The sequence below is a fragment of the Zoogloea sp. GDB6 genome (genome assembly GCF_056724105.1).
The window spans coordinates 2685132-2915817 of sequence record NZ_CM161497.1 but is presented as its reverse complement, the minus strand read 5'-3'; the positions used below and the strand labels follow the sequence as shown (position 1 = coordinate 2915817).

190 protein-coding genes, 3 tRNA genes and 7 pseudogenes (2 of these 200 only partly in view) are annotated in these 230686 nt (G+C 64.1%); 105 read left to right on the top strand and 95 right to left on the bottom strand.

The features are described 5' to 3' along the window. The 10 genes from AC1PQG_RS13155 to AC1PQG_RS13110 all read left to right on the top strand — a co-directional run. Positions 1-352, top strand: the 3' portion of a protein-coding gene (locus tag AC1PQG_RS13155) for an ABC transporter ATP-binding protein (RefSeq protein WP_481118307.1). It extends 407 nt beyond the left edge of the window; the window shows 352 of its 759 coding nt (coding positions 408-759); the start codon falls outside the window, past its left edge; it ends in the stop codon at positions 350-352. Between the two features lie 108 nt (positions 353-460). Continuing rightward, on the top strand, positions 461-1603 hold the full coding sequence (locus AC1PQG_RS13150) for an ABC transporter substrate-binding protein (protein ID WP_481118306.1): 1143 nt from the start codon (positions 461-463) through the stop codon (positions 1601-1603). Between the two features lie 10 nt (positions 1604-1613). Next, on the top strand, positions 1614-3488 hold the full coding sequence (locus AC1PQG_RS13145) for a feruloyl-CoA synthase (protein ID WP_481118305.1): 1875 nt from the start codon (positions 1614-1616) through the stop codon (positions 3486-3488). A gap of 40 nt (positions 3489-3528) precedes the next feature. After that, positions 3529-4299 carry a crotonase/enoyl-CoA hydratase family protein gene (locus AC1PQG_RS13140; protein WP_374486800.1) on the top strand — a complete coding sequence of 257 codons (771 nt, stop codon included), beginning with the start codon at positions 3529-3531 and terminating at the stop codon, positions 4297-4299. Next, complete coding sequence (locus tag AC1PQG_RS13135; protein ID WP_481118304.1) at positions 4296-5555, top strand: thiolase family protein; 1260 nt, start codon at positions 4296-4298, stop codon at positions 5553-5555. The genes AC1PQG_RS13140 and AC1PQG_RS13135 overlap by 4 nt, the downstream gene beginning before the upstream one ends. Positions 5556-5604: 49 nt before the next feature. After that, positions 5605-6372 (top strand): 3-hydroxyacyl-CoA dehydrogenase, encoded by a 768-nt coding sequence (locus AC1PQG_RS13130; RefSeq protein ID WP_481118303.1) that lies wholly within the window; start codon positions 5605-5607, stop codon positions 6370-6372. A 10-nt stretch (positions 6373-6382) separates the two neighbouring features. Continuing rightward, positions 6383-6802 (top strand): acyl-CoA thioesterase, encoded by a 420-nt coding sequence (locus AC1PQG_RS13125; RefSeq protein WP_481118302.1) that lies wholly within the window; start codon positions 6383-6385, stop codon positions 6800-6802. 204 nt (positions 6803-7006) lie between these two features. Beyond that, complete coding sequence (locus tag AC1PQG_RS13120; protein ID WP_481118301.1) at positions 7007-8353, top strand: porin; 1347 nt, start codon at positions 7007-7009, stop codon at positions 8351-8353. 50 nt (positions 8354-8403) lie between these two features. Further along, the gene (locus AC1PQG_RS13115; RefSeq protein WP_481118300.1) at positions 8404-10191 is read left to right on the top strand and encodes an acyl-CoA dehydrogenase C-terminal domain-containing protein; all 1788 of its coding nucleotides are present in this window, start codon (positions 8404-8406) and stop codon (positions 10189-10191) included. A gap of 95 nt (positions 10192-10286) precedes the next feature. Beyond that, positions 10287-11855: an acyl CoA:acetate/3-ketoacid CoA transferase gene (locus tag AC1PQG_RS13110; protein ID WP_481118299.1), complete on the top strand. Its 1569-nt coding sequence runs from the start codon at positions 10287-10289 to the stop codon at positions 11853-11855. On the opposite strand, the gene AC1PQG_RS13105 is transcribed toward AC1PQG_RS13110, so the two are convergent. The 4 genes from AC1PQG_RS13105 to AC1PQG_RS13090 all read right to left on the bottom strand — a co-directional run bounded on the left by AC1PQG_RS13105 (position 11852) and on the right by AC1PQG_RS13090 (position 14387). Further along, positions 11852-12472 carry a DVUA0089 family protein gene (locus tag AC1PQG_RS13105; RefSeq protein WP_481118298.1) on the bottom strand — a complete coding sequence of 207 codons (621 nt, stop codon included), beginning with the start codon at positions 12470-12472 and terminating at the stop codon, positions 11852-11854. The genes AC1PQG_RS13110 and AC1PQG_RS13105 overlap by 4 nt on opposite strands. Before the next feature lie 158 nt (positions 12473-12630). Further along, positions 12631-13245 (bottom strand): LysE family transporter, encoded by a 615-nt coding sequence (locus tag AC1PQG_RS13100; RefSeq protein WP_481118297.1) that lies wholly within the window; start codon positions 13243-13245, stop codon positions 12631-12633. A 55-nt stretch (positions 13246-13300) separates the two neighbouring features. Next, positions 13301-13564, bottom strand: coding sequence for a PAAR domain-containing protein (locus AC1PQG_RS13095; RefSeq protein ID WP_481118296.1), 264 nt, complete (start codon positions 13562-13564; stop codon positions 13301-13303). Positions 13565-13589: 25 nt separating this feature from the next. Further along, positions 13590-14387, bottom strand: a complete 798-nt coding sequence (locus tag AC1PQG_RS13090) for a hypothetical protein (RefSeq protein ID WP_481118295.1) — start codon at positions 14385-14387, stop codon at positions 13590-13592. Here AC1PQG_RS13090 and AC1PQG_RS13085 point away from each other — a divergent pair. Next, positions 14364-14651 carry a hypothetical protein gene (locus AC1PQG_RS13085; RefSeq protein WP_481118294.1) on the top strand — a complete coding sequence of 96 codons (288 nt, stop codon included), beginning with the start codon at positions 14364-14366 and terminating at the stop codon, positions 14649-14651. The genes AC1PQG_RS13090 and AC1PQG_RS13085 overlap by 24 nt on opposite strands. Before the next feature lie 404 nt (positions 14652-15055). Here AC1PQG_RS13085 and AC1PQG_RS13080 read toward each other — a convergent pair whose 3' ends face one another. Both AC1PQG_RS13080 and AC1PQG_RS13075 read right to left on the bottom strand, forming a co-directional pair. Further along, on the bottom strand, positions 15056-17209 hold the full coding sequence (locus AC1PQG_RS13080) for a T6SS effector phospholipase Tle3 domain-containing protein (RefSeq protein ID WP_481118293.1): 2154 nt from the start codon (positions 17207-17209) through the stop codon (positions 15056-15058). A gap of 18 nt (positions 17210-17227) precedes the next feature. Next, positions 17228-19951: a type VI secretion system Vgr family protein gene (locus AC1PQG_RS13075; RefSeq protein ID WP_481118292.1), complete on the bottom strand. Its 2724-nt coding sequence runs from the start codon at positions 19949-19951 to the stop codon at positions 17228-17230. A 168-nt stretch (positions 19952-20119) separates the two neighbouring features. Between AC1PQG_RS13075 and AC1PQG_RS13070 the strand changes: the two genes are divergently transcribed. The 3 genes from AC1PQG_RS13070 (at position 20120) to AC1PQG_RS13060 (ending at position 23516) form a co-directional block, all read left to right on the top strand. Next, positions 20120-21025, top strand: coding sequence for a LysR family transcriptional regulator (locus AC1PQG_RS13070; protein WP_481118291.1), 906 nt, complete (start codon positions 20120-20122; stop codon positions 21023-21025). 144 nt (positions 21026-21169) lie between these two features. After that, positions 21170-22360 carry a 4-hydroxybenzoate 3-monooxygenase gene (locus AC1PQG_RS13065; protein WP_481118290.1) on the top strand — a complete coding sequence of 397 codons (1191 nt, stop codon included), beginning with the start codon at positions 21170-21172 and terminating at the stop codon, positions 22358-22360. 235 nt (positions 22361-22595) lie between these two features. Continuing rightward, positions 22596-23516 (top strand): helix-turn-helix domain-containing protein, encoded by a 921-nt coding sequence (locus AC1PQG_RS13060; protein WP_481118289.1) that lies wholly within the window; start codon positions 22596-22598, stop codon positions 23514-23516. Here the strand turns inward: AC1PQG_RS13060 and AC1PQG_RS13055 are convergent. Next, complete coding sequence (locus tag AC1PQG_RS13055) at positions 23476-23829, bottom strand: Rieske 2Fe-2S domain-containing protein (protein ID WP_481118288.1); 354 nt, start codon at positions 23827-23829, stop codon at positions 23476-23478. The two genes, AC1PQG_RS13060 and AC1PQG_RS13055, sit on opposite strands and share 41 nt — an antisense overlap. 222 nt (positions 23830-24051) lie before the next feature. Between AC1PQG_RS13055 and AC1PQG_RS13050 the strand changes: the two genes are divergently transcribed. The 8 genes from AC1PQG_RS13050 (at position 24052) to cydX (ending at position 28942) form a co-directional block, all read left to right on the top strand. Then, positions 24052-24128 (top strand) — tRNA-Arg (locus AC1PQG_RS13050). A gap of 88 nt (positions 24129-24216) precedes the next feature. After that, a tRNA-Arg gene (locus tag AC1PQG_RS13045) sits at positions 24217-24293 on the top strand. Positions 24294-24382: 89 nt separating this feature from the next. Next, positions 24383-24459 (top strand) — tRNA-Arg (locus AC1PQG_RS13040). Positions 24460-24613: 154 nt separating this feature from the next. Beyond that, positions 24614-25627, top strand: a complete 1014-nt coding sequence (locus AC1PQG_RS13035; RefSeq protein ID WP_481118287.1) for a YeiH family protein — start codon at positions 24614-24616, stop codon at positions 25625-25627. A gap of 306 nt (positions 25628-25933) precedes the next feature. Continuing rightward, positions 25934-26116 carry a cytochrome oxidase putative small subunit CydP gene (cydP, locus tag AC1PQG_RS13030; protein WP_481113949.1) on the top strand — a complete coding sequence of 61 codons (183 nt, stop codon included), beginning with the start codon at positions 25934-25936 and terminating at the stop codon, positions 26114-26116. Continuing rightward, a complete protein-coding gene (locus AC1PQG_RS13025) occupies positions 26106-27659 on the top strand; it encodes a cytochrome ubiquinol oxidase subunit I (RefSeq protein WP_481118286.1) in 1554 nt (517 codons plus the stop codon). Before cydP ends, AC1PQG_RS13025 begins: the two co-directional genes overlap by 11 nt. Positions 27660-27670: 11 nt before the next feature. After that, positions 27671-28813 carry a cytochrome d ubiquinol oxidase subunit II gene (gene cydB / locus AC1PQG_RS13020; RefSeq protein ID WP_481118285.1) on the top strand — a complete coding sequence of 381 codons (1143 nt, stop codon included), beginning with the start codon at positions 27671-27673 and terminating at the stop codon, positions 28811-28813. A gap of 12 nt (positions 28814-28825) precedes the next feature. Continuing rightward, complete coding sequence (cydX, locus tag AC1PQG_RS13015) at positions 28826-28942, top strand: cytochrome bd-I oxidase subunit CydX (protein ID WP_481118284.1); 117 nt, start codon at positions 28826-28828, stop codon at positions 28940-28942. A gap of 18 nt (positions 28943-28960) precedes the next feature. Here cydX and AC1PQG_RS13010 read toward each other — a convergent pair whose 3' ends face one another. The 7 genes from AC1PQG_RS13010 to asd form a co-directional block, all read right to left on the bottom strand. Continuing rightward, positions 28961-30205, bottom strand: a complete 1245-nt coding sequence (locus tag AC1PQG_RS13010; protein WP_481118283.1) for a cystathionine gamma-synthase family protein — start codon at positions 30203-30205, stop codon at positions 28961-28963. 136 nt (positions 30206-30341) lie between these two features. Continuing rightward, on the bottom strand, positions 30342-31685 hold the full coding sequence (locus AC1PQG_RS13005) for an MFS transporter (RefSeq protein WP_481118282.1): 1344 nt from the start codon (positions 31683-31685) through the stop codon (positions 30342-30344). 94 nt (positions 31686-31779) lie between these two features. Next, positions 31780-32418 (bottom strand): maleylacetoacetate isomerase, encoded by a 639-nt coding sequence (gene maiA, locus AC1PQG_RS13000; protein WP_481118281.1) that lies wholly within the window; start codon positions 32416-32418, stop codon positions 31780-31782. Positions 32419-32421: 3 nt separating this feature from the next. Then, positions 32422-33132, bottom strand: a complete 711-nt coding sequence (locus AC1PQG_RS12995; protein ID WP_481118280.1) for a fumarylacetoacetate hydrolase family protein — start codon at positions 33130-33132, stop codon at positions 32422-32424. A gap of 35 nt (positions 33133-33167) precedes the next feature. Next, positions 33168-34223, bottom strand: a complete 1056-nt coding sequence (locus AC1PQG_RS12990) for a cupin domain-containing protein (protein WP_481118279.1) — start codon at positions 34221-34223, stop codon at positions 33168-33170. A 35-nt stretch (positions 34224-34258) separates the two neighbouring features. Next, positions 34259-35461 (bottom strand): 3-hydroxybenzoate 6-monooxygenase, encoded by a 1203-nt coding sequence (locus AC1PQG_RS12985; protein ID WP_481122945.1) that lies wholly within the window; start codon positions 35459-35461, stop codon positions 34259-34261. A 129-nt stretch (positions 35462-35590) separates the two neighbouring features. Further along, positions 35591-36463, bottom strand: coding sequence for an archaetidylserine decarboxylase (asd, locus tag AC1PQG_RS12980; protein WP_481122944.1), 873 nt, complete (start codon positions 36461-36463; stop codon positions 35591-35593). 56 nt (positions 36464-36519) lie between these two features. Between asd and AC1PQG_RS12975 the strand changes: the two genes are divergently transcribed. Next, positions 36520-38178, top strand: coding sequence for an aminotransferase class III-fold pyridoxal phosphate-dependent enzyme (locus tag AC1PQG_RS12975; protein WP_481122943.1), 1659 nt, complete (start codon positions 36520-36522; stop codon positions 38176-38178). A 49-nt stretch (positions 38179-38227) separates the two neighbouring features. On the opposite strand, the gene AC1PQG_RS12970 is transcribed toward AC1PQG_RS12975, so the two are convergent. After that, a complete protein-coding gene (locus AC1PQG_RS12970; RefSeq protein ID WP_481122942.1) occupies positions 38228-38821 on the bottom strand; it encodes a hypothetical protein in 594 nt (197 codons plus the stop codon). Positions 38822-39018: 197 nt separating this feature from the next. On the opposite strand from AC1PQG_RS12970, the gene AC1PQG_RS12965 reads away from it, so the two are divergent. Then, a complete protein-coding gene (locus AC1PQG_RS12965; RefSeq protein ID WP_481122941.1) occupies positions 39019-39834 on the top strand; it encodes a glycine-rich domain-containing protein in 816 nt (271 codons plus the stop codon). Positions 39835-39917: 83 nt separating this feature from the next. Here the strand turns inward: AC1PQG_RS12965 and AC1PQG_RS12960 are convergent, their stop codons facing one another. Beyond that, positions 39918-40385, bottom strand: coding sequence for a cyanophycin metabolism-associated DUF1854 family protein (locus tag AC1PQG_RS12960; RefSeq protein ID WP_481122940.1), 468 nt, complete (start codon positions 40383-40385; stop codon positions 39918-39920). A 10-nt stretch (positions 40386-40395) separates the two neighbouring features. Next, positions 40396-42717 carry a cyanophycin metabolism-associated ABC transporter gene (locus tag AC1PQG_RS12955; RefSeq protein ID WP_481122939.1) on the bottom strand — a complete coding sequence of 774 codons (2322 nt, stop codon included), beginning with the start codon at positions 42715-42717 and terminating at the stop codon, positions 40396-40398. Positions 42718-42944: 227 nt separating this feature from the next. Here AC1PQG_RS12955 and AC1PQG_RS12950 point away from each other — a divergent pair, with 227 nt between their 5' ends. Next, a complete protein-coding gene (locus AC1PQG_RS12950) occupies positions 42945-45140 on the top strand; it encodes a cyanophycin synthetase (protein WP_481122938.1) in 2196 nt (731 codons plus the stop codon). A gap of 73 nt (positions 45141-45213) precedes the next feature. Then, on the top strand, positions 45214-47790 hold the full coding sequence (gene cphA / locus AC1PQG_RS12945; protein WP_481122937.1) for a cyanophycin synthetase: 2577 nt from the start codon (positions 45214-45216) through the stop codon (positions 47788-47790). Between the two features lie 33 nt (positions 47791-47823). Here cphA and AC1PQG_RS12940 read toward each other — a convergent pair whose 3' ends face one another. The 14 genes from AC1PQG_RS12940 to AC1PQG_RS12875 all read right to left on the bottom strand — a co-directional run bounded on the left by AC1PQG_RS12940 (position 47824) and on the right by AC1PQG_RS12875 (position 78756). Further along, entirely contained in the window at positions 47824-49344 is a 1521-nt protein-coding gene (locus AC1PQG_RS12940; RefSeq protein WP_481122936.1) for a glycerol-3-phosphate dehydrogenase/oxidase, read from the bottom strand. Then, on the bottom strand, positions 49341-50831 hold the full coding sequence (gene glpK / locus AC1PQG_RS12935) for a glycerol kinase GlpK (protein WP_481122935.1): 1491 nt from the start codon (positions 50829-50831) through the stop codon (positions 49341-49343). The genes AC1PQG_RS12940 and glpK overlap by 4 nt, the downstream gene beginning before the upstream one ends. 90 nt (positions 50832-50921) lie before the next feature. Beyond that, positions 50922-51890 carry a metallophosphoesterase gene (locus AC1PQG_RS12930; RefSeq protein ID WP_481122934.1) on the bottom strand — a complete coding sequence of 323 codons (969 nt, stop codon included), beginning with the start codon at positions 51888-51890 and terminating at the stop codon, positions 50922-50924. 27 nt (positions 51891-51917) lie between these two features. Then, a complete protein-coding gene (locus tag AC1PQG_RS12925) occupies positions 51918-52814 on the bottom strand; it encodes a hypothetical protein (RefSeq protein WP_481122933.1) in 897 nt (298 codons plus the stop codon). Positions 52815-52888: 74 nt separating this feature from the next. Beyond that, positions 52889-54871, bottom strand: a complete 1983-nt coding sequence (locus tag AC1PQG_RS12920) for a sigma-54-dependent Fis family transcriptional regulator (protein WP_481122932.1) — start codon at positions 54869-54871, stop codon at positions 52889-52891. A 418-nt stretch (positions 54872-55289) separates the two neighbouring features. Then, a complete protein-coding gene (locus tag AC1PQG_RS12915) occupies positions 55290-55793 on the bottom strand; it encodes an acetone carboxylase subunit gamma (protein WP_481122931.1) in 504 nt (167 codons plus the stop codon). Positions 55794-55816: 23 nt separating this feature from the next. Continuing rightward, positions 55817-58141: a hydantoinase B/oxoprolinase family protein gene (locus AC1PQG_RS12910; protein ID WP_481122930.1), complete on the bottom strand. Its 2325-nt coding sequence runs from the start codon at positions 58139-58141 to the stop codon at positions 55817-55819. Between the two features lie 29 nt (positions 58142-58170). Continuing rightward, positions 58171-60318, bottom strand: a complete 2148-nt coding sequence (locus AC1PQG_RS12905; RefSeq protein ID WP_481122929.1) for a hydantoinase/oxoprolinase family protein — start codon at positions 60316-60318, stop codon at positions 58171-58173. A 251-nt stretch (positions 60319-60569) separates the two neighbouring features. Then, a complete protein-coding gene (locus tag AC1PQG_RS12900) occupies positions 60570-61091 on the bottom strand; it encodes a hypothetical protein (RefSeq protein WP_481122928.1) in 522 nt (173 codons plus the stop codon). A gap of 391 nt (positions 61092-61482) precedes the next feature. After that, entirely contained in the window at positions 61483-62001 is a 519-nt protein-coding gene (locus AC1PQG_RS12895; protein ID WP_481122927.1) for a hypothetical protein, read from the bottom strand. An 18-nt stretch (positions 62002-62019) separates the two neighbouring features. After that, positions 62020-62364, bottom strand: a complete 345-nt coding sequence (locus tag AC1PQG_RS12890; protein WP_481122926.1) for a hypothetical protein — start codon at positions 62362-62364, stop codon at positions 62020-62022. A gap of 457 nt (positions 62365-62821) precedes the next feature. Next, positions 62822-76288, bottom strand: a complete 13467-nt coding sequence (locus AC1PQG_RS12885; RefSeq protein WP_481122925.1) for an Ig-like domain-containing protein — start codon at positions 76286-76288, stop codon at positions 62822-62824. 13 nt (positions 76289-76301) lie between these two features. Then, positions 76302-77135, bottom strand: coding sequence for a sulfotransferase (locus AC1PQG_RS12880; RefSeq protein WP_481122924.1), 834 nt, complete (start codon positions 77133-77135; stop codon positions 76302-76304). 73 nt (positions 77136-77208) lie between these two features. Beyond that, the gene (locus tag AC1PQG_RS12875; RefSeq protein WP_481122923.1) at positions 77209-78756 is read right to left on the bottom strand and encodes a methyltransferase regulatory domain-containing protein; all 1548 of its coding nucleotides are present in this window, start codon (positions 78754-78756) and stop codon (positions 77209-77211) included. 378 nt (positions 78757-79134) lie between these two features. Between AC1PQG_RS12875 and AC1PQG_RS12870 the strand changes: the two genes are divergently transcribed. Genes AC1PQG_RS12870 through AC1PQG_RS12850 form a run of 5 tightly spaced genes read left to right on the top strand, consistent with a single transcriptional unit; the run spans position 79135 to position 83938 of the window. After that, a complete protein-coding gene (locus tag AC1PQG_RS12870) occupies positions 79135-80148 on the top strand; it encodes a sulfate ABC transporter substrate-binding protein (protein WP_481122922.1) in 1014 nt (337 codons plus the stop codon). Then, positions 80148-80984: a sulfate ABC transporter permease subunit CysT gene (cysT, locus tag AC1PQG_RS12865; protein ID WP_481122921.1), complete on the top strand. Its 837-nt coding sequence runs from the start codon at positions 80148-80150 to the stop codon at positions 80982-80984. Before AC1PQG_RS12870 ends, cysT begins: the two co-directional genes overlap by 1 nt. Continuing rightward, a complete protein-coding gene (gene cysW / locus AC1PQG_RS12860) occupies positions 80984-81877 on the top strand; it encodes a sulfate ABC transporter permease subunit CysW (protein WP_481123004.1) in 894 nt (297 codons plus the stop codon). Before cysT ends, cysW begins: the two co-directional genes overlap by 1 nt. 4 nt (positions 81878-81881) lie before the next feature. After that, positions 81882-82991 (top strand): sulfate/molybdate ABC transporter ATP-binding protein, encoded by a 1110-nt coding sequence (locus AC1PQG_RS12855; RefSeq protein ID WP_481122920.1) that lies wholly within the window; start codon positions 81882-81884, stop codon positions 82989-82991. Next, positions 82991-83938, top strand: a complete 948-nt coding sequence (locus tag AC1PQG_RS12850; protein ID WP_481122919.1) for a CysB family HTH-type transcriptional regulator — start codon at positions 82991-82993, stop codon at positions 83936-83938. Before AC1PQG_RS12855 ends, AC1PQG_RS12850 begins: the two co-directional genes overlap by 1 nt. A 72-nt stretch (positions 83939-84010) precedes the next feature. Here the strand turns inward: AC1PQG_RS12850 and AC1PQG_RS12845 are convergent, their stop codons facing one another. The 3 genes from AC1PQG_RS12845 to AC1PQG_RS12835 form a co-directional block, all read right to left on the bottom strand. After that, on the bottom strand, positions 84011-84673 hold the full coding sequence (locus tag AC1PQG_RS12845; protein ID WP_481122918.1) for an RBBP9/YdeN family alpha/beta hydrolase: 663 nt from the start codon (positions 84671-84673) through the stop codon (positions 84011-84013). 167 nt (positions 84674-84840) lie between these two features. Next, positions 84841-86100, bottom strand: a complete 1260-nt coding sequence (locus AC1PQG_RS12840; RefSeq protein WP_481122917.1) for a putative Na+/H+ antiporter — start codon at positions 86098-86100, stop codon at positions 84841-84843. A 71-nt stretch (positions 86101-86171) separates the two neighbouring features. Next, the gene (locus tag AC1PQG_RS12835) at positions 86172-86420 is read right to left on the bottom strand and encodes a hypothetical protein (RefSeq protein WP_481113998.1); all 249 of its coding nucleotides are present in this window, start codon (positions 86418-86420) and stop codon (positions 86172-86174) included. A gap of 187 nt (positions 86421-86607) precedes the next feature. Here AC1PQG_RS12835 and AC1PQG_RS12830 point away from each other — a divergent pair, with 187 nt between their 5' ends. From AC1PQG_RS12830 to AC1PQG_RS12805, 6 genes are all read left to right on the top strand, one after another. Continuing rightward, on the top strand, positions 86608-87408 hold the full coding sequence (locus tag AC1PQG_RS12830; protein ID WP_481122916.1) for an MOSC domain-containing protein: 801 nt from the start codon (positions 86608-86610) through the stop codon (positions 87406-87408). 196 nt (positions 87409-87604) lie between these two features. Next, the gene (locus tag AC1PQG_RS12825; protein WP_481122915.1) at positions 87605-88573 is read left to right on the top strand and encodes a cytochrome c3 family protein; all 969 of its coding nucleotides are present in this window, start codon (positions 87605-87607) and stop codon (positions 88571-88573) included. Next, entirely contained in the window at positions 88566-89180 is a 615-nt protein-coding gene (locus tag AC1PQG_RS12820) for a cytochrome b/b6 domain-containing protein (RefSeq protein WP_481122914.1), read from the top strand. The genes AC1PQG_RS12825 and AC1PQG_RS12820 overlap by 8 nt, the downstream gene beginning before the upstream one ends. Positions 89181-89227: 47 nt before the next feature. After that, a complete protein-coding gene (locus AC1PQG_RS12815; protein WP_481122913.1) occupies positions 89228-89578 on the top strand; it encodes a c-type cytochrome in 351 nt (116 codons plus the stop codon). A 69-nt stretch (positions 89579-89647) separates the two neighbouring features. Further along, positions 89648-90631 carry a DmsE family decaheme c-type cytochrome gene (locus tag AC1PQG_RS12810; RefSeq protein WP_481122912.1) on the top strand — a complete coding sequence of 328 codons (984 nt, stop codon included), beginning with the start codon at positions 89648-89650 and terminating at the stop codon, positions 90629-90631. A 15-nt stretch (positions 90632-90646) separates the two neighbouring features. Beyond that, entirely contained in the window at positions 90647-92776 is a 2130-nt protein-coding gene (locus tag AC1PQG_RS12805; RefSeq protein ID WP_481122911.1) for an MtrB/PioB family decaheme-associated outer membrane protein, read from the top strand. 97 nt (positions 92777-92873) lie between these two features. Here AC1PQG_RS12805 and ettA read toward each other — a convergent pair whose 3' ends face one another. Both ettA and AC1PQG_RS12795 read right to left on the bottom strand, forming a co-directional pair. Then, positions 92874-94538: an energy-dependent translational throttle protein EttA gene (ettA, locus tag AC1PQG_RS12800; protein ID WP_481122910.1), complete on the bottom strand. Its 1665-nt coding sequence runs from the start codon at positions 94536-94538 to the stop codon at positions 92874-92876. A 70-nt stretch (positions 94539-94608) separates the two neighbouring features. Further along, on the bottom strand, positions 94609-96363 hold the full coding sequence (locus AC1PQG_RS12795) for an ABC transporter transmembrane domain-containing protein (protein ID WP_481122909.1): 1755 nt from the start codon (positions 96361-96363) through the stop codon (positions 94609-94611). An 84-nt stretch (positions 96364-96447) separates the two neighbouring features. On the opposite strand from AC1PQG_RS12795, the gene AC1PQG_RS12790 reads away from it, so the two are divergent. Then, positions 96448-96849 carry an MAPEG family protein gene (locus AC1PQG_RS12790; RefSeq protein ID WP_481114007.1) on the top strand — a complete coding sequence of 134 codons (402 nt, stop codon included), beginning with the start codon at positions 96448-96450 and terminating at the stop codon, positions 96847-96849. A gap of 4 nt (positions 96850-96853) precedes the next feature. Then, positions 96854-97894, top strand: coding sequence for an extracellular catalytic domain type 2 short-chain-length polyhydroxyalkanoate depolymerase (locus AC1PQG_RS12785; RefSeq protein WP_481122908.1), 1041 nt, complete (start codon positions 96854-96856; stop codon positions 97892-97894). Positions 97895-97946: 52 nt separating this feature from the next. Here AC1PQG_RS12785 and AC1PQG_RS12780 read toward each other — a convergent pair whose 3' ends face one another. Then, positions 97947-98723: a ferredoxin--NADP reductase gene (locus tag AC1PQG_RS12780; protein ID WP_481122907.1), complete on the bottom strand. Its 777-nt coding sequence runs from the start codon at positions 98721-98723 to the stop codon at positions 97947-97949. A gap of 98 nt (positions 98724-98821) precedes the next feature. Here AC1PQG_RS12780 and AC1PQG_RS12775 point away from each other — a divergent pair, with 98 nt between their 5' ends. Then, complete coding sequence (locus AC1PQG_RS12775) at positions 98822-99748, top strand: LysR family transcriptional regulator (protein ID WP_481122906.1); 927 nt, start codon at positions 98822-98824, stop codon at positions 99746-99748. An 82-nt stretch (positions 99749-99830) separates the two neighbouring features. After that, a complete protein-coding gene (locus AC1PQG_RS12770) occupies positions 99831-101618 on the top strand; it encodes a M61 family metallopeptidase (RefSeq protein ID WP_481122905.1) in 1788 nt (595 codons plus the stop codon). Between the two features lie 22 nt (positions 101619-101640). Here AC1PQG_RS12770 and AC1PQG_RS12765 read toward each other — a convergent pair whose 3' ends face one another. The 4 genes from AC1PQG_RS12765 to lexA are packed head-to-tail and all read right to left on the bottom strand — an operon-like array spanning position 101641 to position 105813. Further along, complete coding sequence (locus AC1PQG_RS12765) at positions 101641-102993, bottom strand: MATE family efflux transporter (protein WP_481122904.1); 1353 nt, start codon at positions 102991-102993, stop codon at positions 101641-101643. A gap of 36 nt (positions 102994-103029) precedes the next feature. Next, the gene (locus AC1PQG_RS12760) at positions 103030-104487 is read right to left on the bottom strand and encodes a Y-family DNA polymerase (protein ID WP_481122903.1); all 1458 of its coding nucleotides are present in this window, start codon (positions 104485-104487) and stop codon (positions 103030-103032) included. Then, on the bottom strand, positions 104423-105184 hold the full coding sequence (imuA, locus tag AC1PQG_RS12755) for a translesion DNA synthesis-associated protein ImuA (RefSeq protein ID WP_481122902.1): 762 nt from the start codon (positions 105182-105184) through the stop codon (positions 104423-104425). The genes AC1PQG_RS12760 and imuA overlap by 65 nt, the downstream gene beginning before the upstream one ends. A 26-nt stretch (positions 105185-105210) precedes the next feature. Next, positions 105211-105813 carry a transcriptional repressor LexA gene (lexA, locus tag AC1PQG_RS12750; protein WP_481122901.1) on the bottom strand — a complete coding sequence of 201 codons (603 nt, stop codon included), beginning with the start codon at positions 105811-105813 and terminating at the stop codon, positions 105211-105213. Between the two features lie 401 nt (positions 105814-106214). Here lexA and AC1PQG_RS12745 point away from each other — a divergent pair. The 3 genes and pseudogenes from AC1PQG_RS12745 to AC1PQG_RS12735 all read left to right on the top strand — a co-directional run. Further along, positions 106215-106715, top strand: a pseudogene (locus tag AC1PQG_RS12745) (peroxiredoxin); the annotation flags it as partial. Further along, the gene (locus AC1PQG_RS12740; protein WP_481122900.1) at positions 106681-107160 is read left to right on the top strand and encodes an FKBP-type peptidyl-prolyl cis-trans isomerase; all 480 of its coding nucleotides are present in this window, start codon (positions 106681-106683) and stop codon (positions 107158-107160) included. The pseudogene AC1PQG_RS12745 and the gene AC1PQG_RS12740, both read left to right, overlap by 35 nt. A 99-nt stretch (positions 107161-107259) precedes the next feature. Continuing rightward, positions 107260-109275 carry an ABC transporter ATP-binding protein gene (locus AC1PQG_RS12735; RefSeq protein ID WP_481122899.1) on the top strand — a complete coding sequence of 672 codons (2016 nt, stop codon included), beginning with the start codon at positions 107260-107262 and terminating at the stop codon, positions 109273-109275. Between the two features lie 642 nt (positions 109276-109917). On the opposite strand, the gene AC1PQG_RS12730 is transcribed toward AC1PQG_RS12735, so the two are convergent. Further along, on the bottom strand, positions 109918-110184 hold the full coding sequence (locus AC1PQG_RS12730; protein WP_481122898.1) for a hypothetical protein: 267 nt from the start codon (positions 110182-110184) through the stop codon (positions 109918-109920). A gap of 725 nt (positions 110185-110909) precedes the next feature. Here AC1PQG_RS12730 and AC1PQG_RS12725 point away from each other — a divergent pair. After that, positions 110910-111254: a GFA family protein gene (locus AC1PQG_RS12725; RefSeq protein ID WP_481122897.1), complete on the top strand. Its 345-nt coding sequence runs from the start codon at positions 110910-110912 to the stop codon at positions 111252-111254. A 375-nt stretch (positions 111255-111629) separates the two neighbouring features. On the opposite strand, the gene AC1PQG_RS12720 is transcribed toward AC1PQG_RS12725, so the two are convergent. Beyond that, positions 111630-112550: a LysR substrate-binding domain-containing protein gene (locus AC1PQG_RS12720; RefSeq protein ID WP_481122896.1), complete on the bottom strand. Its 921-nt coding sequence runs from the start codon at positions 112548-112550 to the stop codon at positions 111630-111632. 95 nt (positions 112551-112645) lie between these two features. Here AC1PQG_RS12720 and AC1PQG_RS12715 point away from each other — a divergent pair, with 95 nt between their 5' ends. From AC1PQG_RS12715 to AC1PQG_RS12695, 5 genes are all read left to right on the top strand, one after another. After that, entirely contained in the window at positions 112646-113890 is a 1245-nt protein-coding gene (locus AC1PQG_RS12715) for an MFS transporter (RefSeq protein ID WP_481123003.1), read from the top strand. Next, the gene (locus tag AC1PQG_RS12710) at positions 113887-114318 is read left to right on the top strand and encodes a PaaI family thioesterase (protein ID WP_481122895.1); all 432 of its coding nucleotides are present in this window, start codon (positions 113887-113889) and stop codon (positions 114316-114318) included. The genes AC1PQG_RS12715 and AC1PQG_RS12710 overlap by 4 nt, the downstream gene beginning before the upstream one ends. A 15-nt stretch (positions 114319-114333) precedes the next feature. Further along, entirely contained in the window at positions 114334-114786 is a 453-nt protein-coding gene (locus AC1PQG_RS12705; protein ID WP_481122894.1) for a MaoC family dehydratase, read from the top strand. 114 nt (positions 114787-114900) lie between these two features. Next, entirely contained in the window at positions 114901-115284 is a 384-nt protein-coding gene (locus AC1PQG_RS12700; RefSeq protein WP_481122893.1) for a tautomerase family protein, read from the top strand. A gap of 227 nt (positions 115285-115511) precedes the next feature. After that, positions 115512-116519 (top strand): aldo/keto reductase, encoded by a 1008-nt coding sequence (locus AC1PQG_RS12695; protein WP_481122892.1) that lies wholly within the window; start codon positions 115512-115514, stop codon positions 116517-116519. Between the two features lie 364 nt (positions 116520-116883). Here the strand turns inward: AC1PQG_RS12695 and AC1PQG_RS12690 are convergent, their stop codons facing one another. From AC1PQG_RS12690 to AC1PQG_RS12680, 3 genes are read right to left on the bottom strand one after another with little or no spacing between them, the layout of a single operon-like run. Beyond that, on the bottom strand, positions 116884-117672 hold the full coding sequence (locus AC1PQG_RS12690; protein ID WP_481122891.1) for an SDR family NAD(P)-dependent oxidoreductase: 789 nt from the start codon (positions 117670-117672) through the stop codon (positions 116884-116886). A 32-nt stretch (positions 117673-117704) separates the two neighbouring features. Further along, a complete protein-coding gene (locus AC1PQG_RS12685; RefSeq protein ID WP_481122890.1) occupies positions 117705-118739 on the bottom strand; it encodes an NADP-dependent oxidoreductase in 1035 nt (344 codons plus the stop codon). 24 nt (positions 118740-118763) lie between these two features. Beyond that, complete coding sequence (locus tag AC1PQG_RS12680; protein WP_481122889.1) at positions 118764-119639, bottom strand: alpha/beta fold hydrolase; 876 nt, start codon at positions 119637-119639, stop codon at positions 118764-118766. Between the two features lie 104 nt (positions 119640-119743). Between AC1PQG_RS12680 and AC1PQG_RS12675 the strand changes: the two genes are divergently transcribed. From AC1PQG_RS12675 to AC1PQG_RS12665, 3 genes and pseudogenes are all read left to right on the top strand, one after another. Further along, the gene (locus tag AC1PQG_RS12675; RefSeq protein WP_374481021.1) at positions 119744-120187 is read left to right on the top strand and encodes a winged helix-turn-helix transcriptional regulator; all 444 of its coding nucleotides are present in this window, start codon (positions 119744-119746) and stop codon (positions 120185-120187) included. Between the two features lie 755 nt (positions 120188-120942). Then, positions 120943-121763 (top strand): annotated as a pseudogene (locus AC1PQG_RS12670) (IS5 family transposase). Positions 121764-121820: 57 nt separating this feature from the next. Then, positions 121821-122195 carry a hypothetical protein gene (locus AC1PQG_RS12665; RefSeq protein ID WP_481122888.1) on the top strand — a complete coding sequence of 125 codons (375 nt, stop codon included), beginning with the start codon at positions 121821-121823 and terminating at the stop codon, positions 122193-122195. Between the two features lie 310 nt (positions 122196-122505). Here AC1PQG_RS12665 and AC1PQG_RS12660 read toward each other — a convergent pair whose 3' ends face one another. After that, positions 122506-124200 (bottom strand): transglycosylase SLT domain-containing protein, encoded by a 1695-nt coding sequence (locus AC1PQG_RS12660; RefSeq protein ID WP_481122887.1) that lies wholly within the window; start codon positions 124198-124200, stop codon positions 122506-122508. Between the two features lie 213 nt (positions 124201-124413). Here AC1PQG_RS12660 and AC1PQG_RS12655 point away from each other — a divergent pair, with 213 nt between their 5' ends. After that, on the top strand, positions 124414-125382 hold the full coding sequence (locus AC1PQG_RS12655; protein ID WP_481122886.1) for a diguanylate cyclase: 969 nt from the start codon (positions 124414-124416) through the stop codon (positions 125380-125382). On the opposite strand, the gene gloB is transcribed toward AC1PQG_RS12655, so the two are convergent. Further along, on the bottom strand, positions 125379-126140 hold the full coding sequence (gene gloB, locus AC1PQG_RS12650; protein WP_481122885.1) for a hydroxyacylglutathione hydrolase: 762 nt from the start codon (positions 126138-126140) through the stop codon (positions 125379-125381). The two genes, AC1PQG_RS12655 and gloB, sit on opposite strands and share 4 nt — an antisense overlap. A 36-nt stretch (positions 126141-126176) precedes the next feature. On the opposite strand from gloB, the gene AC1PQG_RS12645 reads away from it, so the two are divergent. From AC1PQG_RS12645 to dnaQ, 3 genes are read left to right on the top strand one after another with little or no spacing between them, the layout of a single operon-like run. Then, entirely contained in the window at positions 126177-126947 is a 771-nt protein-coding gene (locus AC1PQG_RS12645) for a class I SAM-dependent methyltransferase (protein ID WP_481122884.1), read from the top strand. Beyond that, a complete protein-coding gene (gene rnhA, locus AC1PQG_RS12640; protein WP_481122883.1) occupies positions 126934-127404 on the top strand; it encodes a ribonuclease HI in 471 nt (156 codons plus the stop codon). The genes AC1PQG_RS12645 and rnhA overlap by 14 nt, the downstream gene beginning before the upstream one ends. Further along, positions 127401-128126, top strand: coding sequence for a DNA polymerase III subunit epsilon (dnaQ, locus tag AC1PQG_RS12635; protein WP_481122882.1), 726 nt, complete (start codon positions 127401-127403; stop codon positions 128124-128126). Before rnhA ends, dnaQ begins: the two co-directional genes overlap by 4 nt. Before the next feature lie 87 nt (positions 128127-128213). Here dnaQ and AC1PQG_RS12630 read toward each other — a convergent pair whose 3' ends face one another. Further along, complete coding sequence (locus AC1PQG_RS12630) at positions 128214-129320, bottom strand: NAD(P)/FAD-dependent oxidoreductase (protein WP_481122881.1); 1107 nt, start codon at positions 129318-129320, stop codon at positions 128214-128216. Next, positions 129320-130072 carry a fused MFS/spermidine synthase gene (locus AC1PQG_RS12625; RefSeq protein WP_481122880.1) on the bottom strand — a complete coding sequence of 251 codons (753 nt, stop codon included), beginning with the start codon at positions 130070-130072 and terminating at the stop codon, positions 129320-129322. Before AC1PQG_RS12625 ends, AC1PQG_RS12630 begins: the two co-directional genes overlap by 1 nt. 60 nt (positions 130073-130132) lie before the next feature. Between AC1PQG_RS12625 and AC1PQG_RS12620 the strand changes: the two genes are divergently transcribed. Continuing rightward, complete coding sequence (locus AC1PQG_RS12620) at positions 130133-130435, top strand: hypothetical protein (protein ID WP_481122879.1); 303 nt, start codon at positions 130133-130135, stop codon at positions 130433-130435. A 5-nt stretch (positions 130436-130440) separates the two neighbouring features. On the opposite strand, the gene AC1PQG_RS12615 is transcribed toward AC1PQG_RS12620, so the two are convergent. Together AC1PQG_RS12615 and mutS are read right to left on the bottom strand one after the other, a co-directional pair. Continuing rightward, positions 130441-131409 carry a hypothetical protein gene (locus AC1PQG_RS12615; protein WP_481122878.1) on the bottom strand — a complete coding sequence of 323 codons (969 nt, stop codon included), beginning with the start codon at positions 131407-131409 and terminating at the stop codon, positions 130441-130443. Further along, on the bottom strand, positions 131406-133934 hold the full coding sequence (gene mutS / locus AC1PQG_RS12610) for a DNA mismatch repair protein MutS (RefSeq protein WP_481123002.1): 2529 nt from the start codon (positions 133932-133934) through the stop codon (positions 131406-131408). The genes AC1PQG_RS12615 and mutS overlap by 4 nt, the downstream gene beginning before the upstream one ends. 239 nt (positions 133935-134173) lie before the next feature. On the opposite strand from mutS, the gene AC1PQG_RS12605 reads away from it, so the two are divergent. From AC1PQG_RS12605 to AC1PQG_RS12575, 7 genes and pseudogenes are all read left to right on the top strand, one after another. Beyond that, a complete protein-coding gene (locus AC1PQG_RS12605) occupies positions 134174-134863 on the top strand; it encodes a protein-L-isoaspartate(D-aspartate) O-methyltransferase (protein WP_481122877.1) in 690 nt (229 codons plus the stop codon). 6 nt (positions 134864-134869) lie between these two features. Beyond that, positions 134870-135538 (top strand): annotated as a pseudogene (locus AC1PQG_RS12600) (Mut7-C RNAse domain-containing protein); the annotation flags it as partial. Between the two features lie 120 nt (positions 135539-135658). Next, complete coding sequence (gene guaA / locus AC1PQG_RS12595; RefSeq protein ID WP_481123001.1) at positions 135659-137221, top strand: glutamine-hydrolyzing GMP synthase; 1563 nt, start codon at positions 135659-135661, stop codon at positions 137219-137221. Between the two features lie 225 nt (positions 137222-137446). After that, positions 137447-137659 carry a hypothetical protein gene (locus tag AC1PQG_RS12590; protein ID WP_481122876.1) on the top strand — a complete coding sequence of 71 codons (213 nt, stop codon included), beginning with the start codon at positions 137447-137449 and terminating at the stop codon, positions 137657-137659. A 25-nt stretch (positions 137660-137684) separates the two neighbouring features. Beyond that, positions 137685-138794 (top strand): VIT1/CCC1 transporter family protein, encoded by a 1110-nt coding sequence (locus tag AC1PQG_RS12585; protein ID WP_481122875.1) that lies wholly within the window; start codon positions 137685-137687, stop codon positions 138792-138794. A 68-nt stretch (positions 138795-138862) separates the two neighbouring features. Beyond that, positions 138863-140275: an MBL fold metallo-hydrolase RNA specificity domain-containing protein gene (locus AC1PQG_RS12580; RefSeq protein ID WP_481122874.1), complete on the top strand. Its 1413-nt coding sequence runs from the start codon at positions 138863-138865 to the stop codon at positions 140273-140275. A gap of 102 nt (positions 140276-140377) precedes the next feature. Further along, positions 140378-140587: a DUF3079 domain-containing protein gene (locus AC1PQG_RS12575; protein WP_481122873.1), complete on the top strand. Its 210-nt coding sequence runs from the start codon at positions 140378-140380 to the stop codon at positions 140585-140587. Between the two features lie 70 nt (positions 140588-140657). Here AC1PQG_RS12575 and AC1PQG_RS12570 read toward each other — a convergent pair whose 3' ends face one another. Together AC1PQG_RS12570 and AC1PQG_RS12565 are read right to left on the bottom strand one after the other, a co-directional pair. After that, positions 140658-144635 carry a PAS domain S-box protein gene (locus AC1PQG_RS12570; protein WP_481122872.1) on the bottom strand — a complete coding sequence of 1326 codons (3978 nt, stop codon included), beginning with the start codon at positions 144633-144635 and terminating at the stop codon, positions 140658-140660. Positions 144636-144690: 55 nt separating this feature from the next. Then, complete coding sequence (locus AC1PQG_RS12565) at positions 144691-146019, bottom strand: hemolysin family protein (protein WP_481122871.1); 1329 nt, start codon at positions 146017-146019, stop codon at positions 144691-144693. A gap of 186 nt (positions 146020-146205) precedes the next feature. On the opposite strand from AC1PQG_RS12565, the gene AC1PQG_RS12560 reads away from it, so the two are divergent. From AC1PQG_RS12560 to AC1PQG_RS12550, 3 genes are all read left to right on the top strand, one after another. After that, positions 146206-146889 carry a heavy metal response regulator transcription factor gene (locus tag AC1PQG_RS12560; protein WP_481122870.1) on the top strand — a complete coding sequence of 228 codons (684 nt, stop codon included), beginning with the start codon at positions 146206-146208 and terminating at the stop codon, positions 146887-146889. Further along, entirely contained in the window at positions 146886-148277 is a 1392-nt protein-coding gene (locus AC1PQG_RS12555; RefSeq protein WP_481122869.1) for a heavy metal sensor histidine kinase, read from the top strand. Before AC1PQG_RS12560 ends, AC1PQG_RS12555 begins: the two co-directional genes overlap by 4 nt. Positions 148278-148408: 131 nt before the next feature. Next, positions 148409-148690 carry a hypothetical protein gene (locus tag AC1PQG_RS12550; RefSeq protein ID WP_481114046.1) on the top strand — a complete coding sequence of 94 codons (282 nt, stop codon included), beginning with the start codon at positions 148409-148411 and terminating at the stop codon, positions 148688-148690. Positions 148691-148860: 170 nt separating this feature from the next. Here AC1PQG_RS12550 and AC1PQG_RS12545 read toward each other — a convergent pair whose 3' ends face one another. The 3 genes from AC1PQG_RS12545 to AC1PQG_RS12535 are packed head-to-tail and all read right to left on the bottom strand — an operon-like array spanning position 148861 to position 150767. Further along, complete coding sequence (locus AC1PQG_RS12545) at positions 148861-149277, bottom strand: ExbD/TolR family protein (RefSeq protein ID WP_481122868.1); 417 nt, start codon at positions 149275-149277, stop codon at positions 148861-148863. Further along, a complete protein-coding gene (locus AC1PQG_RS12540) occupies positions 149274-150002 on the bottom strand; it encodes a MotA/TolQ/ExbB proton channel family protein (RefSeq protein WP_481122867.1) in 729 nt (242 codons plus the stop codon). Before AC1PQG_RS12540 ends, AC1PQG_RS12545 begins: the two co-directional genes overlap by 4 nt. Before the next feature lie 12 nt (positions 150003-150014). Then, positions 150015-150767 carry an energy transducer TonB gene (locus tag AC1PQG_RS12535; RefSeq protein WP_481122866.1) on the bottom strand — a complete coding sequence of 251 codons (753 nt, stop codon included), beginning with the start codon at positions 150765-150767 and terminating at the stop codon, positions 150015-150017. A 299-nt stretch (positions 150768-151066) separates the two neighbouring features. Between AC1PQG_RS12535 and AC1PQG_RS12530 the strand changes: the two genes are divergently transcribed. Continuing rightward, positions 151067-153577: a TonB-dependent receptor gene (locus AC1PQG_RS12530; protein WP_481122865.1), complete on the top strand. Its 2511-nt coding sequence runs from the start codon at positions 151067-151069 to the stop codon at positions 153575-153577. Positions 153578-153859: 282 nt separating this feature from the next. After that, on the top strand, positions 153860-154498 hold the full coding sequence (locus tag AC1PQG_RS12525) for a response regulator transcription factor (protein ID WP_481122864.1): 639 nt from the start codon (positions 153860-153862) through the stop codon (positions 154496-154498). Positions 154499-154565: 67 nt separating this feature from the next. Here the strand turns inward: AC1PQG_RS12525 and lplT are convergent, their stop codons facing one another. Next, on the bottom strand, positions 154566-155828 hold the full coding sequence (gene lplT / locus AC1PQG_RS12520) for a lysophospholipid transporter LplT (RefSeq protein ID WP_481122863.1): 1263 nt from the start codon (positions 155826-155828) through the stop codon (positions 154566-154568). 129 nt (positions 155829-155957) lie between these two features. Here lplT and AC1PQG_RS12515 point away from each other — a divergent pair, with 129 nt between their 5' ends. The 4 genes from AC1PQG_RS12515 (at position 155958) to AC1PQG_RS12500 (ending at position 159795) form a co-directional block, all read left to right on the top strand. Further along, on the top strand, positions 155958-156869 hold the full coding sequence (locus AC1PQG_RS12515; protein WP_481122862.1) for a LysR family transcriptional regulator: 912 nt from the start codon (positions 155958-155960) through the stop codon (positions 156867-156869). A 9-nt stretch (positions 156870-156878) separates the two neighbouring features. Next, positions 156879-157964 (top strand): alanine racemase, encoded by a 1086-nt coding sequence (alr, locus tag AC1PQG_RS12510; protein WP_481122861.1) that lies wholly within the window; start codon positions 156879-156881, stop codon positions 157962-157964. Then, the gene (gene radA / locus AC1PQG_RS12505; protein ID WP_481122860.1) at positions 157964-159340 is read left to right on the top strand and encodes a DNA repair protein RadA; all 1377 of its coding nucleotides are present in this window, start codon (positions 157964-157966) and stop codon (positions 159338-159340) included. The genes alr and radA overlap by 1 nt, the downstream gene beginning before the upstream one ends. A gap of 179 nt (positions 159341-159519) precedes the next feature. After that, complete coding sequence (locus AC1PQG_RS12500; protein ID WP_079433745.1) at positions 159520-159795, top strand: HU family DNA-binding protein; 276 nt, start codon at positions 159520-159522, stop codon at positions 159793-159795. Between the two features lie 131 nt (positions 159796-159926). On the opposite strand, the gene AC1PQG_RS12495 is transcribed toward AC1PQG_RS12500, so the two are convergent. After that, the gene (locus AC1PQG_RS12495) at positions 159927-162077 is read right to left on the bottom strand and encodes a carboxy terminal-processing peptidase (RefSeq protein WP_481122859.1); all 2151 of its coding nucleotides are present in this window, start codon (positions 162075-162077) and stop codon (positions 159927-159929) included. A 219-nt stretch (positions 162078-162296) separates the two neighbouring features. Between AC1PQG_RS12495 and AC1PQG_RS12490 the strand changes: the two genes are divergently transcribed. The 4 genes from AC1PQG_RS12490 to AC1PQG_RS12475 all read left to right on the top strand — a co-directional run bounded on the left by AC1PQG_RS12490 (position 162297) and on the right by AC1PQG_RS12475 (position 168491). Continuing rightward, positions 162297-162935 (top strand): SAM-dependent methyltransferase, encoded by a 639-nt coding sequence (locus tag AC1PQG_RS12490; protein WP_481122858.1) that lies wholly within the window; start codon positions 162297-162299, stop codon positions 162933-162935. A gap of 172 nt (positions 162936-163107) precedes the next feature. Further along, positions 163108-166974, top strand: coding sequence for an EAL domain-containing protein (locus AC1PQG_RS12485; protein WP_481122857.1), 3867 nt, complete (start codon positions 163108-163110; stop codon positions 166972-166974). A 76-nt stretch (positions 166975-167050) separates the two neighbouring features. Further along, positions 167051-167332, top strand: coding sequence for a high-potential iron-sulfur protein (locus AC1PQG_RS12480; RefSeq protein WP_481122856.1), 282 nt, complete (start codon positions 167051-167053; stop codon positions 167330-167332). Between the two features lie 157 nt (positions 167333-167489). Then, positions 167490-168491: an acyl-CoA dehydrogenase family protein gene (locus AC1PQG_RS12475; protein ID WP_481122855.1), complete on the top strand. Its 1002-nt coding sequence runs from the start codon at positions 167490-167492 to the stop codon at positions 168489-168491. Between the two features lie 12 nt (positions 168492-168503). On the opposite strand, the gene AC1PQG_RS12470 is transcribed toward AC1PQG_RS12475, so the two are convergent. Continuing rightward, positions 168504-169571 carry a DNA-binding protein gene (locus AC1PQG_RS12470; protein ID WP_481122854.1) on the bottom strand — a complete coding sequence of 356 codons (1068 nt, stop codon included), beginning with the start codon at positions 169569-169571 and terminating at the stop codon, positions 168504-168506. A gap of 200 nt (positions 169572-169771) precedes the next feature. Between AC1PQG_RS12470 and AC1PQG_RS12465 the strand changes: the two genes are divergently transcribed. The 4 genes from AC1PQG_RS12465 to AC1PQG_RS12450 all read left to right on the top strand — a co-directional run bounded on the left by AC1PQG_RS12465 (position 169772) and on the right by AC1PQG_RS12450 (position 177858). Then, a complete protein-coding gene (locus AC1PQG_RS12465; protein ID WP_481122853.1) occupies positions 169772-171109 on the top strand; it encodes a tyrosine-type recombinase/integrase in 1338 nt (445 codons plus the stop codon). A 109-nt stretch (positions 171110-171218) separates the two neighbouring features. Continuing rightward, positions 171219-172187, top strand: a complete 969-nt coding sequence (locus tag AC1PQG_RS12460) for a substrate-binding periplasmic protein (protein ID WP_481122852.1) — start codon at positions 171219-171221, stop codon at positions 172185-172187. 3 nt (positions 172188-172190) lie between these two features. Beyond that, positions 172191-175265: a hybrid sensor histidine kinase/response regulator gene (locus AC1PQG_RS12455; protein WP_481122851.1), complete on the top strand. Its 3075-nt coding sequence runs from the start codon at positions 172191-172193 to the stop codon at positions 175263-175265. Further along, positions 175243-177858: an EAL domain-containing protein gene (locus AC1PQG_RS12450; protein WP_481122850.1), complete on the top strand. Its 2616-nt coding sequence runs from the start codon at positions 175243-175245 to the stop codon at positions 177856-177858. The genes AC1PQG_RS12455 and AC1PQG_RS12450 overlap by 23 nt, the downstream gene beginning before the upstream one ends. 136 nt (positions 177859-177994) lie before the next feature. Here the strand turns inward: AC1PQG_RS12450 and AC1PQG_RS12445 are convergent. Then, a pseudogene (locus tag AC1PQG_RS12445) lies at positions 177995-178534 on the bottom strand (4-hydroxy-2-oxovalerate aldolase); the annotation flags it as partial. On the opposite strand from AC1PQG_RS12445, the gene AC1PQG_RS12440 reads away from it, so the two are divergent. From AC1PQG_RS12440 to AC1PQG_RS12405, 8 genes are all read left to right on the top strand, one after another. Then, complete coding sequence (locus AC1PQG_RS12440) at positions 178494-178790, top strand: acyl-CoA dehydrogenase family protein (protein WP_481122849.1); 297 nt, start codon at positions 178494-178496, stop codon at positions 178788-178790. The pseudogene AC1PQG_RS12445 and the gene AC1PQG_RS12440 sit on opposite strands and share 41 nt — an antisense overlap. A 791-nt stretch (positions 178791-179581) precedes the next feature. Continuing rightward, positions 179582-183634: a non-ribosomal peptide synthetase gene (locus AC1PQG_RS12435; protein WP_481122848.1), complete on the top strand. Its 4053-nt coding sequence runs from the start codon at positions 179582-179584 to the stop codon at positions 183632-183634. After that, positions 183631-184881 carry an NAD(P)-binding domain-containing protein gene (locus tag AC1PQG_RS12430; protein ID WP_481122847.1) on the top strand — a complete coding sequence of 417 codons (1251 nt, stop codon included), beginning with the start codon at positions 183631-183633 and terminating at the stop codon, positions 184879-184881. Before AC1PQG_RS12435 ends, AC1PQG_RS12430 begins: the two co-directional genes overlap by 4 nt. Beyond that, positions 184874-185983: an HlyD family secretion protein gene (locus tag AC1PQG_RS12425; protein WP_481122846.1), complete on the top strand. Its 1110-nt coding sequence runs from the start codon at positions 184874-184876 to the stop codon at positions 185981-185983. Before AC1PQG_RS12430 ends, AC1PQG_RS12425 begins: the two co-directional genes overlap by 8 nt. Then, entirely contained in the window at positions 185980-187539 is a 1560-nt protein-coding gene (locus tag AC1PQG_RS12420) for a DHA2 family efflux MFS transporter permease subunit (protein WP_481122845.1), read from the top strand. Before AC1PQG_RS12425 ends, AC1PQG_RS12420 begins: the two co-directional genes overlap by 4 nt. Before the next feature lie 8 nt (positions 187540-187547). Beyond that, positions 187548-189008, top strand: a complete 1461-nt coding sequence (locus tag AC1PQG_RS12415) for an efflux transporter outer membrane subunit (protein ID WP_481122844.1) — start codon at positions 187548-187550, stop codon at positions 189006-189008. Between the two features lie 68 nt (positions 189009-189076). Beyond that, positions 189077-189340, top strand: coding sequence for a hypothetical protein (locus AC1PQG_RS12410; RefSeq protein WP_481122843.1), 264 nt, complete (start codon positions 189077-189079; stop codon positions 189338-189340). Positions 189341-189463: 123 nt separating this feature from the next. Beyond that, complete coding sequence (locus AC1PQG_RS12405) at positions 189464-191785, top strand: ATP-binding protein (protein WP_481122842.1); 2322 nt, start codon at positions 189464-189466, stop codon at positions 191783-191785. A gap of 220 nt (positions 191786-192005) precedes the next feature. Here AC1PQG_RS12405 and AC1PQG_RS12400 read toward each other — a convergent pair whose 3' ends face one another. Both AC1PQG_RS12400 and AC1PQG_RS12395 read right to left on the bottom strand, forming a co-directional pair. Further along, positions 192006-192647, bottom strand: coding sequence for a DUF1109 domain-containing protein (locus tag AC1PQG_RS12400; protein WP_481122841.1), 642 nt, complete (start codon positions 192645-192647; stop codon positions 192006-192008). Further along, positions 192644-193156, bottom strand: a complete 513-nt coding sequence (locus tag AC1PQG_RS12395; protein WP_481123000.1) for a sigma-70 family RNA polymerase sigma factor — start codon at positions 193154-193156, stop codon at positions 192644-192646. The genes AC1PQG_RS12400 and AC1PQG_RS12395 overlap by 4 nt, the downstream gene beginning before the upstream one ends. On the opposite strand from AC1PQG_RS12395, the gene AC1PQG_RS12390 reads away from it, so the two are divergent. The 6 genes from AC1PQG_RS12390 to AC1PQG_RS12365 all read left to right on the top strand — a co-directional run bounded on the left by AC1PQG_RS12390 (position 193091) and on the right by AC1PQG_RS12365 (position 198883). Beyond that, positions 193091-193318 carry a hypothetical protein gene (locus AC1PQG_RS12390; RefSeq protein WP_481123068.1) on the top strand — a complete coding sequence of 76 codons (228 nt, stop codon included), beginning with the start codon at positions 193091-193093 and terminating at the stop codon, positions 193316-193318. The genes AC1PQG_RS12395 and AC1PQG_RS12390 overlap by 66 nt on opposite strands. Positions 193319-193363: 45 nt before the next feature. Beyond that, positions 193364-193960 (top strand): cytochrome b/b6 domain-containing protein, encoded by a 597-nt coding sequence (locus AC1PQG_RS12385; protein WP_481122840.1) that lies wholly within the window; start codon positions 193364-193366, stop codon positions 193958-193960. A 10-nt stretch (positions 193961-193970) separates the two neighbouring features. After that, the gene (locus AC1PQG_RS12380; RefSeq protein WP_481122839.1) at positions 193971-194759 is read left to right on the top strand and encodes a molybdopterin-binding protein; all 789 of its coding nucleotides are present in this window, start codon (positions 193971-193973) and stop codon (positions 194757-194759) included. A gap of 70 nt (positions 194760-194829) precedes the next feature. Further along, positions 194830-195081 carry a pentapeptide MXKDX repeat protein gene (locus AC1PQG_RS12375; protein WP_481122838.1) on the top strand — a complete coding sequence of 84 codons (252 nt, stop codon included), beginning with the start codon at positions 194830-194832 and terminating at the stop codon, positions 195079-195081. 48 nt (positions 195082-195129) lie between these two features. Next, complete coding sequence (locus AC1PQG_RS12370; RefSeq protein ID WP_481122837.1) at positions 195130-195717, top strand: YidB family protein; 588 nt, start codon at positions 195130-195132, stop codon at positions 195715-195717. A 217-nt stretch (positions 195718-195934) separates the two neighbouring features. Next, positions 195935-198883, top strand: coding sequence for an EAL domain-containing protein (locus tag AC1PQG_RS12365; RefSeq protein WP_481122836.1), 2949 nt, complete (start codon positions 195935-195937; stop codon positions 198881-198883). Positions 198884-198941: 58 nt separating this feature from the next. Here AC1PQG_RS12365 and AC1PQG_RS12360 read toward each other — a convergent pair whose 3' ends face one another. The 11 genes from AC1PQG_RS12360 to AC1PQG_RS12310 form a co-directional block, all read right to left on the bottom strand. Next, the gene (locus AC1PQG_RS12360; protein WP_481122835.1) at positions 198942-199403 is read right to left on the bottom strand and encodes a MarR family winged helix-turn-helix transcriptional regulator; all 462 of its coding nucleotides are present in this window, start codon (positions 199401-199403) and stop codon (positions 198942-198944) included. 58 nt (positions 199404-199461) lie between these two features. Continuing rightward, a complete protein-coding gene (locus tag AC1PQG_RS12355) occupies positions 199462-200076 on the bottom strand; it encodes a hypothetical protein (protein ID WP_481122834.1) in 615 nt (204 codons plus the stop codon). Then, on the bottom strand, positions 200073-200708 hold the full coding sequence (locus AC1PQG_RS12350) for an SCO family protein (RefSeq protein ID WP_481122833.1): 636 nt from the start codon (positions 200706-200708) through the stop codon (positions 200073-200075). The genes AC1PQG_RS12355 and AC1PQG_RS12350 overlap by 4 nt, the downstream gene beginning before the upstream one ends. A 22-nt stretch (positions 200709-200730) precedes the next feature. Next, positions 200731-201342: a c-type cytochrome gene (locus tag AC1PQG_RS12345; RefSeq protein ID WP_481122832.1), complete on the bottom strand. Its 612-nt coding sequence runs from the start codon at positions 201340-201342 to the stop codon at positions 200731-200733. A 12-nt stretch (positions 201343-201354) separates the two neighbouring features. Continuing rightward, the gene (locus AC1PQG_RS12340; protein ID WP_481122831.1) at positions 201355-201945 is read right to left on the bottom strand and encodes a cbb3-type cytochrome c oxidase subunit II; all 591 of its coding nucleotides are present in this window, start codon (positions 201943-201945) and stop codon (positions 201355-201357) included. A 3-nt stretch (positions 201946-201948) separates the two neighbouring features. Continuing rightward, positions 201949-203580: a cbb3-type cytochrome c oxidase subunit I gene (locus tag AC1PQG_RS12335; protein WP_481122830.1), complete on the bottom strand. Its 1632-nt coding sequence runs from the start codon at positions 203578-203580 to the stop codon at positions 201949-201951. Positions 203581-203903: 323 nt separating this feature from the next. Then, positions 203904-204200, bottom strand: coding sequence for a hypothetical protein (locus AC1PQG_RS12330; protein WP_481122829.1), 297 nt, complete (start codon positions 204198-204200; stop codon positions 203904-203906). A 628-nt stretch (positions 204201-204828) separates the two neighbouring features. After that, positions 204829-205080, bottom strand: a complete 252-nt coding sequence (locus tag AC1PQG_RS12325) for a hypothetical protein (protein ID WP_481122828.1) — start codon at positions 205078-205080, stop codon at positions 204829-204831. A gap of 148 nt (positions 205081-205228) precedes the next feature. Continuing rightward, the gene (locus AC1PQG_RS12320; RefSeq protein ID WP_481122827.1) at positions 205229-205933 is read right to left on the bottom strand and encodes a DarT1-associated NADAR antitoxin family protein; all 705 of its coding nucleotides are present in this window, start codon (positions 205931-205933) and stop codon (positions 205229-205231) included. A gap of 9 nt (positions 205934-205942) precedes the next feature. Continuing rightward, complete coding sequence (locus AC1PQG_RS12315) at positions 205943-206560, bottom strand: DarT ssDNA thymidine ADP-ribosyltransferase family protein (RefSeq protein ID WP_481122826.1); 618 nt, start codon at positions 206558-206560, stop codon at positions 205943-205945. A 140-nt stretch (positions 206561-206700) separates the two neighbouring features. Continuing rightward, positions 206701-207579 carry a hypothetical protein gene (locus AC1PQG_RS12310; protein ID WP_481122825.1) on the bottom strand — a complete coding sequence of 293 codons (879 nt, stop codon included), beginning with the start codon at positions 207577-207579 and terminating at the stop codon, positions 206701-206703. 630 nt (positions 207580-208209) lie between these two features. Here AC1PQG_RS12310 and AC1PQG_RS12305 point away from each other — a divergent pair. Next, positions 208210-208341 (top strand): annotated as a pseudogene (locus AC1PQG_RS12305) (SDR family NAD(P)-dependent oxidoreductase); the annotation flags it as partial. A gap of 168 nt (positions 208342-208509) precedes the next feature. On the opposite strand, the gene AC1PQG_RS12300 reads toward AC1PQG_RS12305, so the two are convergent. The 8 genes and pseudogenes from AC1PQG_RS12300 to AC1PQG_RS12265 form a co-directional block, all read right to left on the bottom strand. Beyond that, the gene (locus AC1PQG_RS12300) at positions 208510-208731 is read right to left on the bottom strand and encodes a hypothetical protein (protein WP_481123067.1); all 222 of its coding nucleotides are present in this window, start codon (positions 208729-208731) and stop codon (positions 208510-208512) included. 310 nt (positions 208732-209041) lie between these two features. Beyond that, positions 209042-209467 (bottom strand): annotated as a pseudogene (locus tag AC1PQG_RS12295) (alpha/beta fold hydrolase); the annotation flags it as partial. A 132-nt stretch (positions 209468-209599) separates the two neighbouring features. Further along, on the bottom strand, positions 209600-212365 hold the full coding sequence (gene mgtA / locus AC1PQG_RS12290; RefSeq protein ID WP_481122824.1) for a magnesium-translocating P-type ATPase: 2766 nt from the start codon (positions 212363-212365) through the stop codon (positions 209600-209602). 370 nt (positions 212366-212735) lie between these two features. Next, a complete protein-coding gene (locus AC1PQG_RS12285; RefSeq protein ID WP_481122823.1) occupies positions 212736-213215 on the bottom strand; it encodes an RES family NAD+ phosphorylase in 480 nt (159 codons plus the stop codon). Further along, positions 213212-213664 (bottom strand): type II RES/Xre toxin-antitoxin system antitoxin, encoded by a 453-nt coding sequence (gene parS / locus AC1PQG_RS12280; protein WP_481122822.1) that lies wholly within the window; start codon positions 213662-213664, stop codon positions 213212-213214. The genes AC1PQG_RS12285 and parS overlap by 4 nt, the downstream gene beginning before the upstream one ends. 95 nt (positions 213665-213759) lie before the next feature. Continuing rightward, positions 213760-216708 (bottom strand): response regulator, encoded by a 2949-nt coding sequence (locus AC1PQG_RS12275; RefSeq protein ID WP_481122821.1) that lies wholly within the window; start codon positions 216706-216708, stop codon positions 213760-213762. Between the two features lie 547 nt (positions 216709-217255). Then, positions 217256-218428, bottom strand: a complete 1173-nt coding sequence (locus AC1PQG_RS12270) for an MFS transporter (protein ID WP_481122820.1) — start codon at positions 218426-218428, stop codon at positions 217256-217258. Continuing rightward, on the bottom strand, positions 218425-219618 hold the full coding sequence (locus tag AC1PQG_RS12265; protein ID WP_481122819.1) for a serine hydrolase domain-containing protein: 1194 nt from the start codon (positions 219616-219618) through the stop codon (positions 218425-218427). Before AC1PQG_RS12265 ends, AC1PQG_RS12270 begins: the two co-directional genes overlap by 4 nt. Positions 219619-219733: 115 nt before the next feature. Here AC1PQG_RS12265 and AC1PQG_RS12260 point away from each other — a divergent pair, with 115 nt between their 5' ends. The 3 genes and pseudogenes from AC1PQG_RS12260 to AC1PQG_RS12250 all read left to right on the top strand — a co-directional run. Further along, complete coding sequence (locus AC1PQG_RS12260; protein ID WP_481122818.1) at positions 219734-220624, top strand: LysR family transcriptional regulator; 891 nt, start codon at positions 219734-219736, stop codon at positions 220622-220624. Between the two features lie 217 nt (positions 220625-220841). After that, positions 220842-220997: a hypothetical protein gene (locus AC1PQG_RS12255; RefSeq protein WP_481122817.1), complete on the top strand. Its 156-nt coding sequence runs from the start codon at positions 220842-220844 to the stop codon at positions 220995-220997. Between the two features lie 139 nt (positions 220998-221136). Beyond that, positions 221137-221433 (top strand): annotated as a pseudogene (locus AC1PQG_RS12250) (DUF1302 family protein); the annotation flags it as partial. Between the two features lie 35 nt (positions 221434-221468). On the opposite strand, the gene AC1PQG_RS12245 reads toward AC1PQG_RS12250, so the two are convergent. Beyond that, positions 221469-221843 carry a hemerythrin domain-containing protein gene (locus tag AC1PQG_RS12245; RefSeq protein ID WP_481122816.1) on the bottom strand — a complete coding sequence of 125 codons (375 nt, stop codon included), beginning with the start codon at positions 221841-221843 and terminating at the stop codon, positions 221469-221471. A gap of 164 nt (positions 221844-222007) precedes the next feature. Between AC1PQG_RS12245 and AC1PQG_RS12240 the strand changes: the two genes are divergently transcribed. Further along, the gene (locus tag AC1PQG_RS12240; RefSeq protein WP_481122815.1) at positions 222008-222160 is read left to right on the top strand and encodes a hypothetical protein; all 153 of its coding nucleotides are present in this window, start codon (positions 222008-222010) and stop codon (positions 222158-222160) included. Between the two features lie 51 nt (positions 222161-222211). Here the strand turns inward: AC1PQG_RS12240 and AC1PQG_RS12235 are convergent, their stop codons facing one another. The 11 genes from AC1PQG_RS12235 to AC1PQG_RS12185 form a co-directional block, all read right to left on the bottom strand. Continuing rightward, positions 222212-222493 carry a hypothetical protein gene (locus tag AC1PQG_RS12235; RefSeq protein WP_481122814.1) on the bottom strand — a complete coding sequence of 94 codons (282 nt, stop codon included), beginning with the start codon at positions 222491-222493 and terminating at the stop codon, positions 222212-222214. Between the two features lie 528 nt (positions 222494-223021). After that, positions 223022-223297 carry a hypothetical protein gene (locus AC1PQG_RS12230; RefSeq protein ID WP_481122813.1) on the bottom strand — a complete coding sequence of 92 codons (276 nt, stop codon included), beginning with the start codon at positions 223295-223297 and terminating at the stop codon, positions 223022-223024. 16 nt (positions 223298-223313) lie between these two features. Next, complete coding sequence (locus AC1PQG_RS12225) at positions 223314-223583, bottom strand: hypothetical protein (RefSeq protein WP_481122812.1); 270 nt, start codon at positions 223581-223583, stop codon at positions 223314-223316. 186 nt (positions 223584-223769) lie between these two features. Beyond that, positions 223770-224591, bottom strand: a complete 822-nt coding sequence (locus tag AC1PQG_RS12220; protein WP_481122811.1) for a zonular occludens toxin domain-containing protein — start codon at positions 224589-224591, stop codon at positions 223770-223772. Between the two features lie 2 nt (positions 224592-224593). Beyond that, a complete protein-coding gene (locus AC1PQG_RS12215; protein ID WP_481122810.1) occupies positions 224594-224920 on the bottom strand; it encodes a DUF5455 family protein in 327 nt (108 codons plus the stop codon). Positions 224921-224930: 10 nt separating this feature from the next. Further along, complete coding sequence (locus AC1PQG_RS12210) at positions 224931-226274, bottom strand: hypothetical protein (protein ID WP_481122809.1); 1344 nt, start codon at positions 226272-226274, stop codon at positions 224931-224933. A gap of 370 nt (positions 226275-226644) precedes the next feature. Continuing rightward, a complete protein-coding gene (locus AC1PQG_RS12205) occupies positions 226645-226890 on the bottom strand; it encodes a major coat protein (RefSeq protein WP_481122808.1) in 246 nt (81 codons plus the stop codon). Positions 226891-227168: 278 nt separating this feature from the next. Continuing rightward, positions 227169-228224, bottom strand: coding sequence for a phage/plasmid replication protein, II/X family (locus tag AC1PQG_RS12200; RefSeq protein ID WP_481122807.1), 1056 nt, complete (start codon positions 228222-228224; stop codon positions 227169-227171). Position 228225: 1 nt separating this feature from the next. Beyond that, a complete protein-coding gene (locus AC1PQG_RS12195; RefSeq protein WP_481122806.1) occupies positions 228226-228573 on the bottom strand; it encodes a hypothetical protein in 348 nt (115 codons plus the stop codon). Between the two features lie 20 nt (positions 228574-228593). Then, a complete protein-coding gene (locus AC1PQG_RS12190) occupies positions 228594-228797 on the bottom strand; it encodes a hypothetical protein (RefSeq protein ID WP_481122805.1) in 204 nt (67 codons plus the stop codon). Between the two features lie 5 nt (positions 228798-228802). Continuing rightward, entirely contained in the window at positions 228803-229135 is a 333-nt protein-coding gene (locus AC1PQG_RS12185; RefSeq protein ID WP_481122804.1) for a hypothetical protein, read from the bottom strand. 29 nt (positions 229136-229164) lie between these two features. Between AC1PQG_RS12185 and AC1PQG_RS12180 the strand changes: the two genes are divergently transcribed. The 3 genes from AC1PQG_RS12180 to AC1PQG_RS12170 are packed head-to-tail and all read left to right on the top strand — an operon-like array spanning position 229165 to position 229955. Continuing rightward, positions 229165-229308, top strand: coding sequence for a hypothetical protein (locus AC1PQG_RS12180; RefSeq protein WP_481122803.1), 144 nt, complete (start codon positions 229165-229167; stop codon positions 229306-229308). Positions 229309-229317: 9 nt separating this feature from the next. Continuing rightward, a complete protein-coding gene (locus tag AC1PQG_RS12175; RefSeq protein WP_481122802.1) occupies positions 229318-229536 on the top strand; it encodes a hypothetical protein in 219 nt (72 codons plus the stop codon). A 53-nt stretch (positions 229537-229589) separates the two neighbouring features. Continuing rightward, entirely contained in the window at positions 229590-229955 is a 366-nt protein-coding gene (locus AC1PQG_RS12170) for a hypothetical protein (protein WP_481122801.1), read from the top strand. A gap of 24 nt (positions 229956-229979) precedes the next feature. Here AC1PQG_RS12170 and AC1PQG_RS12165 read toward each other — a convergent pair whose 3' ends face one another. Then, the gene (locus AC1PQG_RS12165) at positions 229980-230198 is read right to left on the bottom strand and encodes a hypothetical protein (RefSeq protein ID WP_481122800.1); all 219 of its coding nucleotides are present in this window, start codon (positions 230196-230198) and stop codon (positions 229980-229982) included. 119 nt (positions 230199-230317) lie between these two features. Here AC1PQG_RS12165 and AC1PQG_RS12160 point away from each other — a divergent pair, with 119 nt between their 5' ends. Then, on the top strand, positions 230318-230686 hold the 5' portion of the coding sequence (locus AC1PQG_RS12160) for a helix-turn-helix domain-containing protein (protein ID WP_481122799.1). The gene runs 54 nt beyond the window's last position; only the first 369 of its 423 coding nucleotides appear in the window; the start codon lies at positions 230318-230320; its stop codon lies off the right edge, out of view.

Genomic DNA, 230686 nt, shown 5'->3' with positions numbered 1-230686 from the left:
CAGCCAGGCCGCCGGCACGCTGTCCGGCGGCGAGCGGCAGATGCTGGCGGTGGGCCGCGCGCTGATGGCCAAGCCCAAGCTGCTGATGCTCGACGAGCCGAGCCTGGGGCTGGCGCCGCTGATCACCCGCGAGATCTTCCGCATCATCGCCGAGCTGCGCCGCCGCGGCGTGTCGATCCTGCTCGTCGAGCAGAACGCCCGCGCCGCGCTGGCGGTGGCCGACTACGCCTACGTGCTGGAAACCGGCGCGGTGGCGATGGAAGGCCCGGCCGACCAGCTGCGTGACGACCCGCGAGTCATCGAGGCCTACCTGGGCCTCGGCGGCAAGCACCAGGACATGCTGGCGACGTGACCAGCAAGTAAAAGGACAACAGCAAACCAGAACGAAGCCGGGCAGCAAGACCCGCTCATTCAAAAACCACGCCCCAACAAAGGGGCGCATGAGACCAAAGGAGCAACAATGAGGATGAAGAAACTCGCCGTCGTGTTTTCCGGTGCCGCGCTGCTGGCCAGCCAGGCCGCGCTGGCCGACATCACCGTCGGCGTCTCCCTGTCTTCCACCGGGCCGGCGGCCTCCCTCGGCATTCCGGAGAAGAACGTCTTCGCGATCCTGCCGACCAAGATCGCCGGCGAGAACGTGAAGTACATCGTCCTCGACGACGCCACCGACCCGTCGGCGGCGTCGAAGAACGCCCGCAAGCTGGTCTCCGAGGACAAGGTGGACGTGCTGGTCGGCTCGGCCAGCACGCCGGCCTCGGTGGCCATCGCCGAGGTGGCCTTCGAGAGCAAGACGCCGCAGATCGCCATCTCGCCGGTCAATGTGCCGGCCGACAAGAACGCCTGGGTCTTCCGCACGCCGCAGAACAACGCGCTGATGGCCGGTGCGCTGGTGGACAACATGAAGGCCCGCGGCGTGAAGAGCGTCGGCTTCATCGGCTTCTCCGACGTGTATGGCGAAGACTGGCTCAACGTCGTCACGCCGCTGCTGGCCCAGGCCGGCATCAAGCTGGCGGCGGTCGAGCGCTACGCCCGCAACGACACCTCGGTCAGCGGCCAGGTGCTCAAGCTGGTGTCGGCGCGGCCCGACGCGGTGCTCGTCGCCGCCTCGGGCAGCCCGGCGGCGCTGCCGCAGACGGCGCTCGTGGAGCGCGGCTACAAGGGCCAGATCTACCAGACCCACGCGGCGGTGAACCAGACCTTCCTCAACGTTGCCGGCAAGGCCGCCGAAGGCGTGATCATGCCGGTCGGCCCGGTGGTCGCCGCCAAGCAGATTCCCGACAGCCATCCGTCCAAGAAGCTCGGTATGGAGTTCGTGCAGAAGTACGAGGAGAAGTACGGCGCCGGCAGTTTCGTGTCCTTCGCCGGCCATGCCTTCGATGCCTACCGCCTGATCGAGGCGGCGGTGCCGGTGGCCCTCAAGAAGGCCAAGCCCGGCACGCCGGAATTCCGCAAGGCCCTGCGCGACGCGCTGGAGAGCAACAAGGAGGTGGTCGCCACCCATGGCGTTTACAACATGAGCCCGACCGACCACTTCGGCCTCGACCAGCGCGGCCGGGTGCTGATCCATGTGGTCGGCGGCGCCTATACGCTGCTCACCAAGTAAGGATGGGGCGATGAACATGCTCAATGAAATCACCGAACTCAGCCGGCCGATGTTCACCGAGCCGCTGGTGCTGATCGAGGCCCGCGCCGACGGCACCCGCATCCTGCGCTCCGGTATCCCGCTGCCCGACACCTACGCGCGCTGCGTCGGCGAGTGGCTGGAGCACTGGGCCCGCGTCACGCCGGAGCGGATGTTCCTCGCCCAGCGCGGCGCGGACGGGGCGTGGATCGAGGTGAGCTACGGCGAGGCGCGCCAGCGCGTGGTCCGCATCGCCAGCTGGCTGCTCGGCCAGAACCTGTCGCCGGAGCGGCCGGTGGTGATGCTGTCGGACAACTCCATCGAGCACGCGCTGCTGATGCTTGCCGCGATGCACATTGGCGTGCCGTCCTGCGCGATCTCGTCCGGCAACTCGCTGTTGTCGAAGGACCACGCCAAGCTCAAGGGCAACATCGAGCTGCTGCGCCCCGGCGTGATCTATGCCGACCCGGTGGAGCGCTTCCTGCCGGCCATCGAGGCGATCCGCCACCTGCACAACGGCGTGGTGGTGGCCGGCGGCGGCAGCGCGCGGGCGGACGGCACGATTCCCTTCGCCGAACTGGAAGGGGAGGCCAACGAGGCGGCGGTGCTGTCGGCCTTCGCACGCATCACGCCGGACACCATCGGCAAGTTCCTGTTCACCTCCGGCTCGGTCGGCACGCCGAAGGCGGTCATCAACACCCAGCGCATGATGTGCTCCAACCAGAAGGCCAAGGAGCTGATGTGGCCGGTGCTGGCCGAGGAGCCGCCGGTGCTGATGGAGTGGCTGCCGTGGAGCCACACCTTCGGCAGCAACCACAACTTCAACATGGTGCTGCGCTGGGGCGGCTCGCTCTATATCGACGAGGGCAAGCCGACGCCGGCCCAGATCGCCAGGACCGTCGCCAACCTGAAGGAAGTCTCGCCGACGGTGTACTTCAACGTGCCGCGCGCCTACGACATGCTGGTGCCGCTGCTGCGCGAGGACAAGACGCTGCGCGACAACTTCTTCCGCCGCCTGAAGTTCATCTTCTACGCCGGTGCCGCGCTGCCCAACCACCTGTGGAGCGCGCTGGAAGACCTGTCGGAGGAATCCACCGGCAAGCGCATCCTGATGGTGTCGTCCTGGGGCGCCACCGAGACCGGGCCGATGGCCACCGACTGCCACTTCCGCGCGGTGCGCTCCGGCGTGATCGGCGTGCCGGTGCCGGGCACCGCGCTGAAGCTGGTGCCCGCCGCCGACAAGATGGAGGTACGGGTCAAGGGCCCCAACGTCTTCCCCGGCTACTGGCGCCAGCCGGACGTCACCGCCAAGGCCTTCGACGACGAGGGCTACTACATGATCGGCGACGCGGTGGAGTTCGTCGATGTGGTGCGCCCGGCCCTCGGGCTGGTCTTCGACGGCCGCGTCGGTGAGGACTTCAAGCTCCTCACCGGCACCTGGGTGCACGTAGGTTCCCTGCGGGTGGCCGGCATCGACGCGCTGAAGCCGGTGGCCCAGGACATCGTCGTCACCGGCCACGACCGGGACGAGATCGGTTTCCTGGTTTTCCCGAACATCCCCGAGTGCCGGACCCTGTGCCCGAACCTGCCGCCGGATGCGCCGGTGGAGCAGGTGCTCACCAACCCGGCGGTGCTGTCCCGCGTGCGCCAGGGCATGGCGATGATGAAGAACCTGGGCGGCGGCACCTCAACCTATCCGGCGCGGGCGCTGCTCGTTGCCGAACCGCCGTCGGTGGAGGCCGGCGAGATCACCGACAAGGGTTACATCAACCAGCGTGCGGTGCTCAACCGCCGCGCCGACCTGGTGGCCTACCTGTACGCCGACGTGCCCGACAAGACCGTCATCACGGTGCACGGCGCGGTGTAGGCCGCGACAAGACGGACAAGAACGACAAAAGGAAACAGCAATGAGTGAACAACTCGTCAAGACGTCGCAGGATGGCGTCATCTACACGATCACCCTGGCTCGGCCGGCCAAGCGCAACGCGGTGTCCGACCGCCTGCTGCGGGCGCTGGACGAAGCCCTGACGGCGACGCCCGAAGGCACCCGGGCGATCATCCTGGCCGGGGAGGGCGACCACTTCTGCGCCGGCCTCGACCTTTCCGAGCACCAGCACCGGGAGCCCTTTGGCGTGATGCAGCACTCCCAGTGGTGGCACCGCATCTTCCACCGCATCCAGCACGGCGGCATCCCGGTGATCGCCGCGCTGCACGGGGCGGTGATCGGCGGCGGGCTGGAGCTGGCGACCGCGACGCACATCCGCGTCGCCGAGCCGACCACGATCTACCAGCTGCCCGAAGGCCGCCACGGCATCTTCGTCGGCGGCGGCGCGTCGGTGCGGGTGGCCAAGATCATCGGGCCGGGCCGCATGTGCGAAATGATGCTGACTGGCCGCATCCTCGACGCGGAGGAGGGGCAGCGCCTGGGCCTGTCCCACTACGTGGTGGGCAAGGGCGAGGCGCTGGCCAAGGCCCAGCAGCTCGCCGCCCGCGTCGCCGAGAACGCCCCGATGGCCAACTGGGCGATGTGCTCGGCCATCGCCCGCATCGACAACATGGCCACCGACGACGGCTTCTTCGTCGAATCCCTCACCGCCGCACTCACGCAAACCAGCCCCGAAGTGGCCGGCCGCATCGGCGAATTCCTCCAGCGCAAAGGACAAGGACCCCGCACATGAGCACCCACGCTTTCGCCGCCTCCGAAGCGGCCGCCCTCGGCACCACCTACGACGACATCTGGCTGGTGGCCGGCCAGCGCACACCGTTCGCCGACTACGCCGGCCCGCTGCGCGACGCCTCCGCCACCGATCTGGGCATCTGCGCCGCCCGCGCGCTGTTCGCGAAGAGCGGCATCCCGGCCAGCGAGGTGAATGCCATCATCGCCGGCAACATGGCCCAGTCGAGCTTCGACGCCTACTTCCTGCCGCGCCACATCGGGCTGTATTCGGGCGTCAATCCGCTGGCCCCGGCGCTGTTGGTGCAGCGCCTGTGCTGCACTGGCTTCGAGACCATCCTGAGCGCCGCCGACCAGATCACCCTCGGCAAGGCCAGCGTGGTGCTGGCGGTGGGCACCGAGTCCATGTCGCGCAACCCGGTGGCGGCCTACACCCACCGCGCCGGCTTCCGCATGGGCCAGGTGGATTTCCGCGACTTCCTGTGGGAAGCGACCAAGGACACCGCGCCCGGCATCGGCATGGGCGACACCGCCGAGAACCTGGCGCGCCGCTACGGCATCGGCCGCGAGGAGGTGGACCGCTTCGCCGAGCAGAGCTTCGCCCGCGCCTGCGCCGGCTGGGAGAGCGGCTGGTTCGCCGACGAGGTGACGGCTGTCGAGAACGCCACCTGGGAGCTGGACGGCTACAAGCCCCGCAGTATCAAGCTGGCCGACCGGCTGGCCCGCTTCGAGCGCGACGGCCACGTGCGCCCGACCTCCTTCGAAACCCTCAACAAGCTCAAGCCGGCCTTCGGCGGCGTGCAGACCGGCGGCAACAGCTCGGCCATCGTCGATGGCGCGGCGGCGGTGATCGTCGCCCGTGGCGACTGGGTGCGCGCCCACGGCCTCAAGCCGCTGGCCCGCATCGTTGGCGGCGCGGTGGTGGCGGTGCCACCGGAGATCATGGGCATCGGCCCGGCGCCGGCCATCCGCGCGGCGGCGGCCAAGGCCGGTATCAGCGTCGGCGACATCGGCCGCGTGGAGATTAACGAGGCCTTCGGCGCCCAGTACCTGGCCTGCGAGCGGGAGCTCGGGCTGGACCGGGACAAGGCCAATGTGCACGGCGGCGCCATCGCCATCGGCCACCCGCTCGGCGCCTCCGGCGTACGCCTGACCCTCACCGTCGCCCGCGAACTGCAGGAGGCCGGCCAGCAGTACGGCGTGTCCTCAGCCTGCGCCGGCGGTGGGCAGGGCGCGGCGGTGCTGCTGGAAAGCGCCTGATTGCCGCCGCAGGAAGACAAAGCCACAAAAACATACGGAGACACAGCCAATGCAGCTTCACAACCATAGCTTCATCGTCACCGGCGGGGCCTCGGGCCTCGGCGAGGCCACCGTGCGGGCCTTCCACGCCGCCGGCGCCAATGTCGTGATCGCCGACCTCAACGCCGAACTCGGCGACCGGCTGGTCACCGAACTGGGTGAGCGCGCCGCGTTCCAGCGCACCAACGTGGCCGACGAGGCCGATGCCCAGGCCTGCGTGGCGCTGGCGTTGAGCCGCTTCGGCGGCCTGCACGGGCTGGTCAATTGCGCCGGCATCGGCAACGCCGCCAAGGTGCTGGGTAAAGAGGGGCCGCTGGCACTGGACGCCTTCGCCAGGGTGGTCAACGTGAACCTGGTGGGCAGCTTCAACATGATCCGCCTGGCCGCCGACGCGATGAGCAAGGGCGAGGCCGGCCCTGATGGCGAGCGCGGCGTGATCATCAACACCGCCTCCGTCGCCGCCTACGAGGGGCAGATCGGCCAGGCTGCCTATGCGGCGTCGAAGGGCGGCATCGTGGCGATGACGCTGCCGATCGCCCGCGAGCTGGCGCGCCACGGCATCCGCGTGATGACCATCGCGCCGGGCCTGTTCATCACGCCGATGATGCACACGCTACCGGCCGAGGTGCAGGCCTCGCTGGGCGCGTCGGTGCCGTTCCCGCCGCGCCTCGGCCAGCCGGCGGAATACGCGGCGCTGGCGAAGCACATCGTCGAGAACGTGATGCTCAACGGCGAGACGATCCGCCTCGACGGGGCGACCCGTCTGGCGGCAAAGTAAGGAGGCGAAGATGGCCCGCAGCCACACCCACCGCCTGCGCATCGCCTTCAGCGACTGCGATCCGGCGCAGATCGTCTTCTTCGCCAATTACTTCAAGTGGTTCGACACGGCCAGCCGGGAGTTCTTCACCGCTTGCGGCGTGCCGAGCTGGCGCGACACCACCGCCGAGCGGGGCATCATCGGCACGCCGCTGGTGGATGCCCAGGCTAAGTTCATGAACTCGGCCACCTACGGCGAGGACATCGAGATCGAGTCGTCGGTGGAGGCCTGGAACACCAAGAGCTTCGTGATGCGCCACGTCGCCCGCCGCGGCGACACGGTGCTGTGCGAAGGCCGCGAGGTGCGCGTGTTCGCCCGCCAGGACCCGGAGGATCCGCTGCGCATCCGTGCGGTGCCGATCCCCGAGGACTACCGCGCGCTATGCGAATAGCCCGCTGACCCAACGCCGGGCAAGCCCGGCCTGCTCCCTATCTGACGCGCCCACTGGGGCCGCGCCGCCGACCTGACCCGTCGCGGACCGGCCCGGGGCCCGTGCGTCCCAAGGATTCATGGAATGGCGACTGACGCTCCGTGAAGGCGCCCGTACGGGCAAAACCATTCCGGCCTCGATGCCGGACCAAGGAGGAGACCACGCATGAAAACAACAAACCGTCACACCGCACAAACCTTCAACACCTGGCAGCGCCCGCTGGCTGTCGCCGTATTGGCCGCCTGCGGCCTCGGTGCCGCGCTGCCGGCCTTTGCCGACGCGGAGAACGATGCGCTGAAGCGCGAAGTAGCCGAGCAGAAGGTGCTGATCCAGAAGATCTTCGCTGAACTGCAAAGCCTGCGCGCCGCACAGGCTGCCGCGCCCGCCGCGGCTCCGGCTGCGGCCCCCGCGACGAGCGTCGGCGCGAAGGTCGCCAGCCTGGTGCCGGGTGCGCCGCAGCTCAGCTTCTACGGGGTGCTCGACGGCGGTTACGAGCATATCGGCAACGTGCAGCAGGGCACCAGCAAGGGCAGCCTCAACCGGCTGCCGAGCGTCACCGGCACCATCGCGTCGCGGGTTGGCGTGAAGGCGGTGAAGGACCTGACGGACGGTTACAAGGCGATTGGCGTCGCCGAGGCCGGCTTCAACATGGACGATGGCTCCCTGGGCCAGGGCGGGCGCCTGTTCGGCCGCCAGCTGTACGCCGGCATCGACACGCCGATCGGTACCTTCACCTTCGGCCGCCAGTATTCGATGCTGCTGTTCGGCATGGACAGCTCGGACCTGCTGGGCCCCAACATCTACGGCCTGGGTTCCTTCGACTACTACCTGCCGAGCGCCCGCTTCGACAACAGCATTGCGTGGCGCGGCACCTTCTCCAAGCTGTCGATGGGCATCAACTACAGCGCCGGCCGCGACACCAAGGGCGGTACGCCGTCGTCCGGCACCTGTGCTGGCGAGATCGCCGGCAACGCGGATTCCTGCAAGGGCTGGTCGGCGATGATCCGCTATGACGACGAGCGCTTTGGCCTGGCGGCGGCCACCGACGTGCAGCACGGCGGCACCGGCGCCACCGCGTCCTTCTTCAATGGCACGTCGGCGATTGCCTTCACCAACTCCGGCGATACCGACACCCGCACCGCGCTGGGCGGCTACGTGAAGCTGGGCCAGGGCAAGATCGGCGTCGGCTGGCTGGGCCGCAAGGTGGATGCCGCCGCGGCACAGGTGAAGTCCGACATCTACTACGTGGAAGGCGCCCATCCGATCACCACCCGCATCTCGGTGGACGGCAGCTTCCAGCGCATCCTCAACAAGGACCAGGAGCGGGACGGCAGCCTGATCGTGCTGCGCGGCTTCTATTCCTTCGACAAGGACTTCTCGACCTACCTGCAACTGGCCCACATCGACAACAGCTCCAAGGCCCAGTACGCGGCATCGGTCGGCGCCGGCATTTCGCCGCCCGCCGGCGGCTCGCAGAATGCCAGCATGATCGGCCTGCGCTACCGCTTCTGATCCCTTCAACCGAAACCCGGGCCCACGGGCCCGGCTGTGGAGACGCCACCATGACCGACTATCAAGCTCCCCTGCGGGACATGCAATTCCTGATGAAGGCGCTGGCCGGACTCGATGACATCGCCCGCCTGCCGGGTTGCGAGGAGGCCAGCGAGGACCTGGTGAACGCTGTGCTGGAAGAGGCCGGCAAGTTTGCCGCCGGCGTGCTGGCGCCGATCAACCGCCAGGGCGACATGCAGGGTTGCCGGCTCACCGACGACGGCCGGGTGATCACCCCGGATGGCTGGGCCGAGGCCTACAAGCAGTTCGCCGAGGCCGGCTGGATCGGCCTGTCACTGCCCGTCGAGCATGGCGGCCAGGGCCTGCCCAAGCTGCTGTCCACGGCGGTCTGGGAGATGTGGTTCTCCACCAACATGGCTTTCACGATGCTGCCGCAGCTCAACGTGGGGCAGGCCGAGGCGCTGGAGATCGCCGCATCCGACGAGCAGAAGGCGGTGTGGCTCGGCAAGGTGGTGAGCGGCGAATGGGCGGCGACGATGAACCTCACCGAGCCCCAGGCGGGCTCCGACCTGGCGGCCACCCGCTGCCGCGCCGAGCCGGGCGCGGACGGCAGCTACCGGCTGTTCGGGCAGAAGATCTTCATCTCTTACGGTGAGCACGAGCTGACGCCCAACATCGTGCACCTGGTGCTGGCCCGCTTGCCGGACGCGCCGGCCGGTGTGAAGGGGCTGTCCCTGTTCATCGTGCCCAAGTATCTGCTCGATCCGGACGGCCAGCCGGGCGCGAAGAACGACGTGCGCTGCATCTCCATCGAGCACAAGATGGGCATCCACGGCAGCCCGACCTGCACGCTGAGCTTCGGTGACGCCGGGGGCGCGGTCGGCTGGCTGGTCGGCCAGCCGAACCGGGGCCTGGAAACCATGTTCATCATGATGAACGAAGCCCGCTTCGGCGTCGGCGTGCAGGGCCTCGGCCTCGGCGAGCGGGCCTACCAGTACGCGCTGGCCTATGCCCGCGAGCGCGTGCAGGGGCGCGATGCGGTGAGCGGCGAAGCAGGGCGGCCCATCATCCACCACCCCGACGTGAAGCGCATGCTGCTCGGCATGCGTGCCCGCGTGATGGCGATGCGCGGCCTGCTGTATACCGCGGCCGGCTGGTTCGACATCGCCCACCACAGCCCTGACGCGGCGGCAGCCGGCAAGGCCCGGCGCTACGTGGACCTGCTGATGCCGGTGGCCAAGGGCTGGTGCACCGAGGTCGGCAACGACGTCTGCGACGAGGCGATCCAGGTTTTCGGCGGCATGGGCTTCGTCGAGGAGACCGGCATCGCCCAGTTCTTCCGCGACGCCCGCATCATCACCATTTACGAAGGCACCACCGGCATCCAGGCCAACGACCTGATCGGCCGCAAGATCCTGCGCGAGAACGGCGAAACCCTGTGCGAGCTGATCGCCGAACTCCGCGATGGCGCGGCCTTGCTGCGCGGCGATGACTTCGCAGCGCTGGCCGACGGGCTGGACGCAGCCGTCGCTGCGCTGGAAGGCACGACGGACTGGATCCTCGCCAACGGCAAGACCCGTCTGGCCGACGTGCTGGCTGGGGCGGTGCCTTTCCTGCACCTGCTCGGCAGCGTGGTCGGCGCATGGCAGATGGGGCGCATGGCCCAGGCCGCGCGGCACCAACTGGCCGCCGGTGAGGGCGACGCGACCTATCTGCGCAGCCTGGTGGAGCTGGCCCACTTCTACTTTGCCACCGTGCTGCCCGAAGTGGCTGCCCGCGCGCAGACCGTTCAGACGGCCGGTCCCGCACTGTCTGCCTTCAGCGAAGTCGCTTTCTGACTCTGTTCGTCTTGTCTGCGGGGGCGAATTCACTCGCCTTCCGAGCGTTGAATGATGTCCGTGGGCGAGCGAACTCGCCCCTACAGGAGAAATCCATGACCACCCGTTTCATCGAGGCGGGCGACGTCGCTCGCCTGATTCCGAATGGCGCCACCGTGTTCTGCACCGGTATGGGCCTGGCCGGTTTCCCGGAGGAAGTGGCCAAGGCCATCGAGGCGGCCTTCCTCGCCACCGGCCATCCGCGTGACCTGACGCTGTATCACTCCACCGGCGTCGGCAACGGCAAGGACCGGGGCATGCACCATTTCGCCCACGAAGGGCTGATCAAACGGCTGGTCGGCGGGCACTTCGGCGTCGGTGGGCCGAACCTCATGAAGCTGATCATGGAGGAGCGCATCGAGGCCTACAACCTGCCGCAGGGCGTGCTGGCGTTATTGCCGCGCCAGGTGGCGGGGCGCAGGCCGGGCTTCATCACCAAGGTTGGGTTGGGCACTTTCGTCGATCCGCGCATCGAAGGCGGCAAGGTCAATCGCCGGACCGAGGAAGACCTGGTGAAGCTCATCGAGATGGATGGCGAGGAGTGGCTGCAGTTCAAGGCACCCAAGGTGGATGTGGCGCTGATCCGCGGTTCGGTGGCCGACGAGAAAGGTAACATCACGATGGATCGGGAAGGCGTGCTGTTGGAGAGCCTGTCGGTGGCCCAGGCGGCGCGGGCCAGCGGCGGCATCGTGATCGCCCAGGTGGAGCACGTGGTGCGCGCCGGTTCGCTACACCCCAAGCAGGTCAAGATCCCAGGTGTGGTGGTGGATTATGTGGTGGTCGGCAAGGCGGAAAACCACCTGCAGACCATGGCGACCTACTTCAATCCGGCCTACGCGGGCGACATCAAGGTGCTGCGCGGCTCCACGCCGCCGCTGCCGCTCGACCCGCGCAAGATCATCGCGCGGCGGGCGGCGATGGAGCTGAAGGCTGGCGCGGTGGTGAACCTGGGCATCGGCATGCCGGAAGGTGTCGCCGCGGTGGCCGCCGAGGAGCACGTGGATCAGCTGATGTCCCTGACGCTGGAGACCGGTCCGATCGGCGGCGTGCCGGCCGGCGGTTTCGACTTCGGCCACGCGCTCAACGCGGAGGCGGTCATCGAGCAGCCGGCCCAGTTCGATTTCTACGACGGCGGCGGCATCGACGTGGCTTTCCTCGGCCTCGCGCAGACCGATGCGGCCGGCAATGTGAACGTCAGCAAGTTCAACGGGCGGCCGGTGGGCTGCGGCGGCTTCATCAACATCACGCAGAATGCCCGCAAGGTGGTGTTCTGCGGCACCTTCACGGCGGGCGATCTGCAGGTGGACATCGACGACGGCCGGGTGACGGTGGTTCAGGAAGGCGGGTACAGCAAGTTTCTCGAAGAGGTCGAGCAGATCACTTTCAGCGGCCGCTACGCCCAGGGCATCCGCCAGCCGGTGCTGTACGTGACCGAGAGGGCGGTGTTCCGGCTGACCGAGGAAGGCATGGAGCTGACCGAGATCGCACCGGGCATCGACCTGGAGCGGGATGTGCTCGCCCACATGCGCTTCCGGCCGATCATCCGCGATCTGACGCTGATGGACGCGGAGATTTTCAAGCCGGAGTGGGGCGGGCTGGCCGCATTGCTTGGAGAGCGCGGCTAGCGGCGGCGCGACAGGTAGTAGCGGATGATCCCGAACACGACGCCGGCGATCCCCAGTAGCAGCAGGGTTCCCGGCTCGGGGGCGCCGTTGGAGCGGTCGGGGACGCCGACGTTGAGTTTGTAGAAAGTCGAGCCGAGAGCGCCCGGTTGCCCGAGGCCGCTGAAGCCGTCACCTAGGCTACCGATGCCCGCATTCTCGGCAATCGACATGTTGGCGAAGCTGCCGAGGGTCAGCGTGTAGTCGCCGGGGGCGAGGACAAAGCTGAAGGCGAAATCGCCCCCCGTCGAAAAGGCTTGTACGTAGTTCGAACCAATGAAATTGGCCGCGTTGCCGCTGCCACTGAACAGGCTGAAATAAGGATCGACGCCACCACCGGCGAAGCCGAGGCTCGTGAAGTTGACGGCCCCGCCGGTCGTCACGTTGAAGGTATAAAGCGCGACGTTGTTTGCAGCCGCAGCATCATCGGTGAACTGCGGCGCGCCCAGATCGCTGCCCATCAGCGCGGCATTGCCTGAATCATCGAGATGCCCGGAAAAGCTGTAATTCGCGGCGAAGGCTTGCGGAGTGACGCAGAGCAACGCGAGGGCAAGGCAGGTAGGCAGGCCGGAGTATTGCATGGGTGTCTCCGTGAAACCGGACCGGCACAAGGTGGATCATGTGCGATTGGTCACACCATGCATCATACGTGCCTTGAAATTAACCCTCTTTCATATCAAAGGCTTGGCGTTCCGCAAAAAACGGCGGGGCGCTTTGTGTAAGAAAAATCGACAACGATTCAGCGTGTTACCGCCAGTTTGATGCCGAAGGCGATCAACACGCTGCCCGCCAGTTTCTCCAGAGCACGAGACAGGATCGGGTTGCTCCGCAGCCGCTCGGCAAGGACATGGGTCAGCAGCACCGCAATAAGGCCGTACACGAAGGTCAGCACTGCGATACTCAAGGCCATGATGCCGTAGGTGACCAGGCCCGGATTGCGGGCCGGATCGATGAAGAGCGGGAAGAAGGCCATGTAGAAGACGATGGCCTTCGGATTGAGCAGCGTGATCAGCAGCGCCTGGCGCAGGTAATGCCGCGGGCGGATGTTGAGCACCGGCGCCTGCCCGGGCTTGGCGCGCAGCATCCGCAGCCCCAGCCAGCCCAGGTAGGCGGCGCCCAGCCACTGCACGGCCTGGAAGGCCAGCGGATTCATCGCCAGCAGCGCCGCCACGCCGCCCACCGCCAGCCACATCAATACCTGGTCGCCGAGGATCACACCGCAGGTTGCAGCCAGACCACCGCGAATGCCACCCTTGCCGGTGGACGTCATCAGCGCCAGATTGCCGGGGCCGGGAATCAGCAGGAAAAGGATGATGGCGAAGACGAAAGCAGGGTAGTCGGTGATGCCGGACATGGCGGTCGAGTTTGCGAGCGATGCGGAGCCGCCATTTTACGGACGCCGGGCGGGATCAGGCGCGTCCGCTGCTGCTCAGCGTGGAAATCAGCGTCGCCCCGCAACTGGTCCTGTGACCGTCGAAGGCCACCGGGATGCCGTCGCTCAGTACTTTCGGGTCGCCTTCCGCGATCACGCAGTTCTCGTGGCCGCGCATCGGGCAGATGCAGCGGTCGCCCACGCGGGCCACGCCTCGGTGCATCACATGGTGAGACGAACTGGCCTGCACCACGCTGCCGCCGTGGCTGGTGGGATCACCGAGTCGGATGACGCCTTTCATTGCTGCCTCCAGGAATGGCTGATGTTCAATCGGAAAACCCCTGCGGATAAGTCGCCCAGTCTGCGTCCTTGCGCAGCCCCCACCAGGGCAGGTAGGCATTGCCCTCGCCGCGGGCGCGAAACCAGTCGCGGTTGGGATCGAAGAGACGCGGGCGGGACGGTGGCGTGACGACGACGGCGCTGAGGCGGTCGGGCTCGGTGGTGCCGAGCACCAGCACCGGCTTGCCTTTCTGGTGCGTCCAGGCGATGGCCAGGGCGACGTTGGTCAATGCGGTGCCGGCGCGCATGTCGCCGAGCAGCTTGGGCGTGTTGAAGGTCTGGGTGGCGAAGTCGAATTCGGGGTTGAGCGTGCCAAGGGCATGGCCGACTTGCGCCAAGCGGCGTCCGGCGGCATCGGAGCCGAAGCCAGCGTCGTGGATGACGTGGCCGAGGGTGGGGACCGTCGTGTCGGCCTGGGTGGCCGCATCGCGGATGGTGGCTTGCCAGGCCTGCAACTGGCGGGAGGCGTCGGGTTGGGTTTCGAATTCCTCGCTCTTGCGGACGGCGGGATAGCCGATCCACGCGAGGGGTTCGCGCTTGGTGTCGAAGTCGGGGCCGGCGAGGACGAGGAGGACGCAGTTCTCGGTCATCTGCTCGTCCTTCGGGTGGTCCGGGGAATCCCAGGTCATGGCCCAGACGGATTCCTTGGGGTGGGTCTTGAGGTAGTCGAGGGCGGCCGTGAGGGAGGTGAAACCGACGCTGGCGCCGCCGACGGAGACGTGTACGTCGGCGGGGACGTTGCGGGTGGAGAGTCTTGGGTTGTGAAACTGGAATTCGGATTTCATCTCCGCCTGGACAATCTGGACAGCTTCGTCCGGGGGGAGGAGAGGAGTGTTGGGAAGCGCGAACTCAATGTGGATTCCGGCAAGCTCCCGCCAGTCTTTCGAGGAGCGTGGCTGGATGGTGTAGAAATAGTCGGCGTTCATCACATAGCGATTGCCGAATGGACGCAGAATTTCGTCTACGTAGCCGCCAAAGAAGCGTGGAAAAGTGACTCTGCCGTTTATGTTCCAGACAATGGCTGCCACAGGTTGAATGGTGCTAAATGAAGCAGGGTCCGTCCGGACCATGTCATCCTTTTTATTTGGTTTTGCTAATCCCTGAGTCCATAGCAATTGCCACTCGGTAGGGTAGTCCCTCCGGACCAAGGGATTAATCCACTGTACACCGACAACTTGCGCTTTGAATGGGGCAAGTGATATGGCTTCTACTAATGAGCCGTGTGACGTTGCCCTTGCGACATTTGAGGCCCCAAACAGTGTCCAAGTAACGACTAGCGCAGTAATTAGCACTGGAAAAGCTAGTAGACGCGTCATGATTTCCTCGATTGTCCAGATATGGGGCCGGGCCTGAGTGTCGAAGTGCCAAGCTATGAGTAGAGCGAGAAAAAAACTGACTAAGAAAACGGTGGTAACTAAGGCAGTCAAATGCGCCTTGCCGTTGAGAGAAAGACTCATAACGGCCCCGCCAATTCGGGGGCACGAGTTGTACGCTCGTCGTTTATTGTTATAGGCATATTGGCACGGGGATCGGTGTTGGCCCATGTGTGAATGTCGAGATCGTTCATTAATCCATCCTCAAAGTACTCGGCTAGCTTCCCGTGAGGGTGACCTTCGCGCTCTAGGCTTTGTAAGTAACGCCAGTCTGCTTCTACTCGTAATTCCCGTAGTTCGTTATCACTCAGGCGGCAGACACCAATTGCAACGTCGTAAGCCATTGCCTTCTCCGCGTGCATTGGGTTGGTGACAATCGTTGAATGGTCCGTTGCATTCTGATCAACCGACTCGGACAGAAACGTCTTGATCTTTGCATTGCGCCATTGCTTGTGGGATTCGCTGGCCTGCGCTGGATCGTCCTCGCCAACGACTCGGTTGTTTTCATCGGCCAGTCCTTCGCGCCGGGCCCGCATGCGCAGGCGGGCCCGGTCTTCGTAGCGCATCTGAGCTTCGGAATTGGCGTCGCCCATCGGACGGTCCTCCATCGAGCCATCCTTTGTCTTCAGGGTAGTGTGGGAGTCATAGGGATCGTCAGCGGCCTTCTCTGCCTTGGGCTTTTGCGCATTCCGTGAATTGCCACCCGGGTCGTAGCCCTCGTCGAACTGGTCGCTGACCTGGCCGAAGCGGCGGGCCTGGGGGGTGAAGGGCTCGGGCAGTGGGGGCGCATTGATCGGAATGACCCAGTTCTCCTTAGGGTTGGCATTGACTGGGAGTTTGAAGAGATCGACGGCGCTGAGGAGCCAGCAGGTCGCGACGGTCATCGTCTTGCCGAGCAGGCTGGTGTTGGCATCCAGGCCGTGGCGCAGGGAGAAGCGGGCGGTGGGGGAGGGGGGATGCCAGAAACCATCCTTGCCGTCTTTCCGGTCTTTGTTCCAGCGGTCGTTCAGATAGTGGTAGGCGGAGGATTTGCCGGGCGGTGCGCCGACTGGATAGCCTTGGGCGAAGACTCGTTGGCTGAATACGTCTTTCCCGTTGCATGCCTCGATTTCGTCTGCGTGCATGCCGAGCCAGCCGATACCCTGTACCGGTGTTGCCGAGATGACCTGATCGTGGGGGCAGCAATACAGGGTGACGCGGCCATAGGTTCGCTCCTTGAAGCCGTGGGTCTTGCGGTCCGTTCCTGCCTTGTATGGGCTTCCGACCGGGCAGTTCTCGTTGGCCATGGCCTTGTCGATGCTGGCCGCATCCTGCTCCTTGCTGGCGCGTGCATGCAGAATCCCGAAGTAGTGGGCCAGCGTTGCGTTCCGGGCTGCAGAAGTCTGGCGTCCGCTCGTCTGGTTGGTGGTGCTGATGGTGTAGCGCTGAGTCCACTGCTCGGCGAGGTTATCGCGCCGCAGGCTCAGTGGCGGATTGCACAGGATGTAGTTGTCGGCAACGGCGTCGCCCAGGCGTTCGCCGAGAAATGCTGCGGCGATGCCAACCATGTTTCCCTGGCTGTGGCAGACGATGGTGACCGGGCAGTCCGCCTGCTTGGCGCGGATCGATGCGACCAGTTTGGCGAGCCTGAGCGCAGCGAAGACGTAGTAGCCGCGCGGCGGGCAGGCAAAGACATCGCGGCCCGGAACCGGGTTCACGTGTTGGGCGGTGAGCCATAGGAACAGGCGGTCGTTCGTTCCCTCGCTCCAAAGGTCGGGCAGGCTGGTGCAGCCGTTGGCGAAGGGGCCGCCGCCCCAGTAATCCTGCTCGTTGAGCCAGATGTTGGAGCCGTAGACCTTGAGATCGTCCTTGCTGGCCTTATAGCCCCAACGGAAGCGGATGACGGGGGACCAGTGCGTTTGCGAAGTCTCGATGAAGTTCTTGGCACTGCGCTTGGGGCTGATAAACCCGTCTGGAGTCAGTTCAGCGGTGTATCGGACTTCCGTCAACTGCCCAGCCACCGGCCCTTGACACGCCAGCTGCTCCGATTGCCGGGCCAGCCGTTTGTTGAGCCCTTTGCACAAGCCTTCTTCGCTGGCGTCGAACCATTCGCCGTCCGAATTCACGCCGTGCACGAAGATCACCACGCCGGGCAGCGGGAGGGGGTTAGGGATCTTCTTGTGGCTGTGGCTGGGGTTGGTGAAGAACTGGCCGGTGGCCAGGGGCTGGGGTGTGTTGAGTCCGGGGGCAATCATGGCGAAGGACAGGGTCGGTTATTGGTCGGGGGCGAAGAACTGCACGCTGATTTGCTCGAAGGTGCTGCCTTCGAGGGCGGAGGTCTTGCCGGCGGCATCCGTGTGGCCGGACAGGGTGCTGCCGTCGGGGCGGGTGATCGAGTAGGGGATGCCGCTGACGGGTTGGCCGTCGGTGGCGCGGACCAGCACGGGCGTGCGGCCGAGGTCGCCGGCGGAGAACTTGGGCAGGTCGGTCTGGCCTGAGGCGCTGCCGGACCATTGGTGGCTGGTGGCCTTGACGGTGAAAGCGCCGGGGCAGCCCAGTTCGATACGGCCGCCGGCCAGCTTGATGTAGGCACCGCCGGATTCGGCGAGGAGGATCTCCTCCGCGGCCATGACCTGGACCTTGCCTTCGCTGGCGGAGAGTTTCAGGTTCTGGCTGGCATTGACCTGGGTATCGCCGTGTTGGGACTGGAGTTCCAGCTTGCCGTGGTGGGCGAGGATCTTGATGCCTTCCGACTGGGCGAACAGCGCGATGCCCTTGCCGGTGTTGAGGGTATGGCGGCCGGCGCAGGCCGATTGCAGGTGCTGGCCGGCGACGATGTCTACGTTCTTGCCGGCATGGGTTACCACGGCCTCGGGGCTGTTGAGGTAGACGCCGGCCGGGGCGCTGACGGCGACCAGCGGCTCGCCGCCTCCGGCCCCGCCCTTGGTGGTGTTGGAACCGTTTTCCCAGCTCTTCAGATCATTGTGGAGCTGGCTATGGGGTGCGTTGTCGTTGGCCTTGCCGCCGTGCTGGGCGGCGTAGTCACCGATCTGCTTGAAGAAATCGAGCTGCTCTTCCATCAGGCCCAGCAGTTCCTGTCGGTCCAACTGGGCGCCGGAGGCCTTGAAGCGGGACCAGGCGGTCAGCAGCAGGCCCTTGGCGGCACGGAGGGCGCCGGCTGCGTCGGAGGCCAATTCGAAGCCTTCTCCGCGGGCTTCGGACTGTCCCTCCTGGCGGGGCTTGCCGAGCCAGCCGAGGTTGAGCTGGCTGGCCGTGTAATCGGATGCAAGCTGGGTGCTGATCTGCGCCGAGGTGTCGTCGAAGCGCAACTGGTTGTAGCCGCTGCCCTTGATCTCCTTGCTGCGCAGCCCGTACAACGCGCTGTTGGCGGGCAGGCTGCCGTAGCCTGAGAAGCGTGGCGGCTCGTGGGTGCCGTTGTAGGCGGCGCCGAGGACGATCGGCCTGGATGGATCGCCTTGCAGAAAGCCGACCAGTACTTCCGAGCCAACGCGAGGCCAGAAGGCGGCGCCGTAGGCATTGTCGGCCCACGGGTGCATCACGCGGATGCGTGCCGAATCGCGCGGCGTGTCTGAGGTGCCGTAGCCGTTGGGATGGTCTTCCGGGCGTGCGAAAGGGAAGCGCACGGCGACCCGCCCGCGGTCGTCCACATCGATTTCGCTGCCTTCTGCGCCGACCACGATGGCGCTGAGGATATCGATACGAGGTCCATCGGAGACTGAGAAAAAGGGAACGACCGGGGTGTCCTGCTGGACGCATTCGAAACGGTTGTAGTAGATCGGCGCATCCGCCCGTGCTTCCGCGTTGCCGTCATTGCCGGGAATGTCCCAGCCTTCGATGAGGCGGCGCTCCAGTAGCGGGTCAAGCGGAATGTTGTTGCGGGCGTAGAGCTGAAGCCGGGTCAGCGTGAATTTCCGTTTGTCGTCGGGCCAGGCGTCGATCTCCGGGTGCTCTCGGAGGCCGAAGACCGTCGCGTGGGCGAACTGGCGGACCACCGATTCGCCGCGCCAGCCTGAAGCTGCGAACTCGTGGGCCAGGATGCGGGCGCGGCCCATTTCATCGTAGTGGGCGTTACCGGCGGCGTGCTGTGGTGCATCGTAGTGGTAGTTGGTCAGTGTGCTGGCCAGCGCATTGCCGGCCTTGCCTTGCTTGAGCACGGTGGGTTGGATGTTCTCCGTGGCGCGGACTGCCTTGTAGTCGAAGCAGGCGCGGGCGACGGAGGAGGGCGCCTGCGTCTGCCAGGCACGCCAGGCGACGACGGTGTCGTGCTCTTCGGTCGCGTCGGCGCGGTGGAAGTGCACGGTGCCGGCGGGGTTGTCGGGAAAGGCGCCGGGTCGGTCGGTGAGCAGCAGCGTGTGTTGCGGGACATCCTTGTCCAGCGCGAACTGGAAGCTCCAGGTGATGCCTTCCTGGCGCCACAGACGGGTGAGGAAGGCCTGGTCGCTCTCGCCGGCCTGCAGCGTGAAGGCGCGCTTCGGGTAACTCTTCTGGAGGCCGGTGATGACGAACTTGAAGGCCTGGGCGAAGACTGTGTTGCCGCGGATGTGTTCGGCAAGGATCTGCTCTGTGATCTCGATGACCGAGGTTTCGCAGAACACCCGCCAGGTGCTGCGCTGGCGGAGTATGGAGAGGGCATCCTCGAAGACGATTTCGAGGGCGGTTGCTGCGCCGTCGGACAGGCGTTGTTCGGCGGAGGTGACGATGCCGCTGATCAGCCGGCGTCCGCCGCGGTCGTCACCGATGGTTACCGCCACGGGAAGGCCCAGCAGCTCGGTCAGATGGATCCGGTTGTCATCGGCCAGGCATTGCAGGCGATAGCGGACGCCGTCGCAGATGGCCTCCTCGCCGGCGAGCTGGTAAGGCACCAGGCGCGTAACAGCTGCTGCTGCGTCGTCAGGAAACCGCAGCCTCAGGATGGAGTTTGCCTGGCTGAGAGCGTTGAGGAGGCTGGACAGGGCCGATGCGAGAGGAGAGGTCATGAGCGCTCGATGCCATTAGTGCCGTAAAGCCTGTCTTTCTAAGTTAATGTCATTTTCATGTCAACATGACATTTGTGTTTTCCTGGTCTCCCGCGGATGGTGTGATGGTCGGGCGTGACGGCACTGCAGTAAGATGGACGTTCCCCGCCGAGAACTAGGTCACCACTCATGAACCCCCTCGACGTCCGCCTGCTCAGCGTCTTCGATGAAGTCTTCAAGTCCCGCAGCGTGAGCCGTACGGCGGAGACGCTGAACATGGGGCAGCCGGCGGTGAGCATTGCGCTGGGCAAGCTGCGGGAGCTGTTCGGCGATCCGCTGTTCGTGCGCACCGCCGGGGGTATGGAGCCGACGCCGCTGGCCGAATCCCTGATCGAGTCGGTGCGTGAGGCGCTGCAGGCGCTGGACCGGGTGCTGGGACAGCGCACCGAGTTCGACCCTTCGGAGTCGAGCCGCTGTTTCCGCATCTGCATGACCGACATCAGCCAGCTGGTGATCATGCCGGGCCTGTGGCGGCGCCTGCGCGAGGTGGCGCCGCGGATCCAGATCGAGGTGCTGCCGCTGTCGCCGGACACCTCCGAACTGCTCGAGAGCGGGCGGGCCGATCTGGCCATTGGCTTCATCCCGCAGCTGGAGGCGGGCTTCTACCAGCAGGCGCTGTTCCGCCAGCACTATGTGTGCATGGTGAGCGCCGACCATCCGCGTATTCGCGATGGCCTGACCCGCGAGCAGTTCGAGGCGGAAGAGCACGCGCTGGTCAGCACCCAGGGCACCGGGCACCTGATCGTGGACCAGGAGCTGGCCCGCCAGGGCATCCGCCGGCGGGTGGCCTTGCGGATCCCCAATTTCGTCGGCGTGGCCTTTTTCATCGAGCAGACTGAGCTGTTGCTGACCATTCCCAAGCGCCTCGGCGAGGTACTGGCCGGGCGCGGGCGCTTCCGCTGCTTCCCGGTGCCGTATCCCTTGCCGGAATACTCGGTACGCCAGCACTGGCACGAGCGTTTCCACAACGATCCGGCCAACCGCTGGCTGCGTGGCCTGGTCGCCGATCTGATGTGCGAAGCCGGGCCGGTTTGAGCTGGCTTTCGCAGGGGCGATGGTTGCCGGCCGCAGTCGTTCCAAAAGTGCAATTCGTACCGCTGATTCGTCCATTCAAGCGGTCTATGTCTGTCCGTAACCTGCGTCCTGTCGAACACAACAACTCTGACAGGAGACAAGGACATGACGAAGACCCAGGTTGGCATCATCGGCGCGGGCCCGGCGGGGCTGCTGCTTTCCCACATGCTGCATCTGCAGGGCATCGAATCGGTGATCGTCGAGCAGCGCTCGCGGGAAGACATCGAGGCGACCATCAAGGCCGGCGTGCTGGAACACCCCACCGTCGAGCTGCTCAAGGAATTGGGCGTCGGTGAGCGCATGGTGCGCGAAGGCTATGTACACAACGGCATCGAACTGTCCTTCGGCGGCAAGCGCCACCGCATCGACCTGCCCGAGCTGACCGGCGGCAAGTCGATCATCGTCTATCCGCAGCACGAGGTAATCAAGGATCTGGTGGCGGCGGTGCTCGCCAACGGCACGACCATCGAGTTTGGCGTATCGGACGTGAGCCTGCACGGCATCGACGGCACGCAGCCGTCCATCCGCTACAGCAAGGACGGTGCGCCGCAGGAGATCCAGTGCGACTTCATCGGCGGTTGCGATGGCTTCCACGGCCCGTCCCGCCAGGCGATCCCGGCATCTATCCGCCAGGAGCACCTGAAGGTCTATCCGGCGGGCTGGTTCGGCATCCTGTGCGAGGCGCCGCCGTCCAGCGACGAGCTGATCTACGCGCAGAGCGACCGCGGCTTTGTGCTGGTCAGCACGCGCACGCCGGATGTGCAGCGCATGTATTTTCAGTGCGATCCCAACGACAGCGCGGACAACTGGTCCGACGACCGCATCTGGGCCGAATTCCGCGCCCGCCTGGCCAACGACGATGGCTGGCAGCTGAAGGAGGGGCGCATCTTCCAGAAGGGCATCATCGCGATGCGCAGCTTTGTCTGCGAGACGATGCAGCACGGCCGCCTGTTCCTGGCCGGCGACTCCGCCCACATCGTGCCGCCGACCGGTGCCAAGGGCCTCAACCTGGCGGCGGGGGACGTGGTCCTGCTCAGCAAGGCGATCGTCGATTTCTACCGCCGCGACGACCGTGCCGGACTCGACAGCTACAGCACCCGCGCCGTCAAGCGGGTGTGGCGCGGCGAGCACTTCAGCTGGTGGATGACCAACATGCTGCACGACTTCGACGGCGAGGACACCATTACCCGGCGCTTCCGCCGGTCGCAGCTGGAATACACGGTCAGCTCCCGCGCCGCGGCGGCATCGCTGGCGGAGAACTACGTTGGCCTGCCGTTCGAAGGCTGGCAGGGCTGATCGGTAACTGATCCACGACAAGCGGGCCATAGCGGAATTGTCTAGCTGCTAGTGGGCCCGCGTACTGTCTGCGGGATGGAGGCGGCGTCATAATCGGCGCCAGTGCTGGCGTCGTGCCGCTTCCGGAGTTCCGTGATGCATCTCTTCCCGCATTTCCCCGTGTGGCATTCGGGTTTCGTGCTGTATGGCGAGGCCGGCCGGATACCGGCGGACTTTCTTTCCTGAGGCGCTACGCATGGACATGCGCGTCAGGTCCCGCTTCGTCGCCCCCAAGCCGCTCATCCCGAGCTTCACCTTATATGGTGAAGCGGCTGAGCCAGTGCGCGAGCTTCTCCATATTGAAGAAATCCAGTCCCGCAGCCGCATCCACGACTGGGAAATCCAGCCTCACCTGCACCACGGCCTGTACCAGGTGGTGTGGATTACGGAGGGAACGGCGAGCGTCGCGCTGGATGCCGGCCGCCAGGAGGTGACGGGGCCGGCGGCGGTGATCATTCCGCCGGGCACGGTGCATGGCTTCCGCTTTGCGCCGGAGACCCAGGGGCGCGTGCTCACGCTGGGCGGCCACTTCCTTGTAGAGGGCGAGCTGGAAACGGTCGGGAAAGCCCTGCGCGAGCTGTTCGCCGGGCCGCGCGTATTGCGCTTCGATGCGGAAGATCCGACGGCAGGGCGGCTGGACGCGCTGCTGCGCGAACTCAGCGCGGAATTCATGAGCCCGGGCATGGCCGGCTCGCCGCCCTTGCGCTGGTTGTCCCAGACCATCGTCTGGCACCTGGCCCAGGCCGGCGCCCGCTTGCAGGCGCTGGGGGAGGGGAGCCCGGTAGCGTTGCATCAGGCGCTGTTCACCCGTTTCGTGCTGCAGGTCGAAGCCCACTACCTGGAGCACTGGCCGGTGGCCCGCTACGCCAGCCAGCTGGGGGTGAGCACGCCGCGGCTCAACCGCCTGACCCGCGCGGAGTGCGGCGGCAGTGCGCTGGACGTGATCCACGAACGCCTGACCCGCGAGGCCTGCCGGTTGCTGCTATATACAACCGAACCGGTCACCGGCATCGCGGCCAGCCTGGGCTTCGACGATCCGGCCTATTTCTGCCGCTTCGTCAAACGCCGCACGGGGCTCAGTCCGTCCCGCTACCGCCAGTCCCACACTGGGCGCTGAGCGCGCTGGCGTCGGTGTCCACCCACACCATGCCGTCCTCGACTTTCATCGCGTATTCCGGAATCTGGCAGCCGGTCGGCGACAGGCCGTGCCCGTTGCGGGCATCGAAGACCCAGTTGTGGGACGGGCACACCAGCGTCCGGCCATTGAACATGCCCTTCGACAGCGGAAAGGTGCCGTGCGGGCAGATGCCGTCGAAGGCGCGCGGCTGGCCGCCGTCGGCCCAGACGATCAGGACTTCCTTGGTGCCGGCCATGCACGGCACCATTTCACCTTCGTAGAGATAGTTCTGCTTGCAGACGGGGACGAACATCTTGCGCTCCTTGGGGCGTGGGATCATCGACAAGGGCTGGCGCAAAAACGGGGCGTGGTGTCGCAAACCCTCCGTTTTGATCGTCTAAAAGCCCTGATTCAGACAGGTACGCAAGAAGGGCGCCAAAGGGCGAATTTCGGGGCGCTGAAGAGAAAGACATCAAACTGCAACGAAAGGCTTCCAATTTCTCCGAAGCTATGTATAATGCCGGTCTTTCGCAGCGCGCCCGTAGCTCAGTTGGATAGAGTACTTGGCTACGAACCAAGGGGTCGTGGGTTCGAATCCTGCCGGGCGCGCCAGTTTTACCAGAATCGCTTCATAGCGGTTCTGTTCAGTCGGGAAGCAAATTGCTTTCGCCGGGTTTCCGGTTGGCTGAATGTGAAGTGTGCGCCCGTAGCTCAGTTGGATAGAGTACTTGGCTACGAACCAAGGGGTCGTGGGTTCGAATCCTGCCGGGCGCGCCAGTTTTGCCAGAGTCGCTTAAGTGCGGCTCTTTTCAACCGCAGAGGCAATGGTTTCACCGGGTTTCCGGTCGGTTGAGCATGTGAGTGTTGCGCCCGTAGCTCAGTTGGATAGAGTACTTGGCTACGAACCAAGGGGTCGTGGGTTCGAATCCTGCCGGGCGCGCCAAAAATGAAAAGGGACTGCAGAAATGCAGTCCCTTTTTGCATTGCACATACGATTTTGCATATCTATTTTGCGGATGTATGTGTTCTAAATAATCCATTTTATCTAATGTATTAGTTGACGCTAATGTCTCGGCTCCACATCGAGGACGGCGTCAATGAATCTCTCTGCATATTTCCACGCGCGCATGTCATGGCTGATTGGTCTTGGCCTGTGCACGCTCCTGGCTGCGATGGCTTACACGGTCAGTCGGCTGGGTTTCATCGGCCATCTTGGCATCGGGCCACTGACGCTGGCGATCCTGTTCGGCGCACTGCTCGGCAACGGCTTGCCGGAGCGTCTTCGGCAGCGCTTCACTCCTGGCGTACTGCTGGCGCAAGGGAGGGGGCTGCGGACGGGTGTTGCCCTTTATGGGTTCAACTTGAGCGTTCAGCAGATCGTCGGTGTCGGTTCGCACGCGCTGCTGACCGATCTGCTGATGATGGTGAGCACGCTGCTCGTTGGCTGGTTGGTGGGAACCCGCTGGCTCAAGCTCGATCCGCATACCGTGATCCTTACCTCCGCCGGAAGCGCGATCTGCGGTGCGGCGGCGATTCTGGCTACCGAGCCGGTTGTCGGCGCGCAGCCCCACCGGACCAGCGCCGCGGTCGGCACGGTCGTCCTGTTCGGCACCCTGGCGATGGTGCTCTACCCCTGTCTTCAGCGCCTCATCGACTGGCCGGCGCAGATGTTTGGTGTTTACGCAGGTGCGACGGTGCATGAGGTAGCCCAGGTGGTGGCCATCGGCAACGCGGTGGGGGGCGGCGCGGAAGACACTGCGGTGATCGTGAAGATGCTGCGGGTGATGATGCTGGCCCCGTTCCTGTTTGGCGTGAGCCTGTTTCTGCGGTTACGCGGGGAGGTGGGCTCCGGAGGCGTGCGTGTGCCGTGGTTTGCGCTGGGCTTCGTGGCCGTCGTGGGCCTTAATTCCTTGCATCTGTGCTCTCCGGCGCAGATCGAGACGCTACGTGCTGTCGATACGTTGCTGTTGACTGTTGCGATGGCTGCGCTCGGCCTGGAAACCCGCCTGGCGCGCATCCGCCAGGCGGGCAGTGGGGCGCTGCTGCTCGGTGCGATCCTGTTCCTGCAGTTGGTGGTCGGCGGGGCTGCCGTGGTCTGGCTGCTGGGGTGACGTTCGTGGAACCGCAGCAGCAGCTTGAGTCTCGAAGGAAGTGCGCCCGGGGTGTTCCGGGGCGCAACGACTACGTCCGTGTCATGGTGGTTTGACCTGCCGTCAAAACGCTGCCAGATACTGCCATTGCGCAATTTATGACTGCCAGTGACTGTCGTGACAGCCTCCAGGTGGGCTCCGGCCTGCGACTAATGGTCGCGAAAAGTCGAATTCAAGCCTTTGTTGTAAAAAGACTTTGTCGAAATTCGGCAGAATGGCACGACGCTTGATAAGCAAAGTCTGATTTTCCAACAAGGCAGTCGAACCATGACCCCAACTGACTCATTCCTGTTACGCCACCTGGGCTGGATCCTCCTCGCCAAGGCCATTGCGCTGGGCGCCCTGTGGTGGTTCTTCGTTCACGACGCAAAGGTGCCGGTCGATCCGGCGGCCATGTCTGCGCATCTTGCCGGCCCCATGGCTGGTCAGGGAGGCAGCCATGGTCACTGAGCAAGTGGTCGATCTTTCCCGCCTTCAGTTTGCCGCCACCGCGCTCTATCACTTCCTGTTCGTGCCGCTGACCATCGGCATGGTGTGGCTGCTGGTAATCATGGAGTCGGTCTATGTCATGACCGGAAAGCAGCTCTACAAGGACATGACCCGCTTCTGGGGCAAGCTGTTCGGCATCAACTTCGCGCTGGGCGTCACCACCGGCATCACGATGGAGTTCCAGTTCGGTACCAACTGGGCCTATTACTCCCACTACGTCGGCGACATCTTCGGTGCGCCGCTGGCCATCGAAGGGCTGATGGCCTTCTTCCTCGAGTCGACGATGATCGGCCTGTTCTTCTTCGCATGGGACAGGCTGTCCCGCAAGCAGCATTTGCTGGTAACGATCCTGATGGCGGTGGGCACCAACCTGTCGGCGCTGTGGATCCTCATCGCTAACGGCTGGATGCAGAACCCGGTGGGGGCGGAATTCAGTTACGTGACGATGCGCATGGAGATGACCGACTTCTGGGCGCTGCTGTTCAACCCGGATGCCCAGGCCAAGTTCGTGCATACCGTGTCGGCCGGCTACGTGACCGGTGCGATGTTCGTGCTGTCGATCTCGTCCTGGTATCTGCTCAAGGGGCGCGACGTGGAGTTTGCCAAGCGCAGCTTCGGCATCGCGGCGGCCTTCGGCTTTGCGTCGGTGTGCTCGGTGATCGTGCTCGGTGACGAGTCGGGCTACACCGTTGGTGAGGCCCAGCAGACCAAGCTGGCGGCCATTGAGGCGATGTGGGAGACCGAGCCGGCGCCAGCCGCGTTCAATCTCGTCGCCATCCCCAATGAGGCGGAGATGAAGAACGACTTCGCCATCGAAATCCCGTGGGTGATGGGCATCATCGGTACGCGTTCCCTGAGCAAGGAGATTCCCGGCATCAAGGAGATCAAGGCCAGGAACCGGGAACGCATCGTGGCCGGCATCGGCGCGGTGACAGCCCTCGAAGCCCTGCGCCGCAATCCGGACGACGCGCACGCCCGCGAGGCCTTCGAGCGGCACAAAGCCGACCTGGGTTTCGGGCTGCTGCTGAAGAAGTACACCGCCGACGTGAGCCAGGCGACGCCGGCGATGATCGATCGCGCGATGAACGACACGGTGCCGCGCGTGACGCCGATGTTCTGGAGCTTCCGCCTGATGGTGGCTTTCGGCTTCGGCATGCTGGCCCTGTTCAGCCTGGCCCTGTGGTACTCGGTGAAAGGGACCTTTGCCGACAAGCCCTGGCTGCTGCGCTGGGCCGTGTATTTCCTGCCGGTGCCATGGCTGGCCTGCGAAGTGGGCTGGTTCGTCGCCGAATACGGGCGCCAACCGTGGACGATCTACGGCGTGCTGCCGACCCATCTTTCCGTTTCGACCCTCAGCGTGGAAAGTCTGTACGGCTCGCTGGCCGGCTTCGTTGGCTTCTACACGGTGCTGCTGGTCGTCGAGATGTACCTGATGACCCGCTTCGCGAAGCAGGGCCCCGGTAGCCTGGGGACCGGCCGTTACGCCAACGAGGCCCACGCCTGAAGGAGATGCACATGTTGCTCGATTACACGACTCTCAAACTGATCTGGTGGCTGCTCGTCGGCGTGCTGCTGGTGGGCTTCGCGATTATGGACGGCCACGACATGGGCGTCGGCACGCTGCTGCCTTTCGTCGGCCGCGACGATGTGGAACGGCGGGTCATCATCAATACCGTCGGGCCCCACTGGGACGGCAACCAGGTGTGGTTCATCACCGGCGGCGGGGCGATCTTCGCGGCCTGGCCGCTGGTCTATGCGACGGCCTTTTCCGGATTCTACTGGGCCATGCTGGCGGTGCTGTGGGCGCTGTTCTTCCGGCCGGTGGGCTTCGATTACCGCAGCAAGATCGACAACCCGATCTGGCGGCGCACCTGGGACTGGGGCTTGTTCGTCGGTGGGGCGGTGCCGCCGCTGATCTTCGGCGTGGCCTTCGGTAATCTTTTTCTCGGCGTGCCGTTCAGCTTCGATACGCAGCTGGTGTCCACCTATTCGGGCTCGTTCTGGGAATTGCTCAGCCCGTTCGCGCTGCTGTGCGGCGTGGTGTCGTCGGCGATGATCAGCTTCCATGGCGCGATCTACCTGGCCCATCGCACGCAGGGCGAGCTCCAGTGGCGCGCGCTGAGGGCTGCCGGTTTCTTCGGCGGATTGATGCTGCTGGCCTTTGCAGCGGCCGGCGTGTGGTTATGGATGGGGATTCCGGGCTATGTGATCCGCTCTGCGCTGGATACGGCGGCCCAGCCGAATCCCCTCGCCAAGACCGTCGTGCGCGAAGCCGGCGCTTGGTTCGCCAATTACCGGCATTACCCGCTGACCTTGGCGTTGCCTGCCGTGGCCTTCGTAGCCGTGCCGGCAGCCCAGGCACTGGCGCGCTCCGGGCGCACGATGGCGGCCTTCTGGGCCTCGGCGCTGGCCATCGTCGGTGTCATCGGCACGGCGGGGGCGGCATTGTTTCCGTTCATCCTGCCGTCGTCCATCGACCCCAACGCCAGCCTCACGGTATGGGACAGCGTCTCCAGCCAGCTCACGCTGACCATCATGCTGGTGGCGACGCTGCTGTTCATGCCGATCATCATCACCTACACCGCCTGGGCCTACCGCGTCATGGGCGGCAAGGTGACCGCCGCCTACGTGCGGGAAAACAGCCATTCGGCTTATTGAGGAGAACGACAGATGTGGTATTTCGCCTGGATTCTGGGAATCGGCTTCGCGGTGTTGCTGGCCATCCTCAATGCCCTGTGGGCCGAGCATGAGGAGAGCCGGCGTGCCGGGAGGGATCCCTCCCGGTAATCGACAGTTTTTTCTCAATCAAGCCAGGGCGCGCTCGAAGTCGGCGATCAAGTCGGCTTCGTCTTCGAGACCGATCGAGAGACGGATCAGGCCTTCGGCGATACCCATCGCGGCGCGTGCTTCCTGACCCGCTTCCCAGAAAATGGTGGGGGCGACCGGGATGATCAGCGTGCGCGTGTCGCCCAGGCCGGTGGCCTTGATCGGCAGGCTGAGGCGGTTGAGCACCTCGACCAGCGTCGTCGGGTCGCTCAGTTCGAAGCTGAGCAGCCACGAGCCGGCCGCGAAGAGGGACTTGGCGCGTTCGTGCTGGGCGTGCGACGGCAGGAAGGGGTAGTGGACCGCATCGATCTTCGGATGGCGTTCGAGCCACTGGGCCAGCGCCAGCGCCGTGCTGCTGGCCCGCTGCACGCGTAGGGCGAGGGTTTCGCTGCCGACGCTGATGCGGTGCGCCTGCTCGGACGACAGGGTGGCGCCGGTGTCGCGCAGGCCTTTCTTGCGGATCTGCACGAGGCCCCAGGCTTTGGGATCGCCCTTGCGGTAGGGGGCGAAGATGTTCGGATAGGGCGCCCAGTCGAACAGGCCGGTATCGGTGACGGCGCCGCCGAGGGCTTCGCCGTGGCCGGCGATGGTCTTGGTCAGCGAGTTGATCACTAGGCTGGCGCCGACGGCGCGGGGCCGGAACAGCGCCGGCGAGGTGATCGTGTTGTCGACAACGAAGATAAGCCCGCGCTGGCGGCACAACTCACCGATGCCTGCCAGATCGGCGATCTGGGTGCGCGGATTGGCGATCGTCTCGACGAAAACCATGCGCGTTTCCGGCCGGATGGCCGCGGCAACGGCTTCGACGGAACAGGCGTCGACCTTGTCCACCGCGATGCCCAGGCCTTCCATCGTGCCGAGGAGACTGTTGGTGTTGCCGAAGATGTAACGGCTGGCAACGAGATGATCGCCGGCGCGCAGCAGCGTCAGGAAGACCGCCGAGATGGCGCCCATGCCCGTCGCGAAGCACACGGTGCCCACGCCGTTCTCCAGCGCGGTGATCTTGGCTTCGAGGGCGGCCGTGGTCGGTGTGCCCTGGCGGGCGTACTGGTAGCCGCCCTTGTAGGTGCCCTGGAACGCGCCGATCAGATCCTCGACCCGGTCGAAACCGTATTGCACCGAAGTGTGGATCGGTTTGTGGATGCCGCCATGCTCGACGCCGAAGCGGCGGTCGGAATGGACGTTGTCGGTGGTCAGCGCGTGATTATCAGGGGACGATTTCATTTCTTGAAGCTCAATGGGGTTGTGGCAGGTGAACACCCATAAGAATGCCTGATCGCCACTCCTTCGTCGCCTGGAATGTGAAAAATCCATGCCTGCGGCGGCCGCGCCGCGTCGAGCTGCCGGCCGCCGCGTCCAGTCAGGCCGTCGTCGGCTGGACGGCTTGTTGCCGGCTGCGTTGCAGCCCGAACATCAGCATCGTGAGGCCGGCGACCACCGCCGGTAGACCGACGATCATGAACACCGACGACAGCGGCAGGTTCATCGTCAGCATTGCGCCGCCACCCACCGAACCGAGCACCGAGCCCATCCGGCCGACGCCGTTGGCCCAGCTGACGCCGGTAGCACGGCAGTCCGTCGGGTAGAAGCTGGCGGACAGGGCGTTGGCGCCGACCTGGGAGCCGGACACGCAGAAGCCGGCGCAGAACACCGCCAGGCCGGCCAGAACGGGGTTGCCAGAGAGGCTGCCGATTGCAGCAATGAACAGGCCAGCGAGCATGTAGCTGGTGGCCAGGACCCGGTGCGGCGTGACGCGATCCATCAGCCAGCCGAGCACGATGGCGCCGACCGTGCCGCCGACCTGGAACATCGTCGTCACCAGCGAGGCGGTCTTCAGGGACACGCCGGTGCTCTTGATGAAGGTCGGCAGCCAGCTCGACAGCAGGTAGATGACCAGCAGGCTCATGAAGAAGGTCAGCCACAGCAGCAGGGTGCCGCGCAGCAGGTCGGGGCGGAACAGGTGGCCAACCGGCATGCCGACGGGTTTGTGGTGGCTGGCGATGAAGCGCGCCCCGTCGAAGTTCTGGGTGGGATCGATGCGGCGCAGCGTGGCGGCGACCCGGTGGAAGCCCTTGTTCTCCATCACCAGATAGCGCACCGATTCCGGCAGGCGCCAGACCAGCACTGGCAGCAGCGCCAGCGGCAGCACGCCGCCAAGCATCAGCACCGAGCGCCAGCCGTAGGCTTCGACGAGATGGGCCGAGGCCAGCCCGCCCAGCGCGGAGCCGACCGTGAAGCCGCAGAACATCGCCGTGACGAGGAAGGCGCGGCGTTTGTCCGGGCAGAACTCGGAGGTCAGCGTCACCGAGTTGGGCATCGCGCCGCCCAGGCCGAGGCCGGTCAGGAAGCGCCACATCACCAGTTCGGAGGCCGAGTTGGAGTAGGCCGATAGCAGGCTGGCTAGGCCGAAGAACAGCACGCAGGTAATGAGGACGCTCTTGCGCCCGAAGCGGTCGGCGAGGGGGCCGAACAGGAAGGCGCCCGCCATCAGGCCGGCCAGGCCGGCACCGAACAGCGGCGCGATGTCGCCCGGCGTCAGCTGCCATTCGGCGCGGATGGCGGGTGCCAGAAAGCCGATGGCGGCGGTGTCGAAGCCGTCGATGGCGACGATCAGGAAGCACAGCACGATGATCAGTACCTGGTAGGGGCTGAGGGCGTGCTGGGCGATGAAGTCCGTGACGTTCACGGTGCGCGGGGTGGGCATTGTTTGTCTCCGTCTCGTTTGGATGGACGTACCGGGGCATCCGCGATACCGGGCGGTATCGCGGTGCGCGCTCTAGATGTTGTGGTGGCTGGGTTTAGCCGGCGTCGGGCTGCACGGCCGGCGCCGCGCGGCGGAAAGCGTCGAGCTGCTGGCAGGCGCTGTCGACGGCCTGGATCAGCGGCCAGCGGGCCATATCCACCTTGAAGCGGCGGGCGCTTTCCACCTGGGGCACCAGGTACACGTCGGCCAGCGTCGGCGTGTTGCCGTAGCAGAAGGGGCCGCGTTGCGGGTCGGCGGCCAGCAGGGCTTCGAGGGCGTCGAAGCCGGCGCTGATCCAGGTGGCGCACCAGGCGTTGATGGCCGCCTCGTCGCAGTGCAGCGTGTGGCGCAGGTATTCCAGGATGCGCCGGTTGTTGATCGGGTGGATGTCGCAGCCGACGATGGCCGCCAGGGCCCGCACGCGGGCGCGGGCGTCGGCATCCTTCGGCAGCAGCGGCGGTTCGGGGTGGCGCTCCTCCAGCCATTCGATGATGGCCGGCGACTGGATCAGCACCTGCCCACCGGTTTCCAGCGCCGGCACCAGCCCTTGCGGGTTGAGCGCCTTGAAGGCCGGGTCCAGGTGCTGCTCGGTGCGCAGGTCCACCGGCAGGTACTCGTAGTCCAGCCCCTTCAGGTTCAGCGCGATGCGCAGCCGGTGCGAGGTGCCGCTGCGGAAGAAGTTGTGCAGCTTCATGGCTTACTCGGGGGCGCCGACGGTCAGGCGGACGTCGCCGACGCCATCCACGTGGCCGATGATGGTGTCGCCCGGCTTCACCGCGCCGACGCCTTCCGGCGTGCCGGTGTAGATCAGGTCGCCCGGTTCCAGGTGGTAGAACTGGGACAGGTCGACGATCAGCTCGCGGATGTTCCAGATCAGCTTGGAGAGGTCGGAGGACTGCTTGGTCTGGCCATTGACGGTCAGGTTGATGGCGCCCGTTTCCAGCACGCCGTGCTCGCCGGCCGGGATGATCTCGCTGCACACCGCGGACTTCTCGAAGTTCTTGCCCAGGTCCCACGGACGGCCCTGTTCGCGGGCCACCAGCTGCAGGTCGCGGCGGGTCATGTCGAGGCCGGCGGCGTAGCCGTAGATCAGTTCGCCGGCTTCGGCCTCGGTGACGCGGAAGCCGCTGCGGCCGATGGCCACCACCAGTTCCATCTCGTAGTGGTAGTTCTGAGTGCCGGCCGGGTAGGGCACGGTGGCGCCGGATTCGACGAGGGTGGACGAGTCCTTGATGAAGTAGAAGGGCCGCATCGTGGCCTTGTCCACCGGGCGCTCCATCTCGATGGCGTGGGCGTGGTAGTTGCGGCCGACGCAGAAGATGCGCTTGACGGGGAGGCGCGCCTCGCTGCCCTGCACGGGCAGGGAGAAGACGGGTTGCGGGTTCCACAGGTAGGTCTGTTGGGTCATGTCTGTTGTCCTTGGTATGGGGTGTGTGAGGTGGTTCAGCCGCGGTTTTCGAAGACGCCGAGCTTGCGGTGCAGCGGCGTTTCGTCGGCGATGAAGACGAAGGCCGGGGTGTTGGCGGAGCGGTTGCGCAGGCGCACCGGGGTGTAGCCGGGCGCGCAGCAGGTGTCGGCTTCGGCAAGGGCGAAGCTGTTGTCGCCGATGCTCACGTCGATGCCGCCCTCGATCAGGTGGAAGACCATCGCCGGCGAGCGCACGGGCAGGTCGAGCGTCTGGCCGGGGCGCAGCATCAGTGCGTAGAAGCCGAGAATGTTCTGCGCGTCGCTGCCGGTTTCCGGATTGGTGTAAGTGACCTGCACGGCATCCAGTTCCGGCTGGTCGGCGGCCAGGGCTTCCAGTGCGGCGCGGGCTTCGACCCACGGGTAACGCAGCATCGGGTAAGCCTTGTTGGAACGCTGGAACACCTGGGTCGGCACCACGCCGGCGCGGGCGTAGGCACGGTCGCCACGGCCGGGCTTGACGGTCTGGGGCTCGCCGTCGATGTGGTAGGAGGCCTCCATGTAATACACCAGCGGCAGGTCGAGTACGTCCAGCCACACCACCGGGCCGTCGCCGTCGTGGCCATGCTCGTGCCACAGGCCGGTTGGGGTGAGGATCAGGTCGCCGCGGCTCATCGGGCACTTCTCGCCATCGACGGTGGTGTAGGCGCCTTCGCCTTCGACGATCATCCGCACCGCATTCGGGGTGTGGCGGTGGGCCGGTGCCCATTCGCCGGGCAGCAGCAGCTGCATGCCCAGGTACATCGCAGCGCTGGCCTGCATCTTCTCGAGGCCGTGGCCGGGGTTGGCGAGCACCAGCACGCGGCGCTCGGCCTTCTCGATGGGGGTCAGCTCGCCGGCCTGCATCAGCAGCGGACGCAGGGTTTCGTAGGGCCAGTGGATCGGCCGGGTGTTGGGCTGCGGCTTGCCGGCGGGCAGTACCGCGCGCAGGCTCGGCCACAGGGGTACGAGGTTCTGGCGGGTGAGCGCCTCGCGGTAGTCGAGGGGCAGGTCTTCCAGGCGCCCCAGGGTGTCGAAACGGCTTTGGTCTTGCATGGTCGGCTTCCTGTTCGGGTTCGGATGGATGGGGCTCAGTCTTTGGCCAGGCAGTTGTCGGCGTTCCAGCCGTACAGCCATTCCATCGCGTCGTAGAAGCGCTCCGCGCTGCGGCCCTTCCACAGGTCGTTGCGTACCAGGCGCTCGACGCCCTTGGCGTGGTAGATGCGGCCCATCTCGCGGGACGACAGCACGATGCGGGCGGTGCGGGCCACGCGGGAGCGCTGGTAGAGGTCGAAGGCCTTGACGAAGTCGTTGTCGTGGACGCGCAGGGCTTCGCCGAGGGTGACGGCGTCTTCCATCGCCATGCAGGCGCCCTGGGCCATGTACTGGGTGGTCGGGTGGGCGGCGTCGCCGAGCAGGGTCACGCGGCCGAAGGTCCATTGGCCGATGGGTTCGCGGTCGGCGGTGGCCCAGCGCTTCCAGCTCTTGGGCAGTTCGATCAGTTGGCGGGCCTTCGGGCAGATGCCCTGGAAGTAACTCTGCACTTCCTCGGCGCTGCCTTCGGTGACGCCCCATTCCTCCTGCTGGCGGCTGTGGAAGGTGACCACCACGTTGTATTGCTCGCCGCCGCGCAGCGGGTAGTGAACCAGGTGGCAGTTGGGGCCGACCCAGATGCTGGCGGCGTTCCACTGCAGGTCTTCCGGGAAGTCCTTCTTGTCCACCACGGCGCGATACACCACGTGGCCGGTGACGCGGGCCGGATCGCCTACGAACTGCTCGCGCACCACCGAGCGCACGCCGTCGGCGCCGATCAGCGCGATGCCCTTGTGGGCATTGCCGTGCTGGTCGTACACCGTCACGCTGTCGGCGTCCTGCTCGATGCGGCTGACGTGGGTGGAGGTCAGGAACTCGACGCGGCCGGTTTCCTGGGCGCCTTCGAGGAGGGACAGGTGCACGTCGACCCGGTGGATCACCGCGTAGGGATTGCCGAAGCGCTTGCGGAAGGCCTCGCCGGTGGGGATGCGGCCGACGACGGTTTCGTCGAGGGCGTCGTGCATGACCATGTAGTCGGTGTATACGGCGCGGCTGCGGGCCTTGTCGCCGACACCGAGGGCGTCGAAGGCGTGGAAGGCGTTGGGGCCGAGCTGGATGCCGGCGCCGATCTCGCCGATCTGCGCGGCCTGTTCGAGCACCTTGACGGAGAAGCCCCGGCGGGTCAGGGCGAGGGCGGCGGCGAGGCCGCCGATGCCGCCACCGGCGATGATGACCGGCAGCGCGTTGGGGGTGGTGTTCATGGCGTCTCCTGATTTGATTTGATGTAGATCAAGTGTGGAAGACGCTAACTATTTTGAAAACGCAATCTATCGAATAGGCTGATTTCTGTTATCGAATAGTTATTGGGGCCGGATTTGTGCCCTACGTGCTCAAGCGGCGTCCGGTCGGCGCAGCAGCGGCTCGCCCATGCGGATCGGGCTGCCTTCGCCGATGCCGGCACACAGGCTGAAGCCCTTTGGCGCGAAGACGATGATCGTCGACCCGTGCTGGAACCAGCCCATCTCCTGGCCCTTGGCGAAGCGGGCGGTGCCCGGGATCTCGTTGGGGCCCCGGTAGCGGATGTGCAGCAGCACGTCCAGCCAGTGCAGGCGGATGCTGGCGACGAGAATTGCCGCCACCGGCACCAGGGTCAGCGGGGTGCCGTCGGCGAGACGGGTGCGAATCACTGCCCGCTCGTTCTTGCAGTACAGGCGCTCGACCCGCTTGAGAGCCGGCGGATTGACGTTCCACACGTCGCCGGAGATGTAGGTGACGTGCTCCACCTGCAGCTCCGCCGGGGAATGGAAGCGGTGGTACATGCTCGACTTGAGGCGCAGGGTCACGTAGCTGCCGTCCCGGTAGGTGTCCACCTGCGCCGGGTCGCCGAGCAGGTCGATGAGCGGGTAGGGCGCGCCCTTGGCTTGCAGGGCGGTGACGCCGTCGAGCGTGCCGCAGGCGCCGACGATGGCATCGCAAGGGCTGCTGAGCACCATCGGGTCGCCATCGATGTTGCGCGCGCCGTCCTTCAGCTCCCGCGTGAAGCAGTCGTGCATGCTGCGGAATTCCTGCTTCTTGGCTTCCGACAGGTCCAGGTCGGCGAAGGCTTTCCATATGGCGATGGAGAGGCGTGCAACGAGGGGATGTTCAATCTTGCTGAACCAGCCGACGAAACGGGTCAGCAGCGCACGCGGCAGGCGGTTGGTGAGCAGGAAGTTGAGGTCTTCCTGATCGGTGAGGCGGGCAAGCAGGCGGGGACTTTTCATGGTTCTGTAACTGGGGTCGGTTAAATCGTTCATCTTTCAGTTGCGGAGTGCTCTACGTGGAAGATGCATTGGTATTGGCCGGACTCGGGGCGCTGGCGCTGCCGGGCCTGGTGATGAAGGCGAAGCGCCGGCTGGAGCTGTCGAAGGGCAAGCACCCGTCGCTGGCGGGGCACGCCAAGATGTCGCGCCGGGTGGCAAAGCTGCTGCCGTTCTACGAATACGACGAGGCGACCTTCTTTCGCAGCGACGATGCGCCGGCGGAGGTGGCGGCCAGGCGCAAGGAAGCCTTCTTCCGCCTGGCCGAGCTGCACCGCACGCGTTTCGCGGCCAGCGCGGCCATGAGCGCCGAGACCCAGGAAGGCGTGTCGGACATGCAGTTCACCGGCGCCTACCGGGTGCCTTTCCAGTACAGCCGGCTGGTGCGCCAGCACCTCAAGGGCGGTTCCTTCGTGAAGGCGTCGAGCGGTGTGACGGTCACCGACCTGGACGGCAACGTCTTCTACGACCTGACCGGCTCCTACGGTGTCAATGTGTTCGGCTACGACTTCTACAAGGACTGCATGGCCCGTGGTGCGGCGCGCGTGGAGGCCCTCGGCCCGGTGCTCGGCGCCTACCATCCGCTGCTGGCCTACAACGTGCAGCGCCTGAAGGCGATCTCCGGGCTGGACGAGGTGTCCTTCCACATGTCCGGCACCGAGGCAGTGATGCAGGCCGTGGGCCTGGCCCGCTACCACACCGGCCGGACCCACCTGGTGCGCTTCTGCGGCGCCTACCACGGCTGGTGGGGCGACGTGCAGCCGGGGGTCGGCAACCCGGTGGCGGCCAACCAGACCTACACGCTGAAGGACATGCACGAGGATGCGTTGCGCGTGCTGCGCCGACGCAAGGACATCGCCTGCGTGCTGATCAACCCGCTGCAGGCGCTGCATCCCAACGGCGCGGCGCCGGGGGATTCGTCGCTGGTGGACAGTTCGCGCAAGGCGGGCTTCGACCGGGCGGCCTACACCGCATGGCTGAAGGCGCTGCGCCAGGTGTGTACCGAGCGCGGCATCGTGCTGATCTTCGACGAGGTCTTCGTCGGCTTCCGGCTGGCGCAGCGCGGCGCGCAGGAGTACTTCGGCGTGCAGGCCGACATGGTCACCTACGGCAAGACCCTCGGCGGCGGCATGCCGATCGGCGTGGTGTGTGGCCAGCGCGAGCTGATGAAGCGCTTCCGCGACGAGCGCCCGGCGGACATCTGCTTTGCACGCGGCACCTTCAACTCCCATCCCTACGTGATGGGCGCGATGGCCGAGTTCCTGGAGCGCATCGAGACGCCCGAGGTGCAGGCCCTTTACGCCGGGCTGGATGATCGCTGGAACAGCCGCGCGGAGCGCCTCAACCTGCGCCTCAAGACCGAGGGCCTGCCGGTGCAGGTGGCTAACGTGTCGTCGATCTGGACGGTCTTCTACACCCGCCCGAGCCGCTACAACTGGATGCTGCAGTACTACCTGCGAGCCGAAGGGCTGGCCCTCAGCTGGGTCGGCACGGGCCGCTTCATCTTCAGCCTCAACTACACCGACGCGGACTTCGAGGCGGTCGCCGAACGCTTCGTCGCCGCCGCGCGCCGGATGGAGGCGGACGGCTGGTGGTGGAACGACGGCAGCGTGACCAACAAGGGCATCCGCCGGCGCATCCTGAAGGAGATGCTGAGCCATCGCTTCCTCGGGAAGTAGACGTGAAAACGCCGCTCCGCCCATGGGGCTGGAGCGGCGCCGGAAGGGCTTACGCCGCCTGGCGGGCGCGCAGGTCGCGCAGCAGGTACAGCGGTGCTTTGTGATACAGCTTGATGTCGTGGTACGGGTCGGTGAGGATCTTGGTGATCCACACCAGGCCGGTCTGCACGTCCTTCAGGAAGAACAGGTGGACCGTGCGGAACAGCAGGCCGGCGACGCCGAGGCCCAGCCACATCAGGCCCAGGTGGTCGATGAAGCCACCGACGCCGGTGTGGGCCTCGAACAGGCCGAACATCGTCGGGTTGAGCCACAGGGCGACCGGAATGAAGGCCCAGATCGACAGCAGCACGACCTTGCGCTTGAGGTTGTAGCCGACCTTCACGGCTTCCTTGTAATCATTGGTGACCTGGTTCTCCTCGTCGTAGCCGAGAGGCTCGAAGAAGAAATGGCCGGACTGACGGGTGACCATCGAGATCAGCCAGCCGATCAGCGCCGCCTTCACCGGATCGACGAAGAGCAGCGAATAGGCCACCAGAAAGCTCACTGCGCTGATGAAGTGCAGGGTCTGGTTCATCCGGCTGTGGTGGTAGAAGCGATGATCGTCCCACCGCTGGATTTCAAGGGCGCGCAAAAAGTTCTTCATGGACTCTCCTGGAGGGCGAACGACCCGGAATTGATTGGAATAGCTCGGAATGGGGTCTTCAAGGCAAGACTAAGAAGCGTGGGTTACGGGGCGGCTGCGGTTTTGTTAAGGAACGGTGATGAAGGCTATGGATATGGCATCTAAAACGGGCTGGCAACCGATAAAATCTGCCGCGGTGCATTGGGAGGCGCGCGGCGATGGATGCGGTGAAAGAGAACAGGCTCGGCGGGATGCTCGTGGTGGCGCTGCTGGTGGGGATCGCCCTGATGACGGGCGGCGAGGCGTGGCGCCATTGGCTGCCCAAGCTGCTGCTGGCCGGGGCCTTGTTCGGAGCGCTGGCGTTCATCTGGCGTAAGTGGCGCCTCAAGGCGCGGGAGCGTTTCCTGGGCGCCTTCCAGTTTCCGGCCAGCCTGGGTCGCAAGCTCAGGCAGACCTATCCCCATCTCAGCGCCGAGCAGGTAGACCTGGTCACCGGCGAGCTGCGTACCTTCTTTCGTGCAGCCAATGCGGCCCAGGGGCGCATGGTGTCCATGCCGAGCCAGGCGGTGGACGTGGCCTGGCACGAGTTCATTCTTTTTACACGGGGTTACCGGCAGTTCTGCGTCCGCGGGCTGGGGCGTTTCCTCGACCACACGCCGGCCGAGCACATGGCGACGCCGGTGTCGGCCCGCCAAGGCCTGCGGCGTACATGGCTGCATGCCTGCCGTTTCGAAGGCATCAATCCCAACAAGCCGGACCGGCTACCGATGCTCTTCGCGCTGGATGCGCTGCTGGAGATTCCGGACGGCTTCCGCTACGTACTCGATTGTTCCGGCGTGGAGGACGCGCAGGGCGTCCCGGCCTATTGCGCCAGTGACATCGGCTGCGGCGGTTCCTGCGCGGCGGATGGAATCGGAGATTGCAGCTCTGGACATGGCGGTAGCCATGGAGATGGCGACGGCACCGCCGATGGTGGTTCGGGTGGAGATGGGGGAAGTGCTTGCAGCGGCTGCGGAGGAGGGGGCGGCGACTGACTGGGTCGGCCGCCGGTCGGCCTCCGTTTGATACGGGCTGGCGCAGTCCGGTGCATGAGCCAGACTGCGCCGGATGGAGCGGATTACAGGAAGCGGTCCAGCAGCCGCTTGCTGTGGGCGTCCAGCCCGTAGCGGTCGCGGATCAGGAAGTGGATGCCGCGGCTGTCGGCGATGAGCAGGGCCGGTGGGGTGAGGCGGCGGATGTCTTCTTCCCCCTTCAGCACCATGCTGGTCGGGCCGCGGTCGGTCTCGAGCTCCCAGGTGCTGGGGGTGGCGAAGCTGGACACGCTGTGGATGCGCTGGATCACCGGCATGAACTCGCGGCTGGCCATCTCGTCTTCGAGCAGCTTGCGCGGCGCATCGGGCAGATCGGCGAGGCGGTCGATCCAGGCGACTTCCTCACCGTCGCCGTTGATGAGGCCGATGCTCTCGGCCGGGGCGGCGATCGGGAAGGCGCGTACCGGGGTGATCAGCTGGGCCTGGCCGGTGGCGTCGATGAAGACGAGCTGGCCGAAGGCATTGCGTTCCAGCTGGATGTTTTGCGTAGGCATGACGTGGTCTTCAGGCAGGGGTATGGGCGCGGTGGAAGGGCACGCGGGGCTTGTCGCCGTTGCCCAGTGCGTCGTCATCCAGCTTGCGGGTCTGGGCTTCGTAGAGGCGGAAGTAGGCGCCTTGTTTTTCCATCAGCGTGTCGTGGTTGCCGATCTCGACGATCTGGCCGCGGTCCAGCACCACCAGGCGGTCAGCCTTGCGCAGCGTGGACAGGCGGTGGGCGATGGCGATGGTGGTCCGGCCGCGGATGAGGTTTTCCAGGGCGGCCTGGATTTCCATTTCGGTCTCGGTATCCACCGCCGAGGTGGCTTCGTCGAGGATCAGGATGCGCGGGTCGATCAGCAGCGCGCGGGCGATGGAGATGCGCTGGCGCTCGCCGCCCGACAGGGCCTGGCCGCGCTCGCCGACCAGGGAATCGTAGCCCTGCGGCAGGCGCAGGATGAAGTCGTGGGCGTGGGCGGCGCGGGCGGCGGCGATGATCTCCTCGCGGGTCGCATCGGGCTTGCCGTAGGCGATGTTCTCGGCAATGGTGCCGAAGAACAGGAAGGGCTCCTGCAGCACCAGGCCAATGTTGCGGCGGTACTCGGACACCGGCACCGAGCGGATGTCCATGCCTTCGATGCGGATCGAACCGTCGGTCACGTCGTAGAAACGGCAGATCAGGTTGACCAGCGTGCTCTTGCCGGAACCCGAGTGGCCAACCAGGCCGATCATCTCGCCCGGCGCGATGTTGAGATCCACGCCGCGCAGGATGGTGCGGTTGCCGTAGCGGAAGCCGACGCGCTTGACCTCGATGGCGCCGGTCACCTTGGGCAGGTGCTGGGGATTGACCGGATCGGGCACGCTCGAGACATGGTCGAGGATGTCGAAGATGCGCTTGGCGCCGGCGGCGGCCTTCTGCGTCACCGAGACGATCCGGCTCATGGAGTCCAGCCGGGTGTAGAAGCGCGAGATGTAGGCGATGAAGGCGGCCAGCGTACCGACCGTCACCGACTTCTCGGACACCAGCCAGATGCCGAAGCCCCACACGATCAGCAGGCCGATCTCGGTCATCAGCGTGACGGTGGGGGAGAACACAGACCAGATCTTGTTCACGCGGTCGTTCACCGCCAGGTTGCGGGCGTTGGCTTCGCGGAAGCGGCCGACCTCGCGCTTCTCCTGCGCGAAGGCCTTGACCACGCGGATGCCGGGGATGGTGTCGGCGAGCACGCTGGTGACTTCGGACCACACCCGGTCCACCTGCTCGAAGCCGTAGCGCAGCTTGTCGCGCACGGTGTGGATCAGCCAGGCGATGAAGGGCAGCGGCACCAGCGTGACCAGGGCCAGCCACGGGTTGATGGACACCAGGATCACCGCGGTCATCGCGATCATCAGGCAGTCGGTGGCGAAGTCGAGCAGGTTCATCGACAGGAACAGGCAGATCCGGTCGGTCTCCGAGCCGATCCGCGACATCAGGTCGCCAGTGCGCTTGCCGCCAAAGTACTCCAGCGATAGGCCTTGCAGGTGCTCGTAGGTGGTAGTGCGCAGATCGGCGCCGATGCGTTCGCTGACCAGCGCCAGGATGTAGGTCTTGGCCCAGCCGAGGCCCCAGGCGAAGGACGCGGCGACGAGCAGGCCGCCGAGCAGCATCATGACCTTCATGCGGTCGATGGGCTGGCCGTTCTGGAAGGGGATCAGCACCTCGTCCATCAGCGGCATGGTGAGGTAGGGCGGCACCAGCGTTGCGGCGGTGGCCACCAGGGTCAGGATGAAGCCGGCCAGCAGCTGCTTCTTGTAGGGCTGTGCAAAGCGCCACAGGCGGAACAGGGTCCAGGTGGACGGCGGCGTGTGGATCTCGCGGGCACAGGTCGGGCACTCATCGGTGCCCGGCGGCAGCGGCGCGTCGCAGGTCGGGCAGGTCAGCGGCTCGGGTGGCGTCGGCTGGCGGCCGGCCAGCACGCATTCGAGCTGGGCGTGGAAACGGTCGGCCAGGTTGCGGGCGGCCGGGTCCTGGGCCAGCGTGAAGCGCCAGCCGGCCAGCTTGCCGTCGCCGTCCACCAGGTCGAGGCTGGCCACGCCGGCGTGGTCGCGGTGGCGCAGGGCCATGCCACTACGGAAGGTCCACACCTGCCAGTCCTTGGCCTGCAGGTCCCAGGCCAGCAGGCGGCGGTCGGTCAGGGCCACCAGGCCGCTGCGGAACTGCAGCGCGGCATCGAGATCGAGATTGAGGCTGGCCAGGACCTTTTCGCCGGCCTGCAGGGCCTTGTCGAGGAGGGGGCGCCAGCTGTCGGGCACGGCCGGTCCGAGGTAGTCGGAATAGGCGGAAGGAAGGGCGGAGGACTCTGAATTCATCTCGGCGACGCGATTAGGCCCCAGAAAAGGGCCAGCGTAGGGCAAAATTGCGCCCGAAGTTTACTGACTCGTTACATGCGCGTATACCCGGCGGGTGGCCAGACGCATCGCCGACCCGTTAATTTTTCCTTCAGGTAATCCTGGCGGCCCCGTCCGCGTTAAGGGGAGATCGAGTTTCCGTTGCTGAGTGCCGTAAACAGGCCCGTTACTTCCGAAGTGTCTCGTCCATGACCAATAAAACGATCGAATTCCTCAATGTGCTCCACCTGCGGGGACCGAACATCTGGACCTATCGCTCAGTCCTCGAAGCCTGGGTCGACATCCATGACCTGGAAGACTGTCCGTCGAATGTGATCCCGGGTTTCTATGAGCGGCTGACGGCGATGCTGCCGACCCTCATCGAGCACCGTTGCAGCATTGGCGAGCGGGGCGGCTTCCTCAAGCGCCTGCGGGACGGGACCTGGCCGGGACACATCCTCGAGCACGTGACGCTCGAACTGCAGAACCTCGCCGGCATGTCGGGCGGTTTCGGCAAGGCGCGCGAGACCTCGCTGCGCGGCGTTTACAAGGTGGTGATCCGCGCGTGGCAGAAGGACGTGTCGATGGCCGCCCTCAACATGGGCCACGACCTGCTGATGGCCGCCATCGAGGAGCGCCCCTACGACGTGGACGCCGCCGTGGCCCGCCTGCGCGACCTGGTGGACAAGCACATGCTCGGCCCGAGCACCCGCTGCATCGTCGAGGCTGCAGCCGACAAGCAGCGCCGTATCCCTTACATCCGCCTGCTGAACGAGGGCAATCTCGTGCAGCTCGGCTACGGCGCCCGCCAGCGCCGCATCTGGACCGCCGAGACCGACCGCACGCCGGCCATCGCCGAGAGCATCTCCCGCGAGAAGGACCTGACCAAGACGCTGCTGGAGTCCTGCGGCGTGCCGGTGCCGGAAGGCCGCATCGTCACCAGCGTGGAGGACGCCATCGAGGCCGCCGAGGACATCGGCTTCCCGGTGGTCGTGAAGCCCAGCGATGGCAACCACGCCCGTGGCGTGTTCACCAACATCCGTACCCCGCAGGAGGTGGCGGACGTGTTCCCGCTGTCGGCCGCGGAAGGCTCCGAGGTGATGGTCGAGCGCTTCGTGAAGGGCGCCGAGCATCGCCTGCTGGTGGTCGGCGGCAAGATGGTCGCCGCCAACAAGGGCGACATGGTGTCGGTGATCGGCGACGGCACGCACACCATCGACGAACTGATCGAGACCCAGATCAACTCCGACCCGCGCCGCGGCGTCGAGCATGAGTTCCCGCTGTACCTGATCAAGCTGGACAACTATCCCGCCGCCCAGATGGAAGTGGCGCGCCAGGGCTTTACCGGCGCCTCGGTGCCGCCGGAAGGCCAGGAGGTGATGATCGTCCGCACCAGCAACATGGCCTTCGACGTGACCGACGAAGTGCATCCGGACACCGCCGAGCTGGCCTGCCTGGCGGCGCGCATCGTCGGCCTCGATATCGCCGGCGTGGATCTGGTCTGCGAGGACATCTCCAAGCCCTTGAGCGAGCAGCAGGGCGCCATCGTCGAAGTGAATGCCGGTCCGGGCCTGCTGATGCACATCAAGCCGGGCGTCGGTCAGCCGCGCCCGGTGGGCGAAGCGATCGTCGATCACCTGTTCGAGAAGGACGCAGACGCGCGCATTCCCATCGTCGGCGTCACCGGCAGCCGCGGCAAGACGCCGGTGGCCCGCCTGATCGCCCACCTGTCCCGCCTGTCCGGCCAGTACACCGGCCTGGCCTGCTCCGAGGGCGTGTTCCTCGACGGCCGCCAGGTGGAAACTGCCGAAGGCACCAACTGGGATGCCGCCGAGCGGGTGCTGATGAACCGCTCCGTCGAGACCGCGGTGTTCGAGAACGGCTGCCGCAGCATCCTCGGCGACGGCACCGTGTACGACCGCTGCTCGGTGGGCGTGGTCACCAACGTCGACCCGGAACTGCACTACGGCGAGTTCTACATCGACTCCCCGGAAAAGGTCTGGAACGTCTTCCGCACCCAGGTGGACCTGGTGCTGTCCAGCGGTGCGGCGGTGCTCAACGCCGAAGATCCGGCGGTCGTCGAGATGGCGTCCCTGTCCGACGGCGAAGTGATCTTCTATGCCGTCGATCCCAACGCCGAGGCCGTCGTACAGGCCCGCAGCGAAGGCCGCCGCACGGTCTTCGTGAAGGATGGTGCCATCGTGCTGGCCACCGGCGAGCAGGAAGATCCGGTCGCCCGCCTGGCCAAGATCAAGCTGCTGGCAAACGGCGCCGGGGAGGAGCCGGGCGTACTGTCCAACCTGCTGGCTGCCGTGGCGGGTGCCTGGGCGCTGGGCGTGTCGCCGGCGATGATCCGTGCCGGCGTCAAGCCCTACGATCCCAAGGCGCCGCTGCGCAACGACTGAGCCGCCACTGAACAATGATGGAGGGCCGCCCGACGTTGGTGGCCCCTGAGAAAAACGACAAGGACTGTTATCCATGGAAGTCTCACGCATCCGGGCTCTGCGAGGCCCCAATCTGTGGAGCCGGCACACCGCGATCGAAGCCATCGTGACCTGCACCGAAGCGGAGTGCGACATCGACTCCATTCCGGGTTACGAGACGCGACTGCGCAACCTCTTCCCTGAAATGGGCTTCCTCGAGGCCGATGGCCACATGGGCGCCAGTTCCGTGGCCCAGGCGCTGGAACTCGCCGCTCTCGGCCTGCAGGCCTGTGCCGGTTGTCCGGTGACCTTCAGCCGCACCGCCAAGACCATCGAGAAGGGCGTCTTCCAGGTGGTGGTGGAATACACCGAAGAAAAGGTTGGCCGCCTGGCCTTCGAGCTGGCCACCGAACTGTGCCGTGCCGCCGAGACCGATGGCCCCTTCGACCTGGCCGGTGCGCTGGCCCGCCTGCGTGAGCTGGACGAGGACGTGCGCCTCGGGCCTTCCACCGGTTCCATCGTGCAGGCTGCCGTGGCCCGCGGCATTCCCTATCGCCGCCTCACTGAAGGCAGCCTCGTGCAGTTCGGCTGGGGCAGCCAGCAGCGCCGCATCCAGGCCGCCGAGACCGACCTGACCAGCGCCGTGGCCGAGGCCATCGCCCAGGATAAGGAGCTCACCAAGAACCTGTTGCGCGCCGCCGGCGTGCCGGTGCCGCTGGGTCGTTCCGTGACCAGTGCCGAGGATGCCTGGCAGGCGGCCAAGGAACTCGGCGGCCTCGTCGTCGTGAAGCCCCGTGACGGGAATCAGGGCAAGGGCGTGGCGGTCAAGCTGCGCACCAAGGAAGAGGTGATGAAGGCTTTCCGCGTCGCCGAGGAAATCAGCGACGACGTGCTGGTGGAGCGCTACCTGCCGGGCCACGATTACCGCCTGCTGGTGGTCGGCGACAAGCTGATCGCCGCTGCCCGCCGCGAGCCTCCGCTGGTCATCGGCGATGGCCAGCGCACCATCCGCGAGCTGGTGGACCACGTTAACAGCGATCCGCGCCGCGGTGTCGGCCACGCCACCTCGCTGACCAAGATCCGCTTCGACGAGATCGCCATCGCTACCCTCGCCAAGCAGGGCTACGAGGCCGGCTCCGTGCCGCCGAAAGGCAAGCGCGTGATCCTGCGCAACAACGCCAACCTGTCCACCGGCGGTACCGCCACCGACGTGACGGACGACGTGCACCCCGAAGTCGCCGAGCGCGCGATTGCTGCGGCCAAGAACATCGGCCTCGACATCTGCGGCGTGGATGTGGTCTGCGAGAGCGTGCTGGAACCGTTGGAAGCCCAGAGCGGCGGCATCGTCGAAGCCAACGCGGCGCCCGGCCTGCGCATGCACCTGCAGCCGTCCTACGGCAAGGGCCGCCCGGTCGGCGAGGCCATCGTCGCCAACATGTTCAAGCCCGGTGAAGACGGCCGCATCCCGGTCATCGCGGTGGCCGGCACCAACGGCAAGACGACCACCGTGCGCCTGTCGGCTCACATCCTCGGCGTGGCCGGCAACTGCGTCGGCATGACCAACTCCGACGGCGTCTATGTGGGCAAGCGCCGCATCGACACCGGCGACTGCAGCGGCCCGCGCAGCGCCCGCAACATCCTGCTGCACCCGGACGTGGACGCCGCGGTGTTCGAGACCGCCCGCGGCGGCGTGCTGCGCGAAGGCCTGGCCTTTGACCGCTGCGACGTGGCGGTGGTCACCAACATCGGTATGGGCGACCACCTGGGCCTGTCCTATATCAGCACCGTCGAAGACCTGGCCGTGGTGAAGCGGGTCATCGTGCAGAACGTGAAGTCCAGCGGTACGGCGGTGCTCAATGCTGCCGACCCGATGGTCGTCAAGATGGCCGGCGCCTGCCCGGGCTCGGTGCTGTTCTTCGCTGCCGACCAGTACAACCACGTGCTGGTCACCCACCGCGTGCAGGGCCACCGGGTGGTCTTCGTGGACGACGATGCGATCGTCGCGGCCCAGGGCAGCGAGGAGTTCCGCGTGCCGCTGGCCGGCATCCCGATCACCCGCAACGGCGCGATCTCCTTCCAGGTCGAGAACGCGATGGCCGCCATCGCCGCCACCTGGGCGCTGGGCATTCCGCCGGAAACCATCATCGCCGGCGCCGCCAGCTTCGTGAACGATGCCGCCAACGCGCCGGGCCGCTTCAATGTGTTCGATTACAAGGGCGCTACGCTGATCGCCGACTACGGCCACAATCCGGATGCGATCCTGGCGCTGGTGCAGGCCGTCGAGAGCATGCCGGCCAAGCGCCGCTCGGTGGTCATCAGCGGTGCCGGCGACCGCCGTGACGAGGACATCCGCGAGCAGACCCGCATCCTCGGCAAGGTCTTCGACGACGTGGTGCTGTACCAGGACGACTGCCAGCGCGGCCGCGCCGATGGCGAAGTGCTGGCGTTGCTGCAGGAGGGCCTGGTAGGTGCGCCGCGCACCAAGAGCATCTGCGAGATCCGCGGCGAGTTCGCGGCCATCGACAGCGCGCTGCAAAAGCTGGAAACCGGTGACCTGTGCCTGATCCTCATCGACCAGGTCGAGGAGGCGCTGGAACACATCGCCAAGCGCATCGCCGAAACCACGGCTTGATCGACGCGGCCTGAGTCCGCTCAGGCCCGACCTTCAGCGGAAGCCTTCTGCCAGCCGGTGGAAGGCTTCCGTCATTTCGTGGGTGCGTTCCGTATCCCAGTCCAGTTCGTCGGCGAGGATCGCGGCGACTGCCGGGGCGGCTTCGCTGGCGGCAGTGGCATCGACGAACAGCGCCCGATGGCGGCGGGCCAGCACGTCCTCGACGTCGCGGGCCTGTTCCTCGCGGGCGGCGAAGCGCACTTCCGCCTCGCTGAGTGAGAGTGCAGGGTGCAGCTGGCGTCCCGCGCCGGGCAGCGCGTCCACCGCGGCGCGGTCGGTGCCGAACACGTCGTCGGACGGTGACGGCGGGCTGCCGTGCAGAATCAGGCTGCGCGTCCGGCAGGGGCGGGCCGGCAGGCCGGCGACGGTCGCGGCCTGGTCGATGATCTCCTCGCCCATGCGCCGGTAGGTGGTCCATTTGCCGCCGGCCACCGATACCAGTCCGCTAGGCGCAATCTGAATCACGTGCTCCCGCGACAGGCTCGAGGTGTTGCCGCTGCCGCCGATCAGCGGGCGCAGGCCGGCGAACTGGCTGCGGATGTCGCTGCGTTGCGGCCTGCGACGCAGATAGCGGGCGGCCGTGGCGAGGATGAAGTCCACCTCGCCGTCCAGCGGCTGGGGCTCCAGCGGAATATCCGGCCGCGGCGTGTCGGTGGTGCCGAGTAGTAGCTTGTGCTGCCAGGGGATGATGAACAGCACGCGGCCGTCGTCGGTGCGTGGCACCAGCAGCGCCGTGTCGCCGGGCAGGAAATCCCGGTCGAGCACGATGTGTACGCCCTGGCTGGGGTTCAACTGGGCCGTACTCGTCGGGTCGTCGAGGCGCCGGATGGCGTCGGCCCACACGCCGGCCGCATTGACGACGACCCGCGCCGACAGCGCGAAGGATTCGCCGCTTTCCGCGTCCTGCGCGTCGACGCCGACGACGTGCCCGCCCTCATGGCGCAGCCCCGTAACGGGCAGCCAGTTGAGGGCCAGGCCGCCCAGGTCCAGCACCGTGCGCATCAGCGTGATGGCCAGCCGGGCGTCGTCGAAGCGGGCGTCCATGTAGGCGATACCGCCGACCAGCCCGTCCTCGCGCACGCCGGGCAGCGCGCGGCGGGTTTCCTCCACCGACAGCGGGCGGCTGGCGCCGAGGCTGTGGTTGCCGGCCAGCCAGTCGTAGGCGGCCAGCCCGACGCCGAGCTGCAGGCGGTCCCACTGGCGGTAGAGCGGTACGACGAAGCGTTGTGGATGCACCAGATGCGGCGCGTTGGCGAGCAGGAGCGCCCGCTCGGCCAAGGCTTCATGGACCAGCCCGATGCGCCCCTGGGCGAGGTAGCGGACGCCGCCGTGCACCAGCTTGGTGGACCGGGAGCTGGTGCCCTTGGCGAAATCGTGGGCTTCGAGCAGCAGCGTCGAATAGCCCCGCGATGCGGCATCCACCGCGCAGCCGAGGCCGGTGGCGCCGCCGCCGATGACCAGCACGTCCCAGCGCGGCGTGTGGCGCAGGCGCTCGAGCAGGACCGCGCGCCTCATGCCGCCGCCCATCCGCGGGCACGCTCCACGGCGCGGTGCCATTCGGCGAGGCGGGCCTCGCGCTCGTCCTGGCAGCAGGTCGGCGCGAAGACACGCTCCGCTCGCCAGTGGGCGGACAATTCTTCAGGGCTGCGCCACAGGCCGACCGCCAGGCCGGCGAGATAGGCCGCGCCGAGGGCCGTTGTTTCGGTCTGCTGCGGGCGGATCACCGGCACGCCGAGCAGGTCGGCCTGGATCTGCATCAGCAGGTCGTTGCGCGCGGCGCCACCGTCCACCCGCAGTTCGGTCAGCGGGCCAGCGCCGTCCCGGTTCATGGCATCCACCAGGTCGACGGTCTGCAGCGCAATGGCTTCCAGCGCCGCGCGGGCGATGTGGGCCTTGCCGCTGCCGCGGGTCAGGCCGAGCAGCGTGCCGCGGGCGTAGCCGTCCCAGTAGGGGGCGCCGAGGCCGGCGAAGGCCGGCACCAGCACCACGCCGCCGGTATCCGGCACCGAGGCGGCGAGGGCTTCGATGTCGGCGGCGCGCTGGATCAGCCCCAGCCCATCGCGCAGCCACTGCACCACCGCGCCGCCGATGAAGACGCTGCCTTCCAGCATGTAGGTGGTCTGCCCGCCGATGCGCCAGCCGAGGGTGCTGAGCAGGCGATGCTTCGATTCGACAGGTTGCTCACCTGTATTGAGCATCAGGAAGCAGCCGGTGCCATAGGTATTCTTCGCCGAGCCGGGCTGCAGGCAGGCCTGGCCGAAGGTGGCAGCCTGCTGGTCGCCGGCCAGCCCGCCGATCGGGATCGCAGTGCCGAACAGCCCGGCATCCGTCGCGCCGAGCACGCCGCTGCTGTCCACGACCTCCGGCAGCAGCGCGGCGGGAAGGTCGAACAGGGCCAGCAATTCCTCGTCCCAGCATTGGCGGTGGATGTCGAAGAGCATCGTGCGCGACGCGTTGCTCGGGTCGGTGACGTGCAGCCGGCCACCGGTGAGCTGCCACACCAGCCAGCTGTCGATGGTGCCGAAGGCCAGCTCGCCGGCAACAGCGCGGCGGCGTGCATCCGGTATGTGGTCGAGCAGCCAGGCCAGCTTGGTGGCCGAGAAATAGGCATCCACCTCCAGGCCGGTCCTGGCGCGGATCTGCGCCGCATGTCCGTTTGCGCGCAGGGCTTCGCAGGCGGCCACGGTGCGGCGGTCCTGCCAGACGATGGCCGGCGCCAGCGGCTGGCCGCTGCTTCGCTCCCACAGCACTGTGGTTTCCCGCTGGTTGGTGATGCCGATGGCTGCCACGTCGGCGCCGGTCAGCCCGGCCTTGCTCAGGGCCTGGCGGGCGCAGTCGAGTTGGGTCTGCCAGATCTCCAGCGGATCATGCTCGACCCAGCCTGGCTGCGGGTAGGACTGGCGGAATTCGAGCTGGGCGCTGCCGAGGGCCTGACCTTCGGCGTCGAAGACGATGGCGCGGCTGCTGCTGGTGCCCTGGTCGAGGGCGAGGAGGCAAGACATGGCGCGGGCCTTTGCAGGAGGCGGAGGCTCCCAATCTAGCCCACTCGGTGCCGAAGTTGAACGGGCGCGTATGCCGTTGTGCAGGCCAGCTCAGGAAACCTGGCAGAAATGGGCATCGCGCAGCTGGGCTTCGCCGTCCCAGCGATACGCCACCAATGGGCCGCCGTTGCCGGCCGAGTAATCGACGCAGGCGGCATGCGGGGCGAGTACGCGCGGTTGCCCGGTGAACCAGTAATGGCCGAAGAATACCGGCCGCGGGTCCTGGTCATCGATGCGGGCATAGGCGGGGAGCGGCGTGTCCGGCAGCCGGCTGCGCAGCTGCTCCTGGACGAGGGCGGCGCGCCGGCAGGTGGTGGCGTCGCGGTCCCACCAGCGGATACGCACTCGGTGGCGTGCGATGCCGTCCTTGTCCTGGTAGGAGACGCCGTCTGGCAGCGGAATCTCCAGTCCCTTGGTGAGGGTCTCGGCGGCGCGGAACAGGCTGGGTTCGGGTGTGTCCGTCACGGAGTCGTCGTCGGGCTCGCGGGTGGCGTCCGGCAGAGCGGCCGGGCGCAAGCGATTTTCCTCGACGTAGCCCGTGCTGGTCAGCCAGTCCATCAACCCCTGATGCCAGCAGGCGTGCACGACGCGGATGCCCGGCAGTTCCAGCCACAGGGGGAGGGAGCGGAACCATGCGATGAGGTCGGCGTGCTGCGTCGGATCGCCCGCCACTTCGTCGAGGAAGCGCTGGTGCTGGATGCGGTTCTTGTGCCCCCAGTGGGTGCTGTAATGGCGGCGTAGGTATTCGCCGGTATGCATGGGGTCCGGCGTGTGCCAGGCAATCGCATTGAGCTCGTGGTTGCCCATCACCGCCAGCGCCGCGCCGCTTTCCACCATGTTGCGGGCGATGCGGACGGTGCGCAGCTGGTGGGGACCGCGGTCGATGAAGTCGCCGACGAACACTGCCGTACGGGACGGGTGGCGCCACGCGTCGTCATGCGGGCGGTAGCCCATGTGCTGCAGCAGGGCTTCGAGCTTGTCGGCCTGGCCGTGGATGTCGCCGATGACGTCGTACCCCACGGTGGCTCCTCGAACGTTGTGCTGGCTTCAGCAGCCGCTGCCGTCCGGCCGGCGCGTGAAGCCAAAGCTGCCGCCGCCCAGGCTGGGCGGCTGGATGCAGATCATCAGTGCCAGGGATTTGGCGGATTTCACGATGTCGGGCGGGAAGGCCGAGAAGGGAATCGCCCGCTCGACGACCGACTTCACGAAGGCGATCTCGTCCTGCTGGTCGCCGGCATTGACGACCTTGAAGCTCTTCAGCGAGCCGTCCGGGTTCAGGCGCACCTCGATGGACGCGTTGCGGATGCCGCGGGTGCGCGGGTCGTTCTTCACGAAGGCAGCGCTGCGGTTGAGCTTCTTGACCAGCGCGTCCATGTAGAACTCGAGGCTGAAGGGATCCACCGGCGGGCTGTTGGGGATGCGCTCGACCAGGTCTTCCAGGCTGCTCGAACTGCGCCCGCGGGACTCACGCATCTGCTCGCGGCCGATCTCGCGGGCCATCGCCATGGAGCGCTCGGCGAGGGTCGGCGGTGGCGGGGGCGGTTTCTTCGCGTCGCGGGCCAGATCGTTGAGGAAGTTGTCCATCTCCTCCTTCTGGGCCACGCTCCACGTGGGGGCGGGTTCGGCGCTGCGCACGGCGGGCGCGTTGGACTTGCGGGCGGTGAGGATGCGCGGACGGCTTTCGGGCGCCTTGGCTTTAGGCTTCTGTGCCTGCTGCGGTTTGCGCGGAGGCGCCTCGGCGATCTTGACAGGCTTCTTCGGACGCGGCCGTATATCCGCGCGGGGTGCCGGCGGCGGGGCGAGGCGGGCTTCCAGGTGGGGGCTGGCGTGTTCCTGTTCCGGCGGGTTCAGCTTGACCAGCAACAAGAGGCCATGGACGAGCAGAGACGTCGCGATCGCCAGCTGGAGGGCGCGCGAAGACCTGGATTGGGGCGAGTCGAACATTGGCCGGATTTTAGTCCGGCCGGCGCCGGGGCGGGCTGCTTTTTACACAAACCGCCCCGTTTGCAAGGCTGGCGTCAGGCACTCGTGCGGGCGCGCTCCCGGTCCACCTCCAGCCCGTAGCGCTTGAGCTTGAGGTACAGCGTGCTCTTGGCGATGTTGAGCTGGCGCGCTGCCCAGGTGAGGTTGCCGCCGGTGGCGGCGATGGCACGGCGGATAAGCTCCAGCTCGCCGTCGGCGATGCTGCAGATCCGGGAGCCGCCAGTGGCAGTCGGTGGCGGCACCTCGATGTCCGACAGCTCGGCGGGCAGGGCGCCGGCGTCGATCTCCGCGCCGTCGCTCATCAGCACCATGCTCTCCACCGCGTTGCGCAGTTCGCGCACGTTGCCCGGCCATGGGTAGGCCTGCAGACGTTCCAGGATGCCCATGCCGAGCGGGCGCTCGGGCAGGCCGTGCTGGGCGGCGAAGCGGGTCAGGAACAGGTCTACCAGCAGCGGGATGTCCTCCCGCCGTTCGCGCAGCGGCGGCAGATGCAGCGTCGTGACGGCGATGCGGTAGTAGAGGTCCATACGGAAGCGGCCGGCCGCGACTTCCTCGCGCAGGTTGCGGTGGGTGGCGGCGACAAGGCGGAAATTCACCTTGCGCGGTGCGTTCTCGCCGAGGCGGTGGATCTCGCCTTCCTCCAGCACCCGCAGCAGATGGGGCTGCAGGTCGATGGGCATCTCGCCGATCTCGTCGAGGAACAGCGTGCCGCCGTCGGCCGCCTCGATCTTGCCCATCATGCCGCCCTTGCGGGCGCCGGTGAATGCGCCCTCCGCGTAGCCGAACAGCTCGCTGGCCAACAGTTCCCGCGACAGCCCGCCGCAGTTGAGGGCCACGTAGGCACCACTGGCGCGCTGGCTGGCCTCGTGGATGCCGCGGGCGAACTCCTCCTTGCCGACGCCGGTCTCGCCGAGCAGCAGCACCGGCACCTTCGAGCGGGCCAGCTGGCGCGCCTTGTCGATGGCCGACAACAGCGTGGGATTGCGGCTGACCAGCGACGCGAAATTGCGCACCTTGGCCGGGCTGTCGGGCGGCGTACAGTTCGGCGCCGCCTGCTGGATGGACGCCGGGCGGGCGCCGCGGGCGAGGGGCATGATCAGCAGCGTGCCGAGGCGCAGGCCGTGGCTCGTCACCGGCACCAGCCAGTCGTTGTTCATCCACTCGGGCAGCGGGCCGACCGGACCGTCCGCGCCGAGGGCCATCTCCGGCAGGCGTGCGGGGACGGACAGATCCATGTCGCCGCCCCGCGCTGCAACGGCACTCGTGGCGTGCTCGTTGATCTTGACCGGCACGCCGCGCCGGTCGAAGAGGATCAGGCCGTCGGTGGCGCTGGAGCCCCAGCGGCCCATCGCCCCTTCCAGCAGGCGGCAGCGCAGCTCCATTTCCCGCGCGGCCAGGCGGCTCTCGATGCGGCTGGCGGTGGTGACGGCGAGGGCCAGGCTCTGGCGGTTATAGGTTTCGGACAGGCCGGAGACGTCGATCACGCCGACGATCTCGCCGCCCTGGGGATGGCGGATCACCGCCGCCGAACAGGTCCACAGCTTGATGCCGGCACAGAAGTGCTCGGCCGAGTGGATCTGCACCGGCTGGCCGACGGCCAGCGCCGTACCGATGGCGTTGGTGCCGCAGATGTGCTCGCTCCAGGTGACGCCGGGAATCAGGCGGATCGACTCGGCGGTGTCCACCGTCGGGGTGTCGCCTTCCATCGTGAGGATGGTGCATTGGGTGTCGGCCAGCAGCATCATCGTGCCGCTCTCGGCGAGGAAATCCCGTGCGTAGGCCATCACCGGCGCACCGGCCTCCAGCAGTTCGCTGTTGCTCTCCCGCAGCGCATAGAGCGCGTGCTCGGGCAGGGGATCGGGGGCGTAGCGGCGATCCGGGTCCACGCGGGCGTCCTGGCAGCGCCGCCACGAGCGGTCCACCAGGGTGCGCAGGGTGTCGTTGCGGGCGGCATCACCGCTCAGGAAGGATTCCCAGGCGGCCATCACGGCGGCGTTATTGCGTGGATTGGAGAACACTGGTCCCTCCGTGCTGTGCTTTTCTCACGTCTTCCTCCTTTGGCTTGCGTCCCGGCCGCGGCGGGCCGCGATCGAGGCGGCCGATATGAATGGTTTCTGCGCGCAGGCGGAACGGTGGATCGATCGGGTGGTGCTGTGCCTCCTGTTGGGTCTGGTCGGCCGAAGAGCCGGATTGCCATCCTCAAGATTAGCAAAGGTGATGCCATCCGGCAGCGGTGTGCGCAGTCCGCATGTCGCGCGGGCTCCGCTACGCTGCGTGGGGTACCTGCCGGGATGGAGCGTCCGAAAATCGGACGTTCGGGATGGCGTCCGACTCGTTTTCGGACGTTTGCCGATGGCGCGGGATGGCGCTCCAGCGGCAACAAAAAAGCGGGGCCGGCCGTCACGGCCGAGCCCCGCAAAGCGCTTGCAACCCTGTTTAAGCGCGTTCCGGCACCGGCAGGCCCATCCAGTCCTTGTAGAAGGCCTCGATGTCCGGTTCGAAGTCATGGATCACCGGATACCACGGGGTCGGCGCCTCCACGTCGTGCATGGTGCCGCAGGTCGGGCAGTAGTACTCGCGATACACCTGCCACTGGGTGTCCGGCGCCATCAGCTTGGGATAGACCTCGGTCATCGCTTCTTCGGTGTCGCGCACGTAGATGGCGGCATGGAGCTTCCAGTTTTCACGGTAGTCGGCGAAGACGTGGCCGCAGTCGCACTGGGTGACCCATTCCTTGGTCTTGGCGGACTGCACGATGTACAGGTGCGGGCCGAGGGGCAGGACGATCTTGTCCTTGAACGTGACCTTGGCCTGCAGGGCCGCCACGTACTGCTCGAAGCGGCTTTGGTCCTTGGGCATGGACAGCATGCGGAAGGTGGTTTCCCAGTCGAGAGTGCCTTCGACGAGGTGGGCGACCTGCTCGTTGGTGTAAGTAGACATGTTCGAACTCCTTGATTCGGTGATTACTCTTCGACCTGGACGACGGTGGTGACGTCGGGCAGCAAGGACAGGTCCATGCGGTGCTTGGCGCCGTAGGACGGCACGCCCAGCTCTTCCTCGCGCACCAGCCAGTCGGCCGGCAGGTTCCAGAAGTCCTTGAACTGCTGGGTGAACTTCTCGGACAGCGCGAAGCTGGTGGCGAACATGTGCTGGACCTGGATGGAGGCGTGCTTGTTGAGGATGCGTTCGCGCTCTTCCTTCATCCATTCGCGGGTCGGCAGCGCGCGGGCCAGGCGTTCCTTGCGGATCTCGGCGCGGCGGGCCTGGGTCTTGGCCGGATCGACGGTGAACACGCCCTTGGCGTCCTGGGTCAGCACCGCGCCATAGACCTTCTCGGCGTACTCGGGCAGCAGGAACTTCTGGTTGAGGTCCGCCTCGATGGCCTTCGGCTCGCGATCGATGGGGTCGCCGAAGCCAGGGCCGCCACGCAGGTAGTTGAGGTAGAGGTCGTGGTTGGCGTAGCAGTCCTCGGTGGTGATGCACTGCTTGTCGCGCTTGACCGTGGCCGTGGCGTCCAGGTGGCGCTCGTAGTCCGGGTTGGACGGATCGAGGTCGCCGCCCAGCGGCAGGCTGTCGCCGATAGCGATGCGGTTTTCCAGCCCGGTCTTGTGGGCCTCGAAACGGTAGCCGGTGGCGGACGGATAACCGCCCATCAGGCCCCAGTCGCTGTTCATGAAGCCGTTGCCCATGAAGAACATGGTCCAGTCCTGGGCGTTCCACACCATGCGCAGCGTCTCGAAGCCACAACCGCCGCGGTACTTGCCGTAGCCGCCGGAGTTGGCCTTGACGTTGCGGCCGAGGTACAGGAGCGGCTCGGCCATCTCCCAGATCTCGATATCACCCATGTCGCCTTCCGGGTTCCAGATGGCGGCGGCGTGGTTGAGGCCGTCCTTGACCGCGCAGGCGCCGGTGCCGCAGGAGCTGGCCTCGAAGCTGTTCACCGCGTGGATCTCGCCGTCCTGGTTGATGCCGCCGCCCTGCAGCCAGTTGGAGGTGTTGGCGTTGCCGGCGTTGACCTCCTCCAGATAGCCGCGGCTGAAGTAGGACTGGCCGAGGCCGCGCCACAGGGCTGCCCAGCCGGACACCAGGAAGTGCCAGGCGTAGGCGTGGCCGGTGCGGCGGTCGTCCGGGTTGCACCAGGTGCCCTTGGGCAGGCGGAACTCGGTGGCGTAATAGGCGCCGTCGTTGATGCGCTGGGTCGGCACCAGGGTCTGGCACATCATCACCCAGATGCCGGAGGTGAAGGCCACCTGGTGGGCGTTGAAGGTATGCCAGCCCCAGCGGCTCGCGCCCTCGAAGTCGAGGCGCCACTTGCCGTCCGGCTTGATCGTCATCTCGCACGGCGAGTGCATGATGGAGTCGAGCTTGGCGAAGGCGTTGGAAACCTGCACATCCTCGTGCTTGTAGGGCACATCGACGAAGGACACCTTGCGGTACTTGCCGGGCAGGGTCATGGCCTTGATGCGGCTCATCAGGCCGCGGCGGCCTTCCTCGATGACCTCGAAGGCGAACTTCTCGTAGGCCTCGATGCCGTCGGCGCGGATCACGTCCTCCACCAGCTCGCGGATCATGTGGCAGCCAGCGATGCGGGTCTTCTCGTCGAGGATCCAGTACTTGGGCGTGCGCACCGAGCGCTGCGACTCGTGCAGCCAGTCGCGCAGCGGCTCGTCGTTGATGCCGGTCTTGCGGCAGGTGATCATGTAGCCGTCGCCGAAGCGCTGGGTCTGGCCGGTGGACATCGAACCCGGCGTCACCGAGCCGGTGTCGATCACGTGGGTCACGCCACCGACCCAGCCGATCAGCTTGCCTTCCCAGAAGATCGGCACGATGGTGGCGATGTCGCAGGGGTGCACGTTGCCGATGGCGCAGTCATTGGTGGTGAACATGTCGCCGGGGTTGATGCCGGGGTTGCCCTCCCAGTTGTTCTCGATCATGTACTTGATCGCTGCGCCCATCGTGCCGACGTGGATGATGATGCCGGTGGAGGTCAGCACGCAGTCGCCGGCGGCGTTGTAGAGCGTGAAGCACAGCTCGCCTTCCTGCTCGACGATGGGGCTGGCGGCGATCTTCTTGGCCGTTTCGCGGGCATGCACCAGGCCGCCGCGCAGCTTGGAGAACAGTTTTTCGTAGCCGATCGGGTCGCTGTCGCGGAAGGCCAGCTTCTCGATACCGTTGTAGTGGCCGCTGGCCTTGGTGCGCTCGATGATGCCGTCGCGGAACTGCTTCAGGGTCTGGCCGTTTTTCAGCAGGTCGGCAAAGCCGAGCTCATTCTTGTTCATCATGTTCATGACGATGTCTCCTCAATGGGGTGGGTGGCCTAGCGGACTTCCTTGAGATGGAACAGGCGGTGCTTGTCGATCGTGGTCGCGAAGCCATCCGGCACCACAAAGGTGGTCGCGTCGGATTCGATGATCGCGGGGCCCACGATGTGATTGCCGGCCTTCAGGCTTTCCATCTTCCACAGCGCGGCGTCGACCCAGCGCTTGTGGCGGTAGAACGGGCGGGTGCCCAGGTAGGCGCTCTGCGGCGGCGTCGGGCCGGCGTCCTCGTCTTCCGGCAGCACCGGCTTCTGGGTCACTACCGTGCCGCGCAGGATCGCGCCGGTGATCGAGAAGCCCAGTTCCGGCGAGCGCGCCGAGCTGGCATACACACGGCCGTAGGTGTTCTCGAAGGCATCGACGATCTGGTTCCAGTCGGCGGCGCTGGCGGCGCTGGTCACCGGCGAGACGATCTCCAGGTCGTTGAGCTGGCCCATGTACTGCATCTTGTAGCCGGGGATCAGCAGCACGTCCTCGGCCTTGTAGCCGTTGAGCACGAACTCGTCGATGACCTTCAGCGCCAACTCGGACCAGGCGTCCTGCAGCGTGCGGCAGGCCGCTTCCTTGTCCGCGTCGGGAGCGAGCTGGGCGACGCCCAGGTCTACCGATTTGTCGTAGCGGTACTCGAAGTCGGCGCAGGCGCAGCCGAAGGCCGAGAAGCCCGCCGCCCAGGCCGGCACCACCACGTCCTTGAAGCCGACGCCCTCGGTGTAGCCGTAGGTGTGCACCGGGCCGGCGCCGCCGTAGGAGAAGCAGGTGAATTCGGCCGGGTTGTAGCCCTTGGCGCTGATGTTGGCGCGCAGGTACTCGGACAGGGTCAGGTCGAGCAGCTCGATGACGCCGGCCGCGGCATCTTCCACCGACAGGCCGAGCGGGTCGGCGATCTGCGCCTTGATGTGGTCGCGGGCGCGCTGCACGTCGAGCTTGATCGCCCCACCCAGGAAGTTGTCCGGGTTCAGGTAGCCGAGCACCACGTGGCAGTCGGACACCGACACCGTATCCAGGCCGCTCTCCGGCCAGCAGGTGCCGACCCGGTAGCCGGCGCTGTCCGGGCCGAGCTTGATCGACTTGCTGTAGGGGTCGAGGCGCACGAAGCTGCCGGCGCCGGCGCCCACCGAGTCCATCGCCACCAGCGGCAGGGACAGCACCAGGCGGGCCATGTCCGGATCGGACTTGATCGCGAAGTTGCCCTTGGTGATCAGCGCCACGTCGAAGCTGGTGCCGCCGATGTCGGAGCAGGCGATGTTCTCGTCGCCGAGGTATTCGCCGAGCAGCTTGGAGCCGATGACGCCGCCGATCGGGCCGGAGACGATGGTGCGGGCCAGCTCCTTGGCCTTCCAGCTGATCGTGCCGCCGTGGGTGGCCATCACGCGCAGGTCGAACTTGGCGCCGTGCTTCTTGAAGCGGTCGCTGACCTTCTTCAGGGTCTGGCGCGACGGTTCGGCACCGTAGGCTTCCAGGATGGTCGTGTTCATCCGGTGGCTTTCCTTGCGCGACGGGTAGTAATCCACCGACGCGAAGACCGGGATGTCCACCTTCAGCTTGGCCAGCTCCTCACGCGCAATGTCGCGGGCACGGGTTTCGCTGGACTCGTTCTTGTGGGACTGCAGCAGGCAGATCACGATGGCCTGCGCGCCGGCGGCGATCAGCTCGCGGGTGGCCTGGCGGACTTCCTCCTCGCGCAGCGGAATGACCACCTTGCCCTGCACGTCGGTGCGCTCGGTCACGCCGCGGGTGCGGGAAACGGGCACCAGCGGCTCGTCGTAGCGGTGGGTGTTGAGGTGGATGCGGTCTTCCAGTGCGTAGCCCAGATAGCTCTGCAGGGCGCGGCCCATCGAATGGATCTGCTCGAAACCCTTGTTGCAGATCAGGCCCACGTCGAGGCCCTTGCGCATCAGGATGCGGTTGAGCATGGCGGTGCCGGAATAGACGCAGGTCGCCAGTTCCGGGTAGACGTCGTCCACCGTACGGTTCCAGTGGGCGAGGGCGTCTTCCGACGAGTTGAAGATGGCCAGCGATTCGTCGGCCGGGTTGCTCTGCGCCTTGCCGACGACGAAGCGTCCGTCGGCTCGTACGAAGAAGGTGTCGGTCATCGTGCCGCCGGCATCGATGCCCATCACCTGCACCTGTGATTGTTGGACTTCCATGGTTGTCTCCATTTCTCCTTGGTTTGGACTGGTGCCGCGTTCCGCCGCACCCCGGGGCGAGCCGCTGACCCCGCAAGACATAGCGCAACCGCTGTGCCAGGCCACGGATAAAGGAGCTAAGAGACTGAAATGGAATTGATTTTTTAATTAATGCCGCTGGAGCGGAGGCTGGGCAGGCGGATCAATCGGCGACCGAGAATCGGACGTTCGTGCAGGAGTCGAACGTCCGGCTCACAGCCGTGGAGGGGGTATTACTGGCTGCACCACTCGCTGCGTTCGCCGCTGCCATCGCGAGATTGGCGTTCGGTGAGGCTCATCGTCGAACGGACCTTGCCGGTGCTGGCGTCGAACAGCACATCGAAGCGTGCTGGTTCGTTCCATACATCGCAGTAGCGCCATTCCCACACGCGCTCGTTGCGTGCCGGGTAGCTTACCGTCCAGGGCAGGTAGGGCGGCCCGATCTCGCGCATTACCATGTCCTCGTCCATGCCCGGCTGTACGCGAGCAAAGTGCGGCATGTCGAGCACATTCCCGACGCTGCGCACCCGGCCGCCCGCATCGGTGACAGCCATCCAGGTCTGGGTGCCCAGCGGCGACGTGGTGAAGGCCAGGCGCTCGCCACCGTTTTCCATCCGCCAGCGCCTGGCGGGTGGCCCCAGGCGAGCGACGAGTTCATCGACCGTCGCGGCGTTTGCCGGGAAGCGCGGGCCAGCGCAGGCGGACAGCAGGGCGGCGAGGGAAGCGCCCAGCAGAGCGGCAGGCAGGGGTTTCATGGTGGGGGTACGATCGTCGGTGGACAGGGCCGTTAATGTCTGTGATGCCTGCCACTGGTGACATGTTCCCCTGAGTTGATCGATGGTGACCGCTGACACATAGCACGCGCCAGACCGCTCGGTGACCATGTCGGTGTCTACAGGTGAGTGCGCGCGATCAACATTCGATGCTGTTGCAGCCGCATCGATTGATGCGGCTGCAACATACGATGCTGCGAGGGGCTATTGCGATGTGGGAGAGGCGAGATTTGATAGTGCGGATGCAATATGAAATGTCGTAGCGTCCACAAAGGATGTGTACCGCACGGTATCGAACGGAGCTTGGCGGAACATTCGATGTTCACGCTGCGAGATTTGAAGTTCACTCAGAAACATCGAGTCAGCAGCGTGATTAACGACCCGGGTAGCCCGGCGGCGGAGGCGGCGGGTAATAGCCGGGTTGTGGCGCCGACGGCGGGGCGGAATAGCGCTGTTGCGGCGCCACGGCCATTGGCACCTGCTCGCCCTTTGCGTACATGCACTGGATGTAGGCGTGGTCATAGCTGCGTTGGGTGCCGTAGGCGGAGCTCTGGGCCGCACCTGAGCCGGCCGCGCTGCCAAGCAGCAATCCTGCGCCGGCGCCTGCACCCGCTCCGTTGTGACCACCGATCGCTGCGCCGGCGAGCGCCCCGACGGCTGTCCCGACAACTGCGCTTTTCACGCCCGCATCTGTGGCTGCCTGATTGGCATCGCGGCCGCCGATCTGGTAACTCGCATATTGACGACACTCGGCGTCGTCAGCCCGGAATTGATCGAAAGTCTTCCCGTAACCCGGGAGCGCCATGATGCTCGGCCCATTGGGCATCGTCACGCATCCGGCAAGCAATAGCAGCGGGAGTGCGATCGAGAGTGTGGTTCTGGATGTTTTCATGATGATCACCCGATCCGGTCAGGGTTGCGCGGGCGGTTGAGGCTGAACCTGCTGCCAACCACCGGGGCAATCTTTGACATAAGGGTAATAAGCGTTGGCCGCCGCACAGAAATACCAGACATTGGCGGCAGGTGCCTGTGCCGGTGCCACTTGTTGCTGGATATACACCGGGGGCGCCGTGCGCTCGATGACGACTGGTGGTGAATAAGGTGGATAGTAGTAATAGGGTGGGTAATAGGCCGGTGAGTACAGCGGGACACCGATCATTACGCCCACGTGGGCACGACCACGGTCTGCCCAGGCCGGGTTAGCGCTGGCGGCGCCAAGCACAACCAGTGCGGCAAGCAGTTTGAGAGCTTTCATTTGGAGCTACCCGCTGGCGTTGAACAGCTAAACACCCCATCAAGAACACGTATGGCATGGGGCAAGCGTAAAAAGAGATTCAGTCTTTTGTCTTGGCCGGAGCGCGAGTCTTTGGTGCCGCTGCGGCAGATCCCGGCGTAACACCAGAGTCATGCCTGGATTCCTCGACGTCACGCCAATGTTCTCGAATGAAATTCTAGGCCTGTGCCTCTACAGGATGCTCTTTACAATCATGAGTAATTGTAATTGCGCGGTTTTGAGCTCTTGTGGATTGAGGCCGAGCAGTAGATGGACGTGCTTGTCCCATCGCCACGGAGAACGGATATGGCGTTGGGGCTGTGTCTGGGAATGAAGTCGTGAGAGATCAAATTGCCAGCAGGCGACATCTCCTGGGAGGTGCTCTCCCAGGAGATGTGCTGTGGGGCGTGCGGAGAGCTGCAAGCGCAGCCCCTGCGTTTTACGGCAGGAAGCGGTCGTGGTACTCGGTTGTCTGCGTGAATAGGCCGATGACGTCCACGGCGGCCATGCCGTTATGCAGGTTCGTCATCCAGTAGTCGAAGCCGGCCTGGTCGGGGGTACGTCCCAGCAGACCGACGTAATCCAGCGTGACGCCCACGGCTTGAGCAGTCTGGGCCTGGGCTTCGACGGACTGGGTGATCTCCAGCATAACCTCGCTGCGGCTGGTCCCGCCCGCCAGGCGATCCTGCCAGTAGGCCTGGCCGGCTGTGTCCGGGGCCCGCTCCAGAACGTGCTGGTAGAGTTGTGCCACGAAGCCGGCGTTGTCGAGCCCGTCATACAGGCTCTTGAACTCGGTACTTCCGGAATAGTCCGCACTGATCGTCGCGAGGCTGTGGTCGGCCAGACGTTCTGCCATCCAGTAGTCCATCCCCGCCTTGTCGGGCAGGCGACCGAAGGCTCCGAGGTAAAGCCGCGTGATGGCGCCCGCACCGCTCTGGAACTCGGGCGACTCAAGAAAGCGGAAAGCGACCTCTTCGCGGGTCTGCGCCCCTGAGCCGATCTGATCCATCCAGTAGTTCAGGCCGCCGCTTTCCGCTTCACGGAACAGGGTGTCGCGATAGAGCTGCATCACGAAGAACTTCGTGCTGCCGAAGACATCGTTGTCCTTGGTGCCGACGGTCAGGCCATTGGCGGCTTCCAGTGCGTCGGGGAATTGATCGTGGTCGCTGTCGCTACCGTTGGCCCGATAGCCGGGGGCGCCCGGATCGCTGATCACGCCGTTCTTGATTCCGTCACTGTCGAACTCGCTGCCGTCGGTGATCTGGAAGTCCAGGCGCGTCTTGCCGCCCTCGGTGACGACCTGGCCACCGTATTGGGCGCTGGCCAGGTTGACCCAGTCACCGGCCGCGTTCTGCTTCCAGTAGCCGTTGATGGGGATGCTGCCATCCACATACAGGCTGAAGTGCTCCGTCCCGCCAACGGTGGCGATGTCGGCCTGGAAGCCGATCATCCCCAGCGGCATGGCCAGGTCGGCCGGCTTGTCGGTTGGGGCGTCCAGTTGTTGAACGGCCTTGAGGACCGCCGGGGTCGCCTGGGTCGTATCGGTCTTGCCGTCGATGGAGTCGCTGACGAGGGTCACGAAGACCGGAGGGGCATCGCCTGGATGGCTCTGGGCGGTGTCGGTATTGAGGAACTGTATCGACGTGACATTGGCCTGCAGGCCATCGGCAACACCATCACCGTTGCCATCCCCCGTGACACCGCCGGCTTCGAGCACCGGGACGAGTTGTTCCGTGGATGACGGAACGTTGTCGCCGTCGTCCCCGGTGTCGATGGTGATGGACAGGCCGGGAGAGGCGGGGCTGAAGTTGCCCGCTGTGTCGACGGCTTTGGCGGTCAGCGTATGGACTCCGTTGCCAAGGACGCTGGCGGTAATGCTCCAGAGGCCGCTGTCATCGGCCAGGGTCGAGCCGAGCAAGGTGCTGCCGTCGGTATCGTAGAGGACGACGGCCATGCCGGCTTGAGCGGAGCCAATGAAGGTCGGAGCCGTGACAGTGGTCAGGTTGTCGGTGGAGGAGCCGCCGGTATCACTGCCGGAGGTCAGGTCCGGCGCAGAGGGGGTATTCGGTGCCAGCGTATCGACCGTGATGTTGCGTGTTGCGGTGCTGCCGACATTGCCGGCCGCATCGGTCTGGGTTGCGCTGATCGTCTTGGTGCCCTCTCCCATGGCCGTGATGTCGCCAGCGACCAGCGTGTAACTCCAGCTCGTTCCGGTGACGGTGGCTTGGCGCGTGTTGCCCCCCAGGTTCAGCGCGACGGTGGCGCCGGATTCGTTGCTGCCGGTGAGGGTGGTGCCGACTTCCATGGCGTTGATGATGTCGTCCGCGGCAATGACATCGATGCCAGGGGCTGCGGGCGCACTGGTATCCACGACATAGTTGCTGCTGCTGGTGGTACCGGTGCCGGCGTTGCCGGCCACATCGGTGATGCCGGTGTTATCCAGCGTGATGAGGTTGGTGGCGTCCTCGATGCTGGCCGTCAGTGTGTAGGTGGCCGTCCAGGTGGTGCCCCCATCGCTGGAGCTGACCGCGGACAGGGCGCCGTTGGCGACGCTCAGGTCGGCATTGGTGAAGCCCGTGACGGCTTCGCTGAAGGTGACGGTGACGGTGGCCGTGTCACCGATCTTCAGGGCCGTGTCGGATATCACGATCGTCGCCGTCGGGCGCTGCGTGTCGACGGCGTAGTTGCCACTGTTGACCGTGCCGCTGCCGGCGTTGCCGGCCAGATCGGTGACGCCGCTGTAGTCCAGCGTGAGGACGTTGGTGGCGTCGGTGGTGCTGGCGTCCGGGGTGAGCGTGGCGGTCCAGGTAAGCCCGCCGTCGGCACTGCTCAGCTTGGACAGGCTGCCATTGGTGACCGTTACATCCGCGGTGGTGAAACCGGAGACGGCTTCGGTGAAGGCGAAGGTGACCGTGGCGGCGTCGCCGATCTTGAGCGCCGTGTCCGAAATCGCGATGCTCGACGCGAGGCTCGGGCGGACCGTGTCGACGGCGTAGTTGCCGCTGTCGGCGGAGCCCGTGCCGGCGTTGCCGGCGGCATCGGTAAGACCGCTGTAGTCCAGGGTGAGCAGGTTGGTAGCGTCGGTGATGCTGGCGTCCGGGGTGAGCGTGGCGGTCCAGGTGAGGCCGCCGTCGGCACTGCTCAGATTCGACAGGCTGCCATTGGCAACCGTCACGTCCGCGGTGGTGAAACCGGAGACGGCTTCGGTGAAGGCGAAGGTGACAGTGGCGGTGTCGCTGATCTTGAGCGCGCTGTCGGAGATCGTGATGTCGCTGGCCAGGCTCGGGCGGACCGTGTCGACGGCGTAGTTGCTGCTGTCGACCGTGCCCGTGCCGGCGTTGCCCGCCAGGTCGGCGATGCCGCTGTAGTCGAGGGTGAGGACGTTGGTGGCGTCAGTGGTGCTGGCGCTGGAGGTGAGCGTGGCGGTCCAGGTAAGCCCGCCGTCGGCACTGCTCAGCTTGGACAGGCTGCCATTGGCGACCGTTACATCCGCGGTGGTGAAACCGGTGACGGCTTCGGTGAAGGCGAAGGTGACCGTGGCGGTGTCGCTGATCTTGAGCGCGGTGTCGGAGATCGTGATGTCGCTGGCCAGGCTCGGGCGCACCGTGTCGACGGCGTAGTTGCCGCTGTCGGCAGAGCCCGTGCCGGCGTTGCCGGCGGCATCGGTAAGACCGCTGTAGTCCAGGGTGAGCAGGTTGGTAGCGTCGCTGATGCTGGCGTCCGGGGTGAGCGTGGCGGTCCAGGTAAGTCCGCCGTCGGCACTGCTCAGCTTGGTCAGGCTGCCATTGGCGACCGTTACGTCGGCGGTGGTGAAACCGGTGACGGCCTCGGTGAAGGCGAAAGTGACGGTGGCCGTGTCACCGATCTTGAGCGCCGTATCCGAAATCGTGATGTCCGACTCGAGGCTCGGGCGGACGGTGTCGACCGTGTAGTTGCCGCTGTCGGCGGTGCTCGTGCCGGCGTTGCCCGCCAGGTCGGCGATGCCCGTGTAGTCCAGCGTGAGGACATTGGTGGCGTCAGTGGTGCTGGCGCTGGGGGTGAGCGTGGCGGTCCAGGTGAGGCCGCCGTCGCTGCTGCTCAGGTTGGACAGGCTGCCATTGGCAACCGTCACGTCCGCGGTGGTGAAACCGGTGACGGCTTCGGTGAAGGCGAAGGTGACGGTGGCGGTATCACCGATCTTGAGGGCGGTGTCGGAGAGTGTGATGCTCGACGCGAGGGTGGGGCGCGCCGTGTCGATCGCGTAGTTCGGCGAATCGACGCTGCCGCTCCCCGCGTTGCCGGCCGCATTGGTGACGCCGCTGTAGTCGAGGGTGAGGACGTTGGTGGCCTCGGTGGTGCTGGCGCTCGGGGTCAGCGTGGCCGTCCAGGTGATGCCGCCGTCGCTGCTGCTCAGCTTGGACAGGCTGCCATTGGCGACCGTTACATCGCCGGTGGTGAAACCGGAGACGGCTTCGGTGAAGGCGAAGGTGACGGTCGCGGTGTCGCCGATCTTGAGGGCGGTGTCTGAGATCGTGATGTCGCTGGCCAGGCTCGGGCGGACGGTGTCGACGGCGTAGTTGCCGCTGTCGGCGGAGCCCGTGCCGGCGTTGCCGGCCAGATCACTGATACCCGTGTAGTCCAGCGTAAGGACGTTGGTGGCGTCGGCGGTGCTGGCGTCCGGGGTGAGCGTGGCGGTCCAGGTAAGCCCGCCGTCGGCACTGCTCAACTTGGACAGGCTGCCATTGGCGACCGTTACGTCGCCGGTGGTGAAACCGCTGATGGCCTCGGTGAAGGTGAAGGTAACCGTGGCGGTGTCGCCGATCTTGAGCGCCGTGTCCGAAATCGCGATGCTCGACGCGAGGCTCGGGCGGACCGTGTCGACGGCGTAGTTGCCGCTGTCGGCGGAGCCCGTGCCGGCGTTGCCGGCCAGATCACTGATACCCGTGTAGTCGAGAGTGAGAACGTTGGTGGCGTCGGTGGTGCTGGCGCTCGGGGTCAGCGTGGCGGTCCAGGTAAGCCCGCCGTCGGCACTGCTCAACTTGGACAGGCTGCCATTGGCGACCGTTACATCCGCGGTGGTGAAACCGGTGACGGCTTCGGTGAAGGCGAAGGTGACGGTCGCGGTATCACCGATCTTGAGCGCCGTGTCCGAAATCGCGATGCTCGACGCGAGGCTCGGGCGGACGGTGTCGACGGCGTAGTTGCCGCTGTCGGCGGAGCCCGTGCCGGCGTTGCCGGCCAGATCACTGATACCCGTGTAGTCCAGCGTGAGGAGGTTAGTGGCGTCGGTGATGCCGGCGTCGGGGGTCAGCGTAGCGGTCCAGGTGAGGCCACCGTCGCTGCTGCTGAGGCTGGAGAGGGTACCGTTGGGCACCGTCACGTCGGCAATCGTGAAGCCGCTGACGGCTTCAGTGAAGGTGAAGGTGACGGTGGCCGTGTCACCGATCTTGAGCGCCGTATCCGAAATCGTGATGTCCGATTCGAGGCTCGGGCGGACGGTGTCGACCGTGTAGTTGCCGCTGTCGACCGTGCCGGTGCCGGCGTTGCCAGCCAGGTCGGTGATACCCGTGTAGTCCAGCGTGAGGACGTTAGTGGCGTCGGTGGTGCTGGCGTCCGGGGTCAGCGTGGCGGTCCAGGTAAGCCCGCCGTCGCTGCTGCTCAGCTTGGTCAGGCTGCCATTGGCGACCGTCACATCCGCGATGGTGAAGCCGGAGACGGCTTCGGTGAAGGTGAAGGTGACGGTGGCCGTGTCGCCGATCTTGAGCGCGCTGTCGGACAGCGTGATGTCCGACTCGAGGCTCGGGCGGACCGTGTCGACGGCGTAGTTGCCGCTGTCGGCGGAGCCCGTGCCGGCGTTGCCCGCCAGGTCGGCGATGCCGCTGTAGTCGAGGGTAAGGACGTTGGTGGCGTCGGTGGTGCTGGCGTCCGGGGTGAGCGTGGCGGTCCAGGTAAGCCCGCCGTCGGCACTGCTCAGCTTGGACAGGCTGCCATTGGCAACCGTCACATCCGCGGTGGTGAAACCGGTGACGGCTTCGGTGAAGGCGAAGGTGACGGTCGCGGTGTCGCCGACCTTGAGGGCGGTGTCGGAGATCGTGATGTCGCTGGCCAGGCTCGGGCGGACGGTGTCGACCGCGTAGTTGCCGCTGTCGGCAGAGCCCGTGCCGGCGTTGCCCGCGGCATCGGTAAGACCGCTGTAGTCCAGGGTGAGCAGGTTGGTAACGTCGCTGATGCTGGCGTCCGGGGTCAGCGTGGCGGTCCAGGTAAGTCCGCCGTCGGCACTGCTCAGCTTGGTCAGGCTGCCATTGGCGACCGTTACGTCGGCGGTGGTGAAACCGGTGACGGCCTCGGTGAAGGCGAAAGTGACGGTGGCGGTGTCGCCGATCTTGAGCGCCGTATCCGAAATCGTGATGTCCGACTCGAGGCTCGGGCGGACGGTGTCGACCGTGTAGTTGCCGCTGTCGGCGGAGCCCGTGCCGGCGTTGCCGGCCAGATCGCTGATACCGCTGTAGTCGAGGGTGAGGACGTTGCTGGCGGCGGTGCTGGCGGCGTCGGGGGTCAGGGTGGCCGTCCAGGTCACACCGCCATCCGATGAGCTCAAGCCGCTGAGCGTGGCGTTGTCCACAAGCAGATCGGCCGTGGTAAAGCCGCTGACGGCCTCCGTGAATGTAAAGGTAACGGTGGCCGTGTCGCCGATTTTGAGGGCGGTGTCGGAGAGTGTGATGCTCGACGCGAGGGTGGGGCGCGCCGTGTCGATCGCGTAGTTCGGCGAATCGACGCTGCCGCTCCCCGCGTTGCCGGCCGCATCGGTGACGCCGCTGTAGTCGAGGGTGAGGACGTTGGTGGCGTCGGTGGTGCTGGCGCTCGGGGTCAGCGTGGCGGTCCAGGTAAGCCCGCCGTCGGCACTGCTCAGCTTGGACAGGCTGCCATTGGCGACCGTCACGTCGGCGGTGGTGAAACCGGTGACGGCTTCGGTGAAGGCGAAGGTGACGGTCGCGGTGTCGCCGATCTTGAGGGCGGTGTCTGAGATCGTGATGTCGCTGGCCAGGCTCGGGCGGACCGTGTCGACGGCGTAGTTGCCGCTGTCGGCGGAGCCCGTGCCGGCGTTGCCGGCCAGATCACTGATACCCGTGTAGTCCAGCGTAAGGACGTTGGTGGCGTCGGCGGTGCTGGCGTCCGGGGTCAGCGTGGCGGTCCAGGTAAGCCCGCCGTCGCTGCTGCTCAGCTTGGACAGGCTGCCATTGGCGACCGTTACATCCGCAGTGGTGAAGCCGGTGACGGCCTCGGTGAAGGCGAAAGTGACGGTGGCGGTGTCGCCGATCTTGAGCGCCGTATCCGAAATCGTGATGTCCGACTCGAGGCTCGGGCGGACGGTGTCGACCGTGTAGTTGCCGCTGTCGGCGGAGCCCGTGCCGGCGTTGCCGGCCAGATCGGTGACACCGCTGTAGTCGAGGGTGAGGACGTTGCTGGCGGCGGTGCTGGCGGCGTCGGGGGTCAGGGTGGCGGTCCAGGTCACACCGCCATCCGATGAGCTCAAGCCGCTGAGCGTGGCGTTGTCCACAAGCAGATCGGCCGTGGTAAAGCCGCTGACGGCCTCCGTGAATGTAAAGGTAACGGTGGCGGTGTCGCCGATTTTGAGGGCGGTGTCGGAGAGTGTGATGCTCGACGCAAGGGTGGGGCGCGCCGTGTCGATCGCGTAGTTCGGCGAATCGACGCTGCCGCTCCCCGCGTTGCCGGCCGCATCGGTGACGCCGCTGTAGTCGAGGGTGAGGACGTTGGTGGCGTCGGTGGTGCTGGCGCTCGGGGTGAGGGTGGCGGTCCAGGTAAGCCCGCCGTCGGCACTGCTCAGCTTGGACAGGCTGCCATTGGCGACCGTTACGTCGCCGGTGGTGAAACCGCTGATGGCCTCGGTGAAGGTGAAGGTAACCGTGGCGGTGTCGCCGATCTTGAGCGCCGTGTCCGAAATCGCGATGCTCGACGCGAGGCTCGGGCGGACCGTGTCGACGGCGTAGTTGCCGCTGTCGGCGGAGCCCATGCCGGCGTTGCCGGCCAGATCACTGATACCCGTGTAGTCCAGCGTGAGGACGTTGGTGGCGTCGGTGGTGCTGGCGTCCGGGGTCAGCGTGGCGGTCCAGGTAAGCCCGCCGTCGCTGCTGCTCAGCTTGGACAGGCTGCCATTGGCGACCGTTACATCCGCGGTGGTGAAGCCGGAGACGGCTTCGGTGAAGCTGAAGGTGACAGTGGCGGTGTCGCCGATCTTGAGGGCGCTGTCAGAGATCGTGATGTCGCTGGCCAGGGTCGGCGCAGTGTTGTCGATCACCACCGACGTGGCTGCCGAAGCCTTACTTACATTGCCGGCCAGGTCGGTTACGTCGAGGGTGATGCTGTGCGTAGCCTCACTGAGGCTGGAGGTCGTGACAGACCAATGGCCCAAAGCGTCGGCGGTGGTGGTGCCGATGACCGTCTTGCCGTCAGTGTCGAAAAGGCTAACGCTAGCAAAGGCCTCCGTGGTACCGGAGAAATCCAGGGTTGTGTGCTTGGTAATGCCATCCGAACTGGAAACCCCGGAGTCCGTACTGACGGACAGGGTGGGTGCGGCCGGTGTGCTGGGGACCGTGGTGTCGATGGTCACACTGAGCGTCGAGGACGTAGAGCTGCTGTTGCCGGCGGCATCAGAAGACTTGGCGCTGATGTCGTGTGCGCCTTCGGCCAGCTTGGAACTGGTGACGGACCAGTTGCCGCTGCCGTCGGCGGTGGCTGTGCCCAGCACGGTGGTGCCGTCGGTGTCGTAAAGGGTGACGGTGGCGTTGGCTTCGGTGGTGCCGGTGAAGGTGGGCGTGCTGTTGCTGGTGATGTGGTCGGAGCTGGAACTGCCGGTGTCGTCCGCGCTGCCCAGGTTCGGGGTACTGGGGGTGCTGGGCGCGGTGGTGTTGACAATGATGGCGCTGAGCTCAGCCAATGAGTTGCCACTGGTGAGGTCGGGCAGAGTCAGAGTGGCATCGACCGAGCTGTCGCTGGCTGCCATGATGGCGCCGCCGTTGAGGTCCAGGGCATTTGTTCCGATGTACTGCAGATCGGTGCTGCTATCGTTTGCCTGGACCGTATAAGAGAACGTAAGTACCTTGCTGCCGGTACCGGATGTGTAGACCGCGTATTCGTCGATACTGCCGGTTTCCAGTTGTAGGCGCGGAATCCCTCCGCCGATATCGACATCGACGTTTTGGTCGAAATACACGGCGACCGTAATCGTGTCGCCTGCCTTGTAAGAACCATCGCCGGAAGTCTGCTTGACTTGGGTGACGCTGGGTGCGGGGATGCTTACGGATACGGGGCTGACCGCGTCCGATATGTCCACGCTCGTGGTGATGCTGTCCCAACTGTCTGCCGCAGCCAGGTTGTAAACGGTGCTATCCGCGGCAGTTGTACCGGATTTGGTAAATAGCGCAGCCAGACCTGCTTGGTCTGTGGCATTCAAAGTGATGGAGAAGCTGGTGGCGCTGGTGATGTCCACATCGCCGGATGTCAGGGTGTAGGTGGCGCTGCCTTCACCCGTGAAGGTCAGTTTGCTGGTGCTGATGTCATTGTTACTGCCAGCTATGGAGACCAGGTCGGTGCCGGTGACGACCAGGGTGCCGGTGCTGGCATCGTAGGTGGCGCTGGTGATTGTGGGCGGGGTGCTGACGTCCAGGCTTACGGTGTCGCTGGTGCTGGAGAACGCGCTGTTGGGCGGATCCACATGGAGGATCTTCAGGCCTTTGGTGAAATCGGCGACGTAGACGTAACCGCCGCTGAACGTCGCGCTCCGGGCCCCGCCATCGGTGTCGTAGCTGGTGAGCAGGCTGGGATGGGCCGGGTCGCTGACATCGAAGACCTGGATCCCGTTGGAGTCGAGGGTGACGTAAGCGGTGTTGCCGGCGACAGTCAGGCCGTAGGGAGTCGCGCTGGCCGTGATGCTGCCCACCTTGCTCGGGTGGAGCGGGTCGGTGATATCGACGATATCGACGGAGTGGTTGCCATCGGTAACGTAGGCATAGTGGCCGCTGATCGCGAGGTTAACGCGATAGCCTCCCAGATTGAGCCCGCTGACGACGTGGGCGTTGGCCGGGTCGCTGATGTCAACGACCATCAGCGAGTCGTTGCCGTTGTTGTTGGCAACGTAGGCGTAGTTGCCATTGATGGCTACTTCATAGGCGCTGCCGGAGCTGGGGTAACCGTTGGGGGTTGCGTCAACGAGATCGACCTTCTTGGTGACAACAGGGTTGGCCGGGGTGCTGATATCGATGATCTGCAAGCCGCCACCGTTCGCCCCGATATAGGCGTAATGCCCGCTCACCGTGATGGAAGAGATGGTCGCGGAGGTGGTGTTGTCGAGATTGGTCAGTCCGAGCGTGTGCGTCAGAACGGGCGCGGCCGGATTGCTGATGTCGATGACGCGCAGGCCGTAATTGTTGTCCGCAACGTAGGCATAGTTGCCGCTGATCGCCACGCCCAGGAACGAGGCACCGGAGTCCGTCGCGGTCAGGATGCCCGTTTGGCTGGGGCTGGCGGGGTTGCTGATATCGATGACATGCAGCACGCCGCCGCCGTCGGTGACGTAGGCATGGTTACCGTTGAGGGCCACCTTGTTGGCGGTCCAGTTGGTGTTGACGGTGGAGAAGTCGTAGCTGCCGGTCAGCTGCGTAGTGTAGCTGGCGCTGGTGTCCACGCCGCTCTGGCCGTTGGTGTAGCCGCCAGTCTGGTCCCACGCCTTGAAGGTGAGGGCGTCGCTCAGCGTGCCGCTATAGCCAGTGTTGGGCTTGAAGTACAGACGGGTGTTGGCGTCGACCGCCAGCAGCAGGGCGCTGCTTGCAGAGAGGGCCCCAGCCAGTGTCCAGTGGGCGCCGGCATCGGTCGAGTAGTAGAGCGTGCCATGGGTGCTGACGCCGGTGATCGCGATGCCGAGTGAACTGCCGTCTACATCGGAGAAATTGGACAGCGTACCGCCGGCATCGATCAGGGCCGACACCAGCGTACTGCCGAGCGTGCTGCCGTTGGTCGGGGCGCCGGAATCCTGCAGGATCGTGCTCAGGCCCGGGGACTTGGATGCATCCAATACCGGCGCGTCGTTGACGGCGCTCACCGTGATGGTCTGGGTGGTGGCGCTGGAACCCGAGTGATTGTCGGTGGCGGTCAGCGTGACGGTGCGGTTGCTGGTGCCCGGGGTGTCGCTGGTGTTGTTGAAAAGCAGCGCCTGGCCCGCAGCCTGGACCAGCGCATTGGTGGCACTGGCGTTGAAGCTCAGCGTCAGGGTGCTGCCGTTGGTGACGGCGGCGGCGCTGGCGGTGCCGATCTGGGTGCTGCCGGCCATCAGCTTGTTGCCAGTGGTATCCACCCAGATGCCGTTGTTGCCGGGGTTGCTGGTGGGCAGGTAGAGCGTGTCAGCAGCCTCGTTGTGGGCGGTGATCTGGGCCTGGAGGGTGCCGCCGTTCCAGTCGGCGTTGCCGTCGGCGTCGTTGAGGATGAGGCTGTCTGCCACCGCGATGGGGGTTTGCTCGGTGAAGGCGGTCGTCGTGCCGGCGGTGATGCTGGGCAGGGTGTTGACCTTGACGCCAGAGACGGTGATGCCGTTGCCGGTGAGGTCATCGCTGGCGAGCGCCGAATCCCAGCCGGCGGCCCCCGCGATGTTGAATGTTGTCGAGTCGAGCGCGGTGGTGCCGTTTTTGTTCAGCAGGGCATTGACCGCGATCTGATCGGTTGCGTTCAGGGTTACGGAAAAGCCGGTGGTGCTGCTGGCCTCGACATTGCTGGAGGTCAGAGTGTAGGTGCTGCCGCCTTGGCCTTTGAGGGTGAGGTTGCCGACGGTGATGTCACTGCCTGAGGCATTGCCGACCAGTCCAGAGCCATTGACGACCAGGACGCCGGTGGAGGCATCGTAGGTGGCCGAGGTGATGGAGGGCGAAGAGACGCTGCTGACGGTGATGGCGTTGGTTGTATCAGCGGGGGCGGATGCCGCCGTGGAGTCCCAGCCGGACGCGGCTGATAGGTTATATGTCGTGGAACTGGCGAACGAGGCCGCGCCGGTCTTGTTCAGCAAGCCTTCCACCGCAAGTTGATCCGCTGCATTCAGCGTGATCGAGAACGCGCTGGCGCTGCTGGCGGTAACGTTGCCCGAGGTCAGCGTATAGGTCTGTCCGTTGTCACCGGTCAGCGTCAGTTTGTTGGCGACGATGGTGTCGCCTTTTGTCAGGCCCGTTGCAGTGACCGCCAGGGTGTTGGTGCTGGCGTCATAGGTGGCGTCGGTGATGGTGGACGCCGCAAGTGTGCTGATCGTGCCGAGTGTCTGGTTCGAACCTCTGTTCGCACCCGATACGCCGCCGCCGCCCTTGGCGTAACCCCCGGACCCACCTGCACCGACGTTGGTTACGCCTGAGATCGATGTCTTGGTTGCCGCGTCGGCGCTTACCGTGCCTGACTTGTTCCATATGGCGGCAACGCCGTAACCGCCGTCTCCGCCATTGCCAGGAAAGTTTGCATAGACAGAACCGCCGCCGCCACCACCGCCTGCGGCGATGTTGTTGGTGAAGGTACTGCCCGAAATCGTGATGATGCCGCCATTGTTGTAGATTGCTCCCACTGCATTGCCGCCGCGGGCACCGGATGCGTAATTGCCGCCGCCGCCGCCGCCGCCGCCGATCGAAATCCCTGCGCCGGCATTCGCATTTCCACCCATGCCACCGGTGGACCCTCCAGAGAGCGAGCCTGCTGCGCCGCCATTGCTGCTCCCGCCGCTAGAACCTCCTCCGCCGCCGATTCCGGGGTCGCTATTGGTTCCTGCGCCGTGTCCGCCCGTTCCGGCTGATGCAGAGCCGGCGGAATAACCATCATTGCTGCCGCCAGCGCCGCCGTTGGTGGTGCCAAAGCCGCCGCCGCCGCCACCACCACCGCTTTGCCCACCAGGCCCCGCCGCTCCGCCGCCACCACCAGCTGCCTTATTGCCGGAAAAAGTGACACCGCTGATGTTCAACGTACCCGTATTGGAAATGCCCGCACCTAGTGCATCTCCTCCGGCAACGGCTCCCGATGAGAGCGCGTTGCCACCGGCTCCCGATACCAATCCATTGGCAATGGTCAGGTTCTGCAGGGAAATGGTTGAGCCACTGTTGGTGGTGCTGGTGCTCAGCACCCGTGTCGCATTGCCGCCACTGAGCATATGACCACCCCCGACAATGCTCAGCGTGTGGCCATCGGTGACAGCGATGCTTATTGTTTGTGCCGATGCCAAAGTGATATCGCCGGTCAAGGTGATCGTGTCGTCCTGACCATCGCCGACAGCGGCGGCGATCGCACTCACCAATTCAGCGCGGGTGCTGACACTGGCCGTGCTGGCGAGGTGATCCCATTGCTCCAGCTTCTGTATATCAAGGACGGGAGTGGAAAGCACACTCCCGGTTGTGATTTCCAGGTTCCAGTCGCCCCCGAGGCTGGTTGCGCCAGTGTCATTGCTGGAGGCTGCTACATCCGCCCCGGTGGCTGCAGCCAGGGCCTGAATGAATGCCTGTCCGTCGGCGCCGGCGCCTGCATCGCAACCGTACAGTGAGATATCGCCGTCGGCGCTCAAGGCTTGACCGATGCTGTGCAACTCATCCGCATATTGCGCGAGGTTGCCGCCATGCAGGGGCCCGTTGCCCAGCAGCACCATGCCGTGATCGCCGTGCGACACGATGCTGAGCGAGTCGATGCCACTCATGCCCTTGAGGGCGTCGGCGATCTGCTTGACCCCATCCTGGTCCTTGTCGAGCACGATCACCGTTACACCAGGCTCAGCGGCAGCGATGATGCTCTGGTAGTCGGGCAAGCGGCTGTCGACTACCAGCACCTTCTTCGGGACATGGTTGGTGTCATCTGCGGCTGCATTGATGTCTTGGGCATTGCTCGTCGCTGGGGCATTCATTACTGGGGGCCTTTTATTCGGTGGCGGATTTGATGGTGATGACGTTGCTGCGACTACCCGAGGGGTCTTTCCAGAAGGACAGTTTGCTGTATTGCTCGAACAGGTCCGGCGGGAGAATCGTGGTGCGCGTTTCAATTCCTACTTGCGGACGGATCTTGTGTAGCCCGTGCACACCCAGCGGAGCATCAAACTCCGGGGCGTCATATTGCACGTTGTTGAAATCGTGGTCGAACGATGGCTCTTCCAGGAATTGGTAGACGAGGGGGATGACTTTGTGGGGGGCTGCCGCCAGCAGATCGTAGTCCACCAACAGCAGCGATTCCGCGTGTTCGCCGTAAAACGCCTCTTTCAGAGCCGCCCAGGCATAACCGACCAGACGGTTGCGTTGGGCCAGGGTATCGACACGGCTATAAACCGTGTTGCGCTCCACATCGTCATTGAACAGGCGAGTCAGTTCGTAGGGGTTGGCGCGATAGCGTCGCTCCAGGCTGTCCATGATCCAGGCGACGTTGCGTACGCAAGCGATGATCTTGCAGCCCGGAAACTGGTCCTGCAGTGCCGGCAATTTGGCGCACCACATGCGGTTGGTATCGAAGATCACCTCCTTGTCGGAGTGATCTTCGTAATAGGACTGGAATAAACCCTTTACCAGACTCCTGCGCTGACTTTGCGTAATCACCGGACCAAATTCGCTGCCGGCTGAGAACTGATAGAGCATTCCCGAGAACAGAGCGCCAACCGGGCTGGTCATTCCAGCATGGAAGCGCGGATTCTGTTTGAGAATGGCCGCCAGCAAGGTTGAGCCCGAGCGTGGCAGGCCGGAGATGAAATGAAAAGTCTTCGACATTAAGTGGACTGTGGCGTTAACGGAGCGAGTCTAACCGTGACCAGGCTGTGGCTGGGCGTGCGTGATTCTGAATCTATGCAATCTTTAATGCTTGAAGTATGGGAAGGTGCGCCTCCATGAATTCCCGTGCTTGCTTGGTAAGGACGGCGATATTCTCCTCGGCGCTCTCCAGGGTCTTTCCTTCGTGCGTCAGTTTCTGCCCCTGCGCCTGCAGGGTCTGCCAAATCTCGTGAGCCCATTCGGCCGGCTGGGTGAGCCCCTTCTGCCTGGCCAGCAGGAAAAGCTGCTGAATTCGATTCATTGCGATCCCGCCGCCGGTGACTGGGCTGGCCAGGAAATGGATGCTGTCGCTGTCGCGGGCCTTGTTGATCAAGAGCGCGTTCAGGCGGCTGGTGTGAGTCTGGGCTACAGAAATCTGCTCGTCATCCTGGACGGCCGCCAGGCTGCCGGCGCCGGTCAGGATCATCACGGCTTCCGTTAGTTGAGCGAAGAGGACGCCCTGTTTTTTGATGATGTCTTCAATCTGGCCGATTGTCTTCGGGGCGTGATCCGACAAGACATCGAGAATTGGATTGAATACTGCCGCCTGCATTCCGACCTCACCGATTGGGCCGGCTATCCGTAGCGGCACATCCGCTCGCTTTCGTAGCAGCATGACCTTTTGGGCTCGTAAGGCATCTTCTCTTTCCAGTTGGCCCAACTTGCGCTCTCCTTTTACCCAGTAGTCCTTGCGAAACGCCTGGTTGACCATGAAGTCCCGCACCGTCTGCCGAAAGATCGGGTCTTTGATGCTTACCATGAGTGCTATTTGATCGGCCGTGAGATTCAGCGGCGCGACGTGATCGGTATAGACGGCGGAGCAGGCAAAGTTCAGCTTGGCGGGTGACAGCCATTGCGCCATGCGCGAGAAGGACATGGGCAGCCAGTCACGATTGAAATATTCGTGGGCGACGTAATGGAGGTCGTGTTCCTTGATCTTATTGAGGCGGTCGGCAATCTGGGGGTTGGCTTGAGCGAAGTGCGGGTTGGTGGCCAGCAGTTTGTCGGCAAATGCCAATGCCTCTTCGATGCGCGAGCCAACGCCCTGGCCTGCGCTGCCGATGACCTGGGCGTGCTCGGAAAGCAGGTCCCGCATGGGCACCATTGCAGCCCAGCCTGGCTGAGTGTTGTAGCTGTTGTAGAGAACGCCGCCGACTTTGAGCTTGCGCCGGACGAAATCGACGATCACCGCGCGGTTTTGGTCGCTGACCCAACTCCAGATTCCGTGCAGGCCGATACTGTCAAAATCCGGCAGGTCTGATCGGGTACAGAAATCCGCAAATGCCTGATCGGTCAGGTGAGCGTCCGCGCCGGACGCCTGTGCGAGAGATTGCGCGAGGCTGGCCTGTGCAGGGTTGAAGTCGCAACCGTGCCAGGTGCTGGCAGAAGCGGCGGCGTGGATATTGACACTCAAGCCCTGACCGAAGCCGAGTTCGCAGTGGGTGCCCAGAGACGGAGGAACAAGTCCGGCATACAAGAAGGCGAGCCGCGCGCGCAGCGGATGCAACTCCGCGTAATAGCCGTGGGTGTAGTTGATGTCGGCCATGTAGCCATCGGTCCAGTCTGCGGCATCGTAGGTCATTTCGGGGTTATGGCGTGTCCGCTAGAAAAAGTTGCAGCGTGGAAAGATGCTGTTTTGGTGGAAGCGCTGTGTTTCTTGTTGTGGCACGTGCCGGTTATGGCCGACTGCAGACTGGGCCAAGCAAGACGCCGAACGATGGTGGACTGCACGCCGTTTACGGATTGAGAACTGGGTTCTGAAGGGGAGGTGAATCCCTGCGAGTGCTCAGAATTGCTACTTTGTGTCACATCCTGTGGGGGGATGCTCGCTTATAACGCACAAATCTGTTCGATATCCCTCCATTGCACTCCAAGGAATATACAAAGCCATTTTTATTGGTTTGGTGCATCGCGACTCCTCCCTAGACTCGGGTCCTGACTCGATAAACAGGAGAATTCCATGTCCCCGACCCGTGCCGCGCTGCGTCCTGTACTGGCCTTTCTGGCTGGCCTGATGGTCTTGCCGGCGGCGCCGGCCTTGGCCGATGCCACGCTTCTCAATGTCTCCTACGATGTGTCGCGGGAGCTCTACAAGGACATCAACCCGGCCTTCATCGCCCAGTGGCAGCGCACGGCGAAGGAGAAGCTGACGATCAACCAGTCCCACGGTGGTTCGAGCAAGCAGGTCCAGGCGGTGGCGTCGGGCCTGGAGGCGGACGTGGTGACGATGAACCAGACGCCGGACATCAATGTGCTGGCCAAGCAGGGCCTGGTTGTGGCCGATTGGCAGAAGGCCTTCCCGCACGGCGCGGCGCCTTACACGACGAACACCATCTTCCTGGTACGCAAGGGCAATCCGAAGGGCATCAAGGATTGGTCCGATCTGGTCCGTCCCGGCCTGCAGGTGATCGTGCCGAACCCCAAGACATCCGGCAACGGCCGCTACACCTATCTGGCGGCGTGGGGCTATGCGCTGCAGAAGACCGGCAGCGACGCCGGTGCGCGGGACTTCGTGACCAAGCTGTTCGCCAACGTGCCGGTGCTCGACGGCGGCGGCCGCGGGGCGACGACGACCTTCACGCAGCGTGACATCGGGGACGTGCTGATCACCTTCGAGAACGAGGCGGTGCTGATCGACCAGGAAGTGGGTGGCGACAAGTTCGACGTGGTCTATCCGTCCCTGTCCATCGAGGCTGCCGCGCCGGTGGCTGTGGTGAGCAAGGTGGTGGACAAGCGCGGCACGCGCAAGCAGGCCACCGCCTACCTGAACTTCCTGTTCTCGCCGGAGGGCCAGGAGATCATCGCCAAGCACCATTTCCGTCCGGTCGATCCGGCAATCCTGAAGAAGTACGCCAGCCGTTTCCCGGCCGTGAAGACCTTTACGGTGGAAGGCAAGCTGGGCGGTTGGGATGCGGTGCAGAAGACCCATTTCGCCGACGGCGGCGTGTATGACCAGATCGTGGTGAAACGCTGATGGCTGCGACGAATTCGACCCGGGTGCTGCCGGGCTTCGGCCTCAGCCTCGGTTACACGCTGACCTGGCTGTCGCTGATCGTGCTGATCCCGCTGGTGGCGGTGTTCCTGAAGGCCGGCTCCCTCGGTGCAGATCACTTCATCGCCGCGGTGTCGTCGCCGCGGGTGCTGGCGTCCTATCGCCTGACCTTCGGTGCGTCGCTGATCGCCGCGCTGATCAACACCGTCTTCGGTCTGATGCTGGCGTGGGCGCTGGTGCGTTATTCCTTCCCCGGCAAGCGCCTGGTGGATGCGCTGGTGGATCTGCCGTTCGCGCTGCCGACGGCGGTGGCGGGTATCGCGCTGACCGCGCTGTACGCCAAGAACGGCTGGGTCGGCAAGCTGCTGGAGCCGCTGGGCATCCAGGTGGCCTTCACGCCGCTGGGCGTGCTGGTGGCGCTGATCTTCATCGGCCTGCCGTTTGTGGTGCGCACGGTGCAGCCGATCCTGGAGGATCTGGATACCGAGTATGAAGAAGCTGCTGTGAGCCTTGGTGCCAACCGCTGGCAGGCTTTCCGCCACGTGGTCTTCCCGACCGTGCTGCCGGCGTTGATGACCGGCTTCGCGATGGCCTTTGCCCGCGCGGTGGGGGAATACGGTTCGGTGATCTTCATCGCCGGCAACATTCCGCTGGTGTCCGAGATCACCCCGCTGATGATCATTACCAAGCTTGAGCAATACGACTACGCCGGCGCGACTGCGATCGCCGTGGTCATGCTGCTGATTTCGTTCGTGCTGCTGCTGATCATCAACGGCCTGCAGGCATGGACTGCCAAACGTACCGGGAGGGAACGCTGATGTCCGGCGCTGCTGCTGTATTGCATGGGTCGGCGGATCACGCCGCCCGATTCGAATCGAAGGCCGCCACGCGCGAACCGGCGCTGGTGAAGTGGGGCATCCTGGCGCTGTCGCTGACCTTCTTCAGCATCTTTCTGCTGCTGCCGCTGATCACGGTGTTCGTGGAGGCGCTGCGCAAGGGCTGGGATGTGTATTTCGCTGCGCTGATCGAGCCCGATGCGTGGGCGGCGATCAAGCTGACGCTGATCGCCGCGGCGATCTCGGTGCCGCTCAACCTGGCGTTCGGCGTGGCCGCGGCGTGGGCGATCACCAAGTTCGAGTTCCGCGGCAAGCACCTGCTGATCACGCTGATCGACCTGCCGTTCTCGGTGTCGCCGGTGGTGTCGGGCCTGATCTACGTGCTGGTTTTCGGTGCCCAGGGCTGGTTCGGCCCGTGGCTGTCGGAGCACGACATGAAGGTGATCTTCGCGGTGCCGGGCATCGTGCTGGCGACAGTCTTCGTGACCTTCCCCTTCGTGGCCCGCGAGCTGATCCCGCTGATGGAAGCCCAGGGGCGCGACGAGGAAGAAGCCGCCGTGGTGCTGGGTGCGCGGGGCTGGCAGACCTTCTGGTATGTGACCCTGCCCAACGTGAAGTGGGGCCTGCTGTACGGCGTGATCCTGTGTAATGCCCGTGCGATGGGCGAGTTCGGCGCGGTGAGCGTGGTGTCCGGCCACATCCGCGGCCAGACCAACACGATGCCGCTGCACGTGGAAATTCTTTACAACGAATACCAGTTTGCCGCCGCCTTTGCGGTGGCCTCCCTGCTGGCGCTGCTGGCGCTCGTGACCCTGGTCATCAAGACCTGGGTGGAGCATCAGGCCGGCAAGTCGAGCCAGCAATCCGAGGAATGAGATCATGAGTATCCAGGTTCACAACATCCGCAAGGAATTCGGCAGTTTCACCGCCCTCAACGACGTGTCGCTGGATTTCCCCACCGGCGAACTGGTGGCGCTGCTCGGCCCGTCCGGCTGCGGCAAGACCACGCTGTTGCGCATCATCGCCGGCCTGGAGTCGGCGGACAGCGGCAAGGTGCTGCTGGATGGCGCCGACGCCTCCGACACCCATGTGCGCGAACGCCAGGTGGGTTTCGTGTTCCAGCATTACGCGCTGTTCCGCCACATGACGGTGTTCGACAATGTGGCCTTCGGCATGCGCATGAAGCCGCGCAGCCAGCGCCCGTCGGAAAGCGCCATCAAGGCCAAGGTGACCGAGCTGCTCAAGCTGGTGCAGCTCGACTGGGTGGCGGATCGTTTCCCGTCCCAGCTGTCCGGCGGCCAGCGTCAGCGCATCGCGCTGGCCCGCGCGCTGGCGGTTGAGCCCCGCGTGCTGCTGCTCGACGAGCCTTTCGGCGCGCTGGATGCAAAGGTGCGCAAGGAGCTGCGCCGCTGGCTGCGCCGCCTGCACGACGAACTGCACATCACCTCCATCTTCGTGACCCACGACCAGGAAGAGGCGCTGGAAGTGGCCGACCGGGTGGTGCTGATGGACCACGGCAAGGTGGAGCAGGTGGGCACGCCGGAAGAGGTGTACCGCCACCCGGCGTCGCCCTTCGTATATGGCTTCCTCGGTTCGGTGAACCTGTTCCACGGCCGCGTGGATGGCCAGAAAGTGCATGTGGGCGACGACGTGCTGGCGCCGGGCAAGGTGGATCTGGCGACCGGCTCCGAGGTGTTCGCCTTTGCCCGTCCGCACGAGCTGAACATCGTCGTCAATCCGCAGGAAGCCGGTGGTGTGTCGGCGAAGATCAGCCGCATCCTGGCTTTCGGCGTGACGGCCCGTGTGGAGCTCGACGGGCTCAACGGCTCGACCGGCCAGCTGTTCGAAGTCGAGGTGACCCGTGACGAGGTGCAGCGCCTCGGCCTGGAGGAAGGGCAGACGGTTCGTCTGGTACCCTCGCGCCTGCGGGTTTTTGAACGCAATGCAGACAAGAATGGCGCCGAGCAGGCGCCCAACTGGGTGATCTGATGAATTTTCAGCAACTGCGCATCATTCATGAAACGGTGCGCCGCAATTTCAACCTGACGGAGGTGGCCAATGCGCTGTTCACCTCCCAGTCAGGGGTCTCCAAGCACATCAAGGACCTGGAAGACGAGCTGGGCCTCGAGCTGTTCATCCGCAAGGGGAAACGCCTGCTCGGGCTGACCGAGCCGGGGCAGGAGCTGGTCCATATCGTGGACCGCATGCTGATGGACGCCCGCAACATCAAGAGCATCGCCGACCAGTTCAGCAACAAGGATCACGGCCAGCTGACCATCGTCACTACCCACACCCAGGCGCGTTATGCGTTGCCGCGGGTGGTGACCCAGTTCAAGCAGGCCTTCCCGAAGGTGCATCTGGTGCTGCACCAGGCCAGCCCGACGGAGATCGTCACGATGCTGCAGGACGGCCGTGCCGACATCGGCATCGCCACCGAGTCGCTGGCCGGCGTGGCGGACTTCGTGTCCTTTCCGTACTACGGCTGGCATCACTCGGTGATCGTGCCGGCCGGCCATCCGCTGGAGTCGGTCGAGCCGCTGACGCTGGAGGCGATCGCCGAATACCCGGTGATCACCTACCACGAGGGCTTTACCGGTCGAACCAAGATCGACGAGACCTTCGCCAAGGCCGGGCTGACGCCGGACGTGGTGATGTCGGCCCTCGATGCGGACGTGATTAAGGCGTACGTGGAATTGGGGCTGGGTGTCGGCATCGTGGCTTCGATGGCCTATGACGGGCACCGCGACCAGGGCCTCAAGATGCTGCCGAGCAGCCATCTGTTCGAGGAGAACGTGACGCGCATCGCGGTGCGTCGCGGTCACTTCCTGCGCGGTTTCGCCTATCGCTTCATCGAGCTGTGCTCGGAGGAGCTGACCGAGAGCGTAGTGCGTTCGGCGCTGCGCCCCGAGAAGGATGGCTACGCCGGCGAGTTCTGATCCTGCCAGGCTCGCAGGATTGTCGGCATAAGGAAACAGCCCCGCTTTGTGCGGGGCTGTTGCGTTTCCAGGCTAGGGGCGTCCGCGCGTGCCGTGGCGCAGGCGGGCGAGGGCGCCATGGCGGCCCCGACGCACGAGGGTGATGTCGTCGATGCTGCCGAGAGGCAGGTCCTCGGCGGAGGCCTTCAGGGCGTGCAGTAGTTCCAGGCCGCGCGGCCACGGGCCGTGACCGGAGTCCACATTGATGTGACCGGCGGCGCCGATCTCCACCAGGTGGCTGCCCCAGCTGTCGGCCCAGTAGGCGGCGGAGGACAGGCGTACCCACGGATCGTTGGTGCTGGCGACGACGATGCTCGGTGCGCCGATGGCATCACGGGGAATCCAGCGGCTCAGGCCCTCATCCTCCGGATGGGAGTCCTCGTCGCGCAGGCCGAAGGGCGTGAAGCGTTCAGGATCGGCCGGCGCGACGAGCAGCAGGCCGGCCACCCGGTTGAGGCGGTCGCTGGCGGCGACGACGGAGGCGAGGCAGCCGAAGCTGTGGGCGACGAGCCAGACCGGGCCGGGCGAGGCGTCGATCTCGTCGCGGACGGTTTGTGCCCAGCGGGCCAGAACCGGGTTTTCCCAGTCGATGCCACGGACCCGGCGGGCGTCGGGAAGCTGGGTTTCCAGCCAGGTCTGCCAGTGGGCGGGGCCGCTGCCGTGGAAGCCGGGAACGATGAGGGTGGTGTGGTGCATGGGGCGCTTTCCGGTGCAGAACGGCGCGGGCGGAGCGGCGTGGTTGCCGCTTCGCCCGCATTCTGCTGCCTGTGTCACGTTTTATGGGATGGGGGCAGTCTAGGCAGCGGCGGCGGCAGACTGAACCAAGAAAAACGTGGAAGCTTATTCGGCGCGCAGGATTGTGCTTACAGCAGCAGGAAGGCGCTGCCCGCCACCAGCGTCGGCAGCAGCGCGGCGACGAACAGCCCGCCGGCGTTGATCGACTCGTCGTCGAAACTGCCGCGCAGGATGGCGCTGCCCGCGGGGTTGGGGGCGTTGGCGATGATGGTGAGGCCGCCGCCGGTCACGGCGCCGCTGACCAGTGCGTACTTGAAGGCATCGCTGAGCCCTTCGACGAGGGAGCCCAGGTAGGTCAGCGCGGCGTTGTCGGTAACGGCGGTGAGGAGGGTCGCGCCGACGAAGACCGCATCGCTGCTCATGCTCATCAGCAGCGGCTGCAGCCACCATTGCTGCTGCCCGCCGAGCACGACCAGGCCGGCCAGGAAGAAGGCCACCAGCAGGCCTTCGCGCAGGATCAGGCGGTCTTGGTGGCGGGCGTAGGCGTCGGCGACGCCCAGGAAAAACAGGAACAGGCCCAGGAAGATTGCCGGATGGTGGGCGGACACCACGACGCCGCACAGGAACAGCAGGTGCACCAGTGTCAGCGCCAGCGGAACACGCTGCGTGTCGGCTTCGCTGGCCGCGGGGCGAAGGGCTGCGAGTTCACGGCGGAAGGCCAGCGTGGCGCCGAGAGCGTTGATGCCGACGGCGAGCGCGGCCTTCCAGCCGAACTGGCTCAGCATGAAGTGGGTGTCCCAGCCCCACTTGCCGGCGACCATCAGCACCGGCGGTGCGGCGAAGGGGGTCAGCGTGCCACCGATGGAGATGTTGACGAACAGCACGCCGAGGGTCGCGTACTTCAGGCGCGTGGACAGGCCGCGGCTGAAGAACTCGTCGCGCAGCATCAGCGCCGCCAGCGTCATGGCTGCCGGTTCGGTGATAAAGGAGCCGAGCAGCGGTACCAGCGCGAGCACCGTGAAGTAGCCGGCCGCTGGGCCGGGCAGCGGCACAGCACGTGCCGTCAGACGGACGAGTCCGCTGGCAGCGTGGAGGATCGGGCGCGTGCCGGCGATGACCATGATCGCAAAGACGAACATCGGCTCGGTGAAATTGCGCGATTCGATATAGGCGGTGGCCGGCTGGGCGCCGTCGATGGAGAACATCGCCACGAGCAGGACCATCGCCCAGAAGCCGAACACCACCTCCACCTCGCCGAGCAGGTGCCAGATGCCCGCATGTGTGGGGCGCGTATGGGCGAGGTGCTCGAAGAAGCGGGTGGAGAAGGTATGCAGGATGGCGACCGCGAAGAGGGTCGCGCCGATGAGCTGGATGGCACTGGGCGTCATGGAATCAGGGCAAGGTGTCGGGTGTCGTTTTCATGCAGAGCCCATGCCCATGCACTTGGTTCCCGCATCCGTCAGCGGCGTGCGCGACCGCGGGGGGGCGTGAAGGGCTTGGCGGCGGCCGGCTTGCTGTATTCCTTGAAAACGCGCTTGGCATCCTGCTCGGCGCGCAGTTGGGTGCAGATCGAGGGATCGTCGTCGTGGCCGCTGAAGTAGCCGTCGGCCTGAGCCTTCATGACGAGCTGGATGGCGGCCTGTTCGGTGAGCTTGTAGCGCTCGAAGAGGAGGGTGGCGACTTCGTCCAGGTGTTCTTCGTAGGTCATGGGAGGCAGGGCCGCCGGGCGGCAATCGGTTACGGGCCGCTATTTTAAAGCGCCCGGGCGATCCGTGTCCGATTGCCGCTGCCGGAGGGCTGCCGGGATAATCAGTGTGTTCGCCGGCAGGCTGCTTCGACGGCCTGCCATTTCATCCCGTAATCCGGGTATCCAAGCCCAACAGAGAGAGAACATCATGTCCGACAACCCGCTGATCCTTTCCGCCCTCTATCGTTACCCGGTCAAGTCCATGCGCGGCGAGCGCCTTGATGCCAGCCCGGTGAGCCCGATCGGCCTGCCTTTCGACCGCCACTGGATGGTCGGCGACCCCAATGGGCGCCTGATGACCGGCCGGGAATATCCCGAACTGGTGTTGATCGACGCCGCTCCCGCGGCGGACGGCGTCCGTCTGTCGGCGCCGGGGCGTGAGCCACTGTTCGTGCCCAACACGGCCTTCACCAAGCCGCATCCGGCGACGGTGTGGAGCGACACGTTTTCGGCATGGCACGGTGCGGACGAGGCCGACGACTGGATCTCGGCCTACGTGGGCGCGCGGCTGAAGTTCCTGTGGATCGGTGCCGAGACGTCCCGGCATTTAAGAAATGACGCTGCCGTGCCGCTTTCTTTTGCTGACGGCTTTCCGTTGCTGCTGGCCACTCAGGCCTCGCTGGACGATCTGTCCGCACGGGTCGGGCGTCCGCTGGAGATGGAGCGCTTCCGGCCCAACCTGGTGGTAACGGGGTGCGATGCCTTTGCGGAGGACGGCTGGACGCGCCTGCGCATCGGCGGGGCCGTGTTCCGCATTGCCAAGCCCTGTGAGCGCTGTGTGTTCACCACCGTCGATCCGCACACCGGGCGCAAGGGGTTGGACCAGGAACCCCTGCGCACGCTGGCCCAGTATCGGCGGACGCCTGCCGGGGTGATCTTCGGGCAGAACGTGATCGCCGAGGGGCGCTCCGATCTGCATGTCGGCATGCCGGTCGAGATTCTCGAGTGACGGATGTCATGGAGAAAACTTGACAAGGGGGTGGGGAAACACCTATTCCGGAGAGCATGCCGGTGTCGCATAAATGCTTACAGAGTCGCGCCAGACCTTGATCTTGATCAACAGGGGTGCATTTCATGTGTATCGAAATGTTCTGGCAAAACGGGACGCACTGATAATTCGACGGTCGGAATTCAGAGGAAATCACGTGTTTGCCAATTTCAAGAACAAGCTGTGCGGCGCCCTGGCCTTGCTGGTCATGCTGACTGCCACGGCATTTGCCGACGATCCCCCCCCAACGCCGGAAGAGCTGGCCAAGATCAAGACGGCCAATGTCGAGTGTCTGACCTGTCACTCGGAGGCAGGGCTCAAGAAGCCGCCCAAGGAAGGGCTGGATCTCAAGAAACTGCGTAATTACCTCGTCGATGTGGATACCTATACGGCGTCCGATCACGGGCAGATGGCATGCTCCAAATGCCATGGCGACGGCTACGACAAGCATCCTCATGCAGCCAAGGCGAAGGAAGGCCTGAGCGAATGCCAGGACTGCCACGCCCGCAAGGCGATGCGCATCGAGCGCCAGTTCGACAAGTCGGTGCATGCCGAGCATCTCAGCGACAGCTTCACCTGCTCGACCTGCCACGATCCGCACGTGATGACGCTGGCCTCCAAGCTGCGCGACCCGCACAAGATCGTGGCCCAGGACAACAAGATCTGCCTGGACTGCCACGACTCCGACCTGGCCTTCGCCAAGATCGCGCCGGAGAAGAAGAAGCGTCCGCCCATCGACGATATCCACAGCTGGCTGCCCAACACCCGCCTGCACTGGCAGGCTGTGCGCTGCATCGAGTGTCACACGCCGACGGAGGACAAGCTGTCCCTGTCCCACGAGATCCTGAACAAGGACAAGGCCGAGAAGAAGTGCGCCACCTGCCACAGCGCCAACACGTCGCTGAATGCGCGCCTCTACCGTCACCTGGCCAAGGAAGAGCAGAACAAGTACGGCTTCCTCAACAGCGTGATCCTCAGCAATTCGTACGTGGTGGGGGCGACCCGCAACCCGTCCATCGACTGGATCGTGATCGGCCTGTTCGTCGCCACCGTCGTCGGCGTGATCGGCCACGGCCTGGTCCGCATCATCACCACCCGCATGCGCCGGAGCAAGAACCATGACTAATCGCGTTTTCATGCTGCCCCTGTGGATCCGCCTGTGGCACTGGAGCAATGCGCTGGCGATCATCGTGCTGGCGGTGACCGGCGTCAGCCTGCACTTTTCCAATCCCGACCTGCCACTGGTGGAGTTCTCGCTGGCCGCCCGCATCCACAACGTGGCCGGTGTGTGCCTGGCCGGTTTGTACGTGGTCTTCGTGGTCGGCAACATCGTCACCGGCAACTGGTGGCAGTATGTGCCGAAGCCGCCCGGCATCATCGGGCGCTGCCTCAAGCAGATGCAGTTCTATGGCTCGGGCATCTTCAAGGGCGAGAAGGAACCCTTTCCGCCGACTCCCGAGGTCAATTTCAACGCGCTGCAGGCGGTCACCTACTGGTCGATCATGTACCTGGTGCTGCCGGTGGTCATCGCCACCGGGCTGATCTTCCTATACCCGCAGTTCGCCCCCGACCGCCTTTTCGGCCTCGACGGCCTGCTGCCGATCGCCCTGGTCCATTACCTCGGCGCCGCGGCGATCGTGCTGTTCGCAGTCAGCCACATCTACCTGGGCACCATGGGGCCCAAGGTTTCCAGCCTGTTCAAGATGATGATCAGCGGCTGGTACGAGCATTGATTTCCCGTTCCAACTCAAGCAATAAACATCCTCGAGGAGAGTCGCACATGAAATCCAAATTGACCGCAGTGGTGGTGTCCGGCCTTTGCGCATCCGGCCTGATGCTGTCCGCCCAAGCCTTCGCCTTCGATGCCGATGCCGCCCAGGCCCTGGCCAAGAAGGAAGGCTGTACCAAGTGCCACGCGGTAGACAAGAAGAAGGAGGCCAAGTCCCTGACCGAGATTTCCAAGTCCTTCAAGGGCAAGCCGGATGCGGAAGCCAAGCTGCTGCATCACCTCACCTCCGGCGAGATGGTCAAGTTCGATGACGGCAAGGAAGAGGAGCACAAGATCCTCAAGACCAAGGACAAGGCCGAGATCAAGAATCTGACCGACTGGATTCTGTCCCTCGGCAAGTAAGCCGTTCGGGTGGGATGCCCGACTTGCAGGGCATCCCGGACAACGCAGGTAGTACCAGGGAGAAACAACATGAAATTTCTGCGACAGCTGATCGCCTCATGCATGGTGCTTGGGGCATTGGCGGGCAGCACCGCCGTGCTGGCGGCCGATGCCCCGACGAGCGGCGGCAAACCGCCTGCCAAGGATCTCGTGCTGAAGGGCGACGCCAAGTGCACGTCCTGCCATGACGAGAGCGACGAACCCAAACTGCTCCATATTGGCAAGACCAAGCACGGCAGCCTGGCCGACGGCCGCACACCGAGTTGCACCAGCTGTCACGGCGACAGCGACAAGCACGTCAACAACCCCGAAAAGCTGAAGGAACGCCCGGCCGTCGACCGCAGCTTCGGCAAGTCGTCGAAGCTCAGCGCCGATGAGAAGAGCGCCGCCTGTACGACCTGCCACCAGGGCGGCAAGCACATCAACTGGAACACCAGCGCCCACGCCAACCGGGATGTCTCGTGTACCTCCTGCCACCAGGTCCATGCCGGCAAGGACAAGGTCCGCGACAAGCGTACCCAGGCGGAAGTCTGCTACACCTGCCACAAGCAGCAGCGCGCCGAGGCCAACAAGCCGTCGCACCACCCGATCCCCGAAGGCAAGATGACCTGCTCGGATTGCCACAACGCGCATGGCTCGGCCGGTCCGAAGATGTTGGTCAAGGACTCCACCAACGCCACCTGCTACACCTGCCACGCCGAGAAGCGCGGCCCCTTCGTGCATAACCACCAGCCGGTCGTCGAGGATTGCGGCAACTGCCACAACCCCCACGGCACCACGGCGGACGCGATGCTCAAGGCGCGCCAGCCCTTCCTGTGCCAGCAGTGTCATGGCGACTCCTCGCACCCGGGCAACATCCCGGCGACCCGCGGCAACCTGCCCAATGCGGTCAGCACCAACATCGGCCCGGGCATGGCCCAGGCGCGCGGCTGCATGAACTGCCATACCAACATCCATGGCAGCAACAGCCCCAGCAATGCGACGTCCAGCGGCCCGTTCCGCTTCTTCCGCTGAGCGAGGAGGATGATCATGAGCAAGCATCTGAATTTCCGGCAGACTGCCATTGTCATGGCCTTGTCAGCGGTGTTTCCGGTCGCCAGCGTGTGGGCGGATGAAGTCGAGGAGCTGACCAGCCCCAACAAGACCGAGGCGGCGCTCAACCTGCCGTACTACAGCGCGGTGAATCCGCTGTACCGCCAGTACAGCGGCGTCAACAACGAAGGCTTCAACGGCAACGTGGACATCGACGTGGTGCGCCGCGACGAGGAGGCCAAGTGGTTCAAGCTGAACGCCCGCAATCTCGGCCTGCGCACCCAGGAGCTGAGCATCCGCTACGAGAAGCAGGGCGACTGGTCACTGGGCCTCAGCTATGACCAGATCCCGCGCTACGCTCCCTATGACGTGACGACGGCGGTGCAGGGCGTTGGCCGCAACACGATCGTGCAGCCCAATATCGCCAGCACGGCGGGGGCTGCCAACAATCCGAACGCCTACGACGTCACCCTCAAGACCGAGCGCGACATCACCACGCTGACCGCCAGCAAGTTCGTTGCCGAGGGGCTCAAGCTGGGCTTCTCGTTCAAGAACGAGGACAAGACCGGTACGCGCATGGACGGCGTGCGCGGCGTGGCCGGTACCGGAACGCCCAACCTGTACAGCGGCTTCCTGTTCTCGCCGGAGCCCATCGACCAGAACCACAAGCAGTTCGAGGCCACGGTCGATTACACCACCGAGAAGTACCAGCTCACCGGTGGTTATTACGGGAGCTTCCTGAGCACCAAGTACAACGCGCTGACCGTCGTGCCGGGCACCAACACGGCGCTGGTTGCCACCGGTCTGTCGCCGATCGCGCTGGCGCCGGACAACTCGGTGCAGCAGTTCTACGTGAATGGCGCCTACAACTTCACGAAGGATACGCGGGCGAGCCTGAAAGTGTCCTACTCCGAAGGCCGCCAGGACGACACCTTCCTGACAGGGCAGGCGACTCTGCCGGGCATCGGCGCAAACCTGATGGGCGTGGTGCGGACTACCGAAGTTTTCTCGTCGATCACTTCGCGGATCAACAAGGACCTCAAACTGCTGGCCTCCTGGCGTTACGAGGATCGGCAGGACAAGACGCCGATCCGTCTGTTCGCCACCACGACCAGCGCCGGCGTAACGACCAATTACTACAACAACCCCGAATCCCATGTGGCCAACTGGGGCAAGCTCGAAGCGGATTACCGCATCGGTGGTGGCTACAGCCTGACCGCCGGTCTCGATTATTCCGACAAGAGCAGCCTCGAGTGGGAGCGCCACCGGGTTTCCGAAACCACCTCCCGCGTGGCCTTGCGCAAGACCATGAGCGAGACGGTGAATGGCACCCTGTCGCTGGCCCACTCGGAGCGCACGGGTTCGGACTGGTTCGGCGCCAGCGCGCCGCCGATCTATCCGGTGTATCTGGCCGACCGCAATCGCGACAAGGTCCGCGGCATGCTCGACTGGAGCGCGACCGAGAGCCTGAACCTGCAGGTCGCGTACGAAGCCTATTTCGACGACTACCGCAAGAGTACCTACGGCCTCGACAAGGGCAAAGGGCAGGTGCTGTCCCTGGACGGTACCTATGCAGTCAGCGATATCTGGAAGCTGAACGCCTGGTATTCAAAGCAGTTGGGCGAATCGTCCCAGAACATGCAGGGCGCGGCGTGTACGACCGGCAGTAACAGCAACTGCACGGTCAATACCTTCCGCACCGGCGCGCTCATTCAGTGGGATGCGACGCTCAAGCAGAACTCCGACCAGTTCGGTCTGGGTGTGAATGGCAAGGTGAAGATGGTGGATGTGGGTGCCCAGTTCCTGTACTCCCAGGACACCAACAAGCAGCTGATCGGCAACCTGCCGGCTACCACCTGCACCAATGCGACCTGCACCACGACGGGAGCCCTGGCATCCGGAATGGGGGTCTTGCCGGACACCAAGTACACGCAGAACACCCTAAAGCTGAACGCGACCTATCCGGTCAGCAAGCAAACCCGCGTGCGCCTGGATTACATCTACGACCTGCGCAAGATGGACGACTACACCTGGTCGCAGTGGGTGTATGCGGACGGCACCAAGGTCTTTGTGAAGCCGGATCAGGTTACGCAGATCATCGGCCTGTCGCTGCTGCATTCGTTCTAAGCGTTTCCTGAGGCACCAAACAGAGAAGCCCCGGCGAGCGCCGGGGCTTCTTGTTTTTGTGGGGCCGAATTCTCGTGCCCCACGCGTCATGCAAGGTTCAGCGGCTGATCGGCTTGTAGCGGATCCGCTTCGGCTTGGCACCTTCCTCACCCAGGCGCTTGCGCTTGTCTTCCTCGTACTCCTGGTAGTTGCCGGCGAAGAAGGTCCATTGGGAATCGCCTTCGGCGGCCAGGATGTGGGTACAGATCCGGTCGAGGAACCAGCGGTCGTGGGAGATGATCAGCGCGCAGCCGGCGAATTCCAGCAGCGCGTCTTCCAGGGCCCGCAGGGTTTCCACGTCAAGGTCGTTGGACGGTTCATCGAGGAGCAGCACGTTGCCGCCGCTCATCAGGGTCTTGGCCAGGTGCAGGCGACCGCGCTCGCCGCCGGACAGGTTGCCGACCAGCTTCTGCTGGTCGCCGCCCTTGAAGTTGAAGCGGCCGATGTAGGCCCGGCTGGGCATCTCGAACTTGCCGATGGTCAGGATGTCGGCGCCGCCGGCCAACTCGTCGAAGACCGTCTTGCTGCCGTCCAGGCAGTCGCGGGACTGGTCCACGTAGGCGATCTTGACCGTGGGGCCGATCACCACGTCGCCGGAGTCGGGCGTGTCCTGGCCGGTGATCATCTTGAACAGGGTGGACTTACCGGCACCGTTGGGGCCGATGATGCCGACGATGGCACCTGCGGGGATGCTGAAGTTCACCTTGTCCATCAGCAGCTTGTCGCCGAAGCCCTTGGACACGTCGGTGAATTCGATGACCTTGTCGCCGAGGCGCTCGCCGACCGGGATGAAGATTTCCTGGGTCTCGTTGCGCTTCTGGTATTCGACCGAGGACATCTCTTCGTAGCGGGCGATACGGGCCTTGCTCTTGGCCTGGCGCGCCTTGGGGTTGGAACGCACCCACTCCAGTTCCTGCTTCATGGCCTTCATGCGGGCGCCTTCCTGCTTGGCTTCCTGCTCCAGGCGGGCTTCCTTCTGTTCCAGCCAGCTGGAGTAGTTGCCCTTCCAGGGGATGCCCTGGCCGCGGTCGAGTTCAAGGATCCACTCGGCGGCGTTGTCGAGGAAGTAGCGGTCGTGGGTGACGGCCACCACGGTGCCCGGGAAGCGCACCAGGAACTGTTCCAGCCACTCGACGGATTCGGCGTCCAGGTGGTTGGTCGGCTCGTCCAGCAGCAGCATGTCGGGGCGCGACAGCAGCAGCTTGCACAGGGCCACGCGGCGTTTCTCACCGCCGGACAGGGGGCCGACCTTGGCATCCCAGGGCGGCAGGCGCAGGGCGTCGGCGGCGATCTCGAGCTGGGTTTCCACGTCGGCGCCGCTGGTGGCGATGATGTTCTCGTACTTGGCCTGCAGTTCAGCCAGCTTGTCGAAGTCGGCGTCCGGTTCGGCGTAGGCGGCGTACACCTCTTCGAGCTTCTGCTTGGCTTCCATCACCTCGCCGAGGCCCGACTCCACTTCCTCGCGGACGGTCTTGGTGGGGTCCAGCTGTGGCTCCTGGGGCAGGTAACCGATGGACATGTTGGGTTGCCACTGGACCTCGCCGTCGTATTCCTTCTCGACGCCGGCCATGATCTTCAGCACGGTGGACTTGCCGGCGCCATTGAGGCCGAGCAGGCCGATCTTGGCACCGGGGAAGAAGGACAGGGAGATGTCCTTGATGATCTGACGCTTGGGCGGGACGACCTTGCTGACGCGCAGCATGGACATGACGTATTGGGCCATCGGGGTACTTTCCGGAGATGCAAAAAATCAAAGGCGAGACTTTACCCGATGCAGACGCGGGGCGCTGCCCTCAGGCGACGAATTGCAGCTTGGCAAGGTGGGCATAGAGGCCGTCCAGGGCGATGAGCTCGGCGTGGCTGCCCTGCTGCACGATGCGGCCGTTGTCCATCACGACGATGCGGTCGGCCTTCTGCACGGTGGCAAGGCGGTGGGCGATGACGATGGTGGTGCGCTGGTGCATCAAGCCATCGAGCGCCGACTGGACCATGCGCTCGCTCTCCGCATCAAGCGCCGAGGTGGCTTCGTCGAGGAGCAGGATGGGGCGGTCGGCCAGGATCGCGCGGGCGATGGCGATGCGCTGGCGTTGCCCGCCGGACAGGCGCACGCCGCGCTCGCCGAGGTCGGTGTCGTAGCCTTCGGGCAGTTCGGCGATGAAGTCGTGGGCGAAGGCTGCCACGCAGGCGGCTTTCACGTCGTCCAGGCTGGCGTCCGGGCGGGCGTAGCGCACGTTGTCGGCTACGCTGGCGGCGAAGATCACCGCCTCCTGGGAGACCAGCGCGATGCGCTGACGCAGGGCCAGTGGGTCGGCGGTCGTGAGGTCGATGCCGTCGATGCTGACGCGGCCGCGCTCCGGATCGTAGAAGCGCAGCAGGAGCTGGAAGACGGTGCTCTTGCCGGAACCGGACGGGCCGACCAGCGCGACCGTCTCGCCGGGCTGTACCTGCAGGTTGAAGTCGTCGAGGGCCGGTGCATCCGGTCGGGTCGGGTAATGGAAGCGCACTTCATCCAGCGCGATGTGCCCTTCAGCAGGGCTGGGCAGCGCAAGCGGGGTCCTGGGTGCCTGGATGGCCGGTGTGGAGGAGAGGATTTCCATCAGTCTCTCGGTGGCGCCGGCGGCCCGCTGCAAATCGCCCCACACTTCGGACAGCGCGCCGACACTACCAGCGACGATGGCGGCGTAGAACACGAAGGCCGACAGCTCGCCGGCGCTGAGGCGGCCGGCCAGCACATCGTGGCCGCCAATCCACAGGATGAAGGCGATCGCGCCGAAGACCAGCACCAGTACCGCCGCCACCAGGCGGGCCCGGTTGGCGATGCGCTGGCGGGCGGTGCCGAAACTGGCTTCCACCAGCCGGCCGAAGTCGCGCCGGTCGGCGTCCTCGTGGCTGTAGGCCTGGACGATGCGGATCTCGTGGATGGTCTCGTCGATGCGGTTGCCGAGCTCGGCCACGCGGTCCTGGCTTTCCCGCGCCAGGCGGCGCACCCTGCGCCCGAACAGGATGATGGGGGTGACCACCAGCGGTACGCCGGCGAGGGTCAGCAGCGTGAGCTTGAGGCTGGTGGTGAACAGCATGGCCAGCCCGCCGATCAGCAATAGCGCGTTGCGCAGCGCGATGGACAGGCTGGAGCCGACGACGTTCTCGATCTGGGTTGTGTCCGACGTGAGGCGGGAGATCACTTCGCCGGTACGGCCGGCCTCGAACCACGACGGCGGCAGGCTCAGCAGGTGGTCGAAGACGCGCCGGCGCAGGTCGGCGGTGACTCGCTCGCCCAGCCACGACACGTTATAGAAGCGCAGGTAGGTGGCGGTGGCGAGGAAGGCGATGACGCCGAACATCGATGCCAGCGTACGGTCCAGCCAGGCCGGGTCGCCGGCCGAGAAGCCCTTGTCGATGACCGCTCGCAGGCCCTGGCCGACGGCCAGCATGGCGCCGGCAGCAACCACCAGCGCGATGGCGGCAACGACCACCCGGGAACGGTAAGGGGAGAGCAGTTGTAGCAGGGCGCGAGCGGGGTGGAGCGGCATGGGCTTGGGTGCGGGCATGGCGAAGGTCAGCGACGGGATTGTAGGTGGCAGCGTGATTGCCCGGTAAGCTAAGGCACTTCGTCCATCAAAAATGTTCCTGCCATGTTGTCTGCCTCGCCTCTGACCGCCGGTGTCACCTTATTGATCGTGTTGTTGATGTTCGGGACGGGCTTCGCCGTCGGCAAGGGGCGCCACAAGTACGGCATCCAGGCGCCGGCGGTGACCGGCCATCCGGTGTTCGAGCGACTGTACCGTGTGCAGATGAACACTCTCGAGTGGGCGGTGATGACGCTGCCGTGCCTGTGGATCTGTGCCGCCTATGTGAGTGACGCGTTGGCGGCGGGCCTCGGTGGCGTGTGGATCGTCGGGCGCATCTGGTACGCGGTGGGCTATGCGCGGGCGCCGGAGAAGCGCGCCGGCGGCTTCACCATCGGCGCGTTGGCCTTCGGCGCGTTGGGGCTGGCGGCCGGCGGTGGTGTGTTGCGGCATCTGATCGGTGCGTAAGTCGATGCGCGCTGCATTGGCTTTCTGGTCCGGACTGGTACTGCCGGCTGCGGTAATGGCAGCGCCGCCATTGCCCGCCGTCGGTGCGAAGGCGGACGCGGTCACGGTGTCGGGCATTTCATCCGGCGGCTACATGGCGGTGCAGTTCCAGGTAGCCTGGTCGCGGCTCGTCAAGGGGGCCGGCGTCCTGGCGGCGGGGCCGTACGACTGCGCGGAGGGCAGCATCCGGCGCGCCCTCGTCAATTGCATGGCGCCGCAGGCCTGGGCCAAGTTGCCGACGCCGGACGAGATGCGTGCTCGCGTCGAGGCCCGTGCCCGTAGCGGCCTGATCGATCCGCCGGCGGGGCTGGCCGACGACAGGGTGTGGGTTTTCAGTGGCGGTGGAGACAAGACCGTCGCCCGCCCGGTGGTGGACGCGCTGCTGGCTTTCTATCGCCAGTGGGTGCCGGCCTCGGCGCTGCAGGTGGTGAGCTTGCCGAACGCGGGGCACGCGATGATCTCCGTCGCCGACGCACATCCGAATGCCTGTGCGACGTCTGAGCCGCCTTACATCAACCGCTGTGGCGATTTCGATGCGCCGGGCGAATTGCTGCGCAGCCTGTTGGGGCCGCTGCAGCCGCGTGTCCGGGTCGATGCAGCGGCGCTGCAGGCTTTCGATCAGCGTCCCTTCATTGACGGTGCGGCTGCGGATGCGGGGTTGGCCGAGCAGGGTTATGCCTATGTGCCGCGCAGTTGCCGTGCCGGCGGCTGTGCGGTGCATGTGGCCTTCCACGGTTGCCTGCAGGGTGAAGACCAGATCGGCCAGCGTTTCGTCGAGGGGGCGGGCTACAACGAGTGGGCCGAGGCGAACCGGCTGATCGTGCTGTATCCGCAGGTGGCGGCGCGTAGTGGCCTGGCCTCGGGTTCCTGGCGCTGGCTCTACAACCCGAAGGGCTGCTGGGACTGGTGGGGCTATGGGTCGCCGGACTACGCGACGCAGAAGGGGCCGCAGATGATTGCAGTGCGGCGCATGCTCACCCGCCTGGCGGAGCCGGCGGGGCGGTAAACGACAAAGTCCGGCCGGAGCCGGACTTTGCTGGGGTTGGGGGCGTTTTGTATTATTTTTCGACGAAAGCGCGTTCGATCACGTAGTCGCCGGGGGCACCGATGTGCTCGGAGATCTTGAAGCCGAGGCCGTCGAGCATCTTGCAGCAGTCGTCGAGCATGGCCGGGCTGCCGCAGATCATGGCGCGGTCCTGGGCCGGGTCGATGGTCGGCAGGCCGGTGTCTTCGAACAGCTTGCCGGTGGTGATCACTTCGGTCACACGGCCCTGGTTGCGGAACTCTTCGCGGGTTACGGTGGGGTAGTACACCAGCTTGTTGCGCACTTCCTCGCCGAAGAATTCATTCTGCGGCAGCTCCTGTTCGATGAACTCGCTGTAGGCCAGCTCGGACACATAGCGCACGCCGTGCAGCAGGATGACCTTTTCGAAGCGCTCGTAGGTTTCCGGATCCTGGATCACGCTCATGAACGGGGCGAGGCCGGTGCCGGTGGAGAACAGGTACAGGTTGCGGCCGGGCAGCAGGTCGGACAGCACCAGGGTGCCGGTGGGCTTCTTGCTGATCACGATCGGGTCGCCCGGCTGGAGGTGCTGCAGGCGGGAGGTCAGCGGGCCGTTGGGGACCTTGATGCTGAAGAACTCCAGATGCTCCTCGTAGTTGGGGCTGGCGATGCTGTAGGCGCGGGTGAGCGGGCGACCTTCCACTTCCAGGCCGATCATCACGAACTGGCCGTTGTCGAAGCGCAGGCCGGCGTCACGGGTAACCTTGAAGCTGAACAGGGATTCGTTCCAGTGATGAACGGACAGGACGGTCTGGGTGCTCAGTTTGCTCATGGCGGCGAAGGAGTGGATTGCGGTAGTGCAGCAATTTTAACCTGCCTGTAAGATCGGTAAAATGGATTGTATCTATATACATATTCTGTTTTGCAGATATGAAATACACCTTACGCCAGCTGGAAATCTTCGTCGCCGTGGCCCGCCAGGAGAGTGTGTCGCGGGCGGCGGACGAACTGGCCCTGTCCCAGTCAGCAACCAGCACCGCGCTGGGAGAGTTCGAGCGCCAGTTCGACACCCAGCTGTTCGACCGCATCGGCAAGTCTCTGCGCCTCAACGAGCTGGGGCAGGTACTACTGCCCCACGCGGTGCAACTGCTCGAACACGCGGTGGAGATCGAGTCCCTGTTGGCCCGGCAGACCGATTTCGGGCCCTTGCAGATCGGTGCAACGCTGACCGTCGGCAACTACCTGGCGACATTGATCGCTGCCGATTTCCTGCGCCGCCACCCTAGCGCGCAGGTGAAGCTGAGAGTGCACAACTCGACCACCATCGTCGATCAGCTCCTTCATTACGAGCTCGACCTGGGGCTGATCGAAGGCACCTGCCGGCACGCCGACCTGCTGGTGGAGCCGTGGGTGGAGGACGAGCTGGTGGTCTTCTGTGCGCCGTCGCACCCGCTGGCGAAGGCGGGGCGGATCAGCCTCGACGAGATGGCCGGCCAGGACTGGATCCTGCGCGAGAGCGGCTCGGGAACGCGGGAGACCTTCGACCAGGCGCTGCGCCATTTCAATGGCGAGCTCAAGGTGCGCCTTGAGCTGGAGCATACCGAGGCGATCAAACGGGCGGTGGAGAGCGGCGTGGGCATCGGGTGCATCTCCCGCCTGGCGCTGCGCGAGGCCTTCCGGCGCGGCAGCCTGGTTCCGGTGGAGACGCCGGAGCTGGACCTGCGCCGCCAGTTCCAGTTCGTGACCCACAAGCGCAAGTACGTGACCGCCGGCATGCGTGAGTTCATCGCCCTGTGCCGGCAGATGACGGCCGGCGCGGCGCGCAGCGACCTGATCGATCTGCCTTTCATTCCCTGATGACGAGTGCGTTGAAAGCGTGCCCGGTGCCGCGTGGCGAGTAGAATCACGGCTCCGTCACATTTTCGCACCGATCGATTCCATGCCTTGCTCCGTCCGGTTCACCATCCAGGCCGCACAGCCGGCCGCCCATCTGTTCGACATCACCCTGCGCATCGAGCGCCCCGACCCGGCAGGGCAGGTTCTCAGCCTGCCGGCCTGGATTCCCGGCAGCTACATGATCCGCGAGTTCGCCAAGAACATCGTGAGCCTGAGCGCGAAGGCCGGCACCCGCCATCTGGAGGTGGTCAAGCAGGACAAGCACACCTGGGTGTTGCCGGCGGGGCTGGATGAGCCGGTGACTGTGAACTACACGGTGTATGCGTGGGATCTGTCGGTGCGCACGGCGCATCTGGATCAGACCCATGGCTTCTTCAACGGCACCAGCGTCTTTCTGAAGGTCCATGGCTGCGAGCAGCTGCCCCATTTCGTGGACATCCGGCCGCCGCGCGGCCTGAAGGATGCGGGCTGGCGCGTGGCCACCAGCCTGCCGGAAGCGGCCGGAGAGGCCGGCGCGGCAGAGCGCTACGGCTTCGGCCTGTACCGGGCGGACGATTACGACGAGCTGATCGACCATCCGGTCGAGATGGGCACTTTCGCCCTGGCCGAGTTCGACGCCTGCGGCGTGCCCCACGCGGTAGCCATCACCGGGCGCCACGATTGCGACATGACGCGCCTGGTCGCCGACCTCAAGCCGATCTGCGAGGCGCAGATCCGCCTGTTCGGCGAGCCGGCGCCGATGGACCGCTATGTGTTCCTGACCATGGCGGTGGGCGATGGCTACGGCGGCCTTGAGCACCGGGCGTCCACCGCGCTGCTGTGCAGCCGCAACGATCTCCCGTATGCGGGCATGGACGAGGCGACCGAGGGCTACCGGCAGTTCCTCGGCCTGTGCAGCCACGAGTATTTTCACACCTGGAACGTCAAGCGCATCAAGCCGGCGGCCTTCGTGCCCTACGACCTGACGCAGGAAGGGTACACGCGCCTGCTGTGGGCCTTCGAAGGCTTCACGTCCTACTACGACGACCTGATGCTGGTGCGCAGCGGGCAGATCACCGACAAGGACTACCTGGCGCTGCTGTCCAAGACCATCACGCAGGTGCATAAGGGCAGCGGCCGCCGCAAGCAGAGCGTGGCGGAGTCGTCCTTCGAGGCGTGGACCAAGTATTACCGCCAGGACGAGAACAGCCCCAACGCCATCGTCAGCTACTACACCAAGGGTTCGCTGGTGGCCTTGCTGCTCGACCTGCGCCTGCGCGCGGACAGCAAGGGCGCCCGCAGCCTGGACGATCTGATGCGCGCCCTGTGGCAGCGCCATGGGCTCACCGGCGTCGGTGTGGACGAGGATGGCATCTTCGCGCTGGCTGCGGAGCTCGGCGGTCCGGCGCTGGGGCGCTGGCTGCGGGAGCTGGTCGAGGGGACCGAAGAACTCCCGCTGGATGTCTGGCTCAAGCGGCTTGGTCTGAGCCTGACGTGGGAGGCACCGAACAGCAGCCCGGGCCTTGGCGTGCGTACGGCGGCCGATGGCGACGCGGTCAAGCTGGCCAACGTCTACGACGGCGGTGCGGCCCAGGCGGCCGGCCTGTCGGCGGGGGACGTGCTGGTCGCGCTGGATGGCATCCGCGTCACCAACGCCAACCTGGACAAGCTGCTGTCCCGCCGGCTGGCGGGCGAAACCTTGCATGTGCACGCCTTCCGGCGCGATGAGCTGATGGAGTTCGAGGTGGAGCTTCAGGCCGCGCCGGCGGATACCGCCAAGCTGGCCTTGGCAGAGCGCAGCTCGGGCCAGGCCAAGGCCTTGCGCGAGGCCTGGCTGACGGCCGCTGCCTGAGCGCGCGGCGCGTCTCTTCTGCTTAGAAGCGCCGCGCCACGCGATACAGGTAGGCGCTGAACAGCCCGGCTGCGGCGATGTTGCTGAGCACCGTGGCCTGCCAGAAGCCGGCCACGCCCTGGGGTGGCAGCAGGTCGCCGACCCCGTGGAAGGCCAGGCCGTAGCCACCGGCCAGGCCGATGCCCCAGAAACACAGGGTATGCACGAGCATCGGGCCGAAGGTGATCTTGTAGCCGCGCAGCGCATGGGCGGCCACCGTCTGGATGGCATCGAAGAGCTGGTAAAGCCAGATGTAGATCAGCAGGGAAATGCCGAGTTGCTGGACCTGCGGATCGGCGGTGTAGGCGGCGAAGATCGGCTCGCGGGCCAGCCAGATGACGGTGGCCACCGTGGTCGACAGTCCTGCCGCCAGGATCACGCCGACCTTGGCCGCATGTCGGGCACCCTTGCCATCCCGGGCACCGACCGATTGGCCGACCAGCACGAGGGTGGCGATGGCAAGGGCCAGCGGCAGCATGTAGATCAGCGCCCCCAGGTTGCCGACGATGCGGTGGCCAGCGACCACCGAGGCGCCCAGCTTGGCGACGAGCAGGGCGATCAGCGTGAAGGCGGTGATCTCCACAAAACTCGAGAAGCCCATCGGCAGGCCCAGCCGCAGCAGGTCCGAGAGTACCCGCGGATGCGGCGCCTGCCAGTGGGAGAACAGCTGGTAGCGGGCATAGGCCGGTGATCGGGCCATGTGGAAGAGCGCGCTGAGGAGCGCCAGCCAGCCGACGACCGCGCTGGACACCGCACAGCCGGTGCCGCCGAGGGCCGCCATGCCGAGGTGGCCATTGACCAGCGCCCACGACAGCGGGATGTGTACTGCGGTGGTGACCAGGCTGATCACCATCAGCACCCGGCTATGCCCCAGCGCATTGGTGAAGGCATAGAAGGTACGGTACAGCAGTACCGCCGGCAGGCCCCAGGCGATGGTGCCCAGGTAATCGCGGGCGCGGGCTTCGATCTCGGGGCTCATCTCGCTGAACTGCATCAGCCAGTCCGGCCGGGTGAGCAGCACTACGCCGGGAACGGCCAGCAGCAGGGCCAGCCAGAAGCCCTGCTGGAGGGTCGGGGCGATGTCCTGGTGGCGCGCCGCGCCGACATGATGGGCGACGGTCGGTGAGACGGCCTGCAGGATGCCGACCAGCAGCATCACGATGGAGATGTAGATGCCGCTGCCGACTGCGACAGCGGCCAGGTCGGTGGTGCCATAGTGACCGCTCAGGACGGTATCGCTGACCATCTGGGTCATGGACGACAGCTGGGCGACGAGTACCGGCCAGGCGAGTTCGAGGATGCGCCGGACGAGGGAGGATGAGGAGGGCGATTTCATGAGCCGCGTAGTCTAGCCCAGCCGTGTCGACGGCTCTCAGGCGAAGTGGCCGTGGAGATACCAGCAATGGGGGGCGACACCGTCCCGGAAGACCCAGGCCAGGCCGCCGTCCTGGCTGCGGGCGACGAAATAGTCCCGGCGTACCGTGGCCTCAGGCCCGTCCCACCAGCCGGATTCAATGCGTTCCGGACCGGCGAGGAGCGACCACGGCGGCGGGGCCGGAATCGGACGGGGCTCCGGCAGCAGCCATAAGGGGCGCGGTGAAGCCGGCAGTGTCGGCGGCTCTTGTCGGCTACGGCTGCGCTCCCGGGGCTGGGGTTCGACCCAGCGCCAGGCCTTTTCGGGGCGATGATCGGGGTGGGGGGCGAGGCAGCGCACGGCCTGGTCGCCGAGGCGTGCCCGCAGGGTGGCCAGCAACAGGCCCGCGTCGCCCGGTTGGCCGTCATCGCCCTGAAAGAGTTCGCCAGCGGGCGGCGCCAGCGGACGGGGCTCGTCGGCAGTGAGCCGCAAGGCGTCGACGGCGGCCGGCAGGGGCAGGCGGTTCAGGTGCTCGCGGGCCAGCAGCTGGCAGCGCTGCATGTCCTGGGAGAGGGTGCCCAGCACGATTTCGAGCGGCGCTTCCGGCGCCTGGCTGTTGCGCTCGAACTCCAGGACCAACGTGAAACGCTCGATGCCGGCCTGACGGGCGTCCAGCCAGCCGGCCAGGCCGGCGAGTAGGCGGCGGGTGGCGAACAGCAGGGTGTCCACCTGGTCGGACGGGGTCGGCAGCGGCAGGCGGGACGCATAGCGTTCGGGCGGCTTGAACCACGGACGTGGATCGGGGATGCGCCCATAAGCCCGATCGAGGGCGTCGGTGACCGCCTGGGCATGGCGCCGGGCCAGACCGTGGCGCGGCAGGTGGCGCACTTCTCCCAGGGTGACGTGGCCGGTGCCGGTGAGCAGGTCCAGGCTGTCGGGGCCGACCGGTGTGCCGTCGGCGAGGGCGATCAGCGGCAGTGGGTCGAGCCTGCTGGCAAGCGGTGCGCCCACGTCATCAGCGCTGTCGAAGCGGGCCAGCCAGCGGGCGGCCAGCGGTGTCTGCGCGATGGCCAGGTGGGCGTGGAAGCCCAGGTCTTCGATTCCCTGGGTGATCTGCTGGCCCAGCGGAACGAGTCCGCCGAACAGGCGCAGACAGGTTTCCACTTCCAGCAGGATGGCGTGGGGCGGGTCGAGGCTGATGGCGGGAGTGAAACGTCCGGCCCAGGTGGCGATGTCGATCAGCGCCGCGTGTTCGAGGGCCGGCTGCCGGTCGACCAGGCACAGCGCCGGCACTATGGCCAGTGCGCTGGCCCGCCCAAGCCCTGGCTCCACGCCGCGCGCCACTGCCGCTGGATCCGCGGCCACCACCCGCCGGCGAGGGTGGCCATCGAGGACCGCAAGCGGGGCGGCCTCACTGCGCCCCCGCGTGAAGACCTGGAGGGGCAGATCGGGGAGGTAAAGGGCGCACCAGAGCATGCTTGCCGGAGGGGGAGGAGGGCTGCGGATCGATCGTTGCCGTCGAAGGATGTTCGAGGCCGCAGTCGGGCCGTGTGCCACCGCCTGGCCACGGGAGTTCGAGCGCCAGGGGGGCGGCCAGTTGCGGCCCGCGGCGCTTGAGGATGCGGATCCCGAGGCCGCCGCGGCAGGGGCTGAGCGCCAACCGCAGGACGGCCGGGGAAGGTTGGTGGGCCGCGCTTTCGGGGCGGAGCAGGATCAGCGGCGTGCCGCTTTCCTCGGCGGCCAGTTGCAGGCGGCGCAGCGCGCCCATGTCGGCGTCGGCCAGCCATAGCAGGACCACCTCGCAGCTGCGGGAGTCGAGGGCCTGACGGGCCGCCCAGCGGGCGTGGGCCGGGCTCTCGGCCTGTACGATGAGCAGGCGCTCGAGGGGCACGCCAGCGGCGGCGAGGGCTGGCGCATAGGGCAGGCCGGGCGGGGCGATGCAGGCCGCCCAGCGGCCGGCTGGCACATTGGCGAGCTGGGGTAGCAGCAAACCCAGTTCGCCGATGCCATTACGGGGCAGCAGCAGTTCGCTCAGCGCGGCGAGGGGCCAACCACCGCCCGGCAGGACTGCGTCGAGTGCGGCATGACCGGTCGGCCGCCCCGGCAAGGCTGGCGTGGCCAGCCGGTCGCCGCGCCAGACCAGGTGATTTAGGGATAAGGCGGGGGCGGCCATGGCGTGGTTCAGGCGATGCCGGTGGGTCAGAAGCTGTCGTTGCGGATCAGGCCGACGGCGATGCCTTCGATTTCCAGCTGGTCGTTGCGGGTGTCCACGACGATGGGCTCGAAGTCCGGGTTGGCCGGCAGCAGCTCGACGATGGGGCCTTTGCGGGCCAGGCGCTTGACGGTGACTTCGTCCTCCACGCGGGCGACGACGATCTGCCCGTCCCGGACCTCGGTGGTGCGATGGACGGCCAGCAGGTCGCCGTCGAGGATGCCGGCGTCGCGCATGCTGAGACCGCGCACCATCAGCAGGTAATCGGCGCGCGGGGAGAACAGGCCCGGGTCCACCTGGTAGCGGCCCTGCACATGCTCGGCGGCGAGGATGGGGCTGCCGGCGGCGACCCGCCCGATCAGCGGCAGGCCGAGGCCTTCCTTCAGGCGGATGCCGCGGGCGCGGCCTTCTTCCAGGGAGATGGCGCCCTTGGCGGCCAGGGCGCGCAGATGGGTTTCCGCCGCGTTGGGGGAGCGGAAGCCGAAGGCGGTGCAGATCTCGGCCCGGGTCGGCGGACGCCCTTCCTGCTCCACGGTGTCGCGGATCAGCTGGAGGATTTCCTGTTGGCGGGGGGTGAGATTGTCGGACATTGGAGGGCTCCTGTGAGTCTTGTGTAATTTTATACAGGTTTCGACGGATGACAAGCCGGGCGAGCCTTTGTCAGCCGGGAGCCGGGCTTCGGGAGGCGTGACAAACTGCAGGCTCCGGGCATAAATGACTTGAGCCCCCGCCCTCGGTGGACTATCCATTCAAGAGCATGCCTTCTCCTGATTGATGCAGGTGTGGCAAGCTGGCATCCGGAACACCAGCCAACAGATTTCGCAGACAAGGCACGCCACATAGATAGATTTCACCCCAACCCGCACGGGTTCGCGAGAGCCCAGCCCCCGGAGGAGAGATGCCCATGTTCGTCAGTCCGCAACACGCTTCGGGTAGAGTTCTCGGCGCTGCTCGGTTAGAATCCTCCGACTCGCCCGCGTCGCCTTCTGAAGGCTCGCCCGCTCCGCTCTTTTCCCTGCCCGATGCCGACATGGAGATGTTCGATCTGGCGTCGGTACTGGGTTCCAGACACGTAGTCCTGTACTTCTATCCCCGTGACAACACTCCCGGCTGCACGCGCCAGGCCATCGACTTCAGCGACCACGATGCCGACTTCGAGCAGGAACGCTGCATGGTGATCGGCATCAGTCCCGACGACTGCCTGACCCATGCCGATTTCCGCGACCAGCACGGCCTGTCGGTGGGATTACTGTCCGACGAGGACGGCGAGGTCTGCCGCCTGTACGGTGTGTGGCTGTCGGCCGTGGTCGATGGGGTTGCCAAGCGCAGCGTGCGCCGCTCGACCTTCATCATCTCCAGCGACGGGGTGGTGCAGCATGTGCTGCACGATGTGAATCCGCGCGGCCATGCCGCCGAAGTCTTCCAGCTGATAAAGCAACTCAACTCAAGGAATGTAAATGGAAATCGCCAAGAACACGGTCGTCACGCTTGACTACAAGGTTACCGACCCGGATGGCAACGTGATCGACGACGGCCAGCACCCGCTGGTGTACATGCATGGCGGTTACGACGGCATCTTCACCGTGATCGAGGAAGCCCTGCACGGCAAGAACAGCGGTGACAGCCTGAAGGTCAAGCTGCAGCCGGAAGACGCCTTTGGCGAATACGACGAGGAACTGGTGCTGGTGGAAGACGCCAGCCTGTTCCCCGACAACATCGAAGTCGGTATGTCTTTCGAGCGCGTCGGTGAAGATGGCGAGGACGAAATGGTCTACCGCATCACCGACATCGCCGACGGCAAGGTCGTGGTGGATGGCAACCATCCCCTCGCCGGCACCGCGCTGATCTTCGACATCACCGTCAAGAGCGTGCGTGCAGCCAGCGCCGAAGAAATCGGCCACGGCCACGTCCATGGCGAAGGCGGCCATCACCACTGATGAGCCCGGTGGTCGGCGCGCCGGGTGCATTCCGGTGCCGGCCAAACCGTACTCGCTGAACGGGCCGCTTTGCGGTCCGTTTTTTTTGGAATGAATGGATTGGACTCGGACAATCAGGCGCTGTTGCAGGTGGATGGCCTGCAGGTCGAACTGGGGAACGCCGGCAAGCGCGTCCGCCCGGTGGATGGCATCAGCTTCGAGGTGGCGGCGGGGCGTACGCTGGCGCTGGTCGGCGAATCCGGCTGCGGCAAGTCGATGACCGCGCTGGCCTGCATGCGGCTATTGCCGAGCGGCGGCCGGATCTCGAACGGCAGCGTCAGGCTCGGCGGCGAAGCGCTGCAGAGCCTGCCTGAAGTGCGGATGCGCGACATCCGGGGCCGCCGGCTGGCGATGATCTTCCAGGAGCCGGCCAGCAGCCTCAATCCTGTGATGACGGTCGGCGACCAGATCGGCGAAGTGCTGGTCCGTCACCGCGGCATGCACGGCAAGCCGGCCTGGGACGAGGCGGAGCGCCTGCTCGACGCGGTCGGCATCCCCGACGCGCGCCGGCGTCTCGCCGAATACCCCTTCCAGCTGTCCGGCGGCATGAAGCAGCGCGTCATGATCGCCATTGCGCTGGCGGGCGACCCGGAGGTGCTGATCGCCGACGAGCCCACCACCGCGCTGGACGTGACCATCCAGGCCCAGGTGCTGGAGCTGCTCGCCGACCTGCAGGCGCGGCGTGGCATGGGCATGCTGCTGATCACCCATGATCTGGGCGTGGTGGCGCGCATGGCTCACCGGGTCGGCGTGATGTACGCCGGCGAACTGGTGGAAACCGGCGAACGGGAGGACTTCTTCCGCGCGCCACTGCACCCGTATTCCCGCAAGCTCTTCGCGGCCCTGCCCACCCAGGCCCAGCGGGGCAGGGCGCTGGAGACCATCCGCGGCCAGGTGCCCCGTCTCGGCGCCCATCGGCAGGGCTGCCGCTTTGCCGACCGCTGCCCCCAGGCGCAGGACCTGTGCCGCCAGGTGGAGCCGGCCATGTACACGGTCGGCCATCAGACCGTGCGCTGCCACCTGTACGATCCGGCCGCGCCGATTGGCTGGCTGCCGGAGTTGCCGGCCGGCCTTGAGTCCGGCGCCGCGGGCCCGGCCACGGCCGGCGGGGCGCTGGAGGTGGAAGGCCTGCAAGTCCATTTCCCGGTCCGCAAGGGCTTGTTCCGCCGGGTCGTCGGCCACGTCAAGGCCGTGGACGGGGTGTCGCTGAAGGTGCCGGCCGGGGAAACCCTGGCCCTCGTCGGCGAGTCCGGCTGCGGCAAGACCACCGCGGGCAAGGCGCTGCTAAGCCTGCTGCCAGCCACCGGGGGTTCAGCCCGTTACGGCGACCACGAGCTGCTCGGCCTCAGTCCCCGCGAGTGGCAGCCCCTGCGGCGGGATCTGCAGATGATCTTCCAGGACCCCTTCAGCTCCCTCAACCCGCGCATGCGGGTCGGCGAGATCCTGGAGGAGGGGATGGAGGCTCTCAAGGTGGAGAAGACCGCCGAAGCGCGCGCGGCCCGGATCGACGCCCTGCTCAAGCGGGTGGGGCTGGACCCGGCAATGCGCGATCGTTTTCCCCATGAGTTCTCGGGCGGGCAGCGGCAACGCATCGCCATCGCCCGCGCGCTGGCCGTAGCGCCGAAGCTGATCGTCTGCGACGAACCGACCAGCGCCCTCGATGTGTCCGTGCAGGCGCAGATCCTCAACTTGCTGCGGGAGCTGCAGGCCGAATACGGCCTGTCCTATCTGTTCATCACCCACAACCTGGCCGTGGTGGATTATCTCGCCCACCATGTGGCGGTGATGTACCTGGGGCGGATCGTCGAGCAGGGGAGCGTGGAGGAAGTGCTGCGAGCGCCCAGCCACCCCTACACGCGCATGCTGCTGGCCGCCGTGCCGCGGGTGGATGGCCGCGAAGTGGCCGTGCTGCCCGCAACCGGAGAGAACCGCGGAGATCTGCCGTCCCCGCTGGCCCCGCCGGCCGGCTGCCATTTCCATCCCCGCTGCAGCCAGGCCATGGACGTGTGTCGCCAGACTTATCCGGGGGAGACCCGACAGTCACCGACCCGGGTCGTACGCTGTCATTTGTACTGAAAAGAGGGACTGAGGTACCGAGACGCGGGACGGCGCAGCCCCCGAACCCGTCCCGACCATCCGGAAGCTCCTCACGAGGAGCCCGGCGAATGTCCTGCCCTGTCCGCGAAGCTCTCGCGAGCCCCTCCGGGACAGGCCGGCCCTATCCCGCTGACAGACCCACCCTATCCGAAAGCCCCTCGCGAGGAGCTCAAAGTTGCTCGCGAGGCCCACCGGGATAGAGGCCGACCATCCCGGAGCTCCTCGCGAGCAGCCCGGAGACAGTCCCGTCCTATCCTCTGCACCCAAGCGAGGGCTTCCGATACAGGACGGACTACCTCGGCGGAGGTCGCGAGTACCTCCGGGATAGTCGCGAGTACCTCGGAGGAGGTCGCGAGTACCTCCGAGGGGGGCGCGGACCCATGCGGCGGGGAGACGAGTGAAGGCAAGCATGCCCGGCGTGCAGGTCTTCGCCGCGCGATGGGCACAAAGACGAGGAAGCGATCAATCCGGCTGGCTCGCGGCTTCGATAGGATGGCGTGGCCCGTCCGATACGTGAGCCTGTCACCAAGTTGGAGTGACTTGGCTGCGACGAAATTCAGCATCGAGGCTTCAAACGCAAATCGGGAAGGCGACGAGATCTACGCGCCGCCCTCCCACCGATCAAGCCCCTCTTTCAGCAGCCCTCAGCGCCTCGAACAGATCCCGCATCTCCTGGGCCAGCATCGAGCACGCCCACAGGTAATTGTCCTGCAGCGTCGGATTCATGCGCCGGAAGGCATCCCCCGCATCGCCATAGGTCATGGCGAGCAAGGACAGCAACTGCACCTGTCGGGCGGAAAGCTGATCGACGATGGCCAGCGCATTGGCCTCCTCGGCCAGCCGATAGAACGGCCCCGCCGGGGCGGGGAAACTGAGCGGCGTATTCATCGCAGCCCCCTCCGTGCCTGGCGTGGAAGAGGCAAGGCAATTACGAGGGCATTGCGAATGGACGCGTGCGAACCGGCGCACGCCAGGGTGGAAACAACCATGGTGCGGACTCCTTGTTGATGGACTGATCCGCCAACCGCTGCTAAACGGGGGGCGGGCCAAAGCAGGGTTAGCAGACCGGCAACAAGGAACCGGCAGGGCCGAAGCCCTCCCCACCCGGCCCGCCATTGATCGTGGACGCACCAAGGGTGTACGGACAAAAAAATAGCCGCGGCGCGGCTGTTGTCCGCCTTGCTGAACAGGCTGCTAAACCCGGTCGCTGTTGTTTCAGCGACGGGCGGGAGTATCGGTCGGGTGTTGCGGGGGCGTCAAGAGACGGTGTTGATGGCATGAATGACGAAATCGTCAAGCTCTCGCACTGTCTGCCAGATCAGAAAATTGTGAACTGCTCCGCTGCGAGGATGTTCCTGCATGGCCAACAATGGACAATAGTTCTCGGCCAGCAGCGGAGGGTTGCGTCCCGATCCAGATAGCAGCCATTAGGGCAAGGAAGTAGGCTGTTGCTTTTTTTGCTGTTTTAATTTGCGTTTAGCATAGCCTTAAATTTTGAAAAATAACTTCCCGGTCGTGTTGTCCGGCAGAGCTGTCGCCAGAAAAAGTTGGGCGTCATTATTCACGCAGCTCATCTTGCCGCCGCTGTCTGCAATATACAAAGGAGTCTACAAGTGAAATACAAAGGTAGCTGTCACTGCGGTCAAGTAGCCTTCGATGTCGAGGGCGAACTTACGCAGGTAATAGCGTGCAACTGTTCAATTTGTTCAAAGAAGGGCGCGTTTCAGTGGGGCGTTTCACCGACAAATTTTCACCTACTCACATCTGCGGAAAATGTAGCCACCTACACATTCGGTGGTCAAACCATTAAGCATCGCTTCTGCCCAACCTGCGGGATTCATACATTTGCCGAAGGTGTTCTCTCTGGCAGGTTAATGGTCATGGTCAACGCCCGTTGTCTTGAAGATGTCGACTTGTCGTCGCTTCCCGTTAAGCAATTCGACGGTCGCTCGCTGTAGTTCGTCATGATGCCCACCCCTGCAATCCACCGGACCTGTGCGCAAAGCGGCGCAGGCCATTTCCTCGAGCCTCAGGGGCGGCTCCGGGTCGGCACCTGTCCTTCGATACCGCAAGCAGGCGGCATCAGGCTGTTGTCGGCCAACTGCTGACGGTTGCCGGTTCAGCATAGCTGCCACTCAAGCGACGGCTTTACTCAGAAACCCGACGGACAGCCAATGCAAACTCGTCGGCCTTTGCAGCCGTTGGCAGCCTCTATAAATAATGGCTGCTCTGCAATATAGAGCAGCCATTTGAAATTTGAGGTTTGGAACGCCTGCTCGCCAGTTCCTTCAGGGTCCTTTTTTCAAAACGCTATCCCCTTCGGGGAGGCTGCATTACAGATCTGAGTCAGTCGCAACCCCAGCTTTGGCATATTTCGCTGCCTCTTCAATCAGCCACTGCTTTACGCGCATGGCTGCCTGACTGGGTGTTGTCTTGCTGGGGTGAACCACGTAGTAGCCATTCTCAAGTTTGAGGCAACAGTCAAACGGTTTAATCAAAGCCCGACTGGCAACTTCTGCTTCGGTTAGGTAAGGACTGGCCAGAACTACCCCATTCCCTCGTTTTGCGGCTTCTATAGCCAGCAGAGACTGGTCGAAGTGCATGCGAGGAATCCTGGCGATGGCTTCGCCATCCAGTTGACTGAACTGTTTGAACCATTGCTCCCAATAGGGCTGCGTGGTAGTTACCAGCAAGTTTGCTCTCACTAAATCCTCCGGCACGCTTAAACACATTGCAGCAGCGTATTCCTGTGTGCAGTACGCCTGAGCCTCATCCTTAAAGAGCAAGCTTGCATCCAAATTTGCGCCTTTTCCGTTGAAATGGCGAATCGCCAAATCAACCACCTCGCGCTCGAAATCGACTGTTTCAACCGATGCTTTGAGATGAAGTTCGATGTCCGGGTGCTGGGTCACCAAGTTAGCCATTCTGCTTGTGAACCACTTGGCAGCAAAGCTGGGTGTCATGGACAGCGACACGGCCATGCTGCGACTGCGCTTGAGTCGGCTACTGGCATCCGCAATCTGGGCGAGTGGCTGTTGGATCTTCTGCCAGTAACCGGTAGCTGCATCCGTGGGGTGCACTTGTCGCACCTGCCGGATGAAAAGCGACATGCCCAGCCATTCCTCAAGTTTCTGGATTTGCTGGCCAATTGCGCCCGGCGTCACGCACAGTTCATCCGCAGCAAGAGAAAAACTCTTGTTTCGCATGACAGCATCGAAGGCGACTAGCGCCTTGAGGGGTGGGTACGAAGCCATGGCATAGATTTTCTATCTCATAAAGCATGATAACTGGTTTGTCGCAGTAGCGTTAATTGAACACAATCCAACCATTGCTTGATGTGTTGGAAATGATGTTTAACTCAATTCGACGCCCCGAAGCACTGTCCGTAACCCTGGCTGCGGCCGGCATTCTCATGGTGACCATGGGTACCCGGCAATCCTTCGGACTCTTTGTCAGCCCCATCAACAGTTCGACCGGCATGGGCGTCGCCACCATTAGCCTGGCGCTAGCCATCGGACAATTCACTTGGGGAGCGATCCAGCCGATTGCAGGGGCTGTGGCAGACCGCTACGGACCCAGGCTGGTGTTGCAAGCTGCCTTGCTAACGCTCGCCATCGGTTGTGCCATTACGCCTTTCATCGACAACGGTTTCGGTCTGGCGATTGCCTTGGGCATCATGGCCTCCATGGGCTCGGGCGCCGGCAGTTTCTCCGTACTGATTGGTGCTGCCGCCCAACGCTTGCCATTCGAGTCACGCGGAACAGCCTCCGGGGTTATCAACGCGGGCGGCTCCTTCGGCCAATTCATCTTTGCACCGCTCCTGCAAAAGCTGATTCAGAGCATGGGCTGGATGGGCGCGATGTGGGCGATGGCCGTGGCGACCTTGGCTGCGTTTCCGTTGGTCGGAAAACTGACAGGACCAACGACGGCAGCGTCCCAGCACGCCGACGATTCGAAACTGGGGCCAGCAATCCTGGTGGCGCTCAAGAACCCGAGCTACGGGCTGCTACATGTTGGTTTTTTCACCTGTGGGTTTCACATTGCCTTCCTGGTGACCCACCTGCCCGGCGAAGTGAATCTGTGCGGCCTGCCGCCCAGTGTGGCTAGCTGGTCACTGGCCATCATCGGCCTAGCGAATGTATTCGGCAGCCTGTATGCCGGTTCGTGCGTAGCCCGTTATCGCAGCAAGTATGTCCTGGCAGTCATGTACGCCTCGCGGGCCTTGCTGATCGCCTGGTATCTGTGGATGCCGCGCACCGAATGGACTTACTACCTGTTTGCTGCCGGATTGGGTTTCACATGGTTGGCGACCGTTCCTCCCACCGCAGCCATTGTTGGGAAACTTTTTGGGACGCGCTATCTGGCGACCTTGTTCGGGCTAACGCTGCTATCGCATCAGATTGGCGGTTTCCTTGGTGCCTGGTTGGGCGGCCTCACGATTTCGCGGTTCGGTGACTTCTCTTGGATGTGGTATGCCGATATGGCCCTTGCCTCCCTCGCCGCCCTGGTCAATTTGCCCGTCAAGGAAGCCCCGATCGGCAAATCTCTCATACCCCCCCAATCGTCATTGGCGACAGATAAAGGAAGATCATGAGCATTTTGCGCGAGGAGGTAAGCCCGAAGTCCCTGAACCGGGATAGCAGGGAATGCCTGCCGGGGTTTCTGGGTGTCGAAATGGTGGAAGTAAAGCAGGGCGTGATGACCAGTCGCATGGCGGTCAAGCCTTTGCACGGCGCCATCAACGGTTTCCTGCACGCAGCCAGCGTCGTGGCATTGGCCGATACCACCTGCGGCAATGCCACGATTGCGCACCTGCCTGCCGGTGCCCAGTCCTTTACGACGGTCGAACTGAAGAGTAACCACCTCAGCACGGTGAGAGACGGCGTAATTGCCTGTACCGCGACCGCTCAGCATCTTGGCAAGACAACGCAGGTCTGGGATGCCGTCGTGACGGATGAAGTGACGGGCAGGAAACTGGCGCTGTTTCGTTGCACCCAGATGATTCTCTGGCCGAAAGCTTGATTGGCGGGAAACGACATGAAAGAGATTTACCACCTCGACGACCTGCGTGTCGGTCAAGGCTTTGGTTCCGGAAGCCACGTGATGGATGAGGAAGCAATCAAGCAGTTTGCTGCCGAGTATGACCCACAACCTTTCCATCTGAACAATGAGGCTGCGTCCAAATCCTTCTTTCAAGGACTGGCAGCGAGCGGCTGGCATACGGCGGCTGTGACGATGCGTCTGTTCGTTGAAGGTGAATTCAAGCCGGCTGGTGGCGTCATAGGCGCCGGTTTGGATGCTCTCCAATGGCACCAGCCTGTGCGCCCCGGTGATGAGCTTTCTGTTGAAACAGAGATTATCGAGGTTCGCCCATCGAAATCCAGACCGGAACAAGGCATGGTTAAGAATCGCGTGACGACATATAACCAGCGTAACGAACCGGTTCAAACCTTTGTGGCAAACCTTTTGGTCAAGCGATTCGTGCCTTGACGCAAGGACGAGGTATCGGCATGCAGCAGGCGGTATAGGCCAGCAAGCCGACGCCACGATTCCCTGAAATGCCCCCCAGCAGGTCCCTATTTAAGAACTTTAAAGGAGAGATAGATGCCCCTCGTTCGTATAGACATCAAAAGAAACACTGACGCTTCCTACGCCAAAAGGCTGGGCAAGGTTGTTTACGATGCAATGAAGGCTGCAATTAATGTCCCTGACCAAGATAACTTTCAGATTCTGACGGAGCACGACGACGACCATTTCGTCTACGACCCCACCTATCTCGGGATAAAACGAAGTGATGGGCTGGTGTTTATCCAAATAACGCTCAATGAGGGACGGTCGACGGACCAGAAAAAACTGCTCTACAAGACAATTGCGGAAGGGCTAAATCGAGAAGCGGGTGTTCGGCCGGATGACGTCTTCATCAATCTGATCGAAGTTAAAAAAGAGAATTGGTCTTTCGGTAGTGGAGTCGCCCAGTACGCAACCTGATTTTCAGGCTGGCTGAAGGCAATAAATCTTTGTTGCTGGCGCGTGGGCGGAGATATTGCTTCTCTCACCGCTGGCCGACGAAACCCTCGCGGTATGCCGCGACAAGATATTGGCCTCACTGAATAAGTCCACATCAGAAATCGCGCCGGTGTGCGAACCCGGCGCTTGAAGACTACGGCAGCCGTCGCAGTCGATCCCAAACACATACGTTACCAACGGAGCAGAACATGGAATACACCGCATTCGGCAAGACCGGCCTGCGTGTGTCGCAAGTCGCATTGGGTACGGGCAACTTCGGCACTGGCTGGGGGTATGGGGCCGACCCGGATGTTGCGGAAGCTGTTTTCAACGCCTATGCCGAGGCAGGCGGCAACTTCATCGACACGGCGGATGCCTATCAGTTCGGCCAGGCCGAGGAACTGCTCGGGACGCTCCTGAAAGGACGACGCGAGGATTTCGTCCTGGCCACCAAGTTCACCAATGGCGCCGCGCCCAACGCCAACCGGCTGGTAACCGGCAATAGCCGCAAGGCACTGGTCGCGTCCGTGGAGGCCAGCCTCGAGCGCCTCAAAACCGACCGGATCGATATCTACTGGGCACATCGTCCCGATGGCGTGACACCTATCGAAGAGATCGTCCGCGGTTTCGAGGACCTGGCACGTGCGGGCAAGATCCTCTATGCGGGCCTGTCGAATTTCCCCGCCTGGCGCCTTGCCCGTGCAGTCACCCTGGCCGAATTGACCCACGCGGTGCCCATCGTGGCGGCGCAGTTCGAACACAGTCTGGTCTGCCGCGAGCCGGAGGCCGATCTGTTCCCCGCAGCGCTCGCCCTGGGTCTTGGCATCGTGACCTGGTCGCCACTGGGCGGCGGCATGCTGACCGGCAAGTATCGGCAGGGAGAAAAGGGTCGGGCCGAAGGCTTCGGCGGGCGGGTCTTCCAGCCCGAGAATTCGGCGCAGCGTACGCAGATCCTGGACACCGTGCTCGCCATTGCAGGCGAACTTGGCGTCAGCGCCAGTCAAGTCGCCATTGCCTGGGCCGGGACGCACGGCGCCGTACCGATCATCGGGCCACGTTCGCAGACCCAGCTCAGTGACAACCTCGGTGCGCTGACGCTCACGCTGTCGGCCGAGCAGCTCGCTCGCCTCGACAGCGTGAGCAGCTTGAAGTCTTCGGCACAGGCAAGAAGCCCCATTCCTTGGGCTGCAGGCAACGCCGCCCAGACCGTAGCGTGAGTCTTCTGTATTTTGAAATCGCTCTGATATGCACAGTCGTCCATATGCGGCGGTTGGCTAAGTCAGCCTGCAATGAGGGCCTGACTGACGACTATTAAGGATGGGCAGGCGGTCGCTACCCGCTTGCCCACAGGGAGCCAAGTCACCGACTTGCTGGTGTCGATGACCGTACCGGTCACTTCGGGACCTAGCAAGGAGGGCGTCGGAGACGGGGCGGAATGGTCGTCGCCGCATCGGCGCCTTGTATTGACCCAGTAAAACCCTGCTTAGGGTGTTAACCAGCCGACCGAGTTAGCCGGATGCTCTAGTAATGACGATCATGATTGAATTTCATTGGTTTCTTTGAATTGGGAAGTGTGCGGACTCAGGCTTGCGGCCGATAGCGCTCGGCGGCGCGGGCTTGCCGGAGGTCCGCCATCAGACCCTGGCGGGCGCCATCCAGCGCGTCCCAGCGCTCGGCGACGTGCAGCGGCGGGATGGTGACCAGCTCACGACGGTCGAAGCCGACCAGCGCCGCATCGACCAGTTCCTCCACTTCCATCACCTCGGGCAGGGTGTTGACGTCCACGCCGCCCTTTTCCCAGATCTCGGTACGGGTCGCCGCCGGCAGTACGGCCTGCACGTAAACGCCCTTGGGCGCCAGTTCGACATTGAGGCCCTGCGACAGGAAGAGCACGAAGGCCTTGCTGGCACCGTAGATCGACATGCCGAATTCGGGCGCGAAACCGATCACCGAGCCGATATTGACGATGGCGCCGCTACCGGATTGCGCCAGGCGCGGCGCGACCGCCGCCGCGAGCCGCGTCACCGCGGTGGTGTTGAGGGCGATCAGGCTTTCGATGCCCTCGGCGGTCTGCTCGAGGAAGCCCTTGGGTTGAGGCATGCCGGCGTTGTTGATCAGGATGCCGATCCGGGCGTCGTTGCGCAGGCGGGTTTCGAGCACGGACAGATCGTCGGACTTGGTCAGGTCCGCCGGCAACACGTTGACAGCCACCTTGCATTCCGCGCGCAGGCGGGCGGCCAGGGCCTCCAGGCGCGCCTTGTCGCGCGCCACGAGGACGAGGTCGTGGCCACGGCGGGCGAAGCGTTCGGCGTAGGTAGCTCCGATGCCGCTGGAGGCGCCGGTGATCAGGACGGTGGGAAGGGTTTGCATGGTTGTTTTCCTTGCTGGGGTTGTTGGGGGGGTTAAATATGGAGGGGCGGTTGATTCATCCTGACGACGACCTTGCCCTTGGCGCGGCCCTGGGCCAGGTAGTCGAGGGCTTCCTTGGCCTGCTCGAAAGGAAACACCTTGTCGATCACGGGCCGGATGCGCTCCGTTTCGAGCAGCTTGCCGATCTCGGCGAGTTGGGCGCCATCGGGGCGCACGAAGAGGAAGGAGTAGGCGACGTCCTGCTTCTTCGCCAGGCGCATGATCTTGCGGCTCATCAAGCCGAAGACGAACTTGATGACGAAGTTCAGGCGTCGCGCCCGGGCGAACGAGGCGTCGAGCGGCCCGACAAGCGAGACGATCCGGCCGCCCGGCTTGAGGATGCCGACGGATTTCTCGATCGCATCGCCCCTGAGGGTGCCCAGCACCGCATCGTAGCCGCGCAGCACTTGCGCGAATTCCTGCCGCTTGTAATCGACCACCTCGTCCGCACCCAGCGCGCGGACCAGTGCGACATTGCCGGTGCTGGTGGTGGTTCCGACCTTGGCGCCAAGTTGCTTGGCCAACTGGATCGCAAAGCTGCCAATGCCGCCGGAACCGGCCGGAATGAACAGCTTCTGGCCAAAACGAAGGTCAAGACGTTCCTTCAGCGCCTGCCAGGAGGTCAGGCCGACCATGGGAATCGAGGCTGCCTGAACGAAGTCCAGATTGGCCGGCTTCGGCGCGGCAGCGTGCTCCGGCACGACGGCGAATTCGGCGATGGAACCGATGCCGAGATCGAAAATGTTGGCGAAGATGGCATCGCCCGGCTTGAAGCGCGTTACGCGGCTGCCGACTTCAACCACCACGCCGGCCAGATCGCTCCCGAGCGTGGCCGGCAACTGGAAATGCAGGACCGGCTTGAACATCCCGGTCGGGATCATGTTGTCGACCGGGTTCACGCCGGCGGCGTGGACTTGCACCAACAGTTCGTCGGCCTTCGGCGTAGGCCGGGGCACATCGGCAAAGCCGATGTCGGGCGACTTGCCATAGCGTTTGAAGGTGAGGGCTTTCATGGTTTGGCTTTTCATCAGAGGGCTTTCGTTCTTGTTCGATCAGTTAGCAAGGAAATCCAGAACCTCTGACACAAAGGCCTGGTGGTGCTGAAAGACGCCACCGTGTCCAGAATCCGGATAGATCGTCAGCCTGGCATTGGGCAGACGGCGAGCCATTTCGGCCGATAGGCTGCTGGCGACCATCAGGTCGTGGTCACCATTGGCGACAAGAACCGGTTGGGTGATGCGCGAGAGATCATCGGGCTCGCTCAGTCCCGCGGTCTTGATGGCTTCCAGTTGGGCACGCCGGGCCTGCAAGGAAATGGGCTGGTCACGGTCCCTGGTCCGCTCCTTAAGTGCGGCGAAGTAATCTCGCGCGGAGCGCTTGCCTTCCGGCGTGCGGGGGAAGAACAGGAAATTCCTGGCGTCACTCCAGGTCAAGGCCGCCTTGATGTAGGCAAGGACAGCGACCTTGGTGACCTCTTCGATCCCGCCACCACCCTTTGGCCCCGTTCCGGCGAGAATCATCCGGCGCACGAGTTTGGGCGCCTGCAGCGCAACCATTTGTGCCACGCCCCCGCCCAAAGAGAAGCCGAACAGGTCGACCTGCTGGTGCCCCAGGGCCCGAATGAAGGCGATGGCGTCCCGCCCCATCTCTTCGATTGTGTGCGGTACCGAACCGCCCGAGGCACCGACACCGCGGTTGTCGAAAGCGATGACCCGACGTTGCGCGGCGATACCGTCGATCACCCGCGGATCCCAATCATCGAGTACGGCCATCAGATGGTGAAGAAAGACCACCGGCACACCGGTGCTCGGGCCGAGTTCCCGATAGACGAAAGACGCGCCACCCACGTCAATGCCGCGAGTCGGTACATCCTTCCACTTCACGCTACTCATCTTTCGCTCCTCAACGTCGGCGGAGAAATCGTTCATCAATCACGGCGCCAGATAGGCTGGATCACCGGCTGCCAAAGTGTTACTATCAAATTGAAACTAACAATACTATCAATTTGAAAGCAAGTCACTACCAAAACGGTATGAACGACGAAAATATTTCCAAAGACGCATGCCCGATCGCTCGCAGCCTGACTTTTGCAGGTGACGCGTGGAGCCTGCTGATTCTGCGCGACGCCCACGCCGGCCTGACGCGCTTCGACCAGTTCCGGAAAAGCCTAGGCATCGCCCCGACCATGCTGACCCGACGGCTGGCGACGTTGACAGAGGAGGGATTACTGGAAAAGCGACGCTACTCGGAGCACCCACCGCGCGAGGAATATCTGCTGACCGCGGCCGGTCGCGATTTTCTGCCGGTGCTGTTCATGATTGGTGCCTGGGGGCGTCAATATCGGGGAGGTGGCAAGCTGGTTCGGTTTTTCGACGCTGAAAACGGAACAGAGATCAAAGCCGTAGCGGTGGATGAAGTCACCGGGGCCAAGATCGGGACTCGACCGATACGCACGGTCATGCCAGATGAAAGCTAATAGATGATTTGACAGGTCAGATGTCGACTGACAGGTCCGGTTCATCTTGCCAAGCTTGCCACCAAGAACATCCAATGGCAGAAGAGGCGACGTATCGGCGGTTGGGAGCGGCCGCTGCATTTTCTTACCTGCCTTTCAGCAGGCGAAGGCCTGAAGGTTTGTAACGGGCACGGAGTACGCGTTCGCTGGAAGGTAATGCTGCCGTTTAGGACTGGACGGCAGGTAAGCGACAGGTTGCTGCCTGATTCTGGGCATTCGGCCAATGACCGGATTGGCCGAGGACTTGTCGGTGAGCAGTTGTCACGGACGGCTGCTCAACTCAGTTACCGGCCCTTGAAACATCGAATGGACGAAGGTCCGGGTTGGGTCGGAACTTGTCAGTCGGATAGGCAGTATCGGCTAGTCGCTGCCTGATCGAGATAACGGCCATTAAGGCATGGCGGCATGCCAACCAAATTCTACGGGACTAACTTTGGAGATTCATCGAAAATGAATTCGCCAAATTCTGTGATTGATCAGGACAGATTGAGCCGATCACTAAATTCTTTTGCAACGCAGTCTTTTCGAGATCAGGCAGACCGAGACTATATCGCGGCGCGCCTAGCATGCCGATTCGAACTTATCCCTCAGTTTCTATGGTCATCACAGCAGGCAATAGAAAAATATCTAAGAAGCCCTAACAAAAAGACCCATTTCCCCCTGTTCACGATAGTCGAATTTCGTTAACCTCAGCCTTGTTTCTTTGAATAGAGGACATGGCCAAAGCACTTCTCGACGACGATCTGTGGGCCTTGATCGAACCGTTGCTCCCTCCCGCCAAGCCCCGTCGGAGCAAGTATCCAGGGCGCAAGCCGCTCGATGATCGAGCGGTTCTGACCGGCATCCTGTTCGTCCTGCAAAGCGGCATCCCTTGGGAGATGCTGCCCCAGGAAATGGGCTGCGGCTCGGGCATGAGTTGCTGGCGGCGCCTGCGTGCCTGGCAGGAAGCGGGTGCCTAGGACCGGCTGCATGAGGTGCTGCTAGCTCGCTTACGCACGGCCGACAGGATCGATTGGTCCCGTTGCATCGTCGATTCTTCCTCCATTCGTGCTGTGGGTGCGGGTCAAAAACAGGACCCAATCCCACCGATCGCGCACGCCCCGGCTCCAAGCACCACCTGATCACCGAAGCGCAGGGCATTCCGTTGGCAGTCATCCTGACCGGCGCCAATCGCAACGACGTAACCCAACTTTTGCCCTTGGTCGAAGCCATTCCACCTATTCGTGGCAAGCGGGGGCGCCCACTCTCCAAGCCCCGCATCATCCAGGCCGACCGTGGCTACGATCACGACAAATACCGCCGGCCCCTTCACGCTCAAGGCATCAAAACCGAGATCGCCCGGCGCAACACGCCGCACGGCAGCGGCTTGGGCAAAACCCGCTGGGTGGTCGAGCGAACCATCGGCTGGCTCCACAATTACCGACGCCTGCGGGTCCGATTCGAGCGATTGGCCGTCATTCACGAAGCCTTTATCAAGATCGCCTGCAGCCTTATTTGCTGGCGAAAACTGAACTGCGCGGAAAGCTCTTTTTGTTAGAGCTTCTTACTGGTTGATCTTGATCTCACAGTGTGGGAGATACGACGATATTGCCAAGTGCTTGATGTATTTGGAAAAGCACTGCCGCCAGAGGAGGAGGCTTTACTGAAGAAATCTCAAGCGGAACTCTCGCAAAGCTTGGCAGAGCCGCGCTATAAATTTCGATTGCTTGGCGGATTTCTTGAAAATGTGTTGGACGACCGTAAGCACCCCTGTCGCGCGGCATTGCTTTGGCAAAACGCTGTATATGGGGTACGGAAGCGTTCTACTGTGCGAGTCAAAAATCATTTTCATGGACAGAACCCAATGCTGTATTTGTACCCAGAGATGCTCGACGAGCTCTTGAAGTTCGTTCTCATTCCAAGGAAACTGGAGAGAGCATATCGAGAGCACCTTGCGAAGATTGAAGCAGACCCCAGTTCAAGGCCTTAGCAATGGATTGCCTGTTAAACCCTTGAGTATGAAAGATTTACGTGCAGCTAACGTCCGCTTCGGGTCGGTAGCGGGCAGCGAGAGTCGGGGGCTGGCTGCAACACACAACCGGTTGCCCCAGGTTTCCTTCAGCCGTGCCTTTACTGGGCATTCCACTGCTTGGAAGATATGCAGGAATCCAGTCATGGATCTCCGGCTCTCCTGCCAGGGCGGGTGCGTCCCCTTTTGAGGCAGACGTCGCCAAGCTTTGGTGGGCGCGAGTTGCTAGCACCCGATATGCATTCCTGAGGCACCCGGCGGGCGCCCGTCTTCAGTGATGCTTTTTGTCCTTGCCGGCGCTGTCCTTCGCGTCCTTGGACTTGCTGCCACCGTCCTTCTTGTCGGCCTTGTGGCCACCTTCCGCCTTGCTGTCCGCGGACTTGTCCTTCCCGGCGGCTTTTTCCTTGCCTTGGGATTTTTCGTGGGTGGCTGGCTTCTCCTTGGCGGAGGGCTTGTCCTTGCCGGAGTCCTTTTCCTTTGCAGACGAAGCGGATTGGTCTCTTGCGGAGGATTTTTCGGAGGCGGCCTTTTCGTCCTGGCTGTCGGAGCCCTTGCCCTTCGTGTGCTTGCCGCGCGGGGCTTCCTTTTCCTGCTCCCTGTCCTTGGCGGACGGTGCCTCGCCCTTGCCGTGGGCGAACGGCTTGATCGTCGAGCCGCCGACCGCCACCTTGCGCTCGACCACCACCGGCCTGCCGTTGCGGCCGCGCACGACGGTGCGCTGGACGATGAAGCTGGGGGGCTCGACGGCACCGGCCTGGGGTCGGGTCGGCAGCATGTTGGCGAGGGTGATGCGCTCGCCGTCGCTTTCCGACGGCACGATCAGCGTGTAGCCGGTGCCGATGCGCGCCCGCGGCGACAGGCCATTGACCTGGCGCAGGCGGCTGGCCGAGATGCCCAGCCGGTCGGCGACGCCTTCGAGGGCCTCGCCTTCCTGCAGTTCGTAGGTCTTCCAACTGGCGCTGGCCGGGTCGTGCTTCTCGAGGTTGCTGAGGAAGACGTCGACCTTGTTGGCCGGGATGATCAGCGATTGGGTGCCGTTGGTCGGCAGCACCGGGCGCTTGTAGCCGGGGTTGAGGGCGAGGATTTCCTCCACCGGTGTTTCGGCCAGGCGGGCCGCCGTTGCCAGATCGAGGGGCACGCGGCTCTCGACGGTGGCGAAATAGGGCCGGTTGGGAATCGACGGCAGGGTGATGCCGAACAGCTCGGGCTGGGCCACGATGTTCTTCAGCGCCTGCAGCTTGGGCACGTAGTAGCGTGTCTCGCCCGGCATGTTCAGGTACTGGTATTCCGTCGGCTGGCCGGCGGCCCGGTTCTTGGCTACCGCCCGGCCCACCGCGCCTTCGCCCCAGTTGTAGGAGGCGAGGGCCAGCTGCCAGTCACCGTGCATCTCGTAGATGTACTGCAGGTAGTCCAGCGCGGCGTTGGTGGAGGCGATCACGTCGCGCCGCTCGTCCACCCACCAGTTCTGTTCCAGCCGGTAGGTCTTCCCCGTGGACGGCACGAACTGCCACAGGCCGGACGCCTGGGCCGAGGACAGGGCCATCGGGTTGAAGGCGCTTTCCACCATCGGCAGCAGGGCCAGTTCGGTGGGCATGCCGCGGCGTTCGAGTTCCTCGACGATGTAGTAGAGGTAGCGCTGGCCGCGGCTGAAGATCTGGCGCAGGGCGGCAGGGCGGTTGATGTAATAGATCTGCCGGTCGGTCACCAGGTCGGTGTTGAGGTCCGGCATCGAGAAGCCGCGGCGGATGCGTTCCCACAGGTCGTCGGGCTCCACCGTCAGGTCGATGGTGGGCACCCTGACATGCTGATCCCGGATCTCGAAGGTCTGCATCGTGGGTGATGCGCCGTTCACATCGAGCAGCGACGGGGCTTGGGCCAGTTGCTGCGGAGTCTGACCGTTTTCAACGGCAAGCGAGGGCGCAACCCAGGCTAGAGAAAGGAGCAGCGCGATAACTCTTGGGGACATCAGGATTCGTCGCGCAAAAAACAAAGGCGGGATTCTATCTGTCGGTGCGTAAGGGGGTCAAACCGCGTGCCGCGCCATTCCGCAACAAATCCTTGCGCTCCGTAGGGTTGGGGGAGCGCCATTGCCAGCCCATTTAGGGCACAATCCGCCTGCAAGGGGCCGTGTCCGGCTCCTTTTCGACTTGATTCCCAACTTACAGTCCGAGAGCGTTCAGTGAAAGCGTTGTTGATCGAGGATACCCTGACCAGTGCGACGCTGGTGTCCCATCAACTGCGCAAGATCGGGATCGAGCCCATCGTCGCACGCAACGGCGAGAAGGGCATCGAGATGTTCAAGCAGGAACGTCCGGACCTCGTTCTGCTCGATATCATCATGCCGGGCATGGACGGCTTCGAGGTGGCGCGGCGTATCCGCCAACTGGAGCAGGCCGGAGAATGGACGCCGATCCTGTTCCTGACCGCTCGCACCAGCGACGAAGACCTGGAAAAGGGGATTGCCGTCGGCGGTGACGACTACCTGATCAAACCGGTATCGGAAACCGTGCTGGCTGCCAAGGTGCGGGCCATGCAGCGCATCGCGCAGATGCGTTATTCGCTGTTGGTGCTGACCCGCAAGCTGGACGAGGCCAACCAGGAGCTCACCCGCTTGTCGTCCCTCGATGGCCTCACCGCCATTCCGAACCGCCGCCAGTTCGACGACACACTGCAGTCCGAATGGCGCCGTGCCAGCCGGCAGGGGCGTCAGCTGGCGCTGCTGTTCTGTGACGTGGATTTCTTCAAGCAGTTCAACGACGGTTACGGGCATCAGGTGGGCGATGAATGCCTGAAGGCGGTGGCCCGCATCCTGAAAGGCAGCCTGCGCCGCCCGGCCGATCTGGTGGCACGTTATGGCGGCGAGGAGTTCGCGGTGATCCTGCCGGACACCGACATTGCCGGTGCGCTGCAGGTTGCCGAAGCCATGCGGTCTTCGGTGGAAGGCTTGGCCATCACCCACCGCTATTCCCGTGCGAACAAGGTGGTGACCATCAGCATCGGCGCCGCGTCGGTGGTGCCCGGGCGCGGCGACATCAATTCGGCAACGCTGGTCAAGGCGGCCGACGATGCCCTTTACCAGGCCAAGCAGGGCGGGCGGAATCGTATCGCCGCGGCGGCAGCCGTCACACTACCGGCGGCTGACGCCTAGAAGCGGTTCTTCCATTCGCGGATCGCGGCAAACACCTCGACCGGCGTCGTGAGGGCGTGTCCAGCCTGGGCTTCGGCCTGCCGGATGACTGCCGGTGTGTCGCTGCGCAGGAAGGGGTTGGTGTCGAACTCGCCGGCCAGCAGGAAAGGAACAGTAGGCTGATCTGCTGCACGCAGCGCCTGACTGGTGGCGATGCGTGCGATGACGGCCGTATTGTCCGGCTCGACGGCCGCTGCAAAAGCCAGGTTCGACAGCGTGTACTCGTGGGTGCAATAGACCCGCGTGTCGCCCGGCAAGGCGGCCAGCTTGTTGAGGGAAGCGTACATCTGGGCCGGCGTGCCTTCGAAGAGCCGCCCGCAACCCGCCGCGAACAGCGTGTCGCCGCAGAACAGCACGCCTTCGCCGTAATAACCCACGTGACCGGCAGTGTGGCCCGGAATGTCCAGCACCTTGAAGCAGGCTCCGATGCCCGGCAGGCGGACTTCACCGCCCTCTGCCACCGGATGGCTGATGCCGGCGATGTTCTCCCGCGCCGGCCCATACACCGGCACCGGCGAAGCGGCGAGCAGCGCCGGCAGGCCGCCGACGTGGTCGGAATGGTGGTGGGTAACGAGGACAGCCTCCAGGCTCAGGCCTTCGTCGGCCAGGTAGCGGAGCACCGGCTCGGCGTCGCCCGGGTCCACGACGACGGCGTGACTCTCGGTGCGAAGGACCCAGATATAGTTATCGCGGAACGCGGGAAGAGGGATAATCTGCATCCGGTCATTGTAGTCGCTCCAGGTTCGCATCCGATAATGTCCCCTCCCGAATCCTTCCCCGGCCTGCACGCGTGGCTCGAAACCCCGCTGGGACGCTACGTGATGGCGTGGGAGAAGGCGCGTTTCGACATGCTGGTGGCGGACATCTTCGGTTACCACGCGGTGCAGTTGGGACTGCCGGAACTCGATCTGCTGCAGGCCAACCGGATGCCCTTCCGTTTCCGTGCCGGGGCTGGCGAGGTCCAGGTGGAGCTCGATTATGCGGCGCTGCCCTTTGCCGCCGGCAGCCTGGATCTGGTCGTGCTCCCGCATGTATTGGAGTTCGCCGCCAACCCGCACCAGGTGCTGCGGGAGGTGGAGCGGGTGCTGGTGCCGGAGGGGCACGTGGTGATCGCCGGTTTCAATCCGCTCAGCCTGTTCGGCATGAAGCGCCTGCTGGTTCGGGAGACCTGTGCCTACCCATGGCATGGGCAGTACCTCTCCCTGCGGCGCATCAAGGACTGGCTGGCCTTGCTCAGTTTCGAGGCCAATTGCCAGGCTTCGGGCTGCTTCGTGCCGGCGATGGAGCAGGAGAAATGGATCGAGCGCCTGGCCTTCATGGATGGCGCTGGCGATCGCTGGTGGCCGATCGGTGGTGGGGTGTACATCATCCACGCCATCAAGCGGGTGCAGGGCATGCGGCTGATCATGCCGAAATGGGAGCGCAAGGCGGCGTCGCGTGCGCTGGCGCCCCTCATTCAGAAAACGGGCCCTCGTCGGGAGGGCTCGCAGAAAACCCTGGTCGAGAAAGATTTTGGACGAGATTGATATTTATACGGACGGCGCCTGTTCGGGCAATCCGGGCCCGGGCGGCTGGGGCGCGATCCTGCGCGCCGGCCCCCACGAGAAGGAACTGTGGGGCGGCGAGCCCGCTACCACCAACAACCGGATGGAGCTGCTGGCGGTGATTCGCGCGCTGCAGGCCCTCAAGCGTCCGGTTGCAGCGAAGATCTATACGGACTCCCAGTATGTGCAGAAGGGCATTTCCGAGTGGATCCACGGCTGGAAGGCGCGGGGCTGGAAGACTGCCTCCAAGGAGCCGGTGAAGAATGAAGACCTGTGGCGCGCCCTCGACAGCGAGGCCGCCCGTCATCAGCTGCGCTGGCTATGGGTCAAGGGCCACGCCGGCCACCCCGAGAACGAGCGGGCCGATGCGCTGGCCCGGCGCGGCGTCGAGGCCGTGCGCAAGACCGGAAAGATCGTGGATACAGGAGCAGCAGCATGAGGCAGATCGTTCTCGATACGGAAACCACCGGCCTGGACTGGAAGAACGGCGACCGGGTGATCGAAATCGGATGCGTGGAGCTGATCGACCGCAAGCTGACCGGCCGCCACTATCACGTGTTCATCAACCCCCAGCGGGAGATCGATGCGGGCGCGATCGCGGTGCACGGCATCACCAACGAGTTCCTCGTGGACAAGCCGCTGTTCAAGGATATCGTCGCCGAGTTCGAGGAATTCGTTGCGGATGGCGAACTGGTCATTCACAACGCGTCCTTCGACGTGGGCTTCCTGAACCACGAGCTGAGCCTGCTGCGCCGGCCGCTGCTCACCGCCATCTGCCCGAGCGTGATCGACACCCTCAAGCTGGCGAAGGAGCAGAACCCCGGCAAGAAGGCGTCGCTGAACGCCCTGTGCAGCCTCTACGAGATCGACAACACGCACCGGACGCTGCACGGCGCCTTGCTCGATGCGGAGTTGCTCGCCGACGTGTACCTGGCCATGACCCGTGGTCAGGAAAGCCTGATCATGATGCTCGACGAGCCGGCCGCGCAGCTGGACGACGGCGAGGCCGGAGGCCCCATCGAGCGCCCGCCGCTGCGGGTGTTGCGGGCAACGCCGGAAGAGCTGGAAGGCCACGACAAGGTGCTTGGCGAGATTGCCAAGGCCAACAAGGGCAAATGCCTGTGGTTGCCGCCTGAGCCGGCCGAGGCGCCTGCGGCCTGAAACGTTCAAGGAAACATCGGGTCGCCCCAGGTTTCCTTGCCCCCCGCGGGGAGGGCTGAGTTGAGTGCAGCCCGACCCTGGATTCGCTCAGGCCTGGCCCAGCGCGGCCAGCACCGCATCCGCCAGCGCCAGGCAACTCGTGAGGCCCGGCGATTCGATACCGAACAGTTCGACGAGGCCGGGCGCGCCGTGCTCCCGCGGGCCAAGCAGCATGAAATCGGCGGCAGCCTCTTCGGGGCCGTGGATCTTCGGTCGCACGCCTGCATAAGCGGGTAGCAGCGCGCCGTCCGGCAAGCCGGGCCAGTAGCGGCGCACGGCCGGGTAGAAGGACTCGGCGCGCGTCGGCGTGACGCTGTAGTCCGGCGCATCGATCCATTCCACGTCAGGGCCGAAGCGGGCTTGGCCACCCAGGTCCAGCGTCAGGTGTACGCCCAGCCCGGCGGTTTCCGGGATCGGGTAAATCAGGTGGCTGAATGGGGCCTTGCCCTGCAGCGAAAAATAATTGCCCTTGGCGAAATGGGCCTTCGGCAGGCGTGCCGCGGCCAGACCGTCAAAACGGCGGGCCAGCGGCACCGCGCCGAGGCCAGCAGCGTTGATCACACTGTGGGCTCGCAGCTTCATCCCCGCATTGCCACCTATCTCAAGCGCAAAGCCATCCCCGATGCGCTCGCCGCGCAGCACCCTGCTGTGGGTGACGAGCGTGGCGCCGGCCGCTTCCGCGTCGCCGAGCAGGGACAGCATCAGCGCGTGGCTGTCGATGATGCCGGTGTCCGGCGACAGCAATGCGCCGACGCAGCGCAGTTGCGGCTCCAGGGCGGTGGTTTCGTCGGCGTGCAGGCGGCGCAGACCAGTCACGCCGTTGGCTGCGGCACGGCTCGCAATGGCGTCCAGCTGCGGCAGCTGGGCGTCGTCCGTTGCCACCAGCAGCTTGCCGGTGCGGCGATGGGGGATGGGGCGCTCGGCGCAATAGGCGTACAAGGCCTGGCGGCCCGCCACGCACAGACGCGCGCGCCAGGAGTTCGTCGGGTAGTAGAGGCCGGCGTGGATCACCTCGCTGGAGCGGCTTGAGATGCCGCTGCCGAAACGTTCCGTGGCTTCGAGGATCAGCACTTCACGGCCGGCCTGGGCAAGAGCGCGGGCGCAGGCCAGGCCGACGACCCCGGCACCGATCACCACGCAGTCCACGCGCTCCATCAGAAGGCGATCCGGCCGTCCGGCAATTGCCCCGACTTTTCCAGTCGCTTGAGGGTCGGCTTGAGGTCGAGGCCCGTCGCTGCCTTGACCCCGGCGATGCGTTCGCCGAGCGCGGCCAGCGTGGTGTCCACCGGATTGCCGCCGTGGGCGAAGGCCACCACGTTGCCGCTGGGGCAGGGCGGCAGCGCGAACACGCGATCGTCGAAGGCCTCGCCCAGGCGCTTGAGTTGCGTCTTGAAGCCGCGGATCTGCCCGAACAGGTTGACGCTCAACAGGCCGTTGGGCGACAGCCGCGCCTTGCAGGCCTCGTAGAAAGCCTGGCTGGCGAGTTCCCCGGCGCGGGCATTGCGATCGAAGCCGTCCACGACGATCAGGTCCCACTGGCTGTCGTCGTTGGCGACGAAATGGGCGCCGTCGCCGATCAGCACTTGCAGCCGCTCGTCCTCGGGCGGCAGTCGGAAATACTGGCTGGCCACCGCATGCACTTCAGGCGCGATCTCGACGACCGTCGTACGGGCCTGGGGCAGGTGACGATGGATGAACTTGGCGATGGAGCCGGCGCCGAGGCCGATCAACAGCACCCGCTCGGGCCACGGCTCGGCCCGCAGCAGCAGGCCGGCCATCATCTCGCGGGTGTATTCGAGTTCGAGTGCGGCTGGCTTGCGGATGCGCATGGCGCCCTGCACCCACACCGAGCCGAAATGCAGGTAGCGGACGCCGGATTCTTCGCTGATATCGATGGGTACGGTCATGACGATTTGTTTGTTGCGCTGCGGTAATATGGGCTGGTAATCATTGCGGAGCCTCACCCCATGGCCACTTTCGAAAACCACGACGCGGAACTCCTGTCCATCGACCTGGAAATCGCCCGTCTGGCCCAGCTGTGCGACATCAGCCTGCTGGAGCCCGGCATCGCCGAGGCTGTACTACGCGGCGACCAGAGCCTGTGCCCGTCGGAGAACCCGGTTGCCTGGGGCAAGCTGCGCGGTCTGTTGGTGCTGCATTATCACGTGGTCAGTGAAGTTGCGGCGACCGATGGCGTCAACGCGGCGGCCAACAGCGTGCGGCGGGCGCTGGAGCAGGTCATGGGGCGCATGAACCCACAGCAGCGCTGAGCACCTTATCTAGAGTTGTCGGCCCGGGCCGGGGTGTAAGGAAGCACGGTGTAGCGGAACAGGGGCAGCCTCCCGGGCTCCACGTCCACCTTCACCCAGCCCATGAAGGGCGAGCCGAAGGTTTCGAGGCGGGTGAAGTTCTTCACCACGTCCCCGTTGGCTGGATCGCGAAGGGGCTTGTCGACGCGTTGAAAGTGCGTGTCGCCATGCACCAGCAGGACCTCCCCGGGAAAGCGCTTCGTCTCGGCGAGGATTTGTTCCAGCAGGGCCCGGTAACCTTTGTTGGCTTTGCCCTGGCTGAAGTCCTCGATATCCGGATTGGCCTGCATGGCCAGCATCACGCCTTCCAGGCCGCGGCTGCGGGCCAGCGCAAAGCCGTCGGCAATCCATGCTTTCAGCGCGGCGCTGCGTTGCATGAACTCATCACTGGGCTGGTTGCCGCGGCCGTAGTTGTTGTCGCTGCCCGGTACGTTAAGGGATAGGAACAGTACGGGGCCGATCTGCCAGCGCAGGTTCTCGCGGTAGGCGGCATGCTCGGGCATGCTCGCCTGGGATTCCACCTTCATCGGGTTCTGCCCCAGCGTCCGGCCCGGCTCGGCAAAGAACAGCCGGCGCAGCGTGGCGAGCCGCTCCAGCGGATCGTAGCCGCCGTTGTTGCTGCGGTGGCAGTCGGTCCATTCGTTGTCGCCAAAAGCGAAGACGAGGGGGTGGAAGCTGGTCTGGAACAGCTGCAGCCGGTCCTCGAACAGAGCATCGTCGCAGCGCTCGCCGCCGTTCTTGATGTCCCCGTCGTGGAGCACGAACTTGAGCGGTTCGGCGTTCATTTCGGCGATCAGGCCGGGCAGGGCGAGGCGCTCGAAGCGGTTGTACGGCGTATCGCCGAACAGGCCGAAGCTGAAAGGCTCGGCAGCGGACGCCGATAGCGCGAGCAGCGCGCCGGAGCAGACGAGGGCGAGGGGGGCGAGCGTCTTCATGCGGTCAGGCGCTTGAGTTCGTACAAGGCTTCCAGGGCTTCCCGGGGCGACAGGGCATCCGGGTCGATGGTCGCCAACGCGCCGAGAACCGGGTGGCCGGTGGTTTCGGGTTCTTCCGGCGGCAGGCTGGCAAACAGGTCGGCTTGCGGACCGGCGCTGATCTCGCGGTTTTCCAGCGCGCGCAGGCGGCGCTTGGCGTCGCGTACTACCGCCGACGGAATGCCGGCCAGTGCGGCCACCTCGATCCCGTAGCTCTGGCTGGCGGGCCCTTCTTCCAGGGCGTGCAGGAAAACGATGCCGTGGTTGTGCTCGACGGCGTCCAGGTGCACATTGGCGCACTCCGGGTAGTCCTGGGCCAGGCGGGTGAGCTCGAAATAGTGGGTGGCGAACAGCGTCCAGCAGCGGTTCTTGTCGAGCAGGTGGCGGGCGATGGCGACCGCCAGCGCGACGCCGTCGAAGGTGGAGGTGCCACGGCCGATCTCGTCCATCAGCACCAGGCTCTGGTCGGTGGCGCCATGCAGGATGGCCGCCGCCTCGGTCATCTCGACCATGAAGGTGGAGCGCCCGGAAGCCAGGTCGTCCGAGGCGCCGATGCGCGTGAAGATCGCATCGATGGGCCCGATGCGCGCCGCGCTCGCCGGCACGAAGCAGCCGACGTGGGCGAGCAGCACGATCAGCGCGACCTGGCGCATGGTGGTCGATTTACCGCCCATGTTGGGGCCGGTGATCAGCAGCATGCGGCGGGTTGGGTCGAGGCGGGTGTCGTTGGCGATGAAGTTCTCCACCTGCCGTTCGACCACCGGATGGCGCCCGCCGACGATCTCGATGCCCGGCTGTTCGCTGAACGCCGGCATCGCGTAGTTGTAGCGCGCCGCCGCTTCGGCGAAGGCCGACAGGCCATCGAGCAGCGCACAGGCGCGGGCGATACGCTGGAAGCGCGGAATGTCGCCGGCGAGCTGGTCCAGCACGCCTTCGTACAGCAGCTTCTCGCGGGCCAGCGCGCGTTCCTGCGCCGACAAGGCCTTGTCCTCGAAGGCCTTCAGCTCCGGCGTGATGAAGCGCTCGGCGTTCTTCAGGGTCTGGCGGCGGCGGTAGTCTTCCGGCAGTTCGCCCTTGGCGGCGTTGGCCGCGGAGATCTCGATGTAGAAACCATGCACCCGGTTGAACTCGACCTTCAGGTTGGCGATGCCGGTGCGCTCGCGCTCACGGGCTTCGAGTTCCAGCAGGAAGGCGCCGCAATTGGTCTGAATGCCGCGCAGCTCGTCCAGGTCGGCGTCGAATCCGGTCGCGATCACGCCGCCGTCGCGCAGCACGGTGGAGGGTTCCGGTGCGATCGCGCGGCTGAGCAGGTCGAGGGCGTCGTCCGGTGTGGCCAGCTCGTCGAGCATATGCACCAGCAGCGGCGCCTGCGGCGTGCCGAGGGCCGCGCGCAGTTCGGCGAGGCGGCCGAGGCTGTCGCGCAGCGCCGACAGATCCCGCGGACGGGCGCTGCGCAGCGCGACGCGGGCGGTGATCCGCTCCACGTCCGACACGCCGCGCAGGATGCGACGCACTGGCTCCACCGGACCTTCGCCCAGCTCGCCGACGGCCACGTGGCGGTGGGCCGCCGCGGCGCGATCCCGCAGCGGGTGGTGCAGCGCGTGGCGCAGCCAGCGGGAACCCATGCTGGTCGCGCAGGTGTCGAGCAGCGACAGCAGCGTCGGTGCCGCCTCGCCGCGCAGGGTTTCGGTGAGTTCCAGGTTGCGCCGCGTGGCAGCGTCCAGGCGCAGGTAGGCGCTGTCGCGCTCGGCAGTGAGGGCGGTGATGTGGGCCAGGGCCTGGCGTTGGGTGGCGCGGGCGTAGTCGAACAGCGCGGCGGCGGCGGCCAGGGCCACCGGCATCTCGTCGGCGCCGAAGCCGGCCAGGTCGCGGGTGCCGAAATGGGCGGTGAGCAGGCGGCGGGCGGTTTCCGCGTCGAACTGCCAGTCGGCCAGGCGGCGCAGGCTGGGAGCCAGGTGCTCCAGAAGCGGCAGGCGCAGGCCGTCGGGGATCAGCACCTCGGCTGGGCGCAGGCGCTCGAACTGGGCGGCCAGTTGCGGCGCATCGCATTCGAGCACGCGAAAATCCCCGTTGGCGAGATTGAGCCAGGCCAGGCCCAGCACGCCCCGGTGCAGATTGACGGCCAGCAGCGGTGCGTCGGCCTTGTCGTCCAGGAGGGCCGCGTCGGTGAGTGTGCCCGGCGTGACGATGCGCGACACGGCGCGCTCCATCGGTCCCTTGGTGGCGCCCGGGTCGCCGACCTGTTCGGCGATGACCACCGACTCCCCCATCTTCACCAGCCGTGCCAAGTATTGCTCGACCGCGTGGTGCGGTACGCCGGCCATCTTGATCGGCTGGCCGGCGGAGCTGCCGCGGGTGGTCAGCGTGATGTCCATCAGGCGGGCGGCTTTCTCTGCGTCTTCAAAGAAGAGCTCGTAGAAATCGCCCATCCGGTAGAAGAGGAGGGTGTTGGGGTGTTCGTGCTTGATGCGCAAGTACTGCTGCATCATCGGCGTATGGCCCTGCAGGAGCTCGTCGAGCGACTTCTGGCTGCCCGTTTGTTCTTTTGTAGTCAATCTGTTACCCAGCTCTTCGTAAAACGCGCCCGGCCTGCGGGCGACGGAAAATCGTGCCGGTTGCGCCGTTCGGCGTAACTTTTGGCGTAGCCCGACAGTCTACCGGGGCAGGCAGTGCTGATCCACGGCGGCATTGCATCTTTTCCACATACGGGTAGGAGGTGCGGCGGATGCCCAGGTTTCCGGATGACTACGGCAAGGGTGGCCGGGCGCGGATGCTGGCGGACATTGCCGATGAGCTGGCGGCCACCCGCTGGGAGACCGGGCTGGATATGCTGGACCCACGCGTGCTGGCTGCCATGGCGACAGTGCCACGGGAAGCCTTCGTGCCGGAGGACGTGCGTTACCTGGCATTTCGAAACGGGCCGGTGGGCATCGGCCACAGCCAGACGATCTCGCAGCCCTTCATCGTGGCGTTGATGACCCAACTACTCGCGCCGCGTGCTGGGCAGACGATCCTGGAGGTCGGCACCGGCTCGGGTTACCAGAGCGCCGTGCTGGCCGAATTGGCAGGGCAGGTGTTCAGCGTGGAGATCATTGCGGCGCTGGCGCAGGAGGCGGGGCCTCGCCTCGCCGGTCTCGGCTACGCCAACGTGGAGGTCCGCCATGGTGATGGCTATGACGGTTGGCCTGAGCACGCACCTTACGACGGGATCGTCGTCACCGCGGCGGCACCGACCGTGCCGCCACCTCTTGTCGAGCAACTCAAGCCTGGTGCGCGGTTGGTCATTCCGGTGGGTTTGAACCATGCCTTCCAGACGTTGAAACTCATTGAGAAACACATGGATGGCGGCATCTCCAGCCGCAACGTGCTGACCGTCACTTTCGTCCCGCTGACCCGGGATCTGCGGGACGACTGAACCATCATGCTTGTCCGCTTCCATTTTCTCGGTGTGCTGGATGACTTTCTGCCGAGGCCGCAGCGGGGGTGCCCGCGGGATGTCGAGCTGGTTACGACGGTGACGCTCAAGCATGCCATCGAGGCGCTTGGCGTGCCGCATACGGAAATCGGCATGGTGCGGGTTAATGGCAAGCCAGCCGGGCTGGAAGACAGGTTGGAGGAGGGCGCGGACGTCCGGGTGCATCCGGTGGATGCCTCGACGATGCCGCCGGGTGAGCTGCGCTTCATCGCCGATGCCCACCTCGGTGCGCTGGCCCACCGCTTGCGCATGGCGGGCTTCGACACTCTGTTCCGCAACGATTATGCGGACCCCGAAATTGCCGCCATCGCCAAGCACGAACAACGCATCGTCTTGACCCGCGACCGGGCGCTGTTGATGCACAAGGCGATCGCCCGCGGCTGCTACGTGCGTGCGCTCAAGCCGGATGCGCAGTTCCATGAGCTGGCCGCCCGGCTGCCGCTGGCGCCCGCTTGTCGGCCCTTTTCCCGCTGCCTGGAATGCAATGCGCCGCTGCTGCCGGAGCAGAAGGCCGACGTGCTGGAACGCCTGCCCGAATCGGTTCGTCGCTGCCACGAACGCTTCACCCGCTGCGAGGGCTGCGGGCGGGTGTTCTGGGAAGGCTCCCACTGGCGACGCATGCGCGGCTTGCTGAGCGCCGTACTCGATTGCGCAGGCGGCAGCGTTCAAGCAGGGCGTCCTGGCGCCTCAGACGCTATAATTCGCGATTACTCGTTTTCATCCAACGGAACCGCTGTGCACAAGAAAATCCTGATCCTCGATTTCGGCTCCCAGGTCACCCAGCTCATCGCCCGCCGCGTGCGCGAGCAGCAGGTGTACTGCGAAATCCACCCGTACGACGTGTCGGACGACTTCATCCGTAACTTCGCGCCCCAGGGGATCATCCTGTCTGGCGGTCCGAACTCGGTCTACGAGGCCACGGAATGGAAGGCGCCGCAGGCCGTCTTCGAGATCGGTGTGCCGGTGTTCGGCATTTGCTACGGCATGCAGACCATGGCCAGCCAGCTTGGCGGTAAGGTCGAGAGCTCCGGCAAGCGCGAGTTCGGCTACGCCGAGATCCGCGCCCGCGGCCATTCCGAGCTGTTCCGCGGCGTGCAGGACCGGACCAACGACGAAGGCCACGGCTTGCTGGACGTGTGGATGAGCCACGGCGACAAGGTCACCGGGCTGCCGCCGGGCTTCAAGGTCATCGCCTCCAACGAATCCACGCCTATCGCCGCAATGGCCGACGAGTCGCGTAAGTTCTACGCCGTGCAGTTCCACCCGGAGGTCACGCACACCATCAAGGGCAAGGACATGATTGCCCGCTTCGTGCATGAGATCTGCGGCTGTGAGCACGACTGGAACATGCCGGACTACGTGAACGAAGCCATCGAGAAGGTCCGCGCCCAGGTTGGCAGCGACGAGGTGATCCTCGGCTTGTCCGGCGGCGTCGACTCCTCCGTGGTTGCCGCGCTGCTGCATCGCGCGATTGGCGACCAGCTCACCTGCGTGTTCGTGGACAACGGCCTGCTGCGCCTCAACGAAGGCGAGATGGTCATGCAGATGTTCGCCCGCAACCTGGGCGTCAAGGTCATCCACGTGGACGCCACCGAGCAGTTCATGGGCCACCTGAAGGGCGTCTCCGACCCCGAAGCCAAGCGCAAGATCATCGGCCGCGAGTTCGTCGAAGTCTTCCAGGCCGAGGCCGCCAAGCTGCCCAGCGCCAAGTGGCTGGCCCAGGGCACCATCTACCCGGACGTGATCGAATCCGCCGGCGCCAAGACCGGCAAGGCCCACGCGATCAAGAGCCACCACAACGTCGGCGGCCTGCCCGAAACCCTCAATCTCAAGCTGCTCGAACCGCTGCGCGAGCTGTTCAAGGATGAAGTCCGCGAGCTGGGCATTGCCCTCGGCCTGCCGCACGAGATGGTCTACCGCCACCCGTTCCCCGGCCCCGGCTTGGGCGTGCGCATCCTCGGCGAAGTGAAGAAGGACTACGCCGACCTGCTGCGCCGCGCCGACGCGATCTTCATCGACGAACTGCGCGCCGCCGACTGGTACGACAAGACCAGCCAGGCCTTCGCCGTCTTCCTGCCGGTGAAGAGCGTCGGGGTGATGGGCGACGGCCGCACCTACGAATACGTCGTCGCGCTGCGCGCCGTGCAGACCCAGGACTTCATGACCGCCCACTGGGCCGAACTGCCCCACAGCCTGCTCGGCAAGGTCAGCAACCGCATCATCAACGAAGTCCGCGGCATCAACCGCGTCGTGTACGACATCAGCGGCAAGCCGCCTGCAACGATTGAGTGGGAATAGTCCTGACGCTGCCGATGGCTGTCGGCAGTCGTGAGTCGATTGGTAGAAACCCCGGCGCTTGCCGGGGTTTTTGCTTTCTGGAACCACATGGAGATCATGTGGATCTCTCGTTGCAGATCTGCCGGATCATTTCGGTCAGAGGCCCGCCCACTCTTGATCCAGCCCAATATTTGCGTCGATCCGACGGTGGTAGACTACCCACCTCGGGCTTGATACTTGAATACGATGAGTTCATATCCGATCGACGTGATCAATCAGGCGTTGCACGCCCACGACCCTGACTGCGCTTACTGGCTGGAGCGCGTCAATGCCTTGTTGAGGGATCCGGCCAACGGCCTGCACCGCAAAGCGCTGGAGCATACGCGGGACTATCTCGAGGATGCTTCCGGATTGATCGATGGTGTCAGCGGCCATCCTCCCAGCGACGATTGCCAATAGCCCCATCGGCTGGAGGGTGCTGGCCATGGACAAGGATGTCGAGCGTTATTACCGGAACTGGCGCGACGAGCAGGATGGCGCGGCGCTGTATGCCGGACTGGCCCGGGCCGAGACGGATCCGGTGCGCCAGGATCTCTTCCAGCAACTCTCCCAGGCCGAGTTGAGCCATGCAGCCCATTGGCGCGGCAAGCTCGATGAAGCAGGAGTCGGCGTCGAAGCCCATGCGCCAGGGCTGCGCACGCGGATGCTGGTGTGGCTGGCCCGGCACTTCGGGCCGCACTTCGTGTTGCCGGCCCTGGCGACGGCGGAATTTGCCGACCGCGACAAGTATGCCGGCCAGCCCGATGCGGAGGCCTTGTCCGGGGAGGAACGCTCCCACGCGGCGATCATCGAGGCGGTGAATCGGAGGGGCGGGCATGTCGGCGCCGATATCGCGCGGGCCGAGCGTTGGCATGGGCGTGGCTCGGGCAACGAGTTGCGTGCAGCAGTGCTCGGTGCCAACGACGGCTTGGTGTCCAGTCTGTGCCTGGTGATGGGGGTTGCCGGCGCGGGAGCGTCCCCCAACACCATTCTGCTGACCGGTCTGGCCGGCCTCATCGCGGGGGCTGTCTCGATGGCGCTGGGGGAATGGTTGTCGGTGACGAATGCCCGCGAATTCGCGTCCACCCGTGTGGCGCAAGAGCGTCAGGAGCTGGAGGAAAACCCGGAGGCCGAGCGCAAGGAACTGGCGCTGATCTTCCAGGCCAAGGGTCTGGCCCGTGACGATGCCCAGCGGGTGGCACGAGACATGATGCGTGACCGGGATACTGCGCTCGATACGCTGGTGCGGGAGGAGCTCGGTATCGATCCCGCCGAGATGGGCGGCAACCCGTGGAGCGCCGCGGCGGTGTCGTTTGCGTTGTTTGCGGCCGGTGCGATCTTTCCGGTGTTGCCGTATTTCTTTACCGGCGGCCCGCCGGGCTTGGCCTGGAGCCTGTCTCTCAGTACGGCTGGCCTGGGCGGGATAGGGCTGGCGACATCTCTATTCAGCGGGCGAAGCCCCGGGTATTCGGCGGCGCGGCAGATCCTGATCGGTGCGGCGGCGGCCGGCGTCACCTATGGCAGCGGGGCGCTGATCGGCGTGTCCATCGGCTGAAAGGCCCGTCCAGCCTTGCGTTCGGATGGACGGAGGTTCATGCTGAACGCGAAAGGAGGCGGTCAAAAATGCGTATCAGTTTCTTTGGCGCGGCCGGTGAAGTGACCGGCTCGTGCTCCCTGGTAGAAACCGGCGACGTACGTTTCCTCGTCGATTGCGGAATGTTCCAGGGTGGTGGCGAGGCCCGCTTGAAGAACCAGCGTGCGCTGGATTTCGGCTTTGATGTCCGCAAGATCGACTTCGTGCTGTTGACCCATGCCCATATCGACCACTCCGGGCTGTTGCCGCGCCTGGCAGTGCTGGGTTTCCGTGGCCCGATCTATGCGACACCGGCGACCATAGACCTGCTCGAAGTGCTGCTGCTCGACAGCGCCCATATCCAGGAAAAGGAATCCGAGTGGCAGCTGCGTCACCAGCGACGCAGCGGCAAGAACGGGCGAGGCGTGCATCCGCCGCTGTATACCGTGGCCCAGGCCCAGGCGACCTTGCCGCTGCTGCGACCAGCGGCTTACGGCAAGCCCATCCAGCCGGCCGAAAGCATACAGGTGTGTTTCCATGATGCGGGCCATATCCTCGGTTCGGCCTGGCTGGAAGTCACCGTTGGAGGAGAGGGCAAGCCGCGCAAGCTGGTGTTCTCGGGCGACCTGGGCATGCGCGACCGGCCGGTCCTGAACGATCCCGAGCCCGTTGTGCCGACCGCCGATGTGCTGCTCATCGAATCGACCTATGGCGACCGTCTGCACCGGCCCCTGCAGGAAACGGAAGACGAGATCGTCGCGGCCTTCGGCCGGACCCACGCCTGTCATGGCAACCTGATCATTCCGTCTTTCGCGGTCGGGCGTACCCAGGAGATCATCTACATCCTGGCGGATCTGGTGCGCCGGGAACGGTTGCCGCCACAAAAGGTGTATGTGGATTCGCCGATGGCCAACGAGGCTACCCGCATCACGTTGGCCCATCCCGCGCTGCTCGACGATGAGACCCATGAACTGACCGCCTGGCTGCGGGAGCACCCGGACAGGATGAAGGTGGAGTTCGTCGCGGACGTCGAGGCGTCCCGCGCCCTCAACGAAGTCCGCAGCGGTGCGGTGATCATCTCTGCCAGCGGCATGTGCGAGGCAGGGCGTATCAAGTACCACCTGCGCGAGAACCTGCCGCGCAGCGAGTGCAGCGTGCTGATCGCCGGCTTTCAGGCCGCCGGAACGCTGGGCCGACGATTGGTGGATGGGGCACGGCTGGTGCATATCTTTGGTGAGGCTGTGCCGGTGCGGGCGCGTATCTACACGGTGGGTGGCCTCTCGGCCCATGCGGACCAGGCCGGGCTCATCGGCTGGCTGAAGGGCTTCCATGCGCCGCCGCGCCACACCTTCGTGGTTCATGGCGAGGCCGATGCGGCTGCCCATTTTGCCGAGGCGATCGGGGCGCAGCTGGGGTGGCGCGATGTGCATGTGGCGCAGCAAGGGGAAAGCGTAAACCTTTGAGTGGAGGAGAGTGGCGGTGCCATCGCTCGTCTTCTTGCTCAGGATCAAAGTTAGCAAGAAATAGCCGAGTAAACTGCTCAACAATATGTATGAGGAGCAGTGATGGCGAAGAAATTTCCGCTGCACCCGGCCCATCCGGAGCGCATCTGCTGGGGCTGCGACAAATACTGCCCGGCGGACTCCCTGGCCTGCGGTAATGGATCGGGGCGCACCCTGCATCCGGCCGAGATGCTCGGCGACGACTGGTATTGCCATGGGGACTGGGGTTTGGATGATCCCGATGACGCCATCGCCGTGAAGAAGGCCGACTAGGAACCGCGCATCTATACGTGCAGCGCCGTCTCGCCGGTGGGGGAGGTCGTCGCTGGGGATAGCCTCGGGGCTATTCCGCGAGGGCCTGCAGTAGATCGAGCGCGGGTTTGAAACGCAGGCCTTCCACCGCTGTTGCGACGGGTTCGATCGCGGCAGCGCCAAAACGTGCCACCAGTCCGGCATGCAGGGCTTCGAACTCGCTGAGTGCGGCGAAGTCGTTGCTTCGGAGGGATGCCGTCAGGTGGGACAGGGCATCATCAGTAATCGGCGCGACGTTGTCAGCGGCCGCCGTCGCGGGAGGCGGTGATAGCCAGGGTTTGGCTGAGCGGAACAGGTGCGTCAGGGCGGCGTCAAGCTGAAGCAGGTCTGCCTCGCCAGCCGCTGCGTTACCGCCCTCGTAAGCGGTTTCGAGCCGCGCGGCGAACTCCGCGACTGCCACGGCCGACAGGTTGCCGGCGCCGCCTCGCAGCTTGTGCATGCGTTGCCGTGCCGTATCGAGATCGTGGTGTGCGAGCATCGTGCGGATTTCATCGACGACGTTGAAGAACTCGTCGCGCAGTCGCGTCAGCGCCGACAGGAACAGCGCACGGTCCCCGAGCAGGCGTCGACTGACTGCTGCGGTATCGATGCCAGCGATGTCCGGAAACGAGTTCGTCGCTTTCACCGGTGCTTGAAGTACAGCGGCTGAGCCGGTCTTGATTGCGTGGCTTGCCCAGCGATGGGCGGTGGCGACCAGGGTGTCGAGTTCGAAGGGTTTGGTGAGGAAGTCGTTCATGCCTGCGTGTATGGCGCGTTCCCGCTGGCTCGGCAGGGCGCCGGCCGTCAGCGCGATGATGGGGAGCGCAGCCAGTGCGGGTATGGACCGGATCGCCTGCGTCGCGTCGATGCCGTTCAGCTCGGGCATCTGCACGTCCATCAGGACCAGATCGAAGGCATCCGGCGCCGCACTGAGCTTGGCGATGGCCGCCCGGCCGCTTTCCGCGACCGTGCAGTGGGCCCCCTCCAGTTCAAGCAGACGGCGGGCAATGTCCAGGTTGACGGGGCTGTCGTCCACGACCAGCACCCGCAGGCAGGCGAGCCGCGGACCTTCGCTGTCGGTCAGCTTGGCCGGCAATTCCTGAACCGTTGTACCGTCTATTTCGAAAGGCACGGTAAACCAGAACTCGCTTCCTTCCCCCAGACGACTGTCCACACCCATCTGTCCGCCCATCAATGTCACCAGCCGCTGGCAGATCGCCAGCCCGAGGCCGGTGCCGCCGTAACGGCGCTGGGTCGACTCGTCGGCCTGCACAAAGGCGTCGAAGACCCGCTCCCGTTGCTCGGGGGCAAGGCCGATGCCGGTATCGCGAACCGCGAAACGCAGGGTGATCCAGCCGGCTTCCTCGCTGAGTGCCTGCACGGAGACCGCCACATGGCCTTCCGACGTGAATTTGAGCGCATTGCCGGTAAGGTTGTAGAGCACCTGGCTAACCCGCTGGGCATCGCCGATCAGTGTGGCGGCGACTTCCGGCAGGGGCGCCCACTCCAATGCGATGCCCTTGGCGGCCGCCACCGGGGAGAGCACGTCCACCAGATTGCTGATCACGTTGTGGAGCACGAAGGGGCTGTGCTCCAGCTCGAAGTGACCGGCTTCGATCTTCGACAGATCGAGTACATCGTTGATCTGCTCCAGCAGTCCACGCCCGGCTGTGCGCAGATTGCGGACCAGATAGCGCTGATCGTCGTCGAGGGTGCCGCGCTCGAGGATCTGCACGGTACCCAGAATGGCATTGAGCGGCGTGCGGATCTCGTGACTCATGGTGGCCAGAAAGGCGCTCTTGGCGGCACTGGCCTGTTCGGCGGTCTCCTTGGCGGCCTGCAGCTCGCGCTGGCGCTCGGACAGCTCCGCAGTGCGTGCCTCGACTTCCCGCGCCAGGTCCTGGTTGTAGTTGATCAGGCGCTGCCGGCTGTCCTCCAGCGCCGTCTCGGCGGCCTTGCGGGCCGTGATGTCCTCGATCGCGCCGGTCACATAGCTGACGGAGCCGTCGGCATCAAGGACGGTGGATGCGGTGATGTGTACCCAGGCGATCTGTCCATCCTTGCGGATGAAGCGCTTCTCTGCGTCGTAGAGATGTCTGCCAGCCAGCAGGCGGGCGATCCGCTCGCGGTCTGCCGGTAGATCATCCGGATGAGTGATGTCCATGGGCCCCATACCGTTGAGCAGCTCATCCCGGCTGTAGCCGGTGATCTGGCAGTAGCGTTCGTTGACATCCAGATAGCGGCCGCGGGCGTCGAGCTGGCCGGCCCCGACTGCCATGTTCTCGAAGAAGCTGCGGAATCGCGCTTCGCTTTCCCGCAATTCCTCTTCGTGCAGCCTCCGTTCCGTGACGTCGAGCACGACACCGCTGATGCGAAGCGGGGCATGCCCCAGTTCTTCTCGCGAGGCGTGCCCGGAAGCTGCCAGCCAGTGCAGCGAACCGTCAGGCCACACGACCCGGTATTCGCATCGGTATACCGTGCCGTTCGAGATGGCGTCGCCCAGGGCGGCCTGCATGATCTCCCTGTCCTCGGGATGGATGCGGCGGACGACATCCTCTAGCGGCATGCTGTTGCGGGGTTCGATGCCGAAGAGCTCCAGACAACGGGCCGACGCCACCACCATATTGGTCCCTATTTCAAGGCTCCAGGTACCGAGGTCGGCGCCGGCAATGGCCAGCGTCAGTGCGTTATCCCGTTCGATGACCAGCTCTTCAAGTTGCGCGCGGTGTTCGCGCAATGCGGCCTGGCTGGCCTGCCGGCGGCTGTTCTCGCGCCACAGCAGCAAGAAGATCGCGAGTAAGGTGAGGATGCCGAAGATGCCCCCTCGGATCAGGGGTGTGAGGGCGTGGCCGGCGGTCTGCTCCTTGGCTTCCTGGCGTTGCCGGAGCAGGCGTTTTTCTTCGTCCAGGATGTCACTGACAGCCAGCTGTATGTCGTCCATGTGGCCTTCGCGCCAGAAATCCCGGAGAGATGCCTGGCCGGCTTCGGTACCCAGTTTCTGGCGCTGGGCGATGGTGAGGTCCATGCCCGCCAGCTTTTCTGTAAGCGGGATTTCCAGTTCCTGCAGCCGCCGTTGCTGGGCTGGATTGTCGACGGTGAGGCGCCGCACCTCGTTGAGGTGGGCGCGCAGATCGGCAAGCGCCGCCCGGTGTGCCGTCAGAAAATGCTCATCGCCGATGCCCGTATATCCCCGCTCGGCCGATTCTGCGGCGAGCAGGCTGGTCATGAACTGCTCCACCCCTAGCATGACCTGCCAAGTGTGGTTTTCAAGGCGGTCGGCTGCGTTAACACTGCGCAAGCGGTCGGTGACGATCCAGCCGACGATCAACAACGCCGCAATGGCGGTGCCTACCGCAATCCGCGAAAGCCAGCCGAAACCGCCGGAGGGAAGGCGGTCGAGGACGATGCCGAGGGCGAGCAGCACGAATCCGAGCGCTGTGTGGCCCGCCATATTGCTGTACGGCCCGAGGCGATAAAAGGATTCGACATCGAAGAGGTAGCCGAAAACCGCCGTCAGCCCGAGGAAGCCGGCAAGCCCGGCGGCGTAACGGCACAAGCGGTCGCCCAGCGGATTGCGGCCGGTCGCCAGGGCCAGGCCGCTCAGGGTCAGGCACATCGCCGATGCGGCGGACATCCGCCCCGACGTTTCACCGGGGGCACGCCGGAAATCGACGAAAAGGTTGTCCAGCCCCAGGTCGAGCTTGAAGAGCTCCTGCACGCCAAGGGCAAGCCCCAACAGCGCCAGCACAAGACCTATTCCGCGGGCGAACTGCTGCGTGCCGGGGCGGGTAAGGCAGAACAGGGCGATTCCGGCCAGTATGAAACTCGCCGCGGTGTTGGCCTTCATCGACGCCAGCCCCGGGCTCAGCGAGCGAACGGTGGGGATGTCCGCATACCAACCGGCGAGAACCACGATGCCGAGGAACGTGATGCACCCGGCAAGAATGCGGATGACGCGCGCGAGCCGGCGCGAGTCGACAGGCTCGACGAAACCGGTCAGTGATGCATGTTGGCTTGCGGTCTGTTGCATCGGCTCGCCCTGACGGAAGAAAACCTTATCTGGCGTACCGCCTTCCGGTTGATCCTCAGGCCGTGGAGCGCTCAGCCGTATCGACCCGCTTCGCGGAGGGCGACAGCAACACCTTGTCCACCCGGTTACGGTCCATGTCCATGACCTCGAAACGCCAGCCGGCGGCTTCGAAATGATCGGTTGGCGCAGGCACCCGGCCCAGCGCATACATCAGGAACCCGCCCAGGGTGTGGAAGGAGCGTTCTTCCTCGCCCGGCAGATCGTCAGCAATGTCGAGTTCCGATTTCAGGCGCTCGATGCCCACGTCGCCATCCACCAGCCAGGAGCCGTCTTCCCGCTGCAGCATGTCCCTGTCCTCCGGCGCGTCCGGCACCGACAGCTCGCCGACGATCGCGGCCAGCACGTCGGTGAGGGTGACCAGGCCCTGTACGTCGCCATATTCATCGATGATCAATGCAAACTGCAGTTTGGCTCGCCGGAAGCTCTCGAGCAGCTGGGTTGTCGTCACTGATTCGGGCACGAACAGCGGCGGATGCAGCACGGACTCCACGTCCGCCACCGAGATCCCGTGGCCCGGCAGCGCCTTTTTTAGCAGATCCCCGGTCTGCAGCACGCCAGCGACGTGCTCCAGGCCGCCTCGACACACCACGAGGCGGGAGAATTCAGTATCGACGATGTTTTGGCGGATCGTGGCTTCGTCTTCCTCCAGGTCGATGAGCGACATGTCCCGGCGCGGTGTCATGATCGACGAGATGCGCTGTTCGTCCAGCCGCAGCACGTTGGAGACGATTTCCTGCTCGCTTTCGTGGAAGACCCCGGCTTCGGCGCCTTGTTCCATCAAAACCTTGATTTCATCGTCGGTGACAGGCGGTTCCTCCTTGCGGCGGGCGCCGACGATGCGCAGGATGGCCGAGCAGGAGCCGGACAGGATCACCACCAGCGGGTGGGTGACACGGGCCAGCAGCATCATCGGCCGGGCGATCAGCGAGGCGATGCCTTCCGGTGCCAGCAGGGCCAGGCGCTTGGGTACCAGTTCGCCGACCACGACGGAAAAGTAGGTCAGGCCGATTACGGTGATGGTCAGCGCGATCCCCTTGGCGTAAGGGGCGAGGAGGGGGACACCGGTAAGCATTGCGGCCAGCGGATCGGCTACCGCGGCTTCGCCGATCGCGCCGTTGAGAATGCCGACCAGCGTGATGCCGACCTGGATGGTGGACAGGAAGCTGGACGGTTCCTGGTTCAGGGCCAGGGCCGCTTCGGCCCCCAGGCTGCCGTCGTCGGCAAGGTTTTGCAGGCGGGCCTTACGGGACGAGACCACGGCGATTTCGGACATGGCGAAAACGCCGTTGAGAAGAATAAGCAACAGGACGAGGACTAAATCCATCAGGTAAGCCGCCCTGCGGGACTGCAGGCGGCTTGTGTGTTGGGACGGCCTGCATTCTAACGGGATGGCCTGCAGTTTGGGCCGTCCTGGTGCTGAGGGCGCAGGCGGGCGGGCGCCGCGCATGACTGAATTCTCTGTAACCTACGCACCGTTGGGTGAATGGCACGAACCAAGGCTGCGAGAAGGATGAAGATACTGATCGTCGAAGACGAGGCGAAGACCGGGAATTACCTCCGGCAAGGGCTGGCTGAGGCAGGCTTTGCCGTCGATCTTGTGCGGGATGGCATGGACGGCGTGCATGCGGGACTGACCGAGGACTATGACCTGATCGTGCTGGATGTGATGCTGCCTGGGCTCGACGGCTGGCATGTGCTGCAGACCCTGCGCCGCGCCGGCAAGGAGCTGCCGGTGCTGTTCCTCACCGCGCGGGACAGCGTGGACGACCGGGTCAAGGGCCTCGAGCTGGGCGCCGACGATTACCTGGTCAAACCTTTTGCCTTTTCCGAATTGCTGGCCCGCGTGCGCACGCTGTTGCGGCGGGGTGTCCGCAGCAAGGAGGCCGATGTGCTGCAGGTGGCGGATCTGGAACTGGACCTGCCGCGCCGCCGGGTGTCCCGGGCCGGCCGACGCATCGATCTGACCGCCAAGGAGTTTGCGCTGCTCGAACTGCTGCTGCGCCGCCGCGGCGAGGTCCTGCCCCGCTCCTTGATCGCCTCCCAGGTTTGGGACATGAATTTCGATAGCGACACCAATGTGATCGAGGTGGCGGTGCGCCGCCTGCGCGCCAAGATCGACGACGATTTCGAGCCCAAGCTGATCCGTACCGTGCGCGGCATGGGCTATGTGCTGGAAGAGCAGGACGCGCCGTGATCCGCCGCCATTCCCTGACCTTCCGCCTGACCCTGCTGTTCGCGCTAGCGTCCACCACGGTGCTGTTGGTGCTGGGTTTCATCGTCAAGGCTTCCGTCGAGCAGCATTTTCAGGAGCAGGACATGACGCTGCTGGAAGGCAAGCTGGAGTTGATCCGCCATGCGCTGGAGAGGGTGCATAGCCCGGACGACCTGGACACGTTGGTGCAGCAGATGGACGATGCGCTGATCGGCCATCATGGGCTGGCGGTGGTAGTGACCGGTACCGACGGCCGCACCCTCTTTGCGACCCGCGACAGCCCCTTCCCGCAAGTGCTGCTGGAACGGGGTGACAAGCCGGATGCCGGCCATCCTTTCGTGTGGGAGACGGTGGACGGGGTGCCGTTCCGCGGTATCGTCGGCACGTTGCCCAGCGGCATCGAAGGCGCGCCGCCGGTCGTCGTCGCGGTGGCTACGGACATTTCCCATCACCGTCATTTCATGGATGGTTTCCTGCACAGCCTGTGGCTGGTGGTGCTCGGTGGCAGCGTCGCTACGGGGCTGCTTGGTTGGGTGGTAGCCCGCCGTGGCCTGGCGCCGTTGCGGAAAATGGGCGCGCTCGCCGCCCAGGTCAGTGCCCGCAGCCTGGACCGGAGGCTGTCGGCGGAGGCGGTGCCCGTCGAACTGGCGGAGCTCGCCCGTTCCCTCAATGCCATGCTGGGTCGGCTGGAGGAGTCCTTCCGGCGCCTGTCGGATTTCTCTTCCGACCTGGCCCACGAGCTGCGCACGCCGATCAGCAACCTGATGACCCAGACCCAGGTGGCCCTGAGTCGGACGCGCACGGCCGACGAGTATCGTGAGGTGCTCGAGTCCAACGCCGAGGAGTTCGAGCGCCTGTCGCGGATGATCGGCGACATGTTGTTCCTGGCCAAGGCGGACAACGGCCTGATTGTGCCGGCCCACGAAATCTTCGAACTGGCCGACGAGGTCGCAGCGCTGTTTGAGTTCTATGGGCCGGTTGCCGATGAACTGCGCGTGGTGCTGCGTCTACAAGGGCGGGGCACGGCGGGCGGCGATCGTCTGATGTTGCGCCGGGCGGTGGGTAACCTGTTGTCCAACGCCTTGCGTCATACGCCTGAGGGCGGACGTGTCGATGTGACGATCGACATCGCTCCGGACGGCATGACCCGCCTCGCGGTGGAGAACAGTGGAGAGCCGATTCCAGCCGAGCATCTGCCACGCCTGTTCGACCGCTTCTACCGTGTTGACGCGTCCCGCCACAATGAGGGCGACGGAGCCGGCCTGGGCTTGGCGATCACCCGCTCCATCATCCAGGCCCATGGCGGCACGATCGGGGCTCGAAGTGTCCCTCAGGGAAATGTCTTCGAGTTCGTTCTCCCACCGGATTGAGTGGAAGCAAGCGCCTGTCGGAGGCACTTTGCGCGCCTTGAAAATTTTTTTGAAATCCTGTCATCCAGCTTGCTGACGTTTGCGTTAAGGGAGTACAGGTGAGCGATCACCGGATTTAACAGGAGAAGTCGATGGGCAGTTATTGCAACGAGTCCTACGCAGAGTTTCTGGATTCCCTCAAGGCCGCGGGCGTCGTGATCCGCAACGAAAGCGAAGTTCGCGAACGTCTGGCAGAGTCCCAGCGCTGGCGTAGTGCGTTCATGACCTTGGCCGCCAATGGTCGTACGATCGGTATCGAGTTTTCGGTGGATAACAACAGCGCACCGACGGCTGTTCAGCGCATCATGGCAGCACATGCTTTCCCGGCCGAAAAGGAAGCTGCGTTCCTCGCCCAGCTCACCGCCGACCGTTAAGTCGTAACGCACCATCTGCATCGCAAGCGTCTCGCGGTGCATGGAAAAAGCCTCCTACCCGCGCAAAGCGGGCGGAGGTTTTTTATTGTCCGAAACTCTTGAGTTCGGACGAAAAACGGGGGTGATCTGCTCACCCCCGTTTGTGGGATTGTTGCTTGTATCAGCAGTCTTCAATGGGCTCCGGGCTCGGTCACGAAGGCGATCTTGCCCAGTCCCAGGCGGCTGGCCGAGGACAACAGTTGGGCAACGTGGTCGTACTCGGCGCGCTTGTCCACCTGCAGATGGAGTTCCGGCTGCGGCTGGCGGGTCGCAACGCCTTCGAGGCGGCTCTGCAACTCGTCGGCGGCGACGTTTTCCCCATTCCAGGACAGGCTGCCGTCCGCCTTGATGGACAGGTTGATCTTGTCCGGTTTTACGTCCTCCTGCTGGCTGCTGGCCTTGGGGAGATCAAGCTTGACCGCATGGTTGATCACCGGGACGGTGATGATGAAGATGATCAGCAGAACCAGCATCACGTCCACCAGGGGCGTCATGTTGATCTCCGACATCACCTCGCCATCGTCGTCGAAGTGGCTGCTGAAACTCATTGTGCTTCCTTCCGGGTCGGCAGGGGATGGATGCTGGCCGGGTTCTTGCGGACTTTGCCGCCGGTCACCAGGAAGGCGTGGAGGTCATGGGCGAAGTGCTTGAGGCGGGCCAGGATTTCCTTGTTGCCGCGCACCAGGGCGTTGTAGCCCAGCACGGCAGGAATCGCGACGGCCAGGCCGCCGGCGGTCATCACCAGGGACTCGCCCACCGGGCCGGCAACCTTGTCGAGGGTGGCCTGGCCGGCGGCGCCGATACCCATCAGTGCGTGATAGATGCCCCACACTGTACCAAACAGGCCGATGAACGGAGCCGTAGCGCCGACCGAGGCCAGGATGGACAGCCCGCCTTGCATGCGGCCGGTGGAGTCGTCGATGGACTGGCGCATGGTGCTGGTCAGCCAGTCGTTCAGGTTGAGTACGCCATGCAGTTCGTTCTGGTGCGTGACGTGATGGGCGACGGCTTCGGTACTGCGGCTGGCCAGATCGTGGAAAGGGTTCTCGGCCGAGTTCGGGGCCAGCGCGGCCATGCCGGCGTCCATGCTGGTGGCGTGCCAGAACTGCTTGGCGGCGGTGCTCATGCGGCGCAGGCGCACGAGGCTCCAGGCCTTGATGAGGATCACCGACCAGGAGGCCAGGGACATCAGCACCAGGATGATGGCGACACCGTGGGAGACACTGTCACCCTGGGCCCAGATATGGCCGAAACTGAAAGTGGATTCGTTCATGGGAATTCCTTCTTAGGACGCGGGGTTAAGTGTGAAATCGATGGGCACCTTGACGGTGCCGGCAACCGTCTGGTCGCCCTGGCGGGCCGGTACGAAGCGCCAACTGCGAAGGACGGTGTCGCGGGCGCTTTCGTCCAGGCGCGTGAAGCCGCTGCTCTTGAAGATGCTGACGTCGGTCGGACGTCCGTCGGCACCCACCTGCACCTTGAGCAGCACCCGTCCTTCTTCGCCCATGCGACGGGACAGGCGCGGGTACTCCGGTGCGGGATTGGATAGATAGGCGGCGTCGAAGCGCGGCGGAACGATCGCCACCGGTGCCTCCTTGGCCGGAGCCTGGACGGGCGGCGCCGGAGGTGCCGGCTGGGCGGCAGGAGTCGTGGCTTCGACGGCGTTGGTAGCAGTCGCAGCGGAGGTCAGCGTTGGTTTGCTGGGCGCCACGGTCGGCGGGGCGGGGCGCTGTTTGGCAACGGGTTGCTGCTTGCTGACGGCAGGCTGCTGCGGGTGCGGCTGAGGCGGTGTCGGCTTCGGGGTGTCGGGGGACACGAGGCTGACCGTCATGTACGGCTGCGGCGGCGTGATCGGCGGGGTCGAACTTTCGAACTGGTAGGCGAACAGCCCCAGCAGCGCCAGGTGCAGAACGACCGCGACGCCGGTGCCCACCATGCTGCGACGCACGGGCAGGGGATTGTCCTGGCGCGAGAGCATCAGGACGGGGGCGGGTAGGGCTTGTTGCGGGGGAGCCGCCAAGGGCATGGCTGCGTTCATGTCAGTCTCCAGTCGGGCTTGCTTCCTGGCTGGCTTGCGACATGCTTTGGGGCAGGTAGCTGGCTGGCTGAGATTTGATGCATCAGCGCACTTCGGACGGTCGGCGAAATCGCCCGACCCAGGATCCCGGAATGCAAATGCGAACGATTCCTATTATATTGACGCTAAATTCCAACGTCAACGCTTTACCCGTGCGGTCCTTGTTGTCTTCTCCCGCACCATCGGGAATTTTTCCCATGGCGCACAGACCGACCCTTGCGTAACCTGCGCCCAATCATAAAAGGGAGACAAGCCTCATCATGCAACACGCCCGTCGTCAGCCAGCCCCATTTACTTCCGTGGTTCGCCGTCCTCGTCTTCACCCCCTTGCACTCGCTGTTCTGGCAACGTTTGCTGCCGGCGCGCAGGCGGACGACGACGCCATCGCCCCCACTGTCGTGGTGGTTGGCCAGACTCCGCTTCCGGGGCTGGAGCTGCCGCTCGCTAAGATCGCTGCCCCGGTGCAGACAGCCACCGACAAGGACATCGAGAAGCGGCGAGCCCTCGATGTGGCCCAGTTCATGAATCGCCAGCTCAGCGGCGTGCATGTCAATGAGGTGCAGGGCAACCCCTTTCAGGTCGATGTCAATTACCGGGGCTACACCGCCTCGCCGCTGCTCGGAACGCCGCAGGGCTTGTCGGTCTATCTCGACGGAGTGCGCATCAACCAGCCCTTTGGCGACGTGGTCAGCTGGGATCTGATCCCGAAGGCGGCAATTGCCTCGATGAACATGATGCCGGGCTCCAACCCGCTGTTCGGCCTCAATACCCTGGGCGGCGCGCTGGCGATCCAGACCAAGGAAGGGCGCACCCATCCTGGTACCTCGGTGCAGGTGACCGCGGGCTCCTACGGCCGTCGCTCGGTCGAGTTCGAGCACGGTGGTTTCAACGACAAGGGGCTGGAGTGGTATGTCACCGCGAACCAGTTCCACGAGAACGGCTGGCGTACCAACTCGCCGTCCGATGTGCGCCAGGCCTTCGGGAAATTTGGCTGGCAAAACGCCAGGACCGACCTGGACCTGACCGTGTCCTATGCTGACAACCGCCTCACCGGCAATGGTCTGCAGGAAACGCGTTTCCTCGACCAGGATTACAGCAGCGTCTACACCCAGCCGGACATCACCAAGAACCGGTCCCTGTTCGTCAACCTGACCGGCAAGCACAGCCTGGACGACACGACGCTACTGTCCGGCAATGTGTATTACCGGAAGATCAATGCCTCCACCTACAACGGGGACATCAACGAGGGTTCGCTGGATCAGTCGATCTACCAGCCCAGCGCATCGGAACGTGCCGCGCTGGCAGCAGCCGGCTACTCGGGTTTCCCCACCAGTGGCGCCAACGCCAGCAATACGCCTTTCCCGTCCTGGCGTTGCATCGCCAATGCACTGGCCAACGAAGAGCCCAACGAGAAATGTACCGGGCTGATCAACCGGACCCGCAGCGATCAGGAGAATCTCGGCTTCTCCGGCCAGGCCTCCTTCTCATCCGATCTGCTCGGGCGCCGCAACCTGTTCATCGCCGGTGCCGGTTACGATCAGAGCAATGTGAGCTTCCAGCAGGGCGCCCAGTTCGGATACATAAACCCGGATCGCACGATCACGCCGGTCAATGCCTTTGCCGACGGTACGCAGAACTCCGAAGATGCCTTCGACTCCCGCGTCAGCCTGAACGGCCACACCCGCACATGGAGCCTGTTCGCCACGGACACCCTGTCCATCAACGACTACTGGCATGCGACCGTTTCCGGCCGCTACAACCGGACGACGGTTAAGAATCGGGACAACCTCAATCCGGGCGGCGGCGCCGACTCCCTGGACGGCAATCACGTCTTCGACCGTTTCAATCCCGCGGTGGGGCTGAGCTTCGCGCCGTCTCGCGCGTGGAACGCCTATGCCGGTTACACCGAGGGCAGCCGCACGCCTACGGCGATCGAATTGGGCTGCGCCAATCCGGACAACCCTTGCAAGCTCCCGAATGCAATGGCGGGTGACCCGCCCCTCAAGCAGGTCGTGACCAAGACCTGGGATGTGGGCATGCGCGGCCAGATCGGTTCCACCAGCCGCTGGAACGTCGGCCTGTTCCGCTCCGACAACCACGACGACATCCTGTTCGTCGCCGACCAGCAGGCGGGCTATGGCTACTTCAAGAACTTTGGCGAGACCCGCCGGCAGGGTGTGGAGGCCGGCGGCAGCACCCGCATCGGGCCGCTCAGCCTGGCCCTCAACTACACCTACCTGGATGCCACCTACCGTACGGCCGAGACCGTCGGCGCCGCGGGCAACAGCACCAACAGCGCCGGCCCGGGCCTTGAAGGCACGGTGGATATCAAGCCGGGTGACCGCATTCCGCTGATCCCCAAGCACATGGTCAAGGCGTCGGCCGATTACGAGTTTGGCGAGGCGCTGTCGTTGGGCGTGGACCTGATCGGCGTGTCCGGCTCTTATGCGCGGGGCAACGAGAATAATCAACATCAGCCGGATGGCGTCTATTACTTGGGAAGCGGCAAGTCCGGCGGCTATACGGTGACCAACCTGACTGCCAACTACAAGGTCAATCGCCAGGTGCAGCTGTTCGGGCAGATCAACAATCTGTTCGACCGGGAGTACAGCACTGCGGCCCAACTCGGCGCTACGGGGTTCTCGAGCACAGGCGGCATCGTTGCGCGGCCCTTCCCGGCGGTGGGCGGCGAGTACCCGCTGGTGAGCTCCACTTTCCTGGCCCCAGGCGCACCCCGCACTCTGTGGGTCGGCATCCGCTACAGCCTGTAATCACCAGTCCTGGTTTGCGGCAGACGGGTCATAAGACGGCCCGTCTGCCGCTTTGCCATGGTGGATGGGGTGGTCTGTACGTCAGCTCAGGGGAGGGGGCGCGATACCACGCTTCCCCGAATGCCCCAAAAGCTGGCAGGATTCGGCCGACTCATGCAGCCGCCGACAATGCGCTCGTCTGACCGCAACTGCCGTGGCTGTGTCGTGAACCCGGCTGAACTTTCATTGCATGATCTTCGAAGCATCCCCTCTCTCCACCCGGCTTCGCGGGCAGGAAACACCATGAGCGCGCGCCTGCGCGTGGTCCTCGCGGATGATCATTCCGTCGTCCGCACCGGCTACCGGCGCCTGCTGGAGCTTGAGCCCGACATGGAGGTCGTGGCCGATTTCGGCGATGCGGATTCCGTCTGCCAATGGTTCGCCGACCACTCGGCCGACGTCCTGGTCCTTGACCTGTCGATGCCCGGACGTGGCGGCCTGGAGACGCTGGCCCGGGTCAAGGCACGCCAGCCCGGGCTCAGGGTGCTGATCTTCTCGATGCACGATAGCGCCTCTATGGTCGGCCAGGCCTTGCGCGCCGGCGCCGATGGCTATCTCACCAAGAGTAGCGAACCCGATGCACTCATCGACGCGGTGCGGCGGGTATCCCGTGGTGAGCAGGCCCTGGCGCCAGAGATTGCCGACGCGCTATCGTCAGATGGCGGGCATGCGCCAGATCTGGCCCTGTCGCCGCGGGAGTTCGAAATCTTCAGGTTGCTGGCTGCGGGGCGTACGGTGGAGGAGATCGCTGCCCGGCTCTTCCTCAGCGTCAAGACGGTTGCCAATTACCAGACCGCCATCCGCCAGAAAACCGGGCTTAATACCGCGCTCGATATGTACCGGCACGCCGAGGCTCACAGGCTGCTTGGCGATACGGAGTAAGGCGAAAGAGGGTCCCGGAAGGGGGCTGGCGGGAGGGCATTCTTGGGCCGCCCCGCATCGATTCCCCTTAGTGGTGGATGTCTTCCAGGCTGGAGACGGAGTCGAACTCGCGCTGGTTGGCTTCGTGACGGAGCTTCACGAGGTACATGGTTCCCGCCACGAACAGGCCGAAAGCCACGACGACCGTGCTGATCGAGAAGCCGGTACGGATCAGGAAGGCATAAAGCCCAGTCATCACCAGGATCGATAGGTTCTCGTTGAAGTTCTGAACGGCGATGGAGTGGCCCGCTCCCATCAGGATGTGGCCGCGATGCTGGAGCAGGGCGTTCATCGGCACAACGAAGAAGCCGGACAGCGCGCCGATCAGGACCATCAGCGCCATGGCCAGGTTCATGTCGGTCACGAAGATCATCACATTGACGATGATCCCCATGATGATGCCGAGCGGGATCACGCGCACCGAGGCCTTCATCGTGACCATCTTGGCGGCCATTACGGCGCCGATCGCCACGCCGACGGCTACGACGCCCTGCAGCATAGAGGCCCGGGACAGATCCAGGTGCAGCGCCTGTTCCGCCCACTTGATCACGATGAACTGCAGCGTGGCGCCAGCGCCCCAGAATAGTGTCGTGGTGGCCAGGGAGATCTGCCCCAGCTTGTCGCGCCACAGCAGCTTCAGGCAATGATTGAAATCGTGCAGCAGGTAGATGGGATTCTTGCGCAGGACCTTGTGGTCAACGCCCGTATCAGGCACCTTGAGGTTGAACAGGGCGGCGGTCAGGTAGAGCAGGCCGACGATGGTCAACGCCATCTCGGGGACGGTGTCGATGCCGGTGTCCACATAGGGGAGGTCGATGCCCAGCAGCGTTTGGGAGATGGCAGGCTTGATCAGCATGCCGCCGACCAGGGTACCGAGAATGATCGCGCCAACCGTGAGCCCTTCGATCCAGCCATTGGCGACCACCAACAGCCTGTGGGGCAGGTACTCGGTGAGAATCCCGTACTTGGCGGGTGAGTAGGCCGCCGCGCCCAGGCCGACGATGGCGTACGCCGCCAGCGGATGCAGCCCAAAGAACATCGATGCACACCCGAGTATCTTGATGGTGTTACTGATCAGCATCACCCGCCACTTGGGCATGGAGTCGGCAAAGGCGCCGACGAAGGCAGCCAGCAACACATAGGACAGCGTGAAGAAAAGCTTGAGGAGCGGCTCGTATTCCTGCGGGGCTTGCATCTCCCGCAGTACGTAGATCGAGGCGATCAACAAGGCATTGTCGGCCAGCGCAGAGAAGAACTGCGCCGCCATGATCATGTAGAAACCGAAAGGCATCGCTGGGATACGAGAGCGCGGTGATTTATTTTTTGGACCGCGCTTTATACCACGAAGGTTGTGACCTCTTCTGGCGACTGGATCAATGTTGTGATCCAATAGGGTATACATAAACCGGATTTATGAGTCATGGCTGATCGTCGACTTCAGGTGTTCCACGCGGTTGCCCGCCACGGATCCTTCACGCGCGCTGCAGAAGCGCTGTTCATGACGCAACCAGCCGTCACCTTCCAGATCAAGCAACTGGAAGAGCAGTTCAATACACGCCTGTTCGACCGTGGCCATGGCCGGGTGGTCCTGACCGCCGCGGGCGAGTTGGTGATGGCCTACGCCGAACGGATCCTCGGCCTCACCGAAGAGCTGGAGTCGCGGGTGTCTGAACTGACCGACGAGTTGTCGGGGGTGCTGCACCTGGGTACCAGCACCACCATCGCCGGCTACTGGCTGCCTTTTCTGCTCGAAGGCTTCAAGCGGCGCTACCCGCGGGTGATCCCTCGGGTGTCGGTGGGCAATTCCCAGCTCATCGAGTCCCGCGTGATGGATCGTAACCTCGACGTGGGCCTTATCGAGATCGTCACCGAGCAGCCGACGCTCGATCGGCGCGGCGCCGGGCAGGACGAACTGCAGCTGATCGTCGCGCCGGATCACATGCTGGCGCGGGAACTCAGCGTGCGTGCCGAGCAGATCGCACCGCATCCGCTGATTCACCGGGAGCCGGGCAATGCAATAAGGGATCTGGTGGACCAGTTCTTTGCGTCCGCCGGGATTCCCTACGAGGATCTCAACGTTGCGGCAGAACTTGGCAGCCTTTCGTCGGTCAAGCACCTGGTTGCCCAGGGCTTTGGCGTCGCTATCGCATCGAAGGCAGCGATCCAGAGCGCAGTGAAGGCCGGGCGGCTGGTCGGCATTCCGCTCGAACCCCGTTTGCACACGCCGCTGGAAGTGATCCTGTTGAAGGACAAGTTCCGCTCCCGTCTGGTCAATACCTTTGCCGATTTCGTCACCGAGGAGATCGGCCGCCTCGCATCGTCAAGAAACTGAAAAACCACCATGCCCCGTCCGATACGTGCCTCGATCAATCTCGAGGCCTTGCGTCACAACTATCAGCTCGCAAAGAATCGTTCCGGTAACGCCAAGGCGTTCGCCGTCATCAAGGCCAACGCCTACGGGCACGGACTGGCCAATGCGCTTGCCGCCTTCGGCGACGTCGCCGACGGGTTTGCCTTGCTGGATATTGAAGAGGCACGCAAGCTGAGGGAGGCGGGGCTGCAGCAGCCGATCGCCCTGCTGGAGGGGTTTTTCGAGCCGGCCGATCTGGCCGAGGTGGTGGCGCTGGGGTTGACCCCGGCGATCCACGGCGAGGCCCAGCTCAAGATGCTGGAGCGGGCCCGCCTGGATGCGCCTCTCGACGTACTGCTGAAGATCAATTCCGGGATGAACCGCCTCGGCTTCACCGCTGACAACTTCGCCGCGGCGCTGGCCCGGCTGCGGGCTCTGCCGTGTATCCGCTCGATCACACCGATGACCCACTTTGCCCGCGCCGATGACGAGGTGGGCATCGCCGGCCAGCTCGGCGTGTTCCGTTCCCTGACTGCCGGCCTCGATCTGCCGGTCAGCCTGGCCAATTCGGCTGCGCTACTGAGGTTTCCGGAGGCCGCCGGGCAGATCACGCGCCCGGGCATCATTCTGTACGGTGGCTCGCCAATGCCGGATCTACAGAGCGCCGAGGCCATCGGTCTGCGCCCGGTGATGACGCTGAGCAGCGAGGTCATCGGTACGCAAAGCATCCAGACCGGGGACAAGGTCGGCTACGGCGGCACCTTTACAGCCGATGGGCCGATGCGCATCGGCACCGTCGCCTGCGGTTACGCGGACGGCTATCCGCGTCATGCGCCGACCGGCACTCCGATCCTGGTCGGGGGGCGGCGGACTCGCGTGCTCGGCCGTGTGTCGATGGACATGCTGGCCTGCGACCTGACCCATCTCGAGGAGGCCGGCGTCGGTACGCCGGTCACCTTGTGGGGCGAAGGTTTGGCGGCGGATGAAGTGGCCACGGCCGCCGGCACCATCAGCTACGAGTTGTTCTGTGCCCTGGCGCCGCGCGTGCCGGTGCAGGTGAAGGGCCTGGATCGCTGATGGCCAAGGTCAAGACGGTGCACGTGTGCACCGAGTGCGGCGGCAAGTCCCCGCGCTGGCAGGGGCAGTGCCCGCACTGCAGCGCGTGGAACACGCTGGTCGAATCCATCGTCGAGCCGGAGGCGCCGGTCGCCAAACGCTTCTCGGCGCTGGCCGGGGATTCCGGCAGACTGCAGACGCTGGCCGACATCCAGCCGAAGGAATCAGCGCGGGTCCCGACCGGTATCGAGGAATTCGACCGTGTGCTGGGCGGCGGCCTGGTGCCCGGCGGTGTGGTGCTGATCGGTGGCGATCCCGGCATCGGCAAGTCCACGTTGCTGCTGCAGGCTTTGGCCCTGTTGTCCGGCCATCTGCGCGCGTTGTATGTGAGCGGTGAAGAGTCTGCCGAGCAGGTGGCGCTGCGGGCCGCCCGCTTGCAGCTCGATGCGCGTGGTCTGCAACTGCTGCCGGAGATCAATCTCGAACGAATTCTCGGCAGTCTGCGGGACGTCAAGCCCGACGTGGCGGTGATTGACTCGATCCAAACCGTCTACTCGGAAACCCTGGGCTCGGCGCCCGGTTCTGTGGCTCAGGTGCGCGAATGCGCCGCCCAGCTGACCCGCTTCGCCAAGCAGGGCGGCAGCACCCTGATCATGGTCGGTCACGTGACCAAGGACGGCACGCTGGCCGGGCCGCGGGTGCTCGAGCACATCGTCGATACCGTGCTGTATTTCGAAGGCGACACCCACTCCAGCTTCCGCCTGGTGCGGGCCTTCAAGAACCGCTTCGGCGCAGTCAATGAGCTGGGTGTTTTCGCGATGACCGAGAAGGGGCTGAAGGGGGTTTCCAACCCGTCGGCGATCTTTCTGTCCCAGCACGGGCAGCAGGTGCCGGGCTCCTGCGTGCTGGTCACCCAGGAGGGCACGCGGCCGCTGCTGGTGGAGATCCAGGCGCTGGTGGATAGCGCCCACAGCCCCAGTCCGCGGCGGTTGTCCGTCGGTCTGGAGCAGAACCGGCTGGCCATGCTGCTGGCTGTGCTCCATCGCCATGCCGGCGTGGTGTGTTTCGACCAGGACGTGTTCGTCAATGCGGTAGGCGGCGTCAAGATCACCGAGCCGGCGGCAGATCTGGCAGTATTGCTAGCCATCGTCTCCTCGCTGACCAACCGGCCGCTGCCGGCGCAGCTGGTGGTGTTCGGCGAAGTGGGTCTGGCTGGCGAAATCCGGCCGGCACCGCGGGGTCAGGAGCGCCTGAAGGAGTCGGCCAAGCTTGGCTTCACGATGGCGTTGGTGCCCAAGGCCAACGCCCCGAAGCAGGACATCCCGGGCATGCAGGTGATCGCCGTGGACCGCATCGACGAGGCCCTTGAGCGCCTGAAGGAGCTCGCGGACGCCTGATGGGCCCGCCGCAGCCCCCGAAATCTGCTGAAAAGCGCGTAAAACCTTGAGATTCGTGCCACAGGCGGAAAAGAGCAGGGTAAGCTACCGCCCGCGGGTGTGTAGAGCGCTGCAGGCGCAAAGCGTCACCTGTCGCAGCTCCTGTATCCACCCATTTCTTTCACTACAAAAGACGAGCTATGAACAAGACTGAACTGATCGATGCACTGGCTGGCAAGAGTGGTCTCACCAAGGCCGACGCTGGCCGCGCGGTGGACAGCCTCACCGAAATCATCACCGAAACCCTGGCCAAGGGTGAGAGCGTGACCCTCGTCGGTTTCGGCACTTTCGCCGTTGGCGAGCGCGCCGCCCGTGTGGGCCGCAACCCCCAAACCGGTGCCGAGATCCAGATCGCTGCTTCCAAGCAGCCGAAGTTCTCTGCCGGTTCGAAGCTGAAGGACGCGGTCAACAAGTAAGCCGTCCATCGCGTGCCCGGGCACGCAAGGCAGTACCCAAGTGGCGACTCCGATGGAGCCGCCACTTTGCGTTTCAGGGCGTAAAAAAAGCGCCACCCGCGGGTGGCGCTTTGCTATGGGCGGAGGCGTGATCAGCGGGTCACGATAGGTGCAGCGCCGGTGCGATTGCGCATGGCAACCTGGGCGTTGCCGGAGAGGAGGTTGACTTCGTCAGCGACGATGCGTGCCGCCTCGTCGAGCAGCAAGTCCTTCACGTCTTTGCGCGCCTTCTCGGCCGCCAGATCGGCCGCCAGGCTGCGTTCGCCGGACTGCAGGCCATCGTCCCGCAGCGCAGCCAGCTTGCCCTTCAGATCGCCTTTCTCACGCTGTTTGAGGCGATTTTCCCGGATCTCCTTTTCCTTCCGGCGCTCGGTTTCGTTGAGCGAGATCGACTTGCTTTCCCGTTGCCGGCGGACGTCGGCGATATCGTCCAGCAGGCTCTGGAAATCCTTGTCAGCGGCGGTGCGAGCCTGGTAACGGGTCTGCAGTGCCGGGATCACGTCCTTCAGATTGCCGGCCGGCTTGAAGCTGGCGGCGTCGATCTGCACCCAGGGCAGGGCGTTGTCGTAGCTCGACTCACCGTAGTTGTCCGTGTCGGACGCGGACGGGAAACGGATGTCGGGGGTCACGCCCTTGAGCTGCGTCGTCCCGCCGTTGATGCGGAAGAACTGGGCGACGGTCATCTTCAGCTCACCGAACTTCGGCTTGCTGTTCTTGGCGATCTCGTCGAGGTTGACCAGTGTCTGCACCGTACCCTTACCGAAGCTCGGCTCGCCGATGATCGGTGCGCGGCCGTAGTCCTGCAGCGCCGCAGCGAAGATCTCGGATGCCGACGCCGACGCCCGGTTGATCAGCACGGCCATCGGACCGTCCCATGCCGTACCGGCATTCTCGTCACTCTCGACGCCGATCTTGCCGTCCGTGCGGCGCTGCTGCACGACCGGCCCCTTGTCGATGAACAGGCCGGTCAGTTCCACCGCCTCACGCAGCGAGCCGCCGCCATTGTTGCGCAGATCGATCAATAGTCCGTCCACCTTGTCCTTCTTGAGCTCCTCGATCAGGCGGACGACGTCGCGGCTGGCGCTGCGGTAGTCCTTGTCGCCCTTGCGGCGGCCTTCGAAGTCCTCATAAAAGGTCGGCAGCGTGATGACGCCGATGCGGCGCGCGTTGGCACCGTCGCCGGACTTGATCACGGTTTTCTTGGCGGCCTGCTCCTCCAGCTTGATCTTGTCCCGCACCAGCGAAACCAGCTTGTGCTTGCCGTCCTGACCGGCGTCGGCAGGCAGGATGTCCAGCGTGACCTTGGTGTCCTTGGTGCCGCGGATCAGCTTGACTACCTCGTCCACCCGCGACCCGACCACATCCGCCGGTGCGCCCTCCGCCTGGCCGACACCGACGATGCGGTCGCCGACGGAGAGCTTGCCGGAGCGGGCGGCCGGGCCGCCGGGCACCAGCTCGCGGATCGTGATGTAGTCGTCCCGTTCCTGCAGCACGGCGCCGATCCCTACCAGTGACAGGCGCATGGAGATGTCGAAATCGTCCGATGCGCTGCGCCCCAGGTAGTTGGTATGGGGTTCGATGGACATCGCGAAGGCGTTCATGAAGATCTGGAACACGTCGTCGCTCTTGTTCTTCGACGCACGGGCCAGATAATTGTCGTAACGCTTGATGAGGGTTTCGCGGATCGACTTATCGTCCTTGCCGGCTAGCTTGAGGCGCAGCCAGTCGTTTTTGACCCGCTTGCGCCACAAGTCCTGAACCTCGGCCTCGTCCTTCGGCCAGGGCGCCTTGTCGCGCATGTAGGGGTAGCTCTCGTTGACGCTGAAATCGAAGTTCTGGTTGAGCAGTTCGCGGGCCTTCTTCAGGCGCTCGGCGGAGCGCTGTTCGTAGCGCTGGAAGATCGCGAAGGGGATGGCCAAGTTGCCGCGCTGGATCGCGTCGTCGAGTAGTGTCCGCGCATCGGCGAAGGAGTCGATGTCGGCTTGGGTGAAATACAGGCGCTCGGGATCCAAAGCCTTCAGATAGCGGTTAAAGATTTTTTCCGACAGCGCGTCATCGAGGGGTTGCGCCTTGTAGTGATAGCGCCCGAGCAATTGGGCGCTCAGATACGCGGTCTGGGCCTGCTCGGTGGTCGGGGCGAGGCGCTGCGCAGCCGGAGCCTCCAGGGCTGTCGCCGGTGCCGAAAGCAGGACTGGCGTGGCGAAGGCGAGGGCCAGCAAGGACCGGATCAGGCTGATTTTCACTGTATTACTCCAGGAATGCGGGTGTTGCGAAAGGGGACAAAGCTACATGCTTCCATAAGCTCCGTCGACAGGTGAAAGCGGAAGATGTTCGTAAAGTTAGGCCAATTTTGGCGAGAATCTGTGTCGCGTGAACTTCTGCGACGCCACGCACTCACTTCGAATGGGTATGCACTGAGGCCCTTAGATATGAAGCCACTCATTTCCCTGGAGGAAAGTCCGATGAATCAAGAAAGCTTCTGGAGCAAGCGTTATCAGGACGCCGGCGACGATTATCTGTTCGGCACCGAACCCAACCGCTTTCTGGCCCGACGGGCTGAGCGCCTGCAGGATGGCAGCCGGGCCTTGTCGGTTGCCGATGGGGAAGGGCGGAATTCGGTTTGGCTGGCCGAGCAGGGGTTGGACGTGACGGCCATCGAGATCTCTGCCGTCGCGGTGGAAAAGGCTCGCCGCCTGGCTGCCGGGAAGAATCTGGATGTACGTTTCCTGCAGGCCGACATGCTTGCACCGGGGTGGTCGCCAGCCGAATTCCAGGCGCACTTCGACTGGGTTGTCGGCATTTTCATCCAGTTCGTCGGCCCCGAGTGGCGGGAGCGGCAGTTCGAAGTCATGAAACAGATGACCCGGCCCGGTGGGCGGATCCTGCTCCAGGGCTATACGCCGAAGCAGCTCGAATACGGTACGGGAGGCCCGTCGGCGGTGGAAAACCTCTATACCGAAGAGGTCCTGCGGGAGGCCTTCAGCGGCTGGGAGATCGAGGAGCTCGTCGAGTATGAAGAGGAGATCACCGAAGGTAGCGGGCACCGTGGACGTTCGGCCTTGATAGGCCTGATTGCCCGCAGGCCCGCAGCAGAAGCCTGAATAAAAACCCGGAGTGGGTATTTCATGCCGAAAGTGTGAAATACCCTACGCAAGATGCGTCTAGTATTTCACTCGGTTCATGTCTGCCCAAAGTGTAGCCTGCTGGAGTTCGATCGGCTGTTGAATGTTCTGCGGCCGCTTTGCCAAAGTGTGACGCGAGCAGGGGTATGTCATGGACGCGAGCGAACACGTCGCGAAGAACAATCCTGATTTCCGGCGACTTTTCAATGCCGCACCAGGTCTTTATCTGGTTCTGGACCGGGATCTCAAGATCGTCGCGGTCAACGAAGCCTACGTCAGAGCGACGAAGACACACCGGGAAGGCATTCTCGGAAAGCACATCTTCGATGTCTTCCCCGATAACCCTGAGGATCCGGGGGCAGAAGGCGTGCGCAATCTCCGGGCATCGCTGCTGCGCGTGCTGCAAACAGGCCTTGCGGATGCCATGCCGGTCCAGAAATACGATATCCGCCGCCCGGCGGAGGAGGGGGGCGGCTTCGAGGCGCGCTACTGGAGTCCGCTGAACACCCCGGTAGCAGGCGAGGATGGACGACTCGCCTACATCATCCATCGCGTCGAGGACGTCACCGAGTTCGTCCTCCTCAAGCAGCAGGGGGTCGAGGAGAGTCGGCTCAATGACAACCTGCGTCAGCAGGCCCTGCGCATGGAGACCGAGGTTTTCGCGCGCTCGCGGGAGGTGGCCGAAGCCAGTGCGCAGCTGAAGAGTGCGAACGAGGAGCTCGACCGGCTCTATCAGAAGACGCTGGAGCTCGACGAACTGAAGACCCAGTTCTTTTCAAACGTCAGCCACGAGTTGCGCACACCGCTGACGCTCATTCTCGGGCCGCTGGCAGATCTGCTGGCGTCTCCCCGCCTTCACGACGACGAGCGGAACAGGCTCAGCGTTGCACTGCGCAATGCACGGTTGTTGCACCGCCAGGTGGACAATCTGCTCGATATCGCGCGGCTCGACGCCGGTCGCATGGTGCTGCGCTATGCGCGCTTCGATCTGGCCGGCCTCGTCCGCGTGGTGGCCTCCCATTTCGATACAGTGGCCGCTGATCGTCGAATAACCTATCGGGTCGAGGGGCCTCAGAAACTCGAGGTGGACGCCGATGTGGAAAAGTGCGAAAGGATATTGCTGAATCTGCTGTCGAACGCTTTCAAGTTCACATCGAATGGAGGGCGCATTACGGTCAGCCTGACGCTGCAAGACGGTTGGCCGGTGATTCAGGTTGCGGATAGCGGTCCGGGTGTGCCCGAGCCCATGCGCCTGCTGGTCTTTGAACGCTATCGGCAAATTGGAGATGGCTCAGGGAAGTATCGAGGTGGTTCCGGTCTCGGCCTGGCAATCTCGAAGGAATTCGTCCTGCTGCACGGAGGGAGCATCGAGGTGAGCGGTGCGCCCCAGGGCGGCGCCCTGTTCTCGGTGCGACTTCCGCCATCCGCACCCTCGGGAGTGGTGGTCATGCCACATGGGCCGGATGTCTCGGACCTGGTGGCTGCTTATGTCGACGATCACGTGCAGGGCGCAGTGCCGGCGGATATCCCGGCTGCCGTAGCTACGGCGCCCCTGATCCTCGTGGTCGAGGACAACCCGGACATGCATGCCTTCATCGTTGGCGCCCTGCGGGAACATTACCGCATTGCCAGTGCCTTCGACGGCAAGGCGGGGCTGGACATGGCTCTGGATCAGCTCCCCGCGCTGATCCTGTCCGACGTGATGATGCCCCGCCTGAGTGGTGATGGCATGGTGGAGGCCATCCGGCGCTATCCGCAGTTTGACGATACGCCGATCGTGATGCTGACCGCCAAGGCCGATGATGCGTTGCGCAGCAAACTCTTGCAGCACGGGGTCCAGGATTACATCCACAAACCGTTCTCCACGAGCGAGCTGCTGGCCCGGCTCGCAGGCCTGATCAGCGAGCGCCAGCGGGTTGGCCGCAGGATGCGTAGTCTGGAGGAGCGTTTCCGGGCGACCTTCGAACAGGCGGCCGTCGGTATCGCCCACGTGGCACCAGACGGTCAATGGCTGCGTGTCAATCAGAAGCTCTGCGATATCGTGGCTTACTCGCGGGACGAGTTGCTGCAGCTGAACTTCCAGCGCATCACCCATCCCGATGATCTGGACGAGGACGAGGCGCTGGTACGGTGCGTGTTGGCCGGGGAGATCGACAACTACGATCTCGAAAAGCGCTACATCCGCAAGGACGGACAGGAAATCTGGGTCCACCTGACCGTTGCGCTGGTTTGCGATGCAGCCGGCGAACCTGAGTACTTCATTGCGGTCATTGAGGACATCACTAAGCGTAAGGCCACGGAAGCCGCCCTGATGGAGCGGGAGGCGAGATTGCGTCAAGCGGCAAGCGTGTTCGAGAGTGCCCGTGAAGGAGTGATGATCACCGATGCTGCAGGTGTGCTGGTGGCTGTGAATCGGGCTTTCATCGATATCACGGGCTATGGCGAGGCGGAAGTACTCGGCCGCAATCCCAGCCTGCTCCGTTCGGGCCGCCACGGGCCGGAGTTCTTCCAGGCAATGTGGTCGAGCCTTGACCGGAGCGGACAGTGGCAGGGCGAACTCTGGAACAGGCGCAAGAACGGCGAACTCTATCCCTGCTGGATGACGGTGTCGCGGGTCCTCGACGATCAAGAGCAAACCGCCAATTACGTGGCACTCCTGACCGACATCAGCCAGGTCCGGCGCAGCGAGGAACAACTCGCGCATCTGGCCCATTACGACCCGCTGACCGAGTTGCCCAATCGCCTGCTGCTGCAGTCGCGGCTGGAGCACGCCCTGGACCACGCGCGTCGCAGCGGCAACCGGGTGGCGGTACTGTTCATCAACCTTGATCATTTCCAGACCGTCAACGACAGCCTCGGCCACCGGGCAGGTGACCTGCTGTTGCTTGAGACATCCCGACGCCTGCGTGCGCGGGTACGCAACGAGGACACCCTCGGTCGCCTGGGTGGCGATGAATTCCTGCTGATCCTCGAATCAGTGACAAGCCCCGATACCGCCGCGGAAGCCGCCCAGTTCATCCTGTCCGCGCTGGAGACGCCTTTCCACTTCGGGGACGGGACGGAGCTGTATATCGCCGCCAGCATCGGGATCAGCATGTTCCCGGACAATGGGCAGACCGCGAACGAGCTGTTGCGGGATGCCGATACGGCCCTGCATCAGGCAAAGGCCCAAGGGCGCAACCGCTTCTGCTTCTATACCGCGGCCATGAACGCCGATGCGATTGCACGACTGGAACTGGATGCGGCATTGCGCAGAGCGGTGGGGCGCAAGGAGTTCAGGCTGTATTACCAGCCCAAGGTCGATCTCCAGACCGGACGGATCACGGGGGCGGAGGCGCTCATCCGCTGGCAGCGGGGCGACCGGGTGGAAGGGCCGGGCAGCTTCATCCCGCTGGCGGAGGCCACCGGACTCATCGTCGCCATCGGAACCTGGGTCATCGATGAGGCCTGCCGGCAACAACAAGCTTGGGAGGCGCGCTTCGGCGCCTGGGGACGGCTGGCCGTCAATGTCTCGGCCCGCCAGTTCCACTCCGGCAAACTGCCGGACATCGTCGGCGACGCGCTGGCCCGGCATTGCATCTCGGCAGGCAGTATTGAACTCGAACTGACCGAGAGCATGCTGATGGACGATCCGTTGCAGACCATCGAGATCCTGCACGAACTGAAAGGGCTTGGCGTCGATCTGTCCCTGGACGACTTCGGGACCGGTTATTCCAGCTTCGGCTACCTGAGTCGCTTTCCCATCGACGCACTGAAGATCGACCAGTCCTTCGTCCGTGGCATTACGACCGACCCGGAGTCAGGCCTGATCGCCGTTTCCATCGTGGAGCTGGCCCACCGCATGAAGCTGAAGGTCGTAGCCGAAGGGATTGAAACGGTCGTGCAGCGCGACTATCTCCGGGGCTGCCATTGCGATGAAATGCAGGGCTACCTGTTCTCCAGGCCCTTGCCGGTGGCGGATTTTGAAGACCTGTTGGTGCGACAGATCTCCGCAGCCGCGAAGCCGCTCCTTCAATGAAGCGATGGCCACGTACGCAGCACGGGCAATAATGGCGGCCTGATCCACCTTCATCACGACAGGGAGAGCAAGCATCATGAGCGCGAACCTTACACGCCGCCGCTTTATCCGCTTGAGCGTCGCATGCGCGACCTGCGTTCCGTTGGTCAGCCTGACCGGCGAGGCCACGGCGGCTACCAATCAGACTCTCAGGGCCCAGTACAAGTACCAGGACAGCCCGCTTGACGGCAAAAACTGTACGTCGTGCCTGGAATTCATCCCGGGCAGTTCCGCCACGGCGCCGGGGCGCTGCAAGCTCATTCCCGGCGACGATGAGATTTCGCCGAATGGTTACTGCACGCTGTGGAACACGATGTAGGCACGGTCAGCCTAGGCCGGTAGAGGTTTGCCGGCCACCTCGGCTGCGTCGCGGACCTGGGCTCGGCGCGCCTCGACGGCCAGGGCGCTCTGCCCAGCCGCTTCAGGTAGAAGCGTTGGCAGGGCAACCCCTCCAGTGAGGGGCCGAGCAGTAGCTCGTGGGGCCGCCAGTCGATGTGGGCCGGTGTGCCGGGATACTGCTCGCCAAACTCGACGAGCGCCTGCTATACATGTTCGTGATGATGAACGAGGCCCGCTTCGGCGTTGGGCTGGAAGGGCTGGCCATCGGCGAGCGGGCCTACCAGCAGGCGCTGGCTTATGCCCGCGAGCGGGTGCAGGGCAAGGACATGACGTCCCGTTCGCCGGAATCGGTGGCGATCATCCGGCATCCGGACGTGCGCCGCATGCTGATGCTGATGAAAGCCAAGATCGAGGCGATGCGGGCGCTGGCCTACGTGGTGGCCTCTTCGCTGGATCACGCCCACCAGGCGTCGGCTACCGATGAGCGGAACAAGCATCAGGCTTTCGCGGACCTTCTGATCCCGGTGGTCAAGGGCTGGCTCACCGAAACGGCCAACGAGCTGGCCTCGATCGGCGTGCAGGTGCATGGCGGCATGGGCTTCATCGAGGAAACCGGTGCCTCCCAGCATTTCCGCGACGCCCGCATCATCAACATCTACGAGGGCACCACCGGCATCCAGGCGCTGGACCTGATCGGCCGCAAGACCGCACGTGACGGTGGTGCCGCGGCCAAGGCATTGGTCGCGGAGATGCTCGCCCTCGACGGCCAGCTGGCGGAGCAGGCCGATGCCGACTTCACGGTGATCCGCCAGGCGCTGGTGGAAGGCGCAGCGGAGATGGACGACTGCGTCGATTACATCGTCGAGAAATTCGCGGCGAACGTTGCGGAGGTGGCGGCGGGCGCGGTGCCGTATCTGATGCTGGTCGGCATCGTCGCTGGTGGCTGGCAGATGGCCCGTGCGGCCTTGGCGGCGCGTCGACGGCTGGATGAAGGTAGCGGCGACGCGAGTTTCTATCGCGCGAAGATCGCGACCGCCCGTTTCTACGCCGAGCACGTGATGACCCAGGTGGCCGGGTTGTCGCGTACGGTGCGCGAAGGTGGAAAGTCGGTGCTGATGCTGGACGACGAGCAGTTCTGATCGCCGATCGCGTTATTGCATTTCCTCCCCTCCCGGTTTGGCCGGGGCAGGGAGGGGTGCCGAGGCCAGTTGCGTCACGAGTTCCTGCGTGCGCATCTCGGCGTCCCTTGCCCGCGTGGCTTCACGCGTAACTTGCTGTTCAAGCATCTCGATGCGGGCCGCCTGCGCACTGCTCATGGCGGCCTGCTCCTGCAGGCTGAGGTTCATGGTCGCAAGGTCTGCCTTGAGTGCTGAAATATCGCCGTCCCGTGCATTGACGATCGCAGTCAGCTCCCTGGCGTGGGAGGTCTGTGCCGCTGCGCGCTCCTCCGCTTCGTCCGTCTTCTTCCGCTGGGCGACAAGGGCGCTATCCAGCGCCGCTGCGCGTTGCCGCCATTCCTGCACCGCAGCGGCGTGATCCTGGCGCAGCTGGTCGGTCTGTCGCATCAGATGCTCCCGCTCGCCGGCGGCGCGTTCCCGTTCGATACGTAGCTCGTCGATCAGGCGGTTGCGTTCTGCGGCGGCCTGTACGCCGAGTTCCATGACCTGCATCCGGTGTTCGTCGCGCAGGTTTTCCAGTTGTCGCTGATTCTCAGCGATCGTCGCCACCTGCTGCTCGCGCTGGGCCAGCAGGTCCGCGATCATCGCTTCGCGGGCCAACTCGGCTTCCTTCAGGCTGTCGAGTTCGGTCTGCAGGCGTGCGGTTTCCGCGCGTTCGTCACGTAGCCTGTCCTGGGCTTCGGCGCTTTCCCGGCGCGCCTGATCCGTAGCCTGCCGGAGTTCCCCGGCCTGCTTGTCGAACTCGGCCTTTAGCGTCTGCTCGGCTGCGGCTGCGCCTTCCGCCGACAGGGCGAGGAGGGCGTCGAACAGGCTCTTCGCCTTGAGCTGCAGGCTTTCCGGCCAGCTGCCAAAAAGCGGGTGACGGTTCAACGCTGTGGCCTGTACCTGACGTTCCCGCCATTCGCGGATATGGGCCGAGACGATGCGCGTGGCGCCCTTGCCTAGTTGTTCGTGGACCTTCAGGTAGGTCGGGTTCTCTCCGGCGGCGGCGAGGTCATTGCACACCGCTTCAACCATCTCGTAGCTCACTGCGCTGGCCATTGGCGCGTTTCCTCTTCTTGTGGGCAGGTCTGCCAGTCTTGTCGAGTGTTATGTTGCGATAGTTTCATAAATTGCGCAATTGCGCAATTTATGACTAACGCCGAGAATAATAATGTCGAGTTCTGTAATTATCGTTACTATATGCATGTAATCGGCCCCGACGAGCTGCAGTACGTCAGAAGAATCGATAGGCACCCATGATGAGCAAGATCAGACCTCCGCAGGACGGTGAAGCAAGCTTCGATCTCGTGGTGCCAGACGCTGGTCTGCGCGTGGGCGTAAGCTTCCTGGCGCCGAACATCGCAAACTCGCTTGGCGTCACCAACGACAGGGACGCCGTGCTGGTGTGGCTCAACACCCGCGCCAAGAACGCCAATACCCGCAAGGCCTATCTTCAGGAGCTTCGTCGTTTTGCCACTTTCCTGGCGTGCCTGCGCGGCGCCTCCCTGGCGCAGGCGACGGTGGCCGATCTGGAAGCCTTCCGAGCATGGCTGGCGGTGCCGTACCTGCCGGAGCAAGGCTGGCCGGCGGGCTACCTGCCGTTCCGGACCGATGGGGCCGGCAAGCTGCTGGGCTTGTCCATCGGCAGCCGCCGGCGGGCCGACATCACGGTTCGCGGCCTGTACCGTTTCCTTCATGAGGGCGGTTACCTGCCCACCAACCCCTTCTTGCAGCTCGGCAAGCTGACCGGAGAGGAAATCTCCATCGAAGAGCTGTCGCGCCTTGGCATGTCGCCCCAGCAGTACGCGCGCAAGCTGCGTCAGGATGCGATACGGGAAGACAACCTGGCGGCCGACAAGGCTTTTTCCTTCGACCTGTGGCGATGGTTGCGCGCCTTTCTGGACGCGCCGGAAAACACCTGGAAGATCCCGTCCGCGGATGACGAGCCAGAGCAGGGGGCTGATGCGCCTGAGCCGTGGCCGATGGAGCGCCGCGCCCGCCTGTGCTGCATCCTGCTGTTCAGCTACGCAGCCGCGAGCCGGCGTGCCGAGCTGGCCGAGGCGACGATGAGCGCGGTCGTCAAGAGTGGTACGCGCTGGGTCTGGAAGGTCGTAGGCAAGGGGCGCAGCGCCACCGATGGCCCCGATCGGGTGACGCTGGACGAGGATGCCGTCGCGGCCTTGCAGCATTACCGCCAGGCGCGTGGTCTCGGCAGCTATCCGGACAGCAGCGAATACGACATCCCGCTGATCGCCAAGCTGAGCCCCAAACGGGCCCGCCGGGTCGAACTCAAGACGGGCGAGGGCGTCACTCCCGGCTATCTGAACTCGGAGCTACGCCGCTTCTTCAATTTTGTCGCCCCCTTTGCCGCCCAGGTTGAACCTCACTGGGAGATCGATCTCCGGAGCGCCGCGTCCCATTGGTTGCGCCATACCCGTGGCAGCCATTTCGCGCTGGGGCATGTGTCTTTGGCGAGGACCGCCGAGCAGCTCAGACACAAGGACCCGCGCACCACCAGCCGCTACTACGTGCATATGAAGGACGAGGAGCGCGGCGAGGCGGTGGATGCGGTCGCGAGGCTGCTGAACGGCGCTTAGCAGGTGTGGGTTTCCGTCATGGGCGGTGGTGGTGGCGTCTTGTCGCTTGCCCGTCGGAGTCGAGGTCCGTGCCCGCCCGGAGGCTTCACGATTGGCGACGGGGTGGGTAATGTTCGCCTCAATGAGCAATGAAGAGCACGCAATCATTGGACATGAAGACTTGAGTCGTCTGTTGCCGGAGCCCACCGTCACGCGCTTTGCCGGGTTGCTCATGTGGCTGCTTGTGGCCGCAGTGCTGACCGGCTCGCCATGCGTTCGGGCCGAGGAGGTGCCGCTGCGTTATTTTCCTGCGGGTCCGATTTATGAATATCGCTGGAAGCTCCTTGAATTGGCGTTGGCCCATGGGGTTCCGGCAGGCACGCCGCGGGTCCGACTCGCCCCATATCCGGAGGAGGTGACCCAGAACAGGGGGGTGGCCTTGCTGCAGTCCGGCGCGATCGACGTTGTCGCCCTTGGTACCAATGCCGAGCGGGAAGCTCAGATGCGGCCTATCCGGATCGACATCCTGCGGGGCATTGTCGGTTACCGGCTGCTTGTCATTCGTGCGGCGGACCAGGCGCGCATCGCCGGCATGGACGACCGGGCATTGCGTGCGCAACTCATTTTCGGCCTCAACAGCCAGTGGGCCGATCTGCCCATCTTGCGGGCCAACGGTTTTACGGTCGTTACCTCGAGCCGTTACGAAAATCTCTTCGGCATGCTCGCAGCGGGGCGCTTCGACGCCTTCACGCGGGGGCTCAACGAAGCCACAAGGGAACTGGGCGAGCGCCGGGCGAGATATCCCGGCCTTGCGGTCGAGAATACGCGAGCACTGTATTTTCCTTTTCCGGTGTACTTCTGGGTCCGTAACGATAACCAGGCGCTGGCTGAGCGGATCGAACGGGGCCTGCGACTGGCTCTGGCCGATGGCTCCTTTCGGGCCCTGTTCGAGAGCTACCATGCTGCGGAGATCGCCAGGCTCGCCCACGAACGGCGCCATGTGATCCGCCTCGCCAATCCGATCCTGCGCAGTCCGGCTGACGAGCCGGACACGCGCTGGTGGTGGCGGGATGACGGTGCCTCCCTGGCGGGGCGGTGAAAAATGGCGACACCTCAGACTCTTTCCAAACGGCTGCTCCGTACCATGTTGCCGGGCTATCTGATCATCGCACTGACGATGACGGCGGCCCAACTGGCGATCCAGTACGCGAACATCAGCCGCAGTGTTGACGATGACCTGATCTCGCTGGCGCGAACAGTAGAACCCGGCATAACCACCGCGGTGTGGGAACTCGATGCTGTACAGCTTGCGTCCATCGCCAAGGGCGTGCGGCAGAACGCCATCGTCACCGGCGTCCGCGTCGACTCCGTGGAAGACCAGCAACTGGTCGAGGACGGCGATGTGCCGAGGCCGGGCGACGCGGCGGGCCGGGCCATACTGAAGCGCTACAAGAGCGCAACGCTGCCGCTGGTTTATCAGACCAAGGGTGTGGCGCCACGCAGGATCGGGCAGCTCACCTTGTATTCGAATCGGGATGTGGTTCTGGACCGGGTGGCGTATGGATTCGGCGTCGTGCTGCTCGACTCCGTGCTGTTCACTCTCGGTTTGTGGTTGATCTTTCAATGGACAGTCCGCTTTCGCCTGTCGCAGGCGGTCACCCGCGTTGCCAAGGCAGTGAAAAGCTGGCGCTTTCGTCCGGACGACGCACCCGTGGACAACATCGACTATCCCTACCGGGACGAGCTGGGTGAGTTGGTGAGCGCCTTCAACGACAGTCGCCGGCGGCTCTTCGATTCCCTGCGCGAACTCGACGCCCTCAACCGTAACCTCGAGACGATGGTTGACGCGCGCACGGCTGAGCTGACCAAAGCCAAGGAAGACGCCGAAGCGGCGACCCGCACGAAGTCGGAATTCCTTTCCAACATGAGCCATGAGATCAGAACGCCGATGAATGCCGTCCTCGGCATGCTCTACCTTGCACAGCAGGCCGAGCTGACGCCGGACTTGCGCAGCAAGCTCGGCAAGGCGCAGGGGGCTGCCCGCTCCTTGCTCGGCATCATCAACGATGTTCTCGATTTCTCGAAGATCGAGGCCGGCAAGCTGGAGGTGGAGGAGGTCGAGTTCGCCCTCGATGGCGTACTTGAGCAAGTCACCGATGCGATTGGCTACGAGGCGGCCCGCAAGGGCATCGAATTCCTTATCCGCTACGACCCGGCGATTCCCGCCCGCCTGCTGGGAGACCCCCTCCGCTTGGGGCAGATCCTTCTCAACCTGTGTGGTAATGCGGTGAAATTCACGGAGCAGGGCGAAGTGGAGCTGGCCCTTCACGCGCTCAGTATCCGCAACGATGCGCTCAGCCTGCAGGTGTGCGTGCGCGACTCCGGCATTGGCATGTCGGAGGAGGTGCAAGCGCGCATGTTCGAGCAGTTTTCCCAGGCCGACCAATCCACCACGCGCCGTTTCGGCGGGACCGGCTTGGGCCTGGCCATCAGCCGGCGTCTGGTTGAATTGATGGACGGGCGAATCTGGGTCGAGGAGTCCCGCCCGGGCAAGGGCACCTCGATCTGCTTCACGGTGCATCTGCGGGTCGCGCCGCAAGCCGGAGCCGCTGCGCGGGGGCTGGCCGAACGGGCCGGACCACTGCTGAAGGGCGTGCGTGTGCTACTGGTCGAAGACAACCACGCCGCCCGGGAGATCCTCGGCGAAATGCTGCACTTCCTCCATGTGGAAGCCACAGCGGTCGGCACGGGGATCGAGGCGCTAGCCGCGCTGCGCAACCCTGGTGCTACGCCTTACGATCTGGTCCTCATGGACTGGCACCTGCCGGGCGTGCACGGCGACGAGGTCGCCCGGTTGATTGGCAGCGATCCGTCCATTGCCCAGCGTCCGAAGGTAGTCATGGTCACTTCCTACGGCCGCGACGACGTCATGCGTCTGGCCGAGCGGGCCGGGGTCGAGGGTTTCCTGGTCAAGCCGGTTTCCCCGTCCATGCTGCTCGATACGTTACTCTCGGTCCTGGGGCGAGTCCGCCTCCTGCCCCCGGCATCGGACGGCTTGCCGACGGAGGCCGGCGGCGGACATGGCGGAACGGCCCGTCTGGCTGGCGCACGGGTGTTGCTGGTGGAAGACAACGACATGAATCGGGACTTCGCGTCGGAGCTGCTGCGCAGCGAAGGGATCGAGGTGGATGAGGCGCACAATGGTCAGGAGGCCGTGTTCAAGGTCGGCGAGCACGACTACGATGCTGTGCTGATGGACATTCAGATGCCGGTCATGGACGGACTCGAAGCGGCCACGCGGATCCGTGCGCTCGCCTCCAGCCCCGCGCGCCAGCGTTTAGCCGAGGTGCCCATCATCGCGATGACGGCACTGGCCATGGAGCAGGATGCAGCACGTTGCCTGGCTGCTGGCATGAACGATCATATCGCCAAGCCCATTGACCCGCAGAGGCTGTTCGAGGTCCTGCTCGCCTGCGTGTCCCCGAAGCTGGCGCAGCGTAATGCCCTCCGGGCCACGGAGGCGGGGTCGATGGCGACCGATGCTTGTCCGTCGGACCTGCAGGCGCTCACTTGTTTCGATGCCGAAAGGGGGATCCGCCGTATCGGCGGACGGCCCGAAGCCTACCGGCGGCAATTGAAGCGCTTTCGGGAGCACTACAGCAACGCGATCAGCGAGTTGCGCCGTCTGCTCCGAGAACGGGGCACAGCGGCGGCGGAGGCCTATTGCCATGCATTGCGGGGCGTGACCGGCAATCTTGGCGCCGGCCCGCTGTATGCTCAGCTCATGCTCGTCGATGAAGCCCTCAGGAATGATGTCCTGCCCGACGAAGTCGTGCTGCTCCGGGCAGAAGTGCAGTTCGTCGAGGCCATCGGCGAAATTGATGCGCTGATGTCTGCCAACAGCCGACTGGCCCAAGGAAAAGCGCAGCGGCTGGCGCCTGACGCGCTGCAGGAATTGCTGAAGCGCTTGGGAGATGCGCTGGAGTACGATCTAGGGGCCGTGGAAGGTTTGCTCGGCGAACTGCGAGCCGGGGTTGCAGATACGCCGCTGGCGGCCGATATCGATGTACTGGCGGCCGAGCTCGATATTTTCGATCTCGATGCGGCGCGGCACCGACTGGGTGAGCTGAAGGCCGACGAGCGGATACCGAAAAATGACTCAGCAGACAAGCAATAGTAGACCCGTGGAAGAGCGCCCGCGCGTGCTGATCGTGGATGATGTCCACGAGAACCTGCATATATTGGTCGGTATCCTGCGCGACGAGTACGCCATTTCCGCCGCGACCGGCGGAGAAAAGGCCCTCGCGCTGGCCCATCGCCATCCGCAGCCCGACCTGATCCTGCTCGATGTCCGGATGCCCGGCATCGACGGCTATGAAGCACTCGCCCGGCTGAAAGCCGACCCTGCCACCATGGGAATCCCGGTGATCTTCGTGTCGGCCCTATCGGATCCGGAGGACGAAACCCGCGGGCTGGCAATGGGCGCCGCCGATTTCGTCACCAAGCCGGTCAGCCCGGCCCTCCTCAAGGCGCGCATCCGCAGCCAGCTCGAATTGAAGCGCTACCGCATCCCGCAGCCACTGGTGAGCATCGTGCCCCACGACGGCGGCGACCGCCAGAAGGCGATTCTGATCGTGGACGATGTGCCCGAGCACATCCACGAGCTGCTCGAAGCGTTGAAGGACGAATACCGCATCCTCGTGGCCTGTAACGGCAGCCAGGCGCTCGAAATCATGCAAGGCACATCGCCCCCCGACCTGGTCCTGCTTGATGTGGTCATGCCTAGCATGGACGGCTACGAGGTGTGCCGCCGCATCAAGGCGAGCGCGGTTGGTAGCCGTATTCCGGTCATCTTCGTGACGGTCGTTGACGAAATCCGTGACAAGGTGAGGGGCTTTGAACTGGGCGCCGCAGACTACATCACCAAGCCCTTCGATATCGACGAGGTGCGCGCACGCGTCCGTACCCATCTCGAGCTGGCGCGACTGCGGCACGTGCTTGAAGACGTGGTCAGCCAGCGCACGGCCATGCTGCAGCTCAGCGAGGAACGCTACCGTCACCTGGCCCATCGAGACGCGCTCACGGGCTTGCCCAACCGGATGCTGTTTGCCGAACAACTGGCTCACGCCATTTTGTCAGCGGAGCGGAGCGCTACGCCCTTCGCGCTGCTCTTCATCGATCTGGACAACTTCGCAAGCATCAATGAAAGCCTCGGCCATGGCGTCGGCGATCAGGTGCTGCTGGAAGTTGCCAACCGCCTGCGGACACTCTTTCCCGACAACGATGCTATCGCCCGCATCGGTAGCGACGAATTCAACGTGGTGATGGACATGGCCATCTGCCATTCGCCGGTGGACCTCACGGCCCAGCGCGTGATCGATGCCCTGGCCAGGCCGTTCCAGCTGAACGGTGACAGCGTATATGTGGGCGCCAGCCTCGGTATCGCCCTTTATCCCAGTGACGGCACCACCGCCGAAGCCCTGCAGAGCAACGCCGACGCCGCGCTGCACCAGGCCAAGGCTCAGGGCAGGGGAAGCCTGCGCTTCTTCTCCCCTGAGATGACCAACCGTGCCCGCCGGCGCCTGACGCTGGAAGCCGAACTGCGCCGTGCCCTCGACAGGGGTGAATTCCGCCTGCACTACCAGCCGCAGATCGACCTCGCCGACAATCGCCTCATCGGCCTCGAAGCCTTGGTGCGCTGGATCCATCCCGAGCGCGGCATCATCTCGCCCGCCGAATTCATTCCCCTCGCCGAAGAAAACGGCCTCATCGTCCGCCTCGGTGACTGGGTGTTGGACGAAGCCTGCCGGCAGATTCGTGCCTGGTGCGACGCAGGACACGCGCCGCGCCGCACGGCAGTTAACGTTTCTGCGGTGCAGCTGAGCCGCGGACGCCTCGTGGACTCCGTCAAGGGTGCTTTGCAGCGCAGCGGTATCGCCCCGCAGCAGTTGGAACTGGAAATCACCGAGAGCTTCGTGATGGCCAATGAAGACGAGGCTTTCCGCTCCCTCGCCGAGATCAAGGCGCTTGGCGTGCACCTCTCAATCGACGACTTTGGTACCGGCTATTCGTCCCTCGCACGTCTGCAGCGGCTGCAGGTCCATAAGCTCAAGATCGACATGTCCTTCGTGCGGGATATGACTACCAACAGCGGCAACGCTTCCATCGTCAAATCCATCATCGCCCTCGGCCATGGGCTGGGCCTCGAGGTCGTGGCCGAAGGCGTTGAAACCACTGCCCACGCCGACCGACTGCGTGCGCTGCGTTGCGATGCCGCCCAAGGCTACTGGTTCAGTCGTCCCCTGGCCGCCGATGCCGTGCCCGGCTTCATGAACAGCCACAAGGACGCACATCCTATTGCTCAGCCAGAGGCCCCAGGTGCGTTGCTGATCGTAAACCGGGAGCCCAGCGTCCGGTCGGCCCTCAGGCGCGCTCTGCGCCGGGAAAGCCGTCGCACGCTGACTGCGGCCAACGGGGAGGCTGCGTTGGCGCTGCTCGCGGAACATCAGATTGGCGTACTGATCGCCGATCAGCGCACGCCGGGGACAGGCGGGGCAGACCTGCTATACCAAGTCAGGCAAGACTACCCGGAGGTCGTGTGCATTGCCCTTTCCGCCGCCGAGGACGAGGACGCGGCCCGCGACGCTGTCCTGCGTGGGGATATCTTCCGTTTTCTTGCCAAGCCCTGGTCGGATGCCGAGTTACTGCAGGTCGTGGGAGCAGGGCTGCGGCAATGCGTTGCGCGGAGCGCTGTGTCAAAGAAGTGCTGAACACACGCTTTAACGCATTCCTGTAACTGGCGTATGCATATCTGGCTAATGTGAACACGTCCTAGCCCTTGCGTCTGGGGATGGCTGACGTCGGTTCAGTGCCGAAGCAGGCCGAAGCCCGTAGCTTGATCGAGCTTCATGCTGCAAGCCCCCGTTCGCGCGCCATCGTGATGGCCGTGTCTTCGATCATGTCCTCCTGCCCGCCGACCATGCCACGACGGCCCAGTTCGACCAGGATGTCGCGGGCCGGCACGCCGTACTTCTTGGAGGCGCGCTTGGCGAACAGCAGGAAGGAGCCATACACGCCGGCGTAGCCGAGGGTCAGCGCGTCGCGGTCGATGCGGATCGGGAAGTCCATGATCGGCACCACCAGGTCTTCGGCCACGTCGGTGATCTTCGCAACATCCACGCCGGTCTCGATGCCCATCAGGCTGCACACGGCGATCAGCACTTCCATCGGCGTGTTGCCAGCCCCGGCACCCAGGCCGGCGGCGGCCGCGTCGATGCGCGTGGCGCCCACTTCGATGGCGGCGATGCTGTTGGCCACGCCCATCGCCAGGTTGTGGTGGCCGTGGAAACCCAGCTCGGTCTCCGGCTTCAGCGCTTCACGCACCGCGCTGAGGCGGGCTTTGACGGTGTCGGGCAGCAGGTGGCCGGCCGAGTCGGTCACGTGCATCTTCGCGCGCGGCGAGAACGCCACCGGACCGGAAGCGCTGGTCTACAAGTACGCCTGGTCGAACTGGCACCGGGATCTGGGCCAGCTGGCGATGGACGTGATGGGAACCGCGGGGGATGTGCCGGCCAGCGAAGACCCGTGGCGCCGGCTGCAGCAGGTGTTCTTCTTCTCCCGCGCCGACACGATCTACGCCGGGACCAACGAGATCCAGCTCAACATCATCGCCGAGCGAGGGCTGGGGATGCCCAAGACTTAGCGAGACGAAGCAGCTCCGCTGCGCATATGCCACGCCCCATCCTGGGCGTGGCGCACATCTGCAAGAAAAAGAAAATCTCCGGTGCCGCCGGAGGTTTTCTTTTTTGCGGTGAATCACGATGCGTTTGCGGGTGAATTGATGCTGTGCTGCAGCATCTTTCCTGGAATTTATTGGGACCGAATTGGGCTCTGATGTCAGGATTACGAAAGGTGATATGAAAAAAACGATATCCGTTGTAAAGAAATTCTGACAAAATCGCGCCCGAACATTTTATCAGGCAGATTCGGGCAGGAACAACGTCATTATTTTGAAATGTTTATCGATAAAACCTGAATAGGTGCGATTTGCATGTTGCATGCGCCACATTGGTGCGTGCAATTTGTCACTTTTGATACGCGGTAGGAGAAAGCGTATTCAGGCTAGAAATTGCCGAAGGCCGGCTTCCGCAGCATTCGGATGTATACCGGGCTGCGAAAGAATTAGCATTTCATAATAGTCTTAACTTCCTCTTTTCAGTGCTCGATGTCTGCTGATGGATGGCGCCGTATATGGCTGCCAATTGGCAAGGCGTGCGATCCATTTTGCCGTGGGCAAGCATCGTTACGGGCTGGAATGTCGTACAGGGACCGATCGGGCCCGTGCCACCGGAGGCTTGTTCGGGTGAAGTCATGTGCGTGCCGGCTGTGGCTTTCTGCACCTGAATACTGAGTACTCGAAAACTGCTGCATTTGCCGAATAAATGCAAAATGCATAAATAAATTCGTATTTGAACCCTGGAAGAGGAATTGAAAATGCTCGGCGCACAGGATGATCAGCAGGATGGTGGGGAAACCGCATCCGAACCCTATCCCCTCACCGAATTACAGCACGCCTATTGGGTGGGGGAGCAGGAGGTGTACAGGTTTCATACCGTGCCTTTCCTGTATCTCTGCTACTTCAGTGCGGAACTCGATATCCCGCGGCTCGAGGCCGCCCTTGGCACAGTGCTGCAGGCCACGCCGGAGCTGTCCATCGAGTTCCTGCCGGACGCCAGCCAGCGCATGGTGGAGCCGCCGGCCGGCGCCATTTCCCTGTCGGTGACCGATTGGCGGGATCGCCCGCCCGTCAGTGCGCTTGAGCTGCAGGAATTCAACAAGCGGCAGATGGAAGAAAAGCTGGAATTGCTCGGCAAGCACGTCCAGCTGACGGCCTTTCTCGACCGCGTGGCGGAAGGCTATTACCTCAATTTCGCGTTCCGCCTGATTTCCTTCGACGCTTATTCGGTCCGCCTCTTCTTCGACGCCCTGGCCCGGGTGTACAACGGGATGGGGTTGCCGACGCACCCGCGCGCGCCGTTCCCGGAGTTCATCGACAAGCGCCGCAACGTGAAGGAAAGCGCGGCCTTCGAGCGCTCCTTCAAGTACTGGCAGGACCGCGTCGAGTCCCTGCGCCATGCGCCCGAACTGCCGGTGGTGGAACACGAGCGCATGCCCGAGCGGTCGAGCTTCAAGCGCGTGCGTTTCCTGCTCCCGCCCGAGCGCGTCGCGCACATCAACGCGCAGGCACGCCGGCTGGGCGTCAGTCTGAGCGCCGTGTTCTGCACCGCCTACGCAGACGTCCTGCGCCTGTGGTCGCGCAATCCGTCCTTCGCCATCAACATGTTGATGAGCCACCGGCCGTCGAACGATCCACGCTACCAGCGCGCCTACGGCAACTTCGGCAGCACGCTGCTGCTGGAGGCGGCGGACACCCGCGGCAGTTTCCTGGAGCGGGCCAAGGCGCTGCAGATGCAGCTGGCGCGGGATATCCGCCATGCGCGGGTGGCCGGAGTTGACGTGATCCAGGCCATGGGCCGCGTCGGGGCGGGGCTGCCGGTGATGCCGGTGGTGTTCGCCAGCTCGCTGGGGCTCGACATGCCCGAGGATATCCTGCTGCCGAGCGCGGCGGGCTGGGCGAGCTGTGGCGGCGGGCTGCACACGCCGCAGGTGTGGCTCGACTGCCAGGTCTACATGTACGGCGACGAGCTGGTGATGAACTGGGACTACGTCGAGGGCCTGTTCCTGCCGGGCGTCGTCGAGGAGATGTTCGAGACCTTCCAGCGCCACGTCGAGGCCATCATGGCGGCGGAGGTGCCGGAGGAGGCGATGCTGCTGCCGCAGTTGCCGGCGGCGGCGCTGAAGGCTCGCGAGACAGCCAACCGTACCGACAAGGCGCTGCCGACCGGGTGCCTGCAGGATTTCTTCGCCGAGGCCTGTACGCGCCACGGCGACCGGCCGGCGATCATCGCCGCCGACCGGACCGTCGCCTACCAGGACCTGTGGCGCTGGACCACCAATCTGGCGGCGCGGCTGCGTGGCGCCGGTGTCGGCCCCAACGACCTGGTGGCGATCGTGTCGCGGCGCAGCTGGCGTCAGGTGGCGGCGACGATGGCGGTGGTGCAGTCCGGTGGCGCCTATCTGCCGATCACCGCCGACCAGCCGGTGGCGCGCAAGGAATGGCTGATCGCCCGTCCGGGCGTGAAGGTCGTGCTGGTCGAGCGCGATCTGGCGGACGGCCTCAGCGTGCCGGCGGGCGTCACTGCCATGCTGCTCGACGAGGTGCTGCCGGACGCAGTGCCGGAGGCTGTCGCCATCGAGCCCGTGCAGCGCGAACAGGACCTGGCCTACGTGATCTTCACGTCCGGCTCGACTGGACAGCCGAAGGGCGTCGCCATCGACCACCGGGGCGCCGTCAACACCATCCAGGACGTCATTGCACGCTTCGGCCTCGATTGCGAAGACCGCCTGATCGGCCTGTCCAGCTTCAACTTCGACCTTTCGGTGTTCGACATCTTCGGCGGTCTCGGCGTCGGTGCGGCGCTGGTGCTGCCGCCCCACAGCGAGACGCCCGCGCCGGACGAATGGGCGGCCGTCGTGCGTAATCATGGCGTAACCGTCTGGAACACCGTGCCGGCGTCCCTGGAGATGCTGATCGAGTTCCTCGGGCCGTTGGCCACCAGCGAGCTGCAGTCGCTGCGCCTGGTGATGCTGAGTGGCGACTGGATCCCGGTGACGTTGCCGGAGCGCCTCAAGCACACCGTGCCGGGCGCCACGCTGATCAGTCTGGGCGGGGCGACCGAGGCGTCGATCTGGTCCAACTATTTCCCGGTGGATGGCGTGCCGGCCAACTGGAAGAGCATTCCCTACGGCTGGCCGTTGGCCAACCAGAGCTTCCACGTGCTGAACCGCGACCTGCAGCCGGCGCCGGACTGGGTGCCGGGTGACCTGTACATCGGCGGTATCGGCCTGGCGCGGGAGTATTACGACGACCCGCTGCGTACCGCCGAGAGCTTCATCAATCATCCGCAGACCGGCGAGCGCCTGTACCGCACCGGCGACGTGGGCCGTTACCACGAGGACGGCTGTCTGGAATTCCTCGGCCGCCTGGACGGCCAGGTGAAGATCCGCGGCTTCCGCATCGAGCTGGAGGAGATCGACGCGACGCTGGTGCGTTGTCCGGGCATTCGCGCCGCGGCGACGGTGGTCGTGCGCAAGGGCGGCGACAGCCGCCTGGTGGCCTTCTACCAGCCTGCCGGCCCGCGCCTGCCGGTCGTCGACGAGATCCGCGGCCACCTGGCTGCCAGCCTGTCTCCATACATGGTGCCATCCCAGTTCATGGGGCTGGATGCGCTGCCGGTGACGCCCAACGGCAAGGTCGACCGTAAGGCTCTCACGGCATTGGCTGAATCGCTAAACCACGAAGCCGGCCCACGGCGCATGCCGGAGAGCGCCACGGAGCAGCGTCTGGCGACGCTTTGGTGTCAGCTCCTGGGCGTCGAATCCATCGGGGCCGAAGAAGAGTTCTTCGATCTGGGGGGCACCTCGCTGCTGGCTGTCCGTCTGATCAACGCGATCACCGCCGAGTTCGGTCGCAGCCTGCCGCTGGTGTCCCTGCTGCGCCACGGCACCATCGCCGCGCAGGCCCTCATGCTGGACAAGGACGCGACCCGCAGCGAGCAGCGCAGTGCGCTGGCCGTGCTGCGCGAAGGGGAGCAGGGCATCCTGGCCGTCGTGCATCCGGTGGGCGGCAACATCCTGTGTTACCGGGAACTCCTCGAAATGCTGCCGCCGGGAATGGCGGTGCTCGGGCTGCAATCGCCGGGCGACGGCAGTAAGCGGGAGCTGCCGGGCCTGGCCGCGGGTTACGTGGATGCCCTGGCGGCGTGGACCAAGGGCCGGCGCATCCACCTGCTCGGCTGGTCAATGGGTGGCGTGATTGCCCAGGAGATGGCCCGCCAGCTGGAGATGAGCGGACAGGCGCCGGCCAGCGTGACGATGATCGACAGCTGGATGGGCGCGCGCCAGGGCGGCGAGCAGCGCCTCGAAGGCGAAGTGCTGATGCGCAACTTCCTGCGCGACCTGATCGGCGGCGAACTGCCGCGCGACTTCGATGCGCTGGCAGAGCTGTCCGAAGCAGACCGGCCGGCCTTCGTCGTCCATACCCTGCAGCGCATCGGTGGGGCAGCCGTCTCCGAAGACGAGTTCCGCACGCTGCTCGCCGAGTACCAGGCCAACTACAACGCGCTGATCAATCACCAGGCGCGGGTGACCGCGACGCCGGTGCGGTTGTACCGGGCCAGCCGCAGCATGGACTTCCCGCTGCTGGCGCCTTTTGCGGTGCCGGAAATGGCCAACCTGCAGGTGATCGACTGGGAAGGCGACCACTTCTCGGTGGTCAGCCGCGCCTCCCTGGAACGGATCGTGGTGCAGTCCCTCGGCCTTGCCGACGATGCCCGCTGCGCACTGCCGGAGGGCGGCGACCCGCTGCCCGCCGGCAAACGGGTCTCCGACTCGGACAACTCTCAAATGGAATCGACCCTTCAATGAGCGAACACTTCGATACCCTCGTCATCGGCGGCGGACAAGCCGGGCTGGCGACGAGCTACCACCTTTCCCTCCAGCAGTGTGCGCACCTGGTGCTCGAACGGGGCGACATCCCCGCGCCGGTGTGGCGTGACGACCGCTGGGATTCCTTCACGCTGGTGACGCCCAATTGGGACTTCCGCCTGCCCGGCGCGCCCTATGCGGGTGAAGCGCCGGAAGGCTTCATGCCCCGTGTCGACATCGTCAGCACCTTCAAGGACTACGTGGAGCGTTTCCAGCTGCCGCTGCGCTGCAACACCGAGGTGACGGCGGTCGAGGCCGATCCGCTCGGCTTCCGCGTGAAAACCGCCGAGGGCCGCAGCTACACCGCGCGCAACGTGGTGATGGCCACGGGCCTGTTCCAGTTTCCGCGCCGCCACGGGATGGCCGCCAAGCTGGCGTCGTCGGTCGTGCAGATGCACTCCGGCGCCTACCGCAATCCGGACGCTCTGGCGCCGGGCGGTGTGCTGGTGGTCGGCAGCTCCCAGTCGGGTTGCCAGATCGCCGACGAGCTCAACCGCGCCGGCCGCAAGGTCTTCCTGTGCGTCGGGCCGCACACCCGGGCGCCGCGGCGCTACCGGGGCAAGGATATCTTCGAGTGGATGAAGCTGTCCGGCCTGGCCGACCAGACCGTCGACACCCTCAGCTCGCCGAAGCTGAAGTTCGCACCCAACCCGATCATGGCCGGCCGGCCCGACGGCAGCATGAACCTGCACCACTTCGCCAAGGCCGGCATCCGCCTGCTCGGCTCCCTGCAGGACATGGACGGGACGGAGATCCGCCTGGCGTCCGACCTGCACGACAACCTGACCGTCGCCGACCGCTTCGAGGCCGGCCTGCTGCGCCAGATCGACCAACTGGTGGCAATGCGCCAGCTCGATCTGCCGGAGGAGGGCTTGCCCGCTGGCGACGAGGGCTTTGCGCAATCCCAGCCGGACCGCGTCGACCTCGCCGCGGAAGGCATCTCCACGGTGATCTGGGCCACCGGCTATGGCTTCGACTTCGGCCTGGTGCGCTTCCCGGTCTTCGACGAGGACGGCTATCCGCAGCAGACGCGCGGCGTCACGGCCCAGGAAGGCCTGTATTTCATCGGCCTGCCGTGGCTGCACAACAAGCGCTCCGGCCTGCTGAGCGGAGTCGGCGAGGATGCCGCCTACGTGGCGGAACACATTTGCGCACGCGACCTACAAGAGGAGGCTGCGAGTGAGTGAGGCTACCCCGGCTCCGGCCGTTCCGCCCGCGTCCGGCCCGACCCCGAAGTCGGCCAGGAAGGTCAAGCTGATCCTCCTCGTGCTGCTGCTCGCCGCGCTGGCCGCCGCCGGTCGCATGTGGTGGCGCAGCACCTACTTCGAGGAGACCAACAACGCCTACGTGGATGGGCACATCAGCGCAATCGCCCCGCGGGTCGAGGGCGTGGTCACCAAGGTGATGGTTACCGACAACCAGCTGGTGAAGGCGGGCGACGTGCTGGCCGAGCTCGACCCGGCCGACTTTGCGGTGCGTTCGGACAAGATCAAGGCGCAGTTGCAGGAAGTGGAGGGCGAGCTGCTGAAGCTCGACGCGCAGATCGAGCAGGGCGAAGCCCACGCCCGCGCGCTCGACGCCCAGTCGGCCCGCAACCTGGCGCAGATCGCGCGCTTCAAGCGTGACGCCGAGCGCCAGATCGCCCTCAACAACAAGGAGATCAAGGCCGTCACCGAGACCGAGCTGAACGCTGCCGTCGCGGCGCGTGACAGCGCCTACGCCGACGAGGCCGCCCAGAAGGAAGAGATCAAGGCGGCCAAGGCCGGCGTGCGGGCGCTGCAGTCCGGCCGCGAGGCGCTGCTGGCGCGCAAGAAGGCGCTGGAGGCGGAGGTCCGCAACGCCGGCCTGCAGCTCGGCTACGCCACCATCAAGGCGCCGGTCGATGGCCGCATCGGCAACAAGGCGGTCGAAGTGGGCGCCCACGTGGCGGTCGGGCAGCGTCTGTTCGTGATCATCCAGGACGGCGTGTGGATCAACGCCAACTTCAAGGAGACCCAGCTGCATGACCTGGCGCCGGGCCAGAAGGTGAAGGTCGTCCTCGACAGCCTGCCGGGGCAGGACATCGAAGGCCGCGTGGACAGCTTCGCACCGGCTTCCGGCGCGAAGTTCGCGCTGCTGCCGCCGGACAACGCGACCGGTAACTTCACCAAGATAGTCCAGCGCGTGCCGGTCAAGGTCACCTTCGCGCCGGAGACGCCGAAGGCGCTGCTGGACAAGGTGGTGCCGGGAATGTCCGCGCAGATCGAGATCGACCTGCGCCAGGGGCAGCCCGAGGCGGGCGCCCGATGAGCACTGCGCAGGCGGCCGGGGCGGCCGAGGTTCCGGCCCGCACCTGGCTCGCCATCGGCGCGGCGATCCTCGGCGTCTTTATGGCGGTGCTGGATACGCAGATCACCAACGCGTCGCTGCCGGAAATCCTCGGCTCCCTGTCCGCGTCGATGGAGGAGGGGTCGTGGATGAGCACGACCTACCTGGCGGCCGAGGTCGTGGTGATCCCGCTGACAGGCTTCTTCCTGCGGGTCTTCGGCGCGCGTGCCTACATCCTGGTCAATACGGTCCTGTTCCTGGTGCTGTCCACCCTGTGCGGCTTTGCCTGGAACCTGGAATCGATGATCGTCTTCCGGGCGCTGCAGGGTTTCTTCGGCGGGGCGCTGATCCCCACCGCGATGACTCTCGTCATCACCCGGCTGCCGCCCGGCAAACGCCCCATCGCGCTGGCCTGGCTGATGCTGGCCAGCACACTCGCCCCAACGCTGGGGCCGACAGTCGGCGGCATCCTCACCGAGAGCTACGGCTGGCCGTCGATCTTCTTCATCAACTGGGCGCCGGGCATCCTGATGTTCGCCGGCGTCGCCATCGGCCTCGATCCTCAGAAGCACCACCTCGACCTGCTGCGCAAGCTGGACTGGGCGGGCATCGGCGGGATGATCCTCGGCCTCGGCGCACTGATCGTCTTCCTGGAAGAGGGCAACCGCAAGGACTGGTTCGATTCCGACTTCATCCGCAGCATGGCCTTCATGGCCTTCGGCGGCATCACGGTGTGGATCGGCACCCAGCTGCTGCGGACGGAGCCCTTCGTCAATGTGTGGCTGTTCGGGCGGCGCAACTTCACGGTGTCGTCGGCCGTCGGCGCGGTGGTCGGCATGGGGCTGTACGGCTCGACCTTCGTGCTGCCGCTGTTCCTCGCCCAGATCGCCGGCTACAACTCGCGGCAGATCGGCGAAGTCATCATGTGGATGGGCCTGCCGCAGATCCTGGTCACGCCCTTCGCTGCGGTGTTCGCCAAGAAGTTCGACAACCGCATCATCTGCTCCGTCGGCCTGGTGCTGTTCTCGGTGTCATGCTTCATGAACTCGACGATGACGGCCAGCACCGGCTACGACCAGCTCGTCACGTCGCAGGTGTTCCGCGCCCTCGGCCAGCCGCTGATCATCATCACACTGTCGAACATCGCGATCCACCGGGTCGAAGCCCTCAACTTGTCGTCCGCGTCCAGCCTGTACAACATGAGCCGTGTGCTCGGCGGCGCGGTGGGCACGGCCATCCTGTCCACGGCGATCACGATGCGCGAGCATTTCCATTCGGAGCGGCTGGTCGATTCGGTCACGCTGTTTTCGACCACCACGCGGGAATACCTCGCCGCCTTCACGAAAGTGCACCTTCAGGCCGGCGGCGACCCGGTGCACGCGAGCCATCAGGCCCTCGCCAACCTGAACGGGATCGTGCAGCGGGAAGCCTACGTGATGGCCTTCAACGACAGCTTTTTCATCCTTGGTTGTGTCTTGCTGGCTGCGGTGGGTCTGGTCTGGATGGCCGATCGCATCGTCGCACCGAAGGACAAATAGGAGTGCCCATGAACAAGACACGTCCGCTGATCATTGCGTTGATGTCCCTGCTGGGCGGCTGCGCCGCCCAGGGTACTTTCGCGCCGGCGCCCGAACCGGTGACGCCGCCGAGCTACCGCAACGCACCGGCCGAGGTTCCGAACACGCTGCAGGCCAACTGGTGGCGGATCTACCAGGACCCGGTGCTGAACCACCTGGTCGAGACCGTGCAGGCACGCAACCCGTACACTGAGGTGGCCCTGCTGCGCGTGGCGGAGGCCCAGGCCGGGGTGCAGGCGACGTCCGCCGATCTCCTTCCCAACGTGGGCTTCGGCGCGAGCGCTGACAAGAGCCACACCTCCGTCAATACGCCGCTGGGCAAGCTGCTGGGCGGGCGCACCATCGCCGGAAAAACCTACAAGCTCGGCGTCAGCGCGTCCTGGCAGCTCGACCTGTGGGGGCGCGTGGCCCAGGCTGTCGAGGCGGCCAAGGCGCAGGCCGGCGCGGCCGAGGCCGTCAAGCGGCAGATCGCGCTGGTGCTGGCCAGCGAGGTGGCGGTGGCCTACTGGCAGTTCCGCGCGGCGGACGCCGATCACGCGCTGCTCACCAAGATCCGCGACGAGCGGGCGGAGGCGGTCAGGCTGGGCGCGCTGCGCCTCGAGGCTGGGCTGGGCACCGAGCAGGACTGGCTCGACGCCAAGGTCGAGCTGGCCAAGGTCGAAGCCGAGATGAGCGAAGTTCGCGTCAAGCGGGCGATGGCCGAGCAGGAACTGGCCACGCTGATGGTCGAGCCGGTCAAGGACTTCCGCGTGCCATCCGACCCCGCCTACCGCCTGCCGGCGATTCCGCAGGTGGCGCCTGGGCTGCCGGCCGTCATCCTCGCGCGGCGGCCGGACCTGATGGAGTCGACGCAGAACATCCGCGCCCTGCTGGCCGTGGAGCGCATTGCCGAAACTGCCTTCTACCCGTCGATCAGCCTGACCGGCGCCTATGGTTTCGCGTCGTCCCAGTTGAAGAGTGCGGTCAATCACAGCTCCCGGGAGTTCTCCATCGGGCCGCTGGCGCTGTATCTGCCGCTGTTCGACGCCGGCCGCAACCAGGCCAATCTCGACGCGGCCCGATCCCGCTACCGGCAGGCGGTGGATGTGCACCAGGTCAGCGTGCTGATCGCGCTGCGCGAGGTGGATGATGCGCTGGTGCAGGTGGAGGCGGCCAACGAGCAGATGCGCACCCTCGGCCTGTCGCTGGCGGCCAGCCAGCGGGCGTCGGCAGTGGCCAGGGCGCGCTTCGAGCACGGCCAGAACACCTACCAGAAGGTCGCGTCGGCGCGGGCCGGCGCGCTGGCCGTCGAGCGCAGCCTGGTGCGCAGCCAGTCGGAAGGGCTGCTCGCCACGGTCCGCCTGGTCGCCGCGCTGGGCGGTGGTTGGGAGGGCGTGGAAGGAAAGGACGGCGCGAAGCCGGCCAAGGACGTCATGGCCCGCTCCGAGTAACGGCCAACCGGCATCGGCCCGTTGCTGGCCGGTGCCGGAGCAGGTTCAGCGGCGGACGATGATGGCAGTTGCTCAGCGCCTTGCCGCTGAATCACCGGCCGCCCGAAGATCTCGTTGTCTACCAGCAGCCAGGCCCGGCCGCCCGGCTGGCGCAGCACATAGTGGCCGACACGGCCGTGGTAGGCGTCCTCGTTGACGAAGATCCCCTTCATCAGCGACTCGGGCGGAAAGAAGAGCACCGTCGCAAAGAACTGGTCCATGTGGATCGCCGCCGCACCGATGTCTTCGGCGGCAACGCGTTGAATCGCGTGCGCTCTCCAGCTCGCCCTTGAAATGCTCCCCCGGGGCCTGCGCGCTGGAGGTGGGAATACTTCACTGCCCATAGGGAGTGGATGACTTAGAGTATGAATTAATAATAACTATAAAAATGAAAAAAACAATACTCGGAGGCATTCATGTCTGGTGCAACGCTAAACTGGGTGCCAGGACGGGGCAGGATCGCATTGATCCTGTTACTCCTTGTCCTGCTTACCAGTGCCTCCTGGATCATGGCGTCGGTCGTGACCGACCGCATGATGGACGTGGCTTACCGACAGCAGCTTCAGTTGGCCCAGCAGCAACTCGACAGCCTGGACGGAAGCATCGAGGACGCGCTGTCATCTCTGGCTGGTATCCCTGCCGTGCTGGGGCGGGCGGATTTCATCGGCGCCGAGCTCGTGCGCCAAGCGCGCCACGCCGACGAGGCGACCCTGCCCCTGGCAGCGCGCAAGCAGCGCTGGGAGGATGACCCCGCGTTGCAGCAGGTTGGCAGGCGCCTTGATTTTGCTGCGACGAAACTGAAAGCAGACGCGCTATGGGTGCTGAATGCGCGGGGCGATTGCGTGGCATCCAGCAATTTCGACAAGTCGCTGAGCTTCGTGGGGCCCAACTATGCGGACCGGGCATACGTCCGCGACGCGATGGAGGGCCGTCTGGGCCGCCAGTATGTGGTTGGCAAGTTGAGCCGGGTTCCTGGCCTGTATTTTTCTTCGCCCGTCATCGTGGGCGACAGGATCGTCGGGGTGATTGCCGCCAAGCGGGATCTGACGCACCTTGACGGGTGGACACGTTACATCGATGCGTTCATCACCGATGCCTATGGCGTCGTGGTGCTGGCTCGCAACAAGTCCCTGGAATTCCGCACGCTACCAGGCGTTGATCTGTCAGCAATGCCCGAACGGGAACGGCAGGACGTCTACTCTCGAAGCGTCTTCAAGCCCCTCGCTCTCACGCGTTTCGATGCCAAGACCTACCCGCATCTGATGCTGCTGGATGGCGAACGGAGCATCCCGTACCTCTTTCTCAGCGCAAAGGAGGCCAGCAGCGGCTTTACCGTTCATCTGTTGCAGCCGGTGCCCGAACTGCGTCGCCTGGAGACCCAGCGCGAGTCCCTCTTTGCGTTGCTGGCGGTGTCGGCCAATCTGCTGGTGGTGACGGTGATCTCCGTGGCCATGTATTTCTCGTCATTGAAGAAGGCCCGCCAGGAAACCTTGCGGGTCAATCAGGAGCTGGAAGGGTTGGTGGTTCAGCGGACTACCGAACTGCGACAGGCGAAGGAAATGGCGGAAGCGGCCAATGAGGCGAAGAGCCGCTTCATCGCCAATATGAGCCATGAAATCCGCACGCCGATGAATGCCATCCTCGGCCTGTCCGGCATCCTGAGGCGCCGCTATGAGAACGATGAGGCGGCCGACAAACTCGGCAAGATCGAGACGGCCGGCAGGCATCTGCTGTGTATCGTCAATGACATCCTGGATATCTCCAAGATCGAAGCCAACCAGCTGGTGCTGGCCGAGGAGCGTTTCGACATTCGTTTGCTGGCGTCCTCCGTTATCGCCATGCAGGCCGATCTGGCGCACAGCAAAAACATCCGCATCGAGATTGCGTCGGACCCGCTGCCCGACGTTGTCCTCGGCGACCGCACGCGTCTGGTCCAGGCCCTGCTGAACCTCGTCAGTAACGCGGTGAAGTTCACCGCTAAGGGCTCGGTGACGGTAAGGGTGCTGCGGGAAGAGGAAGACGCGACCCGGATAAGGCTTCGTTTCGAGGTGGCCGACACCGGCATCGGTATCGCCGCAGACAAGTTGTCGACGCTGTTCAGTCCCTTCAGCCAGGCCGACAACTCCATATCCCGACGATACGGCGGTACCGGCCTGGGGCTCGCCATCACCAAGCGCCTGGCGCAGTTGATGGGTGGCGATGCTGGGGCCGAGAGCCAGCCTGGCGTAGGTAGCACATTCTGGTTTACCGTGAGCCTCGCCAAGCCCGTGGCGGACTGCCACGCGCCGAAGCTGGAGGTACCGGAGAACGCGGCGGACTGTCTGCGACTCAGGTTTGCCGGCAGCCGGGTGTTGCTGGTCGAGGACGAACCGGTCAATCAGCTCGTCGCCGAGGAGAATCTGCGTGACTTCGGCTTGGTGGTTGATATTGCCCCGGATGGTGTCGAGGCGCTGGAAATGCTGGTGCGGGCTGCCCCCGATACCTATGCGCTGATCCTGATGGACATGCAGATGCCGCGTATGGATGGCCTGACGGCCACCCGGGCACTCAGGCAGCTACCGGCATTCCAGAACATTCCGGTGGTTGCGATGACGGCCAATGCCTTCATGGAAGACCGGCAGCGTTGCCATGAGGTAGGGATGAACGATTTCCTGGCCAAACCCGTCGATCCGGCACTGATGAGCAGAGTCCTGCTCCAGTGGCTGGCCCATGATCGGGCCAACTGGAAGCAGCCCTAGCCACTCCTAAGTGGTTCATCGTCGCGAGGAACAGGGCGTTCATCGCCCCCCTGTGCCCCGTCTCAACGCCCCTCGAAGCGGGGCTGCAGTTTTTCGATGAAGGCTTGCATGCCTTCCTTTTGGCCGTGGGATCCGGCGAGCATCGCGGGCGGCCTCGACCTGGCCGGGTCGGTGTGCATGCTCACAAGGGTTACGCACAAGCGGCCGTGAGTCGGCGCGGCTACCAACGCAGGATCGAATTTCCGAGCACGGCCCCGACGCCGGCTGGAATGAGCGTACCCAACAGATACCAGAAGCCGATGAACGGCGCGCCCATCTCCGGACAGTGCAGGCAATAGACCACTGCGGCAACGGACCCTGAAAGCAGGCCGGCGGCGAATCCGGCCAGTCGCGGCCGGGTCGGTGCCAGACCCTTCATGGTGTGCAGCACCGCGGCGAACACCGGCACCGAGAGCATGGCGATCAGCAGGGGGCAGGATTTCCAGGTGTCGCCGAAGAATAGCCTCGAGCGCTCCAGCGGCTCCGCCTCGATCAGCGTGAAAGCGGCGATGGCCCAGATACCCAGCACGGGAAGGCCGAGCGCGACCGGCACCCGGTCGAGCGCCGCGCCTGGCCGCGACAGGCGGAGCGCAGCAAACAGGCTCGCCGCGGCCAGACTGGCGACGAATCCGACCTTGACCCAGAACATCGGCAGCAGCAAGGCCTGCGCGAGATCGTGGCGCACCTGCAGGACAAGGAGCATCAGCAGGCTGGCGCCCGCCGCGCCCCAGCCGATGGCCAGCGCGTAGCGCTGTGCGGCGGGCGGCGCCTCGACGGCTCCGGCGCCGGTGGCCAGCATGGTGATCAGATCATCCGTTTTCATAATGCACCTCGAATCTTCGCGGCGAGCGCTTTCAAGCCGCGATGGACGCCGATCTTGATCGCCGATTCCGACATCCCGCTCACATCGGCCGCCTCCTTGACCGACAGGCCTTCCAGCTTGGTATGTACGATCGGCAGGCGGAACCGGTCGGGCAGATCCGCCAGCAGCTTGTTCAGATCCCGACGCGCCTCGGCGGCATCCGAATCCGCCGTGCTGAACAGTTCCATTTCCTCATCCAGCGGATCGTTCAACATCTCATGTGCCGCCCGCCGCCGGAGCAGATCGACCAGCTTGTAGCGGGCGATGGCCTGTACCCAGGCCGACAAGGGTTGATCCGCCTCATAGGTGTGACGCAGGTTATGGATGGCCAGCAGGGATTCCTGCACCAGATCCTCGACCTCGTCCGGCAAGCGGGCCAGGCGTCGTCGCAGGAAAGCACGCAGATGCGCGCTCAATTCCGTCAGGAACATCCGATAGGCGGCATCGTCGCCGGCAAGACCCCGCGTCAGCAGATCCCGCAGGCGCTCTTCCCTCGAACGAAATCCGGCTTCCCTATTCATTCGTTGCACCGGTGCGTTTGGTTACAGCGGTCAGCGGAAATTTTTGCCGATGCCTTGGCAGAAAAAATTCTGCCTGAGCCTGTAACCATTTACCACCCGTCAGCGAATTAACTGTCAGGCAGGACAACAAGCGGGCACCCGTTGGAAAGGGGCACCATGGTCAACGATACCGCTCTTATTCATCCGCGCTGGGTTCGTATCACCCACTGGGTCAACGCGGCTGCAGTCATTACGCTGGCCACCAGCGGCTGGCGTATTTACGATGCCTCGCCGTTCTTCCCCTTTGCCATTCCCACGCAATTCACTTTGGGAGGTTGGTTGGGCGGCGCCATTCAGTGGCACTTTGCGGCCATGTGGGTGCTGGCCGGCAACGGCGTGATTTACCTGGCGGGCAACCTCATCAGCGGGCGGCTAGGGCGCAAGTTCTTCCCGTGGTCGCCGCGCGCCTTTCTGGCGGATGTATTGGCGGCACTGAAAGGCAAGCTGTCGCACGCCGATCTGAGCCACTACAACATGGTGCAGAGGGCGGCCTATCTTTTCGTGATGCTCGATTCCGTGCTGCTCGTCCTGTCCGGCCTGGTGCTCTGGAAATCCGTGCAGTTTCCGTTGCTGCGCACGCTGCTCGGCGGCTACGAGGCGGTGCGGCGGGAGCATTTCCTGGCCATGGCGGCGCTGGTGGCATTCGTCGGCGTCCATCTGGTCATGGTGGCCCTGGTTCCCCGTACGTTGCTGGCCATGATCCGCGGCCGCTAGGGAGAGTGACATGCGCAAGAACGCTTCCCACCAGCTCATCGTCAATGGTGAGCGCCTGCTCGAGGACGCACTGAAGGACATGGGGCGTCATCTCGAACAACCGACCCGGCGTGCATTCCTGCAACGCTCCCTGAGCCTCGGTGGGCTTTCGCTGCTCAGCGGCTGTTCGATTGTCGATGAGAGCAGCGTCGAAGAGGCGCTGATGAAAGTGTCGCGCTTCAACGACAAGGCCCAGGCCTGGCTCTTCGACCCCCAGCGGCTGGCCCCGACCTATCCGGATTCGATGATCACCCGGCCTTTTCCCTTCAATGCCTACTACGACGAGGACGAGATCCGGGAAGTGGACGAAGCGGCTTATCGCCTGGAAGTCACCGGCCTCGTCGCCGACAAGCGTGCCTGGACGCTGGCCGAGCTGCGGGCCATGCCGCAGACCGACCAGATCACCCGCCATATCTGCGTCGAAGGCTGGAGCGCCATCGGCAAATGGGGCGGCGTGCCGTTTGCCAGCTTCCTGCGCCGGATCGGCGCGGACCTCAGCGCCAAGTACGTCGGTTTCAAATGCGTCGATGACTATTACACCAGTATCGACATGCCGACAGCGCTGCACCCGCAAACGCTGCTGACCTTGACCTACGACGGCCAACCGCTACCGCCGCGCTACGGTTTTCCAATGAAGCTGCGCATGCCGACCAAACTCGGCTACAAGAACCCGAAATACATCCAGGCCATTTTCGTCACCAACACCTACCCCGGAGGCTATTGGGAAGATCAGGGGTACAACTGGTTCGGCGGCAGTTGAGTAATCCCGTTCAATTGCCCTGAATACCCGGCATTTCTGCCGTTCATTCATCACCTCAATGGAGTCCGCCATGAAAACGATCATCTCCAGCATTTTCGCCGCATGTTTGATGCTCGCCGGCAGCACCGCTTTTGCCGACGACATGATGAAGAAGGACGCGATGGCCACCGACAGCATGGCCAAGGACGGAATGAAGAAGGACATGAAGGCCAAGGACCACATGGCCAAAGACCATATGGCCAAGGAGGGCATGAAGAAGGACGCCATGAAGAAAGATGGCATGACCAAAGATGCGATGGGCAAGGACGAAATGAAGAAGTAGGTTCGGAAGGCGGTGGGGGTCAGCTGATTTTGCCAGTCGCCACTGCAAATGGCGCCCCCACCAACGCGCCGTGCCGTGCCATGGCTTGCTGCGCTGGGTCGTTATCGACGCTTCGCCCTGCCGACGAGTGGGATCTTCTTTCCCGTGTATGCTTGGTGCAGGCGTCGCAAACGCCGTGACGCCTCATCTGAATTCACACGCTCAGTGAAAGGAGCAATCATGGGTCTGTTCGATCAAGTCGTAGGGGCTGTCATGTCCGGCCAAACTACCGATGGCGCGGCCAATCCGCTGCTCGCCGGCATCATGCAACTCATCAACGACCCGCAGACCGGCGGCCTGGCCGGTCTTGTCCAGGCCTTCCAGAACGGCGGCCTCGGCGAGATCGCCAAGTCGTGGGTGTCGACGGGCCAGAACCTGCCGATCTCTGCCGAACAGATCCAGAGCGTGCTCGGCAGCAGCGGCATTCTGCAAAACCTCGCCAGCCAATTCGGCCTCAGCAGCGAGCAGGTTTCCGGGCAACTCGCCGAACTGCTCCCGCAGATCGTGGACAAGCTGACCCCCAATGGCGCCCTTCCCGAGAGCAACGACCTGATGGCAGAGGGCATTGAACTGCTGAAGGGCAAGCTCTTTGGCTGATCGCCGGCGCGGGCATCGTCTTGCGAATGCACCGCCCGTGATGGCGGTGCCGTAAATGACTGAGGCAAAGCGAAATTGCGTTCCCTTTTCCACGGAGATTACGAAGGGTTCCCGCAAGAGGACATACGCTATAGTGAGTGGAGTATCGCCGATTGGATGCCCAGGATAAATTCCAAGAGGGTGTCCAAGCGATCTGTTCCTCGAAAGCTAAAGACTGATGTCTATCGAAGACTCTGCCCCGGTGCCTGCGCACGCAGTTCCTTCTTTGTTGCCCTGCTCGACACGGGAGGCCAATAAGGCACCGTCGGCATTCGAGCCGCTCCACACCGCCTTGTTCGATCACATGCTCAATGGCCTGGCGTACTGCCGGATGCTGTATGAGGGAGATCAACCGGTCGATTTCATCTATCTGAGTGTCAACGACGCCTTCGGTGCACAGACGGGCCTGAGGAACGTCGAGGGCCGCCGGGTGAGCGAGGTCGTCCCCGGCATCCGGGAGGCCGATCCGGAACTGTTCGCAATCTATGGCCGCGTTGCGCGTGGCGGGCCTCCCGAGACCTTCGAGACCTACGTCGAAGCCCTCCAGATGTGGTTCGAGATATCGGTCTATAGTCCAAAATCCGAACACTTCGTGGCCGTTTTCGACGTCATTACTGAACGCAAGCTCGCAGAGTTGGCACTGCGCAGCAGCGAGGAGCAGTTCGCGACGGTTTTTCAGGCTAGCCCGGTCGGCATCGTGATCAGCAAGCGCGATACGGGAGAGATCGTGGATGCCAACCCGAGCTTTCTGGACATTTTCGGCTATTGGAAAGAGGAGGTGATCGGTCGGAATTCCACTGAATTGCATATGTTTGCAGATCCCGAGGAACGTGGCCGAATGACCGCCATCCTGGCAAAGGATGGCTGCCTGAAGCACTACGAGGGCGCTTTTCTGAAAAAGAACGGCGAGCGGGGTGTGTTCCTGGTGTCGATCCGCCCCATTGAGATTGGCGGGCAAGCCTTTTTCCTCAGTCTCCTCTCGGACTATACGGAACGCCGGGCTGCAGAAGATCGGTTGCGCCAGGCCGCCACCGTCTTCGACAGCACGATGGAGGGGATCGTCGTGACCGATGCCAATGCACGCATCACTGCGGTCAACGCCGCCTTCTGCCGCATCACCGGGTTCGAGGAAGCGGAGGTGATCGGCAGGAACGCCAACGTCTCGAGGTCGGCGCGCCACGATGCGAGCTTTTTCCGGGGCATGTGGGACGCGCTGAAACAGACCGGCTCATGGCAAGGGGAGCTCTGGAACCGTCGCAAGAACGGAGAGCTTTATCCGGTGCGGATGCATATCAATGCGGTCAAGGATCAAGGCGGAAACACCCTGCACTATGTCGGCGTCTTCTCCGACATCACGTCAATCAGGCGATACGAGGAACGTCTCGAGTTTCTGGCTAACCACGACCCGCTCACGGACCTGCCGAACCGCCTGTTGCTGAGCGACCGTATCGATCAAGGCATCGCACGTGCCTGTCGGACAGGTACGCAATTGGCCGTGTTGTTCATTGATCTCGACCATTTCAAAACCATTAATGACAGTCGGGGCCACGCCGTGGGGGATCAACTGCTGATCGACGTCACCCAGCGATTGCGTGGGCGGGTACGTGGCGAAGATACGCTGGCCCGTTTCGGCGGGGATGAGTTTGTGCTCGTTCTCGATCCAGTTCTCGATTCCGAGGCGGCGGCCCGCATTGCGCTCGACCTGCTCGCCCAACTGGCCGCGCCATTTCCGCTCTCCGGGGGGAGCGAGCTGTATGTCGGAGCCAGTATCGGAATCAGCATCTACCCGGACGATGCTCGAACGGCTGCCGATCTGATCCGAGATGCCGATGCCGCCATGTATCAAGCCAAGGAGCAAGGCCGTAACCGTTTCTGTTTCTACACGGCCGACATGAACACTCGGGCAATCGCGCAACTTGAACTCGAAGTGGCTCTGCGCCGTGCAGTGGAGCGTGATGAATTCGTCCTGTATTTTCAGCCCAAAGCCGATCTCCGGACGGGGCTGGTCTACGGGGCGGAAGCTCTGATCAGATGGCAGCCTGAGGGGCGCGACCTCGTACCGCCGGCCGACTTCATCCCCCAGGCCGAACGAAGTGGATTGATCATTCAAATCGGAAACTGGGTCATCGATGCGGCATGTCGTCAGATCAAACTCTGGCGGGACGCCGGATTCCGTGACTTGCGGCTGGCCGTCAATGTTTCCGCACGCCAGTTTCATGCCAGCGATCTTGCCAAGGTCGTCACGCAAGCCTTGGCGCGCCATGCTGTGCCCGCAAGCAGCCTTGAACTGGAGCTGACGGAGAGCGCGCTGATGGCGGATCCGGAAGCGGCGGTCGCCGTTCTGGCAGGTCTCAAGCGGATCGGCGTCCAGCTCTCGCTTGACGACTTCGGCACTGGCTATTCGAGCTTTACCTATTTGAGCCGCTTTCCCATCGATACCCTCAAGATCGACCAGTCATTCGTGCGCGATATTGTCACGGAACCACGGGCCGCGATGATCGCCCTGTCCATCATCGACCTTGCCCACCGCATGCATCTGAAAGTCGTGGCGGAGGGCGTTGAGACTGAAGCGCAAGCGAACTATTTGAGAACGCGCGATTGCGATGAAATGCAGGGCTACTATTTCTCCCCACCATTGCCGGCCGCGGATTTCAGCGCGCTGATTCGTGACGGAAAAAGGCTGCCGTTGCGTTCCGTGTCGAACAGCCCCGAAGGCCGAACCATCCTGTTCGTCGATGACGAACCCGATATTCTGGCCGCGTTGCGTCGCCTGCTGCAACGGGAGGGAATCCGGGTCCTGACCGCTGAAAGCGGCAACCGTGCTCTTGAGTTGCTGGCGACCGAAGGGGTTCAGGTGATCATTTCCGACCAGCGCATGCCTCAGATGACAGGAACGGAGTTCATGAGTCGTGTCAAGGAGCTGCATCCGGACACCGTACGCATGGTGCTGACCGCCTACGTGGACCTGGACTCCGTGACTCAGGCCGTCAATGGCGGCGCGATCTACAAGTTCCTGCATAAACCCTGGAACGATGCACAGTTGCGAGAGCAGATCCGCGAGGCCTTTCGTTATTACGAGGATGTCATCCGGCGGAGGTGCGCCAAACCGACCGGCCCCCAGGCCTAATTTGGCGCGCGAGTTCGAAATGGCGGGAGGGCGCTCGCAGATTCACACGACGAATCGGCTAGGTGCCGCTGTTTTCCGGGGGCAGACTGAATGAGTTCTCCAGCATCCGCAATTCGGGTTGGTGCAGAACCGCCAGACGCTCCAGCACTTTTTCTCCCTCGGGCAGGAGATGAATTTCCACCTGACGCCGGTCCTCCTGGTTGATGCGTCGCTGGATCAGACCCAGCTTCTCGCAGCGATCCAGCAGGGCCACAACGCCGTGGTGCTTGGCCTGCAGCTTCTCGGCGAGTTCGCCGACGCTGGCCCAGTCTTTTCCGCGCATGGCCTTCACGTGCAGGAGCAGCTGATACTGCAGGGACGTCAGGCCTTCCGCATGGCAGATATCTTCACTGAATCGCAAAAAACGGCGCAATTGGTGGCGGACATGGGATAGCCGCCGGTAGTCCTCTTGGGAGAGCGTGGCCGGAAGGTCGGAGGGGCTTTCCGATGAGGGCGAATTCGTGGGGTTGCGGGGATCCAAATTCGGCATTCGTATCGTGTGCAGCTGAGTGAATCCCCGGATTCTAAAACGCCGCCGCCTAGGATTTCACATGATCCGCGGCGCCCATTGGAACCGGGTCGTCCCCCAGGAGCCGCCGTAAATCCCCGCTCCACCAAAGATCGAAACACCACGCGAGAAATGCCAGCAGCGCGGCGACCACCAGCCAGAATCCGGCGTTGATCTGTTCGTCGGCCAGATAGACGGCGCACAGGCGGGTTGGCGCGTCCTGATAAAGCAGGCCGACGACAGCCGCCATCCAGCACCAGTTGCCTAGAAAGAATGCCTGCACGATGCGACCGGCCAGCGGCCACGAGTATCGAAATGCGGCGCCGGCGGCGAGCAGCGAGCCGAACTTGGCAGCCTCCGCCCAAGGCAGGAGACGGGCGGCATCGATGGCACGGGGAATCATCCAGAACGACGTTGCCAACACGCCGAGCAATAGCCCGGTGAGGCCGTAGGCATTCCACGCGTGGAGAGGTGAGGCTCGCGCTGGTCCACGGCCGCCGGCCAGCAACCATCCCGTAGCGGTGATCAGCGGCAACTGGACCAGCATGTGCCGCGTCATATGGCTCTCGAACCAGCCGCGCACCACGGGCATCGCCAGGAACAACAGCAGGCCAAGGGCGATAAGGACACCACGGCGGTTCTTCATGAGCCGGCCCGCGCTTTCGTCGCGTTGTCCGCCTCAATCCTCGCAAGCGCCTCCGCCAGCGCTGCGGCCGGATTGGCGAGATCCATGATCCGCACCAGGCGGCCACGCTGGTCCACCACGTGTATGGCGGCATTGTGCTCAAAACCGCCCAGCCCATCGGGGATGACGACGATCCCGAAGTTGCCGAGCAGCTTTGGCTGCTCTGCGGCGTTGGCGAGTGCCGCGAATTGCCACACGGCGCCGTCGGCGCGCTGGTGGCGCGCATAGGCAGCAAGCTCGGCTGGCGTGTCATGCTCAGGATCGAAGCTGATGCTGAGCAGGCGAACCCGGTCCTGCAAGCCGCGCGCACGGATTTCGGTCTGCAGTTGCTGGAACTCGCTTCCGAGCGCGCGGCATACCGTTTCACAACGGGTATAGACGAAGTCGAGAAGGGTCACGTGGTCCGGATCGCTCAGGGACACCGGCCTGCCGTCCGTGCCCAGCACCTCCAGAACGGGCAGCTGAACCGGGGCCTCCGAGACTTCAAGCCGACGCGCATCTTCACTGGTGAAGGCGCGCAGCCCATCGGTGGTCTGCACGAGGGCGGAGCCGCCGGCCAGCGCAACACACAGCACGGCGAGCAGGGTCCGCATCTCGTCCCGTCCCGACTTCCGGCTAGCGGAATTGCGCCAGTTCGTCGCCACCCGTCCAGGGCTTGCTACGCGCCTTGGTGGCGTCACGCTCGGTCGCAACCGTAGCCGGGCTGATCGGGCTGGCCGTATTGCCCCACTGTTTCCGGACGTAGCTCGTCACAGCAGCGATTTCGGCGTCGTTGAGCTTCTCGCCGAAATTCGGCATCGCGCCCTGATAGCTCGCGCCTTTCACCGTGATCGGACCATCGATGCCGTGCAGCAGGATTTGCACGATCAGGCGCTCCTTTCCCGTCGCCCATTCCGACCCGGCCAGCGGGGGGAATACGCCAGGAATCCCTTGCCCGGTGGCCTGGTGACAGGCCGAGCACTGCGCTGAAAAGATCTGCGCGCCGTCCACTGCCGCGCCAGGTGCGGCCGCTACGCTGGCGGAAAGGTCCGACAGGGTGCGCCGGTCACCGAATTGCGGCGGAGTACGTGGATTCGCAGTCGCAATGTAATAGATGGCCCAGCCCAGCAAAATGGCGACCAAGCCCAGCAGGAGCACGGGAATCGGCGTCGACGACTCGTGGGGTTCGGGGTTTTCGCGCAAATGGGCGTCATGAATGGCCTGCCCACGTTTTGAATGTAAGGTCATGGCTCTGAATTCCTATTTAGCCTGTGCGGCGTCTGGAATGGGGTAGGTGTGGTCAAGCGACAGGAGGTACTTGGCCAACCTGATGGCCTCAGGCTTGGCGACGATCACGCCCTTGGCCGGCGCGAACGCCGGGGGAAGCGTCACTACCTTGTCGCCTTCTGCGGCCTGCGCCTTCAATTCGAACAGATACGGGAAGCCCGGCATGATGCTGTTCGGGGTATAGGCCCGGGGCTGGTACAGGTGGCCGAGCTGCCAGTCGATGCTCGGCTGGCGGGCGCCGATGTTGAACAGATCGGGGCCTGTCCGCATGGTGCCCAGCAGGTGGGGCTTGTCGTAGTAGTAGTCGCCCGGCACGGGGGCTCTGCCCCAGCCGCGCTTGGCATCCGGAGCCTGGCTGGCATCGCGCGGTTGCTGGGAATGGCAGTACACGCAGCCTTCGCTGATGTATTGCTGACGCCCCTGAGCTTCTTCCGGGCTGTAATCCTTGAGCTTTTCGGGAGGCTGGACCGACTGCAGCTGGAAATAGGGCAGGACGACCAGGGCGCTGGCGGAAACGGCGAGGGTGACCAGGGCGCCGGAGATGAGCTTGAATTCGTTTTCCATGATTCAGGCCGCAAAAGGGTTGCCGAGAATGACCGAGCCGGTACGCTTGGGACCATAACGCAAGGCCATGGCCGCGAAATGGAAGGCAAACACCAGATGGCCGGCCGTCATCAGCGCGCCGCCGACTGAACGTGCCTCCAGATAGGGCAGGGTCACCGTCACCGAATCCATGAACGGACGCGTGGCATCGACCATGGCGAGACCTTGCAGTACGCCGCCGATGGTCAGGCCGACGAAATAGATCGCGAAGCCGACAACGACCAGCCAGAAATGCCATTCAATCAGGCGCGGATAGGGCCACTCCCAGGCCATGATGCGCGGCATCACGAAGTAGATCGCGCCGAACATCACCATCGTCACGAATCCGTAGAGCCCCAGGTGGGCATGGGCAACGGTGAAGTGCGTGAAATGCGTGATGGTGTTGACGCTGCGCAGCGCCTCAAAAGAGCCCTGGATCGAGCTGAGCGTGTACATCAAGCCCCCCAGCGCGATGAAGCGCAGCGTGGGGGAATGGGGAATGGCGGCCAGAACGCCACGGAGCGTCAGGAACTGATTGGTCGTGAAGGCCAGCACCGGCACGATCATCATCACGCTCTGGACGATCGACAGAGTCACCATCCATTCCGGCACCGGGCCGCCGATCAGGTGGTGGCCGCCGACCTGGCCGTAAAAGAAGGCCAGCGCCCAGAAGCCAAGCAACGAAAGGTTGTAGGACTGGATGGGGCGGCCGAGCACCTTCGGCAAAAAGTAATAGGTGGTCGCCAAGGCCATCGGCGTATAGAAAAGCCCCAGCACGTTGTGGCCAAACCACCAGTTCATGGTGGCCTGTTCAACCCCGAAATGCAGCCCGGGGAACTTGGCGACGACGAACAGGATGGGGAACCAGAAAAGGGCCGCGCCCATGTACCAGATCGACACGTACAGGTGCTTTTCGGTGCGTCGATGCAGGGTCAGGATCAGCGGCAACCCGATCATCGCCCCACCGGCCACAATGAACAGCCCCAGTTGCCAGGGGATCTCGAGCCACTCCATGCCGTCGTTGATGCCGTTGCCGATACAGACCAGGCCGGCGATCAAGGCCGCGTTCCACAACACGGCCCCGAGCATGGCATAGCGTCCTCCGGCCAGCTTCGTCTTGAGAAGGCGCGGCAGCATCCAGATGGCGATGCCGAATGAAGCCATGGGCGCCCAACCGTAGGCGACGACATTGAGGTGCAGCGTTCGGATTCGACCGAAGGTTAGCCAGGGCGTATTGGTCAGCCAGTCCGGGTTATGCAGCTTGAGCGAGCTGGTCAGCCCCGCAAACGAGGCCAGCACCAACCAGACGACAGCGCAGCACAGGAAGATGAACGCCGGTTTGGCGCTCGAGCGATCCGCTTCGAGCCGGGCGCGGAGCGCGCCCTGATCCGGCTGTGTGGTATCGGCACCACCATGCGCCACCACGCGTTGCAGGGCCGAGATGCCGGCCTGCGTGGCGCCCGGATCCTCGACATGACCAATTTCCCCGGCAGCGAAGATCGTGCGGGCGCCTTTGGCGTTGCGCTCGAACAGATTCCTGCGCAAAGACCAGATGAAAACGAACAATCCTGTGACTGACAGGATGAATGAAGAAAGCAAGATAGTGACGGTATCCATGGCTCTTCCGTTGGGGTTCGGGGGTGACGACTCGCGGAGCTTTGGCTCCTGCTGATAGTTATTTGCGTACTGCCAGCGGTGAAGAGCGTCGCCTCTACGGCCTGCATGGATAGAGAGATGCCCTCGCGCTGCCGATAATTAGATCATAACGTGATATAAATACAACCGCGCTGGCCATATGGGTAAGGTGTCATCGAGTGGATGCTTGGCGGCAACGTGATGTGCCGCCTCGTGATCGACCGCGCATCGCTGGCAGGGCCGTACCCCTGCAGCAAACAGACCTGGCCCGGCCGCACGCCTTGCGCCGCCGGGCCAGTGCTTCCCTACACGCGTTCGCGTTCCCGCCGGTCATCGGCGCCGGCAAAACTGCGCCCCTCGACCAGCCTCATCAAGTCCCGGGCCTCGTCCGCGATCATCCCGCAGGCCCACAGGTAGTGCTCCTGGTACTCCACATCCATGCGCCGGAACATCTCGCCGGCGTTGCTGCGCGTCATCGCGAGCATGGCCTGCAGCTGCGCGAGGCGGGCGCTGAGCTGATCGACGAGAGTGAGGGTGTCCACGTTGTTCGCCAGCACATAGAGCGGCGCAGCGGGGGCAGGGAAGTTCAAGGGTGTATTCATGCCGTCGCCCTCCGTGCGCTGTATATCGAACGGGAAGAGGGGCAAGCAGGGAAAGCAGATGCAATCGGCACGCGCGGACGCGCACGCCTTTGGACTTGAATGGTCATGGTTAATGCTCCTTTGCGGTTGAGTCTCCGCAGCCCCCGTTCCAATGAGGGCGGCGGAACCGTGCAGGGTTGGAACTACCGGGCAAAGGAACCGGCCAGCCTTGCGGCTGCCCTGCACGGCCCGCCATTGGACAGGCGTAACCATGCAGCCGAAGTAAAAAGCCGCGAAAAACGCGGCCCTATCGGCCTTTGCTTGTCCGGGGTTCCAATCCCGGTCACCACTGTCTAGGTGACGGCGGCGAGTATCAGGCTTGCATCAAGAGTGCGTCAAGCGGGGGATTGCGCAAATTAGGCGGGCAGGAGAGGTATCACAACCACCCATCGGCGATGAACTCCATCACCGGATAAACCCGATTCTCCAGCTGATGGGCGGACGTCGGGGGGAGTTCGGCTTTCCGGTGGTGCTGTGCCCCAACACGAACATCCTGATGGTCAAGCTCATGGCGATGTTGGAGGCGTCGGGGTCGCTGTTCCAGGGCTACAAGATCGAATTGGTGGAATCCCATCGTGCGTCGAAGACGTCAATATCGGGCACGGCGGGATACGCCGTACGCCAGCGGTCTGGCGCGCATCGTCGAGGCGGTGCATGCCCCCGTGGGCAGCTGGATCAGCGGCGATCCAGATTCCTCGCAGAACGCACTTACCGCCGCCAACTCCCGCCCCGACCCCGCATGGATCAAAATGGCCTGCCCATCGTCCGCAGTCCGTTTTTCCCACGAAACGACTTGAAGCCGCGTATCCAGTTCCAGCGAGCCGAGCAATTCCTTCGCCAATTTTCCGGCTCCAACGATGATGACTTTTATGTATATGGCGTTGAGATTGAAAACGAGGGGTGTGAGGGAAGGGGATCTGTGCTTCTTGGCTCCTCTAGTGATGGTGTAAGTCAGAAAAATTAGGTCTTAGGTTATAAATTTATAAGAATCAAAGAAGTTTTTCTTGGGCTCTTGTGTCTTCGTGTGCATTGCTAATTGAACCGTTGGAAACAACTTCGAGGTAAAGAGATTTTTCTTTTAGAAACTGGTTTGTAAGCAACCCTCTCTTGTAGAGAGAAACGTACAGGGCGGCGGCATACGCTTGGCAATTAACTGATTTATCTGGATTGAAGGCTATGTCGGAAAACGCCTTGTAATCCAAAATCTTCTCAGCGAAATTTGGGTGTTTGTGCAGTGCGTTAATATAAAGCCAGTCATAAAACGCGGTTCGTGGCTCCAGATCCCAATCTACGCCATAAAAATTAAAACCAATTAAACGCCCAGACGAGTGCAGTCTTGGGTCTCGCTTTGCTTCAATAGATTTCTTATTGAGCAAATCAACAAAAGGTCCGCCGTTCTCAAAGACTTTGCTGGCTTGATAGGCGCATTCAAGACTAAAATGTCGGCCTTGTTTTACCGTTTTAATCATAAGATTAAATGCGCTTAGTTGCACTCCTAGCTCATCAGGAGATTTGCTAGATATTTCAAGGATTGGACTAATTTTGAAATTATTTTTTGCTGCTTCGTGCAGTGAAGCTATTGATTTTTGGGACTGACTTATCGCCATCCCTGGGTGCCACTTAAAATCTACATAATAGGTTTGAACTAATAGCCCCCCCTCTAGTGTAGGAGCAAAGATTGGCCTTGATGCCATGATTAAAAATCACTTCCAGTTCGCATAGTCCGTACGAGGATAGAAGAAGTCGTTGTTGTGGAAGAATTTTACATCTGGATTTTGCTTCTGCAACTCACTTCTTAGTGCTTCATTGTTCACTATTACTGAATAGATGAATTTGTTCGGTACGCCGTTGAGTAAGAGCACTTCGGCTTGCGGATTTGTAGGATAAAAGTCCGGGATTTGTAATGCATCCCGAGATTTGTTTTCCCAGTCATTGTACATCCCCTCAAAAGCTTTGGCCGTTTTTCGAGACTCCAACGATTCTTGGGTTACGTCGCTAGATGCTGCGTTTGTCCTACAAAACGCACATGGCAACTGCCAAAGAACATGGGGGTAAATCACCAGAATTACCCAACTTACACCTGGGTTCTCTATCCGAAGGCGGTAAAACATTTTGTAGTTTGGAAATCCAATCGACAAACAAACTGCATTTGTACCATCAAGGCGAAGAAGGTCGTTGAAGACTATACCTGTCTCTCCAGTCAAGATGTCGCGCGTTACAAGGCCACGTTGCAAAATTGAAGCCAGATTATCGACACGAGTAAAATGCAGCAGGTATTTAACCCCGCGTTTCTGTGCAAACTCCTTTATTGCGTCGCTCATGCCAAATTTCTCAATTTTTTCCTGTTTAAAAAACAAAACATAAGAAAATGAAGTCCGTTCTCCATTGCGAATGGAGATGAATCTTTAAAAGTGGATAAAGCTATTTTCATTTGACGCACTTGTGCTTTTAATGCAGAAGACTAAACGCTGCTCCAGCGTGCAAAAATCTCTTCACCAGCTGCGGTTAAGTCATTTAATCTTTTCTTATTTGACTTAGGTGCTGTACAGACCGTTCCTGTAGGGACGTCAACAACGTAGCACTTTCCGGGATCGACACTTTGGGGGTTAGATAGGTTGGTCTCTAGGTGCGCGCGAAGTGCTGTGGCCACATACTCAGCCGATTTGCTTTGTAGTGGGGATGATTTTGAGAAATTGAGCTTCACGCAGCCGACAACGTTTCCAGTTTCTTTGTCTTTCAAGAGGGCATCGGGTCTCATTGAGACCTTTGTGCCTCCGAAATCCATAACTTCCATGGAAAAGGCGTTGCCGCCATGAACAGATAGATCGTTGAGCTCAATTTCTTCCGAAAGAGGCAAAAAATCTTCAATAGCTTCAGCTGATAGTTGGCGATCTTGTATGGCAAAGTCAGTTCCCGATTGGTCGTTTCTTAGTTCAAATGCAATGGAAAGAGCCTTTTCTTCATCGGTCATTCCTTTCTCCAAGAATTCTACAATTGTCTCTCGGGCATCCTTGTAGCGGGCAACCTTGAATGTCGAAGGGCTTTTTTGATCTCTGAGAATTTGCTTTCGACGCGACGCTGTTGCCGTCATGTATTCACCAAGCTTGTTGATGGAGATTTTCGGTTCCATGAGAGCTCCTGTGGCTATAGCGTTTTTTTGAACTATTGCACTGCCGTGTGATAATGTCTGCCTTAAATAAAAGTGTTGGTTTTTTTGAGTATTGCTTTCACTCTCAACAAAACGCAGGCAAATATAGTCAGTCGATGAATCTTTCGGCATGTTGTGCGAGCAGTTAATATGTGCTTCGCTGAATGTGGATGGCGGTTGTTTCTTCAGCAATCCTCCACTTCAGGTCAATATCTGTCATTTACCTACTTCCCATCAATCCGAGAGATGTCGCCCTATAGCATTTCATCCCAATGTGGGTACTCGCTATGAATTTCGTCACTTCCGCATAGGCTGAGTGTGAGCGTGATTCACGCGCAAAGCCTTGACACCTTGCCCGTTCAAAGCCGTCCTCCATCCCAACCGCATCCAAAGTCCCTCAGCTGCACCTGACGGTGCACTCACCAGCCAAGACCTTCACCACCCCAAACTTCTCCGTGCACCGGTGCACGAAGACCTCACACCGGTGCACGCTCAACGTGCACGCGCCAACATTAAGCGTGCACGAAGAGGTAACACGCCTGAAAGTTCTTCTCACGCGCGCCAATGTTGATCTCACGGCCGTGCACGTTGATCTCGCACGCGCCGTATCTCTTGTTCACGCCGCCATACATCAACTTCGCAGCGCTGTAGCACACCCCTAGTCCCATCGGACGATGGTTGCGCCGTCCATCCCTAATAGGCTGCGTCTCCTCGCAGGCTGGGCCGGGGTGGGCTGGACTTGTGCCGTCCGGGCGCGGCTTGAACTTCCAATTACGCACCGTCCGTCGTCCGGGGCGGGTGGGCCGGTCCAGGAGACAGACAATGGCTTTTCGCTTGCAGGACAAGGTCGCTTTCGTTACCGGGGGTGGTACGGGCATTGGCGTGGCAACCGCGATCCGCTTTGCGCAGGAGGTGGCGACGGTGGTGATCTGTGGTCGCCGCCGCGAGCCGCTGGATGCGGTGGTGGCGTCCATCGTGGCGGCGGAGGGCGCGCCCCACGGCATCCGCGTCAATGTGGTGATTCCGGCGGTGGATGGCGGGTGTTCGTCGGTGCTGGTGACGGCGCTGCAAACGGGGAGCCGGCAGATGGAACGTGCCAGCGGCTCCGTGCCGAGGCACGCCTTACCGAAGCGGCTCCAGCCTGATCTGCCGGTAGGGCAGGTCGTCCGTCAGCGCGCCATCGCGCAGCCAGTCCAGCGGGATGCGCCACAGGGAGTCGGCGAAACGGGCGTTGAAGAAGGCGAAGTGGCCGATAGACTCGAGCCCGAGGTCCTCCGGCTCGATGCGCAGGTGGGTGGATGGGCTGCGCTCGTAGTAGCGGAGCAGCCGGTGGATGGCTGGCACGGTGCCGAACTCGTCGTCGCTGGTCGATAGGGCCAGCGTGGGCGCGGTGACGCGGGCAAAGGATTCGACCAGTTGCGTGCGCGCTTCGGTCGAACAGGGCCTGCGGGCCGGAGCGGTAGATGTCCTCGAAGCGGGGGTGGGGCGCGACCCAGTCGCGCACGACGCCCCGCGGCGTATCCTCCAGCCAGCCGAGCCGCTTGCCGGGAAAGTAGCCGAATAGGGCGGTCAGGGCCGGCATCACCACGTGCCAGCGCAGGTACATCGCCAGCCGTTTGTGCTCGGCGTAGTCCCGCCAGTAGGCAAACTGCGAGCCCATCGTGAAAACACGCTCGATCAGGTGGTTCGACGGTGCCATGCCGACCAGGAAGCCGCCGACGCTATGGGCCACGACGTGGATGGGATGTCCCGCGAAGCGCTGGCTGGCGAAGCGGAGCACGCCCTCGAAGTCCTTGCTGCCCCAGTCCAGCCAGCTGGCTTCGAAGCCGCGCATCCTGTGCGGCCGCGAGCCGCCGATGCCGCGGTAGTCGTAGGTGATGACGTTGAATCCCCAGCCATGCAGAAAATCCGCAAAGCGGCTGTAGTAGCGGCTATGGACGGAGGTGGCCGGGTTGATGACGACGACCGGCGCGGGACCGTGGCCATCGTTGGGGCTGCGCGCCCAGATGTGGGCCTGGAGACGGAAGCCATCCACCGCGGGGATGCGCACCTTTTCAGGAGTGATGGGTGTTGCTTGCATGATTGGGGCAGGGGGTATCGGGATGGCCTTGAGCCTACGACCGCCGATGCGTGGGCTCAACCGAGTTTTTGGTCAGCATGCATTCCTCTCCGGAATGCATGACCGCCGCCCGCCGCGCCGATCATGCATACGTTATTGCCAGCCGAAGCGCCGGCTGTAGAAGGCCTTCATGGCCTGGGTCAGCACCATGTAGCCGGCCAGGATCGCCGCCAGGATGGGGAAGTAGGACCACGGCAGCGCCTGCAGCTTGAAGTAGTGCGCGACCGGCCCCATCGGGATGAAGACACCGACAGCCATGATCAGGCCGGTGGCGATCATCAGCAGGCCGCCGGGACGGCTCTGCACGAAGGGGATCTTGCGGGTGCGGATCATGTGCACGACGAGGGTCTGGGTCATCAGCCCTTCGACGAACCAGCCGGACTGGAACAGGGTCTGGTGTTCCGGTGTGTTGGCGCCGTAGACGAACCACATGACCAGGTAGGTGGTGATGTCGAACACCGAGCTGACCGGCCCGAAGAACAGCATGAAGCGGCCGATGTCGGCCGGGTTCCAGCGCTGGGGATCGCGCACCAGCTCCTCATCCACGTTGTCGAAGGGAATCGCCACCTGCGAGAAATCGTAGAGGAGGTTCTGCACCAGCAGGTGCATCGGCAGCATCGGCAGGAAGGGGATGAAGGCGCTCGCCACGAGTACCGAGAAGACGTTGCCGAAGTTGGAGCTGGCGGTCATCTTGATGTACTTGAGCATGTTGGCGAAGGTCTTGCGCCCCTCGACGACGCCTTCCTCCAGCACCATCAGGCTCTTTTCGAGCAGGATGATGTCGGCGGCTTCCTTTGCGATGTCCACCGCAGTGTCCACCGAGATGCCGATGTCGGCGGTGCGCAGAGCCGGCGCGTCGTTGATGCCGTCGCCCATGAAGCCGACCACGTGGCCGTTGCCCTTGAGCACGCGGACGACCCGTTCCTTGTGGGCGGGGGTGAGCTTGGCAAAGATGTCGTGGGTCTCCACGGCTTCGGCGAGCTGGGCGTCGTCCATGCGCTCCAGGTCGGAGCCGAGCAGCACCTGCTGGGTCGGCAGGCCGACCTCGCGGCAGATCTTGGCGGTGACCAGCTCGTTGTCCCCGGTCAGCACCTTGACCTTCACGCCGTGGGCGAACAGGGCGTTGAGGGCCGGCTCGGTGGATTCCTTGGGTGGGTCGAGGAAGGCCACGTAGCCGATCAGGGTCAAGCCGGCCTCGTCGGCGACGCCGTAGGATTCCTTATTGGGCGGCAGCTCCCGCGCGGCGACGGCCACGACCCGCAGGCCGTCCTCATTGAGGTCGGCGGTCACCTCGCGCACGCGGGCCAGCAGCTCGGGCGTCAGTGCCTCGTCGGCCTCGCCGTGGCGGACCCGGGCGCACACTGCCAGGATCTCCTCGACGGCACCCTTGCAGATCAAGAGGTGATGATCTTCATGCTCGGCGACGACCACCGACATGCGGCGGCGCTGGAAGTCGAAGGGGATCTCGTCCACCTTGCGGAAGTTGCTGGCCGGGTTGAGTTCCCGGTGCACCTCGGTGTGCTCCAGCACCGCCACGTCGAGAAGGTTCTTGAGGCCGGTCTGGTAGTAGCTGTTGAGATAGGCCGCTTCCAGCACGTCGTCCGACTCCTCGCCCCACACGTCGGTGTGGCGGGCCAGGAAGATCTTGTCCTGGGTCAGGGTGCCGGTCTTGTCGGTGCACAGCACGTCCATCGCGCCGAAGTTCTGGATCGCGTCCAGACGTTTCACGATGACCTTCTGGCGGGACAAGATCACCGCGCCCTTGGCGAGGGTCGAGGTGACGATCATCGGCAGCATCTCCGGGGTCAGGCCGACGGCGATGGACATGGCGAACAGGAAGGCCTCGGTCCAGTCGCCCTTGGTGAAACCGTTGATGAACAGCACCAGCGGCGACATCACGAACATGAAGCGGATCAGCAGCCAGGCGACCTTGTTGACGCCGGCCTGGAACTGGGTCGGCGCGCGGTCGGTGGCGGTCACCCGCTGGGCGAGGGCGCCGAAGTAGGTGCGCGCGCCGGTGCCGACGACCACCGCTGTGGCCGAGCCGGACACCACGTTGGTGCCCATGAAGACGATGTTGTCCAGCTCCAGCGGATTGGTTGCCGACAGGTCGCGCAGGCGCGCGAACTTCTCCACCGGCAGGGATTCGCCGGTCATCGCGGCCTGGCTGACGAACAGGTCCTTGGCCGACAGCACGCGGCAGTCGCCGGGAATCATGTCGCCGGCCGACAGGGCGACCAGGTCGCCGGGCACCAGCTGGGCGATCGGCACTTCCTCCCGGTGGGCCGGGTGGACGTGCAGCTGGATGTCGAAGTAGCGGCGGGCGTCCTCGGCCGCGTCCTCGCTGAGGTCGCGGCGGATCACCGTGGCGGTGTTGCTGACCATCGCCTTCAGCTTGTCGGCGGCGATGTTCGACTTGTGTTCCTGCCAGAAGCGGATCGCCACCGACAGCACGACCATGGTGCCGATCACCAGGGTGGCCTTCATGTCCTCGGTGACGTAGGAAATGACGGCCAGCAGGGTCAGGAGCAGGTCGAAGGGCGTCTTGTAGCAGTGCCACAGGTGCAGCCACCAGGGCAGCGGCTTCTCCTGCTCGACCTGATTGAGGCCGACCTGGGCACGGATCAGCTCGGCCTGGGCGGTGCTGAGGCCGTCGGGATGGCTGTCGAGCTGCTTGAGCAGCTTGTCCGGTGTGCTGCGGGCCGCCGCCGCCAGGGTCTGGGCCAGCGATGGCGGGACTTCGCGGCTGACCGTGGTACGCGACAGGCTGTCGAGCAGCGCGAGACGACGGAAGTGACGGCCGAAGCCGCGGCTGCGGACGAATGCCGCAAAGAGTTCCTTGAGAAACGTGAGACGCATGGAAACCTCCCCCCGTGTTCCTTCCTTCCAGGAACGCGGAATGGCAGCACGCCTGCCGGCGATGGGCATGGCGTGGTACTGACGACTGGGAAGCGGTGGGGAAAGGCCGAGGACTCGACTTTCCGGCGCCACTACCCGCCTTGTTCAGGCAAGGTAGCGGCAGGATGTGACTCTGCGGTTACCTTGCCGGTTCGTTCAAGCTGATGGACGACGGGCTACTGGGGCTGTCCACAGGGACACTCCTGAAATGAAGACGGGCGAATCTTGCGCCGATGGATGCGGCGCCGCAACGTGAGAATGTAACGAAATAAAGACGATTTCCGGCCGGGCGCAATGCCTCGTCAAGCGGGCGGGCGATGGCTGCGGACGGTCACGCCTGCCCGCCAAGATTGCGCAGCAGGCGGGTATCGGTCTGTAGTGACTGGGGGTCGCCCACCGTGATACGGCTGAAATCCCGATGGCGGGGGTTGAGCAGGTAGTTACGCTCTGTCGGAAGCACCGAGCTGGGAACGCTCAGAACCGCGCTTTGCATGCTCTGCAGCCAGGCCTGCCCCAGGGCCTGCAGGACGTCGCGGGCGCCGATGGTGCGCCAGTCGTCCGGCAGCTGCTTGGCGTCGATGCGTGTTTCCGGCAGGTCCGCAGGCTGGTGGGCGGGGATCAGCACGTAATGGGCGCGCAGCGGGCCGTCCTGCACCATCAGCTCGAGCAGGGCCAGGGATTGGGATTCGGCGGTGTAAACCACCTCCCAGCCTTTCGGATTCCAGCGTCCGCCGTAGAGCCGGGCGCCTTCACCGCTGAATGCCGTCTGCGCAAACCGGGCGGTGGTGATGCGCCAGACGGTTCGGGTCAAGCAAACACTCCGTGCTCGATGCGCCCGAGGGTGTCCATGACGCTGTCGGCCCCGATGTCGGTGTCCAGCAGCGACAGCGGGGTGACGCCGCCCAGCGCTGCATTGGCGCTCTGGAGCCAGTCCAGCGCGCCATCGGCATCCTCGAAGACGACCTCGGTGCGCTCTACCACGCGGGCAAAGCGCACGAGCTTGGCCGACTCTTCGGGGGACAGGGCGCCTTCGCGTTTGCGCCTGGCCAGCGTGCGTTCGGGGATGGCCAGGGCATGGGCCAGATCGCTCTGCGTGATGCGCGTGATGCGCACCACCGCGTCCACACAGGCCGAGGGTAGGCCCCGGCGCACCAAGGGGATCCAGTCCATGGTGACCCGGGGCCGGGCGTGCAGCACGCCTTCGCCGCCGAGCAGCGTTACGGCTGAGACGGGAGAGACATTCAGGCTGGCGGTCGTCATCAGTGGCTCCTGCGGCATAAGCGCCATTTGGCAGTCATTCTGGTCAAAATTGACTGCAAAGTCCATCCCCCCAAGCCCTGTGTTGAGCCCGGGCCCTACGAAGTGCGGGCCTGGTCCGGCTCCTGCAGCCAGAACAGGAGCTTGGCGTAGAACAGCTCCGGCACCACCGGCTTCGACAGGAAGTCGTTCATGCCGGCATCGAGACAGTTGGTGCGGTCTTCGCTGAAGGCATTGGCGGTCATCGCCAGGATGGGGACGTCCTGCCATCCGGGGATCCGGCGGATGCGGCGGGTTGCCTCAATACCGTCCATGCGGGGCATCTGCATATCCATCAGGATCAGGTCGTAGGCTTTCATTTCTGCCTTCTCGACAGCCTGCTGTCCGTCGTCCGCGGTCTCCACCATCAGTCCGGTCGTGGCGAGGAGGTCGACGACCACCAGCCGGTTGATCGGCTCGTCCTCCACCAGTAGCGCGGTCTTGCCTTTGCAAGTTTCGGCCAGCTGGGCCTCGACCTCGCCGGGGGCCAGCCTGGGCTGGGCGGCATCCGGCTGGGTGCTCTTCTCCAGCCGGGCGGTGAACCAGAAGGTGCTGCCGCCCCCGAGGCTGCTCGTCACGCCGACCTCGCCCCCCATCAACTCCGCCAGATGTCTGGTGATGGCGAGGCCCAGACCGGTGCCTCCATATTGACGGGTGGTCGAACTGTCGGCCTGTTCGAAGGCGACGAAGAGGCGTGCGCAGGCCTCCGGCGCAATACCCACCCCTGTGTCCTGAACCTCGAAACGCAGGAGCACCGATTCCGCATCCTCTTCGACCAGGCTGGTACGTATCGTGATGCTGCCGGCCGTCGTGAATTTGAGGGCGTTGTTGGCGTAATTGAGCAGCGCCTGGGTCAGCCGGGTTGGGTCTCCAAGCAGGTGCTTGGGGAGGCTCTCGGTGTCCAGCCTGAACCTCAGCCCCTTGGCCTGCACCCGTGGCGCGATGATGGACGCGATATTGCCCAGCAGGGCCTCAATCATGACGTCGGTTCTTTCCAGCGTCAGCTTGCCGGCCTCGATCTTGGACAGGTCGAGAATGTCATTGATGACACTCAGCAGGTGATCCGCCGCCGCGTTGATCGTCTTCAGGCGGTTGCCCTGTTTTTCGGTGACACCTTCCCGCATCAGCAGATGCCCCATTCCCAGGATGGCGTTGAGCGGGGTCCGGATTTCGTGGCTCATGTTGGCCAGGAACGCACTCTTGGCACTGGTCGCGGCGTTGGCCGAATCCCTTTCCTTCTGGGTGCGGAGGCTATGGATGCCGAATGCCAGGTTCCGGGCGACTTCTTCGAGCAGCTCCACTTCCTGCGCGGCAAAAGCATTGGGCGCGGCGGAATAGAGCGCCAGCGCACCAATGATCTTTTGCTGGCAGACCAGGGGGAGCGCAATCACCGACTGGTAGCCGCGTTTCAGCACGGCCTCACGCCAGGGCGCCAGGGCCGGATTGACCTCGGCATTCTGCACGACCTGCGTCAGCCCCGTCCGGATGGCTACGCCGGTGGGGCCCTGAAACGGGCTTGCTTCATCCCAGGAAATGTAGAGACCGTTCAGGTAGCCGTTCTCATGACCGGATACGGCGACCGGCCGGACCGACTTGCCTTCGTCCTGTTCCGCGAATCCGACCCACGCCATCATGTAGCCGCCGGTGGCGACCATCAGCTGGCAGATCGCGTTGAGCAGGGTCGGTTCGTCGGCCGTGTGGGCCAGCAGCAGATTGCAGTCGCTCAGCAGGCGCAGGGAGCGATTGAGGCGCCGCTGCTCCCGCTCCGCCTGCTTGCGCTCGGTAATGTCACGCGACGAGGCGTAGAGCAGTTCGACCCCGTCGATCAGCAGCGGCTGGGTGCTCACTTCCACATCGACGCAGATACCATCCTTGCGCCGGTACTCCATCTCGAAGGGCATGGATGCCTGGCGAAGGAAGAGCGCGTCGATCCGCCTTTGCGCACCGTCTTCGGCATGGACATCCCATCGCGCGATGCTCATGCCGAGCATTTCCTCGGGGGTGTATCCGAGTAGCCTGCAGAAGGAGTCGCTGGCCTCGAGCACGCAGCCCTGGCGGTTCAGGATATGCACGCCGTCGCTGGCGTTCCTCAGCAGCACCTTGGCACGCAGCCCTTCGCGCTGGGACTCGATGAGCATGCGCCGGGAAAACAGCGTGAAGAAGGTTGTAACGCAGGCAAAGGCGATCAGCGCAGCGAGCATCTGCCAGACCTGCTGATGCCAGCCTTGCAGGTAATCGTCGTGGGCCATGCCGACGATCAGATGGAAGGGGCCGGACGACATGCGACGGTAGGTGATCAGGCGTTCGACGCCGTCGGCCGTCTTGTCCGTGTGGTAGGTGACGGGGCTTTTTCCGGAGGCAATCGCTGCCATCAGGGTCTTGTTGTAGATGGGCGCACCGAGCCGTCCGATGGGGGCGTCGAGCACGGGATAGCGGGTGATCAGGTCGAGGCGCGCATCGCGCAGCACGGCAAGCCCGTGGGCGCCGTAGTCGATCTTGCTCAACTGCTCGTAGAAATACTGGACTGGAATGGCAATCGCCACCACGCCGCCAAAGCGGCCGTCCGGATGGTTGTAGCGCAATACCACGGGGATCACCGGCATCCGGGTAACCCGCCCGATGACCGGATTGCCGATGAGGACACCCGCGTCCGGTGCCTTGCGGAAAAGGGAGAAGAAATCCCGATCCGCCCAGGAAACCTCCTTCGGCCTGACCTGGTCGCCCAGGATGACGTTGCCGGCTTCATCGCTGATGCGGATCTTCGCGCCTGACGCGAGCCGGGCCTCCAGCCGTTTGAGAAAGCGATTGATTTCCTGGGGCTCGAGTTTTCCGTGGACACGCAAATCGTCTTCCAGCTTGTCCACCACGGTGCTCAGGCTGAGCCGGATGCCGCCGATGCTTACTGCCAGACTCTCGTCGAGGGCTTTGGCGATGTTCTCGTTGATGATTTCGGCGCGCTTGTCGTACTGCTCGCGACTTTGATGGAGGACGCCCGCCGTAACGAGCACGGCGACCGCATTCAGTCCAAGCCAGAAGGCCAGGAGACTCCGTCCGATCCTCGAATTGCCGCTGATCGGAAGTACACGTAACAACCCCGGCAAGGTCATGATTGTGTGCAGATTCTCCAGCGCGTATGCGACCAACTATACGCCGAAAAAAATGAACGCCGATCAATCGGCGCCTACCAGGGCATCAAGCACAAGCTGGCCGACATCTACACCCGCAACGAGATGGCCCGCGCCCGGGGCCCGAGTCGGGTTTTTCGGACTCGGCCCTGGATGATCGGATGATTGCCTGCCAGTAATGGAATGCAAACATCCGTTTTTCGGTGATCGAGCCCGAAGTTTCGGTGGCAATCATCGAAACTTCGGCGGTGCAATCCGAAGTTTCGGTCTCGTCGGTCGAAACTTCGGACTCCGGGACCGAAGTTTCGGATTCAAAGTCCGAAACTTCGAGGTCCGGGTCCGAAACTTCGGTGTGCCGGGCCGAAGCTTCGAACCCGGCGTCCGAAAAATGGATAGTGAGTATCCATCTGTGGCGCGGCGCCATTCGATTTCATCCCGCCGGCGCGGGAAAACCGTGCTGTCTGGCCGACCATGCCACCAGCAGCGTGGCCAGCAGCAGCGTCAGCAGGGCAGGGGAGAAGGCCCCGACGCCGAGGCGCTCCAGCAGCACGCCACCCACGATGCCGCCACCGGCAATGGCCGTGTTCCAGGCCGTGACCAGCATCGACTGTGCGACATCCGCGGCAGCGCCGGCGGTCTTGGCCAGTGCGGTCTGGAACAAGGTTGCGGCACCACCAAAAGCCAGTCCCCAGGCCCCCACCGCGGCATAGACGACGATCGCCGCATCGCCTGCGATGCCCAGCGCTAACGCCGAAAGTCCGAACAGGCCGCTGCTCGCGAGGGTCAGCGTGCGCAGATGCCGGTCGATCAGCATGCCGATGATCCAGATACCGAGCAGCGACGTGACGCCGAAAACCAGCAGCACCCGATCCGTGCGCTCCACCATGCCGGCCATCGCCAGAAACGGCGCGATGTAGGTGTAGAGGATGTTGTGCGCGAGGACGAAGGCCAGCACCACGAACAACACCGGGCGAATACCCGGCAGGGTGAAGACTTGCCGCAGCGACAGGCGTTGGTCCGCAGCCTGCCCCGCGAAGTCCGGCACTTTCAGGTAGATCCAGACCATCAGGGCCAGCGCCAGCAGGCTCATGGCGCCGAAGCACATGCGCCACCCCATCGCGGTGCCGAGGAAGGTGCCGGCCGGCACCCCCAGGGACAGGGCCAGCGGCGTGCCCGCCATGGCAATGGCGATGGCGCGGCCCTGCTGGTGTTCGGGCACCATCCGCGCCGCGTAGCCCGCCAGCAGCGCCCACAGCAATCCCGCCGAGACGCCTGCCAGGAAGCGCGCCAGCAGCATCAGCGCGAAGTTGGCGGACAGGGTCGTCACCGTATTGGCGATGGCGAAGCCGGCCATGGCGGCCAGCAGCAGCGGCCGCCGCCGCATCCCCTGGGTGATGGCCGTAAGCGGAATGGCGGCGACCAGGGAGCCGATGGCGTAGAGGGTGACGGTCTGGCCGGCCCATGCCTCGGAGACGGCCAGGCCTTGTGCCATCCGGGGCAGCAAGCCGGCCGGCAGCGCTTCGGTCAGGATGGTGATGAAAGCCGCCATGGCAAGGGCCAGCAGCGCTCCGACAGGCAGGCGCGCGTGCTCCGCCGGGCTCATCGCCCGGCCTCCAGGGCGCCGTAGACCGCATCGCGCAGATCGGTGACAAAACGCCCCGACATGCCTTCGTACAAGGTGTTGGTGAAGGCGACGACGCTGAGTCCCCGCGCCCGATCCACGAACCAGGCATGGCCGTAGGCGCCACCCCAGCGCCAGGTGCCTTCCGACTCGGGGGAAGCGGCCAGGGCCGGGTCGCGCAAGACCGAGAATCCCAGCCCGAAGCCGAAGCCCGGCGCATTGGGCAGCTCCTGTCCGCCGGTCTGATCGCGCGCCATCTCGGCGATCAGCTCGTCGGGCAGGAGCGCGCCGCCACCCTGGCGCAAGGCTTCCAGCAGACGCAGGAAGTCTCCGGCCGTTCCCGCCATGCCCGCACCGCCGGACGGGAAGGCGTGGGGATCGAAGATGCGCGCGGGGCTGTAGGGGATGCCGATGGCCCCTTCGAAGGGGGAAACGGTTTCGCCTTCCGCCAGGGGGTGTGGCCGGGGGGCGTCATTCACATAGGCGGTCGCCACGCGTTGCGCGTCCAGGGCCACAAAGCCGGTATCGGCCATGCCCAGCGGAGCGGTCACGAGTTGGCGGACGGCGGCCTCCAGGGGCTCGCCGTGCACCTGTTCGATCACGGCGCCCAGTACGTCGGTGGCCAGCGAGTAGCCCCAGGCTGTGCCCGGCGCGTACAGCAGCGGCGCGCTGGCGATGCGGCGCAGGTTCTCTTCCAGGCTGATAGCGGACGCATCCATGCCGTCGGAGACGCCGGCCCGCGCATAAGGACCGTCCGCATCCGCTTCGAAGAAGCGGTAGCCCAGCCCCGCCGTGTGGCTGAGCAGTTGCCGCACGGTGATCTGCGCCGGCCGTCCATTGGCCAATTGTGGTCGGAAACCGGGTAGCCAGCGATCGATGCCGTCGTCCAGGCCGAGCCGGCCTTGCGCCACCAGCACCAGCGCGGCCGTCGACACGATGGGCTTGCTGACCGATGCCAGGCGGAAGATTGCGTCGACGGTCATTTTTCGCTGGCTTTCGCGGTCGGCCCAGCCGGCCGCCTGGCGGTCGATCAATACGCCGTCGCGGGCCACCAGGACCACGGCACCGACCAGACGCTGTTCGTCCAGCGCCCGCTGAAGCGCAGCCTGGATGCGGGCGGACAGATCGGTGGGCGGCAGGCCTGAAGACTGCGGAAATACGGGCGTCGTCACGGGGAAATTCCTTTCGTCAATGAACATGCCCGTCACGATAGGAAATCGGTGATTAGAGAAAAAGCAGGGTACAGTTCCATTTTGAGCGGAACTATTTGTCCGCAATGGGGGCGCGGTGGACAGCCTGAACGGCTTCATGGTGTTTGTGCAGGTCGCCGAGACACGCAGCTTCGTCGCGGCCGGCCGCTTGCTGGGCGTATCGGCCTCCGCCGTCGGCAAGAGCGTGTCGCGGCTGGAAGAAAAGCTCGGCGTGCGCCTGTTCCACCGCAGCACGCGCAGCGTCTCGCTGACGGCCGAAGGCACGCTGTTCCTGGAGCGCAGCCGCCGCATCCTCGCCGAGATCGAGGCGGCGGAACTGGAGCTGTCGCAGGCGACGTCGGCGCCGCGCGGCCGGCTGCGGGTCAGCCTGCCCCTGGTCAGTTCGCTGGTGCTGCCGGTGCTCGGCGAGTTCATGCGCGACTACCCGGCCATCGAGCTGGACCTGGACTTCACCGACCGGTTGGTCGATGTGATCGAGGAGGGTTTCGATGCCGTTGTCCGGACCGGCGACCCGGCGGACTCGCGCCTGTCGGCGCGCCGGCTGGGCGTTTTCCGCTCGATGCTGGTCGCCTCGCCCGACTACCTGGCGCGGCGGGGCACGCCGCAGGTGCCTGCCGACCTGCTGCAACACGCCTGCCTGCACTACCGCTTTCCCAACAGCGGCAAGCTGGAAACATGGGCGCTGCGACAGGCGCCCGGCGAGCCCGAGCTGCCGTTGCCCACCTCGATGATCTGCAACAACATCGAGACGCGGGTGTGCTTTGCGCTGCAGGGATTGGGGATCGCCTACCTGCCGGAATTTGCGATCAGGGAGCCGTTGGCGGATGGGCGCTTGCGTGCTGTTCTGACAGCGCACGTGGAACGCACCGGCGTCTTCCATGTGCTCTGGCCGGCCAGCAAACATCCCTCGCCCAAGGTCCGCGCCTTCGTCGATTTCCTGTGTGCCCGGGTGTTTCCGTCCTCGTAGACCAGACAACCCCCGCAGCCGCTGGACCTTTGGGCGTCCTCGGCGCTCTCCGTGTCCTATCTCCGTGCAAGCCCCTCCAGGCTCTCCCGAGAGCCTGGAGCGTGGGCCGCGTCCCAGCTACGCCCGACGGCCCTCAGTTTCCAGGATCAACGCGCACCCAGCCCTCCATCAGGATGCGGGCGCTACGGCGGATGTCGCGCAGGCTCGGCGAGCCGATGTGGCCGACGTAGGTGAGGCCCAGCTGCAGGTTGCCGAGGTACTTGAAGTCGGGCGCCGCTCGTCGCGGCCCATGCCGGAGAAGCTGCTGCCGGCCAGGTTCTGGGTCCAGATCACCTTGGTGCTGAGGTCCCAGCCGCTGAACAGGTTGGGGTAGTCGAACAGTGCGCCGAAGCCGCCGACGGTGGTGCTGCGGGTCTGGCCGTCGTAGACGAAACGGTTGAAGTCGCCGTTCTGGGTGGGCAGGTCGCCGCTGATTCCCGACTTCCGACAAATCCTTCTTCAACACCAACCATGGCCTGGCGCTGTCCGGCACGCTGGCCCTGAGCTACCCCGGCGTCTTCGAGGGCTGGGATCTGTCGGTGCCGATCAGCCTGTCGCGCCAGCTGCAGGGCCGCACGCTGACCGGCGGCGTTGGTGGGGAAGGGGATACGCGTGGCAGCATCGGCGCCAACTTCACCTACAACCGCAACTTCCAGATCGGCCTGACCTACCTGGGCTACTTCGGTAAGGCGGAGACGGTGGACCAGAAGAAGATCAACCTGCTCACCGATCGGGACAAGCTGTCCCTGGTCATGAAGTACTCCTTCTGATCCTGCTGTCGCAGTTCGCTCATTTGGGCACTACGTCAGGCGCTGGCGGCCCAGTGCTTCTGCAGGACTTCGAAGAGCTCCCTTTCCTCGAAGCGGACATGGTCCGCGAGCATGCGCCCCAGGCTCGTCAGTGCCGCCGGATCCTGGTCGCGCGTCATCAGGTCTTCCATATCCCGGTGCTCTTTAACGAGCCGTTCGGCCAGCGCCACCTCACCAAATTCGCGTAGCTGCGGAAGCAGATCCCGCTCCTCGTCGCCGAAATGGCGCAGCAGGGTGGGCTTTTCCTGGCGCAGGAAGCTCGTGACAGCGGGCAGGCCATCCGCGGTACCCGCGCCTGCAAGTCGCTTGGCCAGGCGCAGCGCAATGTGGTGTTCGCGGGACAGTTCGATGAGGCGGGGATCGCGCAACATGGTTCGGCTCCAGCATTAGGGTGAATGAAAGGCCCCGGCGACGGATGAGGGCGCGGCCCTGTAGCTTGCCGACCGTTCTACCTGAAAAGAACGGTGCGTTGCTACTGCGCTTCAATTCAAGCGCCACTTTGCCTACCTGAAGGAAACGCAACTTCAAGCCCTACATGAAGAAGGGCCTGTGGCTCGGCTCCTTCCTGTTCGGCGCCGAGCAGAAGCTCTTCGGCGGCAACGTGCCCTGGATGCTGCACAACCACGCCGACCACACAGCAGCAGTAACCAAGCGAAACAGTGTGGTGGATGCAGCCGCGGCAGTTTGATGAGAGAATCGCCTCATTCTGATACTTCTGAAAATTACTGTTTTCAGAAGTTCAGTCATCAGGAAACTCAAGGCCCTGCTGTCGCGGCTCTTCCCTGTCTCCAACCAGATCCGACACGGTTACGCCTAACACCTGGGCGTACCGAAACAGCGCAAAGGCCGGCATTCGCCGGCCTTCTCGTATGTACCGAGCTGTCAGCGTGTATTGGACGCCCGACAGATGGGACAGCCGGTACATCGTGACGTTCTGCGCCGACATCTCGGCCAGCACGCGCCGGGCCAGCCCGGCGTACCAGTCTTCTTGCACTTCCCAGGGTTTCGGTTTGGCAGCCATGGCAGCGGCACGCTATCAGGCCCGCGTGCCGCGCCGCTGCGTGATAGTTCATTGCGGGCGGAACCCCTTTTCTGTTCGGCAGCGCGCGAGCCGCTGAGCGGCTCGGCAGCTTGCCGATGCCTGGCGCTGGGCTGAGTTTGATTTTCGTCACTGCGACGGATTATGTACGGTAGGCAGGAAGAGCGAGAGGAGGAAAGGCGAGAGACTGGAACAGAGGGCAAGGCGAAAGGCAGGCGAGGCAAAGGCGGGAGAAACGGAAGGGACTGAAACAGAGGCAGGAACAACGGCGAGGGGTCAAGGCAGGGAGGGCAGAAACGGCGGAGACGAGAAACGACAGAGGCGGAAAGGCGGCAAGGCAGAGGCGGGAAAGGCAAAAGCAACGGCGAGGGTGAAAAGCAGGGGTAGGCGGCGGAAAGTACAGCAGAACAAGGAGATGCGGCGCCACGCTCGAGCTCGGCGCCCTCCTCTACATCACGGCAAGGCGAACCTGGCTCGAGGCCAGGCCTTTTTCGTCACAGTTAAGGAAATTCAGAGCAGTTTGACCAGGGCCGCGATCAACGCCGCCTGGCCGAGCAGCAGGCCGGCCACCCACTTGATGATGTCGGCCTTCGTTTCCGCGATCGACGTATGGACATCGGCACGCAGAGCCGTGATGTCTTCCTTCGTCGCAAGGCTACGCAGCTCGACGAGTTCGCCCAGGGCATCGCGCAAGGCTTCGGCCTCGGCTTTCGCGTGGGCCTCGGGCATGCCGGCATCCTTCAGGCGTTCCACGTACTTCAGGGTGTCGAAAGTGATCGCGCTCATGGGGTTCCCTTTTCCGTCACTGCGACGGGTTTTGCGTCATCCGGCTACGCAGCTCGGAAACGATGTCCTCGAACGTCATCCTTTGGCCCAGACGATGGGCATCGGCAAGCCGCTCGTAAAGCATCGATGTCGGAATGGACTTCTCGTCATTGCTACGGAACGCCGTCTGACGGGCCTTGCGCATACGCTCAGCCCCGGTTTTGGCGTTGCCCATCGACGGACGGCCGCGGCGCCTCGGTGCATCGCCGATCAGGTCCGCCGTTGCCTTGTCGTTTTGATCGACCATTTTCGTCACCGTTGCGCTAATTCGATGAAGTGATTTTACGTCACTGCAACGCAAATTAAAACTATCGAAAGTTTGTAATTAAATAGCATGAGGCGATTCAATTCCGTTTCAAATAAAACGATTCAAATGAAACGTTTTATTTGTAATGAAATCAACCAGTTAAGCGCCCTACTCTACACGAATCGACTAGACGACGCCGGAGAGAACCAGGCGCCGGGCCTGGGCGAACGCCTCATCCGGCGGCAACGCGGCCAGGGTGGCCACCGCCGGCAGTTTGGGCTTGAGAGCGGGTTTCGACGGTGCCTTGCGGCGCAGGAAGGCCACCAGGGACGCGAGGAAGGACCGGGGAGGCTTCGGTGCCCAGTAGCCAGGCGGAAGGACGGTGTGGACGCCGTGAGGGTAGTCAGAGCGGAACACCTGCTCGGTGTCGTATGCGTCGAACAGGTCATTGCCCCGGTACATCCACCGATCCGACAGCAAGGCATGCTGATCGACCCCGTAGCGGACGTAAGCGATATGAACCCGGGGAGGCTTGAGACCGAGGATCGGGATGCGAATTCGGTCGGCACGGCGGCAGATGACGTGGAACTCAGCCAGGGCTTCCCGCACCTGCTTGTCGATCTGATTCGGATGCTGGGCGATCAAGTACGTGTCCCAATGCAGTTTCCGGGAGTGCGCCAGCCACTCCAGCACGCCCTGGCGATCCTTGTCCTGAAACGTGCGGGCGTTGAGCCAGGTCGCCAGCTCATCAAGCACGAGGACGCCAAACTTGCCCTCATCGTACTTACCTTCGTACGCCGCGCCGATCGCCTCGAGATCGGCCCGGGTCGGCTTGTCAGGCAGGCGGATGACACGGGCGGATCGGTTGTCCAGGGGTAGCAGCTTGTCGAGGTGCAAGTCGAGGTTGGTGGCGACGCGAGCGCCCCGCCGGAGCGCTGCACGAATCCGAGCCACGCAAACCAGGCTCTTGCCGTTGCCCTTCTTTCCGGTAACAAGGTAGTCCGCCATGGTCAGGTGCTCTGCACGATGTAGCCGATATTCTTGAGGGACCAACGATACAGCGCGACGGTGGTGTCGCAGGACAGGATCGCCGCGAAGCACGCCGGGAGATTGTCCGGGCAGGCAACCCACATGCCGATTTGCGCACCAGGCATATCCGGCACGTGCGACGCAATGCCATTGAGCAGCAGCGACATCGATCCGTAAAAGGTGGCAGTCAGCGCCCCGAGGGTCGCCACCGCCGACATGGCCACGGCCAGCTTCTTGCCGACGAACTGGGCCAACCAGCCGGCGAGCGATCCGAAAAGATTGGCAAGCAGTGTTGCGAGCAATGGCATGGTGATTTCCTCAAACGATGTTCATGGCGTCGCGAGCCGAGCGCCAGATATAAAGACCTGTCATCACATACATGACGTAACTCCACAGGTCCCGGATATAGCCGAGGGGCTTGCAGACATTGATCGAAAATTGATGAGCCGTAACGCCATATTGCAATGCGGAGCACGCACCGGCCGGCGGGCTATAGACCCACGTAACCCCCCAGTTCTTCGGACGCGTGACCTCTTCCAGCTTCGCAGTCACTTCGTCATACGCCGAGATGATTTTCTGCTTGGCACTCTGATCGACCGTTGTGACATCACTCGATACACCGGTCTCATCGACCTTCACGCCGCACGGCGGCTTGCCGGCAATACCGCATTCGGCGCCCTGCTGTTGCTGACCATTCCCAGCGCCGCCCGTGCCCAGACCAGAATTCGGGTCGGCCTTGGTGGTGGTCTCAGAGGTAATAGACGTTCCCGTTGCGGTTCCTGAGCTGTTGTATTGCGTCGTGGTCGTGGTCGTGGTGGTCGTGCAAACGCCCGATGCGCACACCGTGCTATCCGTCTTATTAACGGTAGTGCGAGTGCCATCGGCATTGGTCGTTTGAGTCGATTTTGTTTCAGTTTCTTTCGACGACGTTTTGGCGACACATTTCACCGTCGAGCCGACATAGCCATAGCCCATGCCACTGGCAACGCAATCGTATTCGGCAGTGTTTTTCGGAATTAAAGCAGGCGTCGTTTTAGGCGACGCAGCCGCTTGACCCGTCGGGCAGCTCTGCCCGGAATACTTGGCGGAAAATTGACCGTAATACGTACCATCCACAGTCATGCCAGCCGATCCAACTTCTTTATCCACTGCAGCCAAACAACCGCCGGAGCAAAAGGTCTGGCCAACGTAATTATCATCGGATCGCACCGGGAAAGACATCGATAGTTTCTTATTCGCACCGTCACCAAAATCAATAGAGCCATCATCGAGAGCTTGTCCAGACCTAGACGAACACGGATCAGGAACAGTACAAGCAGTCCCATTCCAAGTTTTTCCGTCCGGACAATAATAAGCGACCGCATTTGCGAAACAATCATCAGTTGTAGCAGTAGATCCTTTTGTATCAACTAAATAGGTCTGGGACTGAACACAATATTGAGAATTGCAATTAGGTCCAACCGGAGACCCAAATGTACGCATATTAGTAGTGTTGCCACACTGATTTGCCACTTGAGCCGAAGCCGATGAAAAACAACCAGACGTAAAACTAGACGTATTGCAATAACCTATTAAACCACCCGCCGCAAAAGCAGATACCGAAACCGACGCAAGAAAAGCACCGAGAACAAACCACAGGATTAACCGTAACTCGCGGATCATTTAGCAATCCAATCAGCGAACACGGACACGCCGCACGCAATCAAAGCCAGGACGCAGAAACGACCGGCACTCCAGCACATAGGTCTCAGGGAAAAGCACCGACACATCACGTGGCGGACCAGCATCGGCTTTGAGGCAATTGTCTGAATAGACGCCCCGAGCACAACGAAAAACTGCAGGAGTGCGCGAGGCTGAGAGATTGGAATCAGAAGCAGGCTTGCGAGCATTGATGCCCCCTGGTGAAGCCGCTTTGGCCGGTGCAGGAGCCGGCAGCGGCGGATTGTCTTCTTGAGCCGCCGCCGACTGGCTCAAGAAGAAAGCGGCCACGAGGGCCGCGATCCTGCATGACGAGGACGTCATGCGCACAGCATTACACCTTGGAGGCGCCGCGCTTGAAGAGCGAGATCAGCACGAAGCCAACGGTGATGGCGCCGACGACAGGCCACACCAGGTCGATGAGCGACAGCGCATCGGTCTTGAGATTGGTGAAGGCTTCGGTAGCCGCAGTCGGCAGTGCGGCGTGCGCCTGAACGGCGACCACCGAGGCGCCAGCCGCAACGGCCTGAGCGATACGACGACGGATGGAGCCCTTCTGGGCGGCTTGGGTGGTTTGCATCATGGTTCTCCTAAGTGTTGCCCTATCGGGCGGGTTATCGGCTGTCTGCTCCCGTCACGGCCGGCCCGGCGGGCCGTCCATTCCGGGATCACACAGCCTGATCGGCAAGACGCCGAAAAAGCCTCACCAAGTAGCCGGCGCAGAAGCCAACGGCCCATGCGCCCAGGTACAGGCCTATCAGTTCGGGGGTGTCGGTGATGTCGGTCACGACCAGAGCCCCGAGAGGTAGCCGGCAGCGAACGCCAGCACCAGAAATCCAGCGTGGAGGTAGGCTTCCATCAGGCCGCTCTCAGTTCTGCCCAGGAGCGAACGGGCGAGGCAATGCAGATCTCGCGGCGGCGGAACGGGAGGACGTTGCCGGCGCCGATGTCGGCGTCGGAGAGGCCGGCGGAACGCAGCATGGCGATATGGCGGAACCACGTCGTGCGGGGAATCGACTCGCGGGCCAGTTCGAAGCCCACGGCCTTGATGAGCGCCCAGGTGCGATGCGCAGCAAGGGCCTGTGACTTGGTCACCTGCACTTGAACGCCTTTCTTCGTGACCGTGACCTTTTCAAGTTCTTCCAAGAGCATGCCCATGTCCGTGACCTCCTGCTTTCCGATGAAGCGTTCGAAATACTGTTCGTGCTGTTTCTGCAGTTCTTCGGTGGTGAGATCCCACCAATTGCGACCCTCTTCAGCCAGCCGGCGAAACCAGCGAGCGCCGAGGGTGAGTTCCAACCGTGCGAGACGGTCGGCAAGTTCAAGCAACTCGTCCGAGATTTCGGCTTTGCGATCCTTGACCAGCTTGCGAAGCTGATCGCCTTTGCCGTAGCCCTTGCCTTTGCGCAGGTCCGAGCCCTTGTTCCAATAGACGCTATCCCCTCCCCCGCTGGTCGCTTTGGCACGGCCCGCATCAGCGGTGATCAGCTGGCGAAGGAACTGCTTCACCTCGCGCTTGCTGGAGAGCGCGTAGTTCTCGGTGACGTCGATCCGGCGGCATTCCCACTCGTGAGCCGGCGGCAGGATCGAGGCGAGGCACTTCGAGGCGAAGCGCGTCAGGACGCCAGCGCACTCGCGAACCTCCGAAGAGCCGAAGACATTGTTGCCGTAAGTGATGAAGGCCGGTGAGGCGCCGATGGTGAGGCGCATCTCACCGTCAGCACCGCCGGTGACGGTCCAGCACAGGCCCGGGGTGTCCGAGCGCAGGGCGTCGAGGTCAAGGACAGGCTTTTCCCAACGGATTTCGCCATCGGGAGAGACGCAGGTAATGCGGCCGAGGGCGGAAAGCACGCGGTCCTGTATCGCCGGCGGCAGCTTCGCCAAGGGGTAACGGAGGGTCATCCAGTCGATCACGTCAGACCCCCTCGGCCAGCTCGAAAGTGCCACCGATGGCACTAAGTCCGACCCCCTCTTGAACCGTCGAAAACTGGTCAAGAGTCCCACCCATGGGACTAAGTCCGGGTGTTACAACGGACCCGGACTTTTTTTCCGTGCCTTCGAAGACCGGCCGAGAGGACCGAACAACGGGCGGCAACGGATCGATACGCGCCTCCAGATCGCCGCGACCATTGACGATCATCTGCGCGAACTGAAAGCCGCTACGCACACGCGTAGCCGCTTCCGTCCGGGCGTCGATGAACGACGAGAACGACGCATCCGCGAATGCGCCGCTCTTGGTTAGGGTGTAGAGAGTGAAGGCCATTTTCGTCACAGAGACAGAAATCAGTCCTCGATACGGACACCGAAGTCACGAAGGACCATGGCTCTCACCAAGGACGACAGCCAGAACTCGAACTCTTCAACGGGTCGGCCAAGCGCAAGAAAATCGTCGTCGAGAATCTGCGAGAGGTTCGAGACAAATGCCGGGTGCTTATCCTCGGCCTTCGAAAAATTGCGAAGGTCTTCGACCACGCGAGCGGGTTGCATAGCCGTTACTCCTCGACGGCGAAGAGGCGGTTATCGGCGGTATGGACTTTGGTGATTTCGCCCGTGTCCTTGTCGCGGCTCTCGTAGCTGCGGCGGAAACCGGCGATGCGGACACGGACGCGGATGTCGTCTTCAACGGCGCCAAGACGGGACTTGGCAACCACCTCGACGGTGGACGGCGCGCTGTACTGGTCGGGAGCGGGAAGGATGATGAGGTGCGAGAAGCCGATGTTGCCGGCTTTGCGGACCAGCGAAAGACGGCCCTGCAGGACCGCTTCGCCGAGACCGAGGGGGCGACCTTTGGATTGCGTGCTATCGACGGGGGCTACGTTGGACATGGCGAGGGCTCCAGATCAATGAAAAGTAAATGACGTTTGGGATTGGTTCGGGGTGGCGCAATTCATTGCAGCCGAGACACATCAAGGACAAGTTCGAGAGCGACAAAGAAACCAGCCGCCCAACCCGCAAGGAAGAGGCACAGCTGAAACAAGAACTCCCCGAAATCCATTAAGGAGTAGAGATGGGAATGCCGATTTACGCGGATTACGCGTTCGATGCCCTCAAGGGTCCGGGTGTACTGCTGACCCTCGAAGTCGCGGTCACCATCGGATTGGCTAGGCTGGCAATCGTCGGTCTTAAAAAGCTGAACCTGAATGACGGCATATGGGGGACGGCCATCCGTGGTGTCGCCGTGATAGTCATCTTTGGGTTTCTGGCGCATGCGATGCATGAAAGATGACCAGATGCTCGGCGGATGGCCGCAGCGGAGATCTTCGGTGGGGAGGCTCACGGATGCACCCCCGAAGCGATCCATTCCTGAAGCTGCATGCCAAACAAAACGCCATAGAACAGGCCGACCAAGAGCAAACCAAATTCACTAAAGAACGACCGAAAAAAATCAAGGACTTCAAAAGATTTATGCCTATTGACTTTGAGAACTTCCTCAAACCCCTCCAGCACATCGCGTATCTCTTCGCGCTGGGCGTTCCGGTTCTGGGCGGCATTGCCTACATCAGATACCGGGGCTTCACTGAAGAAACAGACGTGGACAGCGGCAAACGGAGCGGGCTGAAAGCAACTTTCGTTAACCTGATCGCCGTTTGGTTTCTGATCTGCTTGGGGCTCGCGTACTTGGCGAGCCAGGGACGCGGGATCTGATCGGGATACGGGAGACGTCATCGCTTACCACTCCCCTGCCAGGCCGCCGAGCATGGACAGGTTGTGGCGCGCAGAATCCTGCAACGACCACTTCGCATTCCAGGCAAGCCGCCACTGCTGACCGAAATCAGCGTGCTTAACCATCAAACGACGGGATTCACGAATGTCGCCAAGCGCTTCAAGCAGCTCCTGGCGGTAAATGGACGATTTGGACGCGGGATCTGAGTGGGATACGGGGGACATGACGAGGGGCTCCGGAATACCTCGGAATCCGAGGCAGCCGAAACCTATCTCGGAATCCGAGGTATTGTCAATCTCGGAATCCGAACTACACTGAGCCCACTAGCACAAGGACCGCCGTCATGGATATGTCAAAAGTTATAGACGAAGCAAAGAAAGCGCTTGGCGTAGAAAGCGATTACGCGCTTGCAAAGAAATTAGATATACCCAATCCGCGTATCAGCGAATACCGAAACGGAAAGGCGCGGCCCGACGCCTACGCATGTGCGCGGCTGGCCGAAGTGCTGAAGATGGACCCGTTTGAACTGCTCGCCCAGGTCGAGGCGGCAACCGAGAAGAACGAAGGCCGGCGGGCCTACTGGAAGAAGGTGGCGGAGAGGATGGCCGGGGCGAGCTTGGCGGCTTTTTTCGTGCTCGTAGCACTACCCGAAACAAGTAAGGCGGAGCAAAATACCGTTAAATATCAGGAACTTACTGTTTTCAGAAGTATG

Excerpts from the sequence above, each read along its gene's own strand:
- AC1PQG_RS12915 (WP_481122931.1), bottom strand. The coding sequence starts at position 55,793 with ATGTCTACTTACACCAACGAGCAGGTCGCCCACCTCGTCGAAGGCACT.
- AC1PQG_RS12195 (WP_481122806.1), bottom strand. The coding sequence starts at position 228,573 with ATGGCCTTCACTCTCTACACCCTAACCAAGAGCGGCGCATTCGCGGAT.
- AC1PQG_RS12355 (WP_481122834.1), bottom strand. The coding sequence starts at position 200,076 with ATGAAGAACCGCCGTGGTGTCCTTATCGCCCTTGGCCTGCTGTTGTTC.
- AC1PQG_RS12855 (WP_481122920.1), top strand. The coding sequence starts at position 81,882 with ATGAGTATCCAGGTTCACAACATCCGCAAGGAATTCGGCAGTTTCACC.
- AC1PQG_RS12580 (WP_481122874.1), top strand. The coding sequence starts at position 138,863 with ATGCGTATCAGTTTCTTTGGCGCGGCCGGTGAAGTGACCGGCTCGTGC.
- cydX (WP_481118284.1), top strand. The coding sequence starts at position 28,826 with ATGTGGTATTTCGCCTGGATTCTGGGAATCGGCTTCGCGGTGTTGCTG.
- AC1PQG_RS12970 (WP_481122942.1), bottom strand. The coding sequence starts at position 38,821 with ATGAAGAACTTTTTGCGCGCCCTTGAAATCCAGCGGTGGGACGATCAT.
- AC1PQG_RS12995 (WP_481118280.1), bottom strand. The coding sequence starts at position 33,132 with ATGACCCAACAGACCTACCTGTGGAACCCGCAACCCGTCTTCTCCCTG.
- lplT (WP_481122863.1), bottom strand. The coding sequence starts at position 155,828 with ATGCCTTTCGGTTTCTACATGATCATGGCGGCGCAGTTCTTCTCTGCG.
- AC1PQG_RS12950 (WP_481122938.1), top strand. The coding sequence starts at position 42,945 with ATGACCAATAAAACGATCGAATTCCTCAATGTGCTCCACCTGCGGGGA.
- AC1PQG_RS12690 (WP_481122891.1), bottom strand. The coding sequence starts at position 117,672 with ATGCAAACCCTTCCCACCGTCCTGATCACCGGCGCCTCCAGCGGCATC.
- AC1PQG_RS13130 (WP_481118303.1), top strand. The coding sequence starts at position 5,605 with ATGCAGCTTCACAACCATAGCTTCATCGTCACCGGCGGGGCCTCGGGC.
- AC1PQG_RS12590 (WP_481122876.1), top strand. The coding sequence starts at position 137,447 with ATGAGTTCATATCCGATCGACGTGATCAATCAGGCGTTGCACGCCCAC.
- parS (WP_481122822.1), bottom strand. The coding sequence starts at position 213,664 with ATGACGACCGCCAGCCTGAATGTCTCTCCCGTCTCAGCCGTAACGCTG.
- AC1PQG_RS12985 (WP_481122945.1), bottom strand. The coding sequence starts at position 35,461 with ATGAACACCACCCCCAACGCGCTGCCGGTCATCATCGCCGGTGGCGGC.
- AC1PQG_RS12370 (WP_481122837.1), top strand. The coding sequence starts at position 195,130 with ATGGCGCCCCCACCAACGCGCCGTGCCGTGCCATGGCTTGCTGCGCTG.
- AC1PQG_RS13140 (WP_374486800.1), top strand. The coding sequence starts at position 3,529 with ATGAGTGAACAACTCGTCAAGACGTCGCAGGATGGCGTCATCTACACG.
- gloB (WP_481122885.1), bottom strand. The coding sequence starts at position 126,140 with ATGCAGATTATCCCTCTTCCCGCGTTCCGCGATAACTATATCTGGGTC.
- AC1PQG_RS12545 (WP_481122868.1), bottom strand. The coding sequence starts at position 149,277 with ATGAGTTTCAGCAGCCACTTCGACGACGATGGCGAGGTGATGTCGGAG.
- AC1PQG_RS12910 (WP_481122930.1), bottom strand. The coding sequence starts at position 58,141 with ATGAACATGATGAACAAGAATGAGCTCGGCTTTGCCGACCTGCTGAAA.
- AC1PQG_RS12430 (WP_481122847.1), top strand. The coding sequence starts at position 183,631 with ATGAGCGAACACTTCGATACCCTCGTCATCGGCGGCGGACAAGCCGGG.
- AC1PQG_RS12585 (WP_481122875.1), top strand. The coding sequence starts at position 137,685 with ATGGACAAGGATGTCGAGCGTTATTACCGGAACTGGCGCGACGAGCAG.
- AC1PQG_RS12740 (WP_481122900.1), top strand. The coding sequence starts at position 106,681 with ATGGAAATCGCCAAGAACACGGTCGTCACGCTTGACTACAAGGTTACC.
- AC1PQG_RS12605 (WP_481122877.1), top strand. The coding sequence starts at position 134,174 with ATGCCCAGGTTTCCGGATGACTACGGCAAGGGTGGCCGGGCGCGGATG.
- AC1PQG_RS12845 (WP_481122918.1), bottom strand. The coding sequence starts at position 84,673 with ATGCACCACACCACCCTCATCGTTCCCGGCTTCCACGGCAGCGGCCCC.
- AC1PQG_RS12780 (WP_481122907.1), bottom strand. The coding sequence starts at position 98,723 with ATGAGCAAACTGAGCACCCAGACCGTCCTGTCCGTTCATCACTGGAAC.
- AC1PQG_RS12535 (WP_481122866.1), bottom strand. The coding sequence starts at position 150,767 with ATGAACGCAGCCATGCCCTTGGCGGCTCCCCCGCAACAAGCCCTACCC.
- AC1PQG_RS12455 (WP_481122851.1), top strand. The coding sequence starts at position 172,191 with ATGGCGACACCTCAGACTCTTTCCAAACGGCTGCTCCGTACCATGTTG.
- AC1PQG_RS12785 (WP_481122908.1), top strand. The coding sequence starts at position 96,854 with ATGCGCGCTGCATTGGCTTTCTGGTCCGGACTGGTACTGCCGGCTGCG.
- maiA (WP_481118281.1), bottom strand. The coding sequence starts at position 32,418 with ATGAAGCTGCACAACTTCTTCCGCAGCGGCACCTCGCACCGGCTGCGC.
- AC1PQG_RS12775 (WP_481122906.1), top strand. The coding sequence starts at position 98,822 with ATGAAATACACCTTACGCCAGCTGGAAATCTTCGTCGCCGTGGCCCGC.
- AC1PQG_RS12625 (WP_481122880.1), bottom strand. The coding sequence starts at position 130,072 with ATGACCGTACCCATCGATATCAGCGAAGAATCCGGCGTCCGCTACCTG.
- AC1PQG_RS12170 (WP_481122801.1), top strand. The coding sequence starts at position 229,590 with ATGCACCCCCGAAGCGATCCATTCCTGAAGCTGCATGCCAAACAAAAC.
- AC1PQG_RS12765 (WP_481122904.1), bottom strand. The coding sequence starts at position 102,993 with ATGAAATCGCCCTCCTCATCCTCCCTCGTCCGGCGCATCCTCGAACTC.
- AC1PQG_RS12220 (WP_481122811.1), bottom strand. The coding sequence starts at position 224,591 with ATGGCGGACTACCTTGTTACCGGAAAGAAGGGCAACGGCAAGAGCCTG.
- AC1PQG_RS12420 (WP_481122845.1), top strand. The coding sequence starts at position 185,980 with ATGAGCACTGCGCAGGCGGCCGGGGCGGCCGAGGTTCCGGCCCGCACC.
- AC1PQG_RS12315 (WP_481122826.1), bottom strand. The coding sequence starts at position 206,560 with ATGAGCGACGCAATAAAGGAGTTTGCACAGAAACGCGGGGTTAAATAC.
- AC1PQG_RS12965 (WP_481122941.1), top strand. The coding sequence starts at position 39,019 with ATGGATGCGGTGAAAGAGAACAGGCTCGGCGGGATGCTCGTGGTGGCG.
- AC1PQG_RS12190 (WP_481122805.1), bottom strand. The coding sequence starts at position 228,797 with ATGCAACCCGCTCGCGTGGTCGAAGACCTTCGCAATTTTTCGAAGGCC.
- AC1PQG_RS12630 (WP_481122881.1), bottom strand. The coding sequence starts at position 129,320 with ATGGAGCGCGTGGACTGCGTGGTGATCGGTGCCGGGGTCGTCGGCCTG.
- AC1PQG_RS12850 (WP_481122919.1), top strand. The coding sequence starts at position 82,991 with ATGAATTTTCAGCAACTGCGCATCATTCATGAAACGGTGCGCCGCAAT.
- AC1PQG_RS13010 (WP_481118283.1), bottom strand. The coding sequence starts at position 30,205 with ATGAAATCGTCCCCTGATAATCACGCGCTGACCACCGACAACGTCCAT.
- radA (WP_481122860.1), top strand. The coding sequence starts at position 157,964 with ATGGCCAAGGTCAAGACGGTGCACGTGTGCACCGAGTGCGGCGGCAAG.
- AC1PQG_RS12245 (WP_481122816.1), bottom strand. The coding sequence starts at position 221,843 with ATGTTGCGCGATCCCCGCCTCATCGAACTGTCCCGCGAACACCACATT.
- AC1PQG_RS12720 (WP_481122896.1), bottom strand. The coding sequence starts at position 112,550 with ATGGCTTCGTACCCACCCCTCAAGGCGCTAGTCGCCTTCGATGCTGTC.
- AC1PQG_RS12335 (WP_481122830.1), bottom strand. The coding sequence starts at position 203,580 with ATGGATACCGTCACTATCTTGCTTTCTTCATTCATCCTGTCAGTCACA.
- AC1PQG_RS12890 (WP_481122926.1), bottom strand. The coding sequence starts at position 62,364 with ATGAAAGCTCTCAAACTGCTTGCCGCACTGGTTGTGCTTGGCGCCGCC.
- AC1PQG_RS13070 (WP_481118291.1), top strand. The coding sequence starts at position 20,120 with ATGAACCCCCTCGACGTCCGCCTGCTCAGCGTCTTCGATGAAGTCTTC.
- AC1PQG_RS12695 (WP_481122892.1), top strand. The coding sequence starts at position 115,512 with ATGGAATACACCGCATTCGGCAAGACCGGCCTGCGTGTGTCGCAAGTC.
- AC1PQG_RS13150 (WP_481118306.1), top strand. The coding sequence starts at position 461 with ATGAGGATGAAGAAACTCGCCGTCGTGTTTTCCGGTGCCGCGCTGCTG.
- AC1PQG_RS12270 (WP_481122820.1), bottom strand. The coding sequence starts at position 218,428 with ATGAGCCCGGCGGAGCACGCGCGCCTGCCTGTCGGAGCGCTGCTGGCC.
- glpK (WP_481122935.1), bottom strand. The coding sequence starts at position 50,831 with ATGTCTTGCCTCCTCGCCCTCGACCAGGGCACCAGCAGCAGCCGCGCC.
- AC1PQG_RS13110 (WP_481118299.1), top strand. The coding sequence starts at position 10,287 with ATGACCACCCGTTTCATCGAGGCGGGCGACGTCGCTCGCCTGATTCCG.
- cysW (WP_481123004.1), top strand. The coding sequence starts at position 80,984 with ATGTCCGGCGCTGCTGCTGTATTGCATGGGTCGGCGGATCACGCCGCC.
- AC1PQG_RS12400 (WP_481122841.1), bottom strand. The coding sequence starts at position 192,647 with ATGAAAACGGATGATCTGATCACCATGCTGGCCACCGGCGCCGGAGCC.
- AC1PQG_RS13090 (WP_481118295.1), bottom strand. The coding sequence starts at position 14,387 with ATGAAATCCGAATTCCAGTTTCACAACCCAAGACTCTCCACCCGCAAC.
- AC1PQG_RS12685 (WP_481122890.1), bottom strand. The coding sequence starts at position 118,739 with ATGAAAAGCCAAACCATGAAAGCCCTCACCTTCAAACGCTATGGCAAG.
- AC1PQG_RS12450 (WP_481122850.1), top strand. The coding sequence starts at position 175,243 with ATGACTCAGCAGACAAGCAATAGTAGACCCGTGGAAGAGCGCCCGCGC.
- AC1PQG_RS12540 (WP_481122867.1), bottom strand. The coding sequence starts at position 150,002 with ATGAACGAATCCACTTTCAGTTTCGGCCATATCTGGGCCCAGGGTGAC.
- AC1PQG_RS12705 (WP_481122894.1), top strand. The coding sequence starts at position 114,334 with ATGAAAGAGATTTACCACCTCGACGACCTGCGTGTCGGTCAAGGCTTT.
- AC1PQG_RS12485 (WP_481122857.1), top strand. The coding sequence starts at position 163,108 with ATGGACGCGAGCGAACACGTCGCGAAGAACAATCCTGATTTCCGGCGA.
- AC1PQG_RS12810 (WP_481122912.1), top strand. The coding sequence starts at position 89,648 with ATGAAATTTCTGCGACAGCTGATCGCCTCATGCATGGTGCTTGGGGCA.
- AC1PQG_RS12330 (WP_481122829.1), bottom strand. The coding sequence starts at position 204,200 with ATGAATACACCCTTGAACTTCCCTGCCCCCGCTGCGCCGCTCTATGTG.
- AC1PQG_RS12340 (WP_481122831.1), bottom strand. The coding sequence starts at position 201,945 with ATGGAAAACGAATTCAAGCTCATCTCCGGCGCCCTGGTCACCCTCGCC.
- AC1PQG_RS13075 (WP_481118292.1), bottom strand. The coding sequence starts at position 19,951 with ATGACCTCTCCTCTCGCATCGGCCCTGTCCAGCCTCCTCAACGCTCTC.
- AC1PQG_RS12645 (WP_481122884.1), top strand. The coding sequence starts at position 126,177 with ATGTCCCCTCCCGAATCCTTCCCCGGCCTGCACGCGTGGCTCGAAACC.
- AC1PQG_RS12715 (WP_481123003.1), top strand. The coding sequence starts at position 112,646 with ATGTTTAACTCAATTCGACGCCCCGAAGCACTGTCCGTAACCCTGGCT.
- AC1PQG_RS12905 (WP_481122929.1), bottom strand. The coding sequence starts at position 60,318 with ATGGAAGTCCAACAATCACAGGTGCAGGTGATGGGCATCGATGCCGGC.
- AC1PQG_RS12795 (WP_481122909.1), bottom strand. The coding sequence starts at position 96,363 with ATGCCCGCACCCAAGCCCATGCCGCTCCACCCCGCTCGCGCCCTGCTA.
- AC1PQG_RS12805 (WP_481122911.1), top strand. The coding sequence starts at position 90,647 with ATGAGCAAGCATCTGAATTTCCGGCAGACTGCCATTGTCATGGCCTTG.
- AC1PQG_RS12235 (WP_481122814.1), bottom strand. The coding sequence starts at position 222,493 with ATGGCTGCCAAACCGAAACCCTGGGAAGTGCAAGAAGACTGGTACGCC.
- AC1PQG_RS12415 (WP_481122844.1), top strand. The coding sequence starts at position 187,548 with ATGAACAAGACACGTCCGCTGATCATTGCGTTGATGTCCCTGCTGGGC.
- AC1PQG_RS12185 (WP_481122804.1), bottom strand. The coding sequence starts at position 229,135 with ATGTCCAACGTAGCCCCCGTCGATAGCACGCAATCCAAAGGTCGCCCC.
- imuA (WP_481122902.1), bottom strand. The coding sequence starts at position 105,184 with ATGGCCGCCCCCGCCTTATCCCTAAATCACCTGGTCTGGCGCGGCGAC.
- AC1PQG_RS13125 (WP_481118302.1), top strand. The coding sequence starts at position 6,383 with ATGGCCCGCAGCCACACCCACCGCCTGCGCATCGCCTTCAGCGACTGC.
- AC1PQG_RS12730 (WP_481122898.1), bottom strand. The coding sequence starts at position 110,184 with ATGAATACGCCGCTCAGTTTCCCCGCCCCGGCGGGGCCGTTCTATCGG.
- AC1PQG_RS12565 (WP_481122871.1), bottom strand. The coding sequence starts at position 146,019 with ATGGATTTAGTCCTCGTCCTGTTGCTTATTCTTCTCAACGGCGTTTTC.
- AC1PQG_RS12490 (WP_481122858.1), top strand. The coding sequence starts at position 162,297 with ATGAATCAAGAAAGCTTCTGGAGCAAGCGTTATCAGGACGCCGGCGAC.
- AC1PQG_RS12875 (WP_481122923.1), bottom strand. The coding sequence starts at position 78,756 with ATGACCTACGATGCCGCAGACTGGACCGATGGCTACATGGCCGACATC.
- AC1PQG_RS12180 (WP_481122803.1), top strand. The coding sequence starts at position 229,165 with ATGACGTTTGGGATTGGTTCGGGGTGGCGCAATTCATTGCAGCCGAGA.
- AC1PQG_RS12880 (WP_481122924.1), bottom strand. The coding sequence starts at position 77,135 with ATGTCGAAGACTTTTCATTTCATCTCCGGCCTGCCACGCTCGGGCTCA.
- AC1PQG_RS12530 (WP_481122865.1), top strand. The coding sequence starts at position 151,067 with ATGCAACACGCCCGTCGTCAGCCAGCCCCATTTACTTCCGTGGTTCGC.
- AC1PQG_RS12365 (WP_481122836.1), top strand. The coding sequence starts at position 195,935 with ATGTCTATCGAAGACTCTGCCCCGGTGCCTGCGCACGCAGTTCCTTCT.
- AC1PQG_RS12515 (WP_481122862.1), top strand. The coding sequence starts at position 155,958 with ATGGCTGATCGTCGACTTCAGGTGTTCCACGCGGTTGCCCGCCACGGA.
- AC1PQG_RS12925 (WP_481122933.1), bottom strand. The coding sequence starts at position 52,814 with ATGTTCGACTCGCCCCAATCCAGGTCTTCGCGCGCCCTCCAGCTGGCG.
- AC1PQG_RS12550 (WP_481114046.1), top strand. The coding sequence starts at position 148,409 with ATGGGCAGTTATTGCAACGAGTCCTACGCAGAGTTTCTGGATTCCCTC.
- lexA (WP_481122901.1), bottom strand. The coding sequence starts at position 105,813 with ATGTCCGACAATCTCACCCCCCGCCAACAGGAAATCCTCCAGCTGATC.
- AC1PQG_RS12790 (WP_481114007.1), top strand. The coding sequence starts at position 96,448 with ATGTTGTCTGCCTCGCCTCTGACCGCCGGTGTCACCTTATTGATCGTG.
- cydB (WP_481118285.1), top strand. The coding sequence starts at position 27,671 with ATGTTGCTCGATTACACGACTCTCAAACTGATCTGGTGGCTGCTCGTC.
- AC1PQG_RS13065 (WP_481118290.1), top strand. The coding sequence starts at position 21,170 with ATGACGAAGACCCAGGTTGGCATCATCGGCGCGGGCCCGGCGGGGCTG.
- AC1PQG_RS12940 (WP_481122936.1), bottom strand. The coding sequence starts at position 49,344 with ATGAGGCGCGCGGTCCTGCTCGAGCGCCTGCGCCACACGCCGCGCTGG.
- AC1PQG_RS12525 (WP_481122864.1), top strand. The coding sequence starts at position 153,860 with ATGAGCGCGCGCCTGCGCGTGGTCCTCGCGGATGATCATTCCGTCGTC.
- AC1PQG_RS13035 (WP_481118287.1), top strand. The coding sequence starts at position 24,614 with ATGAATCTCTCTGCATATTTCCACGCGCGCATGTCATGGCTGATTGGT.
- AC1PQG_RS12840 (WP_481122917.1), bottom strand. The coding sequence starts at position 86,100 with ATGACGCCCAGTGCCATCCAGCTCATCGGCGCGACCCTCTTCGCGGTC.
- AC1PQG_RS12375 (WP_481122838.1), top strand. The coding sequence starts at position 194,830 with ATGAAAACGATCATCTCCAGCATTTTCGCCGCATGTTTGATGCTCGCC.
- AC1PQG_RS12835 (WP_481113998.1), bottom strand. The coding sequence starts at position 86,420 with ATGACCTACGAAGAACACCTGGACGAAGTCGCCACCCTCCTCTTCGAG.
- AC1PQG_RS12405 (WP_481122842.1), top strand. The coding sequence starts at position 189,464 with ATGTCTGGTGCAACGCTAAACTGGGTGCCAGGACGGGGCAGGATCGCA.
- AC1PQG_RS12470 (WP_481122854.1), bottom strand. The coding sequence starts at position 169,571 with ATGGCCAGCGCAGTGAGCTACGAGATGGTTGAAGCGGTGTGCAATGAC.
- cphA (WP_481122937.1), top strand. The coding sequence starts at position 45,214 with ATGGAAGTCTCACGCATCCGGGCTCTGCGAGGCCCCAATCTGTGGAGC.
- ettA (WP_481122910.1), bottom strand. The coding sequence starts at position 94,538 with ATGGCCCAATACGTCATGTCCATGCTGCGCGTCAGCAAGGTCGTCCCG.
- AC1PQG_RS13095 (WP_481118296.1), bottom strand. The coding sequence starts at position 13,564 with ATGAAAGGCGTCATCCGACTCGGTGATCCCACCAGCCACGGCGGCAGC.
- asd (WP_481122944.1), bottom strand. The coding sequence starts at position 36,463 with ATGAAAAGTCCCCGCCTGCTTGCCCGCCTCACCGATCAGGAAGACCTC.
- AC1PQG_RS12480 (WP_481122856.1), top strand. The coding sequence starts at position 167,051 with ATGAGCGCGAACCTTACACGCCGCCGCTTTATCCGCTTGAGCGTCGCA.
- AC1PQG_RS12500 (WP_079433745.1), top strand. The coding sequence starts at position 159,520 with ATGAACAAGACTGAACTGATCGATGCACTGGCTGGCAAGAGTGGTCTC.
- AC1PQG_RS12760 (WP_481122903.1), bottom strand. The coding sequence starts at position 104,487 with ATGCTCTGGTGCGCCCTTTACCTCCCCGATCTGCCCCTCCAGGTCTTC.
- cydP (WP_481113949.1), top strand. The coding sequence starts at position 25,934 with ATGACCCCAACTGACTCATTCCTGTTACGCCACCTGGGCTGGATCCTC.
- AC1PQG_RS13105 (WP_481118298.1), bottom strand. The coding sequence starts at position 12,472 with ATGCAATACTCCGGCCTGCCTACCTGCCTTGCCCTCGCGTTGCTCTGC.
- AC1PQG_RS13060 (WP_481118289.1), top strand. The coding sequence starts at position 22,596 with ATGGACATGCGCGTCAGGTCCCGCTTCGTCGCCCCCAAGCCGCTCATC.
- AC1PQG_RS12820 (WP_481122914.1), top strand. The coding sequence starts at position 88,566 with ATGACTAATCGCGTTTTCATGCTGCCCCTGTGGATCCGCCTGTGGCAC.
- cysT (WP_481122921.1), top strand. The coding sequence starts at position 80,148 with ATGGCTGCGACGAATTCGACCCGGGTGCTGCCGGGCTTCGGCCTCAGC.
- AC1PQG_RS12205 (WP_481122808.1), bottom strand. The coding sequence starts at position 226,890 with ATGCAAACCACCCAAGCCGCCCAGAAGGGCTCCATCCGTCGTCGTATC.
- AC1PQG_RS13025 (WP_481118286.1), top strand. The coding sequence starts at position 26,106 with ATGGTCACTGAGCAAGTGGTCGATCTTTCCCGCCTTCAGTTTGCCGCC.
- AC1PQG_RS12175 (WP_481122802.1), top strand. The coding sequence starts at position 229,318 with ATGGGAATGCCGATTTACGCGGATTACGCGTTCGATGCCCTCAAGGGT.
- AC1PQG_RS12815 (WP_481122913.1), top strand. The coding sequence starts at position 89,228 with ATGAAATCCAAATTGACCGCAGTGGTGGTGTCCGGCCTTTGCGCATCC.
- AC1PQG_RS12350 (WP_481122833.1), bottom strand. The coding sequence starts at position 200,708 with ATGCGGACCCTGCTCGCCGTGCTGTGTGTTGCGCTGGCCGGCGGCTCC.
- AC1PQG_RS12390 (WP_481123068.1), top strand. The coding sequence starts at position 193,091 with ATGCGCGCTCAATTCCGTCAGGAACATCCGATAGGCGGCATCGTCGCC.
- AC1PQG_RS12870 (WP_481122922.1), top strand. The coding sequence starts at position 79,135 with ATGTCCCCGACCCGTGCCGCGCTGCGTCCTGTACTGGCCTTTCTGGCT.
- AC1PQG_RS12225 (WP_481122812.1), bottom strand. The coding sequence starts at position 223,583 with ATGGTCGATCAAAACGACAAGGCAACGGCGGACCTGATCGGCGATGCA.
- AC1PQG_RS12345 (WP_481122832.1), bottom strand. The coding sequence starts at position 201,342 with ATGACCTTACATTCAAAACGTGGGCAGGCCATTCATGACGCCCATTTG.
- AC1PQG_RS12380 (WP_481122839.1), top strand. The coding sequence starts at position 193,971 with ATGCGCAAGAACGCTTCCCACCAGCTCATCGTCAATGGTGAGCGCCTG.
- AC1PQG_RS12385 (WP_481122840.1), top strand. The coding sequence starts at position 193,364 with ATGGTCAACGATACCGCTCTTATTCATCCGCGCTGGGTTCGTATCACC.
- AC1PQG_RS12620 (WP_481122879.1), top strand. The coding sequence starts at position 130,133 with ATGGCCACTTTCGAAAACCACGACGCGGAACTCCTGTCCATCGACCTG.
- AC1PQG_RS12680 (WP_481122889.1), bottom strand. The coding sequence starts at position 119,639 with ATGAACGATTTCTCCGCCGACGTTGAGGAGCGAAAGATGAGTAGCGTG.
- AC1PQG_RS12885 (WP_481122925.1), bottom strand. The coding sequence starts at position 76,288 with ATGAATGCCCCAGCGACGAGCAATGCCCAAGACATCAATGCAGCCGCA.
- AC1PQG_RS12230 (WP_481122813.1), bottom strand. The coding sequence starts at position 223,297 with ATGAGCGCGATCACTTTCGACACCCTGAAGTACGTGGAACGCCTGAAG.
- AC1PQG_RS12990 (WP_481118279.1), bottom strand. The coding sequence starts at position 34,223 with ATGCAAGACCAAAGCCGTTTCGACACCCTGGGGCGCCTGGAAGACCTG.
- AC1PQG_RS13005 (WP_481118282.1), bottom strand. The coding sequence starts at position 31,685 with ATGCCCACCCCGCGCACCGTGAACGTCACGGACTTCATCGCCCAGCAC.
- mutS (WP_481123002.1), bottom strand. The coding sequence starts at position 133,934 with ATGCAGCAGTACTTGCGCATCAAGCACGAACACCCCAACACCCTCCTC.
- dnaQ (WP_481122882.1), top strand. The coding sequence starts at position 127,401 with ATGAGGCAGATCGTTCTCGATACGGAAACCACCGGCCTGGACTGGAAG.
- AC1PQG_RS12210 (WP_481122809.1), bottom strand. The coding sequence starts at position 226,274 with ATGATCCGCGAGTTACGGTTAATCCTGTGGTTTGTTCTCGGTGCTTTT.
- AC1PQG_RS13080 (WP_481118293.1), bottom strand. The coding sequence starts at position 17,209 with ATGATTGCCCCCGGACTCAACACACCCCAGCCCCTGGCCACCGGCCAG.
- AC1PQG_RS12570 (WP_481122872.1), bottom strand. The coding sequence starts at position 144,635 with ATGCAACAGACCGCAAGCCAACATGCATCACTGACCGGTTTCGTCGAG.
- AC1PQG_RS12660 (WP_481122887.1), bottom strand. The coding sequence starts at position 124,200 with ATGTCCCCAAGAGTTATCGCGCTGCTCCTTTCTCTAGCCTGGGTTGCG.
- AC1PQG_RS12895 (WP_481122927.1), bottom strand. The coding sequence starts at position 62,001 with ATGAAAACATCCAGAACCACACTCTCGATCGCACTCCCGCTGCTATTG.
- AC1PQG_RS12955 (WP_481122939.1), bottom strand. The coding sequence starts at position 42,717 with ATGAATTCAGAGTCCTCCGCCCTTCCTTCCGCCTATTCCGACTACCTC.
- AC1PQG_RS13115 (WP_481118300.1), top strand. The coding sequence starts at position 8,404 with ATGACCGACTATCAAGCTCCCCTGCGGGACATGCAATTCCTGATGAAG.
- AC1PQG_RS12560 (WP_481122870.1), top strand. The coding sequence starts at position 146,206 with ATGAAGATACTGATCGTCGAAGACGAGGCGAAGACCGGGAATTACCTC.
- AC1PQG_RS12615 (WP_481122878.1), bottom strand. The coding sequence starts at position 131,409 with ATGAAGACGCTCGCCCCCCTCGCCCTCGTCTGCTCCGGCGCGCTGCTC.
- AC1PQG_RS13135 (WP_481118304.1), top strand. The coding sequence starts at position 4,296 with ATGAGCACCCACGCTTTCGCCGCCTCCGAAGCGGCCGCCCTCGGCACC.
- AC1PQG_RS12465 (WP_481122853.1), top strand. The coding sequence starts at position 169,772 with ATGAGCAAGATCAGACCTCCGCAGGACGGTGAAGCAAGCTTCGATCTC.
- AC1PQG_RS12960 (WP_481122940.1), bottom strand. The coding sequence starts at position 40,385 with ATGCCTACGCAAAACATCCAGCTGGAACGCAATGCCTTCGGCCAGCTC.
- AC1PQG_RS13100 (WP_481118297.1), bottom strand. The coding sequence starts at position 13,245 with ATGTCCGGCATCACCGACTACCCTGCTTTCGTCTTCGCCATCATCCTT.
- AC1PQG_RS12435 (WP_481122848.1), top strand. The coding sequence starts at position 179,582 with ATGCTCGGCGCACAGGATGATCAGCAGGATGGTGGGGAAACCGCATCC.
- mgtA (WP_481122824.1), bottom strand. The coding sequence starts at position 212,365 with ATGCGTCTCACGTTTCTCAAGGAACTCTTTGCGGCATTCGTCCGCAGC.
- AC1PQG_RS13145 (WP_481118305.1), top strand. The coding sequence starts at position 1,614 with ATGAACATGCTCAATGAAATCACCGAACTCAGCCGGCCGATGTTCACC.
- AC1PQG_RS12710 (WP_481122895.1), top strand. The coding sequence starts at position 113,887 with ATGAGCATTTTGCGCGAGGAGGTAAGCCCGAAGTCCCTGAACCGGGAT.
- AC1PQG_RS13120 (WP_481118301.1), top strand. The coding sequence starts at position 7,007 with ATGAAAACAACAAACCGTCACACCGCACAAACCTTCAACACCTGGCAG.
- AC1PQG_RS12900 (WP_481122928.1), bottom strand. The coding sequence starts at position 61,091 with ATGAAACCCCTGCCTGCCGCTCTGCTGGGCGCTTCCCTCGCCGCCCTG.
- AC1PQG_RS12830 (WP_481122916.1), top strand. The coding sequence starts at position 86,608 with ATGTCCGACAACCCGCTGATCCTTTCCGCCCTCTATCGTTACCCGGTC.
- AC1PQG_RS12575 (WP_481122873.1), top strand. The coding sequence starts at position 140,378 with ATGGCGAAGAAATTTCCGCTGCACCCGGCCCATCCGGAGCGCATCTGC.
- alr (WP_481122861.1), top strand. The coding sequence starts at position 156,879 with ATGCCCCGTCCGATACGTGCCTCGATCAATCTCGAGGCCTTGCGTCAC.
- AC1PQG_RS12215 (WP_481122810.1), bottom strand. The coding sequence starts at position 224,920 with ATGCCATTGCTCGCAACACTGCTTGCCAATCTTTTCGGATCGCTCGCC.
- AC1PQG_RS12165 (WP_481122800.1), bottom strand. The coding sequence starts at position 230,198 with ATGTCCCCCGTATCCCACTCAGATCCCGCGTCCAAATCGTCCATTTAC.
- AC1PQG_RS13055 (WP_481118288.1), bottom strand. The coding sequence starts at position 23,829 with ATGTTCGTCCCCGTCTGCAAGCAGAACTATCTCTACGAAGGTGAAATG.
- AC1PQG_RS12460 (WP_481122852.1), top strand. The coding sequence starts at position 171,219 with ATGTTCGCCTCAATGAGCAATGAAGAGCACGCAATCATTGGACATGAA.
- AC1PQG_RS12240 (WP_481122815.1), top strand. The coding sequence starts at position 222,008 with ATGAAGAAGGGCCTGTGGCTCGGCTCCTTCCTGTTCGGCGCCGAGCAG.
- AC1PQG_RS12770 (WP_481122905.1), top strand. The coding sequence starts at position 99,831 with ATGCCTTGCTCCGTCCGGTTCACCATCCAGGCCGCACAGCCGGCCGCC.
- AC1PQG_RS12320 (WP_481122827.1), bottom strand. The coding sequence starts at position 205,933 with ATGGCATCAAGGCCAATCTTTGCTCCTACACTAGAGGGGGGGCTATTA.
- AC1PQG_RS12675 (WP_374481021.1), top strand. The coding sequence starts at position 119,744 with ATGAACGACGAAAATATTTCCAAAGACGCATGCCCGATCGCTCGCAGC.
- AC1PQG_RS12700 (WP_481122893.1), top strand. The coding sequence starts at position 114,901 with ATGCCCCTCGTTCGTATAGACATCAAAAGAAACACTGACGCTTCCTAC.